Origin of the sequence: Nocardia sp. NPDC005825, from assembly GCF_040630175.1 — a bacterium.
Lineage (GTDB): Bacteria > Actinomycetota > Actinomycetes > Mycobacteriales > Mycobacteriaceae > Nocardia.
Map to the genome: position 1 here is coordinate 397,400 of NZ_JBEXXC010000001.1, position 229,286 is coordinate 626,685.

The 229,286-nt window shown below is 68.6% G+C and carries 213 protein-coding genes and 2 pseudogenes (2 of these 215 running past the window's edge); 105 read left to right on the forward strand and 110 right to left on the reverse strand.

Features of this window, described 5'->3' with window-relative positions:
• The 4 genes from ABZ382_RS01900 to ABZ382_RS01915 form a co-directional block, all read left to right on the forward strand.
• Positions 1–398, forward strand: the 3' end of a protein-coding gene (locus ABZ382_RS01900; RefSeq protein WP_357082428.1) for an AraC family transcriptional regulator ligand-binding domain-containing protein. Its footprint begins 607 nt before the window's first position; 398 of the gene's 1,005 nt are visible here — the last part of the coding sequence; its start codon lies off the left edge, out of view; the stop codon is at positions 396–398.
• 169 nt (positions 399–567) lie between these two features.
• Positions 568–3,585, forward strand: coding sequence for a LuxR C-terminal-related transcriptional regulator (locus tag ABZ382_RS01905; protein ID WP_357082431.1), 3,018 nt, complete (start codon positions 568–570; stop codon positions 3,583–3,585).
• Positions 3,586–3,682: 97 nt separating this feature from the next.
• Positions 3,683–4,081: an OB-fold domain-containing protein gene (locus ABZ382_RS01910; protein WP_357082434.1), complete on the forward strand. Its 399-nt coding sequence runs from the start codon at positions 3,683–3,685 to the stop codon at positions 4,079–4,081.
• Positions 4,078–4,401 carry a hypothetical protein gene (locus ABZ382_RS01915; protein WP_357082437.1) on the forward strand — a complete coding sequence of 108 codons (324 nt, stop codon included), beginning with the start codon at positions 4,078–4,080 and terminating at the stop codon, positions 4,399–4,401. Before ABZ382_RS01910 ends, ABZ382_RS01915 begins: the two co-directional genes overlap by 4 nt.
• Before the next feature lie 110 nt (positions 4,402–4,511).
• On the opposite strand, the gene ABZ382_RS01920 is transcribed toward ABZ382_RS01915, so the two are convergent.
• The 3 genes from ABZ382_RS01920 to ABZ382_RS01930 form a co-directional block, all read right to left on the reverse strand.
• Positions 4,512–5,483 (reverse strand): Gfo/Idh/MocA family oxidoreductase, encoded by a 972-nt coding sequence (locus ABZ382_RS01920; RefSeq protein WP_357082440.1) that lies wholly within the window; start codon positions 5,481–5,483, stop codon positions 4,512–4,514.
• A complete protein-coding gene (locus ABZ382_RS01925; RefSeq protein ID WP_357082443.1) occupies positions 5,480–6,376 on the reverse strand; it encodes a helix-turn-helix domain-containing protein in 897 nt (298 codons plus the stop codon). Before ABZ382_RS01925 ends, ABZ382_RS01920 begins: the two co-directional genes overlap by 4 nt.
• A 103-nt stretch (positions 6,377–6,479) precedes the next feature.
• Positions 6,480–6,908, reverse strand: a complete 429-nt coding sequence (locus tag ABZ382_RS01930; protein ID WP_357082446.1) for a response regulator — start codon at positions 6,906–6,908, stop codon at positions 6,480–6,482.
• A gap of 339 nt (positions 6,909–7,247) precedes the next feature.
• Between ABZ382_RS01930 and ABZ382_RS01935 the strand changes: the two genes are divergently transcribed.
• The gene (locus tag ABZ382_RS01935) at positions 7,248–7,700 is read left to right on the forward strand and encodes a hypothetical protein (protein WP_357082449.1); all 453 of its coding nucleotides are present in this window, start codon (positions 7,248–7,250) and stop codon (positions 7,698–7,700) included.
• 143 nt (positions 7,701–7,843) lie between these two features.
• Positions 7,844–8,044: a three-helix bundle dimerization domain-containing protein gene (locus ABZ382_RS01940; RefSeq protein ID WP_357082452.1), complete on the forward strand. Its 201-nt coding sequence runs from the start codon at positions 7,844–7,846 to the stop codon at positions 8,042–8,044.
• Between the two features lie 58 nt (positions 8,045–8,102).
• On the opposite strand, the gene ABZ382_RS01945 is transcribed toward ABZ382_RS01940, so the two are convergent.
• A complete protein-coding gene (locus ABZ382_RS01945; RefSeq protein ID WP_357082455.1) occupies positions 8,103–8,621 on the reverse strand; it encodes a hypothetical protein in 519 nt (172 codons plus the stop codon).
• A gap of 264 nt (positions 8,622–8,885) precedes the next feature.
• Here ABZ382_RS01945 and ABZ382_RS01950 point away from each other — a divergent pair, with 264 nt between their 5' ends.
• On the forward strand, positions 8,886–9,548 hold the full coding sequence (locus ABZ382_RS01950) for a TetR/AcrR family transcriptional regulator (protein WP_357082458.1): 663 nt from the start codon (positions 8,886–8,888) through the stop codon (positions 9,546–9,548).
• Between the two features lie 56 nt (positions 9,549–9,604).
• Here the strand turns inward: ABZ382_RS01950 and ABZ382_RS01955 are convergent, their stop codons facing one another.
• On the reverse strand, positions 9,605–10,087 hold the full coding sequence (locus tag ABZ382_RS01955; protein ID WP_357082461.1) for an adenosine-specific kinase: 483 nt from the start codon (positions 10,085–10,087) through the stop codon (positions 9,605–9,607).
• Positions 10,088–10,473: 386 nt separating this feature from the next.
• Here ABZ382_RS01955 and ABZ382_RS01960 point away from each other — a divergent pair, with 386 nt between their 5' ends.
• Positions 10,474–10,680, forward strand: a complete 207-nt coding sequence (locus ABZ382_RS01960) for a hypothetical protein (protein WP_357082464.1) — start codon at positions 10,474–10,476, stop codon at positions 10,678–10,680.
• Positions 10,681–10,738: 58 nt separating this feature from the next.
• Here ABZ382_RS01960 and ABZ382_RS01965 read toward each other — a convergent pair whose 3' ends face one another.
• Positions 10,739–12,541 (reverse strand): phospholipase D-like domain-containing protein, encoded by a 1,803-nt coding sequence (locus ABZ382_RS01965; protein WP_357082467.1) that lies wholly within the window; start codon positions 12,539–12,541, stop codon positions 10,739–10,741.
• A gap of 353 nt (positions 12,542–12,894) precedes the next feature.
• Between ABZ382_RS01965 and ligA the strand changes: the two genes are divergently transcribed.
• Positions 12,895–14,886: an NAD-dependent DNA ligase LigA gene (gene ligA, locus ABZ382_RS01970; protein WP_357082470.1), complete on the forward strand. Its 1,992-nt coding sequence runs from the start codon at positions 12,895–12,897 to the stop codon at positions 14,884–14,886.
• 134 nt (positions 14,887–15,020) lie between these two features.
• Positions 15,021–16,343 carry a Dyp-type peroxidase gene (locus ABZ382_RS01975; RefSeq protein WP_357082473.1) on the forward strand — a complete coding sequence of 441 codons (1,323 nt, stop codon included), beginning with the start codon at positions 15,021–15,023 and terminating at the stop codon, positions 16,341–16,343.
• Positions 16,344–16,446: 103 nt separating this feature from the next.
• Here ABZ382_RS01975 and ABZ382_RS01980 read toward each other — a convergent pair whose 3' ends face one another.
• Positions 16,447–16,914 (reverse strand): VOC family protein, encoded by a 468-nt coding sequence (locus tag ABZ382_RS01980; RefSeq protein ID WP_357082476.1) that lies wholly within the window; start codon positions 16,912–16,914, stop codon positions 16,447–16,449.
• A gap of 108 nt (positions 16,915–17,022) precedes the next feature.
• On the opposite strand from ABZ382_RS01980, the gene ABZ382_RS01985 reads away from it, so the two are divergent.
• The 4 genes from ABZ382_RS01985 to ABZ382_RS02000 all read left to right on the forward strand — a co-directional run bounded on the left by ABZ382_RS01985 (position 17,023) and on the right by ABZ382_RS02000 (position 21,563).
• Positions 17,023–18,057 (forward strand): WYL domain-containing protein, encoded by a 1,035-nt coding sequence (locus ABZ382_RS01985; RefSeq protein WP_357082479.1) that lies wholly within the window; start codon positions 17,023–17,025, stop codon positions 18,055–18,057.
• Positions 18,058–18,288: 231 nt separating this feature from the next.
• On the forward strand, positions 18,289–19,389 hold the full coding sequence (locus tag ABZ382_RS01990; RefSeq protein ID WP_357082482.1) for a GGDEF domain-containing protein: 1,101 nt from the start codon (positions 18,289–18,291) through the stop codon (positions 19,387–19,389).
• Positions 19,390–19,538: 149 nt separating this feature from the next.
• Positions 19,539–19,832, forward strand: coding sequence for a hypothetical protein (locus ABZ382_RS01995; protein ID WP_357082485.1), 294 nt, complete (start codon positions 19,539–19,541; stop codon positions 19,830–19,832).
• 180 nt (positions 19,833–20,012) lie between these two features.
• Positions 20,013–21,563, forward strand: a complete 1,551-nt coding sequence (locus tag ABZ382_RS02000) for a serine/threonine-protein kinase (RefSeq protein ID WP_357082488.1) — start codon at positions 20,013–20,015, stop codon at positions 21,561–21,563.
• A gap of 97 nt (positions 21,564–21,660) precedes the next feature.
• Here the strand turns inward: ABZ382_RS02000 and ABZ382_RS02005 are convergent, their stop codons facing one another.
• Positions 21,661–22,533: a sigma-70 family RNA polymerase sigma factor gene (locus ABZ382_RS02005; protein ID WP_357082491.1), complete on the reverse strand. Its 873-nt coding sequence runs from the start codon at positions 22,531–22,533 to the stop codon at positions 21,661–21,663.
• A gap of 91 nt (positions 22,534–22,624) precedes the next feature.
• Between ABZ382_RS02005 and ABZ382_RS02010 the strand changes: the two genes are divergently transcribed.
• Complete coding sequence (locus tag ABZ382_RS02010) at positions 22,625–22,972, forward strand: DoxX family protein (protein ID WP_357082494.1); 348 nt, start codon at positions 22,625–22,627, stop codon at positions 22,970–22,972.
• A 255-nt stretch (positions 22,973–23,227) separates the two neighbouring features.
• Here ABZ382_RS02010 and ABZ382_RS02015 read toward each other — a convergent pair whose 3' ends face one another.
• Positions 23,228–24,034: a hypothetical protein gene (locus ABZ382_RS02015; protein WP_357082497.1), complete on the reverse strand. Its 807-nt coding sequence runs from the start codon at positions 24,032–24,034 to the stop codon at positions 23,228–23,230.
• Between the two features lie 797 nt (positions 24,035–24,831).
• Here ABZ382_RS02015 and ABZ382_RS02020 point away from each other — a divergent pair.
• From ABZ382_RS02020 to ABZ382_RS02040, 5 genes are read left to right on the forward strand one after another with little or no spacing between them, the layout of a single operon-like run.
• Positions 24,832–25,818 carry a TauD/TfdA family dioxygenase gene (locus tag ABZ382_RS02020; protein WP_357082500.1) on the forward strand — a complete coding sequence of 329 codons (987 nt, stop codon included), beginning with the start codon at positions 24,832–24,834 and terminating at the stop codon, positions 25,816–25,818.
• A gap of 48 nt (positions 25,819–25,866) precedes the next feature.
• Positions 25,867–26,922: an ABC transporter substrate-binding protein gene (locus ABZ382_RS02025; protein ID WP_357082503.1), complete on the forward strand. Its 1,056-nt coding sequence runs from the start codon at positions 25,867–25,869 to the stop codon at positions 26,920–26,922.
• A gap of 3 nt (positions 26,923–26,925) precedes the next feature.
• Complete coding sequence (locus ABZ382_RS02030) at positions 26,926–27,780, forward strand: ABC transporter permease (RefSeq protein ID WP_357082506.1); 855 nt, start codon at positions 26,926–26,928, stop codon at positions 27,778–27,780.
• Positions 27,756–28,520, forward strand: coding sequence for an ABC transporter ATP-binding protein (locus ABZ382_RS02035; RefSeq protein ID WP_357082509.1), 765 nt, complete (start codon positions 27,756–27,758; stop codon positions 28,518–28,520). The genes ABZ382_RS02030 and ABZ382_RS02035 overlap by 25 nt, the downstream gene beginning before the upstream one ends.
• The gene (locus tag ABZ382_RS02040; RefSeq protein ID WP_357082512.1) at positions 28,517–29,581 is read left to right on the forward strand and encodes an LLM class flavin-dependent oxidoreductase; all 1,065 of its coding nucleotides are present in this window, start codon (positions 28,517–28,519) and stop codon (positions 29,579–29,581) included. Before ABZ382_RS02035 ends, ABZ382_RS02040 begins: the two co-directional genes overlap by 4 nt.
• A 109-nt stretch (positions 29,582–29,690) precedes the next feature.
• Here ABZ382_RS02040 and ABZ382_RS02045 read toward each other — a convergent pair whose 3' ends face one another.
• The 3 genes from ABZ382_RS02045 to ABZ382_RS02055 are packed head-to-tail and all read right to left on the reverse strand — an operon-like array spanning position 29,691 to position 36,031.
• The gene (locus tag ABZ382_RS02045; RefSeq protein ID WP_357082515.1) at positions 29,691–33,464 is read right to left on the reverse strand and encodes an ABC transporter ATP-binding protein; all 3,774 of its coding nucleotides are present in this window, start codon (positions 33,462–33,464) and stop codon (positions 29,691–29,693) included.
• On the reverse strand, positions 33,461–34,819 hold the full coding sequence (locus tag ABZ382_RS02050; RefSeq protein WP_357082518.1) for an LLM class flavin-dependent oxidoreductase: 1,359 nt from the start codon (positions 34,817–34,819) through the stop codon (positions 33,461–33,463). Before ABZ382_RS02050 ends, ABZ382_RS02045 begins: the two co-directional genes overlap by 4 nt.
• 48 nt (positions 34,820–34,867) lie before the next feature.
• Complete coding sequence (locus ABZ382_RS02055; protein WP_357082521.1) at positions 34,868–36,031, reverse strand: ROK family transcriptional regulator; 1,164 nt, start codon at positions 36,029–36,031, stop codon at positions 34,868–34,870.
• 252 nt (positions 36,032–36,283) lie between these two features.
• Between ABZ382_RS02055 and ABZ382_RS02060 the strand changes: the two genes are divergently transcribed.
• Both ABZ382_RS02060 and ABZ382_RS02065 read left to right on the forward strand, forming a co-directional pair.
• A complete protein-coding gene (locus ABZ382_RS02060; RefSeq protein ID WP_357082524.1) occupies positions 36,284–37,213 on the forward strand; it encodes a family 2A encapsulin nanocompartment shell protein in 930 nt (309 codons plus the stop codon).
• Positions 37,143–38,900 carry a family 2A encapsulin nanocompartment cargo protein cysteine desulfurase gene (locus ABZ382_RS02065; protein WP_357082527.1) on the forward strand — a complete coding sequence of 586 codons (1,758 nt, stop codon included), beginning with the start codon at positions 37,143–37,145 and terminating at the stop codon, positions 38,898–38,900. Before ABZ382_RS02060 ends, ABZ382_RS02065 begins: the two co-directional genes overlap by 71 nt.
• Before the next feature lie 42 nt (positions 38,901–38,942).
• Here ABZ382_RS02065 and ABZ382_RS02070 read toward each other — a convergent pair whose 3' ends face one another.
• Positions 38,943–39,740: an SDR family oxidoreductase gene (locus tag ABZ382_RS02070; protein WP_357082530.1), complete on the reverse strand. Its 798-nt coding sequence runs from the start codon at positions 39,738–39,740 to the stop codon at positions 38,943–38,945.
• An 81-nt stretch (positions 39,741–39,821) separates the two neighbouring features.
• Positions 39,822–40,649 carry an NADPH-dependent oxidoreductase gene (locus ABZ382_RS02075; RefSeq protein ID WP_357082533.1) on the reverse strand — a complete coding sequence of 276 codons (828 nt, stop codon included), beginning with the start codon at positions 40,647–40,649 and terminating at the stop codon, positions 39,822–39,824.
• A 215-nt stretch (positions 40,650–40,864) separates the two neighbouring features.
• Between ABZ382_RS02075 and ABZ382_RS02080 the strand changes: the two genes are divergently transcribed.
• The 3 genes from ABZ382_RS02080 to ABZ382_RS02090 are packed head-to-tail and all read left to right on the forward strand — an operon-like array spanning position 40,865 to position 44,052.
• On the forward strand, positions 40,865–42,064 hold the full coding sequence (locus ABZ382_RS02080; protein WP_357082536.1) for an LLM class flavin-dependent oxidoreductase: 1,200 nt from the start codon (positions 40,865–40,867) through the stop codon (positions 42,062–42,064).
• A gap of 12 nt (positions 42,065–42,076) precedes the next feature.
• A complete protein-coding gene (locus tag ABZ382_RS02085; protein WP_357082539.1) occupies positions 42,077–43,456 on the forward strand; it encodes an NtaA/DmoA family FMN-dependent monooxygenase in 1,380 nt (459 codons plus the stop codon).
• Entirely contained in the window at positions 43,453–44,052 is a 600-nt protein-coding gene (locus ABZ382_RS02090) for a hypothetical protein (RefSeq protein ID WP_357082542.1), read from the forward strand. Before ABZ382_RS02085 ends, ABZ382_RS02090 begins: the two co-directional genes overlap by 4 nt.
• Positions 44,053–44,373: 321 nt before the next feature.
• On the opposite strand, the gene ABZ382_RS02095 is transcribed toward ABZ382_RS02090, so the two are convergent.
• The 3 genes from ABZ382_RS02095 to ABZ382_RS02105 all read right to left on the reverse strand — a co-directional run bounded on the left by ABZ382_RS02095 (position 44,374) and on the right by ABZ382_RS02105 (position 47,292).
• Positions 44,374–44,880, reverse strand: a complete 507-nt coding sequence (locus ABZ382_RS02095; protein WP_357082544.1) for a hypothetical protein — start codon at positions 44,878–44,880, stop codon at positions 44,374–44,376.
• Positions 44,881–44,987: 107 nt separating this feature from the next.
• Positions 44,988–46,436, reverse strand: a complete 1,449-nt coding sequence (locus ABZ382_RS02100; protein WP_357082547.1) for an NlpC/P60 family protein — start codon at positions 46,434–46,436, stop codon at positions 44,988–44,990.
• Positions 46,437–46,749: 313 nt separating this feature from the next.
• Complete coding sequence (locus ABZ382_RS02105; RefSeq protein WP_357082550.1) at positions 46,750–47,292, reverse strand: DUF6676 family protein; 543 nt, start codon at positions 47,290–47,292, stop codon at positions 46,750–46,752.
• Between the two features lie 182 nt (positions 47,293–47,474).
• Here ABZ382_RS02105 and ABZ382_RS02110 point away from each other — a divergent pair, with 182 nt between their 5' ends.
• Positions 47,475–50,267, forward strand: a complete 2,793-nt coding sequence (locus tag ABZ382_RS02110; RefSeq protein WP_357082553.1) for an aconitate hydratase — start codon at positions 47,475–47,477, stop codon at positions 50,265–50,267.
• 202 nt (positions 50,268–50,469) lie between these two features.
• Entirely contained in the window at positions 50,470–51,036 is a 567-nt protein-coding gene (locus tag ABZ382_RS02115) for a helix-turn-helix domain-containing protein (RefSeq protein WP_357082556.1), read from the forward strand.
• A 30-nt stretch (positions 51,037–51,066) separates the two neighbouring features.
• On the opposite strand, the gene ABZ382_RS02120 is transcribed toward ABZ382_RS02115, so the two are convergent.
• A complete protein-coding gene (locus ABZ382_RS02120; protein ID WP_357082559.1) occupies positions 51,067–51,573 on the reverse strand; it encodes a MarR family transcriptional regulator in 507 nt (168 codons plus the stop codon).
• A gap of 71 nt (positions 51,574–51,644) precedes the next feature.
• Between ABZ382_RS02120 and ABZ382_RS02125 the strand changes: the two genes are divergently transcribed.
• From ABZ382_RS02125 to ABZ382_RS02140, 4 genes are all read left to right on the forward strand, one after another.
• Complete coding sequence (locus ABZ382_RS02125; RefSeq protein ID WP_357082562.1) at positions 51,645–52,145, forward strand: cupin domain-containing protein; 501 nt, start codon at positions 51,645–51,647, stop codon at positions 52,143–52,145.
• A gap of 181 nt (positions 52,146–52,326) precedes the next feature.
• Positions 52,327–52,743, forward strand: a complete 417-nt coding sequence (locus ABZ382_RS02130; protein WP_357082565.1) for an acyl-CoA thioesterase — start codon at positions 52,327–52,329, stop codon at positions 52,741–52,743.
• Between the two features lie 192 nt (positions 52,744–52,935).
• Positions 52,936–53,397 carry a hypothetical protein gene (locus ABZ382_RS02135; RefSeq protein ID WP_357082568.1) on the forward strand — a complete coding sequence of 154 codons (462 nt, stop codon included), beginning with the start codon at positions 52,936–52,938 and terminating at the stop codon, positions 53,395–53,397.
• Between the two features lie 9 nt (positions 53,398–53,406).
• The gene (locus ABZ382_RS02140) at positions 53,407–54,366 is read left to right on the forward strand and encodes a hypothetical protein (RefSeq protein WP_357082570.1); all 960 of its coding nucleotides are present in this window, start codon (positions 53,407–53,409) and stop codon (positions 54,364–54,366) included.
• A gap of 93 nt (positions 54,367–54,459) precedes the next feature.
• Here the strand turns inward: ABZ382_RS02140 and ABZ382_RS02145 are convergent, their stop codons facing one another.
• From ABZ382_RS02145 to ABZ382_RS02155, 3 genes are all read right to left on the reverse strand, one after another.
• Positions 54,460–54,708 carry a helix-turn-helix domain-containing protein gene (locus ABZ382_RS02145; protein ID WP_357082573.1) on the reverse strand — a complete coding sequence of 83 codons (249 nt, stop codon included), beginning with the start codon at positions 54,706–54,708 and terminating at the stop codon, positions 54,460–54,462.
• A gap of 173 nt (positions 54,709–54,881) precedes the next feature.
• Entirely contained in the window at positions 54,882–56,513 is a 1,632-nt protein-coding gene (locus tag ABZ382_RS02150; protein ID WP_357082576.1) for an ABC-F family ATP-binding cassette domain-containing protein, read from the reverse strand.
• A 119-nt stretch (positions 56,514–56,632) separates the two neighbouring features.
• Entirely contained in the window at positions 56,633–56,941 is a 309-nt protein-coding gene (locus tag ABZ382_RS02155) for a hypothetical protein (RefSeq protein ID WP_357082578.1), read from the reverse strand.
• Between the two features lie 124 nt (positions 56,942–57,065).
• On the opposite strand from ABZ382_RS02155, the gene ABZ382_RS02160 reads away from it, so the two are divergent.
• Together ABZ382_RS02160 and ABZ382_RS02165 are read left to right on the forward strand one after the other, a co-directional pair.
• Positions 57,066–57,692: a hypothetical protein gene (locus ABZ382_RS02160; RefSeq protein WP_357082581.1), complete on the forward strand. Its 627-nt coding sequence runs from the start codon at positions 57,066–57,068 to the stop codon at positions 57,690–57,692.
• The gene (locus ABZ382_RS02165) at positions 57,692–59,227 is read left to right on the forward strand and encodes a hypothetical protein (RefSeq protein WP_357082584.1); all 1,536 of its coding nucleotides are present in this window, start codon (positions 57,692–57,694) and stop codon (positions 59,225–59,227) included. The genes ABZ382_RS02160 and ABZ382_RS02165 overlap by 1 nt, the downstream gene beginning before the upstream one ends.
• A gap of 29 nt (positions 59,228–59,256) precedes the next feature.
• On the opposite strand, the gene ABZ382_RS02170 is transcribed toward ABZ382_RS02165, so the two are convergent.
• The gene (locus ABZ382_RS02170) at positions 59,257–60,561 is read right to left on the reverse strand and encodes a carotenoid oxygenase family protein (protein ID WP_357082587.1); all 1,305 of its coding nucleotides are present in this window, start codon (positions 60,559–60,561) and stop codon (positions 59,257–59,259) included.
• A gap of 118 nt (positions 60,562–60,679) precedes the next feature.
• Here ABZ382_RS02170 and ABZ382_RS02175 point away from each other — a divergent pair, with 118 nt between their 5' ends.
• Positions 60,680–61,204 carry a PadR family transcriptional regulator gene (locus tag ABZ382_RS02175; RefSeq protein WP_357082590.1) on the forward strand — a complete coding sequence of 175 codons (525 nt, stop codon included), beginning with the start codon at positions 60,680–60,682 and terminating at the stop codon, positions 61,202–61,204.
• Between the two features lie 4 nt (positions 61,205–61,208).
• On the opposite strand, the gene ABZ382_RS02180 is transcribed toward ABZ382_RS02175, so the two are convergent.
• The 5 genes from ABZ382_RS02180 to ABZ382_RS02200 all read right to left on the reverse strand — a co-directional run bounded on the left by ABZ382_RS02180 (position 61,209) and on the right by ABZ382_RS02200 (position 67,225).
• On the reverse strand, positions 61,209–62,261 hold the full coding sequence (locus tag ABZ382_RS02180) for an alpha/beta hydrolase family protein (RefSeq protein ID WP_357082593.1): 1,053 nt from the start codon (positions 62,259–62,261) through the stop codon (positions 61,209–61,211).
• Positions 62,262–62,474: 213 nt separating this feature from the next.
• Positions 62,475–62,882: a hypothetical protein gene (locus tag ABZ382_RS02185; RefSeq protein ID WP_357082596.1), complete on the reverse strand. Its 408-nt coding sequence runs from the start codon at positions 62,880–62,882 to the stop codon at positions 62,475–62,477.
• A 176-nt stretch (positions 62,883–63,058) separates the two neighbouring features.
• Complete coding sequence (locus ABZ382_RS02190; RefSeq protein WP_357082599.1) at positions 63,059–64,288, reverse strand: cytochrome P450; 1,230 nt, start codon at positions 64,286–64,288, stop codon at positions 63,059–63,061.
• 12 nt (positions 64,289–64,300) lie between these two features.
• Positions 64,301–65,566, reverse strand: coding sequence for a cytochrome P450 (locus tag ABZ382_RS02195; RefSeq protein ID WP_357082602.1), 1,266 nt, complete (start codon positions 65,564–65,566; stop codon positions 64,301–64,303).
• 147 nt (positions 65,567–65,713) lie between these two features.
• Positions 65,714–67,225 (reverse strand): protein kinase, encoded by a 1,512-nt coding sequence (locus ABZ382_RS02200; RefSeq protein ID WP_357082605.1) that lies wholly within the window; start codon positions 67,223–67,225, stop codon positions 65,714–65,716.
• A gap of 190 nt (positions 67,226–67,415) precedes the next feature.
• Between ABZ382_RS02200 and ABZ382_RS02205 the strand changes: the two genes are divergently transcribed.
• From ABZ382_RS02205 to ABZ382_RS02230, 6 genes are all read left to right on the forward strand, one after another.
• On the forward strand, positions 67,416–67,916 hold the full coding sequence (locus ABZ382_RS02205; protein ID WP_357083985.1) for a gluconokinase: 501 nt from the start codon (positions 67,416–67,418) through the stop codon (positions 67,914–67,916).
• 47 nt (positions 67,917–67,963) lie between these two features.
• Positions 67,964–68,908, forward strand: a complete 945-nt coding sequence (locus tag ABZ382_RS02210; protein WP_357082607.1) for a PHB depolymerase family esterase — start codon at positions 67,964–67,966, stop codon at positions 68,906–68,908.
• Positions 68,909–69,049: 141 nt separating this feature from the next.
• On the forward strand, positions 69,050–72,949 hold the full coding sequence (locus ABZ382_RS02215) for a Pls/PosA family non-ribosomal peptide synthetase (protein ID WP_357082610.1): 3,900 nt from the start codon (positions 69,050–69,052) through the stop codon (positions 72,947–72,949).
• Positions 72,949–74,304 carry a M1 family metallopeptidase gene (locus ABZ382_RS02220; RefSeq protein WP_357082613.1) on the forward strand — a complete coding sequence of 452 codons (1,356 nt, stop codon included), beginning with the start codon at positions 72,949–72,951 and terminating at the stop codon, positions 74,302–74,304. The genes ABZ382_RS02215 and ABZ382_RS02220 overlap by 1 nt, the downstream gene beginning before the upstream one ends.
• 231 nt (positions 74,305–74,535) lie before the next feature.
• A complete protein-coding gene (locus ABZ382_RS02225; protein WP_357082616.1) occupies positions 74,536–76,176 on the forward strand; it encodes a DEAD/DEAH box helicase in 1,641 nt (546 codons plus the stop codon).
• Positions 76,177–76,363: 187 nt separating this feature from the next.
• The gene (locus ABZ382_RS02230; protein ID WP_357082620.1) at positions 76,364–76,531 is read left to right on the forward strand and encodes a hypothetical protein; all 168 of its coding nucleotides are present in this window, start codon (positions 76,364–76,366) and stop codon (positions 76,529–76,531) included.
• A gap of 3 nt (positions 76,532–76,534) precedes the next feature.
• Here the strand turns inward: ABZ382_RS02230 and ABZ382_RS02235 are convergent, their stop codons facing one another.
• Positions 76,535–77,392 carry a phytanoyl-CoA dioxygenase family protein gene (locus tag ABZ382_RS02235; protein WP_357082623.1) on the reverse strand — a complete coding sequence of 286 codons (858 nt, stop codon included), beginning with the start codon at positions 77,390–77,392 and terminating at the stop codon, positions 76,535–76,537.
• A 42-nt stretch (positions 77,393–77,434) separates the two neighbouring features.
• Here ABZ382_RS02235 and ABZ382_RS02240 point away from each other — a divergent pair, with 42 nt between their 5' ends.
• Entirely contained in the window at positions 77,435–78,010 is a 576-nt protein-coding gene (locus tag ABZ382_RS02240; RefSeq protein ID WP_357082626.1) for a TetR/AcrR family transcriptional regulator, read from the forward strand.
• 28 nt (positions 78,011–78,038) lie between these two features.
• Here the strand turns inward: ABZ382_RS02240 and ABZ382_RS02245 are convergent, their stop codons facing one another.
• Together ABZ382_RS02245 and ABZ382_RS02250 are read right to left on the reverse strand one after the other, a co-directional pair.
• Positions 78,039–78,695 carry an arsenate reductase ArsC gene (locus tag ABZ382_RS02245; protein ID WP_357082629.1) on the reverse strand — a complete coding sequence of 219 codons (657 nt, stop codon included), beginning with the start codon at positions 78,693–78,695 and terminating at the stop codon, positions 78,039–78,041.
• 229 nt (positions 78,696–78,924) lie between these two features.
• Entirely contained in the window at positions 78,925–81,186 is a 2,262-nt protein-coding gene (locus tag ABZ382_RS02250) for a hypothetical protein (protein WP_357082632.1), read from the reverse strand.
• Positions 81,187–81,321: 135 nt separating this feature from the next.
• On the opposite strand from ABZ382_RS02250, the gene ABZ382_RS02255 reads away from it, so the two are divergent.
• Positions 81,322–81,819 carry a MarR family transcriptional regulator gene (locus ABZ382_RS02255; RefSeq protein WP_357082635.1) on the forward strand — a complete coding sequence of 166 codons (498 nt, stop codon included), beginning with the start codon at positions 81,322–81,324 and terminating at the stop codon, positions 81,817–81,819.
• Positions 81,820–81,849: 30 nt separating this feature from the next.
• Here the strand turns inward: ABZ382_RS02255 and ABZ382_RS02260 are convergent, their stop codons facing one another.
• The 8 genes from ABZ382_RS02260 to ABZ382_RS02295 form a co-directional block, all read right to left on the reverse strand.
• Positions 81,850–82,821, reverse strand: coding sequence for an AraC family transcriptional regulator (locus ABZ382_RS02260; RefSeq protein WP_357082638.1), 972 nt, complete (start codon positions 82,819–82,821; stop codon positions 81,850–81,852).
• A gap of 241 nt (positions 82,822–83,062) precedes the next feature.
• The gene (locus ABZ382_RS02265) at positions 83,063–83,770 is read right to left on the reverse strand and encodes a response regulator transcription factor (RefSeq protein WP_357082641.1); all 708 of its coding nucleotides are present in this window, start codon (positions 83,768–83,770) and stop codon (positions 83,063–83,065) included.
• 104 nt (positions 83,771–83,874) lie between these two features.
• Entirely contained in the window at positions 83,875–85,437 is a 1,563-nt protein-coding gene (locus ABZ382_RS02270; protein ID WP_357082644.1) for a HAMP domain-containing sensor histidine kinase, read from the reverse strand.
• A gap of 146 nt (positions 85,438–85,583) precedes the next feature.
• Positions 85,584–86,093 (reverse strand): carboxymuconolactone decarboxylase family protein, encoded by a 510-nt coding sequence (locus tag ABZ382_RS02275; protein ID WP_357082647.1) that lies wholly within the window; start codon positions 86,091–86,093, stop codon positions 85,584–85,586.
• A gap of 31 nt (positions 86,094–86,124) precedes the next feature.
• Entirely contained in the window at positions 86,125–86,661 is a 537-nt protein-coding gene (locus ABZ382_RS02280) for a VOC family protein (RefSeq protein ID WP_357082650.1), read from the reverse strand.
• Positions 86,662–86,685: 24 nt separating this feature from the next.
• Entirely contained in the window at positions 86,686–87,480 is a 795-nt protein-coding gene (locus ABZ382_RS02285) for an MBL fold metallo-hydrolase (RefSeq protein ID WP_357082652.1), read from the reverse strand.
• The gene (locus ABZ382_RS02290; protein ID WP_357082655.1) at positions 87,477–88,526 is read right to left on the reverse strand and encodes a zinc-binding dehydrogenase; all 1,050 of its coding nucleotides are present in this window, start codon (positions 88,524–88,526) and stop codon (positions 87,477–87,479) included. The genes ABZ382_RS02285 and ABZ382_RS02290 overlap by 4 nt, the downstream gene beginning before the upstream one ends.
• A gap of 74 nt (positions 88,527–88,600) precedes the next feature.
• Positions 88,601–89,701 (reverse strand): hypothetical protein, encoded by a 1,101-nt coding sequence (locus ABZ382_RS02295; RefSeq protein WP_357082658.1) that lies wholly within the window; start codon positions 89,699–89,701, stop codon positions 88,601–88,603.
• 84 nt (positions 89,702–89,785) lie between these two features.
• Here ABZ382_RS02295 and ABZ382_RS02300 point away from each other — a divergent pair, with 84 nt between their 5' ends.
• The 3 genes from ABZ382_RS02300 (at position 89,786) to ABZ382_RS02310 (ending at position 93,376) form a co-directional block, all read left to right on the forward strand.
• On the forward strand, positions 89,786–90,487 hold the full coding sequence (locus ABZ382_RS02300; RefSeq protein WP_357082660.1) for a TetR/AcrR family transcriptional regulator C-terminal domain-containing protein: 702 nt from the start codon (positions 89,786–89,788) through the stop codon (positions 90,485–90,487).
• 148 nt (positions 90,488–90,635) lie between these two features.
• Positions 90,636–92,738 (forward strand): glycosyltransferase family 39 protein, encoded by a 2,103-nt coding sequence (locus ABZ382_RS02305; protein WP_357082663.1) that lies wholly within the window; start codon positions 90,636–90,638, stop codon positions 92,736–92,738.
• Positions 92,735–93,376, forward strand: coding sequence for a hypothetical protein (locus tag ABZ382_RS02310; RefSeq protein WP_357082666.1), 642 nt, complete (start codon positions 92,735–92,737; stop codon positions 93,374–93,376). The genes ABZ382_RS02305 and ABZ382_RS02310 overlap by 4 nt, the downstream gene beginning before the upstream one ends.
• A 9-nt stretch (positions 93,377–93,385) precedes the next feature.
• Here the strand turns inward: ABZ382_RS02310 and ABZ382_RS02315 are convergent, their stop codons facing one another.
• Positions 93,386–94,288 carry an oxygenase MpaB family protein gene (locus ABZ382_RS02315; protein ID WP_357082669.1) on the reverse strand — a complete coding sequence of 301 codons (903 nt, stop codon included), beginning with the start codon at positions 94,286–94,288 and terminating at the stop codon, positions 93,386–93,388.
• Positions 94,289–94,547: 259 nt separating this feature from the next.
• Here ABZ382_RS02315 and ABZ382_RS02320 point away from each other — a divergent pair, with 259 nt between their 5' ends.
• The 12 genes from ABZ382_RS02320 to ABZ382_RS02375 are packed head-to-tail and all read left to right on the forward strand — an operon-like array spanning position 94,548 to position 105,560.
• Positions 94,548–94,772: a hypothetical protein gene (locus ABZ382_RS02320; RefSeq protein ID WP_357082672.1), complete on the forward strand. Its 225-nt coding sequence runs from the start codon at positions 94,548–94,550 to the stop codon at positions 94,770–94,772.
• Positions 94,773–94,961, forward strand: a complete 189-nt coding sequence (locus ABZ382_RS02325) for a hypothetical protein (RefSeq protein ID WP_357082675.1) — start codon at positions 94,773–94,775, stop codon at positions 94,959–94,961.
• Between the two features lie 53 nt (positions 94,962–95,014).
• Positions 95,015–95,824, forward strand: coding sequence for an ABC transporter permease (locus ABZ382_RS02330; RefSeq protein WP_357083988.1), 810 nt, complete (start codon positions 95,015–95,017; stop codon positions 95,822–95,824).
• Position 95,825: 1 nt separating this feature from the next.
• Positions 95,826–96,689: an ABC transporter permease gene (locus tag ABZ382_RS02335; protein ID WP_357082678.1), complete on the forward strand. Its 864-nt coding sequence runs from the start codon at positions 95,826–95,828 to the stop codon at positions 96,687–96,689.
• 8 nt (positions 96,690–96,697) lie between these two features.
• On the forward strand, positions 96,698–98,110 hold the full coding sequence (locus ABZ382_RS02340; RefSeq protein ID WP_357082681.1) for an MCE family protein: 1,413 nt from the start codon (positions 96,698–96,700) through the stop codon (positions 98,108–98,110).
• Positions 98,107–99,129: an MlaD family protein gene (locus tag ABZ382_RS02345; RefSeq protein WP_357082684.1), complete on the forward strand. Its 1,023-nt coding sequence runs from the start codon at positions 98,107–98,109 to the stop codon at positions 99,127–99,129. Before ABZ382_RS02340 ends, ABZ382_RS02345 begins: the two co-directional genes overlap by 4 nt.
• A complete protein-coding gene (locus ABZ382_RS02350) occupies positions 99,126–100,136 on the forward strand; it encodes an MlaD family protein (RefSeq protein ID WP_357082687.1) in 1,011 nt (336 codons plus the stop codon). Before ABZ382_RS02345 ends, ABZ382_RS02350 begins: the two co-directional genes overlap by 4 nt.
• A complete protein-coding gene (locus ABZ382_RS02355; protein WP_357082690.1) occupies positions 100,136–101,242 on the forward strand; it encodes an MCE family protein in 1,107 nt (368 codons plus the stop codon). Before ABZ382_RS02350 ends, ABZ382_RS02355 begins: the two co-directional genes overlap by 1 nt.
• Positions 101,239–102,390 (forward strand): MCE family protein, encoded by a 1,152-nt coding sequence (locus ABZ382_RS02360; protein ID WP_357082693.1) that lies wholly within the window; start codon positions 101,239–101,241, stop codon positions 102,388–102,390. The genes ABZ382_RS02355 and ABZ382_RS02360 overlap by 4 nt, the downstream gene beginning before the upstream one ends.
• Entirely contained in the window at positions 102,387–103,562 is a 1,176-nt protein-coding gene (locus tag ABZ382_RS02365) for an MCE family protein (RefSeq protein WP_357082696.1), read from the forward strand. Before ABZ382_RS02360 ends, ABZ382_RS02365 begins: the two co-directional genes overlap by 4 nt.
• A gap of 10 nt (positions 103,563–103,572) precedes the next feature.
• On the forward strand, positions 103,573–104,319 hold the full coding sequence (locus ABZ382_RS02370) for a hypothetical protein (protein ID WP_357082699.1): 747 nt from the start codon (positions 103,573–103,575) through the stop codon (positions 104,317–104,319).
• Entirely contained in the window at positions 104,316–105,560 is a 1,245-nt protein-coding gene (locus ABZ382_RS02375; protein ID WP_357082702.1) for a TetR/AcrR family transcriptional regulator, read from the forward strand. Before ABZ382_RS02370 ends, ABZ382_RS02375 begins: the two co-directional genes overlap by 4 nt.
• Here the strand turns inward: ABZ382_RS02375 and ABZ382_RS02380 are convergent.
• Entirely contained in the window at positions 105,547–105,933 is a 387-nt protein-coding gene (locus ABZ382_RS02380) for a VOC family protein (protein WP_357082705.1), read from the reverse strand. The two genes, ABZ382_RS02375 and ABZ382_RS02380, sit on opposite strands and share 14 nt — an antisense overlap.
• Positions 105,934–105,996: 63 nt before the next feature.
• The gene (locus tag ABZ382_RS02385; RefSeq protein WP_357082708.1) at positions 105,997–106,125 is read right to left on the reverse strand and encodes a hypothetical protein; all 129 of its coding nucleotides are present in this window, start codon (positions 106,123–106,125) and stop codon (positions 105,997–105,999) included.
• 170 nt (positions 106,126–106,295) lie between these two features.
• On the opposite strand from ABZ382_RS02385, the gene ABZ382_RS02390 reads away from it, so the two are divergent.
• Together ABZ382_RS02390 and ABZ382_RS02395 are read left to right on the forward strand one after the other, a co-directional pair.
• Positions 106,296–106,691, forward strand: coding sequence for a carboxymuconolactone decarboxylase family protein (locus ABZ382_RS02390; RefSeq protein WP_357082711.1), 396 nt, complete (start codon positions 106,296–106,298; stop codon positions 106,689–106,691).
• Positions 106,692–106,710: 19 nt separating this feature from the next.
• The gene (locus ABZ382_RS02395; RefSeq protein ID WP_357082714.1) at positions 106,711–106,872 is read left to right on the forward strand and encodes a hypothetical protein; all 162 of its coding nucleotides are present in this window, start codon (positions 106,711–106,713) and stop codon (positions 106,870–106,872) included.
• 99 nt (positions 106,873–106,971) lie between these two features.
• On the opposite strand, the gene ABZ382_RS02400 is transcribed toward ABZ382_RS02395, so the two are convergent.
• A complete protein-coding gene (locus ABZ382_RS02400; protein ID WP_357082717.1) occupies positions 106,972–107,619 on the reverse strand; it encodes a maleylpyruvate isomerase family mycothiol-dependent enzyme in 648 nt (215 codons plus the stop codon).
• Positions 107,620–107,684: 65 nt separating this feature from the next.
• On the opposite strand from ABZ382_RS02400, the gene ABZ382_RS02405 reads away from it, so the two are divergent.
• Positions 107,685–108,122, forward strand: coding sequence for a MarR family transcriptional regulator (locus ABZ382_RS02405; RefSeq protein ID WP_357082720.1), 438 nt, complete (start codon positions 107,685–107,687; stop codon positions 108,120–108,122).
• Here the strand turns inward: ABZ382_RS02405 and ABZ382_RS02410 are convergent.
• The gene (locus ABZ382_RS02410; protein ID WP_357082723.1) at positions 108,113–108,925 is read right to left on the reverse strand and encodes a helix-turn-helix domain-containing protein; all 813 of its coding nucleotides are present in this window, start codon (positions 108,923–108,925) and stop codon (positions 108,113–108,115) included. The two genes, ABZ382_RS02405 and ABZ382_RS02410, sit on opposite strands and share 10 nt — an antisense overlap.
• Before the next feature lie 175 nt (positions 108,926–109,100).
• Between ABZ382_RS02410 and ABZ382_RS02415 the strand changes: the two genes are divergently transcribed.
• Positions 109,101–110,096, forward strand: coding sequence for a hypothetical protein (locus ABZ382_RS02415; protein WP_357082726.1), 996 nt, complete (start codon positions 109,101–109,103; stop codon positions 110,094–110,096).
• On the opposite strand, the gene ABZ382_RS02420 is transcribed toward ABZ382_RS02415, so the two are convergent.
• From ABZ382_RS02420 to ABZ382_RS02430, 3 genes are all read right to left on the reverse strand, one after another.
• Positions 110,093–111,100: an AraC family transcriptional regulator gene (locus ABZ382_RS02420; RefSeq protein ID WP_357082729.1), complete on the reverse strand. Its 1,008-nt coding sequence runs from the start codon at positions 111,098–111,100 to the stop codon at positions 110,093–110,095. The genes ABZ382_RS02415 and ABZ382_RS02420 overlap by 4 nt on opposite strands.
• A 73-nt stretch (positions 111,101–111,173) precedes the next feature.
• The gene (locus tag ABZ382_RS02425) at positions 111,174–113,483 is read right to left on the reverse strand and encodes a serine/threonine-protein kinase (protein WP_357082732.1); all 2,310 of its coding nucleotides are present in this window, start codon (positions 113,481–113,483) and stop codon (positions 111,174–111,176) included.
• 75 nt (positions 113,484–113,558) lie between these two features.
• A complete protein-coding gene (locus ABZ382_RS02430) occupies positions 113,559–116,774 on the reverse strand; it encodes a protein kinase (protein WP_357082735.1) in 3,216 nt (1,071 codons plus the stop codon).
• Positions 116,775–116,950: 176 nt separating this feature from the next.
• On the opposite strand from ABZ382_RS02430, the gene ABZ382_RS02435 reads away from it, so the two are divergent.
• On the forward strand, positions 116,951–117,454 hold the full coding sequence (locus ABZ382_RS02435; protein WP_357082738.1) for a transglycosylase SLT domain-containing protein: 504 nt from the start codon (positions 116,951–116,953) through the stop codon (positions 117,452–117,454).
• Positions 117,455–117,607: 153 nt separating this feature from the next.
• Here ABZ382_RS02435 and ABZ382_RS02440 read toward each other — a convergent pair whose 3' ends face one another.
• Together ABZ382_RS02440 and ABZ382_RS02445 are read right to left on the reverse strand one after the other, a co-directional pair.
• A complete protein-coding gene (locus ABZ382_RS02440; protein WP_357082741.1) occupies positions 117,608–118,684 on the reverse strand; it encodes an oxygenase MpaB family protein in 1,077 nt (358 codons plus the stop codon).
• A gap of 118 nt (positions 118,685–118,802) precedes the next feature.
• Entirely contained in the window at positions 118,803–119,507 is a 705-nt protein-coding gene (locus tag ABZ382_RS02445) for a TetR/AcrR family transcriptional regulator (RefSeq protein WP_357082744.1), read from the reverse strand.
• A gap of 143 nt (positions 119,508–119,650) precedes the next feature.
• Between ABZ382_RS02445 and ABZ382_RS02450 the strand changes: the two genes are divergently transcribed.
• Positions 119,651–120,058, forward strand: coding sequence for a hypothetical protein (locus ABZ382_RS02450; RefSeq protein ID WP_357082746.1), 408 nt, complete (start codon positions 119,651–119,653; stop codon positions 120,056–120,058).
• A gap of 28 nt (positions 120,059–120,086) precedes the next feature.
• Here ABZ382_RS02450 and ABZ382_RS02455 read toward each other — a convergent pair whose 3' ends face one another.
• On the reverse strand, positions 120,087–120,689 hold the full coding sequence (locus ABZ382_RS02455; RefSeq protein ID WP_357082748.1) for a carbonic anhydrase: 603 nt from the start codon (positions 120,687–120,689) through the stop codon (positions 120,087–120,089).
• A 412-nt stretch (positions 120,690–121,101) separates the two neighbouring features.
• Between ABZ382_RS02455 and ABZ382_RS02460 the strand changes: the two genes are divergently transcribed.
• The 5 genes from ABZ382_RS02460 (at position 121,102) to ABZ382_RS02480 (ending at position 129,433) form a co-directional block, all read left to right on the forward strand.
• On the forward strand, positions 121,102–122,487 hold the full coding sequence (locus ABZ382_RS02460; protein WP_357082751.1) for a DUF1214 domain-containing protein: 1,386 nt from the start codon (positions 121,102–121,104) through the stop codon (positions 122,485–122,487).
• Between the two features lie 121 nt (positions 122,488–122,608).
• Entirely contained in the window at positions 122,609–123,502 is an 894-nt protein-coding gene (locus ABZ382_RS02465) for a class I SAM-dependent methyltransferase (RefSeq protein WP_357082754.1), read from the forward strand.
• A gap of 151 nt (positions 123,503–123,653) precedes the next feature.
• Positions 123,654–124,400 carry a glucose 1-dehydrogenase gene (locus ABZ382_RS02470; protein WP_357082757.1) on the forward strand — a complete coding sequence of 249 codons (747 nt, stop codon included), beginning with the start codon at positions 123,654–123,656 and terminating at the stop codon, positions 124,398–124,400.
• Positions 124,401–124,431: 31 nt separating this feature from the next.
• Positions 124,432–126,093, forward strand: a complete 1,662-nt coding sequence (locus ABZ382_RS02475) for a class I adenylate-forming enzyme family protein (protein WP_357082760.1) — start codon at positions 124,432–124,434, stop codon at positions 126,091–126,093.
• Positions 126,094–126,337: 244 nt separating this feature from the next.
• Complete coding sequence (locus ABZ382_RS02480; protein ID WP_357082763.1) at positions 126,338–129,433, forward strand: NAD-glutamate dehydrogenase domain-containing protein; 3,096 nt, start codon at positions 126,338–126,340, stop codon at positions 129,431–129,433.
• A 6-nt stretch (positions 129,434–129,439) separates the two neighbouring features.
• Here ABZ382_RS02480 and ABZ382_RS02485 read toward each other — a convergent pair whose 3' ends face one another.
• Complete coding sequence (locus tag ABZ382_RS02485; protein ID WP_357082766.1) at positions 129,440–130,966, reverse strand: PucR family transcriptional regulator ligand-binding domain-containing protein; 1,527 nt, start codon at positions 130,964–130,966, stop codon at positions 129,440–129,442.
• A 143-nt stretch (positions 130,967–131,109) separates the two neighbouring features.
• On the opposite strand from ABZ382_RS02485, the gene ABZ382_RS02490 reads away from it, so the two are divergent.
• From ABZ382_RS02490 to ABZ382_RS02525, 8 genes are all read left to right on the forward strand, one after another.
• Positions 131,110–132,540, forward strand: coding sequence for an aminobutyraldehyde dehydrogenase (locus ABZ382_RS02490; protein ID WP_357082769.1), 1,431 nt, complete (start codon positions 131,110–131,112; stop codon positions 132,538–132,540).
• Between the two features lie 50 nt (positions 132,541–132,590).
• Positions 132,591–133,931: a 4-aminobutyrate--2-oxoglutarate transaminase gene (gabT, locus tag ABZ382_RS02495; protein WP_357082772.1), complete on the forward strand. Its 1,341-nt coding sequence runs from the start codon at positions 132,591–132,593 to the stop codon at positions 133,929–133,931.
• An 18-nt stretch (positions 133,932–133,949) separates the two neighbouring features.
• On the forward strand, positions 133,950–135,407 hold the full coding sequence (locus ABZ382_RS02500; RefSeq protein WP_357082775.1) for an NAD-dependent succinate-semialdehyde dehydrogenase: 1,458 nt from the start codon (positions 133,950–133,952) through the stop codon (positions 135,405–135,407).
• A 148-nt stretch (positions 135,408–135,555) separates the two neighbouring features.
• Positions 135,556–137,133, forward strand: coding sequence for an APC family permease (locus tag ABZ382_RS02505; RefSeq protein ID WP_357082778.1), 1,578 nt, complete (start codon positions 135,556–135,558; stop codon positions 137,131–137,133).
• A 33-nt stretch (positions 137,134–137,166) separates the two neighbouring features.
• Positions 137,167–138,132, forward strand: coding sequence for a nitrilase-related carbon-nitrogen hydrolase (locus ABZ382_RS02510; RefSeq protein WP_357082781.1), 966 nt, complete (start codon positions 137,167–137,169; stop codon positions 138,130–138,132).
• Positions 138,132–139,166: an agmatine deiminase family protein gene (locus ABZ382_RS02515; protein WP_357082784.1), complete on the forward strand. Its 1,035-nt coding sequence runs from the start codon at positions 138,132–138,134 to the stop codon at positions 139,164–139,166. The genes ABZ382_RS02510 and ABZ382_RS02515 overlap by 1 nt, the downstream gene beginning before the upstream one ends.
• A 165-nt stretch (positions 139,167–139,331) precedes the next feature.
• The gene (locus ABZ382_RS02520; RefSeq protein WP_357082787.1) at positions 139,332–140,696 is read left to right on the forward strand and encodes an NAD(P)/FAD-dependent oxidoreductase; all 1,365 of its coding nucleotides are present in this window, start codon (positions 139,332–139,334) and stop codon (positions 140,694–140,696) included.
• A 95-nt stretch (positions 140,697–140,791) separates the two neighbouring features.
• Positions 140,792–141,916, forward strand: coding sequence for a serine/threonine-protein kinase (locus ABZ382_RS02525; protein ID WP_357082790.1), 1,125 nt, complete (start codon positions 140,792–140,794; stop codon positions 141,914–141,916).
• Positions 141,917–142,105: 189 nt separating this feature from the next.
• Here ABZ382_RS02525 and ABZ382_RS02530 read toward each other — a convergent pair whose 3' ends face one another.
• The 8 genes from ABZ382_RS02530 to ABZ382_RS02565 all read right to left on the reverse strand — a co-directional run bounded on the left by ABZ382_RS02530 (position 142,106) and on the right by ABZ382_RS02565 (position 150,339).
• The gene (locus ABZ382_RS02530) at positions 142,106–142,906 is read right to left on the reverse strand and encodes an ATP-binding cassette domain-containing protein (RefSeq protein ID WP_357082793.1); all 801 of its coding nucleotides are present in this window, start codon (positions 142,904–142,906) and stop codon (positions 142,106–142,108) included.
• On the reverse strand, positions 142,903–143,946 hold the full coding sequence (locus ABZ382_RS02535) for an ABC transporter ATP-binding protein (protein WP_357082795.1): 1,044 nt from the start codon (positions 143,944–143,946) through the stop codon (positions 142,903–142,905). The genes ABZ382_RS02530 and ABZ382_RS02535 overlap by 4 nt, the downstream gene beginning before the upstream one ends.
• Positions 143,943–144,830: an ABC transporter permease gene (locus tag ABZ382_RS02540; protein ID WP_357082798.1), complete on the reverse strand. Its 888-nt coding sequence runs from the start codon at positions 144,828–144,830 to the stop codon at positions 143,943–143,945. The genes ABZ382_RS02535 and ABZ382_RS02540 overlap by 4 nt, the downstream gene beginning before the upstream one ends.
• Entirely contained in the window at positions 144,827–145,774 is a 948-nt protein-coding gene (locus ABZ382_RS02545; RefSeq protein WP_357082801.1) for an ABC transporter permease, read from the reverse strand. Before ABZ382_RS02545 ends, ABZ382_RS02540 begins: the two co-directional genes overlap by 4 nt.
• Before the next feature lies 1 nt (position 145,775).
• Positions 145,776–147,416, reverse strand: a complete 1,641-nt coding sequence (locus ABZ382_RS02550; protein ID WP_357082804.1) for an ABC transporter substrate-binding protein — start codon at positions 147,414–147,416, stop codon at positions 145,776–145,778.
• Between the two features lie 75 nt (positions 147,417–147,491).
• Complete coding sequence (locus tag ABZ382_RS02555) at positions 147,492–148,469, reverse strand: nitrilase-related carbon-nitrogen hydrolase (RefSeq protein WP_357082807.1); 978 nt, start codon at positions 148,467–148,469, stop codon at positions 147,492–147,494.
• Positions 148,466–149,548, reverse strand: coding sequence for an agmatine deiminase family protein (locus tag ABZ382_RS02560; protein WP_357083991.1), 1,083 nt, complete (start codon positions 149,546–149,548; stop codon positions 148,466–148,468). Before ABZ382_RS02560 ends, ABZ382_RS02555 begins: the two co-directional genes overlap by 4 nt.
• Positions 149,549–149,628: 80 nt before the next feature.
• Entirely contained in the window at positions 149,629–150,339 is a 711-nt protein-coding gene (locus ABZ382_RS02565) for a hypothetical protein (protein WP_357082810.1), read from the reverse strand.
• A 266-nt stretch (positions 150,340–150,605) separates the two neighbouring features.
• Between ABZ382_RS02565 and ABZ382_RS02570 the strand changes: the two genes are divergently transcribed.
• Positions 150,606–151,736, forward strand: a complete 1,131-nt coding sequence (locus ABZ382_RS02570) for an agmatine deiminase family protein (protein ID WP_357082814.1) — start codon at positions 150,606–150,608, stop codon at positions 151,734–151,736.
• A 16-nt stretch (positions 151,737–151,752) separates the two neighbouring features.
• Here the strand turns inward: ABZ382_RS02570 and ABZ382_RS02575 are convergent, their stop codons facing one another.
• The 4 genes and pseudogenes from ABZ382_RS02575 to ABZ382_RS02590 form a co-directional block, all read right to left on the reverse strand.
• A complete protein-coding gene (locus tag ABZ382_RS02575) occupies positions 151,753–152,325 on the reverse strand; it encodes a TetR/AcrR family transcriptional regulator (protein WP_357082817.1) in 573 nt (190 codons plus the stop codon).
• 77 nt (positions 152,326–152,402) lie between these two features.
• Positions 152,403–153,473 (reverse strand): annotated as a pseudogene (locus ABZ382_RS02580) (agmatine deiminase family protein); the annotation flags it as partial.
• A 106-nt stretch (positions 153,474–153,579) separates the two neighbouring features.
• The gene (locus ABZ382_RS02585) at positions 153,580–154,605 is read right to left on the reverse strand and encodes an agmatine deiminase family protein (protein ID WP_357083994.1); all 1,026 of its coding nucleotides are present in this window, start codon (positions 154,603–154,605) and stop codon (positions 153,580–153,582) included.
• A 218-nt stretch (positions 154,606–154,823) separates the two neighbouring features.
• Positions 154,824–156,452, reverse strand: coding sequence for an amidohydrolase (locus tag ABZ382_RS02590; protein WP_357082820.1), 1,629 nt, complete (start codon positions 156,450–156,452; stop codon positions 154,824–154,826).
• A 468-nt stretch (positions 156,453–156,920) separates the two neighbouring features.
• Between ABZ382_RS02590 and ahpC the strand changes: the two genes are divergently transcribed.
• A complete protein-coding gene (gene ahpC, locus ABZ382_RS02595; RefSeq protein WP_357082823.1) occupies positions 156,921–157,484 on the forward strand; it encodes an alkyl hydroperoxide reductase subunit C in 564 nt (187 codons plus the stop codon).
• A 54-nt stretch (positions 157,485–157,538) separates the two neighbouring features.
• Positions 157,539–159,119: an alkyl hydroperoxide reductase subunit F gene (gene ahpF / locus ABZ382_RS02600; protein ID WP_357082826.1), complete on the forward strand. Its 1,581-nt coding sequence runs from the start codon at positions 157,539–157,541 to the stop codon at positions 159,117–159,119.
• A 27-nt stretch (positions 159,120–159,146) separates the two neighbouring features.
• On the opposite strand, the gene ABZ382_RS02605 is transcribed toward ahpF, so the two are convergent.
• The 5 genes from ABZ382_RS02605 to ABZ382_RS02625 all read right to left on the reverse strand — a co-directional run bounded on the left by ABZ382_RS02605 (position 159,147) and on the right by ABZ382_RS02625 (position 165,556).
• Positions 159,147–160,319 (reverse strand): cytochrome P450, encoded by a 1,173-nt coding sequence (locus ABZ382_RS02605; protein WP_357082829.1) that lies wholly within the window; start codon positions 160,317–160,319, stop codon positions 159,147–159,149.
• A gap of 386 nt (positions 160,320–160,705) precedes the next feature.
• Positions 160,706–161,566 carry an acetylxylan esterase gene (locus ABZ382_RS02610; protein ID WP_357082832.1) on the reverse strand — a complete coding sequence of 287 codons (861 nt, stop codon included), beginning with the start codon at positions 161,564–161,566 and terminating at the stop codon, positions 160,706–160,708.
• A 161-nt stretch (positions 161,567–161,727) separates the two neighbouring features.
• Positions 161,728–162,936: a helix-turn-helix domain-containing protein gene (locus ABZ382_RS02615; protein ID WP_357082835.1), complete on the reverse strand. Its 1,209-nt coding sequence runs from the start codon at positions 162,934–162,936 to the stop codon at positions 161,728–161,730.
• Between the two features lie 169 nt (positions 162,937–163,105).
• Complete coding sequence (locus ABZ382_RS02620; protein WP_357082838.1) at positions 163,106–164,422, reverse strand: ferric reductase-like transmembrane domain-containing protein; 1,317 nt, start codon at positions 164,420–164,422, stop codon at positions 163,106–163,108.
• Between the two features lie 24 nt (positions 164,423–164,446).
• Positions 164,447–165,556, reverse strand: coding sequence for a hypothetical protein (locus ABZ382_RS02625; protein ID WP_357082841.1), 1,110 nt, complete (start codon positions 165,554–165,556; stop codon positions 164,447–164,449).
• 197 nt (positions 165,557–165,753) lie between these two features.
• Here ABZ382_RS02625 and ABZ382_RS02630 point away from each other — a divergent pair, with 197 nt between their 5' ends.
• Entirely contained in the window at positions 165,754–166,518 is a 765-nt protein-coding gene (locus ABZ382_RS02630) for an SDR family oxidoreductase (protein ID WP_357082844.1), read from the forward strand.
• Positions 166,519–166,591: 73 nt separating this feature from the next.
• On the opposite strand, the gene ABZ382_RS02635 is transcribed toward ABZ382_RS02630, so the two are convergent.
• Positions 166,592–167,602 (reverse strand): hypothetical protein, encoded by a 1,011-nt coding sequence (locus tag ABZ382_RS02635; RefSeq protein ID WP_357082847.1) that lies wholly within the window; start codon positions 167,600–167,602, stop codon positions 166,592–166,594.
• A 93-nt stretch (positions 167,603–167,695) separates the two neighbouring features.
• On the opposite strand from ABZ382_RS02635, the gene ABZ382_RS02640 reads away from it, so the two are divergent.
• A complete protein-coding gene (locus ABZ382_RS02640; RefSeq protein WP_357082850.1) occupies positions 167,696–168,802 on the forward strand; it encodes a lycopene cyclase family protein in 1,107 nt (368 codons plus the stop codon).
• Positions 168,803–168,805: 3 nt separating this feature from the next.
• Here the strand turns inward: ABZ382_RS02640 and ABZ382_RS02645 are convergent, their stop codons facing one another.
• Positions 168,806–169,558, reverse strand: coding sequence for a DUF1295 domain-containing protein (locus ABZ382_RS02645; protein ID WP_357082853.1), 753 nt, complete (start codon positions 169,556–169,558; stop codon positions 168,806–168,808).
• A 99-nt stretch (positions 169,559–169,657) separates the two neighbouring features.
• Between ABZ382_RS02645 and ABZ382_RS02650 the strand changes: the two genes are divergently transcribed.
• Together ABZ382_RS02650 and ABZ382_RS02655 are read left to right on the forward strand one after the other, a co-directional pair.
• On the forward strand, positions 169,658–170,428 hold the full coding sequence (locus ABZ382_RS02650) for an SDR family oxidoreductase (protein WP_357082856.1): 771 nt from the start codon (positions 169,658–169,660) through the stop codon (positions 170,426–170,428).
• 23 nt (positions 170,429–170,451) lie between these two features.
• On the forward strand, positions 170,452–170,871 hold the full coding sequence (locus ABZ382_RS02655; RefSeq protein WP_357082859.1) for a nuclear transport factor 2 family protein: 420 nt from the start codon (positions 170,452–170,454) through the stop codon (positions 170,869–170,871).
• Positions 170,872–171,251: 380 nt separating this feature from the next.
• Here ABZ382_RS02655 and ABZ382_RS02660 read toward each other — a convergent pair whose 3' ends face one another.
• Both ABZ382_RS02660 and ABZ382_RS02665 read right to left on the reverse strand, forming a co-directional pair.
• Positions 171,252–171,455, reverse strand: a complete 204-nt coding sequence (locus ABZ382_RS02660) for a DUF397 domain-containing protein (protein WP_357082862.1) — start codon at positions 171,453–171,455, stop codon at positions 171,252–171,254.
• Positions 171,445–172,350: a helix-turn-helix transcriptional regulator gene (locus ABZ382_RS02665; protein ID WP_357082864.1), complete on the reverse strand. Its 906-nt coding sequence runs from the start codon at positions 172,348–172,350 to the stop codon at positions 171,445–171,447. Before ABZ382_RS02665 ends, ABZ382_RS02660 begins: the two co-directional genes overlap by 11 nt.
• A gap of 380 nt (positions 172,351–172,730) precedes the next feature.
• On the opposite strand from ABZ382_RS02665, the gene ABZ382_RS02670 reads away from it, so the two are divergent.
• Positions 172,731–173,012 carry a hypothetical protein gene (locus tag ABZ382_RS02670; protein WP_357082867.1) on the forward strand — a complete coding sequence of 94 codons (282 nt, stop codon included), beginning with the start codon at positions 172,731–172,733 and terminating at the stop codon, positions 173,010–173,012.
• Between the two features lie 20 nt (positions 173,013–173,032).
• On the opposite strand, the gene ABZ382_RS02675 is transcribed toward ABZ382_RS02670, so the two are convergent.
• From ABZ382_RS02675 to uraD, 10 genes are all read right to left on the reverse strand, one after another.
• Entirely contained in the window at positions 173,033–173,191 is a 159-nt protein-coding gene (locus ABZ382_RS02675; protein WP_357082870.1) for a hypothetical protein, read from the reverse strand.
• Positions 173,188–173,985 (reverse strand): TIM barrel protein, encoded by a 798-nt coding sequence (locus ABZ382_RS02680; protein ID WP_357082873.1) that lies wholly within the window; start codon positions 173,983–173,985, stop codon positions 173,188–173,190. Before ABZ382_RS02680 ends, ABZ382_RS02675 begins: the two co-directional genes overlap by 4 nt.
• Complete coding sequence (locus ABZ382_RS02685) at positions 173,982–174,365, reverse strand: gamma-glutamylcyclotransferase (protein ID WP_357082875.1); 384 nt, start codon at positions 174,363–174,365, stop codon at positions 173,982–173,984. Before ABZ382_RS02685 ends, ABZ382_RS02680 begins: the two co-directional genes overlap by 4 nt.
• Before the next feature lie 34 nt (positions 174,366–174,399).
• Positions 174,400–175,515 carry an XdhC/CoxI family protein gene (locus ABZ382_RS02690; RefSeq protein ID WP_357082877.1) on the reverse strand — a complete coding sequence of 372 codons (1,116 nt, stop codon included), beginning with the start codon at positions 175,513–175,515 and terminating at the stop codon, positions 174,400–174,402.
• Between the two features lie 2 nt (positions 175,516–175,517).
• On the reverse strand, positions 175,518–176,954 hold the full coding sequence (locus ABZ382_RS02695) for an NCS2 family permease (protein ID WP_357082880.1): 1,437 nt from the start codon (positions 176,952–176,954) through the stop codon (positions 175,518–175,520).
• Positions 176,955–177,088: 134 nt separating this feature from the next.
• Positions 177,089–179,422 (reverse strand): molybdopterin cofactor-binding domain-containing protein, encoded by a 2,334-nt coding sequence (locus ABZ382_RS02700; protein WP_357082883.1) that lies wholly within the window; start codon positions 179,420–179,422, stop codon positions 177,089–177,091.
• Entirely contained in the window at positions 179,419–180,771 is a 1,353-nt protein-coding gene (locus tag ABZ382_RS02705; RefSeq protein ID WP_357082886.1) for an 8-oxoguanine deaminase, read from the reverse strand. The genes ABZ382_RS02700 and ABZ382_RS02705 overlap by 4 nt, the downstream gene beginning before the upstream one ends.
• Positions 180,768–181,241, reverse strand: a complete 474-nt coding sequence (locus ABZ382_RS02710) for a (2Fe-2S)-binding protein (protein ID WP_357082889.1) — start codon at positions 181,239–181,241, stop codon at positions 180,768–180,770. The genes ABZ382_RS02705 and ABZ382_RS02710 overlap by 4 nt, the downstream gene beginning before the upstream one ends.
• Complete coding sequence (locus tag ABZ382_RS02715) at positions 181,241–182,113, reverse strand: FAD binding domain-containing protein (protein WP_357082892.1); 873 nt, start codon at positions 182,111–182,113, stop codon at positions 181,241–181,243. The genes ABZ382_RS02710 and ABZ382_RS02715 overlap by 1 nt, the downstream gene beginning before the upstream one ends.
• A gap of 96 nt (positions 182,114–182,209) precedes the next feature.
• Positions 182,210–182,725 (reverse strand): 2-oxo-4-hydroxy-4-carboxy-5-ureidoimidazoline decarboxylase, encoded by a 516-nt coding sequence (gene uraD / locus ABZ382_RS02720; protein ID WP_357082895.1) that lies wholly within the window; start codon positions 182,723–182,725, stop codon positions 182,210–182,212.
• A 164-nt stretch (positions 182,726–182,889) separates the two neighbouring features.
• On the opposite strand from uraD, the gene ABZ382_RS02725 reads away from it, so the two are divergent.
• The 3 genes from ABZ382_RS02725 (at position 182,890) to ABZ382_RS02735 (ending at position 186,739) form a co-directional block, all read left to right on the forward strand.
• A complete protein-coding gene (locus tag ABZ382_RS02725) occupies positions 182,890–184,398 on the forward strand; it encodes a PucR family transcriptional regulator ligand-binding domain-containing protein (RefSeq protein ID WP_357082898.1) in 1,509 nt (502 codons plus the stop codon).
• A gap of 73 nt (positions 184,399–184,471) precedes the next feature.
• The gene (locus tag ABZ382_RS02730; RefSeq protein WP_357082901.1) at positions 184,472–185,092 is read left to right on the forward strand and encodes a TetR family transcriptional regulator; all 621 of its coding nucleotides are present in this window, start codon (positions 184,472–184,474) and stop codon (positions 185,090–185,092) included.
• 57 nt (positions 185,093–185,149) lie between these two features.
• Positions 185,150–186,739 carry an FAD-dependent monooxygenase gene (locus ABZ382_RS02735; RefSeq protein WP_357082905.1) on the forward strand — a complete coding sequence of 530 codons (1,590 nt, stop codon included), beginning with the start codon at positions 185,150–185,152 and terminating at the stop codon, positions 186,737–186,739.
• 20 nt (positions 186,740–186,759) lie between these two features.
• On the opposite strand, the gene ABZ382_RS02740 is transcribed toward ABZ382_RS02735, so the two are convergent.
• On the reverse strand, positions 186,760–187,116 hold the full coding sequence (locus ABZ382_RS02740) for a ferredoxin family protein (protein WP_357082908.1): 357 nt from the start codon (positions 187,114–187,116) through the stop codon (positions 186,760–186,762).
• Positions 187,113–188,701 (reverse strand): annotated as a pseudogene (locus tag ABZ382_RS02745) (FAD-binding protein). Before ABZ382_RS02745 ends, ABZ382_RS02740 begins: the two are co-directional and overlap by 4 nt.
• A gap of 291 nt (positions 188,702–188,992) precedes the next feature.
• On the opposite strand from ABZ382_RS02745, the gene ABZ382_RS02750 reads away from it, so the two are divergent.
• Positions 188,993–189,982, forward strand: coding sequence for a diiron oxygenase (locus tag ABZ382_RS02750; RefSeq protein ID WP_357082911.1), 990 nt, complete (start codon positions 188,993–188,995; stop codon positions 189,980–189,982).
• Between the two features lie 15 nt (positions 189,983–189,997).
• On the opposite strand, the gene ABZ382_RS02755 is transcribed toward ABZ382_RS02750, so the two are convergent.
• Both ABZ382_RS02755 and ABZ382_RS02760 read right to left on the reverse strand, forming a co-directional pair.
• A complete protein-coding gene (locus ABZ382_RS02755; RefSeq protein WP_357082914.1) occupies positions 189,998–191,122 on the reverse strand; it encodes a molybdopterin-dependent oxidoreductase in 1,125 nt (374 codons plus the stop codon).
• 81 nt (positions 191,123–191,203) lie between these two features.
• Entirely contained in the window at positions 191,204–191,815 is a 612-nt protein-coding gene (locus ABZ382_RS02760) for a TetR/AcrR family transcriptional regulator (protein ID WP_357082917.1), read from the reverse strand.
• A gap of 113 nt (positions 191,816–191,928) precedes the next feature.
• Here ABZ382_RS02760 and ABZ382_RS02765 point away from each other — a divergent pair, with 113 nt between their 5' ends.
• The 6 genes from ABZ382_RS02765 to ABZ382_RS02790 all read left to right on the forward strand — a co-directional run bounded on the left by ABZ382_RS02765 (position 191,929) and on the right by ABZ382_RS02790 (position 197,978).
• Positions 191,929–192,747: an alpha/beta fold hydrolase gene (locus ABZ382_RS02765; RefSeq protein ID WP_357082920.1), complete on the forward strand. Its 819-nt coding sequence runs from the start codon at positions 191,929–191,931 to the stop codon at positions 192,745–192,747.
• A 130-nt stretch (positions 192,748–192,877) separates the two neighbouring features.
• A complete protein-coding gene (locus ABZ382_RS02770; RefSeq protein ID WP_357083997.1) occupies positions 192,878–194,617 on the forward strand; it encodes a long-chain fatty acid--CoA ligase in 1,740 nt (579 codons plus the stop codon).
• 108 nt (positions 194,618–194,725) lie between these two features.
• The gene (locus ABZ382_RS02775) at positions 194,726–195,625 is read left to right on the forward strand and encodes a Ku protein (protein WP_357082923.1); all 900 of its coding nucleotides are present in this window, start codon (positions 194,726–194,728) and stop codon (positions 195,623–195,625) included.
• Between the two features lie 31 nt (positions 195,626–195,656).
• On the forward strand, positions 195,657–196,235 hold the full coding sequence (locus ABZ382_RS02780; RefSeq protein ID WP_357082926.1) for a GNAT family N-acetyltransferase: 579 nt from the start codon (positions 195,657–195,659) through the stop codon (positions 196,233–196,235).
• Between the two features lie 30 nt (positions 196,236–196,265).
• Complete coding sequence (locus ABZ382_RS02785) at positions 196,266–196,757, forward strand: hypothetical protein (protein ID WP_357082929.1); 492 nt, start codon at positions 196,266–196,268, stop codon at positions 196,755–196,757.
• Positions 196,758–196,991: 234 nt separating this feature from the next.
• Positions 196,992–197,978 (forward strand): hypothetical protein, encoded by a 987-nt coding sequence (locus ABZ382_RS02790; protein ID WP_357082932.1) that lies wholly within the window; start codon positions 196,992–196,994, stop codon positions 197,976–197,978.
• 2 nt (positions 197,979–197,980) lie between these two features.
• On the opposite strand, the gene ABZ382_RS02795 is transcribed toward ABZ382_RS02790, so the two are convergent.
• From ABZ382_RS02795 to ABZ382_RS02810, 4 genes are all read right to left on the reverse strand, one after another.
• Positions 197,981–198,607 (reverse strand): hypothetical protein, encoded by a 627-nt coding sequence (locus ABZ382_RS02795; RefSeq protein ID WP_357082935.1) that lies wholly within the window; start codon positions 198,605–198,607, stop codon positions 197,981–197,983.
• 111 nt (positions 198,608–198,718) lie between these two features.
• A complete protein-coding gene (locus tag ABZ382_RS02800) occupies positions 198,719–199,177 on the reverse strand; it encodes a DUF4189 domain-containing protein (RefSeq protein WP_357082938.1) in 459 nt (152 codons plus the stop codon).
• A 52-nt stretch (positions 199,178–199,229) separates the two neighbouring features.
• On the reverse strand, positions 199,230–199,892 hold the full coding sequence (gene lexA, locus ABZ382_RS02805; protein ID WP_357082941.1) for a transcriptional repressor LexA: 663 nt from the start codon (positions 199,890–199,892) through the stop codon (positions 199,230–199,232).
• Between the two features lie 64 nt (positions 199,893–199,956).
• A complete protein-coding gene (locus ABZ382_RS02810) occupies positions 199,957–200,298 on the reverse strand; it encodes a cytoplasmic protein (RefSeq protein ID WP_357082944.1) in 342 nt (113 codons plus the stop codon).
• Positions 200,299–200,344: 46 nt separating this feature from the next.
• On the opposite strand from ABZ382_RS02810, the gene ABZ382_RS02815 reads away from it, so the two are divergent.
• Complete coding sequence (locus ABZ382_RS02815; protein WP_357082947.1) at positions 200,345–200,935, forward strand: TetR/AcrR family transcriptional regulator; 591 nt, start codon at positions 200,345–200,347, stop codon at positions 200,933–200,935.
• 58 nt (positions 200,936–200,993) lie between these two features.
• On the opposite strand, the gene ABZ382_RS02820 is transcribed toward ABZ382_RS02815, so the two are convergent.
• Genes ABZ382_RS02820 through ABZ382_RS02850 form a run of 7 tightly spaced genes read right to left on the reverse strand, consistent with a single transcriptional unit; the run spans position 200,994 to position 207,349 of the window.
• Complete coding sequence (locus ABZ382_RS02820) at positions 200,994–201,350, reverse strand: metal-sulfur cluster assembly factor (RefSeq protein WP_357082950.1); 357 nt, start codon at positions 201,348–201,350, stop codon at positions 200,994–200,996.
• Positions 201,347–201,826 (reverse strand): Fe-S cluster assembly sulfur transfer protein SufU, encoded by a 480-nt coding sequence (gene sufU / locus ABZ382_RS02825; RefSeq protein WP_357082953.1) that lies wholly within the window; start codon positions 201,824–201,826, stop codon positions 201,347–201,349. The genes ABZ382_RS02820 and sufU overlap by 4 nt, the downstream gene beginning before the upstream one ends.
• A gap of 3 nt (positions 201,827–201,829) precedes the next feature.
• A complete protein-coding gene (locus ABZ382_RS02830; RefSeq protein ID WP_357082956.1) occupies positions 201,830–203,083 on the reverse strand; it encodes a cysteine desulfurase in 1,254 nt (417 codons plus the stop codon).
• A 2-nt stretch (positions 203,084–203,085) separates the two neighbouring features.
• The gene (gene sufC / locus ABZ382_RS02835) at positions 203,086–203,859 is read right to left on the reverse strand and encodes a Fe-S cluster assembly ATPase SufC (protein WP_357082959.1); all 774 of its coding nucleotides are present in this window, start codon (positions 203,857–203,859) and stop codon (positions 203,086–203,088) included.
• 36 nt (positions 203,860–203,895) lie between these two features.
• On the reverse strand, positions 203,896–205,074 hold the full coding sequence (gene sufD, locus ABZ382_RS02840; RefSeq protein ID WP_357082962.1) for a Fe-S cluster assembly protein SufD: 1,179 nt from the start codon (positions 205,072–205,074) through the stop codon (positions 203,896–203,898).
• The gene (sufB, locus tag ABZ382_RS02845) at positions 205,074–206,510 is read right to left on the reverse strand and encodes a Fe-S cluster assembly protein SufB (RefSeq protein WP_357082965.1); all 1,437 of its coding nucleotides are present in this window, start codon (positions 206,508–206,510) and stop codon (positions 205,074–205,076) included. Before sufB ends, sufD begins: the two co-directional genes overlap by 1 nt.
• A complete protein-coding gene (locus tag ABZ382_RS02850) occupies positions 206,507–207,349 on the reverse strand; it encodes a metalloregulator ArsR/SmtB family transcription factor (RefSeq protein ID WP_357082968.1) in 843 nt (280 codons plus the stop codon). The genes sufB and ABZ382_RS02850 overlap by 4 nt, the downstream gene beginning before the upstream one ends.
• Positions 207,350–207,490: 141 nt before the next feature.
• Here ABZ382_RS02850 and ABZ382_RS02855 point away from each other — a divergent pair, with 141 nt between their 5' ends.
• Both ABZ382_RS02855 and ABZ382_RS02860 read left to right on the forward strand, forming a co-directional pair.
• Positions 207,491–208,324 carry an NAD(P)H-binding protein gene (locus tag ABZ382_RS02855; RefSeq protein WP_357082971.1) on the forward strand — a complete coding sequence of 278 codons (834 nt, stop codon included), beginning with the start codon at positions 207,491–207,493 and terminating at the stop codon, positions 208,322–208,324.
• A 154-nt stretch (positions 208,325–208,478) separates the two neighbouring features.
• The gene (locus ABZ382_RS02860; RefSeq protein WP_357082974.1) at positions 208,479–209,492 is read left to right on the forward strand and encodes an LLM class flavin-dependent oxidoreductase; all 1,014 of its coding nucleotides are present in this window, start codon (positions 208,479–208,481) and stop codon (positions 209,490–209,492) included.
• 13 nt (positions 209,493–209,505) lie between these two features.
• Here ABZ382_RS02860 and ABZ382_RS02865 read toward each other — a convergent pair whose 3' ends face one another.
• A complete protein-coding gene (locus tag ABZ382_RS02865; RefSeq protein WP_357082977.1) occupies positions 209,506–211,248 on the reverse strand; it encodes a pyruvate dehydrogenase in 1,743 nt (580 codons plus the stop codon).
• A gap of 73 nt (positions 211,249–211,321) precedes the next feature.
• Complete coding sequence (locus ABZ382_RS02870; RefSeq protein WP_357082980.1) at positions 211,322–211,759, reverse strand: DoxX family protein; 438 nt, start codon at positions 211,757–211,759, stop codon at positions 211,322–211,324.
• A gap of 29 nt (positions 211,760–211,788) precedes the next feature.
• Here ABZ382_RS02870 and ABZ382_RS02875 point away from each other — a divergent pair, with 29 nt between their 5' ends.
• Positions 211,789–212,685, forward strand: coding sequence for a sigma-70 family RNA polymerase sigma factor (locus ABZ382_RS02875; protein WP_357082983.1), 897 nt, complete (start codon positions 211,789–211,791; stop codon positions 212,683–212,685).
• 12 nt (positions 212,686–212,697) lie between these two features.
• On the opposite strand, the gene ABZ382_RS02880 is transcribed toward ABZ382_RS02875, so the two are convergent.
• From ABZ382_RS02880 to ABZ382_RS02900, 5 genes are all read right to left on the reverse strand, one after another.
• A complete protein-coding gene (locus ABZ382_RS02880; protein ID WP_357082986.1) occupies positions 212,698–213,291 on the reverse strand; it encodes a TetR/AcrR family transcriptional regulator in 594 nt (197 codons plus the stop codon).
• An 83-nt stretch (positions 213,292–213,374) separates the two neighbouring features.
• Positions 213,375–213,770 carry a DUF302 domain-containing protein gene (locus ABZ382_RS02885; RefSeq protein ID WP_357082989.1) on the reverse strand — a complete coding sequence of 132 codons (396 nt, stop codon included), beginning with the start codon at positions 213,768–213,770 and terminating at the stop codon, positions 213,375–213,377.
• On the reverse strand, positions 213,770–214,006 hold the full coding sequence (locus tag ABZ382_RS02890; RefSeq protein ID WP_357082992.1) for a DUF2892 domain-containing protein: 237 nt from the start codon (positions 214,004–214,006) through the stop codon (positions 213,770–213,772). The genes ABZ382_RS02885 and ABZ382_RS02890 overlap by 1 nt, the downstream gene beginning before the upstream one ends.
• Positions 214,007–214,029: 23 nt before the next feature.
• Entirely contained in the window at positions 214,030–214,299 is a 270-nt protein-coding gene (locus ABZ382_RS02895; protein ID WP_213556139.1) for a metal-sensitive transcriptional regulator, read from the reverse strand.
• Positions 214,300–214,396: 97 nt separating this feature from the next.
• The gene (locus ABZ382_RS02900) at positions 214,397–216,550 is read right to left on the reverse strand and encodes an MMPL family transporter (RefSeq protein WP_357082996.1); all 2,154 of its coding nucleotides are present in this window, start codon (positions 216,548–216,550) and stop codon (positions 214,397–214,399) included.
• A gap of 165 nt (positions 216,551–216,715) precedes the next feature.
• Here ABZ382_RS02900 and mptB point away from each other — a divergent pair, with 165 nt between their 5' ends.
• The 4 genes from mptB (at position 216,716) to ABZ382_RS02920 (ending at position 221,158) form a co-directional block, all read left to right on the forward strand.
• Positions 216,716–218,398, forward strand: coding sequence for a polyprenol phosphomannose-dependent alpha 1,6 mannosyltransferase MptB (mptB, locus tag ABZ382_RS02905; protein WP_357082999.1), 1,683 nt, complete (start codon positions 216,716–216,718; stop codon positions 218,396–218,398).
• Positions 218,395–219,327: an ABC transporter ATP-binding protein gene (locus tag ABZ382_RS02910; protein WP_357083002.1), complete on the forward strand. Its 933-nt coding sequence runs from the start codon at positions 218,395–218,397 to the stop codon at positions 219,325–219,327. Before mptB ends, ABZ382_RS02910 begins: the two co-directional genes overlap by 4 nt.
• Positions 219,324–220,106 carry an ABC transporter permease gene (locus ABZ382_RS02915; RefSeq protein ID WP_357083004.1) on the forward strand — a complete coding sequence of 261 codons (783 nt, stop codon included), beginning with the start codon at positions 219,324–219,326 and terminating at the stop codon, positions 220,104–220,106. Before ABZ382_RS02910 ends, ABZ382_RS02915 begins: the two co-directional genes overlap by 4 nt.
• 74 nt (positions 220,107–220,180) lie before the next feature.
• On the forward strand, positions 220,181–221,158 hold the full coding sequence (locus ABZ382_RS02920; RefSeq protein WP_357083008.1) for a heme A synthase: 978 nt from the start codon (positions 220,181–220,183) through the stop codon (positions 221,156–221,158).
• A gap of 91 nt (positions 221,159–221,249) precedes the next feature.
• Here the strand turns inward: ABZ382_RS02920 and ABZ382_RS02925 are convergent, their stop codons facing one another.
• Positions 221,250–222,122: a class I SAM-dependent methyltransferase gene (locus ABZ382_RS02925; RefSeq protein WP_357083011.1), complete on the reverse strand. Its 873-nt coding sequence runs from the start codon at positions 222,120–222,122 to the stop codon at positions 221,250–221,252.
• A gap of 173 nt (positions 222,123–222,295) precedes the next feature.
• Between ABZ382_RS02925 and ABZ382_RS02930 the strand changes: the two genes are divergently transcribed.
• Positions 222,296–222,688: a limonene-1,2-epoxide hydrolase family protein gene (locus ABZ382_RS02930; protein ID WP_357083014.1), complete on the forward strand. Its 393-nt coding sequence runs from the start codon at positions 222,296–222,298 to the stop codon at positions 222,686–222,688.
• A 3-nt stretch (positions 222,689–222,691) separates the two neighbouring features.
• On the opposite strand, the gene nagB is transcribed toward ABZ382_RS02930, so the two are convergent.
• Genes nagB through ABZ382_RS02955 form a run of 5 tightly spaced genes read right to left on the reverse strand, consistent with a single transcriptional unit; the run spans position 222,692 to position 227,819 of the window.
• The gene (gene nagB / locus ABZ382_RS02935) at positions 222,692–223,474 is read right to left on the reverse strand and encodes a glucosamine-6-phosphate deaminase (RefSeq protein ID WP_357083017.1); all 783 of its coding nucleotides are present in this window, start codon (positions 223,472–223,474) and stop codon (positions 222,692–222,694) included.
• The gene (locus tag ABZ382_RS02940; protein WP_357083020.1) at positions 223,462–224,628 is read right to left on the reverse strand and encodes an amidohydrolase family protein; all 1,167 of its coding nucleotides are present in this window, start codon (positions 224,626–224,628) and stop codon (positions 223,462–223,464) included. The genes nagB and ABZ382_RS02940 overlap by 13 nt, the downstream gene beginning before the upstream one ends.
• A complete protein-coding gene (ptsP, locus tag ABZ382_RS02945; protein WP_357083023.1) occupies positions 224,625–226,280 on the reverse strand; it encodes a phosphoenolpyruvate--protein phosphotransferase in 1,656 nt (551 codons plus the stop codon). Before ptsP ends, ABZ382_RS02940 begins: the two co-directional genes overlap by 4 nt.
• A complete protein-coding gene (locus ABZ382_RS02950; protein ID WP_357083026.1) occupies positions 226,270–226,533 on the reverse strand; it encodes an HPr family phosphocarrier protein in 264 nt (87 codons plus the stop codon). The genes ptsP and ABZ382_RS02950 overlap by 11 nt, the downstream gene beginning before the upstream one ends.
• On the reverse strand, positions 226,530–227,819 hold the full coding sequence (locus ABZ382_RS02955) for a PTS transporter subunit EIIC (RefSeq protein WP_357083029.1): 1,290 nt from the start codon (positions 227,817–227,819) through the stop codon (positions 226,530–226,532). Before ABZ382_RS02955 ends, ABZ382_RS02950 begins: the two co-directional genes overlap by 4 nt.
• Before the next feature lie 92 nt (positions 227,820–227,911).
• Between ABZ382_RS02955 and ABZ382_RS02960 the strand changes: the two genes are divergently transcribed.
• Both ABZ382_RS02960 and ABZ382_RS02965 read left to right on the forward strand, forming a co-directional pair.
• Positions 227,912–228,142 carry a PTS glucose/sucrose transporter subunit IIB gene (locus ABZ382_RS02960; protein WP_357083032.1) on the forward strand — a complete coding sequence of 77 codons (231 nt, stop codon included), beginning with the start codon at positions 227,912–227,914 and terminating at the stop codon, positions 228,140–228,142.
• A 5-nt stretch (positions 228,143–228,147) separates the two neighbouring features.
• Positions 228,148–228,597 carry a PTS glucose transporter subunit IIA gene (locus ABZ382_RS02965; RefSeq protein WP_357083035.1) on the forward strand — a complete coding sequence of 150 codons (450 nt, stop codon included), beginning with the start codon at positions 228,148–228,150 and terminating at the stop codon, positions 228,595–228,597.
• Between the two features lie 67 nt (positions 228,598–228,664).
• Here the strand turns inward: ABZ382_RS02965 and ABZ382_RS02970 are convergent, their stop codons facing one another.
• A protein-coding gene (locus ABZ382_RS02970) for a GntR family transcriptional regulator (protein ID WP_357083038.1) crosses the window boundary here: on the reverse strand, positions 228,665–229,286 show its 3' portion. It continues 89 nt past the right edge of the window; 622 of the gene's 711 nt are visible here — the last part of the coding sequence; its start codon lies beyond the right edge, outside the window; the stop codon is at positions 228,665–228,667.

Genomic DNA, 229,286 nt, shown 5'->3' on the forward strand with positions numbered 1-229,286 from the left:
CGCTCACCACCGCCGACCCGGTCCTCGCCGCGGTGCTGCAACCCCTGGCGGACGCGCTGCCGCCTCCCCCGCCCCTGATCTCCGCGTGGCCCGAACGGGTCGCCGTGGCGGCGGCCGCCGCCCTCGACGAGGGTGACGCGTCCTTGGAACGGGTCGCGCGGCGGCTCACAACAAGCCCGCGCACTCTCCAGCGCCGGCTCGCCGAAGCCGGGACGACGTGGCGGCGTGAGCTGGACCGGGCGCGCTCGGCCCGGCTCGGCGCGGCGCAGGCGACCGGACCGCTGAGCCGCGGCAAACAGGCACAACTGCTGGGGTACGCCGACGAGTCCTCCATGCGCCGGGCCGCGCTGCGCTGGGCAGTCGCCAACAGCACGCACCGCTCGCCGCTGCAGCCGTGATCCATCGACGATCGAGTCCGCGCGCCGAATAGCTGCATATCTGCTCGTCATCGGCGATAGGCTGAGCACAGTCGAAAGGTGAGTCGCTAATGGCCCGTGCTCGCAGCCGTACCGTGAGGATTGCGCGCGGCCGATGATCGACGACGCGACGAACCGTACCCCCCGTGACGTGAGCCTGACGGTAGCGGAGGAATTGCGCGATCTCGGCTTCGAGAATGCCGAAGAAATGGATCGCGGCGGTTTCGGCGTGGTCTACCGGTGCCGGCAAGTGGGATTGGATCGCACGGTCACGGTGAAGGTCCTGACCGGGGACCTGGACGAGGAGAGCCAGGCGCGGTTCGTGTGGGAGCAGCAGGCGCTGGGCCGGCTGACCGGACATCCCAACCTCGTCACGGTGCTGGCGGCCGGTGTCATCAGCGGCGGGCGGCCCTATCTCGCCCAGCCGTATCACCCCGTGGATTCGCTGGATGCGCGAATTCGGCACCGGGGTCCGCTTCCAGTCGATGACGTGCTGAAGGTGGGGGCCGGGATCGCCCGGGCGCTCGAGAGCGCGCATCGACTGGGCATCGTGCACGGCGACGTGCGGCCGGGCAATGTTCTCTTCGCCGAATACGGTGAACCCGCCCTGACCGGCTTCGGGATCGCGCGCGTTCCCGGCGGCCCCGAGACTTCCGCCGCCGATGTCCACGGGCTCGGCGCCACCATGTTCTGGGCGCTGACCGGTCATGCCGCCTCCGAGCCGCAGGCACCGGACCTGCGCGAACGCGGCTTCCCCGCCGAGGTGTGCACCGTCGTGGCAGCGGCGATGCACCGCGATCCCGAACAACGGCCCTCCGCCGCGGAGCTCGGCGCGACCATCCGGCAGATCCAGCAACGCAGCGCCTCGCGAACCACACGACACCACCGCCCGCTACTGCCCGAATTGACCAGCTTCATCAACCGGCGCGCCGAGTTGAGCGCACTCAAGCACCAGCTCACCGTCTCCAGGCTGGTGACGCTGGCCGGGATGGGCGGCGTCGGCAAGACCCGGCTGGCGTTGCGGGCGGCCTCGGCGGCGCAACGCGACTTCGCGGACGGGGTGTGGGCGATCGACCTGGCCGACGTGCGCGACCCGTCGCTGGTGGCCCCCATCGTCGCGGCCGCTCTGGGTGTGCGGGCCGATTCGGCTCGGCCGGTCCATGACGCGCTCGTCGAGTTTCTGCGATCTCGGGAAACCCTGCTCGTCGTCGACAACTGCGAGCAGGTCGCCAAGCCGATGGCGAACCTGGCCGAGACATTGTTGTCGGAATGCCCGGGACTGCGGATGCTGGTCACCAGCCGCGAACCGCTGGATATCGGCGGCGAAGCCGTGCAGCGACTGCTGCCGCTGAGCGTGCCCGCCGCCGACCAGGAACCGACGCTGCGACAGCTCCGTAAGTACGACGCCGTGACGCTGTTCGCCGATCGCGCCGGCACGGTCGTGCCCGGCTTCGAGGTGACCGAGGAGAACAAGGCCGCGGTGGCCGGGATCTGCGCCCGGTTGGACGGTCTGCCCCTGGCGATCGAACTCGCGGCGGCGCGCATGCGCACGATGTCGCCGGACCAGATTCTGCAGCGGCTCACCGACCGGTTCGCCCTGCTCACCCGGGGTCACCGCACCGCGCCGACCCGGCAACAGGCCCTGCGGTGGTGCATCGACTGGAGCTATGAGCTGTGCACCCCGGCCGAGCAGCGGCTGTGGGCCCGGTTGTCGGTGTTCGCCGGTGGTTTCGAACTCGAGGCCGTCGAGGCGGTGTGCGGCGCCGATGCGGCGGAACTGCTCGACGTGCTGTCCTCGCTGGTGGACAAATCGGTGGTGATCAGGGAGGAACTCGACGGCGCGGTCCGCTTCCGGATGCTCGACACCGTCCGGGAGTACGGCCAGGACAAGCTGCGGGAGGCCGGTGCGGACGAGGAATTCCGGCGCGGGCACCGGGACTGGTACCGGCGGCTGGTGCTCGACGCCGAGAACGACTGGATCAGCGACCGGCAATGCGACTGGATGGCCCGGCTCGACCGCGAGCAGGGCAATATCCGGGCCGCGCTCGAATTCTGCGTGACCGACCCGACCGAGCAGTCGGCCGAGGCGGGACTGCGGATCAGTGCCGCGTCCCTCACCTTCTGGAGCTTCCGCGGCCTGTTCGGTGAAGGCCGCCGCTGGCTCGAGCGCGCCCTGGCCCATCCGGGCGCGCATTCGACAACCGACCGGGTCCGGGCGCTGCACGCCAGCGTGTTCATGGCCACCCGGCAATGGGACCTGGAGACGGCCGCCGCCCTGCTCGCCCACGGGCGGGTGCTCGCCGAGCGCGATCCCACACCCCTGAATCACGCCTTGATCGCGTATGCGGAGGGAGATCTGGCGCTCTATCGCGACGACCCCCCGCGCGCGGTGTCGTGCATCAATCGAGCCATCGAGGTGCTGAGCTCCGACCCGCACGGATGCCTGCACGTCTCCGCGCTGCTGTTGCTCGGTGTGGCGTACGCGCAGCAGGGCGACGCCGAGCGGGCCGCCGAGTGCCATCAGCGGATCCTGTCCATCACCGAGGAGTGCGGCGAGTCGCTGTTCCGGTCGACCGCTCTGGGAATGACCGCGATCGCGGCCTACCGCCGAGGTGAGGGCCCCCGCGCACAGGAGTTGCTGCGGGAATCGCTGCGCCTCAACCGGCTCGTGCGCAGCCTGCTCGTCGCGGCGCTCGATCTCGAAGTGCTGGCGTGGATCGCCGCCGGCGCCGACGACCAGCGCGCCGCCGTGCTGATGGGCGCGGCCGCGAACATGATGCGGACCGCCCCCGGCGTGGCGATCTACTTCCCCCAGATGGTCGAAGCCCACCTCGACTGCGAGCGGGTGGTGCGTGGCGCGCTCGGCGCCGCGCGTTTCGATACGGCATGGCGACGCGGGCGGGCGATGCGCGTCAACGCCGCGGTCGCCTACGCCCTGAACGAGGAACAGCCGGCCGACGCGCCGCGCCCCGGCGCGACGACTCTGACCAAACGGGAACGCCAGGTCGCGGGCCTCGTCGCCGAAGGGCTCACCAACAAGCAGATCGCGACCCAGCTGGTGATCGCCCAGCGGACCGTGGACGCCCACGTCGAGCACATCCTGGCCAAGCTCGGGTTCAACTCACGCGCCCAGATCGCGGCGTGGATCGTGGACGCGGACCAAAAATAGGTATACCCAGTGGCCATTCCACCGTCGTGGGAAACGCCCGGACCGGCGATGCTGAAAACCGAAATCCACCAGCACCGGTCCACGGAGGTTCGGTTCCATGTCTCTACCGATTGCCCAGCGCACAGCAGGTGTCAGCGACGACGCCGACATGTTCGCGATCCGGCGATGCGCGGCCTGCGACAAGCTGTTCGGGCCGATGATCGGCGCCTGTTCGGCCTGCGCGTCCGACGATCTCGAGTGGGTGCCCGCGTCCGGGTCCGGTTCGATCGTGTCCTCGCGGAGGGTGCACCGCCCGGGTGATCCGCACGGCGTGTCGACGCCGATGACCATCGCCATCGTCGAACTCGACGAGGGCCCGTGGGTCTACACCTCCCTCGAAGGCGACGTGCCGCTGATCTCCATCGGTCCGGTGCGGGTGCGTTTCCAGCAGCGTCGCCGCGAGGACGGATTTCCGGTCGTCACCGTCGCCGACCGCCCGAGCCGGCTGCTGCGATGACCACGTTGCAGCCGCTCGCCTACGGATATGTGCGCGACGATCTGTTGAGCAACCGCGACCCGGGTTCCAGCGACACGCTACTGCGAGCCGCCGCCCGATCACTCGGGTACGCACTCGGCACGGTGTTCCACGAGCCGGGACCGCAGAGCGACACCCTGCCCCCGGTGTTCGTCGACCTCGTCCACGAATGCCGGCGAGCCCGAGCCTGCACCGTGCTGACGCTGCCCGGACACCTGGCGGGCGCGTCCGTGTGCCGCAAGGTCCTGCTCGCGGTCCTCGAGGCGCGGGCCGATGCCGCGGTACAGGAAGTCCGCGCATGAGCGTCGTCTCCGCGCCGCTGACGCCGGTGGCGATGCTGTTCATCCTCGGGTATCGGATCCTTCAGATCACCGAGGCGACCTACTACCGGTGGTGCAATCGACGCCGCTGATCATCCGACGGTGCCGCGCGGCTGTAACCCGGCGGCTCGGTAGACATCGTCGATCAGTGCCATATTGACGACGGAATCCTCGGGCGGCGTGAGGTTGGTGTCGGCGCCCGACACCGCGCTCGCGAACGCGCGCAGCTGTCGGACGTAGGTGGGTTCACCCGGGATCCGCTCGCGGCGGGTGACGCCGTCGACAGTCACCGTCACGCGGTGGAAGGCTTGCGGCAGTACGTGATTGAGGACCTTCATGGTTCCGCGCTCGCCCTCGACCCGCAGCCCGATCCGCAACAGCGAACGCGACCACATCGACGCGTTGATCCGGCCCACCGCACCGGACGGGAAACGGAAGTCCGCGGTCATGGCGCGATCCACGCCGGGACTGCGCAGCAGCGCCCGCGCCGCGGTCACCTCCGGCGGGTCGGGTTCGAACAGTCGCATGCTGTGGATCGCGTAGCAGCCCGCGTCCATGGTGGCCCCGCCCGCGAGGTCCAGCCGATAGCGGATGTCGCCGAACTTGGGCAGCGGGAAGCACATCGAGCTCTCCACCCGCCGGATGGCGCCCAGCTCGGTCGCGGCGATCTCCCGCATGCGCTCGGCCAGTGGGTGATACCGATAGTGGAAGCCCTCCATGACGGTGAGCCCGGTGCGCCGCGCTTCCTCGGCGACCTGCCGGGCTTCGGCGGCATCGGCCGTCAGCGGCTTCTCGCACAGGACATGTCGACCCGCGGCCAGCGCCTGCAATGTCCACCGCGCGTGCAGCGAATTGGGCAGCGGAATGTAGACCGCGTCCACCGCGCCCAGCAGGTCGGCGTAGGAGTCGTATACCTGCGCGATCCCGTGCTTGCGGGCGAACGCCTCCGCTCGTGTGCGGTCCCGGGCCGCGATCGCGGTGACCTCGACCTCCGGCACCACCGCGGCGGGTCCGATCAGCGCGGTGGGCGCGATCGACGCCGCACCCAGGATCCCGATCCTCAAGACACTCTCCCTTTTTCGATCGACCCCGACCCCGCCGGGGTCCGCGCGGCCGCGCTCGACAACAACTCCACCGCCGTCGCGATGTGCGATCCCGACATCTCGCGGCCGGGATGAAGCCACAGGTGAGCGTCGACGTGGCCGTCCGCCCCGAAGACGGGCACGCCCAGCACCGTCACATCGATCGATTCGTCGCCGTCGGGGGCGGTGGGGAAATACTCGGCGGGCCCGAGCCTGGCCAGCAGCGACAACACCGCGTCCTGCAACGCGCCGTCGGCACTCGACGGCGATCCGGCGATATCAGCCAGGACGTCACGGAGTTTCGTGGCGGCCGGGGTGAAGCGTTCGAGGACGAACCCGCGCCGGGCGGTCTGCTCCAGCGCACGCCGGAGCTCCTCGCGCTCAACGGGATTCGCGGTGTCGGGCAGGCGGTTCATCCAGTCGTCGTGCCCGGCCGGATCGAACGCCGCGAACACCATCCCGACCGGCGGCGCGTAGGGAACCCGGCGGCCGATCAACTCCGCCGCACCCGGGCCCACGGCGTCGACCAGCACGATCGAGTCCCCGTCCAGCACCGACACTCCGGCGGTGAATCCCGTGGTCGCGGCGAGGGACGGCAATTCCGCGGCGGCCGCCCGCGCCATCGGATACCCCGACGCGGCCGCCCGGCCGATCGCGAGCATCGCCGGTCCCAGACCGTAGGTCAGGTCGGTCCGGGTCACCCACCCGGACCGGACCAGGCTCACGAGGATGGCATGGCAGGTGGCAGTGGTGATGTCGGCCGCGCGGGCCAGCTCGCTCAGCGCGAACGATCGCCCCGGGTGCGCGGCGAGGATGGCCACGATCCGCACCACCCGCTGCGTGGGAGGCGACCCCGAGTCAGCCGAAACAGCCACCGCATTCCTTTCGACTATTCGAAAGCGCTCATCGCTATTTCGAATACTCGGCGAGAATACCCGGCATCACGGCCCACCGCTCAGCGGGCGGGCAAACGCTCGGTCAGAACCCGAGACCGGTGTGGATTCGATCGAGCAGGTCGCCGGTCCGGAACGGTTTGGGCAGATACCCCGACGCGCCCGCGCTGATCGCGAGGCCCACGAGGTCGGGATCGGTTTCGGTGGACACGATCAGGATCGGCACCGACGAGGCCGCCCGCAGACGCAGGCAGAACTCGGGTCCGGACAGGTCCGGCAACATGAGATCAGTCAGCACCAGATCCGGCTTCCAGCTGGTGACGGCGGTGAGCGCCTGGGCGGCCGTCGAGGTGTGCGCGGCGTCGTAACCGGCCGCGCCGAGTACCAGCAGAGTCATCTCGGCGGTCGCGGGATGTTGCTCGACGATCAGCACCCGGGCCGCCGGCCGCATCTCATCCCGCACGTCGATCGGCGGACGGCTGGCTCGAATTGTGGAGAGTTGATGAAGGTTCATGGACGTATCCCTTGCTGACCGGAATCCCCGACCCGGTGTGACCCGCCCCACCTTTCCGGACGGAACTCGACGCTAAGCCGAACAGCAACTTGTCAGCAATAGCTGCGTGCTCTGAACCGTCCGATTCATCACGATCGTCACGTTCCCGTGATCTCGCGGAGCCGAACGGGCGGCCACCGTGACCGTATCGAGAGCAAACAGCCACTTGGCGTTCACCGACGCGGCCGCAAGGACGGCTCCCGGGGCAGATCAGGGACCACCACTGGTCCGACGAAGCCTGGCGAAGCGCACTCTGGAACATGCACGGCGATCAGCTACCCGAGTAAGGAGAAGAGAGCAATGACCACCATCCACATGCACGCGAACACGCGTGTGACGCCCGAGCAGTTCGTCGCGGCCCTCACCGACTTCGGCCCGGGCCGATCGGAGCTGTTCGGCAACAGCGCCGGGTCGTACCTCGCGGTGCACGCCCAGGATGCCCAGCACGCGGACGTCACCGAAGGATCCACCGGAATCTGGGAGCGACTCGACTACGACTGGACCAACCCGGATCACGTCGTGCTGACCACCACCGACTCCAATGCGTGGGGTCACCACTCCGGGCACACCTACGACCTGACCCCGCGTCCCGACGGCACCACCGATATCGACTACACCGTGGTTCGCGAGGGCAAGAATCCGCGCGGCTGGTTCCTCGGAGCGGTGGTCGCCACCGTCGGCCGGGGCGTGCTGACCAAGGCGTTCAAGAACTCGGTGACCGCGATCGAGGCCCGAACCGAGACCACCAGGTAGACGAGGCCCGTGTTCGACGAATTACTCTCGGGCACAGCCGAATAGCGGAATAGGCGCACCGTGACCGAATAGAGAGCAAACGGCCATACGGATTTCATCGCGGTTCCCGAACGGCGCTCGACCACGAGGCGCGACCATGAAGTATGGCAGCGAATGATGAAGATCAGCAGATCGAGGAACTGGTTGGTCGACTCACCACCAAGTTCCCGGCCGTCGGCGCGGGGACCGTCGCCGACATCGTCCACGACGCCCACCGCACGTTCGACGGACGTCCCGTCCGCGACTTCATCCCGCTACTCGTCGAGCGGATGGCCGCCCGCCGATTGACTACCGCCCCAAAGTGATTCGAGGCGCGGGGACAGCTCCACAACCGGATCGAACGAGGACCGGCCGCATCGGCCCTCAGCCCGCGGGCTGAGCGTGCCGGATGCCTCGCCAGCCGAGTGGAAGTTGGACGCGCCCGGCGCGGATGTCGCTGATGAGGTGGGCGTAGCCGTCGCGAACTTCGCCGAGGTGAACCCAGGCCGAGTGCCGGAGGTCCTCGCAGTCACTGTGCAGGACCGTCCACCATGCTTCGGCGTAGGTCTTGGCCACGTGACTGATCACCTCGCCGAAGGTGTGGGTGTGGCGGCGGGCGCAACGGCTGTGGCGCACGGAGGCCGCGGCCCAAGAATTGATCTTGTCGATGACCTTCGCGATATCGGCGCACAGCGCCGCCTCGGTGACCTCCGGCGCGTTCCGCCGCGGATTCAGCACCGCCGAAATCAGCGCGGCGTGCAGATCGCCGAGCTCTCTGGCCCAGGTGACGAGTGGGAACGGTTCGGCGAGCCGTCCGGCGATCGCGGCCAAGAGTTGCTCCGGCGACAACAGCGATTCGGAATCGGTGGCCGGGTGCTCGTCTGCCGCTACACCCGCGTTCATGCGCGCCCGCCGGTGGGGCTATCGGAGGAGCCGGTCATGCGATGCATGCGAAAGCTCGTCGCTCATCGACGACTTCTGCGAGATAGGCGTGCTGATACATGGGCGAGAGGTCAACTTTTCGAGATGAATGGTTGATGTCGAGAACGCACCGCTGCGACTCGGGGCATAATGCTAATACTGACTGCGCACTCAGTCAACGACAGTTCGCGCGGTCGATCGGTTCTCAGGGGTGTCGGAGAATGTGGACGAACAGGGGTGGGATCGATGAGTGAACGTGCGGCGGGACCAGGCAAGTCGGGCGCTATTCTCGACATGTTCACGCGCCATGTCGCCGAAAAGGGCTACGACGGAACGAGTTTCAGCGAGGTAGCACGCGAGCTCGGCATCTCGCAAGGCTTGATCGTGCACCATTACGGCACGAAGGCGCGGCTACTGGAAGTGCTGCACGTTTCCTACATGCGACGCCGAGTCGACGAGGCGGAACGAATCGTATCGACCTTCTCGACACCACCCGAGCAGCTGGCCGGGTTGTTGCACGCGGCCATGCTCTATCAGGTTCACGACCGGCACCGGACGGTCGCATTCCAGCGCGAGGTCGCCCGATTCGGCCAGCAAGAAGAGGATTCCGAGGGGCGCAAGCTGCGCAGGTATTACATCGGAATCCTGCGCGGCGTGCTCGAGGCGGGCATCGCGTCCGGCGACTTCCATTCCGTCGACACCAGCATTCGGAGCCTGCTCATTTTCGGCTCCGCGCAATGGGCGTGGACGTGGTTCGAGCCGGGCGGACGCAATTCCGCCGAACAGGTCGGTTCCGAACTGGTGGATCTCACGCTCGGATCGCTCTTGCAGAGCAGGGAGTCGCTACCCCGCCTGCGCGATCCCGACGGCGACCTCGTCGCAACGGTGATCGGCATCATCACGGCATAAGCGCGGACGACTGCGCTCAGCGCACGTCGGCGCCCCGTGGGTGAGTCCGGGTGGGCTCAGAGCTTGTAGCCGATGGCGCGGAGCAGTCGGTGCCGGTCGGCGCGGTCGGTCTCGGTTTCGATCCCGAGGGGCGGCGCACCGTCGACGACGCCGATGATGCCGCGCCCGAGCGAGGTTTCGGCGATGAGCACCTCGACGGGGTTGGCCGTGGCGCAGAAGACGGTGCAGAGCTCGGGGATGTGGCGGATCGCGTTGAGAACGTTGACGGGGTAGCCGTCGCGGAGGAAGACGATGAAGGAGTGGCCGGCGGCGAGGGCTGTCGCGTTCTTCGTGGCGAGGTCGATCAAACTGTCGTCGTTACCCGACCAGCGGATCAGGCGGGGACCGGAGGCTTCGCAGAAAGCCAGCCCGAAGCGCAGTTGCGGGCCGGTGCCGACGAGGGCTTCGTGAAGGTCCTCGACTGTCTTGATGAAGTGGGACTGCCCGATGATGACATTGAGCTCATCGGGATTCTCGATGGGCACCGCTGTCAATTCCATGAACCTATCGTCCCTCGTCACGCTGCCGCGAAACAAGCTCGGGGTATCTGGAGCCTGGTCAGGCCGTCGCCTTCGAGGCCGAGCCTGCCGACCGGGACGGACTGCGATTCCGCGCGATCCGAATTTGGAATGTTGATGTACATGATGCAACTGCGCTCGTGTCCAGCAAAGCGAACTCGTTCGCGAGACACTGTGCGTCGCAGGATGTTCAGACAATATTGACATTTTGGACAATTTCGGTGAACGAGTAATACTCGGCCGGTATCGACGATGGTCTGACTATGGCTGATCTACTTGCGGAAGCTCGTCAGATGCCGCACTCCGCAATACAATTCGCCCGGAATGCCGGGTGGGCGGGACCGCCCCCGGACCTTGAATCCCGTCTGGTGAAGCTCCGTGTTCAGTACGACTATCCGCTTGCCGTGATCAAGCACGTATTGGAAGAACGTTTCAGTACGGCATCCGGCGACTGGATCTGCTACCTAGGCGTAGCCATGGAGATGGCTGTCCTAGCGGAGGTTTCCCATCACACGCTCGGCGAGGCCGACCGGCAGCGCCTGCGCCGGCAATGGGAGTCGCTGCTGACAGCCTGACAGAGACCAGCGCGACGGCCGAGCCCGATCAGATCCGCCGGCCGCGCCGGACACGGAGTCAGGGTGTCGTCTGTCCGACCCAGAAGTCGATCTCGCGGTATTGCGGGCTGTCGGGTTTGAGGTGCCAGTTCTGCCATGCGTCGCTGTCGACGAGGCCCTTCCACTGCTTGGCGGCGGGTTGCAGGTGCCGGCGGAAGCGCCACCGATACTGGTTGTAGACCGACATGATGTTGGTGGCGTAAGCGTCGGCCACGGCTGGGGTGTTGCGGATGATGAGCAGATTCTCGTCGTTGGTGGCGCTGGCCTTCGGACCGAGGTTGTGTGACCCGGTGAGCAGAACGGGATTGGGTCCGAACGGGTCGACGACGATGACCTTGCTGTGCACCATCGCGAACGCGCGGTCCAGCTTCTCGAGCTCTGCCCGGAAGAAGGCCGTGGGCGCGTCGATCGCCGCGGGCAACACGATGTCGAGGTCGGCCTTCTCGGTGTTGTCCTGGTCGAACAGGTGCACCGGGTTGGCGGTGGTGCTGGGGTCCTGGTTGAGCACGCCGCGGATGTAGAGACGCGCGGATCGGTCGGTGTGCGCGACGTCGAGGATCGTGTTGAGCAGGGTGTCCTTCGGGCCCGGGTTGAACATCAGGAACAAGATGCCGGACTGTGCGCCGGTAATGATCGTGCGGGCGTCTGCGAGATCGACGTGGTCGCGGGTGGGGGTGAACCACAGCCGCATGGGGGCCGAGACCACCGTGAGGTCACGGGGTGTGCTGTTGGCGCTGCGCAGGGTCTCAGGGGTGGCATCGCCGGCGTCTTTGAGGCGGTCCCACTGTTGCCGATACTGTTCGGCCAGGGTGGGGTCGTCGATCAGCAGCGAGTTGTTGGCCTGCGTGCACAGACCCGTCATGGTCCAGTTCTGGCTGCCGGTCCACACCCAGCGCGGGCGGCCGTCGTCGTCGCAGACGATCAGGAACTTGTTGTGCCCCAAGGCACGCGGGGAACACATCCTGCCGTGCAGCTCCACCTTCCCCCACAGCGCGGCGCGCGCATCGGCGTTCTGATCGTCGCCCTTGTTCTTCACGCTCCCGTTCGCCAGCACGACATGCGCGCGCTCCCCCAGACGCGTCAACGCGGCGATCAGCTGAGGATCATCGAGTTCATAGAGCGCCGCGTACACATCGCGGCTGTCCTGGGCCGCGGCATCGAGCAGCGTGAACAACCGGGCACCGAGCGGGCCCGCCAGATAGTCACGCAGCGGATCGCCGGGCGTCTTGATCACGGTCTCCAACTTGGCGTTCTGCAGGTCGTGGCCGGTGACTCCCAACCGTCGTGAAACCCATTGCGCGGCAACGATTCCACGATTGAACACCACCTCGATATCGGGCGAAGTCACCGCGGCGAGGGCGATCTCGTCGGTCCAGTCACTGGCCGAGCCCGGATCAGGACGAAGGTTCGCCTTGTCGGGACCGACCATCGGCAACACCCGATACGCCACCCTGTCGCCCGGGTTGGCCATGTAATCGGTCCACTGATACTTCTGGATCGGCCAGTTCGTCGACGCCCGCCGCTCCCCGTCCACAGCTTGGTCGCCCTCGAACCCGACCCAGGTACTGACCACCTCTTCGATGCCATTGCGGCGCCGCATCAGCGCGAACCCGCGACACCCGGCAATGAACCCGTCGGGCTTCCACGCGATCAGAACATCGTCACCGTTGTGATGAATTTTCACCAGCATGATCTCGCACCCCCGTCGAGATTGTTTTACCAACGCAAGCAAATGAATACGGACCACGTCGTAACGTCGCCACCGAAATCCGACTTGCTCATGATGCGGTTCGAGACCGCCACCCGTACATTTCCGGCCCAAAACAGCTATGACGCAACTTATTCTAGATCCATGGTGTGATCGAGCACGCGTAGTTCACTACTCGAAATGTTCCGGTGACGTTGGGGCGTGTGCCGAGTCAGGCGCGATCCTCCTTTTGCTGGGGCCTACTCGCCGCCGCCCGCAGGGTGCTAGGACCAGCCACTGCGCTGCTTGAACCACGCCAACGGCGTGCTCGCCGACCGCGCTCGATAGGCGCTGAGTCCCGGTGACCGAGGTGGAGCTGGCCGGCGTGACCGCATCGACCCCCACGACGCGGAACCTCACGCAGCATCGAACGACTTCGCGCCCATCCTGCGCTGGAGTGTCGGCCGGTGCCGGTAGCGTCCGAGGTTGTGGAAGCTGGGGTACGAATCCAAGAACTCGCCGACCGCGTCACTGTGCTGCGCGCCGCCTACTATGAGGGCTCGCCGCTGGTCGCCGACGCCGACTACGACGCCATCGAGGACGAGCTGCGCGGCCTGATCCAGGCGAATCCCGCGCTCGCCCCGGACCCGAACCCGCTCGAGCAGGTCGGTGCGCCGGGCGTGCTGCACGCCCCGGTCCGGCACGCCCGCCCGATGCTGTCGCTGGAGAAGGCCACCACGCCCGAGCAGGTCGCCGCGTTCTTCGCCCGCTTCCCCGGCCAATCGGTGGTCGTGATGCCCAAACTCGACGGACTGTCGCTGTCGCTGGTCTACGAGCACGGCCGCCTGGCCCGCGCGGTCACCCGCGGCGACGGCACCACCGGCGACGATGTCACCCCGCTCGTGCGCGCCCTGGTAGACGGAGTGCCCGACCGCATTGAACCCTCCGGCCGGGTGGAGGTGCGCGGCGAGGCCGTCATGCTGCGCTCCACCTTCGCCGCCTACAACACCGCGCATCCGGACAAGCCGCTGATCAACCCGCGCAACGCCGCCGCGGGCACGTTGCGGGCGAAGGATCCGGCTACCGTGGCCGAGCGGCGGCTGCAGTTCTTCGGGTTCGACCTCGACGCCCCCACCGGGGACACCGCGGTGGACCTGGAGGACGGGCTGCACGCCCTGGGCTTCACCGGCGCAGCCATGCAGCACTGCGCCGACGCGGTGCAGGCCCAGGCCGCCATCGGCGAGATCGAAAGCGGCCGCGGCGATCTCGACTATGACCTCGACGGCGCGGTGCTGCGCCTGGCCGACCGCGACGCCTACGCCGCCGCCGGCACCCGCTCCAACTCCCCGCGCGGCGCGCTGGCGTTCAAGTTCGCCGCCGAGGAGAAGACCACCCTGCTGCGTGAGGTCATCTGGGATGTCGGCAAAACCGGCAAGATCGTGCCGGTCGCCTGGCTCGAGCCGGTGTTCGTCGGTGGCACCACTGTCACCAAAGCCACCCTGGCCAACCAGGAAGTCATCCGCGCCCGCGACATCAAGATCGGCGACACCGTGCTGGTGCGCCGTGCCGGCGATGTCATTCCGTTCGTCGCGGGAGTGCTCGACGCCGCCGCGCGCACCGGCGCCGAACTCGACATCGTCGCCCCCACTACCTGCCCCTCATGCGGGCAACCGGTGACCGAACAGGGCAACAGCCGAGAGTTGTTCTGCACCAACGTCTCCTGTCCCGCGCAGACCGTGCGGCGGCTCATCCACTGGGCCTCGCGCGCCGCCGCCGACATCGACGCCATCGGGCAGAAATGGATCGAACGCCTCGCCGAGGCGGGCCTGCTGGAGAATCCGTCGGACTTCTACACCCTCACCAAGGAGCAACTACTCGAATTCGACGGCGTCGGTGAAGTTTCGGCCACCCGCATGATCGAATCCATCGACAACAGCCGTCCCGTCGGCCTGCGCCGCGCCCTGATCGGCCTGGCGATCCCCATGGCCTCCGACGGCACCGCCGCCCGACTGGCCCGCGCCGGATTCGCCTCCCTCGAGGCAGTCGCCGACGCCGGGGAGGAACGGCTGGTCGAGGTCGAGGACATCGGACCGAAGGTCGCTGCCTCCCTGGACGCACACCTGGCCCGCCTGCGCCCGGAGCTCGAGCGGCTGCGCGCCCACGGGGTCTCCCTCGACGTACGCGAGGAAGACCTGCCGCCCGTCGTCGCTGCCGGTGCGCCCCTGGCCGGCAAGACCGTCGTGATCACCGGCGCGATCAGCGACCCGCGCTCCGGAGAGAAAGTCGCCCGACCGACTTTCCAGCGCCTGTGCGAAAAGGCCGGGGCCACAGCCGCTTCCTCGGTCTCGGCCAACACCGACATGCTCATCACCGGCGCGGGCGTCGGCGACAGCAAGCTCGCCAAGGCAGCAAAACTCGGCGTCGAGGTGATCGATCAGGCCGACATCTGGAAGCTGCTGATCGACGCCAACGTCGCCTGACCCCTCGTCCGGGTCGGTCGCCTTCACTGCCCGGGGGTGTTCCTGCGACCTTCCCAAGAGAGAGCCCTCGACGTTGGTTCGACTGTCGCGCAACTGATTACGTGACGCAGCACACTCGCCCGGGTTGCTGGAACGTGGCTAATCTGGCGCGAGTGAGAAAAGATACTACAGCGAGTAGTACAGGCGGGCGGGTATCGCGGCGCGCCCTGTTCGGATCGGGCCTTACCGCTGCGGGCGCCGCCGCGGCCGGTGTGGCGATCGGACGCGGCATGGCCGGGGATGCCGCGAAACCCGGACGAGTCGAGGACTTCTACGGCGATCACCAGGCGGGCATCGCCACCGCACAGCAGGCCCACGCCTTGTTTCTGTCCGTGGATGTCGCGAAGGCCGATCGCGGGGTGCTGCGTGAACTGCTCACCGTGTGGACCGAGACCGCCGCGGCCCTCACCGCCGGCGCAGAAGCACCCGAGAACCCCTCCGACGCACCGGGATTCAGCGTGCGCACCGACTTCGCCACCGGGCTGGATCCAGCACGACTGACCGTCACCTTCGGGCTGGGTCCGGCAGTGTTCGACGAACGCTTCGGGCTCGCCGCACGGCGGCCGAAACACCTGCGCCCACTTCCCGAATTCGCCGGGGACGCGCTGCAATCGGCCTGGTCGGGCGGTGACATCCTGGTGCAGCTCTGCGCAGATGACCATCAGGTGGTCAGCCATGCCTTCCGCGCCCTGCGCGCCAGAATGCCCGGGCTGGGCACGATCCGCTGGACCCAGCACGGCTTCCTGAGCCAACCCGCAGACGGCAGCACCTCGCGAAACATGTTCGGGCACAAAGACGGCACCGCGAATCCACAACGCGGCACCGCAGAATTCGACAACGCTGTCCGGGTGGACGCCGCCGATGAACCGGACTGGTTCCGGCAGGGCAGCTATCTGGTCTTCCGCAAGATCCGCATGAAGACCGCCGACTGGGACATGCTCGCGCTCGCCGAGCAGAACAACATCATCGGCCGCCGCCGCAGCGACGGTGCACCGTTGAGCGGTACGTCCGAATCCGACCCGGTCGACTTGGCCAAACGGCTACCCAATGGTGAACTCGCAATCCCGGATAACGCCCATGTGCGCCTCGTCAATGGCATCACGATGCTGCGGCGCGGTTACAGCTACGACTACGGCACGCTGCTCTCCACCGCTCCCGGCGTCACAACCGGCGAAGCCGAGCACACGCATGCGCCGGGCACCCCCGAGCACACCCACAGCGGCCACGACAAGCTCGACGCCGGACTGTTGTTCACCGCCTACATGAACAATCCTCCCGACCAGTTCATCAAAGCGCAGACCGCCCTGGCCGCCTCTGATCGCCTCAATGCCGTCATCCAGCACACTGGCAGCGCGTTCTTCGCCGTGCCGCCCGGCGCGCGCCATGACTCCGCAATCGCTGCGCGCCTGTTCGACTAGGCGGCAGCGCGTGGTGCGCTACGTCTACACGCCTGGTGCCGAGCGCGTTGGGGCGCGGACCGTCCGGCCTGCGCCCCAGCGCGGGAAATCGCGATGGAGCGGCTCAGGCCTGAGCGAAATCGGCGGTTACGTCGAGGATCCAGGTGATGCCGAAGCGGTCGGTCAGCATTCCGAAGGCAGGCGCCCACGGCGCCGGACCGAATTCCTCGATGATCGTCGCGTTCTCGGCCAAGGGCTTCCACAGCGCGCTGACCTCGTCAACGGTGTCGCCGCGCACCGAGAGGAAGAACCGCTCCTCGGTGATCGTGGTGCCGTTCTTGCGGCGTGTGGTGGGTGCGCCCTCGACAACCGGCGCGTCCTCCCCCGGCACGTCGTAGGCCATGACCCGGAAGCCGTTGTCGGCGACGACCTGGCCGAACACCACCCTCGCGGCACCGGGTGACTCGGCGGGCATGCCGAAATCGCCGTAGGTGGCGATGGTGAGCTGTCCACCGAACACCGATTGGTAGAACTCCAATGCCGCGTGGGCCTGACCGTGGAAGTTCAAGTGGGCGACTGCGTTTACCGTCATGGTCGGGTTCCTTCTGCGTGGTTTCGCCACCGGATGCTTCCGGGGCGAGCCCATCGTGTCGCTGATACCGGTCAGGGTTTGTCCGCTACCGGTGGCACTGTGGAATCCATGCCGACCGCATCGTCCACCGCGACATCCACTCGCCTGCTCTCGCTGCTGTCGCTGCTGCAAGTCCGTCGCTCCTGGCCTGGGGATCTCCTCGCCCAGCGGCTCGGTGTCAGCGACCGTACGGTGCGCCGTGATGTCGATCGGCTGCGCGAACTGGGCTACCCGGTCACAGCGGTGAAGGGTCCCGACGGCGGCTACCGCCTGGAACCGGGCAGCGACCTGCCGCCGCTGTTGTTCGACGACGAGCAGGCGGTCGCCCTCGCGGTGGCGCTGCGGATCGCGGCGGGAATGGGGGCCGATATCGAGGAGCCGGCCACGCGCGCCCTGGCAACGGTGCGTCAAGTGATGCCGTCGCGGCTGCGGCACCGCATCGACACACTCGAGATCACCACGGTCGGATCAGTACCGCGGGGAGGCCACCCGGCCGAGGCTCAGGTCGCAATCGCGCTCAGTGCCGCGATCCGATCTGCGCAGGAAGTGCGATTCGACTACCTGACCGGCGTCGAGCCCGACGACGCCGGTCCGCGTCCGATCCGGCGGATACAGCCCCGCCACATCGTGGTTCACACCGGACGCTGGTATCTCATCGGCTGGGAACCCATTCAGGAGGACTGGCGGATCTACCGCCTGGACCGGATGAAGCTCCATGTCCCCAACGGTCCGCGCTTCACACCTCGGGAGGTTCCTGGCGGGGATGCCGCAGACTTCCTGTCGGCCCGGTTCAAGGGCTCCTCGAACGACAACAGCTGGCCGTGTGAGGGCGAGGTGATTCTGGATCTCCCGATCGCGCGGGTAGTTCCGTTCGCCGCCGAAGGTGTTGTCGAACAACTCCGCCCCGACCGAACCCGACTCCGGACGGGTTCTTGGTCCTGGGGTGCGTTGGCAGCGACACTGGCACAGTTCGAGGCCGAGATCGAGGTCGTCGGACCTGACCCGTTGCGGCAGGCCTTCGCCGAGCTGGCCCGCCGTGCCCAACGCACCGCCAGCGGCGTCCCGTCACAAAGTTGCGCGCCCGGTGCGATGGACTGGTCGTAGAGGGCGGATGAAACAGCACCGGGCTGCGTCGATGAACCGGGCCGGTCCATCGAGGCTCCTGGCGGCGGCCCCGCGCGCCGCCGATCGGGCCGATCAGAATCCGCGAGTAGCATTCTCGCCGCCACGGGCGTCACACCTGGGGCGGGTCGAATCTACCGGGAATTCACGTCCGCCAGCCAACCGGTAAGCGCCGGGTGCCACTACGTCGAGGGCAGGACCGGAGGTGAGTCGATGAAAGCGGGCAAGACCCTCACGGCCTGGTGGAATGACTCGGTCGACTACCGATGGCTGGTCCGCACCCTCGCGGCACGATCGACGCTGGGACCGGCGAAGTTCATGATCGGCGTAGCGGGCGCGGCCATTGCGATCATGGGTGCGGTCATCGCAGGCACGCCCGTGGGGCCGCCCGGTCAGCCGGGCGTCGCCGCGACGATCGGGGTGGCGTCGGGGATCTTGTGGGCGCTGCGCTGGTGGTTGCTGCCCTGGCCGAGCAAGACCGAGTCGCTGGTGCTGATCATCTGTGCCGACCTGCTGTTCACGATCCAGTTCCTACTACTGCCGAATCGACTGTTCGGTGCGATGGGCGTGGTGCTGCTCGTCGTCACCGGCAGTTACGTCAGCTTCTTCCATGGCGCGCGGGCCTTGGCCGTGCACTCGGCATGGTCTGTGTTGTCGGTAATCGTGTTCTCGGTACGTATCGTCACCGGCGGCGATGACGTCCGCCTGGCCCTGGCGGTCGGACTGCTGCTCCTCGCTGCGGTCGTGAGCGCGCTCGCGTACCAGGTCATGAATTGGCTGCTGCGCGCCGAATCGCTGTCGGATCCGCTGACCGAACTGCTGAACCGGCGGGGCCTCGAAATCCGGCTGCCCCCGCTGGTGGACGGCCATCCCGCCGTCTCCGTGATGACCTTCGATCTCGACGAGTTCAAGAAGATCAATGACACCTACGGCCACCGCGCGGGCGACGCCGTCCTGGTCTCGACCGCCCGGCGGCTGCTGGATGCCGCCGGGGAGACGGCCGTGGTCGCGCGCACGGGCGGTGAGGAGTTCGTGGTCGCCGTTCCGATGACCGCGGCCGCCGCACGCACCGAGGCCGAACGGCTGCGCCGCGTCGTCGCCGAACCGTCGGAGACCGCGGTCCAGGTCACCGCAAGCGTCGGAGTAGCAGTCTTCGACACGACAACCCGCCCGCGGTGCCCCCGCCCGACCACCGATCGGCTTCTGCAGTCCTCCGATGCCGCCATGTACCGGGCCAAACAGTCCGGCGGGAATCAGGTGGAGGTCGACGAACTCGCCCCGCCGGGGAACGATCACCACCCTCCCGCCCGATAGCGACCGGTTGCGCCCTGCACAGACACGGTGAGGTGCCGTGTGTTGCGCTTTGGTCGCCGCCTATGTCTTCCGCTCCGGCGATACACAGCGAAAGAAGCACCGGCAGTGTATGAATTGACGCGAGCAAAAGGGTAAGGAGAACGACGACTGTGCAGACACAGGATTCGACGTCACCGACGCTGGTGTCCGAAGACGTTGCTGCAGAGGCAATCGCGCTGGTGCGGATCAAAGCCCCCGATTCGCGATTCGGGACCTTCGTCGCACGCCACCCGGCTGGGGGCGGCAAGTACATCCAGGTCAACCGCGTGAACGGCGAGGGCATGGTCTTGGTGGGCGGTTGGACCTTCCTGGTCGATCTGACGAAGCGGGTCGTCGTGCGAACCGCGGTCGATCCCGACAGTTACGATCCGAAATCAGCTGTACGGCAGGGCACTACCTGCTAGATGACCCCCTTCCGGGTTCCGTTCCAGTGACAGCTGCCCAGTTTCGACTGGATCTCATCGGCTCCCTGAGTGGCTGCCCCTCGGGCTAGCTCGACCCGCCCTGGATAAGCTAGATTCCGCTGGTATGCAACGGATTCCGTAGCGCATGCCGATCGTCGAGCAGATCCAAGGGGGAAGCCCGTGCCTCGTGTGGGGGAGGTTTTCGACGGGTATCTCATCGAGGGATTCCTCGGCAGTGGAGGTATGGGCTCGGTCTACCGGGCCCGGCATCCGCGGCTGCCCAGGCAGATCGCGCTCAAACTGCTCGACCACGGCGGTTCCCCGGACCCGGAGTTCATCCGCCGTTTCGAACAGGAAGCCGACGTCGTAGCCCGGCTCGAGCACCCGAACATCATCGTCGTCCACGATCGCGGCAGCACCGACGAGTGTCTGTGGATCGCGATGCAGTGCATCGAGGGAACCGACGCCAGTCACGTCAAGCAGGACGAAATGACCGTCGACCGAGCGCTGCAGATCATTGCGGACACCGCTTCCGCCCTGGACTACGCCCACAGCCGCGGGGTCCTGCACCGCGACGTCAAGCCCGCCAATATCCTGCTCTCCGCACCGGAACCCGGTCGTCCGGCGCGGGCGGTGCTGACCGATTTCGGCATCGCGCGACTGCTCGACGAAGGCACCCGGCTCACCGCGACGAGCACCTTCACCGCGACGCTCGCCTACTCCTCCCCCGAGCAGCTCAACGCGGACACGGTCGACCACCGCTCCGACCAATACTCGCTCGCCTGCACCTTCTTCGCCCTACTCACTGGCGAACCGCCCTTTGCGGCCACCAATCCCGGCCACATCGTGATGGCCCACTTGACCAAGCCTGCGCCGCGGCTCAGCGACCGCCGTCCCGATTGCCCGCCCCCACTCGATGCGGTGCTCGCCCGAGCGATGGACAAGGACCCCGGCGGGCGGTTCGCCAGCTGTGCCGAGTTCGTGGCGGCGGCAACCGCGGCCACCAGGACCGGGTTCCGGACGGACCCAACTCTTTTCAACTCCTCACCGCACGGCTCGGCATTGCCGCCAGCGCACATTCCGGCACTGTCGACACCCCTCGTCGCGCCAACGCCGCTGGTATATCCAGGCCCCATCGATGGAACCCCGATCACGGGACGCGACACGCATCACCCGCCAGACGTCCGTCACCGTTCCGGGTTGGCGATCGCCGGCGTCGTCCTCGGGGTCATCGCCTGCGTGATCGCCGGCGGGCTGTTCCTCACCCGCAATCTCGAAACCCGCAACGCCACGTCGGCGACCAGTCCCGTGTCCGGAATCGCCCCGTCGGCGACGTCACCCAGCGTCGGCCCGACGACGACGCAACCACCCACGTCGACCCGCCCGGTCGTAGCGCCGATGGATCGAACAGAGATCGACCGGGTCTTCGCGTCCTACATGAACGCGCTGCGCGACCAGAACATGACCCAATTCCGCTCCGCCACATGCCCCCAACTGCGCGCCACCCTCCTCGGCTTCTACCTCGACGGTCAGCATCTGGTCACCAGCTGGACAATGCTGCCCTACGACCTCCCCGACACCAGCGGGATCGACAACATCGTCACCGTGCAGGCCACCGTGAACTACCGCGACGCCCACGGAACCCCCGCGGGGCTGGTCACCTACTCGTGGAATGTGAACCGGCAGGACGGGACCTACTACGTCTGCGGCTGGCTCAACGACCCACACTGAACCGTGTCTCCCGGCGACATCGCGTCGGTGCAGGGCAGGCCGCCCGCAGACGGTGGCGGTCCTACACGCCCTCCAACCAGATTCCCCGGACCTCCAGTCACGGAAGCGCCGCGATGGTGAGTTCGCGCAACCGGTGGCGATCTGCGATCACCTCGTAGCTCACGACCGTGTTGTCCCGCACCGTAACGGTCAATGCGAGGAGCAACCCGCCATGCGGCGCTACCACGATGCCCACCGCGCCGTCCACCAAAGCCAGCGCCGCAACCTGCGAACGGCGCTGCAGCAGAACGGTTTCCTTGGCTACCGCCTGCGCGCCGCGAACGACGGCCGCCAGGCCCGGGGGTAGGGCGGCGGGGTCGGCGATACGCATGACATCGGGGGCGAGCACGGCGAGCAGCTCCGTCAGGTCGCCTCCGCGCGCGGCTGCCAGGAACGCTTCGACCACTCGGCGTTGCTCGGCGAGTTCGGTTGTCGTCGAGTTCGATTCGCCGCGGGTACGTTGCCGCGCGCGGCTGGCGAGCTTCTTCGCCGTCGCGGGCGTGCGGCCGACGATCGGGCCGATCTGCTCGAATGGCACCGCGAACAGGTCGTGCAGGACGAAGACCACGCGTTCGTCGGGGCCGAGCCTATCCATGACCACCAGCAGGGCCCGCCCGACCGAATCGATCAGCATCGCTTCGTGTTCCGGTTCCGCATCGTAGGCGGTGTCGCCGAGTTCGCCGAGCAGCTCCAGCGGATCCTCGCGGCGTGCGGCGCGCGAACGCAGCAGGTCGAGGCAGATGCGGGAGGCCACCGTCGTCAGCCAGCCGATCAGGTTGGCGGGCTCCTCATGCTGCCTCGCCAGCCGCAGCCACGTCTCCTGCACGACGTCGTCGGCCTCGGCCGCCGACCCGAGCATGCGGTATGCGAGCCCCCGGAGCTGGCTACGGTGCGCCTCGAAACGCCGTGCGAGGACGTCCTGGGTCTGCATCGGTCACCTTTTCCTTCGGGCACTCGTCACATGGTCGACGGATCCATGATCACCGACCGGATCCCGCACCGAAACAGGAGGGTTGCACTCGATGTCCACCGCTTATGTCCTCGTCACCCTGGCCGCTGCCGTTGCCGCGTTGATCGCCAGCGGTATGGATGTGTTCCGTGCCGACTGGGTACGTCAGAACATGAAGAGCTACGGCATCCAGGATTGGACGCTGTATCCACTGGCCGCGATCAAGGCGTGCGGGGCGCTGGGTCTGCTCGCCGGGCTCGCGATCGCACCGCTGGGGCTGGCCGCGGGAGTCGGCCTCGTCCTGTACTTCCTCGGCGCACTCGCGGTGGTGCTGCGTGCCCGCGCGTACAGCGACATCGGCTATCCCCTGCCCTATCTGGCACTGGCGGTCGGCTCAGTCGTGCTCTACGCGCTGACCTGACGGCAACTGTAGGTTCTCAGTCCCAATTTCATCCCACGCCCCCGCGAGCTGCTGATTCCCACAGTTCGCGCCTGGTCAGGGCGGATTGAGTGCTCAGTCGCCGCCCATGACGGCGCGGACCCGGACCGTCTCCGCGAGGTCGGCCCAGCGGTTTCGGGTTGCGGTCAGGGTTGTGTCCGGTTCGGCGCGGGCTTTGCGGCGTTGGTACGCAGCCCATCTCGCGAGGGAATCGGTTTGGAACTCCGGCCGTCTCGTTCAACGCCGATGCTGGCCGAGCCGGCGTCGGGCTCGCCACCGAGTGTTGATGTAGCGCTTGGACTCGGGTGAATCCGGGGCTCCGGCAATCGCGTCCGGCGGCATCAGGCTCACGACGCCGTCCGCGTCATCGGTCGGGATCATGCCGGCGCGCACGGCCAGCTCGAGCAGTAGTCGGTCGCCGGTCCGCAGGCGCAGACCCCAGCGCAGCGCGGTCGCGAGAATCAGCAAATCGTTGAACGAGTTGCGGCGGTTGCGCTTGAGATTGACACCCGCGCGCAGGACCTCCTGCAACAGATCCACGGCGATGGCGACCTCGCTCATGGTCAACGGCAACGGCGCGACCTCGGCGTCGCCGAGGAACCTCGCCCGTACACCGACGACCCGCCCGATACTGCGGTCGATCGCCACCGACGCCACCGCCTCGATGAGCCCGAACGCCCGCGCGTTCTGCGCGTTCGCCAAGGCCTGGTGCGACTTCTCCACGTAGGCGGCGAACCCATGACTCGCCAGCCGGGCCGGAAAGTTGATCAGCAGCTTGTCCGTGCGCGTCCGCCCCGCTCGCCCTTCGAGCACATGGGCACGATGGACCTCGACCAGGTGTTCCGCGTCCGACAACCCGCCCAGGTGCTGACGTGCCAGGGTAGGCAGCAAGTACCGGTAACCCCAGCCTTGCAACGACTGCATGCTGTAAAGCTCCTGCAGCGTCGTCGTACTCGCGTAGTAGGGTCCAGGTCCCGACACCTCACAGGTGCCGCTGTGCCACATGGACAACACGTTCGTATCCAGCAGCACACCGTCAGCCATGTGAGGTCTTCTCTCTCGACACCCGGTCCGCACCCGGTGGTACTACAACCCATGCCGAGAACCTGGCCTATGTGATACGTCCGAAACTCGCCCACCGCAAGCATATTCGGTTCGTCCGAGCAAAACCCTGGACAGCGGCGGTGAGGCGTATCTCCGATCGCCGGGCTGCCGGTCTCACGAGGCGAGTCGCTCGGGTTGCGCCATCGCGCGGAATTCGGATAGCAGCCGCTCTCGCCGGCCGTTGCAACGATGCCCTGGTCCGCCTGTGCACACTTCAGGTTCATCGCGGCGCTCGCCCTCCAATCGTCGATCCGGGAGTTGGCCGGCAGCGCGACGAACGCGCAGGTGGAGTCTGCACCGGGGGCGAGGATCGAACAATCGATTCGTCCGTGCAGATTCGTACAGTTTTCGTGAACGGTCCGCACCCGCGCGTGGCGTCGACGCTGGTGCAGGATTCTGCTCGAGGTGATTTCCATATTGTGAAATACGTCTTGCTGCAACCATATTCGGGCATCACACTGTGTGACATCGACGGTGCGGGTGCGTTCTCCGTCAGAATGTGCAGGGAGGTGTTTGTGCTGAGACTTCTTACGCGGCGGCGTGCGATCGATCTGATGCGCACACCGCACGGTACCTGTCGACGCTGATCGCCGGCCGGGTATATCCGGCCGAAACTGCTCACATCTGCTGCTCGCGACCGTATCTGGCTCCAGAGACGTCGAGCGAGCGGCTGATTCTCCATGCCCGCGCAAAGAAGCGGGTGAACATTTTCGAACCCATCCAGAAAGGCCGGTTCAATGACTGCTGTTGTCGATTCCGAAAAAGTCACGGAAGCAAATGGGATTGCCGTTCGCAGGCTCGCTGGGCATATCGGCGCGGAGATCCACGGGGTGGATCTGTCGCAACCTCAGGACGCGGAGACGGTGGCCAAGATTCGCCGGAAGCTGTTGAAGTACAAGGTGATCTTCTTCCGCGATCAACGCATCGGGCATGCCGAGCAGATCGCGTTCGCCCGCCAGTTCGGTGAGCTGACGCACGCGCATCCCCACGAGGACGCGCCGCCGGCGGAATTCCCGGAGATCCTCACCATCGATCCACACCGCTACGAACAGAAGTACGGCGAGAGCTTCGAAGACCGGTACACCAAGCGGCAGTACACCTATTACGGCGGCTGGCACACCGATGTCACCGCCGCGGTGAACCCGCCGGCCGCGTCGCTGTTGCGTGCGGAGACCGTGCCCGAGTTCGGCGGCGATACCACCTGGAGCAACCAGGTCGCCGCCTACGAGGGCCTCTCGGAGCCGCTGCGCACGCTGGTCGACGGCCTGCGCGCCGAGCACCGGTTCCTGGCGGGGCAGGAGCGCGGCGACGAGGGAGACGAACTCTCGCGCCGGATCAAAGCCAACCTGCTGGTCTCGCATCACCCGGTGGTCCGGGTCCATCCGGAGACCGGGGAGAAGGCGCTCTACGTGAATCCCGGTTTCACCACCCGGATTCTCGGGCTGTCGGCGGCGGAGAGCCGCAAGGTGCTGGAGTTGCTGTTCGAGCATCTGACCCGGCCGGAGTACACGGTGCGGTTCCACTGGGAGCCGGGCAGCGTCGCGTTCTGGGACAACCGAGCCACCACGCACCTGGGGCCGCAGGACATCGGGCACCTCGAGGTGGATCGGGTGCTGCACCGCGTCACCCTCATCGGTGACCGGCCCGTCGGCCCGGACGGCTTCGTCTCGGAGATCGTCGAGGGCGAGGAATTCCGCGCCGTCGCAAACGTGAAGGTCGCCTGAACTCGGGTGAGTACCCGGCTCCGTCTCTCATACAAGGAAATAACCTCAGTGACAACGAATTTCATTCGACGTCGGGTACTCACCGCGTTCGCGGGTGCCACCGTCGCTCTCGTCCTGGCCGCCTGCTCCTCGAGTGGCCCGAAGGGACCGGCGTTGGCCGCCGACGCGGCATTGCCCACCGCGGTGCCGCCCGGCACGTCCCTGTCCATCGCCTCCTCGCTGGGGACGACGGAAACGCAGCTGAAGCTCGCCGGGCTGACCTCGAACCTGCCGTTCACGGTGTCGTCGTGGCCGAACATCGGGGCGGGACCCGATGTGATCAACGCCTTCCGCGCCAACTCCCTGGATGTCGGCAACAATGCCGGGATCCCGCCCATCCAGGCCCATTTCCAGGGTCTGGACGCCAAGATCGTCGCCGTCAATCTGACCCGCAAACCGCAGTACGTGTTCGCGACCAAGCCGCACAGCGACATTCAGTCGGTGGCCGACTTCAAGGGCAAGAAACTCGGGTTCTCGCAGGGACAGGCGCAGGGCGTGGTGCTGCTGCGCGCGCTGAAGCAGGCGGGCCTGGACCTGAAGAAGGACGTCACGCTGGTTCCGTTGACCAGCAACCAGTTCCTGACCGCATTGCAGGCCGGTCAGGTCGATATCGCGCCGCTGGCCATCTCGCAGGTGCCCGGCTACCTGAACCAATACGGCAAGGACGGAGCGCACACCATCAAGACCGACGTGGTCGATCTGCTCAACATTCTGTGGGCGCCGCAGACGGTGCTCGGTGACGCCGCCAAGGCGGCGGCGCTGGCCGCCTACATCCCAGTGTGGGCGAAGGGACTGGTCTGGCAGTACGAGCACCCGGACCAGTGGGTCGACGAGTATTACGTCAAGAGCCAGGGCCTCAGCGCCGAAGCCGGCCACCAGATCGTCGATCTCACCAGCAGGCCACTGCTGCCCGCCAGTTGGGACGAGGCGATCAAGTGGGAGCAGGAGACGATCGATCTGCTGGCGGCGGGCGGTTTCGTCAAGCCGTTCAAAGCGGAGGAGGTCTTCGATCGCCGCTTCGAGGGCCTCGCGTCGCCTGCTGTCGCCTCGGCTTACCGGAGCTGACCGATGACGATCGCACTGAGCAAACCCATACTTCCCGGTGTGCGCCGCCGCCCGGTGGTCGCCGCCGAAACCCGCCGGACCGTGCGCCGTCTCGGCCCGGGCACGCGGATCCGGGGCGGTAGCCTGCTGGGCCCCATCGCCGTCATCGCGGTGTGGTCGCTGGCCTCGGTGACCGGCGCCCTCGATCCACGAATCCTGCCCAGCCCGTGGGAAGTCGTCGAGACCGCCGGCCACCTGTGGTCGAGCGGCACGCTGCTCGGCGATGTGCAGACCTCGCTGTGGCGGGCCGCCCGCGGATTCGGACTGGGCTTGGTGATCGGGGTCGGGCTGGCCCTGCTGTCGGGACTGTCTCGCTGGGGTGAGGCGTTCATCGACGGCACCGTTCAGATCAACCGGTCCATCCCGGTGCTCGGCTTGATTCCGTTGTTCATCCTGTGGCTGGGCATCGGTGAGAGCTTCAAGATCTCCATCATCGCGATCGCGGTCTACATCCCGATCTACCTCAACCTGCAGGCCGCGCTGATCGGAATCGATTCCCGCTACGTCGAATTGGCGGAGGTGCTGGGACAGAATCGGCTGCAATTCATCCGCCACGTGGTGATTCCCGGTGCGCTGCCGGGCTTCTTCGTCGGCCTGCGGCTGGCGGTCACGGCGTCCTGGCTCGGCCTGGTGGTACTCGAGCAGATCAATGCGACCAGCGGCCTGGGCTACATGATGTTCCAGGCGCAGAACTACGGCCGCACCGACGTCATTGCGGTCGGTCTGCTGATCTACGGCGGGTTCGGATACCTCTCCGATCTCGTGGTCCGCACCATCGAACGGAGGTTGCTGTCATGGCGACGCTCACTGAGCAACTGACCCGCTCGTCGGTTCGCGTCGAGCAGCTCACTCGCCGCTATGGCGACCGCATCATCCTCGACGGCATCGACCTGGACATCCCTGCGGGACAGTTCGTCGCGCTGCTCGGCCGCAGCGGATCGGGCAAGAGCACCTTGCTGCGCGCACTGGCTGGACTCGACCACGGTGTCCAAGGCTCCGGGCGTCTCGAGGTTCCCGCGCGAGTGTCTGTCGCCTTCCAGGATTCGCGGCTGCTGCCCTGGAAGCGGGTGGCGGACAATGTCGTTCTCGGCGCCGCAGGTATCCGGAACGCCAGGGCTCGTACCGACAACACCCTGGCCGAGGTCGGCTTGGCTGGCCGCGGTCACGACTGGCCCAATCAGCTCTCGGGCGGTGAACAGCAGCGGGTGGCACTGGCACGCGCCCTGGTCAACGAACCCGAGTTGCTGCTGGCCGACGAACCTTTCGGCGCGCTGGACGCGCTCACCCGGATCAAGATGCACGAACTGCTACGAGACCTCGTGCAGCGCCATCGCCCCGCCGTGCTGCTGGTCACCCACGATGTCGACGAGGCCATCGTGCTCGCCGACCGCGTGGTCGTCCTCGACAACGGCGTGATCAGCGAGGACATCGTCATCGACCTGCCTCACCCGCGCGCCTACGGTGACCAGCACCTGGCCGACTACCGCGTTCACCTGCTGCGCGCGCTCGGCGTCGGTCCCGGCACGGCCGCCGAATCGAGTCAGGACCTGGCCCGATGAGTCTCGAATTCCTCTGGTACATCCCCAATCAGGTCTCTGCCGGGCATCGTGGGGACACCGTCCGCGACGACCACAACAGCCTCGAGACCCTGACCGAACAGGCGTTGGCGCTCGAGCAGCACGGCTGGCATGGAGCGCTGCTCGGCACCGGGTGGGGCCGACCGGACACCTTCACCGTCGCGACCGCACTCGCGGCGCGCACACGCCGTTTCGAACCGCTGGTCGCGATCCGACCCGGATACTGGCACCCCGCGAATTTCGCGACGGCCGCGGCGACACTGGATAACCTGTCCGGTGGCCGGGTGCGCGTGAACATCGTCTCGGGCAAGGACGATCTCGGGGCCTACGGGGCCGCCGACGAGAACCAGGCAGACCGCTACGGGCGGACCAGGGAGTTCCTTCAGCTGGTGCGCAAGCTGTGGACCCAAGAGCACGTCACCTATCGGGGGGAGCATTACCAGGTGACGGATTCGACTGTGGTGCCACGCATTACGCCCCGCGAGGGGCGCCCGCATCCCACCTTGTACTTCGGCGGCGCGTCCGAAGCCGCCGAACGCGTGGCCGCCGCCGAGGCCGACGTCCAGCTGTTCTGGGGTGAGCCGCTCGAAGGAGTCCGCGAGCGCATCGAACGCCTGCGACACCTCGCCGACCGGCTGGGTCGTGAGCACGCCCCGCTCGAATTCGGTTTGCGGGTCACCACATTCGTCCGTGACACCACCGAGCAGGCGTGGGCGGACGCCGAAGCCAAGGTGGCGGAACTGGCCGGCAGCGGTCATACCTGGCACAACGACCGCGATCGCGAGACCGCGGTCGGACAGCAACGACTGCTCGATCTGGCGGCGCGCGGGGAAGTCCTCGACGACAACCTGTACACCACGCCCGGACGCTTCGGCGGGGGCGGCGCGGGCACCACCTGGCTGGTCGGCTCCGCCGAGGATGTCGCCAAGTCGCTGCGCAAGTACGCGGACCTGGGGATCACCCACTTCGTCCTGTCCGACACCCCCTACCTGTCCGAGATCGAACGCCAGGGCACGGGGCTGCTGCCCCTGCTGCGCGACTGATCACCGGGCCGGGACGCGCCATACCGGGGTGGGAGCCGAGTTCGGCTCCCACCCCGGTGTTCTCGTACTCTCGCAGTGGTCGCGCGGCGTAGCGCGCCCGACCACGTGCTCACCGCTCGACTCGTCCGCCCGCGTTGGTGAGGGGCTGATCGGTGTCGCCGACATAGGCGGACCAGAGGGCGCGGTAGGGGCCTTCGGTACGAAGCAGGTCGGGATGACGGCCGGTTTGGAGGAGGCGGCCGCGACCTACGACGACGATGTGGTCGGCGTCCGCGGCGGTGGCGAGGCGGTGGGCCACGATGATGGTGGTGCGGCCGGTGGCGAGCACGTCGATGGCGGCGCGGACTCGAGCGTCGGTGGCCAGGTCCAGTGAGGCGGTGGCCTCGTCGAGGATGAGGATGTCGGGGTCGACGAGCTGGGCTCGGGCCAGGGCGAGCAACTGGCGCTGGCCCGCGGACAGAGCGGCCCCGTGGACTCCAATGGGATGGCGGTAGCCGTGGTCGAGGGCGGCGATCATGTCGTGGGCGCCCACGGCGCGGGCGGCACGTTCGATGTCGGCAGGGGTGGCGTCGGGCCGGCCGTAGGCGATCGCGGCGTCGACGGTCTCGCCGAACAGGAACGGTTCCTGGGGCACGACCCCCAGTCTCTTGCGATAGTCGCGCAGGCGGTAGCCACGGATGTCGGCACCGTCGACGAGTACCGCCCCGTCGGTCGTGTCGTACAGGCGGGCAAGCAGTTTCACCAAGGTGGATTTGCCCGAACCGGTTTCGCCCACGACCGCCACCTTCTGTCCGGCCTCGATCCTCAGGTCGATTCCCGACAGCACATGCGCTCCGGCGGGGTCGTACGCGAAGCCGACATTCCGGAACTCGATCTCGCCCGAGAGCCGTTCCACGGCTCGCCCATCGGGTGCGTCCGGCGTGGTGACGGGCTCGCGCAGCAACCCGCCGAGGCGTTCCACACCCACCACCGCCTGCTGGTAGCTGTCGAACACCTGCGACAACTGCTGGATCGGCGCGAACAGCAGGTCGATGTAGAGCAGGAACGCGATCAAAGTGCCGGCGGTCAGCGCACTCTCGCGCACCTGATGCACGCCGACGGCGAGTACGGCGACCGTCGCGATCAACGACATGATCTCGATGAAGGGAAAGAACAACGCCATCAGCGTCTGGCTGCGCAGCCGCGCGTCGCGGTAACCCCAGGAGCGGCGCTCGAATTCGGCCCGATTGAGCGCCTCGCGGCGGTATGCCTGGATGACGGCGATGGTGTCGACGTTCTCCTGCAGGTAGGCGTTGGCTGCGCTGACGTGTTCGCGGGCGAGGTTGTAGGCGGGCACCGAGGCCCGCCGGAACGCGATCGTCGCGATCACCAGCACCGGCAGCAGCGCCAGCACCACCAGCGCCAGTCGCCCGTCGATCGCCACCAGCGCCAGCACCACACCGCCGACGGTCAGTGTGCTGGTGAGAGCGACGGCCAGCCCGGTCTGCAGGAACGTCGACAGCCCGTCCACGTCGGTGATCATGCGAGTCATGATGCGCCCGGCGAGTTCTCGCTCGTAGAACTGCAAGCCCAGTCGTTGCAGGTGCGCGAAGACCTTGACCCGCAGGCCATAGAGCAATCGCTCTCCTACCCGACCCATCACATGGACTTGAGCGACGGTGATCGCCCAGTCCACGACCACGACCGTCAGCGCCGCGGCCGCCGCCAGCAGCAGTACGTCGCGCGCCCCGGCCAGCACACCCCGGTCGATGCCGTAGCGTACCAGGAACGGGATCAGGATCTGCGCGCCCGCGTCGAGGGTGACGAGCCCGAGCCCCGCCAGCAGCGGTAACGCGAACGGCCACAGCAGCCGTCGCAGATCGAATCGCGGATCGGGAGTGTGGGAAAAGTGTTCGGGCACATCGGGTTCCCCGGTGGCCTCCGGCAGCCGAGCCAGAAGGGCGTCGATGTCACCGCCGGGCGGCACACCCGCCATCATGCCGCCGCCCCCGTGCGCTCCCATGGCCCCGGGCGCACCGGCGGCGCGCTGGGAGAACGCCTTGGCCATCTGCTCGAAAGCGCGCGATTCATCGACCCCCACCACGGTATGCCGCCACAGCGCGGCCGTGGGGACGGGATCGGTGGCAGCACCCAGTCCGCTCGCGAGGGATGCGAGATCGGGCGGGGTGAACAGGTGATGGAACTGCTCACCGGTCTCCCGCAGCTCGTGCAGGGTCCCGAGTTCGGCTACCCGGCCACCGTCGAGCACCGCCACCCGGTCGGCCAGCGCGAGTGTCGAAACCCGGTGCGCCACCACGATCGTGGTGCGCTGACGCACCTCGGCGGCGATGCGGGCGAAGATCTGTTCCTCCACCTGCGCGTCGATGGCCGAAGTCGCGTCGTCGAGCACGAGCACCGGAGCGTCGGTGATGAGGGCGCGGGCCAGCGCGAGTCGCTGGCGCTGCCCACCGGACAAGCGCTGCCCGCGCTCACCGACGGGTGTATCCAGGCCCTCGGGCAGCGCGGCCACGAACTCGTCGGCCGCGGCCAGCCATAGTGCGTGCCGGACCTGTTCGTCGGTGGCATCCGCCCGGCCGTACGTGACGTTCGCACGCACAGAGTCTGCCATCAGGGCGGCGTCCTCGAACACCATGGCGATATCGCCGCGCAGGCCACCCAGATCACGAATATCAGTGCCGTTCAGCAGAATTCGCCCCGAATCGGGATCGTAGAGCCGAGGCAGCAGCTGCACCAGGATCGATTTGCCGGATCCGGCGGCACCTACCACCGCGAGGGTCTCTCCAGGGCGCACCGTCAGGTCGAGCCCGTCGAGCACGGCCGGCGCATCGTCGAAAGCAAAACGCACACCCTGGAATTCGATACCCGGAGCCCGGTCCACCCCGCTCGTACCCGCCGCCACGGTGTCACGCACGATGCTCGACTGCGGTGTCTCGATGACTTCGCGCACGCGCTCGAGCGAGGCCCGTCCTTGCTGGCTCACTGTCAGCAGCATGGAGAACATGCGGATCGGTGTGACGAAGGACCCGAGGTAGGTCATGAACGCCAAGAACGTGCCGAGCGTGATGGACTGCCGCAAGGCCAGCAATCCGCCGACCACCAGCACCAGCGTCTGCCCGGCCGCCGGGACCGCCTGCATGGCAGGCGTGAACCGGCTGGTCAGCCGGGCGATCCGCAAGCGCGATCGGTACAGCACTCGCGCCGAGGCGGCCAGTGCGTCCAGCTCGTGGGCTTCCTGTCCGAAACCCTTCACCACGCGCACTCCGCTCACCGCCGCTTCGACCCGCATGGCGACCTCCGCCGCGCGGGCCTGCGCATCCCAGTTGGCGGGGAACAGCGAGCGCTGACTGCGCGCGGTGATCAGCCACAGTGCCGGCACCACCAGCAGAGCGATTGCGCTGAGCAGCGGCGACATCGACGCCATCAGCGCCAGCGAGGCCACCAGCAGCACCACATTGCCCGCGACCAGCGGAAGCAGTTGCAGGAATATCTGAATCAACGTCACGTCGGTGATGGCGCGGCTGACCACCTGCCCGGTGTAGAGCCCCGATCGCTGCCGCCCGTCCAGCCGCAGCAGCGCCGCGAACAGATCACGCCGCAGACCGTGCTGGACATCCAGCGACAGGCGAGACGCCCCGACCCGGCGCCCGTATCCGGCCGCGAATCGGATGATCCCGAGGGTCAGCAACACCAGCACCCACGGCAGCACCGAATCCGCGGTCACGGTGAGAGTGTCGACTATGTGGCGTACGAGCATCGGTAGCGCGGCGGTGAGCAGGTTGGACACCAGTGCGCCCACACACGCCATCACCACGGTGGTGCGATGGCGGGCACACCGCTGCAGCAGATATCGGAGCCAGCCGGCCGGTTCGGAGCTCGAACTCATCCGGCGACCACGAGCGCGTCGGCCCCTTCGAATCGGTTGGCCGGGCGCGGCAGACCGTAGTGCCCGCGCAGGGTGGTCTCGGTGTACTCGGTGCGAAACAGCCCGCGCCGTTGCAGGATAGGCACCACCTCGTCGACGAAGCGATCCAGGCCCGACGGCAGCACGGCAGGCATGATGTTGAATCCGTCGGCCGCCCCGCGGGTGAACCATTCCTCGATGTGATCGGCGACCTGTTCGGCGGTCCCGGCGAAGGTGTGATGCCCGCGGCCGCCGCCGAGCCGCGCGATGAGCTGGCGCAGCGTGAGCCGTTCGCGCCGAGCCAGATTCACGATGAGGGTGTAGCGGCTCTTCGCGCCCTGGATGTCGTCCTCGGTGGGCAGATCCACGGGCAGTTCGCTGTCGAGATCAAGATCCTCGACCGGCACGCCCCAGGTCCGCGCGAGCTGGCGCTTGGCGTACTCCGGAGAGATCAATCGTTCCAGTTCGGCTTCCAGTTCGCGGGCGTGCTCGGGAGTGTCGCCGATGACGGGCACGATGCCGGGCAGCACCTTGACGGTCTCGGGATCGCGGCCCGCCGCGACCGCACGGCGTTTGAGGTCGGTGGTGAATTCGATCGCGTCCTCGATGGTCTGCTGCGCGGTGAACACAGCTTCGGCGTAGCGAGCGGCGAATTCCTTGCCGTCCTCCGACGATCCGGCCTGCACCAGCACCGGGTAGCCCTGGGGTGCGCGCGGGACGTTCAGCGGCCCAGCGACCTTGAAGAACCGGCCCGCGTGGTCGATCTTGCGGACCTTGTTCGGATCGGTGTGAATTCCCGCGGCCTTGTCGGCCAGGACCGCGTCGTCGGACCAGCTGTCCCACAGTTTCGTCGAGACATCGACGAACTCGGCGGCCTTCTCGTAGCGCAGCTTGTGATCGGGCACGTCGTCGAGCCCGAAGTTGCGCGCGGCGTCCGCGCCGGCGGTGGTGACGATGTTCCAGCCCACGCGCCCACCCGACACCCAGTCCACCGATGCGAACCGCCGTGCCAGGTTGTAGGGCTCGTTGTAGCTGGTGGAGGCGGTGGCGATGAGTCCGATGCGGGAGGTCTGCACGGCGATGGCGGTCAGTAGCACCGTCGGCTCGAGTTCCCCGGCGGGACGGCGACCGGTGTCGCCGAACAGCACCGGGCTGTCGGCAAAGAAGATCGAATCGAGCTTGCCGCGCTCGGCGATGCGCGCCAGATTCACATAGTGCTCGATGGCGGTATTGGCGTAGGGATCCGATTCCGGCAACCGCCAGGATGCCTCGTGATGTCCGGTGGACATGAGAAAAGCATTGAGATGCAACTGTTTCGATGATGTGTGAGCTGCCATGACTCGACCTTCGCGGACGAGGCTACTGCCGGGCAATATTCGTTCGACTTAAAATAAATGCGAATCGAATTCGATGCTGCGCCGTGCGGCCGACTCGGCGTCCGCGATCACCGCCAGTGGATCGGTGAACAGCCGCTGCAGCACCACGGTTCCCGCCGCGGTCTCGAGCAGCCGCCCGAAGAACGAGGATCCGGTGAGGATCTGCTCGGGCCGTTCGCAGGTCGAGAAGCGGCGCACCGCGTCCAGATATGCCGCACGCACCCCCGGTACCCGCTCCAGCGCCGTGTCCACGATCACCACCGAATCGGGATCGAGCAGGTCGACCACCACCGCCACCACCTGACCGAGCGCGCGGGCACGGTCGACGAAGATCGCCCGCGCTCCGGGATGCGCGCCGGCGGCGAGGATCAGATCGGGAATGCTCTCGGCGGGCAGGCCCATCCGTCTCGCGCGCGCGAGCAGTGCCCGATCGGTGCAGTCGGCCATGGCCGACTCCGGCTCGCCGCGTACCAGCCGCGTAATGGCGCCTGCCGCCGAGCGCGGGCCGTAGTGCACCCGGCCGTGCACCGCGAAGGCCACATCGATCACGTTTCCCGCGAACAGCACCACCGTCGCCGACGCCTGCCGCGCCTGCCCGAACAACTGCTCGGCGTGCACGAGCGCCCGGGTGTGGCTGTCCACGGTCACCGGCAATCCGGTCTGCTGCGAGAAGTACTGGCGCACAGCGACATTGCGCCACGGCAGAGTGCCGTGCGCCACCACCGACCCGGCCGGGCTGTCCACCCAGCCGCCGATCGCCACACCCAGCCCGAGCACTCGCTCGGTGAGCTCCGCGCGCAAGCGCCCGACCTCGTCCGCCGCGGCCGCCAGAATCGTCTCCGGATCCTGGCCCAGATGCGGCACGCGATGCGAAAGCCGCACCTGCCCAGCGATATCCAGCACCGCGACGGTGCAGTGCTCGGCGGCGATATGCACCCCGATCACCACATTGCCGCCGGTATCGAGCACCAGCGGCGAATGCGGCCGACCCAGCCCCGCCGCCGAGGCGGTCTCCGGCAGTTCGCTCAGCACCCCGGCCGCTCTCAGCTCCCGCACCCGTGCGGTGACGGTCGCGGGCGACAGCCCGGCCGCGCGAGCGATCATGCTGCGCGGCATGCTGCCCTCCGCGAGCACGGCGCGCAGCACCGCGCCCGCACTGCTGTCCTGACTCATCACCGTCCAGCCAAGCCGATCGCGCGCACGTGGAGAACCCTTGCGCTCACCGGAATCCCAATCCCGCGCGACAACCTCGACCGTTCCCTTTACCGCGAAAGATCGAATCCGTTAAGCCAGTGTTTCAGATCTCTCACAATTTGCCGAGACAACAGACACGCCCATCGCCCATCTCGCCAGGACAGCACGACGTGGCGGAGTTAGCATTGCCGCACCGGTAACGGTGGATTTGCCTAAATGAAGGCGGTTTTCATGACAAGTGCTGTTCCACAGCCGGTGGCATTGGGCGACGAGGCCGCGAGGACACTCGCCAATGCCACCAAGACCGTTCCCCAGATGGAGTCGATCACTCCGCGGTGGTTGGTTCATCTGCTCAACTGGATACCGGTGGAGGCCGGCATCTACCGGCGCAACCGGGTGACCCACGAGCAGACCGTCGACATCAAATGCGACAACTACGACGAGTCCCCGCTGCCGGAAACCTTCATCGACTACGACAAGTCCCCTCGCGAGTATCGGCTCAAGGCCGTGCACACCATTCTCGATGTGCACACCCGGGTCTCCGACCTGTATTCGAGCCCGCACGACCAGATCGCCCAGCAGCTCCGGCTCACCATCGAGGCCATCAAGGAGCATCAGGAAGGCGAGCTGATCAACAGCCCGGACTACGGGCTGATCGCGAATACCGCTGACAAGCAGCGGATCTCGACCATCGCCGGACCGCCCACCCCGGACGATCTGGACAACCTCATCGCCAAGGTATGGAAGGAACCCGGGTTCTTCCTCACCCACCCGGAAGGCGTGGCCGCCTTCGGACGGGAATGCACCCGCCGTGGGGTGCCGCCGCCGACGGTGAGCCTGTTCGGCTCCCAGTTCCTGACCTGGCGCGGCATCCCGATCATCCCGTCGGACAAGGTGCCGGTCACCGGCGGCAAGACCAAGTTCCTGCTGATCCGGACCGGAGAATCCCGCCAGGGCGTGGTCGGGCTGTATCAGCCGGGGCTGGCCGGGGAGCAGGGTCCGGGGCTGTCGGTGAAGTTCATGGGAATCGACCGCAGCGCCATCGCGTCCTACCTGGTGTCGCTGTACTGCTCGCTGGCGGTGCTGACCGATGACGCGGTCGCGCTGCTCGACGGCGCTGAAGTGGACAAGTTCCATGACTACGCCCCGACCTACCGCTGACACACCGGTTCCGCCGAGGCCAAGCGTTGCGGCGGGACCGGAGTGGGCGGGGCTGCTGCCCGACGAAGCAACGCTGAATCGTCTTGCCGGAGGGTTCTTCTCCGCGGTGACGACGCGGTCGCCTGGTATGGACGCCCTCGCGGCCCCGCCCCGCACCCCCGTCGCCGCCGGGCCGCCGGACGCTGCTGCGGCTAGTACGCCACCGGGTGGCCGGACACCGGAACCGGTTGTGCCCGAATGGGCTCCGCATCCGGGCGCGGGTCGGGTGGACACCGACCCCCGGCAGCCGATGCTGCCGTCGTTGAATGTTCCGCTCTCCCCGACCCGGTTCACCGATCCTCCGTCTGCGCCTGGTGGCCCCTCCTTCTATTTCCTGGATCGGCCGCAAGCCCCCACAGCAGCCCCGGCGGATTCGCCGTACTACTTCCTGGGCGAGGGCCTCGGGCAGCGCGTGTCCGATCCCCATCCCGCCTTCGACGTGCACGCGGTCCGCAACGATTTCCCGATCCTGCGTGAACGCGTCAACGGGCACCCGCTGGTGTGGTTCGACAATGCGGCGACCACGCAGAAGCCGCGGGCGGTGATCGATCGCCTGAGCTACTTCTACGAGCACGAGAACTCCAATATCCACCGTGCCGCACACACCTTGGCCGCACGCTCCACCGATGCCTACGAGAATGCGCGATCCACGGTCGCGCGCTTCCTCGGCGCGGCATCGGCGGCGGAGATCGTCTTCGTGCGCGGGGCCACCGAGGGCATCAACCTCATCGCCCAGACCTGGGGCCGCAAGCATCTGGGCGCGGGTGATGAGATCCTGATCTCGCACCTCGAGCATCACGCCAACATCGTGCCCTGGCAGCTGGTGGCCGCCGAGACCGGCGCGGTGCTGCGGGTCGTCCCGGTCGACGACTCCGGGCAGCTGCGGATGGACGAATACACGCGGCTGCTGTCGGATCGCACGAAAATTGTTTCGGTGAGCCAGGTTTCGAACGCACTGGGCACCATCACCCCGATCCGGGAGGTGGTGGCGCAGGCCCGGCGGGCCGGTGCGGTCACCGTGGTCGACGGTGCGCAGTCGGTGCCGCACACCGCGGTCGACGTCCGGGCGCTGGATGCCGACTTCTTCGTGTTCTCCGGGCACAAACTGTTCGGCCCGACCGGCATCGGCGTGGTGTACGGCAAATCCGAGGTGTTGCAGGATCTTCCACCGTGGCAGGGCGGCGGCAACATGATCAGCGACGTGACCGTGGAGCGGTCGCTGTTTCAGCCCCCACCCGGCCGTCTCGAGGCGGGCACCGGCAATATCGCCGACGCCGTGGGCCTGGGCGCGGCCATCGACTACGTCCAGACGCTCGGCATGGAGAACATCGCCCGCTACGAGCATCACCTGCTGGTGTACGCCACGCCGCGGCTGGCGGCTATCCCGGGGTTGCGGCTGATCGGCACCGCGGCGGACAAGGCGAGCGTGCTGTCGTTCGTCCTGGCCGGGTACGAGCCGATCGAGGTCGGAAAAGCGTTGAACGAGAAGGGTATCGCCGTCCGCGCGGGCCATCACTGCGCGCAGCCCATTCTGCGCCGTTTCGGCCTGGAGGCCACGGTGCGGCCGTCGTTCGCCTTCTACAACACCTGCGACGAGATCGACCGCATGATCGCCGCGGTCGATCAGCTGGCCCGCGCACGCAGGTGAGCAGTCGAACCCGACGAGGGTGGCCTGGCCGGGCCGACCTCGTCAGTAGTAGACCGGTCCCGGCACGCCGCCGCCCGCGGCGATGGCGTCGCCGGTGATGGCCACCGCGCGCGGTGACGCCAGGAAGGTCACCACGTTCGCGAGTTCTTCGGCGTCGATGATGCGCCGCAAGGAGTTTCGTGCCGCTTCCTGCTCCAGCTCGGCGACCGGCCGGCCGGTGCGCGCGGATTCCTGTCCCAAACGCTCGGTGAGTCGCTCGGTCCGGGTGAGTCCGGGGTGTACCACGGTGACATTGACGCCGTGCGGCCCCAGTTCGTCGGCCAGGTTCTTGGTCAGGGCCGAGACACCGACGTTGCGGACGGTCTGGGCGATCGAATTGGCTTGGCGAGCACCGAGTCCACTGATATTGATGATCCGGCCCCAGCCCTGCGCCACCAGGTGCGGCGCGACGGCGCGGGCGGTGCGCAGGTACCCGAGCACCTTGATCTCCACCTCGCGCCGCACGACGTCGTCGCCGGTGGCCGCCAGGTCGGCGGGCGCGCCCGCGCTCCACGGCGTCGCGGCAGCGTTCACCAGAATATCGACGCCGCCCAGCTCGGAGACGGTGCGCTGCACCAATTCCCTTACCTGGTCGTCGTCGCCGGTATCGGTCGGCACCGCGATCACGCGCCGACCCGATTCCGCGGCCACAGCGCGTGCGGCGGTTTCCAGCGTCTCCGCGGTGCGGGCGGCGATCACCACGTCCGCGCCCTCCGCCGCGAGCCCGCGGGCGATCGCCAATCCGATGCCGCGGCTGCCGCCGGTGACGATGGCGCGTTTTCCCTCGAGATCCAGATTCACCGGGCCGACGGTAATCAGCGCGGCTTCGGTTCGGCACCGGTCCCGCTCGGGCTGATCCGAATTCGCCATGTCCAGGGCGGATCAGCGCAGCGGGAATCCGTGGGCCGTGAGGTGGTCGCGCAACCGGTCGCGGCCCTGAAGCGCGGCGGGCGAGCCCAGCCGCTCCAGCACCCGGCCGACCCAGGAGTGCGCCAGGTTCTGTTCGGCGTAGAACGCGGCGATCCGAGCCTCGTACTCGCCGACATGCTCGACCTGACCGCTCTCGTCGTAGGTCTCCTCGTGCAGAACGGCAGCCTGCGGCAGCCGCGGTTTGACGCGTGCGTCCTCGCTCGGGTCCGGGACCCCGACGACCAGGCCGACCACCGCGAAAACCCCTGGTGGCAGCAATAACTCGGCTGCAACCTGCTCGGGGTTGTTGCGAATCGCACCGATGTAGACAGTGCCCAGGCCCAGGGATTCGGCTGCCGTCACCGCGTTCTGCGCGGCCAGCGCCGCATCCAGGAACGCCACGAAACTGGACTCCAGGAAATCGGCTCCCTCGAGCGGGACCGCGCGCTGGGCGGCCAGCCCGCGCGGCCGGGCCAGATCCGCCGTCCAGACCAGCAGCACCGGGGCCTGCCGGATGTGTTCCTGATCGCCGGCGAGGGCGGCCAACCGTGCCTTGCGCTCGGGATCGCGCACCGCGATCACACTCCACACCTGCAGATTCGACGAGGTCGGCGCGGACTGAGCTGCGGAGACGATCACGCGCAGCACATCGTCGGGCACCGGATCGGGGAGGTAGCGGCGTATCGAGCGACGCTCGTGCAGCACCTGGAGCACCGGATTCCATTCCGGGGGCGAGGCCGGTTCGGGGTCTCGATAGCGTTGCGCCACCAGCTGATCCGGGGAAGAGACGATCTGAGTCATACCGCGTATCGTGGCCGCCACGATCGTCCGAGTCAGGCATTGACCGCACCTCGAGCCGAAAAGCGCGCGGCCAATTCAATTTTCCGCCAACGTATTTCCGCACACTCAGCCTGATCTCAACCATTGACCGCGGCGAGGGTCGCAGGCCAAGGTGCGTGACAGGGGCGCACGCCGGTCCGGCGTGGTGCGAGGCACGAGAACGGAAACCGAGGACTATGGCGACACCATTGCACCTGGGCGCGGCGCTCGACGGCGCGGGCTGGCATCCGGCCGCCTGGCGGGAACCGAACTCCCGGCCCGCCGACCTGTTCGGCGCACGCTACTGGACCGACCTCGCCGCTATCGCCGAACGCGGACTCCTGGATTTCGTGACCATCGAGGACGCCCTGACCGTGCCATCGGCACCCCAGGGCGCAGTCGACCGAGTCGGAGCCCGCCTGGACGCCGAACTGATCGCCGCCCGCCTGGCTCCGGTGACCAGCCATCTCGGGCTCGTCCCGGTCGTCACCACCACGCACACCGAGCCGTTCCACGTCTCCAAGGCGATCGCCACGCTCGACTACACCTCGCGCGGCAGGGCCGGATGGCAGGCCCGGGTGTCCGGAACCACGGAGGAGGCAAGCCATTTCGGCCGGCGCGCCATCGCGGACCTCAGCACCGCCGAACTGGCGGAAGCCGTCACCTCGGGCCGGTTCCCGCCGGCGGTGAGCGAACTGTTCGACGAGGCAGCCGACGTCGTCGAGGTGACGCGCCGATTGTGGGACAGCTGGGAAGACGACGCGGAGATCCGTGACGTCGTCACCCGGCGTTTCATCGACCGCGGCAAACTGCACTACGTCGACTTCCACGGGAGCTTCTTCAACGTGCGCGGCCCCTCCATCACACCGCGCCCGCCACAAGGTCAGCCGGTGGTGACGGCCCTGGCACACGCCCCACTGATCTACGAATTCGCGGCCCGCGGTGCAGATCTGGTATTCGTCACCCCAACCCTGGACGAGGGGCCCGCTCCACTGCTGGGTCAAGTGGCAGCCGCGGCGGAACGCGTCGGGCGGGACGGCGATCCGCTGCGGGTCTACGCCGACCTGGTCGTGTTCCTCGATACCGACGATGCGACGGGCCCGCAACGACTCGCTCGCCTCGACACCCTGCTCGGCAGCACATTCCGCTCCGACGCAGCGATCTTCGCGGGCAGCGCCGAAGCGCTGGCAGATCTGCTCATCGCATGGCACGACGCCGGTGTGGACGGCGTGCGCCTGCGCCCCGGGGTGGCCGTCGATGATCTGACCGCCGTCGCCGACGTCCTGGTGCCGATCCTGCAACGCCGCGGCCGGTTCCGGACCGGATATGGCGAGACCACCCTGCGGGGTCTGCTCGGCCTGCCCACCGACGTCCCCAATCGATACGCGAACACCTGAGCGAGGTCACCCATGAGCACATCCCGTAAGCAGGTAATCCTCGGCGCCTACCTGGGTGGGGTGAACCATCACACCGCCTGGTGGCATCCCCAAGCCGGCAGCCAGATCGACTTCGCCACCTTCGAGCACACCGCGCGCACCGCCGAACGCGGCAGATTCGACTTCTTCTTCCTCGCGGAAGGACTCATTCTGCGCGAGCGCGCCGGGCAGATCTTCGATCAGGACATCATCGGCCGTCCCGACACCCTCACCGTGCTGGCCTCTCTCGCCGCGGTCACCGAGCACCTCGGGTTGGCGGGCACCATCAACACCACCTTCAACCAGCCCTACGAACTCGCCCGCCAGTTCGCCAGCCTCGATCATCTCTCCGGCGGACGCGCCGCGTGGAACGTGGTCACCTCCTTCGACGCGTTCACCGGCCAGAACTTCCGGCGCGGCGGCTACCTCGACCCGGCCGACCGCTACGCCCGCGCCGAGGAAACCCTGAATGCCGTACGTGCGCTGTGGGATTCATGGAGCGAGGACGATCTCGTAGCGGACCAGGACTCCGGTCGATTCCTGGCCCGCGCCGACGCTGGGCAATTCGCCTTCCACGGCACCCAATTCGACATCGCCGGCCGGTTCACTGTGCCGCGCAGCCCACAGGGGCGGCCGGTGATCCTGCAAGCAGGTGTCTCGCCGCAGGGCCGGGCCTTCGCCGCCGCGAACGCCGACGCCATCTTTTCTCCCTACGGCGAGCTGCCCGAAGCGGCCGAGTTCTACCGCGACATCAAGACGCGCGCGGTGGCGGCGGGCCGCTCGGCCGACGAGATCAAGATTCTGCCCTCGGCGAGCTTCGTACTCGGTGACACCGAAGCCGAAGCGGTCGAGAAGTATCACGCCATCCGGAACGAACAGGTCACCGGCCAGACCGCGCTGATCCTGCTGGAACAGATCTGGAACCGCGACCTGTCCGGCTACGACCCCGACGGCCCGGTGCCGGCCATCGATCCGGATCCCGATGCCGCGCCGATCATCCAGGGCCGCGCGTTCGTTCACCAGGACCGCTTCGCCACCGCGCGGCGACTGCGCGAAGTCGCCGAGGCCAAGAAGCTGAGCCTGCGCGAGGTGGTCATCGACCAGTTCGAACGCGGCCCCCTGGTCGGCACCCCGGCCCAGGTGGCGCGAGACATCGACGAATTCGTCACCAACGACGGTTCCGACGGCTTCATCCTCGGATCCCACCTGGTGCCATCGGGTCTCGACGAGTTCGTCGACCAGGTGGTCCCGTTGCTCCAGGACCGAGGTGTGCTGCGCGCCGACTACACCGGAACCACGCTGCGCGACAACCTCGGCCTGCCACCGGTCCGCTCCGTGAGCTCCGATCGCCAGAATGCGGGCGCCGCGGGGTGAATCCAGTCCAGAGCCGGCTCGATCGCGATCCGAACACCAAGACCGATACCACCGCGGACGTCAACGCTGATGTGGCGAACTGGCTCCGGCGGCCGGGACTGGGAAAATACGCCAAGATCGAGAGCGAGAGGCGTTTCCTGCTCACCGGTATACCGGCCGACGCCTCGGACCCCCGGTTCATCGAGGATCGCTACATCCGCGGTACCCGGCTCCGATTGCGGCGCGTCCAAGTCGGCTCGCAGGTCGTCTACAAGCTCTGTCAGAAGGTCCGCCCGGACGAGAACACCCCATCCACAGCTGCAATCACCAACATCTACCTCGACGAGGCCGAGTACAACCAGCTCTGCCGGCTACCCGCTGCAACATTGCGTAAAACTCGCCACGTCTGGCAGGTCAGCCACCACACCTTTGTCGTCGACGAGTTCCACGACGACCTCACCAGTCTGGTTCTGGCCGAGATCGAGCTGCCCGAATCTCCTTCCGAGCTCTACCTTCCGACACCGATCGGCAAAGAGGTCACCGCGGATGAACGATTCACCGGCGGGTATCTGGCCCACGCCACCCCTGATGAAAGAGCACGGATCCTCACACTCTGAGGGTGTTCGCCACTCTAGAGAGGGAACACGACACGACCTGCCGTAGTCGCACCAGGATTCGTGCCCGCCACCGAGTTCTGGACCGAGGGACTGACCCCCGAACTCGAAGCCGGATGGACCACCCGCCAGATCTTGCAGATCAACGGCGGAACCCTGCTCGGCCGCGGCTGAACCCCCGGCCCGCCAACTGGGGGGTCAATTTCTGCGTCGCGGTGCACGCCTCAGTGGCGGGCGGCACGGCGACGGTGTACTCCGGCAGCTCGGCGGACATCGATGATGCTCGATGAACCGCGGCGCTGAGTCCAGCACGTCACCAAGTGCTCAGTCGCTTCCCATGACAGCGCGGACCCGGACCGTGTCCGCGAGGTCGGCCCAGCGGTTTCGGGTTGCGGTCAGGGTTGTGTCCGGTTCGGCGCGGGCTTTGCGACGTTGGTACGCAGCCCATCTCGCGAGGGAATCGGTGATGACATACCGCAGGTCCGGATCTGCCAGATCCAGCACGAGGTCCTGGTTTCTCGGTTCGGCCGGGCCCGGCGGAGTCGTCCGCCGTTCGGGTGCCGGAAGGCGGATCGAAGCCGGACGTGGCAGAGCTGTGTGATCGACTCGCATCCATTCTTGGACGACATCCAATGGTTGTTCGCCGAGACGGAACGCCTCCGCGGCTTTGAGCGCACAACGCAGGCAGCGTGCCCGCCCCGGCACCGTTTCAGGCTTGGCGGGTTGCCCCGTGCATCGCTGCGTCCAATCGCCAGTGCTGTGCAGGTCCACGATCAGGTGCACCACATCCTGCTTGTCGACCGCGCTTCCCTCGACGATCCAGCTGTTCATTTCGGAAGCCTAACGACCCGCCCGGGCCATTTCGGTCTACGCCAACAGCCGTGTCCCACGGAGGCCTGTCCCGATAACCGGGCGAGGCCGGGATCACTACACCTGAGTCAGGAGATGATGCGGACGGCGTAGGGCATGATGCCGTCTTCTCGGACGGCGGAGACTTTGACGACCTCGCCGGATTGCGGAGCCTCGATCATCTTGCCGTTGCCGATGTAGAGGGCTACGTGCTGGGAGCCGCCGGGGCCCCAGAAGAGCATGTCGCCGCGGGCTCGTTCGGAGACGGGAACCCTTGTGCCCATGGTGTATTGGTAGCCGGAGTAGTGCGGGAGGGAGACGCCTACGCCGGCGAAGGCGTAGATCATGAGGCCGGAGCAGTCGAAGCCGGTCTTGTTGTAGTCGCCGTAGCTGTCGGCGGTGCCGCCGTCGCGGATGCCGAGGGTGGGGCCGTCCTCGTCGCCGCCGCCCCAGGCGTAGACGACGCCGAGTTGGGACATGGCGCGGTCGACGACGGTTTCGATGAGTTCGGAGCGGGAGCCGCCGCTGGGACGGGTGGTCTGGGTGTCGGAGCGGTTGGGCTGGGGGCGGCGCGGGGGCGGGGAGGAGTCCTGGACCTTGTGCGGGCGGTGGCTCTGGCCGACCTGGTTGGCGCGGTCGGCGGCGGCACGGTCGGCGGCCACCCGCGCGGCGGCGGCGACCGCGGCGGCGCGAGCGGCGGCCTGGGCGGCGGCTTCCTCGGTCTTGCGCTGCTGATCCCAGGCGACGAAGGCGTCGCGCTGGCTCTGCAGGCCGGCCACATTGGCGCGGGCGGTGTCCAGGCGCTGCTGGGCCGAGTCACGCTGGGAGACAAGGCCGTTGCGGACATTGTTCTGCTGGTTGAACTCGGACTGGGCGGTGGTGACGGCGTTCTGCGCGTCGGCCTTCTTGGCGTCGGCGGCGGCCGCGGCCGCGTCGGCGGCCTGCTGGGCCTGCTTGGCGGCCGAGGTCTTGTTGGCCTGGTCGACCTGGGCGTGACGGAGGCCGTCGACGACCTGCTGCTGGTTCTTGGAGGCGATGGTCAGGATCTGGGCGCGGTTGAGCGCGATCTCGGGGCTCGGCGCGGCCATATAGCTGATCAGCGAGGTGGAGCCGGGACGCATGTAGACCTGCGCGACGTACTTGTCGAAATTGCCGTGCGCGGTATCGACTTTCGCGCCCGCGTCGGTCAGCTCCTGCTGGCACTGCACCACCGTCTGGGCGGCGGCATCGGCGGCGTCGCGGGCGATCTGCAGATCCACCAGGGCCTTGTTCACCGCTTCGCGGCGCACGGCGATCGCGTCGTCGAGCTGTTGCAACTGCTGTTCGGCGGTGGCGACCTGGTTGATGAGCGCGCCGACCTCGCCGACACCGGCGTCGACCTGGGCGCCGGCGGCATTGAGGTCACCGTCGCTGGGATTGGGGGGTGGGGGTGGGACCGCGTGTCCGGAGGCCATGCCACAGGCCAGCACGACGGCCGCTACGAGCAACTCCGTAGCGACTCGCGCTGGACGTCCGCGCCGCTTCGCAGGTCGTCGCATCGCACCTCCCTGGAGTCCCATTCGGCACATCTGTCCCAGGCGTGCCATCGCGAAACCGTACGGCACGTAATGGAGTGCTCTGATCAGCCACGCCACAATCACACATATGTAATTCGTCAGTAGCCACGTATTTGCAGGTAAACCACACAATCACCATGCGTCACATGACACGACACGCGTCACCGATTGGGCGTGTCGCATACGAACCGGGCGGTTTTGCTCTACCACGCACCCGGATTCGGGCAATGAAAAAGGGGCCCGGGACGAACCCGAACCCCATCCGGCGACCCCGTCGCCGTCGGCAGTGGAACCCCTAGCCGACCGGAGTCCGCGGCCGCGTCCCCTCCGGAGCCCGCCGCGACTTCACCACGTACAGCCCGCCGATCCCCGCGACCAGCAGACCCAGCAGCACCAGCGTGATCACCGTCCACGACACCGCCTCCGGCTGCTGCAGCCGATCCACGAAAACCCGTGCGGCATCGGCGGTGTGCTCGGGGCCGCGGTACTTGGCCCCGTCCTCGGCGCGCTCGAGCCGCCCGCGGGTGAACTGGTCGCTGAAGGTACCGACCCAGTCGTCGCTGAAGACCACCACGGTGCCGTGCTCGATCTTGCCGACCTCGTTGGCCAGATCGCGCAGGTTCGCCTCGATCCCCGGATTGCCCGGCACCACAACGATATCGAGCTCGACGCCCTGATCGCGCGCGTCGGCGGCGAGGGCCGCGAGGGCCTCCTGGTCGCGTCCCTCGGGGGCGGCGACATGGTTGTCGTCGAGATCGGCGATGATCTTATTCAAGTCGGTGTTCGGCGGTAGCTCCGCCTTCACGGGCGTGAAAACCGAGGGGTGCGAGACGGTCACGAACGCAGGGTACGGGACGGCTTGTCAGATCGCCTCACCGCGCCACACTGTTCCCGCCCCCGATGTGCTCACAGGACAAGCGTACTGTTAATGTCGGAAAACGGACGAGGCCCGCGCCTCGACGAGGCCATCGGCACAGCCCCGCCGCTGGCCCTCCCATTCACAGACGAGTGGAGCTGAACGTGACGAGTATCGATACCTTCGGCGCCAAGGGCACCCTCGAGGTCGGAAGCAACTCTTACGAGATCTTCCGGCTCTCGGCCGTGCCCGGCACCGAGAAGCTGCCCTACGCCCTGAAGGTCCTCGCGGAGAACCTGCTTCGCACCGAGGACGGCGCGAACATCACCGCCGACCAGATCCGCGCCCTCGCAGCCTGGGATCCGTCGGCCGAGCCCGACACCGAGATCCAGTTCACCCCGGCCCGCGTGATCATGCAGGACTTCACCGGCGTGCCCTGCATCGTCGACCTGGCCACCATGCGTGAGGCCGTCACCACCCTGGGCGGCGACCCGAACAAGGTCAACCCGCTCTCCCCCGCCGACATGGTCATCGACCACTCGGTCATCCTCGACGTGTTCGGCACCGCCGACGCCCTCGAGCGCAATGTCGACCTGGAGTACGAGCGCAACGGCGAGCGTTACCAGTTCCTGCGCTGGGGCCAGGGCGCCTTCGACGACTTCAAGGTCGTCCCGCCGGGCGTCGGCATCGTGCACCAGGTCAACATCGAGTACCTGGCCCCCACCGTCATGGTCCGCAACGGCCAGGCCTACCCCGACACCTGCGTCGGCACCGACTCGCACACCACCATGGTCAACGGCCTGGGCGTGCTGGGCTGGGGCGTCGGCGGCATCGAGGCCGAGGCCGCCATGCTGGGCCAGCCGGTCTCCATGCTGATCCCGCGCGTCGTCGGCTTCAAGCTGACCGGTGAGATCAAGCCGGGCGTCACCGCCACCGACGTCGTGCTCACCGTCACCGACATGCTGCGCAAGCACGGTGTGGTCGGCAAGTTCGTCGAGTTCTACGGCGCCGGTGTGGCCGAGGTTCCGCTGGCCAACCGCGCCACCCTGGGCAACATGAGCCCGGAGTTCGGCTCCACCGCCGCGATCTTCCCGATCGACGAGGAGACCATCAACTACCTGCGCCTCACCGGCCGCAGCGACGAGCAGCTCGCGCTCGTCGAGGCGTACGCCAAGGAACAGGGCCTGTGGCACGACGCGGCCAACGAGCCCGCGTACTCGGAGTACCTGGAGCTGGACCTGGGCACCGTGGTGCCGTCCATCGCCGGCCCGAAGCGCCCGCAGGACCGGATCCTGCTGTCGGAGAGCAAGAACGCCTTCCGTCAGGACATCCGCACCTACACCAACGACCCGGTGCCGCACACCGCGCTGGACGAGGCCATCGAGGAGTCCTTCCCGGCCAGCGACCCGGTCGCCCCGGGCACCGCCTCCGACGACTCGGCCGTCCCGACCGCCGCCAACGGCAACGCGGGCCGTCCGTCCAAGCCGGTCAAGGTGTCGGACCCGGAGCGCGGTGACTTCGTCCTGGATCACGGCGCCGTCGTGGTCGCGGGCATCACCTCCTGCACCAACACCTCGAACCCGTCGGTCATGATCGGCGCGGCCCTGCTGGCCCGCAACGCCGTCGAGAAGGGCCTCGCGTCCAAGCCGTGGGTCAAGACCAACATGGCCCCGGGCTCGCAGGTCGTCGCCGACTACTACGAGAAGGCCGGCCTGTGGCCGTACCTCGAGAAGCTGGGCTTCTACGTGGGTGGCTTCGGCTGCACCACCTGCATCGGCAACACCGGCCCGCTGCCGGAGCAGATCTCGGCCGCGATCAACGACAACGACCTGTCGGTCACCGCCGTGCTGTCGGGTAACCGCAACTTCGAGGGTCGTATCTCCCCCGACGTGAAGATGAACTACCTGGCCTCCCCGCCGCTGGTCATCGCGTACGCGCTCGCGGGCACCATGGACTTCGACTTCGAGGTCGACGCCCTGGGCAAGGACACCGACGGCAACGATGTCTTCCTGAAGGACATCTGGCCGTCCGCGCAGGAGATCGACGACACCATCAAGTCGGCGATCAGCCGGGACATGTTCACCAAGTCCTACGCCACCGTCTTCGACGGCGATGCGCGCTGGCAGGGTCTGAACACCCCCGAGGGCGACACCTTCGCGTGGGACGAGAAGTCGACCTACGTCCGCAAGGCGCCGTACTTCGACGGCATGTCGATGGAGCCGACCCCGGTCTCCGACATCAAGGGCGCGCGCGTGCTGGCGCTGCTGGGCGACTCGGTCACCACCGACCACATCTCCCCCGCCGGTCCGATCAAGCCGGGCACCCCGGCCGCGCAGTACCTCGACGCCAATGGCGTTGCGCGCAAGGACTACAACTCGCTGGGCTCGCGTCGTGGTAACCACGAGGTGATGATCCGCGGCACCTTCGCCAACATCCGTCTGCGCAACCAGCTGCTGGACGACGTCTCGGGTGGTTACACCCGCGACTTCACCCAGCCGGGTGGCCCGCAGGCCTTCATCTACGACGCCTCGCAGAACTACCAGGCCGCGGGCATCCCGCTGGTCGTGCTGGGCGGCAAGGAGTACGGCTCGGGTTCCTCGCGTGACTGGGCCGCCAAGGGCACCAGCCTGCTGGGCGTCAAGGCCGTCATCACCGAGTCGTTCGAGCGCATCCACCGCTCGAACCTGATCGGCATGGGCGTTGTGCCGCTGCAGTTCCCGGCCGGCCAGTCGGCCGCGTCGCTGGGCCTGGACGGCACCGAGACCTTCGACATCGAGGGCATCACCAAGCTGAACGAGGGTGTGACTCCGAAGACCATGAAGGTCACCGCCACCAAGGAGAACGGCGAGAAGGTCGTCTTCGACGCGGTCGTCCGCATCGACACCCCCGGTGAGGCGGACTACTACCGCAACGGCGGCATCCTGCAGTTCGTGCTGCGCAACATGATTCGCGGCTAGTCACTGCGATGTAGCTCGGTTCTCGAAGGGCTGTTTCGAAACCGAGTCGTGGTGGTGGGCACCGGAATTGCGTGAAAGCGCAGCTCCGGGGCCCGCCACGCGGCCCCTCACCGGGTCGCTTCGCTCGTCGCTCGTGCGGGTTTTCCGATTTGGTCGCAAGATCGATACGGGGAACCCGCACAACACGTTTCGGAGGAGTCCAGTGCCCAAGGTCTCAGACGACCACCTCGCCGCCCGGCGCAGCCAGATCCTCGACGGAGCCCGCAGCTGCTTCGCCGAGTTCGGCTACGAGGGCGCCACCGTGCGTCGTCTCGAAGAAGCGACCGGTCTGTCGCGGGGCGCGATCTTCCACCACTTCCGGGACAAGGACGCGCTGTTCCTGGCGCTGGCCCAGGAGGACGCGGGCCGCATGGCCGAGGTCGCCGCCAACCAGGGTCTGATCCAGGTCATGCGCGATATGCTCGCCCGCCCCGAGGATTTCGACTGGCTGGGCACCCGCCTCGAGATCGCCCGCCGCCTGCGCAACGACCCGGAGTTCAGGGCCAACTGGGAAGAGCGCTCCGAGGAGCTCACCGCCGCCACCGTGGCCCGTCTGGAGCGCCGCAAGGCCGCGGGCGCGCTGCGCGACGACGTCCCCACCGAGGTGCTGCTCGGCTACCTGGACCTCGTCCTCGACGGTCTCATCGCCCGCATCGCCTCCGGCCACGCGGGCAACAACCTCGAAGCCGTGCTCGATCTGGTCGAGGCCTCCATCCGCCGCAAGGCGTGATCACCCGGGGGGGGATTCGCCCCGCCCTCGTCAGTTCTCGCGTTCGAGATCGGCGAGCAGTAGCCGCGAGATGCGGTCGAGTTCCTTGCGATCCGCGGCGCTCAGCACCGACAGGATGCGGGTCTCGTTCTCGAAGTGGTCGGTGACGACGACGTCGATGAGGTGCAGGCCGCGGTCGGTGAGCGCCACCTTGATGGCGCGCCGGTCGCCCGCGTCGGCGATGCGGCGTACCAGACCGGCCTGCTCCAAACGGTCGAGGCGGCCGGTCATGCCCGCGCGCGACATCATCAGGGTGTCGGCCAGGGCGGAGGGGTTGAGTTCGTAGGGCTCCCCCGAACGGCGCAGCGCCGCAAGCACATCGAACTCGCCGCGCTGCAATCCGTGTGCGGTGAACACCGTTTCGATCTTCGTGCCCGCCACCGCGGCCAGCCTGCCCAGGCGACCGATGATTTCCATGGCCTCGCCGTCCAGGTCCGGCCGTTCCCGCCGCCACTGGGCCGCGATGGTGTCCACGGCGTCGGTCTCGTTCTCACCCATGGACAACACTCTATTCGATGCCATATAGTTCGGTAGCGAATTATCAATCATCGAATGATTCGGAGCTAGTCATGAACGCCGCTTCCCGCCCCGCCGCCATCCGCCGCCCCGAGGACTCCGAGATCATCGGCGCGGGGCAGCCCGCCTCGGTGCGACTGCTCATCGACTCCAACGAGGCGGGCGGGTCGGTCAGCACCGTCGAGGTGACGCTGGCCGAGGGCGCCGACGGGGCCGCGCCGCACTATCACACGCTCTCCGACGAGCTGTTCTTCGTCGCCGACGGCGAACTCCAGGTCATGGCCGGGGACGAGATCGTGACCGTCGGCGCGGGCGGGGCGCTGGTGGTCCCCAAGTTCATGCCGCACGCCTTCGGCGCGGTCCCCGGCTCCTCGGCCCGCCTGTTCATCGCCCTCATGCCGGGCGTGGAGCGGCACGGGTACTTCCGATTCCTGGAGCAGCTGGCGCTGGGACAGACCACCCCGGCCGACTTCGAGGCCGCGCAGAAGGAATACGACAACTACTTCATCGACGCCCCGCGGTGGTGGGCCGAGCGCACCGCGAACCGCGCCTGAACACCGAGTTCGCCTGCCGCGCCGCGTATTCGCCGAGCGCGGGCGCGGTTCACCGGCAACTGATCGCAACACCCGCCGGGCGCTGCCGCCCGGCGGGTAGCCCGGGAGTCGCCGGGCAGACTGTGCGGTAGGCCACCCGAATCACGGAATGATCATCGGGTCGCCCCGGGTTGGACCTTGCATGGCAATCTCTGTTCCCATCACCGTGCGCGGCTATGAGCTCGACATCAACGGGCATCTCAATCAGGCGGTCTACCTCCAGTACGCCGAGCACGCGCGCTGGGAGCTGCTGAAGGCCGCGGGCATCGCCGGGGACAAGATGGTGGCCGCGGGCATCGGGCCGGTGGTGCTGGAACAGACCATCAAGTACCAGCGGGAACTGCATCTCGGCGACGAGGTAATGGTGAGCTGCGAATTCGAATTCACCGGCGGCAAGATTTTCCGGATGCGCCAGCGCATCGTGAAACTCGACGGTACCGTGTCCGCGGAGATCGACGCCGTGTCCGGCATTCTCGACCTCGCGGCCCGCAAACTTGTTGCGGATCCCGGTGCGGCACTGCGGGCCGTGGCCGACTCGCCCGACGCCTTGGGCCTATAGCCCCGCGACGCCCGCCCGCACCCACCCCGGTTGTTCAGCGAAAATCTTTCGGCGGGAGCGATTTCCGAAACCCCATCAGAGTTTGCCGAGGCGGCTGAAATCTGTCGTTGCGGACCGAATTCGACCCGTCGCGGGATATGATTCAGATCACGCTCGGCCCCGCAGCAAATCCCGAGCAGATCGGAGTTCCGCATGACCGGCGCCCTGCACCGAACGGGATCGGCGACCCTCGCCACCACCTCGCGACCGCTACCCGGCTACCTTGTCGCAGCCACCGAGCGAAGTATCAGCGTGCGCGTCGGCGACGGCACCTGGACCCTGGATCGCGCGGACGTGCTCGACATCGCCCGGTGGGACGCTGCGAGTGCGCAGAGTGGTTGCGAGGGCCGTCCGGTCCTGGTGCGGGTACGGTCCGGCGCCACTGCCGATTTCACCCAGCGCCGTCGTGTGGAGGTCACCGACCGTCCGCTGACGCTGGCGCCGGAGCTGAGTCCCGCGCGCGGTGACGACGAGCTGCGCCGGCAGACCGAGATCTGGGCCCGCGGACTGGATCTGGCCACGGGGCCGGGGGTCGGCGGGGCCACCATGACCTGCTGCCAGACCCGGTCGCACAACGGCAGCGACGACGGCATCGCCTGCGACAGCCTCGACTGACGGGCACGCATGGCCGCCCGCACCATGGGCTCGGTCCTCATCGTCACCGAGGCCGAGGATCTCCACGGCGATGCCCTCGCCGCTACGCTGCGCAAATTTCACGGGCACAATCCGATTCGTCTCGACATGCGTGACTTCCCGCGCGAGAACGGCACTTTCCGGCTCGGCGCGGACGGCTCCTACCGCAGCCTGTCGCACATCTTCGGACTCGACGACGTCACCTCGGTGTGGTGGCGGCGCCCGCACCCCACCCTGGTGCCGGGCGGGCTGAGCGCCGAGGACGACGACTACCGCCGCGCCGAGTGCGACGGCTTCCTGCAGGGGCTGCTGTGGTCGATCCCGGCCCTGTGGGTCAACGACCCCGGGGCCGATCGCACCGCGGGGCGCAAGATCGTGCAGTTGGAGACCGCCGCCCGCGCCGGATTCGCGATTCCGGAGACCCTCGTCACCAATGATCCCGACGAGGCGCGTTCCTTCGTCGAATCCCGGCCCGGGCCAGTGGTTTACAAGCGCTCCGGCACCGGGCGCGGGGCGTTCACCGAGACCCGCCTGTTCACCCCGGCCGATTTCGACCGGCTCGCCACGATCCGCAACTCCCCCACCATCTTCCAGGACTACATCCACGCCGAGAGCGACCTGCGCATCGTGTGGGTGGACGGCATCGAGTGGGTGGTGCGGATCGACTCGCAATCCGGTGTGGGACGGGTGGATTCGCGCCTGGACACCTCGGTGGCGTTCACCGCCGATCGCCTGCCCGCTTCGGTGAGCAAGTCGCTGACCACGCTGATGGGCGCGCTGGGACTGGCTTTCGGCGTGCTGGACCTGCGGGTGGGGCTCGACGGCGAGTTCTACTTCCTGGAGGTGAACCCCCAGGGGCAGTTCGCCTATCTCGAGATCAAGACCGGTCTGCCGATTTTCCGGAGCCTGGCGAACCTGCTGGTGCTCGGCGACGGGACCGTGACCCCGTAGCGGCCGCACGCCATCGCGAGCGGAGCGAGATCGCAAGTCCCCGACCGGTATTCACCGGCCGAGTCCCCGCGATCGTGTTCCCGGAACGGGACGCTACTTGCTGACGGGCTTGCCGGCCTTGCGGCGGTTCGCACCGCCCCGGCTGCGGAGTTGCACATGCGACTCCACGAGCACGTTGTGAATGAAGCCGTACGACCGCCCGGTTTCCCTGGCTAGGGACCGGATACTGGCTCCGGCCTCGTACTGCTTCTTGAGCTGGGATTGCAAGCGATCGCGGGATTTCCCGGTGACGCGCGTGCCTTTACCCAATACGGCTTTACCCTGTGCGGGCCTGTCACTCATGGCTTCCTCCGAGTCGCCGTGGGCGCCTCATTCCAGGGTAGAGACTCGGATGCCTGTGATCAACGAAACGGTGTGATGTGAATCACCGAGTTTTGGCGAACACGCGTTTTTCGGTGCGGGAAGCGAGTTTCCGGGCCCGGACGGTGGTTTTTCCGGGCCCGGAACACACCCGCTCAGGCCAGCTGGATCAGTTCCAGGTAATCCTGCGACCAGTGGTCCTCGGTGCCGTCGGGCAGCATGATGACGCGCTCGGGGTTGAGCGCCTCGGCCGCGCCCGGGTCGTGGGTCACCAGCACCACCGCGCCCGCGTAACTGCGCAGCGCGTCGAGCACCTGCTCACGCGAGACCGGGTCGAGGTTGTTCGTAGGTTCGTCCAGCAGAAGGACATTCGCGGCCGAGGACACCAGACCGGCGAGCGCGAGACGGGTCTTCTCACCACCGGAGAGCGTGCCCGCGGGCTGCTCGAGCTGCGGCCCGGAGAACATGAACGCGCCCAGCAGACCGCGCAGGTCCTGCTCGCCCGCGTCGGGGGCGGCGTGGCGGATGTTCTCCCAGACCGTGGCCTGGTCGTCGAGGGTGTCGTGCTCCTGGGCGAAATATCCGATCTTGAGGCCGCGACCGGGGTCGATCTGGCCCGCGGTCAGGCTCTCCACGCCCGCGAGCAGCCGCAGCATGGTGGTCTTGCCGGCGCCGTTGAGGCCCAGGATGACGACCCGGCTGCCCTTGTCGATGGCCAGGTTCACGCCGGTGAAGATCTCGAGGGACCCGTAGAGCTTGGTCAGGTTGGTGGCCATCAGCGGCGTCTTGCCGCAGGGCGCGGGCTCGGGGAACTTGATCCGGGCCACCTTGTCGGCCACGCGGATGTCGTCGACCTCGTTGAGCATGCGCTCGGCGCGCTTGACCATCTGGTGTGCCGCAGCGGCTTTCGTGGCCTTGGCGCCGAGCTTGGCGGCCTGCTGCTTGAGCGCGGAAGCCTTCTTCTCGGCATTGGCGCGCTCGCGCACCCGGCGCTGTTCGTCGGTGGCGCGGGCGTCGAGGTACTTCTTCCAGCCCATGTTGTAGATGTCGGCCTCGCCGCGCACGGCGTCGAGGAACCACACCTTGTTCACCACGTCACCGAGCAGTTCCACATCGTGGGAGATGACGATGAGGCCGCCGTCGTGGCTCTGCAGGAAACCGCGCAGCCAGTTGATGGAGTCGGCGTCGAGGTGGTTGGTGGGCTCGTCGAGCAGCAGCGTGGTGTCGGACTTGCCGCCGCTGCCGTCGGAGGCGCTGAACAGGATGCGCGCCAACTCGATTCGGCGACGCTGACCACCGGAGAGGGTGCGCAGCTGCTGGTTCAGCACCCGGTCGGGCAGGGCCAGGCTGTGGCAGATGCGGGCGGCTTCGCTCTCGGCGACGTAACCGCCCAGGGCCGAGAAGCGCTCCTCGAGGCGGCCGTACTTGCGGATCGCCTTGTCGCGTTCCTTCTCGTCGGCGACCTCGGCCATCAGCGCCTGCTGCTTCTCCATCTCGCGCAGCAGGGTGTCGAGGCCGCGCGCCGACAGCACCCGATCCTTGGCGAGCATGTCGAGATTGCCCTCCTTCGGATCCTGGGGCAAATATCCCAGTTCTCCCGAACGAATGACCTTGCCCGCGTAGGGTTCACCTTCACCGGCGAGAATGCGCAGTGTGGTGGTCTTGCCGGCACCGTTGCGGCCCACCAGCCCGATCCGGTCACCGGCCTGCACCCGCAGCGCCGAGCCCGGCGCCGTCAGCAGGGTGCGGACTCCGGCCCGGACCTCCAGGTCGGTCGCGGTGATCACAAGCGTCTCCTCGGGTGCAGCGGATGCCGATGGTTAACTGAACGATTGTGCGTCGTGTCGACGCGCAAGAACCACCGATTTTATCCCAAGCGGCTCAGACACCGAGGTCAGGGGCGGGGTCAGGCCGTATGGCCTGCACCGATACGCTCGCGACGACGACGGACCGCGAAGAACAGACCGCGGGTCACGACGGCGATCAGCCACAGCGTTGCTCCGAGGCCCCCGCAGAAGATCACACCCCACAGCATGATGAACGGCCCGTAGTAGGCCACCCGGGCCCAGTAGCCGCACGGGCCCACGTCTTCCGGAATGCTGGCGCATTCCGGGTGGCCGATGGCGGAGAACGCGAGCGTCGCGAGCATCGGAATCACCACGGCCACAGCGAGAACGAACGCCAGTTCGCGGAGCGGACGGAACGGGGCTGCCATGCGCCCGAACCCTACCGGGTCGGTGCTGCCGGAAGCCGCCGGAACACAGCAGACTTACATGTTGACATTCACCGGTGATTTGTAACACACTCGCGGGGCTCAACTGATGAGGGAGGGGCCGGCGATGACCGATCACGCGCGTGTGGCGCAGGAGTTGCTGCGGGACAGTAGCCAATTCAAGTGGTATGTGATCCCGTTGTTGCTGGTCGTCATCTACGTGTACGCGACCGAGGTCGAGCGGCGGAACTGGAACGTGCTGTTCGCGGGTCTGGCGCTGTGGGGCATGGATCTGTTCAACGAGATCTGGAATTCGCTGGTGTTCCACGGCACCGGGCGGGCGCCGGTGTGGGGCGCGACCGGGCCGACGGCCTATCAGATCCTCATCGGATTGAACATCGAGATCTGCTTCATGTTCGCCATCATGGGCATCGCGGCGGCGAAGATGCTGCCGCCCAAGGAGACTCGCATCCTCGGGCTGCCCAACCGGCCGGTCCTCATCGCGCTGAACTCGGCGGCCGCGGTCGGGGTCGAGGTGCTGCTCAACAAGGTGGGCGTGCTGACCTGGGACTGGTCCTGGTGGCACGCGGGCTTCCCGTTCCTGATCTGGCTGGTCGGCTACGTGCCGTTCTTCGCGGCCTGCTTCTTCGTGTACGACCTGCCGACCGTGCGGGCCAAGGCCATCGCCGTCGGCGCGATCCTGGGCGTCGACGCGCTCGCCATCGCGGTCTTCGGCACCCTCGGGTGGCTGTGATGACCGACCTGACCCTGCGCCACGGCGTGCTCGCGGCCGCCGCCGGACTCGCCTTCACGCTGGCCGCGCCCCAGCAGGCCGCCACCGCCGCCCCCGCCTGCGATCTGCTCGGCACCGTCGGCACCCCCGAGCCGGGCGCGGACGAGACCACCACCGGCCTGGACGCGTTCCCCGCCGCTCCTGTCGCCCTGCCGGATCGGGTCCTGCTGCGCGGCACCGCGGAGACCTTCAACCGCCGCTGGTCCTTCGCCACCCGCGACGGCGCGATCTACGTCAAACCGGCCGCCGCGCAGGGCGGTTGGCGCACCCTGCCGCTGCCGGGCTGTCTGGCGGGCCGCGTCGCCGGGGTCTCCGCGGACGACGACGAGCTGATGGCCATCGATGTCGACGGCCGCTTCTTCACCATGGACCGCATTCTCAGCGCGCCCAAGGACTGGAACTGGTCCAGCCGCTACGGCTCCCCGCTGTGGACCGGTCCGGGCAATACGCTGCCGCCGGGCACGACGGCGTGGACCTGGTCGGTGCTCTCGCCCAATGAGGACCACGTGTGGCGCGATATCGCGGGCAACGACCACACGGTGGGCGGGGCCAAGGTGTCGCACGTGTACGCGCTCACCGACGACGGCCATCGCATCCACTACGTGGACCCGTGGCTGCCGCTGGACCACAGCTACGAGATGTCCACCCCGGCCGGCGGCCGGTTCCGGGCGGTCGGCATCTCCACCAGCGGCTCGACCACCCTGGTCGTGAACCGTTTCGGCGACCTCTACACGCGCCTGTACGACTTCGACATCTCCGGCGCCGACAAGGTCTTCTTCCGCTACTCCTACGAGGACCAGCGCGGCCGCCCCGAAGCGCCCGACATGCTCTCGGAGCGCATCGACGACCACTACGCCGCGATCCAGCTGCCCGCGCCCGAGTGGACCACGCAGCCCAAGATCCCCGGGCAGATCACCGACCGGGTCTCGGTGCACAAGACCGGGATCGGCTCGGCCGCACGCGAACTGCGCGTGGAGGGCGTCGCCGACGGGCGCACCGGGTACTGGGTGAAGACGCTGACCGCCGAGCAGTGGGACTTCGTGCCCACCGACCAGGCGCTGGCGGGCAAGATCCTGGACAACACGCCCACGGACCATTCGGTCGACGACAGCGTGCCCGTGTCCCCGTACACGTATGCGGGCACGACGCCGTCGGGTGTGGGCGCGCGGATCGAGAACTTCGATCTCGCGGTCTCGCCCACGCCACTGCGCCTCGAGTTCGCCGACGGCAGTCGGCTGGATCTGATCCTGCACACGGTCGATGGACTCCGCCAGACCGTGCAGGCCGCCGGAATCACCGATCAGCCACGGGGTTTCGACGGCAGCATCGAGGTCCCCGCGGCCACTCTGGCGACGCTCGCCGAGCAGCCCGACGCGGTCCGCCAGTTCGTGCGGACCACCCTGGGCGACCGTCGTTTCACCGACACGGCGGTCCGCGTCACCACGACCGGCTTCGCCGTCGACGCCCTCGCGGTGACGCTCCCCCGCACGCACTGACGACGGAGAACAGCTGTCCGACCGGGGAATCAGAGGTCGGGCAGCCAGTTCCCGTGGAACCCGTGCGGCACCCGGCGCGGCAGGTGGATGGTGCCGATCGGCTCGGCACCGAGGTCGTCGGCGTCGAGAATGACCAGGTCACTGCGGTTTTCGGCGGCATCGTAGACGTAGGTCATGAGATAGCCCGCACCGCCGGGTGTTTCGTCGGCCGCCGCGAACGCGGCTTCGGCGGGCACTCGGCCGGGACCGAAGTCGTGGACGGTGCTCGACCCGGTGTGCAGGTCGTAGCGCAGCAGCGCGCCGGTGCCGCCGCCGGAGACCGAGGCGTGGCCGTAGCGGGCGTCGAGCCCCGCCAAACGGTCGTCGATGCGCGGGAATTCGGCGATCCGGTCGTCGATCCGTTCCTCGCGGACGGCTCCGGTGGCGAGGTCCAGGGTCCAGCGCCACAGGTTCGCACCGGTGTCGAAGCCCTGTGTGGTGTCGCGCCACATGCTCGGATACCGCATGGCGTACAGCACGATCCGGCCCGCGTCGTCGTGGGCATTGAGGGTGTGGAAGACGTAGCAGGGGTCGATGTCGAACCAGCGCACCGGGCCGTGCGGGTCGTCGCGGCGCAGCACGCCGATGCGCGCCTGGTAGTCGTCGCTCCACCGGAACGGCATGGCCCCGCCGGACATGGCGGTCTGCATGTCGAACACCACCGGCAGATCCAGGAACAGCACATGCTCGGCGGTGAGCGCGAAGTCGTGGTGCATGGTGGCGGCCGGGACGTCGATGACGCGGCTGAGTTCGAGATTGCCTGCGGCGTCGGCGCGGTGGTAGGTCAGGTACGGCTCGAGGAAGTCGTAGCCGAAGAAGTGCAGTTCCCCGGTGACCGCGCAGGTCTTGGGGTGCGCGGTCATGGCGGTGGTGAGCTTGCCGTCGAAGTCGTAGGGGCCCACGGTGTCCAGCTCGCCGGTCAGTTCGTAGGGGAACGAGGATTCGACGAGGGCGAAGCTGCGGCCGGCGTGCCGGACGATGTGGGTATTGGCCGCGCCCGCGGCGAAGTCCCGGTTGCCCTGCGCGTCGATGCCCTGCGCGCCGTCGGTGAACCGGGTGGTCCGCACCCACCGATTGCGGTAGGAGACAGCGCGTCCGCCTTCGAGGCGCACCCCGTGCACCATGCCGTCACCGAAGAACCAGTGCGGGGAGGCGGCGTCGTGCGGGTTGGGCCCGTTGCGCACATACCAGCCGTTGAGGTCCTCGGGAATCGTTCCGGTGCAAGGCAATTCGTAGGCGGTGATCTCGTCGGGGACGGGAGCGTAGTTGCCGGAGAGATGAGGAGGAGTGGTCATGATCGACACCTGTCTGCCCGAGCAGCGGGGTGCTCACGGCTGCGACATTCCAGTTCTGACATGTCCAAGATTGAGCCTCCAGTTCCGACATGTCAATAGTGGAATGTAAGCTGAGTCCATGAGTCTCCGGTACGCCCTGCTCGGATTGCTGTCGGACGGTCCCGCCAGCGGCTACGACCTGCTGCGCACCTTCAAGCTGTCCCTGGCCAATGTCTGGCCCGCGACGCAGAGCCAGATGTACACCGAACTCACCAAGCTCGCCGACGCCGAACTCATCGCCGTCACCGACGAGGGTCCGCGCGGGCGCAAGGAGTACACGATCACCGCGGCCGGGCTCGAGGACCTGCGCACGTGGCTCACCACCACGACCCCGAAGGAGGTGCACCGCGACGAGACGCTGTTGCGGGTCTTCTTCCTCGGCGTCATCCCGCCGACCCTGGCCCGCGCGTATCTGACCGATATCGCCGAGCGGGCCGAACGTGAGCACGCGAACCTGCGCGAACTCGAACAGGACATCGACTGGAACGACCGCGACCTGTCCCGCTACGGCCACCTGGCCCTGGAGTACGGGGCGCGCGCCACCGCCCTGAAGGCCGAATGGGCCCGCTGGGCGCTGGAAAACCTACCGCCCGAACAGGATTGAACCGCTACAGGCCGAGTCCGTGCGCCAGCACCGGCCACGAGGCGGGCAGTTCGTCGTCCCAGTAGCCCCACGAGTGGGTGCCGTACGGGTGCAGTTTCACGGTGGCGGGGATGCCGAGCTCCTCGAGCCGGTCGCCCATGGCGCGGGTGCACTGATCGGTGGCCGCCTCGAGAATGCCGCCCACCAGGATCTGGTTCGCGAGATTGTCCCCGGCCCCGGCGAAGTGTTTGTCGAGGACCTTGTCGTGAGGTCCGGGCATGCCGTTGCCGCTGGACAGGTACAGGTCCAGGCCGCGCAGTCCCTCGGCGTGCAGGTACGGATCATTGGCCGCCCACTGCGGGTCCCCCGACGGCCCGTACATATTGATGGCGTCGCCGCCGCCGAAGGCGACCGTGATCCGCACGAACGCCTCCCCGATCGGATCGGCGATCCGCGCGCAGCCGCTGTAGGCCGCGACCGACCGGTACAGCCCCGGTTTGACGATCGGCAGTTGCAGCACCGAGGTGCCGGACATGGATACGCCCACCAGCCCGTTCAGGCCGTTCGCGCCGAGCGCGGCATCGATGAGCGGCGGCAGTTCCTCGGTGAGGTAGGTCGTCCACTTCATGACGCCCAGCCGCGGGTCCGGATGCCGCCAGTCGGTGTAGTACGACGCCGCGCCGCCGATCGGCTGCACGACATTGACGTTCTTGTCGGCCAGGAAGTCGAAGGCGTTGGTGCGCTGATCCCACGACGCCGCGCCCTTGCCGCCGCTGCCGCCGCTGAGCATGTACAGCACCGGCCGCGGCACGGAGGTGTCGGCCGGGCGCTGCACATCCACCGGGAAGTCCATGTTCATGGCGGCGGAATGCACGGTGAACTGCAGGTGCCGATCGTCGATCACGCGGGTTGCCACGATCCTCGATCCGTCCGCCGCGGCCTCCCCGCCGCTGCCGGTCGAGAAGGGCAGCGCGTCGGGTTCGGCGTTGGCCGCGAGATCGAAGGGCGTCGAGGTCAGCGCGAGCAGTCCCGTCGCCGTCATCACCGCCGCACTGCACATGATCGAGCGGAATCGCACGTCCGGGGTTTTCCTGGTTCTCGCATGCCGCGCCGGGTTCGCATCCGGGCGGGGGTGTTCTCCGACGGCCATGGCCGCCCACGGCCCGACAAACTGCGCATCGGGCACGCGGCGGACAGTCTGGCACACGCCGTCGAACGGCAGGTTGCCGGATCGTTGCGTGCACGGAACAGCTAGCGCACCGGATCCCGAGGCGCGAGTGAACTCGGCGCGTTACCCGAGAGTCAGGAGTTTCGCCGTCCCGGACACGACGGTCTGGCTCTGGTCGATCAGCGCGACCCGAACCTGAACGGGCGCACCCTTTTCCAGGGCCGGCTCCCCCGCGGCCGGGCTGAGCGCCACGGTGGCGGTGTGCTGGGACCCGTCACAGGTGAAGGTCATCTGCGCACCGGTGGCGGCGGGCCGGTCGGCACTGGGATCGCCGACCATGGCTTGGATACTGCTGACACCCGCCGAGGACTCGCAGGTGTAGTCGATCGCCACCGACGTCGCGGCGGCGGAGGTGACCGCGATCGAATTGGCGGCCAGGGCGGGGGCGGCGGTACAGACCAGGCTCACGCCCAGCGCCGCGAGCGCGGAGACGGACAGGGCGGAGCGGTACCGATTCCGGATGGTGACCATGGATATTCATGCCTCCTGGGTGAGGGACGTGAATCACTGAACACACTCGGAAAAAGACGCCCGGCCAGTATGGCCGGGCGTCTCCAGGGCCCAGCGCGCGGGTCCCCGCGCCCGGGAGAACCGCACCGCCCGGCGGGTCACCGGGCCGGGCGATGCGGCGGTCGATCAGAAGCGAGTCACTCGCCCGGGTTCAGCACCACCGGCAGGCTGGTGTGGCCGTTGGAGATGAAGCTCACGATCGGGGTCAGTTCCGCCGCGGGCGTGGCCAACCGGAGGTCGGGGAAACGCTCGAACAGCGCGGGCAGCGCGATCGCCGCTTCGAGGCGGGCCAGCGGGGCGCCGAGGCAGTGGTGGGCGCCGTGGCCGAAGGCGACGTGCTGGTCCTTGGTGTCGCGCCGGATGTCGAATCGGTCGGCCGTCTCGCCGTGGATCTTCGGGTCGCGGCTGGCGCCGGCGTAGGAGGCGAGGATGGCCTCGCCCTTGGCGATCACGACGCCGCCGACCTCGACGTCCTCCACCGCGTAGCGCAGCGGCAGGTGGGCGACCGGCGCCTGGTAGCGCAGGGTCTCCTCGATGACGTCGTTCCAGGACGCCTGCTCGCCGACGACGGCGGCCAGCTGCTCCGGGTGCGAGAGCAGCGCGACGATGGCCTGGCCGATCAGGTTGACCGTGGTCTCGTGGCCCGCGTTGATGACCAGCATCAGCGTCTCGACGAGTTCCTTGTCGGTCAGCTGCGAGCCGTCCTCGTCACGGGAGGCGATCATGGCGGTGGTGATGTCGTCGCCCGGGTGCTCACGGCGGTAGGCGACCAGTTCGCCGACCCGCTCGTACATCTCCAGGAAGTTGGCCATGGCCTCCTCGGCGGTCAGCGACCCGTCGAAGAAGCCGTCCACGCACTTGTGGATGGCGGCGTCGAGGTGCTCGGGCACCCCCATGAGCCCGCTGATCACGCGGATCGGGACCGGGTAGGCGTAGAGCGAGCGCAGGTCCGCGGTCGAACCGGCCGGGAGCTCGGCGAGTTCGTCGAGCAGTTCGGCGACGATGGCCTCGATGCGCTCGCGCATGGCGGTGGTGCGGCGGTGGGTGAAGGCCGGGGAGACCAGCTTGCGCAGCCGGCGGTGGTCGGCACCGTAGGCGGTGAACATGTTCTCGACCGCGACCCAGGGCAGCAGCGGCCAGGCCTCGGTGATCTCGCCGTTGCGGAATGCCGCCCAGTGCTGGCGCGGGTCCTTGGAGACGCGCTCATCGGTGAGCAGGCTCTTGAGCACTTCCTGGTCGGTCACCGACCACGCTTGGACGCCGCCGGGCAGCTCGACCAACGCGACGGGGCCCTGCTCGCGAATCCGGGCGGATTCGCCCTGGATATCGGTGCCGGTGACATCCAGCACGATCGGGCTCTGGGACATGAACAGCTCCTTCTACACCGCGCGCAGCGCGGGACTGATCGGAAATTCGACCGGCAGTGCCACCATGGCGCGGTGGAACGGGCCCGGACGCCAGGAGATCTCGTCTTTGCCGACGGCCAGCACGATGTCGGGCAGCGCGTCGAGCAGCTGGTCGATCGCGGTCTGCGCGACCAGATACGCCACCGAGCGGGCGGGGCAGGCGTGCGGGCCCGCGCCCCAGGCCAGGTGCGAGCGGTTCCCGGTGCGGTCGCCGCCTGCGATCTCGGGATCGTTGTTGCAGGCCGCGAGGCTGATCAGGACCGGCTGGTGGGCGGGCAGCCAGGTGGTGTCGATGAGCACCGGCTGACGCGGGTAGCTGATCGAGAAGTTGGCCATCGGCGGGTCGTTGAAGAGGACCTCGTCGAGGGCGTCGCGGGTGGAGAGGCTGCCGCCCAGCATGTCTCCGCCGAAGCGGTCGTCGGTGAGCATGAGCAGCAGCGTGTTGGCGATCAGGTTCTGCATCGGCTCGAGACCCGCGCCGTAGAAGCTGACCAGCTGGTACAGCATCTCCTCGTCGTTGAGCGCGGCCGGATGGTGCGCCATGCGGGAGGTGACGTCGTCACCGGGCTCGGCGCGGCGCAGCGCGATCAACTCCATGAGCGCTTCGGCCAGGGTCTGCATGCCCCACGCGGCGTTGACGGTGTCGAACAGCGCGGCCATACCGGTGGCCACCCGCTGCCCGATATCGGCCGAGCAGCCCACCACCTGGTTGAGCACCTCGAACACCAGCGGCAGCGCGTAACTCGACACCAGGTCGGCGCCGCCCTCGGCGGCGATCCCCGCGATCAGCGGGCCCGCGATCTCCTCGACGGTGGAATGCACCGCGTGCAAGTCGATTCCGTCGATGGCGGCGGAGTAGGCCTGCCGGTAGCGCAGGTGCTCGGCGCCGGCGTTACGCAGCGCGTTCGGGTACCACTGCATCATCGGCCGGATCGGCGAGTCCTCGGGAATGGTCTCCTGCCAGACGCGCGGGTCGGCGGGAAAGTGCTCCGGGTCGTTGAGGATTCGTAGGGCGGTCCGGTAGTTCACGACCAGGGTGGCCGGAACGCCCGGGGACAGTTCGATGGGCACCATGGAGCCGTGGCGGCGCCGCATCTCCCGGTAGGCGGCGTGCGGATCGGCCGCGAATTCCGGTGTGCCCAGCAGGATCCTGAGCTCCTCGGGAGCGACGCCCGCTCCGCCGCGAACCGGACATCCCTGAACCCCCGCGAACCCGCCTCGCGACCCTGTCGTGTCCACGACCGAAACTCCCTATCGACGAACAACTTTCACCGCGCCCCACCGAGCCTTCCCGATAGGGCCACCGCATCGCAGACTAGCAGCCCCGCAGCACACCTACCGATTTTGTGAAACACCAACGGCCGCCGGGACTCCTCGATCGGGCCGCTATTCCTCGACGATCGAGGTGATCAGGCTGCGGCCGCTCACCGTGCGGGTGGTGACCGTCTGGGTGAACGCGTCCGGCAATTCCCCGGGCCGCTGCTGCATCACCTTGACCGCCCAGTGCTCGTCGTCGCCGGGGGTGATGCGGCCGACCTGCACGCAGTAGCGGGTGCCCACCGGCAGCGAATCGATGCCGGTCTGAATGGTCGCCGGATTGGCCACATTGGAGGCGTCGCCCGCGACGAATTGGCTTGCCACCGAGCCGGAGCGGAGCACGTAATACGCATACTGGAAGGCCAGAATCGCGTCGGGGCCGCTGGCGATGCCACCCGGATCGGTGCCGGTGATGCTGTCGGGAGTACGGCGGGTCTGGCAGCCGTCCGCGGCCGCGGCGGCCGACGGATTGACCGACGTGGGCACCGGAGCCGTACTCGCGCGGGCCGGGGCCGAGGTGCGCGGGCCGGTCGTGGGCGCGGCCGAATCCTTCGAACTCGGTTCCATCAGAGCCGAGAGCAAACCGACCGCGGCGGCGGTGGCGCCCACCGCCACGACGACCGCGAGCACCACCAGCAGGGTGCGCGACCGTGCCCACGGCTCCGACTCCGGCACGGCGGCGTGCCGGTTCTTGTCGCGCGGGTTCTTCGCCTTGGGCGGCGGAACCGCCGGCGCCGACCGCGATTCGGTGAGCACGCCGCTCACCGCCGCCGACAGCTCGGCGCAGGTGGCGTAGCGGTGGCGGGGGTTCTTCGCCATGGCCCGCGCCAGGATCGGGTCCAGGGCGGCGGGCAGGGAGGGATTGAGCGCGTGCGGCGCGGGCACGGGGGCCTTCACGTGCCGGTAGATCAGCCGGGGCAGGTCGGTGTCGGCGTACGGAGGTGTGCCGGTGAGCATTTCGAACAGCGTGCAGCCCAGCGAGTACACGTCGGCGCGGCGGTCGACGCGGGCGTCGTCGTTGAAGCGTTCCGGCGCGGTGTACTGGAAGCTCGCGACCACCTCGCCGCGCCCGGTGATGCCGCGGACCTCGTGCCTGGATTCGGCGATGCCGAAGTCGGTGAGCAGCGCCCATTCTCGCGGTTGCGCGGTGAGCAGGATATTGGCGGGTTTGACGTCGCGGTGCAGTACGCCCGCGTCGTGCGCGTAGTCGAGGGCGCGCGCCACGTCGGCGGTGATGGCGGCGGCGCGGCGCGGTTCCAGGGGCCCGGCGAGCAGTTCGGCCTCCAGGTCCGAGCCGTCGACGTAGGCCATGGCCAGCCACAGCCGCCCTTGCTCCTCACCGCGCGCGTAGATGGTGACGATGTTCGGATGGGCGAGCCGGGCAATGATATTGGCCTCACGCAGGAACCGCTGCCGGGTCTCGGCGCTATCCCCCGCCACCACATTGAGCAGCTTCAAGGCGACGAATCGGGGCAGGTCCCGGTCGTGGGCCAGGTACACCTCACCCATTCCGCCGACGCCGAGGAGCCGCTCGACCCGATACCCGGCGAAGGTCACTCCCGGCCGGAGCTGCTCAGCCAAACAATCCTCCCGATTCACCTGCACCGCAGACAATACCGGGACCGATCGGCGGCGGGAGGAACGGTTCGGATCGGATGCGGCGGGGCGCGGGTGCGCCGGGATTTCCGCTGGCTAGGGTGGGTGCGACCAGCACCGCACCCATTCGGGAGGCCCATTGACCGCCGCCGCGCGACCGCGCATCGTGGTGGTGATGGGCGTGGCGGGATCCGGCAAGTCCACTGTCGCAGGCTTGGTGGCGCGGACGCTGGGCTGGGATCTGCTGGAGGGCGACGACCTGCACCCGTCCGCCAATCGCGCGAAGATGGCCGCCGGTCGACCGCTCACCGATGCCGATCGCGCCCCGTGGCTGGCGGCCGTCGCGGAGTGGATGTCCGCGGAGTTCGCGGCGGGCCGTTCGGGAGTCGTCGCCTGTTCGGCCCTGAAACGCTCCTATCGGGACGTCCTGCGCGCCGGCCGCATCGGACACCCGGACGCGGTCCTCACCTTCGTGCACCTCACCGGCTCCCGAGAAGTACTGCGCGCCCGCCTCCTCGCGCGCACCGACCATTTCATGCCACCTGACCTGCTGAACTCGCAGCTCGAGACCCTGGAGCCACCCGGCCCGGACGAGCGGGCGATCACCCTCGAAATCGATCGTCCGCCAGCCGAAGTCGCCGCCGCCGTGCTGGCCGCCCTGCGTTCTCACAGCTGACCCGAAGCTTCAGCTCAGCTTCAGGCCGCGTCTCTACCATCGACGGCGTGTACGCACCGAGAATCGCCGCCGCGGTCCTGCTCTCCGCCGTGTTCCTGGCCGCGGGGTGCACGTACCCGCGGGCTCGCGCGGCGGCCGACACCACGGTCACCCTCGAATTCGGCGGCCTGCCACGGCAATACCTCGTCCACTACCCCGCCAACCGGCCGCAGGGCCTGCTGCCCGCGGTCCTCGCCTTCCACGGTGGCGGCGGCACCGCCCGGAATCTGGCGGAGACCTCCGGCTTCGACAAGCTCGCCGACACCGAGGGCTTCATCGCCGTCTACCCCGACGGCTACGAGAAGTCATGGAACGACGGCCGCGGCGCGGACACCACGGCGGGCGCGGCCGGAATCGACGACGTGGGTTTCGTTGCGGCGGTGATCGACCGGCTGGTCGGCGGCGACGGCGTGGACCCGTCCCGGGTCTATGCCACCGGGATGTCCAACGGCGGCATGTTCACCGAACAGCTCGGCTGCCGGCTGTCGGGGAAGCTCGCCGCCATCGCCCCCGTCGCGGGGCCGCTGCCCCAGGCGGACGAATCCGACTGCACCCCCGCCCATCCCCTGCCGGTGCTCGAGATCCACGGCACCGCCGACCCGATCGTCCCCTACGACGGCGGTGTCGTCCGGGTCACCTCGGGACGGCACGGCGCCGGCACCAGCCCCGTGCTGTCGGTCGACGCGACCCAGCAGTGGTGGCGCGAGCGCGTCGGCTGCGCCGACGTCACCACCACTCAGCTCGCGCCGCGCACCGACGACGGAACGTCGGTCACGCTGCGGACCGCCGACTGTAGGAACGGATCCGCGGTGCAGCTCTACACGGTCACCGGCGGCGGCCACACCTGGCCGGGTGGTCCGCAATACCTGCCCGAGGCCATTGTCGGCAAAGTCACGCACCAATTCGACGCCGCCGACGTGATCTGGCGATTCTTCGCTCGATTCTCGGCATAACCGCCGGTCGAACACTGGACAACCAGGACTTACCGGTACCGTGGGCCAATGGCCGCCCTACAGTTTGCCTGTCGGTAACTCTCGTATGAAACAACCAACGCCTGAGCGACGGATGGTTCCATGAGAGGTGGGCAACACGTAATGCCGCGACCGCAGGCCGATATCGAGACAGACGCGAACCCGATGTTGCGGGCCGCCCTCGCGCCGCGAGCCCGCACCCTGGTCGACATTCTCGCCGCGACCGCCGCGGCGTACCCCGACGCACCCGCCATCGACGACGGCGAGGTGGAACTCGGGTACGCGGAACTGCTCGCGGAGATCGCCGTCGAGGTGGACCGGCTGGCCGCCGCGGGCGTGCGCGCCGGGGACCGGGTCGGGGTCCGGATGCCGTCGGGCACGCGCGGGCTGTACATCACCATCCTGGCCGTCCTGCACGCGGGCGCGGCCTATGTCCCGGTCGACGCCGACGATCCCGACGAGCGCGCCCGGCTGGTGTTCGGCGAGGCCCGGGTGTCGGCCATCGTCACCGCCGCCGGCATCGAAACCACCGGATTCGCAAGCGAATCCGGTGCGGTGACGACCCGCCCGGCCGCCCCTGCCCCCGCCGACGACGCCTGGATCATCTTCACCTCCGGATCCACCGGCACCCCCAAAGGCGTTGCGGTGACCCATCGCAACGCCGCCGCCTTCGTCGACGCCGAAGCGAACCTGTTCCTCCAGCACGAGCCCATCGGCCCGGGCGACCGGGTACTGGCCGGTCTGTCGGTCGCCTTCGACGCCTCCTGCGAGGAGATGTGGCTGGCCTGGCGGCACGGCGCCTGCCTGGTCCCGGCCCCGCGCGCGCTGGTGCGCACCGGCGCGGACCTGGGTCCGTGGCTGGTACGCCGCGAGATCAGCATCGTCTCGACCGTCCCGACGCTGGCCGCCACCTGGCCCGCCGAGGCCCTGGAACCGGTGCGACTGCTCATCTTCGGCGGTGAAGCCGTCCCGCCCGAACTGGCCGAACGCCTCGCGGGCAGCCAGGACTCCGAGCGCGAGGTGTGGAACACCTACGGCCCCACCGAGGCCACCGTGGTGGCGTGCGCGGCCCTGCTGGACGGCGGCTTCCCGATCCGCATCGGCCTGCCCCTGGACGGCTGGGACCTGACCGTCGTCGACGCCGCCGGAAACCCCGTGGGCGAGGGCGAATCCGGTGAGCTGGTGATCGGCGGCGTCGGCCTGGCCCGCTACCTCGACCCGGCCAAGGACGCCGAGAAGTACGCCCCGCTGGAGTCGGTGGGCTGGGAACGCGCCTACCGCAGCGGCGATCTGGTCCGCAACGACCGCGAGGGCCTGGTGTTCCTGGGCCGCGCCGACGACCAGATCAAGCTCGGCGGCCGCCGCATCGAACTCGGCGAGATCGACAACGCGCTGCAGCACCTGCCGGGTGTGACCGGCGCGGCCGCCGCCATCCGGACCACCAAGGCGGGCAACAAGATCCTGGTCGGCTACCTCACCGGCCCCGACGCCGACTACGACCTGACCGCCGCCAGAACCACGCTGGCCGAACAGCTTCCGGCTCCCCTGGTGCCACGCCTGGCCGTGGTCGGCGAGCTGCCGACCCGCACCTCCGGCAAGGTCGACCGCGACGCGCTGCCCTGGCCGCTGCCCAAGGCGGTCGCCGCCACCCCCGAGGCCGGGCTCACCGAGACCCAGCGGTGGGTCGCCGGACTGTGGGATTCGATCCTGGGCGCCGAGGTCACCGATCCCGACGCCGACTTCTTCGACCTGGGCGGCGGATCCCTGGCCGCGGCCCAGCTGGTGGCGGCGCTGCGCGAACGGCATCCGCGCATCGCGGTGGCCGACCTCTACGACCATCCGCGCCTGGGCGCGCTGGCCGCCTTCCTGGACGGCTTCGCCCCGACCGAGACCATCGAGGAGCGCGTGGTCCGGCCCGTGCCGCTGTCCGCGCAGCTGTTCCAGGTGCTCGCCACCATCCCGCTGACCACCCTCACCGGTCTGCAATGGCTGACCTGGCTGGCCACCGTCGGCAATATCGCCGCCTGGTCGGGCTCGCTGCCGTGGCTGCCGCACCTGTCGTGGTGGTGGACCCTGGCGGCGTTCGTCGTGTTCATCTCCCCGCCCGGCCGGATGGCGCTGTGCGTCGGAGGGTCCCGGCTGCTGCTGCGCGGCGTCGCGGCCGGCACCTACCCGCGCGGCGGCCTCGTTCATCTGCGACTGTGGACGGCCGTGCGGCTGTCGGAGGCCAGCGGCGCGGAGAACCTGTCCGGCGCACCGTGGATGGTGCCGTTCGCCCGCGCGCTCGGCGCGACCGTCGGCAAGGGCGTCGACCTGCACACCCTGCCGCCGGTCACCGGCATGCTGCGGCTCGGCGACGGCTGCAGCGTCGAACCCGAGGTCGACCTGGCCGGGTATTGGATCGACGGCGACGTGGTGCACATCGGCCCGATCGAGATCGGGCCCGGCGCGGTGGTCGGGGCGCGGTCGATGCTGCTGCCCGGCACCAGGATCGGCCGCAATGCCGAGATCGCGCCCGGCTCGTCGGTGTCGGGCAAGGTCAAGGCCGAACAGGAGTGGGCGGGCTCGCCCGCGGTGAAAGTCGGCCGGGCCCAGCACCGCTGGCCCGACGCCACCCCCGCGCGCGCCTCGCACTGGGTCGCCATCTTCGGCGTCACCTCCATGCTGCTGGCCTCGGTGCCGATCCTGGCGCTGGGCAGCGGCGGCCTGCTGATCGCCTGGTGGATTCGCGACACCCAGACGCTGACAGCGGGTTTCGGGCGGGCGTTCGCCATGCTGCCGGTCGCCATGCTGCTGGTCCTCGGCGTGTACGCGGCGGTGACCATCGTGTCGGTGCGGCTGCTGGCCATCGGGCTCACCGAGGGCCATCACCCGGTGCGCAGCCGCCAGGGCTGGCAGGCGTGGGCCACCGAACGACTGCTGGATTCCGCGCGCACCTTCCTGTTCCCGCTCTACGCCAGCCTGCTGACCCCGGTGTGGCTGCGCCTGCTGGGCGCGAAGGTCGGCAAGCGCGTGGAGGTTTCGACCGTGCTGCTGCTGCCGAAGTTCACCGTGGTCGCCGACGGCGCGTTCCTGGCCGACGACACCATGGTCGCCAGTTACGAATTGGGCGGCGGCTGGCTGCGGATCGGTGAGGCCAAGGTCGGCAAGCGCGCCTTCCTCGGCAACTCGGGCATGACCGCGCCGGGCCGCCGGGTCCCCAAGAACGGCCTGGTCGCCGTGCTGTCGGCGGCGCCGTCGAAGGCGAAGGCGGGCTCGTCGTGGCTGGGCAGCCCGCCCATCCGATTGCGCCGCGCCGCCGAAACCGCCGACACCGCACGCACCTTCGACCCGCCCGCGCGGCTGCGGATCGCCCGCGCGGTGGTCGAGACCTGCCGGTTGATCCCGGTGCTGGTGACCTTCGCCATCGGACTCGGGGTGCTCTTCGCCCTGGCCTGGCTGGCCCAGACCCTCGGCCACCTGCCCACCGCCCTGCTCAGCGGCCTGGTGCTGCTGACCGCCGGCGCGGTCGCGGGCGCGTCCTCGGTCATCGCGAAATGGCTGCTGGTGGGCCGGATCGGCACCGAGGAGCATCCGCTGTGGAGTTCGTTCGTGTGGCGCAACGAGGTGGCCGACACCTTCGTCGAGCATGTCGCCGCACCGTGGTTCGCCCGTGCCGCCACCGGAACGCCTGTCCTGAATGTCTGGTTGCGTGGACTCGGCGCGAAAATAGGCCGCGGGGTATGGTGCGAATCCTATTGGCTTCCGGAGGCTGACCTGGTGACACTCGGTGACGGCGCGACCGTGGAACGCGGCTGCGTGGTGCAGACCCATCTGTTCCACGACCGCATCATGGCCATGGACACCGTCACCCTCGGACCCGGCGCCACCCTCGGCCCGCACTGTGTCGCCCTGCCCGCCAGCGTGATCGGCGCGGGCGCCACCATCGGACCCGCCTCGCTGGTCATGCGCGGCGACAGCGTCCCGCCGTCCACCCGCTGGTGGGGCAACCCCATCGCACCCTGGCCGGACGGGAGCCGCTGATGGTGAATCCGTTCGACGAACCCATCGACGACTACCTGCCGCAGAACGGGAATCGCGGCTACCGGGTCTCGCGCTACGACCTCGAGCTGGTCTACAAGGTCGCCAGCAACCGGCTCGCCGGGCGCGCCGACATCACCGCGGTGACCACCGGCGCGCGAGATCGCTTCGCGCTGGACCTGTCCCAGGCGCTGTCGGTGTCCAAGGTGCTGGTGAACGGCGCCAAGCCCGCCAAATACGCCCACCAGCGCGGCAAATTGGTGATCACCCCGCGCCAGCGTGTCCCCGCGGGCGGCGCGCTGGTGCTGACCGTGCAGTACGCGGGCCCGCCCACGCCGGTGCGCGGCCCGTGGGGCGAGGTCGGCTGGGAGGAGCTCACCGAGGGCGCGCTGGTCGCCAGCCAGCCCAATGGCGCGGCCTCCTGGTTCCCCTGCGACGACCACCCCAGTTCCAAGGCCAGCTATCGGATCTCGATCACCACCGACTCCCCCTACTACGCGCAGGCCAACGGCACCCTGGTGCGCAAGCAGACCAAGGCCAGCCAGACCACCTGGGTGTACGAGCAGCCCGAACCCATGGCGACCTATCTGGCGACCATCCAGATCGGCCACTACCGCAAACAGCGGATCGACGCGCCGCGCGGATCGGTCCCCATGCAGGCGGTGCTGCCGCCGCGGCTGCGCCTGCCCTTCGAGCACGACTTCGCCCGCCAGCCGCGCATGATGGAGGTCTTCTCCGAGCTGTTCGGGCCCTACCCGTTCGAGGCATACACGGTGGTGGTCACCGACGACGACCTCGAGATTCCCATCGAGGCCCAGGGCATTTCGGTGTTCGGCGCGAATCACTGTGACGGGCAACGCGGTTCGGAGCGCCTGGTCGCGCACGAGCTGGCGCACCAGTGGTTCGGCAACAGCCTCACCATCCGGCAGTGGCGCGACATCTGGCTGCACGAGGGCTTCGCCTGTTACGCGGAATGGATCTGGTCCGCGGCCGCGGGCGGGCCGTCGGCCGATCAGCTGGCCCGTACCGCGCACCGCAACCTGGCGCGCCTGCCACAGGACATCCTGCTCGCCGATCCCACCCCGGAGTTCATGTTCGACGACCGGGTCTACAAGCGCGGCGCGCTCACCCTGCACGCCCTGCGCCTGGAGCTGGGCGACGACGCCTTCTTCGACCTGCTGCGCGCCTGGACCAGGCGGTACCGGCACGCCTCGGTGAGCACCGACGAATTCACCGACCTGGCCGGGCATTACAGCAACCGGTCGCTGCGACCGTTCTGGGACGCCTGGCTGCACGCCCGACCGCTGCCGCCGCTGCCCGCACAGCCCGCGTACCGGACCGATTTCGAGGCCGGGTAGACTTCCAGCGAACACGTTGTTGATCATGGCTGTGCCGGTGCGGAACACACCGTCACACCAGCGTCGTAGATCGCTACAACTTCCAAGCAGCCCCCACTGCGCGGCTTAGCTTTCCTTACGGCGATCGATTTTGCCCACTGGCAATCTCGCCACCTTGTGCCCCCGGCGCGGACCCGAAGTCCGCCGCACGGCTCGGGCACCTCCCGATGCCCGAAAGGCACTGCCACACTGATGAATACGACCTCTTTTGCCGCGCTCGGCGTGCGCGAACCGCTGGTGCGCGCCCTCACCGAGGCCGGTATCACCGCACCCTTCCCGATCCAGGCCGACACGCTGCCCGATTCCCTGGCCGGGCGCGACGTGCTGGGGCGCGGCAAGACCGGTAGCGGCAAGACGCTGGCGTTCTCCATTCCGATGATCGACCGCCTCGGCGCGCTGGAGGGCCGCCCCAGCCCGAACCACCCGGCGGGGCTGGTGCTCGCGCCGACCCGGGAGCTCGCGACCCAGATCGCGGCCGCGATGGAACCGCTGGCCGCGGCCTACCGCATGTCGGTGACCACGATCTTCGGCGGCGTCTCCCAGCATCGGCAGGTTCAGGCGCTGAAGCGGGGCGTCGATATCGTGATCGCCTGCCCGGGCCGCCTCGAGGACCTGATGAAGCAGGGTCTGATCAGCCTCGACGACGTCGAGATCACCATCATCGACGAGGCCGACCACATGGCCGATCTCGGCTTCCTGCCCGGCGTCACCCGCATCCTGGCCGCCACCCCCGATGACGGCCAGCGCCTGCTGTTCTCGGCCACCCTGGACAACGGCGTCAACAAACTCGTCAACCGGTTCCTGCCCGACGCGGTCAAGCACTCTGTCGACGAAGCGAATTCGCCCGTCGCCGCCATGACCCACCACGTGTTCGAGGTCCGCACCAACGACGCCAAGCGCGAGGTCGTGCACCGCCTGGCCTCGGGCGCCGAACGCCGAATCCTGTTCACCCGCACCAAGCATCAGGCGCGCAAGCTCGCCAAGCAGCTCACCACCGCGGGTATCCCCGCCGTCGACCTGCACGGCAACCTCACCCAGCCCGCCCGTGATCGCAATCTCGCGACCTTCGCCTCCGGCGCGGCCAAGGTCCTGGTCGCCACCGATGTCGCGGCCCGCGGCGTGCACGTGGACGGTGTCGAGTTGGTCGTGCACGTCGATCCGCCCGCTGAGCACAAGGCCTACCTGCATCGCTCGGGCCGTACCGCCCGGGCCGGCAACGACGGCGATGTCGTCACCCTGGTCCTCCCCGACCAGCGCACCGACATGGCCGCCCTCATGCGCAAGGCCAAGATCACGGTCTCGCCGCAGCCGGTGACCGCCGATTCCCCGCAGGTGACCGAGCTGATCGGTGAGGTCGCCCCGCTGGTTCCGGTGACCGCCAACGCCTCGGGTCCGGCGCGCGGCGAGGCGAAGGCCGCGGCTCCCGCACGGGGCGCGCGGCCGCCCCGGCAGCGCACGCGACCGGTGGGCGACAAGCCCGCCCCGGCACGCAACCGCCGCAAGCCCGCCGGCCGCGGTGACGAGCCGCGCACCACCGAACGGCCGGCCGACCGCAAGCATGAGACCGGCAAGGACGGACGCCCCGGCGGCCGTACCGGCGGCCGGGGCGCGGGGAAGCCGCGCACGGCATCGGGCGCTCCGGCGGCATCGGGTCAAGCCCCCCGCGGCGGTGAATCGGCCGGCGGCAAGTCCGTGTCGCGCGCCCGGTCCGATCGTCGCGGCGCGGCCCCGGCCCGTCAGCGCGACCAGGGCACCGGAGCATCCGGAGCCGCGGGCGGCCGGTCCGCGGCTCCGCGCGACGGCGGTGCGCCCCGCCGTCGTCGTAACGGCTGACGCGCTCGGCAGCACGCGCGACACTCGGCGCGACCGTTCTCCGGTCGCGCCGAGAATGTAACCTTTGTCCGTATCCACACGGCGTGGAATTTCTTACAGTTAATTGAGAGCAAGCAGCAGCCCGCTCCCATGCCGTGAATATGTTTCCACCGCCCCCGGACGTCCGCGCAGGGTGAGGAGAGAAGCAATGGTTACCCAGGCCCCACTGAGCGAATCGGTCACGGTCAAATTCGAGCGGGTGGGCGACCACCGCTACAAGGTGTCGGTGACGCCGATCGACCGGCTGCAATGGCGGGTGGGGTACGCCCCGGATATGAAAGCCGCCGTCCAGCTGGCCCGCGAACTCGCGAAGTAGCCGCTACAGCGCCGGCGCGCCGGGTTCCAGCAGCCGCTTGGGGTGCATGCCGTCGACCTGCCCGATGAAGGGCGGGTGAATGCTGTAGCCGAGCATCCGGCGAATGTCCTCCGAGACCGCGCGCACGGTATCGCGGGTCATCGACAGGGTGAACGCCTCCTGCGGGCGCAGCCACGGCTCGCAATACTGCGCGGTGAGCGCCAGCCGCGGATTCGCGGACCGATTCGCACCGCCGCCGTGCCACAGGGTGCCGCCGAAGAATACGCAGCTACCGGCCGGCATCACGACCGGTTCCCGCGGCGTCGATGCGTCCGGGAGTTCGTCGCCCCACAATTGACTGCCCGGCACCACATCGGTGGCGCCATTGTCGGCGGTGAAGTCGTCGATGGCCCAGATAGTGGCCGCCCCCAACGCCTTTCGCGGCCGCGGCAGCGGATAGAAGCCGTCGTCGGTGTGCAGCATCTGCGCGGCCTCGCCGGGCTGGATATTGATCACCTGCAGCATGGACAGCAGATAGTTGGGCATGAACAGCCGGTCCAGCAGCGCCAGCACGCGCGGGTGGTCGGCGATGCGATCGCAGGATCGGGTCTTGTTCAGCACGCTGTAGACGCGCTGGGTGGAATGCCCCTCGAAGTTGTTGCGTCCGCTCCGATCCAGCAGTGGCGCAACGCTTTCCCGGATCTCGTCCAGTTCGGCCGCCGTCAGCAGGTCGGCCAGGATGACGTAGCCGTCGCGCTCGAGCGCGGCCAGATCCGCGTCGACCACCGCCGGGTCCACGCTCGCGCCGCTGCTGCCGGTGCGGCGATACGTTCCGGCCAGATCACCGTCGAGATCCCGTAGCGAGGTCACCTTCGTGCTCATCGGGCCATCCTTTACATAACCGAGTTCTGTTATCCTCCGACTGTGGCACGAGCACCGATCGGACGTCAACAACTTCTCGACGCCGCGCGCGACGAACTGGTCCACGCCAACGGACTGCTGGAGCTGAGCGCCCTGACCCGCCGCACCGGCCTGAGCACCGGCGCGCTCTATCACCACTTCGGCTCGAAAGTCGGTCTGCTGGCGGCGATCTGGGACGACTTCTACGAAGGCCTGAGCCGGGCCATCGCCGACGATCAGCTCCCCGACGGGGACTGGGCCACCCGCGAACGCGCCCGCACCCATTGTTTCGTGGCCTACCACTTCGATCACCCGCTCGCGGCGCTGCTGCTCAATCGCGCCGCCCCCGATCCGGGTCTCACCGAGATCGAGGCCGTCTACATCCGCAATCTCGGTGATGCCGCGGCCACCAATATCCGCCGCGGACAGGCCACCGGCGAGATTCCCGCCGATCTCGACCCCGACAGCGCGGGCGCGTACGTGATCGGCGGCCTACGCCACGGCATCGGCCAGCAGCTGCGCACCCACCCCCGGCCCGCGGTCGACCTGGCCGCGGAACGCCTGTGGCGCTTCACCGCCGCGACGTTGGAACTGTCCTAGCACCCGCCCGACACCCGGCGAAGCGAACTCAGGCCGCCAGCCCGAGGTTGGCGACCAGTCGGCGCACCCGCTGCTCGATGTCGTCGCGGATGGCGCGGATCTCCTCGATCCCGCCCCCGGCGGGGTCGGGCAGCGGCCACTGCTCGAACCGATGCCCGCCGATGATCGGGTTGTCGTCACCGCAACCCATGTCGATCACCACATCGGCGGCCCGCATGAGCTCGTCGGACCACGGCTTCGGGAATTCGTCGGCGATGTCCACGCCGCGTTCGGCCATGGCCGCGATCACCAGTGGATGGATCGCCGCGCTCGGGGCCGAGCCGCACGACCACGCGGCGGCCTGCCGCCCGGCCATGCTGGTGAAGAATCCGAGCGCCATCTGTGAGCGCCCGGCGTTCTGGGTGCAGACGAACAGGACCGTGGGCCCGGTCGGAGCGCTGTGCCCCCGGGTACGGGCCAGGGCGGTGAGCCGCTCGCGGGCGAACCGTTCGGCCAGGACGGGCAGCCGGTCCGCCGCCAGTCCGATGGCCGTGAGATGGTCCAGCGAACCGTCGAGGATGCGCTCGACCGTGACGCGGTCCGCCGACGGTCCGAACTCGTCCATCAGCCGTGCCACCGCGTCACCCCGCGCGGCCGGTTCCGTGTCGGCGCCGGAAGGCAGGGCGGTGCCGGGATTCTCGTTCACGCTCTACTCCCTCCGCTCGAAATTCCAGCGTATCGCTGTTCACGACGTCCGGGCCGAACGCCGAGCCCGACACGAGACACGTTAATAGCCACACGCTATCGTCGATCGTCGTCGCCTCGCCACTCGATCACCCGGTTGATTGCCGACTTCGCGGTGAGCGAATACCCACATCCGAGCCGACAGTGTGACGACGGCCATTCCCCCGGCGTGTCCGCCGTCGCACCGTCGCTCAGACCAGGACCGGCGTCAACGGCTCGGTCACGGGGTCGAAATCGTTCGCGGGCAGCATGGTCCGGAGGTCGTCATCGCCCCGGGGTTCGCGCCGGTAGGCCCAGTGCAGCGCGGCCAGTCCCAGCAGGCCCGCCAGCGCGGCGGCGATTCCGATCCTCCATCCCGGCGGACGCCATTCGACAACCAGGTCGGCATCGGCGGTACCGGGCGGAATGTCGACGCCGACAAAGATATTCGCGACCGTCCGCACGGGGATCTCGCGCCCGGCCAGGGTGACGCGGTAGCCGGGCCAGGCCAGCCGGGCGAAGACCAGGCGGCCCCCGTCGGCGGAGCTGACCCGCAGGTGACTGCTCACACTGTCGCGTCCGACCTGGGTGGCGGTCACGCCGCGGCCGGACGCGGGACCGGGCATGGTCGAGATCGGGCCGTCGATCCGCTCGAGTACCCAGATGTAGCGCTCGTGCCCCGGGTAGTCCACCCACGTCCAGCCCGGCGGCGCGGGCCGCAGCCCGGCGTCCGGGTACTGGGCCCGTTGCAGCACAACACGATCCACCTTCATCAGGTCCACGAAGGTGCGTCCGGTCTCGGGTTCGGCCGAGAAGGCCGCACCGAAAGCGGCCGGGCAGGTGCTGCCGTCCCACCCCATGCACAGCAGCGAGCTGAACGCCCGGTAGCCGATCGGGGTGTAGGCGTTCACGTAGTTCAGGCCCAGGTTCTTGGCGTAGTTGCCGAAAGCCAGCGAACCCCAGGCCCCGGCCGCGGACTGTTCGGCGGGCGGCACCAGGGCGCGGTCGGCCAGTTGCAGGGTGACGCCGCCGAATCGAGGGAAGGCCGCCGTCATCTCCGAACGTCGCTCGGGAAAGTGATACGACATGGGCGTGGGCGCTTGCACCCGCACCTGCGTGTAGGCGATGGGGAACATGGCCACGATGGCCACCGCGCACGCCGCGGCCGGGCCGCGGGTGCTCGCGAGCCGGACCAACGCGACGGTCAGCGCGGCCACCACGGCGGTGGCGATCAGATGCCGGATCACCAGATGTGGTGCGGCGCAGAATGATCGGACGAAGAGCAGGCCGATGAGCACCGCCGCCGCGATCCACCGGCGAGGCGCGTCGAATCGGCCGTGCCTGCTCACCAGGACGCACACCAGCACCAGCACGCCGACCGCCAGCATGGGCAGCACCCGGGCGGGCCAGCGCAGCGGGCCGATGCGCCCCGGACCGGCGGTCCACATCAGGAAGACGAGCGCGAACAGTGCCGGGCCCGCGTACTCACGCGCCGACCGTCGCACCGCGCCCCAGTCGACGAAGGCCAGCACCGGGACGGCGAACCACGCGATGTAGACCATCGGCATGGGCTGCACATAGCCCCACCATCCGGTGAAGGCCGGAACCGTGCTGGGCAGACTGGCATTCAGCGATTCCGACCACGGCACGGTCAGGAAGTCGTCGGACAGCACGCGTTCGTTGCCGCGCCAGGTGACCGGCGAGGACAGCATGCCCGGCAGGTAGGTCTCCAGTCCCGCGAGCCCGGCGCAGGCCGCCACCGCCAGCAGGCACAGCGCCGGTCGCCAGGTGCGCTGCCGGATCACCTCGCCGGCGGCCACCGTGCCGAACATCAGCGCGGATTCCACTGCGGGGAAGACGTATTGGACGGAGATGGCGAGGTAGGCGAACACGAACACCGGTATCGGCCCGCTGGTCCAGCGCCGTTCGGCGGCCGGGGTGCGGGTGTAGCGGATGGCCGAGGCCCAGGCGTGCAGCATCCAGGCGGTGCCGGTGAGCGAGGTGGCCCAACTGGATTCGTCGAAGAACAGGAACCAGCCCGACAGCGGAAACGCGATGGCCGCCACCGCCGCCCACCAGCCGCGCGCGCCGTAGGCCCGGCACACCCGGAACACCCCGAGCGCGGCGATGATCGAGAAGATCAGCTTCACGAGCGTGACGTAGAGCGCGAGATCGTCGACCTCGGGCGCGAACCAGTCGACCAGCAGCTGCGGCGGGTTGTAGAGCCCGGCCTCCTCGAGGGAGTAGTTGCCCGACATCCATTCCCACGGCACCAGCGCCGGGAACCGTCCGTCGTGCAGGTGCCGGCCCAGCATCACCCACATGGGGCCGTACTGGGATTCGGTGTCATCGGTATAGAAATGGCGCGGATTGGCCAGCAGCACCGACGCGTACCCCGCGACCACGCCCGACACGCTGACCAGTCCCCACCGCCACCCCTCCGTTCGAAGGCGTAGCGCCGCACGATCTCCCACGGTTCCGAAACCCTACAGGATTCGAGCACTGTGCAACAGTTGCCATATGCCTGAGTTCGATCGCGTCACGAACGCGGTGCCGGTACACCGCCGCCGCGCCGACCCGGCAGGATAGGGGCCGAACCCAGGACGGACATGCGGAGGACGATGGTGGCGGCGAAGGACGCGGGGGCGTCGGTGGACGAGATCACCGACGCGCTCTTGGGGGCGTCCCGGTTGCTGGTCGCGCTGTCCGCACGCTCGCTCGCACTGGTCGACGACTCCATCACCATCCCCCAGTTCCGGACACTGATGATCCTCTCGACGCGCGGGCCCTCGAAGGTGGTCAGCCTGGCCACCACGCTGAATGTGCAGCCGTCCACTGCCGCACGCATGGTGGACCGGCTGGTGAGCGCGGGTCTGGTGGACCGCAAACCCAATCCGGACTCGCGCCGGGAGCTCATCATCGAATTGACCCCGCACGGCAGCGAAGTCGTGGACGCGGTGACCAGCCACCGGCGCCGTGAACTGGCCACGGTCGTGGAGCGGATGCCCGACGCCGACCGCTCCGGGCTGATCCACGCGCTCACCGCCTTCACCCGCGCGGGCGGCGAGTCCCCCGCCGATCTCGATATCGACGGCTATCAGCTCTGAACCGCGGCCGCCGCGGAGTTCCGACCGCGGCTAGCGCGCCGGGCCAAGCTGGTCCCGGAACTGACCGGGGGTCAGACCGGTCTCCTCGCGGAAGGCGCGGTAGAAGTGGCGGTCGGTGGAGAAACCACAGGCGGCGGCGACCGCCGCCAGTGAGCGGGTACGGTCGGCGCGAATCAGGCGGCGGGCGTGCGCGATTCGGGTGCGGCGGATCAGCGCGCCCGGCTCGCCGAAACCCTCGCACACCCGGTAGAGGGTGCGGCGGGAGAGCAGGCAGGCGCGGGCGATCTCGTCGACGGTCAGGTCCGGATTGGTGAAATTCTTACGGATGTAGGCGAGGACCTGCTGGCGGGTGTAGAGCGAATCCGACGGGGCGGGTGCGCCGGTACCGGTGGACAGCAGCAGGGCCGAGGCCATCATGCCGGCGGCGTCACTGCCGAATACGGTGACCGCGCGGGCGATGTCGTCGGCGGGAAGTTCGGCCAGATTGCGGAAGAAGCCGGTGACCACGCCGAGGGCTCCGGTGGCGGGGACGGCGGTGGCGGTGGGCAGCTGTTCGCGGGTGAGGCCGGAGTGTTCGAGGACCAGACGCATCGGGGCCCGGATCAGGGTGGACAGGCAATTGTCGGTGGTGCGGCTCTCGAGCGGCAGGCCGCTGTCGAAGAAGGCGATGGTGCCGGGCTTCGATTCGGCGGTGCGGCCGCCCTGCTCGGTCCAATTCGTCCCTTTCAGAACGATATTCACGAGTAGGAAGTCACCGGTGGTCCGCGCCACCAACTTCGGCGTCCGCAGGGCGCGTTGCGCGCTGGCCTGCATGCGTGACACCGAGAACCCGTCGTATTGGGTCGATACCACGCGGCCGTGCCAGTGACCGGTGCGCAATGGCTCGATGACGGTCGGCGCGACCGCGTCCGACATCAGGGCTTCCCACTGTTCGAATGCCTGACGTGGCGACAGGGTCGAGGAGGACGAGACCTCGACGGCGCCGGAAACGGCATGGTCCACACAGGCAATCCTCCCACTGCGATCCGCCGGGCAATACCCCTTTTCGCGGGATATCTCACGGCATGGGAGAACCGCTCAGGAGCAGCGCGGTCAAGGTCGCGAGGCGTTCGATGCGCAGCGGCGATCCGAGATCTTTGTAGTGCCACAAGGGAGTTCGCGCCGAATCGGATTCCGCCCAGCTGCCGTCGCCGTTGCGGTTGCGCGCCAACGCTTTCAGTCCGAGCCGGACCAGGGTTCGCGTCTAGAGCGAGTCGCGCAGCGTGTATCCGACGCCGCGCACCGTGTGAATCAGTGGCGGATGGTCGGTATCGATCTTGCGCCGCAGCTGACTGACGAACGTTTCGACCACCCGGTCGGCTCGCCCTTCCTCGGCCTGCCAGACGCGGTCGAGGATCTGCCGCTTGCTCACCACCTTGCCCGCGTTGAGCATCAGGTACTGCAGCAGCTTGAATTCGGTGGCGGACAGCCAGATCAGCTCGCCGCCCCGGAACACCCGGTGGGTGTCGGCGTCGAGTTCCAGGTCGGCGAAGCGCAGCCGGTCGGGCCCCTCGTCGTCGACCGATTTCGTGCGGCGCAGGATGGCGTGCAGCCGCAGGACGACTTCCTCGAGGCTGAACGGTTTGCTCACGTAGTCGTCGCCGCCGGCGCTGAGTCCGGCGATGCGGTCCTCGACGGCGTCGCGGGCGGTGAGGAACAGTACCGGCACCTCGCTGCCCGCGGCGCGCAGCCTGCGGGCGACGGTGAAACCGTCGAGGTCGGGCAGCATGACGTCGAGGATCATGACGTCGGGCGGCCGCCGCGTCGCGGCCTCCAGCGCGCCCCGGCCGCTGTCGGCGGAGCTGACGTCGAACCCGCTCAGCCGCAGCGCGGAACAGAGCAGGTCGAGAATGTACGGCTCGTCGTCGACGACCAGCACGGTCGCCGCCGGAGTCGCGGCGCGATCGCTCACGATGGTCACCCTAGGCGCTCCCGCGCCGGATTCGTGCGCGCACTCGCGCCGCTCTGTGTCATACCGGCCATCCTCGGGGCCGGGCCCACCGGGCAAGCTCGGCGTCAGCTGGGCGTTTCCTGTGAACCGGCGGCCTCGGGTCCGGACGGGTCCGAGACCGGGAACACGATGCGGAAGAGCGTGCCCGCACCGGGCCGGGTGAGCAGTTCGATCCGCGCGCCGTGCGCGGTCAGCACGGCGGCCACGATGGCCAGGCCCAGCCCGGAACCGCCTGCGCGCGAACGGGATTCGTCCACCCGGTAGAAGCGGTCGAAGACGTGTCCGGCCTGCTCGAGCGGGATGCCGGGGCCGGTGTCGGACACCTCCGCGAGCACCGCCGGACCGCCTGCCCGCAGGTCGGATCCGGCGGCGGCGACCACTCCGGCCGCGTCCGGCACGGTGCCCGTGGCGATCCGGACGTCGATCGCGGCCGTGGCGGGCGTGTGCACGAGCCCGTTGCCGACCAGGTTGGTCAGCACCTGCCGCAGCCGATGCTCGTCCCCGACCACGTGCACGGCGCCGTCGGGAAGCCGCAGCCGCACAACGCGTTCCGGATGCCGGGCCAGCGCATCGCGCACGATGTCCCCGGCGAGGGCGGACAGGTTCACCTCGGTCAGGTCCAGCGGGCGCTGCTCGTCCAGTCGCGCGAGCAGCAGCAGGTCCTCGACGAGCAGTCCCATGCGCGCGGCCTCGTCCTCGATGCGTCGCATCATGGTGGCGACCTGGCCGGGATTGGCGGCCCCGCCCATCCGGTACAGCTCGGCGTACCCGCGGATCGAGGTGAGCGGGGTGCGCAGTTCGTGCGAGGCGTCGGCCACGAACAGCCGCATCCGCGCCTCGGATTCCCCGAGCCGCCGCATGCTGGTCGACAACCGTTCCAGCATCACATTGAACGCGGCGCCCAGCCGCCCGACCTCGGTGTGATCGTCGGTGTGCTCGACCCGCCGATCCAGATCCCCGGCCGCGATGGCCTCGGCGGTGTGTTCGATCCGGGAGAGCGGCCGCAGTCCGACCCGGACCACCCAGGTCGCCACGGCGGCCATCACCAGCACCAGCGCCACACCGGAGACCACTTCGATGGTCCGCAATTCCCGGGCGGTCGCGTAGTAGCCGTCCAGCGGCATGACCACGGCCGCCGTCGCCCCTTGCGGCTGCATCCGGCTCGGCGGCTGCACCACCGTCCGCACTCGCCAGGGCGACCCGCGCGAGTCGTCGACCTCGAAGATCCGGTCGCCACGAGCGGCGACCGCCGCCTTGTCCATCGCGGGCAGCGACAACTCGACACCGCCGACGCCGATCTGCCCCGAGGGCGCGCCGGTGCTGTCGAAGAACAGGATCTGGAAGGTCGAGGGCAGTCCCTTCACCGGTTCGTCGGGCCGCGGCGGCGGGGGCGGACGGCCCTCGCTGGCCAGATCCCCCGCGACCCCGTTCAACTGCCCATCGATGCGCGCCAATTCGGAGCGACCCAGCATCGCCTGGGTGAGCACCCCGAACGCGGCCAGCCCCGCCGTGGCGATCACCAGCACCGACGCCAGCAGCCGGGTCCGCAGCGTCCACCGCCGCAGCCGGGGGAAACGCGGCCCCGCATCGGCTCCGGCGGACGGTGAGGCGACCGCTCGATCACGCACGACCCCACCTAAACACAGCCCGTCGACGGCCCACGCCGATCTCCCTTCCGCCGCGCCGCCGCGCGAACCGCCCCGACGCTAGACGCCCAACCTCTGGCGAACTCGAGAGTCGGAGCCGACGCGCGCCGATGTCGCGGAGCGGGTCCTCAGTCCTCGCCCTCGGTGGTGATGTCGAAGGCGTTGAGGAAGTTGCAGACCAGCTGGTAGAAGCCGACGGTGAGCACGAAGTCGGCCAGTTCCGTGACCGTGAGGATCTCGAGAGCCTCGGCCCGGGTGGCGGCGTCGAGGGTGTGCTCCCGCAGCAGCTTGTCGGTCCAGCGCAGCACAGCGGCCTCCTCCGCGCTGAGGGTGTCGCCGTGCCCCGTGGCGGCCGCCGCGATCGCGTCTTCGCCGAGTCCGACCGCGCGAGCGAACCTTTCGTGGTGGTGCAGTTCGTAGGCGGCTCCGTACACGTGGCCCACGCGAAGGATCGCCAGCTCGCGGAGCTGGAAAGGCACCGAGTTGGTTTGCAGCATCGCGTCGGCCATGTTCAGAAAGCTCACCGCCATGCCATGGGAGTGGCCGATCATGCGGTAGATATTGGCCGAATGGGTGGTCAGCGCGTGTCGCACCGCGGCGGGCAGGGTGGCGGAGTCCGGGTAGTCGATGGTGGTCATGGGACCTCTTCTCGGTCGGGGCGGTCTGTGGTCAGGCGAGCTTGTCGATGTCGCCGCGAATGGGTTCGCTGCCGTCCCAGGTGGCGGCGACTTCCCGGATGTACTGGAAGAACTGACCTTTGGGGCCGCTGATGTCGGAGATCTCGATGACGTGGCCGAAGGTCTTCTCGGTGTCGAGGTAGGCGAAGCGGCCCCGCTCACCGCCGATCGACCCTTCGTGGCCCACCTCGTAGCCCAGCGACAACGCCTTGTCGTAGAGACTCTGGTAGTCCTCGGTCCAGTAGGCGATGTGCTGCAGGCCCTCACGGCCGGATTCGAGGAACTCCCGATACAGTGATGGCGCTTCGTTGCGGGGCTGGATCAGCTCGATCTGGACGTCGCCCGAATTGGCCAGGGCGACACTCATTTTCATCGGCGATTCGGCGCCGCGATGGGTGAAGTAATCGATCTGCACGTCGTGGACGTAGAACCAGGGGCCTACGCCGTGGGCGAGCCACCGCTGCATCTCGGCGTTGATATCGCGGACGACGTAGCCCATTTGGGCGATCTTGCCGAAGGTCCGGCTCATGGCATTGTTCTTTCTCTTCGTGGGTCAGGCGTGTCCGAGGGCACGCTCGAGCAGGTGCGGGTCGTGGGAGTTGATCAGCAACAGGTCCGGATCGGCGGCGGTCCACAGCTCGGTGAGGCATTGGTGGTTGGCTTCGACCTGTTTCCAGTCGTAGGCGATGACCCGTTCCATCGCGGTGAGTGCGCGTGGCGCCGAATGCGATCCGTCGAGCTGGCCATGGTGATAGAACGAGTCGCCGACGTGCAGGACCCACCGGTCACCGGCGTCGACGGCCACGGCGGCGTGTCCGCGGCTGTGGCCGGGCAGGTTGATCAGGACGATGCCGGGGGCGATCTCGGTGAGCTCCTCGGCGGCGGTGAATCCGCGCCAGGCTTCGCCGGCGGCCGGGCTGTGTTCGACGAGCTTCGGCTGGTGCGCACGCAGGGCCGGACGGTAGCGCTCGCGTTCCATCAGGGTGTGGGGATGTTGCGCCGCAAAGGCTTCCGCGCCGGTGAGATGGATCTGGGCCCACGGGAAGTCGGACAGTCCACCGGCGTGATCGGCGTCGAAGTGGGTGAGCACGATGTGGCGCACGTCCTCGGGTTCGAAACCGAGAGCGCGTATCCGGGAGATCGCCGTTTCGGCCGGGTCGAAGGCGGGCCGGACATAGAACCGACCCGGACCGAACCGTTGCGCGGGGAAACGGATGTCCTGCAGGCCCAGGCCCGAATCGATGAGGGCCAGCCCGGAGGGCGTCTCCACCAGCAGGACGTGGCAGATCAGTCCTGCCGGGGTGGCGCGCGGACGCATGGTGCCGCAGTTGAGGTGGTGGACTTTCATCCGCCCAACGCCGCCCTCGTCGCTTCCGTGGCGCCCGGATCATCGCTGAGCAGCGCCGGGCCGGGGTGGGCGGCGGCGAAGGACAGGACGATCTTGCCGATCGCGGCGTTCTCCCGCAGTCGATTCGCCGCCTGATCGGCCTCTTCGGGCGTGAAAACGGTATCCAGGCGCGGGGCGATCCGGCCCTCCGCGACAGCGTTCAGCGCGTGCGGGGTGAGGGCCGCGACCACCTCGGCGAGTTCGGCGCGGCTGCGGATGCTGAAGGTGGTGCCGAGCAGTCGTTGCCGACGGAAGGCGATGGTGTCGAGGTCGAGGCTGGTCGCTGCCCCGGCCAGGCGTCCGATACTGACGACCGTGCCGCCGACGGCGGTGGCCGACGGCAGCTGGGCGAACAACTCGCCGCCGACATGGTCGAGGGTGATGTCGGCGCCGCGGCCGTTCGTGGCCGCGGCGACGGCCGCGCTCAGGTCGTCGGTCGCGGTGTTGACGGTGACGTCGGCGCCCGCCGCGATCAGCGCGGCGCGCTTGTCCTCGCTGGTGGTGGTGGCGATGACCGTGCTCGCGCCCAGAGCCTTGGCGAGCTGGATGCCGACCAGCCCGATGGAACTGGTGCCGCCGACGATCAGCACGCTGTGGCCGGCGGTGAAGTTCGCCTGGGTGACCAACGCGTCGTGTTCGGTGATCAACCCGACCGGCAGCGTCGCGGCCTCGTCGAAGCTCAGGCCGTCGGGAATGGGTACGAGCAGGCTCGGATCGCACAGGGCGTAATCGGCGAAGCCTCCCACGGTGATGCCCATGACCCGGGTCCCGGCGCGCAGGTGCGCGGCCTGTGGGCTCGACGTCTCCACGATCCCCGCGACTTCCATGCCGGCGGTGAACTCACCGGCCTGTTGGGAATTGGCGGTGTAGCTGCCGTCGAGCGCGTACAGGTCCGCACGGTTGAGACCGGCGGCCATGACCTGAATGCGGACCGCGCCGGGTTGGCTGGGCGCGTCGATATCGCGCAGCTGCCAGTTCGGTGCGGCGCCGCCGATGAGTGCACGCATGTGCGGGTTTCCTTTCACAGCATGGGAATTCGTAAGGACGGGGTCGGCGACCGGTCGGGCCCCGGTGCCCCAGGTCAGTGGTGAGTGATCGCGCCGTGGGTGAACGTCGGCGCGGTACCGGGATTGGTCCATGCCGCGGTCAGTTCGCTCGACGGGAAGAACTGCAGGAAGCGGGAATCCTTCTCGCTGCGGTCGACGAGTGTCTTCTCCAACACGACGGAGTTGTATTGATCGACGGTGGTCTCGATGGTGTTGGCGTTGAGCACGATCTCCTGGCCCCATTCCCCGGCCCAGCGCGCCAGCCCCGGCAGCCGCGAATGCTCCGGTGTCAGGCATTCGGCGGCGATCACGTTCTCGCTGCTCGCCCACACCCCGGTGGAGGTGTTGAGCACCAAGGTCTGGTTACCGAAGACATGACCGGGCGTCTTGACCACGGCGACGCCGGGTCCGAGCACCACCGATCCGTCGATGGGCAGGAACGCTTCGGGCGGGACGTCGCGGTAGGCACCGGGCTGATACCAGGGCCGCTGCATCGGGTGCAGGTCGGCCATGGCGGCCAGTTCGTCTCGTTGCACGATGACCTTCGCCCGCGGGAAGACGGGTTCGGTCCGCTCGCCCAGATCGGGCTGGTATTCGGTGGTGCCGATCCACCGCCGCAGATCTTGCGTGTGCAGGTGGTCGAACATCAGATAGTCGACCTCGCCCGGGTCGATCCCCAGCAGGGACAGGTGCGCGAGCACGGTGCCGTGCTCGGTGACCATCCGATTCGAAACGACGTCGGGTGTGCGTCGGGCCAGCTTGTCGAAATACGGTGTGTAGCGGCCGAGTTCGACATCGCTGGGCTCGAACAGCAGCACGCGCGGCGTGCCGTCACTGTCGCGCCAGCGGATCACCACCATCCGATTGGTGATCGACAGGAACGGCGCGATCGCGCGAGAGGCACGGAACAAGCCGAATCGGGTCGGATACGGCAGCGTCACCAGATCGCAGGTGCTGACACTGTCGGGGGTTCCGGTCCGGATGAACTCCTTCCGGAACGCCACCGCTTGTGCCCGAACCGCCGTGAGCCTGGCACCCGGGCCACCGTCGATCATCGAGAGATCGGTCAGGCTGTCGACCCGCGAGCCGACGCTCGCCAGGTCCAGGACGTCGCCTTGTCGCCATGGCATTCGCATCAGGTCACCTCGTGTTCTTTTTCCACAGTGTGGGATTATTGCCAGATTAAATCCACGGTGTGGAAAAATGCAAGGGTGGAAACCATGAAGGCTTCGTCCGGACCGACAACAAGCCAGCCGCCGTCGAGTGCGCCCCGGCGCGGGCGGCCACCGAAGACCACCACCGCACAGCTCTCCCGGGAGGCGATCCGGGAAGCGGCGCTGTCGGTGATCGACGCCGGTGGTGTCGACGCCGTGACCATGCGTTCGGTCGGCGGCGTGCTGGGCGTGGACGCCAAGAGCCTCTATCACTACGTCGACGGCAAGGACGACCTACTCGACGCTGTCGCGGAATACCTGCTCGAGCAGTTGCGCCCGCCGGTGGCGACCGATTCCGTGGCCGACGACCTTCGTGCGTGGGCCCACGAATTCCGCCGGATCACCCTGGCCCACCCCAAGGCAGCGACACTGGTTCTGACACGGCAGCTTTCCTCGTTCGCGGGTCTGGCTCCGGTCGAAGCCGCCCTCGCGGTGCTGGCGCGTACCGGGTGTGGTCCCGAGGAAGCGGTGCACTTGATGCGGACGCTGCTGGCCACGTTGATCGGAACCTTGCTGCGCGAGGTGTCGGCCGGTCCGACATTCGGGTCGGCCGACCCCGGGGATATCGCCGAGCGGCAGCGGACGCTGGAATCCGCCGGACTGCCGCAGATCAGCCTCGCCGCGCCCTACCTGGCCCGGTTCGATCGAGACCGTGAGTTCGAGTACACCATCGACCTGCTCATCCGGCTTATAGCCGCCGAAGATTAGGACCGCTCCACTGCGGCACGCGAGGTCCACACCGCGCTCCCAGCGGACTCCCAGATTCGCACGCCATCCGCCCCGAGCCGCGCCGCACAGGATCGACTGCGACGACCGCGCCGCGATCACGGGTGTCGCGGTGAGCGAAGGGACGGATATGACATCGACAGCATGGCGGCCGGAGGTGGCCGCGGCGGATCGACCTGCCGGGGGTGACGCCCGGGGACGTGAAACACGGTTCGCCCGGTTGGTTTTCGGGCCGGTCGGCGAACCCCGCTGGGCGCGACCGGGACTGCTCGGACTGCTCGTGGTGACCGCGGTGCTCTATCTGTGGGATCTGACCAATTCGGGCTGGGCCAACGAGTACTACTCAGCGGCCGCCCAGGCGGGGTCGCAGAGTTGGAAGGCATTGCTGTTCGGGTCGTTCGACGCCGGGAACGCCATCACGGTGGACAAGCCGCCCGCGGCGCTGTGGGTGATGGGGCTGTCCGGGAAGCTCCTTGGATTCGGTCACTGGTCGGTGCTGCTGCCGCAGGCGCTCATGGGTGTCGCGTCGGTCGGACTGCTGGCGGCGACCGTGCGGCGGCTGAGCGGGCCCGGGGCGGGGCTACTGGCCGGGGCCATTGCGGCGCTGACGCCCGTGGCCGTCTTGATCTTCCGGTTCAACAATCCGGATGCGCTGCTGGTGCTGCTGCTCATCGCGGCCGCCTATTGCACGGTGCGCGCCATTCAGGCCACGGGCGACCGGGTGTGGTCCGCGCCGACCGGCTGGCTGATGCTCGCGGGTGTCGCGGTCGGATTCGGCTTCCTCACCAAGATGATGCAGGCGTTCCTGGTCTTGCCCGGGCTGGGGCTGGCCTTCCTCCTCGCCGCGAACAGCCCACTGCGGCAGCGGATCCGGGCACTGGTCCTGGCCTGTGTCGCGGTCGTGGCATCGGCGGGGTGGTACATCGCCCTCGTGGATCTGTGGCCCGCGGATTCCCGGCCGTTCATCGGCGGCTCCACCGACAACAGCCTGTGGCAGCTGGCGGTCGGCTACAACGGTCTGGGCCGGATCTTCGGCGGCAGCGGCAATATGGGCTCCGGCGGCCCCGGCGGTGGCGACGCGCCCGAAGGTATGGGCGGATTCGCCGGGTTCAGCGGATCACCCGGCCTCACACGGCTTTTCAACAGCGCCATGGGCGGCGAGATCTCGTGGCTGCTCCCGGCCGCCCTGCTCGGGCTGGTCGCCGGACTCTGGCTCACCCGCCGGGCACCGCGCACCGACCCGACCCGGGCAGCCTTCGTCCTGTGGGGCGGCTGGCTGCTGGTCACCGGCCTGACCTTCTCCTACATGGGCGGCACGGTGCACCCGTACTACACCGTGGCGCTGGCTCCGGCGATCGGTGCGCTGGTCGCGCTGTCGGTGCGCGAGTTGTGGTCGCGCAGGGCCCGTCCCGCCGCCCGATCGACCCTGGCGGTGATGTCGGCAGGCACCGGCGCGTGGTCCTTCGTCCTGTTGACCCGCACCCCGGAGTGGCTGCCGTGGCTGCGCTGGACAGTGCTGATCGGCTCGATCCTGGTGGCACTGGCCCTGATCGCCGGCACCCGCGAATCCCGCCGCTACGCCGCCGTTCTGGCCGTGTCGAGCATGCTGTTCGGCCTCGGCGGCGCGAGTGCGTGGGCGGTCGCGACCGCGGCTCATCCGCACAGTGGCGGCAATCCACTCTCGGGGCCGTCCACCAGCCAAGGCTTCAGCCCCGGTGGCATGCCCGACGGCGACGGCGAGCGGCCCACGCCACCGGGCGGTACGGGTGGCCTCACACCCGAAAGGATTCCGGCTGCTCCGACCGGCATGAACGCCACCGAGCAGGAAGGCGAGACGTCGGGCGAGCAACGCGACTCACAGGACGACGGGTACGGCCCGACGTTCTCCTCGGCGAGCAATACCGAGCTGGTGGCACTGCTCGAGCAGAGCGATGCGCGCTGGGCGGCCGCGACCGTCGGCTCGGGTTCGGCGGCGGGGCTCGCCCTGAACTCCGGCAAGTCGGTCATGGCGATCGGCGGCTTCACCGGTGGCGACGACTCCCCCAGCTTGGCGCAGTTCCAGTCCTACGTATCCGCCGGGCAGGTGCGCTACTTCGTCGAAGGCGGAATGGGCATGGGCGGCAACGCCGATTCGAGCGGCTCGCAGATCACCGCCTGGGTGAAATCCCACTACACCGCGATCACCGTCGGCGGCAGCACCGTGTACGACCTGTCCGAGCCGGTCACCGCGTGAGGGCCGATCGGATGCGCCGGCTGCGGCCGGGACCCGCGGTCGAACTCTATTTCGCCTCGGCCGCGAACAATCTGGCCGCCGCGGCCCGCACCCTCGAGGAGGTCCGGCTCGAATCGGTCGAGCCGCATGCGGTGCGGGTCCGGCTGTCGGCGTTCGAGCGGGTCAGCCATCAGCTCACCGAGCAGCTGGTACGTCTGCTCGTCGCCGGGCAGTTCGAGGTGCCCGACCGCACCGAGCTCTACCGGGTCGGCAGCCTGATCGATTACGCGGTCGATCGCCTGGAGTCGGCCGGGCGGATGATCGAGATCCACCGGCTCACCCTCTTCCCCGACGACGTCCTGCATCTCATCCGGCTGTGCGCCGACGCGGCGTGGGTCACGGCGCAGGGCCTCACCCTGGTCCGCCACCCCGTGGCGCTGCCGCCGTATTGGCTCGAACTGCACCGGATCTCGGACGACGCGGATCAAGCGCTGGCCCGGCTCCGGGCCCGCCCGGTCGAGGAGAGATGTCCCGCCGATGCCGCGGCGCTGAGTGACATCGGCTCCGAGCTCGCCGATCTCACTCGCCTGCTGGCCGATTCGGCCCGCACCATGCGGGGCGTGACCGACCGCTGGAACAGCGTCCAGGGATCGGCCTGAGCCCGGCGATCAGATCAACGCCTTGTGCACCCGCAGCCGACGGCGCACGTTGGCCATCATGCTCCGGGTGCCCGCGTTGCGAATGAACCGGGGAATGAAGCGGTTCACGAAGCCCACGAACACGAACAGGTGCTCGAAGCGGCGCTGGTCGGCCGCGGACCAGCTCACGCCGAGCTGCTCACGGAAGTACGGGGGCAGGTAGCCGACGGTGAGGAAGCGCAGCAGACCGCCGAAGATCACCCGCAGATACCAGTGGATCATGCGCAGGTGCAGCAGGTCGTCGATGAAGGCGCGGATCTTCTCGTCGGCCGCCACCTGCTCGCACGCCCGCACCCAGTACTCGTCGAATTCGGCGCGGGTGCCGGGCCACATCTCCTCGGTGACCTGGAGGGTGGTGCCCAGGGGCGCGGAGGTGGAGTAGAACGCTTCGGCCTGTTCGGGATTCATCTTCCCGTTGAGCAGCTGATACGAGTCCTCGAAGCCGATGTAGAGGCAGGCCGCGACCCACAGTTGCAGGTCGCGGTCGAAGGCGTTGTACCGGACCGCGGCCCCGGGTTCGGATTTCACCTGGCGGTGGGCGACATTGACCGCCTCCCGGAAGGCGACCTTCTCCTCGGGCGTGCCGAGGATGGCGACCGCGAGGTAGGACGCGGTGGTGCGCAACCGTTTCCACGGATGCACCATGAGCGCCCCGGAGTGCACCTTGCTGTCGGCCACGCCGTGCCCGACGCCGGGTCGCGCCATCTGCATGGCGACATTGGCGGCCGCGCCGGAGAACTGCCAGAAGTCCAGCGCGTCCTCGAGTTTCGGCGGGCGTTTGGTGTCGGCGCGGTGCACGCCGGGGATGTGGATGCGGGTCTGTTGGAGGGTGAGGGTGGCGTCGCCGGCCGGCTGCGGTGCCGCGATGGTCATGGATCTCCTTCGATCGGGCGCGGGCTATGTTACCGAGGATTCCGCACCCCGGTCGCGGATTCAAGAGGGGAATTGCAAGTAACTTAAGCCCTCGCGTGTTACCGCATTTTCCCAGCCTGAGACGTTGCACGTTCCCAATCTCATCCCGGAAGAAGATCTCCCGATTCTCTTCCATTCGCGAGAATCGTGAGTAACATACGTCGCTGCGGCAGCTCGTGCACAGAGGCGCGAGGCGGGGACGTGAGAGGACGTTCGCAAGATGCTGAAACGGTTGGATCGCATACTGGGCTACGAGATGAAGGTGTCCGAATTCCTCGGGACGCTGATCATTCTGGCCATTCCCTACGGGCTGGTGGGGGTGGTGTGGACGCTCACCCACACCGCACATCTGAAGCAGTTGCACGGCCTCGACGTGATCATCTCGTTCCTCGGGTCGATCGTGTGCTGGCCGGTGCTCACCTTCTCGAATGTGTGCATGACGTAGATGATGGTTCTGGTCTGGCTCATCGACATCCTGGTAATCGGGATCAAGATTCTCGGTGGGCGTATGAAAGTGAATCCCGTTCTGCGCCTGGGCCTGTGGGTGGCCGTGTTGTGCACCGTGGCCGCCGGTCTCTCGGTGGCCGGGTATCTGCTGGTGCTGTTGCAGCGCTACCTCGAGGACATGGCCTGATGACGACACTCGACAAGTCCTCCGGCGCACCGGAACCCTCCGAGCTGGAGCGCATGGGCCGCAGTGCCCGGCAATTGTGGCGTGATCATCCGCAGCGGTCCCTGGAAACCCTGGGGCGGCAAGTCGATCTGGGCCGCGACGCCCTGCGCCAGCTGGTGGTGTCGATCCTGTCGCGGCGGTTCCCCTACCGCGAGTTCATCAAGCAGTGCGCCTTCATGACGAGCGTGTCGGCCGCGCCGACGGTGCTGGTGGCCATCCCGATCGCGGTGGTGGTGTCGATCCAGGTGGGCGCGTTGGTGAATCAGGTCGGCGCGACCACCTTCATCGGCGCGGTGGCCGGCCTCGGCATCATCCGCCAGGGCGCGCCGCTGGTCACGTCGCTCATGATCGCGGGCGCCGTCGGTTCGGCCATCACCGCCGACCTGGGCTCGCGCACGATCCGCGAGGAGATCGACGCCATGATGGTGATGGGCGTGGATCCGGTGCGGCGACTGGTCGCGCCGCGGCTGGCGGCGGCGGTGCTGGTGAGCATGCTGCTGTGCGGGTTCATCGTGTTCGTGGGCTTCGCGACGGCCTACATGTTCAACGTCTACGCCCAGTCGGGCACGCCCGGCTCGTTCATCGGCTCGTTCGCGTCCTTCGCGGTGGCCAACGACCTGGTGATCGCGGTGCTCAAGGCCGCCATCTTCGGGCTACTGACCGCGGTGATCGCCTGCGATATCGGCCTGCACGCGCACGGCGGCCCGGGCGGAGTGGCCAATGCGGTGAACTCGGCGGTGGTGAGCTCGGCGCTCATGCTGTTCGCCACCAATATCGCGCTCACCCAGCTCTACAACACGCTGCTGCCGACGAAGGTGGTGTGAGATGGGCAGTCCCTACACTCCCCCGGCGCTCAAACCCGTTCGCCTGGCCGCGAACGTGGTGTCGGCGCCGGTGCAGGCCAATCAGCGCCTGGGTCATCAGGTCATCACCTTCTTCCAGGCCCTGGTCGCGATTCCGTTCGTGCTCAAGCACTATCGCCAGGAGGTGCTGCGCCTGACCGCCGACGTCGGCTGGGGCAACGGCTCCCTGGTGGTGGGCGGCGGCACCATCGGCGTGGTGGTGGCGTTGTGCGGGTTCGGCGGCATCACCGTCGGCATGGAGTCGTTCACCGCGTTGAACCTGCTCACCATGAGCCCGCTCACCGGCGCGATCTCGGGTTTCGCGACCACCCGCGAGCTGGCCCCGATCATCGCGACCCTGGCGTTCGCGATCCAGGCCGGGTGCCGGTTCACCGCGCAACTGGGCGCCATGCGCATCTCCGAGGAGATCGACGCGCTGGAATCCATTGCCATCCGCCCGCTTCCGTACCTGATCAGCACCCGCATGATCGCCTCCACCCTGACCATCATCCCGCTCTACAGCGTGGGCCTGGCGGTGGCGTACCTGGCGACCAAGCTGTCGGTGCTGATCCTGGGCGGCACCACCGCCGGCACCTACGACCACTACTTCTTCCAGTTCCTGCTGGGACCGGACGTCTTCTGGTCGCTGCTCAAGGTCATGGTGTTCGTGATGATCTCGACGTTCATCCAGTGCTACTACGGCTTCGTCGCCACCGGCGGGCCCGAGGGCGTCGGGGTGGCGGCCGGGCGCGCCATCAAGATGGTCATCGTCGTCATGGTCTTCGTCAATCTCTTTCTGACCCTTGCGATCTGGGGCATCGACCCCGGCTTCCGCATCTCGGGATAGGTGTATCGATGATTCTCGATCCCAGCGGGCGGGGCCCCACAGCCCGCCACCTCACGCTGGCCGGACTCGCACTGCTCACCACGGTGGCGCTGCTGCTGTATCTGCTGGCGCTGCGCTACACCGGCCGCTTCGAGGACAAGGTGGCGGTCACCGCGGCGCTCACCAGCACCGGCGACGGGCTGCCCGCCCACGCCGACGTGAAGTTCCGCGGCATGATCGTCGGCCGCGTCGAGGACGTGACCGTGGTGGCCAGGGGCGAGCGGCAGCAGGCCGCGATCGCACTGAAGCCGGTGGTGGCGAACACGATTCCGGCGAACGTCGCCGCGCGGGTGATCCCGAACAATATCTTCGGGGTGACCGCGGTCGAACTGGTCGACACCGCGCCCACCCAGGAGACGCTGCGCGCGGGCGCGACCATTCCGGAGGACACCAGCACCGCGACGGTCCAGTTGCAGAGCACCCTCAATGTGCTGCGCACCGTGCTGAACAATATTCAGCCCGAGAAGCTGGGCCGGGTGCTCTCTACGCTGGCGGCGGCATTGGATCCGTCGGCGCGCGTGCCCGGGTCCACGGTGGAGCGGCTCGACCGCTGGGTCACCGAGGTGCGCGGCATCGAGGGCGTCGGCGATCTGCTCGGCAATCTGGGCCGGGCCGCGACCGCGTTGAGCGAGTCCGCCCCGGATCTGGTGGGGACCCTGGCCAAGTCGGTGACCACCGCGCGCACCCTCACCGAGCAGCGGACCGCGCTCGTCAGCCTGCTGACCAATGGCGGCAGCGCGGTGGACACGGTGAACGGGCTGTTCGCCCGCAATCCCGATTCCGGCAAGTTCCTGGTGTCGGGCCTGAACCAGCTCTTCGGCAGCCTCGCCCAGGACCCGCAGGCCATCCCGTTCGCCATCGCCAATCTCAATACCGCGCTGCAGCGGTTGCAGGGCGTGTTCACCTTCGGGCCCAAGAAGCAGATGGTGTGGCGGATGGACGTGACGTTCACGCCGTTCCAGCAGTACACGGCGGCGGACTGCCCGCACTACGGGGAGCTCGCGGGACCGCGCTGCGGCGGGTCGACGGTGCCGGATACCGCTCCGGCGCAACAGTTCCCGCAGCAGCAGCTGCCCACCTGGCTCAATGCCGCCGGTCCTGCGCCGACACCGACCACCACGCCGACGATTCCGGGCCTGCCGAGTCTGCCTGCCATTCCGGGTCTTCCGTCGATTCCGGGCCTGCCCGCGATTCCCGGGCTCACGGCACCGGCGAGCGCGACCCAGCCCGCACCCGAGGCCGTTCAGCCCGCCGGATTGCGGGGCAGCGACGCGGTCGCCGCGATCGTCGGCCACCGACCGGACGCGGCCCAGCTGCTGTTGCTGACTCCCCTGCTCGCGGGCGGCGCCCTGGTGCCGGCCGAGGCGGGAGGCGCGTCGTGAAGTCCGGAAAAGCCTTGGCGGGCTTCGGTCTGTTCGCCGCGGTCGCGGTCCTGCTCACCTACACGATGTGGTCCACCCTGCAACGCACGGTGCCCGGCTCCACCCACTCCTACTCCGCCGTGTTCTCCGATGTCCTGGGCCTGCGGGTCGGCGACGACATCCGGATGGCGGGCGTGCGGGTCGGCCGGGTCGACAAGATCGACTTCACCGACGGTTACCGCGCCCGGGTGGACTTCCGGATCGAGGCCAAGCAGCATCCGACGACCTCGACGAAAGCCCTGGTGCGCTACCAGAACCTGATCGGCCAGCGCTATATCGCGCTGCTGCCCGGCAAGAACGCGGGCGCGCCGCTGTCGGCGGGCGGTCAGATCCCGATCGAGCGGACCGAGCCGTCCTTCGACGTCTCGTCCCTGCTGTCGGGGTTCGAGCCGCTGTTCAGCGTGCTGCAACCCGATCAGGTGAACTCGCTGTCGGAGACCCTGATCCAGGCGTTGCAAGGAAATGGGGTCTCGTTGAGCGCGCTGGTGACGCAGGCCGCGCAGCTGGCCGGAACCTTCGGGCAGCGCGACGAGATCCTGGGCCAGGTGGTCGGCAATCTCAGCAGCGTCGTCGCCGGCCTGGCCCATCGCAGCAATGAGCTCGAAACTCTGATCACCCAGGCGCGAGCGCTCACCGACGCGCTGTACGCGCAGGGCGGCACGCTGAAATCGTCCGTGGAACGCGTGGCGACGGCGACGGATTCATTGGTGGGCATCCTCGCCCAGGTGAAGCCGGGCGCGGCCCGCGCGCAGACCGACGCCAGTGCCGGTGTCGCGTTGCTCCTGCTCAATGGCGCGTCACTCGACAAGGCGGCCGTCGAACTGCCCGACGTCCTCAATGGCGTCGGCCGGTTCAGCAGCTACGGCGCCTACGGCAACGCCTACCTGTGCAGCCTGGACGTCTCCCTGTGGGGCGTGCTGCTGCCGCCTGGCCTGTTCAACCAGATCGGCGGCCAATCCCATTCGGAGGTGTGCCGATGAGGCGGCTTCGCTATCCCGGTTTCCTGGCCAATCGGCCGCTGCGGCTGGGCTTGTTCGCGTCCGGATTCGTGGTGGCCCTGCTCGCCGGGTCCACCCTGATCGAGCAGACGCACGTGGGCGACAAGACCATTCACGCCGAATTCGCCCAGGCCGCCGGATTGCGGCCGGGCGCGACCGTGGATGTCTCCGGCATCGAGGTCGGTCAGGTCAGCACCGTGAACCTGGACAACGGCAAGGTGCTGGTGGACATGAAGGTGCGGCGCGAGATCAAGCTCGGTGACGATGCCCGCGCCGCCATCAAGATGTCCACCATCCTGGGCCGGCTGCACGTGGAGCTCACCCCCGGCAGCGGGCGGACCCTGTCCGGGGACCGGATCAAGCTCGACCACACCGCGGTGCCCTACAACCTGGGCAAGGTCGTGCAGGATCCGCAGTACAAGAACGCCTTCGACCGCGTCGAGAAGCTGGATCCGCAGAAGCTGCGCAATGCGCTGGACCTGGTGGACCAGCAGATGGGCAACTCCCCCGAACTGACCGTCAAGGCCCTGGACAGCGTCGGTGCGCTCGCCAAGGTGATCAATGACCGTCGCGACGAGGTGGACACCCTGCTCAAGGGCATGGACACCGTTTCGCAGCTGGCCTCGGACAACCAGAACAGCGTGCTCATGCTGCTGACCCGCGGCGAGGCCATCGGCAGCGCGGTCCAGAAGCGGCAGGCGCTGCTCAAGCAGCTGCTCGACAATGTCGCCTCGTTGTCGAAGCTGTTGCAGCAGATGGGACTCGAGAACAACAACCAGCTCGGTCCGCTCATCACCGACCTGAACACCATGTCCGAGGGCCTGGACAAGAACAAGGACAACCTGGCTCGGCTGTACCAGATCATGCCGGTGACCTTGCGGCAGTTCAACAATGTGCTCGGCGACGGGCCGTACGGAAACGTGTACGCGCCGTGGCTGTTCCCGGACAACTGGCTGTGCTTCGCGCAGGCCGTGCAGGGGTGCAAGTGATGCAAATACGCAGACGATTCCGGCTGGCCGCGGTGTGCGGCGCGCTGCTGCTCACCTCGGCGTGCGGACTGCTGCCCGATTCGATCGGCTCGCTGCCCGAGGAGTATCTGGGCGCGCGCATGAAGGTCACCGCGGATTTCGAGAGCGTCGCGGGCCTGTACGCGGGCAATGAGGTGGCGGTGCTGGGGGTTCCGATCGGGACCGTCGAAACCGTCACGCCCAAGGGCAGTTACGTCCAGGTCACCATGTCGCTGGACAAGGACGTCAAGATTCCCGCGGATGCCATTGCGGCGCTGGTGAATCCACAGTTGATCACGAATCGTCACGTGGAGTTGGCTCCGGCCTATACCGGCGACGGCCCGACCCTCGCCGACGGGGCCTATATTCCATTGCAGCGCACCCGGGTTCCGGTCGAGCTGGATCGGATCCTGGCCACCTTCTCCCAGCTCGGCGATGCGCTCAAGGGCGACAACACCACCGGGCCGATGGCCAGCCGGGTGCTGTTCCCGCTGCTCAACGGCAATGGCGACAAGCTGCGCCAGACCCTGGACCAGCTCTCGGGCGCGTTCGAGGTGACCTTCGCCAACAAGGACCAGATCTCCAACACCATCGTCAAACTCAATGACATCACCCAGGTGATCGCCACCAACGATCAGACGGTGCGCGACTTCAGCGGCCGGCTCACCGAACTGGTGAACCTGATGGGCGAGCAGGCCCCCGGCATCGACGCGGTGCTGCGCCAGCTCGACGACTTCGTCACCAATACCGCGACCCTGGTGGGGCAGAACAAGGATCAGCTGGCCGGGGCGCTGACCCGCTTCGTGGCCATCACCGATCAGATGCGCGCCAATGCCCGCGGCCTCACCGAGATCGTGGACGTCGGGCCGCTCATGTTCCAGAACCTGGCCAATGCCACCAGCACCGAACACCAGGCGCTGCGACTGCACGGCCTGCTGGACAAGTCGGTGCTCGACGGGGAGATCCTGTCCACCTTCTGCGAGCGCATCCAGATGCGGCTGGACGGCTGCCGCACCGGCAAGGTCGCAGACTTCGGACCCGACTTCGGCATCACCGCCGCACTACTGGGGATCACGAACCTGAAATGACACTACGCACAACGGCTCTCGGCGGTGTCCTGACCGCCGCCACGCTGCTCACCGCCACCGGGTGCGCGGTCACCGTGGACAGCCTCCCGATGCCCAAACCCGGTTTGGGCGCACCCGGCTACACCGTGCACGCGTCCTTCGCCGACGCGCTGAACCTGCCCGACCACGCGCACGTCAAGATCGGCGGCACCGATATCGGGGTGGTCACCAAGATAGAGACCACCAACTTCCTGGCCGATGTGCGCATGCTGATCCGCGAGGACATCCGGCTGCCGCGCGGTACGACGGTCGAACTGCGCCAGGCCACCCCGCTCGGCGACATGTTCGTGGCCATGACCCTGCCGTCGGCCACCGACGCCGGCGATCCGCTGCGCGACGGCGACACCATCGGCACCGACCACACCGCCGCGGGCGCCTCGGTGGAGCAGCTCATGATGTCGATCTCGCTGCTGCTCAACGGCGGCGGCATCAATCAGGCCGCCAAGATCACCGGCGAGATGAACTCCATGTTCGGCGGACGCGCACCCGAACTGTCGCATCTGATCACCGAGATGACCGCCGCCATCGGCGCGCTCAACGCTCGCACCGGCGACATCGACTCGGTTCTCGGCGGGATGAACTCGCTCTCGGGTGAGTTGGCCCGGCGCAAGGAGCAACTCGGCGCGGCCGCGGACACCTTCCCGGCGCTGATCGGGCTGCTGACCGAGAACAATCAGCAGATCGTGGACCTGCTGGCCAAGGTGGCCACCACCACCGACGCGCTCGGCGACTTCGCCACCACTACCGGCGGCGATTTCGTGGGGCTGTTCAACAGCATTCAGGCCCTGATGTCGGGATTCGCGCAGAGCGATCAGCTGACCGGTGCGCTGGACGGTCTGCACGGCATCTATCCGTCGCTGATGGCCAGTCTGCGCGGTCCGGCGCTGGCGGTGGCGGCGACGGTGTCGTACCTGAGCGTCGGCGCGCTGACCGATCCGCACGGCAGCCGGTGGCCGGAACTCGGTGACGCCGGGCAGTTCATCGGCAGCCTGACGCAGGTGCTGGAAAAGGTGTTCGGACGCCTCACCAGCCCGCCGCGGCCACCCGGCGTACAGCCGGGGCAGCCCGAAACCCAGCCGGGGCAACCGGAGCAGGGAGGGGATCGATGAATCCGCCACTGTGGCGATGGGTGGTACAGCGCCGGATCGCCATCGCCAATCTCGGGCTGATCGTGGTGCTGATCCTCGGGTCGGGCTATATCGGCGGCTATGTGCTGCGGTTCAACCCGATTCCGCACACCTACGCCGTGACCGTGGAACTGGTGTCCTCGGGCGGGCTGCTGCCCGGCAACGACGTGACGTTCCGGGGCAGCCGCGTCGGCAAGGTCACCGAGGTGCACGTCGCCGGAGACGGGGTGGCCGCGGTCGCCGAGATCGACGACAGCGCGCGGATTCCGCTCGGCGGGACCGTGGCGGTGGGGCGGCTCTCGGCGGCCGGCGAACAGTATCTGGACTTCCGGCCCGACTCCGACACCGGGCCCTACCTGCACGACGGGTCACTCGTGGAGCGGGCGCGCACCAGCGTGCCGGTGCAGATCCAGTCGGTGTTCGCCAACCTCGGCGATCTCGTCGGCGGCATGAACCCGGATCGGCTCACCGTGATCGTCGACGAGCTGGACAAGGCGCTCGCCGGCGGACCGGATCGCCTGCGCAACATGATCTCCGGGCTGAGCCGGGCCATGGCGGGCCTCACCGACCTGCTGCCGCAGACCCGGCAGCTGATCGAGAATCTCGAGGTCATCGCCGGAACCACCCAGCACGCGCAGCCCGACCTGGGCACCCTGACCAAGGCGGGCAGCGTGCTGTTCGACCAGTTCGCCTCCGCCGACCAGGAATTGCGCAAACTGCTCCAGCAGGGACCCGGCCAGCTCGCCACCCTCAACGGGTTCATCTCCGAAACCCAGGACCCCATCACGAATCTGGTGACCAACTTCGTCGCCGTCACCCGCGCGGCCAAGCTGCGCGCACCCGCCATCGCCGCGCTGTTCCCGGCCCTGCGCGCCGGCTCCCAGGCGCTCGGCGTGCCCGCGCACGACGGCGCGTACAACACGCTGGTCGATCCGTGGCCGCGGCCCAGCTGCGACTACCAGACCATCCCGGTGGTGCCGACCAATATCCAGGCCGACAACCGGGTGCGGCTCTACAACTACTGCGTCACCAGCGATCCGGCCCTGCAGGTCCGCGGGTCGGCCAACGCGCCACGACCCGACGTGCCCGACAACGGGGCCACCACACCGCCGGGGGCCACCGGCAACGAAATGTCCCAGCCTGTCCCCCGTTAGGAGACTTCCCATGAGCGACAACACCATCGACCAGCACCCGGACGAGACCCCCGCCATCGAGGCGACCCCGGCTGTGCCCGTCGAGATCGAGAAGACCACGACCGCGGCCGTGGACATCGAGAAGACCGACGCCGCGGCCGTCGGCACCGCGGAGCCGGACGCAGCGGAGGCTGTGGCGGACTCCGCCGCACCGAAATCAGCTGGGCACACGTGGAAGTCGCGCCTGCGCACGACGTCGCTGCCCACCCTGGGCCCACGCGGCCGCATCGCCGCCTGCGCCGCGGTGGTGCTCGCGCTGGCGGCGTCGATCGGGTCCAGCATCGTGCTCTACCAGCACGACGCCGAACACCAGGACCTGCTCGCCGCCCAAGAGCGGGCTCGGACCGCGGCCTGCGCCTACGCGCCGGTCCTGGCGACCTATGACGCCAAGAACCTCGACGCCTACTTCACCGGCGTCCTCGACGGCGCGACCGGCGACTGGCGCAAGCAATTCGACGCCACCAGCAAGGATCTGCGCGACGTGCTCACCCAGGGCCAGGTCGTGTCCAAGGCCACCGACGTGCAGTGCGCGGTCCGCAATGTCGACCGCGACTCCGCCGAAGCCATCGTGGTGATCGGCCAGACCATCACCAGCCTCGGCACCCAGGGCAAGCCCGCCCCCGGCCAGCTGTCGATGGTGATGCGGCTGCAGCGGTCCGGCGACCGGTGGCTGGTGAACAAGGTGAATTCGCCGCTGGCGCAACAGCCGCAGTCGTGAACCGGGCCAGGACGCCCGCCCCCGAACCGGGTGCGCGGGCGGTTCGGCGACGGCCGAAGAACCGGCGCGCCCAGATCGCGGCGGTGTCGGCCGCGGAATTCGCGGCGCAGGGCTACCACCGGGTGAGCATGGACGACATCGCCGCCCGCCTCGGCATCACCTCCACCGCGCTGTACCGGCATTATCCGAGCAAGTACGCGCTGTTCGCGGGTGAGCTGCTGCGACTGGGCGAGGTGACGGTGGCGGCGGTGAGCCTGCCCGAGGTGGCGGCGGGCTGGCCCGCGCGGCGGCGGCTCGGGTACGGGATCGACGGGATCATCGCGGAGACCATCGTGAACCGGACGACGGTCGGGCTGGCCCGGTGGGAGCACCGCTACCTCGACGACCCCGACAAGCGCACCGTGGACCAGCATTTCAGCACCGCGCTGACCGACCTCAGCGCCCTCATCGACGCGGTCCGGCCCGGTCTGTCCGCCCGCGAACTGCGGGTGCGGGCCATCGGGGTCTTCAGCACGGTGAGCTGCCTCGGCGACCACCGCGTCGTGCTCGCCTCCAAAACCCTTGCCGTCCTGCTGAATACGGCCTGCTGGGCGATCATCGCCGCCGACCTGCCCGAGCCCGCCCAGCCGCCGCCCGCCCCGCGCGCGGTGGAGACGCCGCTCTCGCTCAAACACGAGCTGCTGTTGCAGTGTGCGGTGCGGCTGTTCTACGAGCGCGGCTACCCGAATGTCAGCGTCGAGGACATCGCGATCGCGGCGGGCCTGCCGTCCACCTCGGCGGTCTACCGCTACTACCGCGGCAAGAGCGATCTGCTCGAGGCCGCTTTCCGCCGCGCCGCCGACCGCATGTCGGCTGTCATCGCCCCCACCCTGGCCGAATCCTCCGGCCCCGCCGAGACTTTGGCCAAGCTCATCGACATGTACGTGGCCGGGGCGTTCGACGAACGCGAACTGATCTTCGTGTACTTCGCCGAATTCGGCCACGTCCCCGACGACGAGCGCGCGACCCTGCGGGTGGTGCAACGCATGGTGGTCACCGAGTGGGCGGCCCTGCTCACCCGGGTCCGCCCCGGTCTCACCCCCGCCGAGGCGGCCGTCCTGGTGCACGCCGCCCTCGGCCTGGTGGTGGACTACGCCCGCGTCTTCGGCGACGACGAGCGAATCTATCCGCGCCAGTGGGTGATTCGCCTCATGGAAGCCGTCCTGTTCGGACCGGCCGAGGTCCGTATCAGGCCGGAGTGACGATCTGGATCAGATTGCCGCAGGTGTCGTCGAACACCGCGGTGGTCACCGGACCCGCCGCCACCGGCTGCTGAGTGAACTTCACCCCGAGCCCGCTCAATCGCTCGAATTCGGCCCGCACATCCGCGACCTGGAAGGAGGCCGCGGGAATCCCGTCACCGACGAGCGCGTCCTTGTACGGCTTCACCGCCGGATGCCCGTCGGGCTCGAGCAACAATTCCGCCCCCTGCGGATCCTCCGGCGACACCACGGTCAGCCATCGGGCCGCGCCCAGCGGAATGTCGTGCTTCTTCTCGAAGCCGAGCACCCCGCTGTAGAAGTCGAGCGCCTTCTGCTGGTCGTCCACGAAAACACTGGTGATGTAGATCCGCATGGTTCCTACCCTTCCTGTGCGCCGGCCGCGGGGCGACCGGATTCGTGAGAGTCCCTCGTCCGGCTAGTTGGCGATGTGTTCGCCGTCGCACCACTGCTCGGCCGGAACAGCCGCCTTGACCTGGTCGATGTGGTCGCCACACCCTGCCCAGGTGATCTTGCCGCAGGTCTGGCAGGGGGTCGGTTGACACATGGTTGCTCCTCGGGCCGATCGGATGGGTTCGGGTGGATGGTATCGGGTTCGCGGCCCGGTTCGTGTTGCCGGGCCCGGCCGCGACCACGCCCTCCGGGATACCCCCTGGGGTATGCTACGGTGATTTATATACCCGGTGGGGTATCCGTGAAGCAGTCGAAGGAGTAGGCATGTCCGCACCGCACGAGACCACGCAGTCGTCGCCGCACGGGAAGGCCGTGCTCAGCGAGCTGGCGCCGTTGCATCGGGAGCTGCGGCGCGCGATTCCCGACGTGTACAAGGGTTTCGGCGAGCTCAGCAAGGCCGCGTTCGCGCCGGGCGCGCTGGATCGCAAGACCAAGGAGCTCATCGCACTCGCCATCGGCGTCGTCGAGGGCTGCGACGGGTGCGTCGCCTCGCACGGTCAGGCGGCCGCGCGGGCCGGGGCGACCAAGCAGGAGGCCGCCGAGGCGATCGGCGTGACGTTCCTGATGCACGGCGGCCCGGCCACCATCCACGGCGCTCGCGCCTATGACGCGTTCTGCGAATTCGCCGACGCCATCGAATCCGGCGAAGCGCCCGCCTGAGAACTCGGAGGACTCTCGAATGTGTCGAGCGACGCGGTGCCGCACCTGCGGCAAGACCACCTGGGCCGGATGCGGGGCGCATATCGCCCAGGTGCGTGCCGGGGTTCCGGCCGATCAATGGTGCGCGGGACACGAGCAGGCCGCCGGCGGCGGCTGGATTCGGCGGATTCTCGGCCGGTGACGGCACCGGCACACCGGTGACGGCGTTCCGTTCGGTGACGACAGTGTCGTACCGGCCCGCGATCCCCTCCGCCACGGGCCGGTACGACGGATCGCGATTTCAGGCCAGTTGGCGGGACAGGCGCGGAATACCCTCTCCCGCAACCTGATCCAGGGCCGCGGTGCGGCCGGTGACCAGGAGCAGCAGCGCGAGGATCGGGCCCTCGATCTCACTCCCGGCGCCGTGGGTCCAGTCGACGTCGGTGGCGACGAGCCGAATTCCGTCCAGGCGGTGGCGATCCCAGACGGGCCACCCGCACGCGGCGGCCGTGTCGGCTCCGGCGGCAGCCGCCTCGGGATCCACGTCGAGGTCCCGGCCGAGCGGTATCGCGATGTCCTGGCCGTGAACGATGGTGTCGAACAGGATGTTTCGATAGTTCGTGAGTTTGGGCAGCCGCCGCGAGGCGGCCTGGTCGCGGAGTTCGCGTACCAGTTCCGAGGTCGGCCGTCGCGCGTGCCGGGTGGTCAGGTCGTCGATCATCCGGTTGTAGTCGCCGCGGACGCGGAGCGCGGTGCGCAGCAGCACGCCCGGCGAGGGCGGATTCGGCGTCGCCGCGATGTGCGCCGCGACCTCGCGGACCCGCCAGCCCGTGCACAGCGACGGCGTCTCCCATTCGGACGGCGTCAGATCCGCGAGCAGGGCGGCGATGGCCCGGCGCTGCTGTTCGATGTGCCGCCAACTGTTCTCACGGTCCATGGTGTTCCCCATGCCTATGATTAGTCAGATACACTGACTAGTATGGTCAGCGTCTCTTACCAAGTCAAGGAGTGGGAATGTCCGGCGAGGAGCTGAATGCCGGGCTGCTCATGTTCATCGCGTACCGGGCCATGGAGGACCGCATCTTCAGTGCGCTCGCCGAGGCCGGGTACGCGGATATCAGCGTGGCGCAGGGCAGACTCGCGGCCCGGATCGCGACCGAGGGGTCGCGCATCACCGAACTGGCCCAGCAGGCGCAGGTGACCAAGCAGACGGCCGGCTTCCTGGTCGATCAGCTCGAACGCGCCGGGTACGTCGAACGCACGCCGGATCCGCGCGACGGCCGCGCCCGCCTGGTCCGGCTCACCGCCCGCGGCCGGGCGCTGGCCGAATACTCCAACGACATCGCCGACGCCGTCGAAGCCGAATGGGCCGCGCACCTGGGCGAACGCCGCATGCGCGCACTGCGCGAGGCCCTCACGCAACTGCGCGACATCACCGACCCCTACGCCTGACCCTCGTCCGGGCCGCGCAGCCCGATGAAGATCTGCATGCGCCCGGGATAGGCCGTGCTGTTCACATTGAACAGCTGCCCGACGATCCGCACCGCCGCACCATCGCCGTTGCGCAACCGGATGACCGGACGGGCGCGCTCGTGGCGGGCTCCGGTGTCCGACCAGATCTCCAGGAACAGCGGGAACCGGCCCAGGTCCTGTAGCAGGTCGTCGAACCAGCTGGTGTCGCCGTGCTGGGCGATGTAGCCGTGCAGCCATTGGATCGAGATCCGTAGCTCCCGCTCCCATTCGACCAGCGTGTGCCGCGCGCGGGGATCCCCGAGCATCCAGCGCAGCAGATTGCCGTCCTCGGTCAGTCCCGGGAAGCCCGAGGCGAAGCTGTCGTTCCACATCAGGATGTTCAGGCGGGTGTCGACATAGGCGGCCAGGTGCGGCTCGTACAGGGCCAGGGCCTGCGGAATGCCGCGCCCGAGATCGGCCCGCAGGTCATCGGTCGAGGGCTGCTCCACCGGACCGAGTCCGGCCAGGTCCGACAATTGCCGGAATTCCTCCGGGGCCAGTGCCGCCAGGCGATCCAGATAGCGCATCAACGCCGTCACCACTTCACGGGTGGGCCGCTCGCGTTCACCCTTCTCCAGGTGATTCACGTAGCTCGCGCTGACCCCCGAATTGAATGCCAGCCGCTCCCGCGACACGCCGCGCGCATCGCGTAGCCGCCGCAATACCGACCCGAACGTGGGCGCATTGGGAAGCCCCTCCCCCGCCACCTCGGTATCGAACTCCTCCATCGCCGCCTCTCCCACGCGCGAACCTTCCGGTGTGCCGATTCTTCCATTCCCCCCAATCAGGGCGTGTCCCAGGGGAAAGTGGGCGATACTGGACGAATCGGGCGTGATCGGATGGCGGGGAGCCGGCTCGCAGTCCAGGGTCGGCGGATGAGGCCAGGCGGATTCGCGCTCGTCGAAGGAGCTGTGCCCCATGGTTTCCGAGCGAATCATCCTTCCCGACTTCTACATGCCGTATCGGCCGGAAGGAACCAATCCCCGAGCCAGAGCCGCCGAATCCAAGATGTGGGAATGGCTGGTCAACCTGGATCTCGTTCCCGAGGAGTTGTCCCGACGCAGAGTGGCGGGTTCCCGTCCGGTGGAGATGTATTCGATGTGGTGCCCCGACGCCGACGTCGAATCACTCGCACTGCTCGCCGAATTCACGGCGTGGGCGTTTATCGTGGACGACCAGTTCGATATCGAAATGCCCGACCCCCGAAGATGTTTGGCCACCATTCAACGTCTGGAGTCGGGCTTTCACCTCGACGGCACACCGTCCGGCGTGCTGGCGACCGGCTTCCAGGACCTGTGGCGCCGACTGTGCCGCGGCCGCTCACCGCAGTGGCGACGGGCGGTGCGCGCCGAGATCGTGGAGTGGTGGTGGAGCTACTACACCGAGAGTGTCCGCACCATCACCCGCGACCTGCCCGGACTCGACGAATACCGCACCCATCGGCAGATCTCGGTGGCCATCTACATGCTGCTGGATCTGAGCGAGATCACCTACGGGATCGATCTACCCGACACGGTCCGGCAACTGCCCGCCATGAAGACCCTGCGCGCGGCGGTCACCGAGCACATGGGATTGATCAACGACGTGCATTCCCTGCCCGCGGACGAGGCGGTCGGTTACGCCTACAACGCGGTGCTGCTGGCCGAACATCACCTCGGCTGCACCAGGACTCACGCCCTGCGTGTGGTCAACGAGATGCTGACCGATTGCATTCTGCGGATCGGCCGGATGGAGGAAGCCCTGACCGAGGAACTCGACGTACTCGGCGTCACCGGGCAGGCCCGCGCCGACACCCTGCACACGCTGGAGGATTACCGCCGATACGTGCGCGCGAACTTCGACTTCCACTACCGCGCACCGCGGTACACCAGCCCGCCGATCGAGGCGCTGGCACACGGGCAGTTGTTGTCCTAGTCCGCGGCCGGACGGCTCTCGCGCCGGGCGCCGGAGGCGTCGATGGCGTACTGGGAGCGGAATTCGCCAGGCGTCATACCGGTTTCGAGCTGGAACGCGCGGTAGAAGTGCCGGTCGGAGGCGAAGCCCGAGGCGGCTGCGATGGAGTTGAGGGATCGGGTCGGCTCCGACCGCAGCTGTCGCCGGGCGTGTTCGATGCGCATGCGGCGGATCAGCGCGCCCGGGCCGCCCAGCCCTTCGCACATGCGGAACAGGGTGCGCCGGGACACCAGGCAGGCCTTGGCGATCTCGTCGACGGTGAGGTCGGGATCGGTGAACCGTTTTCGTAGGTAGGCCATCATCTGCTGGCGGGTGTAGAGCGAATCCGCCGGCGCCGGTGAGGCTTTCCCGACCGCGAGCAAGAGCGCCGAGGCCAGCATGCCGGTGGTTTGCCCGTCGAACGCGACGTTCGCCCGCTCGGCTTCCTCATTGGTCAGCTCGGCCATGTCGCGGAAGAAGCGGGTCACCACGCCCATGGCGCCGTCTGCGGGAATCGGCACGGCGAAAGGCAATTCGTCGCGCGCCAGCCCGGCGTAGTCGAGGACCGGCTGCAGGGGCGCGCGCAGCAATGTCGACATCGCATTGTCGGTGGTGCGGCTGAGCAGGGGCTGCGCGCTGTCGTAGAAGGCGATGGAGCCGGCCACCGATTCCGCCGTCCGACCCTGCTGCTCTGTCCAGTTCGTCCCTTCCAGCACGATATTGGCGAGCAGGAACTCCCCTTGCGACCGCGCGACCATCCGCGGCGTCCGGTTCACCTGCTGGGCGCTGGCTCGCATGAGCGCCACCGACACTCGATCGAACTGGGTGCTGGTGATCTTGCCGTTCCAGCACCCGTCGTGTAGCGGTGAGATCGCTGAGGGCACGATGGCATCCGCCATCAGTGCTTCCCACTGCTCGAAGGCATCACGCGGCTTCAGCGTCGAGGACGAGCGCACCTCGACTGTAACGGAGGCGGTTTGCTCCACGTCCGCATCTTCCCACCGCATGTGCCCGCGCGGGACTGGATTCTGAGGAATAGCGAGGCCCGGAGTCGTTCGATCACCGCCGATCAGAGCTGGAACGCAAGGGTTTCGGTATGTGCGGGGTCGTCAGGACGACACTCGATGTCGTCGCCACCCGTTCGAGCGCCTCGAGGTCCTTCTCGATGACGCCGTACAGCAGATACGCGAGCACGAAACCGATGATGCCGCCGACGCACAGGATCCGCACCGCCCAGATGATGGACTCGATGTCCACCCCGGGCAGGAAGGTGACCCCGGTGACGCCGACCAGCGGCACCGCGGCCGCCACGGTCAGATAGAAGCCGGTGCGCCCGGCGAGCCGGTGCAGGTGGTCGATATCGGCGGCGTCGGAGCGTCCGTGTTCCAGGAACACCGGATACAGGCACCGCACCACGTACCAGGTGAGCCCGAAATACGGATACGCCACCGCCATCGCGCCGCACACCACGACCGACAGCAGGAAGTGCACGTAGGTGGCGTACGGCACGCCACCGGCGATCAGGTTCAACAGGACCGGGAACACGATCCCGCCGAGCAGCCAGAACACGAAGGCGATCCACACCACCCGAGGGCCGAGCCGGAGCGCGTCGATGCGGGCGCGGGTCAGCGTCTCCTCGGTGAAGTCCCAGCCGATGCGCAGGCCGACGAGGACCAGCACCAGGCGGCGCGCGGCGAAGAGAATCAGCACCGCGGCGACCACGATGGCGAGCGGATACAGCACCAGCGCAACATATTCGAAGGTGTGCCGAGCCTGCGGCGTGAGCTTACCGACGATCAGTGTCCTGCTGTAGTAGTAGTTGTAGCCGACCGCGATCAGGTTCGGAATGGCGATCGCCAGCGCGAGGATCGGGATCGCCCACAAGGGTGCGGTCGGCAACCAGCGGCGCTGCGGCGCGTCCACCAGCTCCCGAGCCCGGGGGTCGAGGCACAGTTCGAATTGCTGAGCCAGCTCCGCGCCATTGGCCCAGCGGTCCTCCCGTTTCGGCGCCAGGCAGGTCAGCAGGACGCGGCGCAGCGAGGGCGGAGTGTCGACGGGGAGGTCGTCGAGGAATTCCGGTGCGATCGGGCGGCGGCGCACCTCGAGCAGTTGCTCGACCGCGGCCTGCGAATCCTTCGCCTCGAGCGTGGGAAACGGCCGCCGCCCGGTCAGCAGCTCCCACAGCACGACGCCGAGCGAATAGATGTCGCTGCGCGTGTCCAGGTCCTCGACGGTGCCGGGAAGTGCCGGGTGGCTGGCCGCGAGATGCTCGGGCGACATGTAGGCCAGCGATCCACCGAAGTACGCGACCGGGCTGCTGCCGGCGACGTGGTCGCTGGCGCTGATATTGAAGTCGGCCAGTTTGGGGGCGCCGTCGGCGGTGAGCAGCACGTTCGCCGGTTTGATGTCGCGGTGCAGGACGCCGTGCTCCTCGGCGTAGTCCAGGGCCTCGGCGAGCCGGCGGCCGAGCCAGGCAATCGTCTCCGGCCAGGACAGCGCGGCGATCTCGTCGCGCACCCGGGCACCCGAGGTCCGCAGCTCACCCTTCTGCTCCAGCGCCGAGTCGGCGGCGTCGAGCAGCAACTGCCCGCCGCGTTGTTCCGGCGGGGTCTCGCGCACGCGGTTCAGGACCGCGGACAGTGTTCCGCCGGGCAGGTACTGCATGTACATGAGCTTCAGCGCGCGGTCCGGCACTACCCGCTGGTCGTAGACGCGCACGATGTACTCGTGGTCCAGCTGGGCCAGCGTCTGCGGTTCGGTGCCGTGGTCGGTGGAAACCTTCACCGCGACCAGTCGCTGCATCGAGAGTTGCCGTGCCAGAAAGACTCTCGCGAACGCGCCGCGGCCCAGTTCCAGCAGCAGGTCGAAGTCGTCGATGCGGTCGCCGGGTTCGAGTTCCTCACTCGCTACCGGCGGGCCGGTCCGATCCACCAGCGTGCTCTCGTAGGGGTCGTTCGGCCGCAGGATGGCGTCGATCTGCTCCGCGTATTCGGGATAGTCCCGCGCGTATTCGGCGACCTCGATCCGGACGCCGGCGCGGCGCAGAATATGGAACTCCTCGTAGAGCAATTGCCGCGGCATCGGGCCGGACGCCAGTTCGGGAAACCGGGCGCGGTATTCGGCGAGCCGCTTCGGGTGCTCGTAGCGCAGCCATCGGTATTTCAGATCCACCTTGACCAGTGCGATCAGGGAGGCCCGGCGGGCGGTGTCACCGGTCAGCGCGAACCTCGCCGGATCGGGGGGCAGGCCGCCGGATTCCCATGCGGCCGTGAACTCCTCGACCGCGTCGACGAGCCGCAGCAGAGTACTCGCGGCACGATCGGCCAGCGGATCGAATACCGCGGTTGCGTTCGCGTTCGGCTCGGTCATGGCGGTCACTCCGGGGTGAAGCTCCGAGGCGTGTTACCCAGACCACGGTATCCGGAATTCCGGACATCCACGAGATCAGGAATGCTCGGCGACCCACGCCGCGATCTGCGCGCGCGAGGTGAATCCGAGTTTGACCAGGATGTGTTCGACGTGGCCCTGCGCGGTCCGCTGGGAGATCACCAGGCGGGAGGCGATCGCCCGGTTCGTCAGGCCTTCCGCGACGAGCTCGGCGACCTGCCGTTCTCGTTTCGTCAGCACCTGCGGGGCGGTCTCGCCGGCCGGGGACGGTTCGTCGAGCGCGAGGCGCACGGCCGAGTCCAGGCTCAGGGCGGCCCCTTCGTTGCGGGCCCGGTCGAAGGCGCGCGGTCCGAGCGCTTCGCGGCTGCCGCGCAGGCAGTCGGAGCGGTAGGTGAGCAGGTCGCGGACCATGAGGGTCGCGGTGCCGGCGAGGCGGCCCAGCTTGTCGGCCGCGCCCATGAGGACGGCCGCGCGGCGCGGTTCGTTCCGGTCGGCGGCGATCCAGGCCAGGGTCTCCAGGCAGCCCGCGGCCACCAGCGGCTCGGTGATCAGGGCGGACAGCCGGACGCCCTCCTCCAGCAGGCGCTTGGCGCGGTCGACGTCACCGGCTCGCCAGACGGCGAAGCCCGCCGCGAACAAGGCCCAGGACCGGTAGATCGATTCGCCGGAGGTCGACGTCATGGTGAGCGTCTTCTCGTGGCAGGCGACGGCCCGGGTGACGTCACCGCCCAGGGCATAGGCCCAGCCGAGGGACAGTTGGGCATCGAACTGCATGCCGAGTTCCCCGCACGCCTCGTATTTGCTGATCGCGTCGGTCAGCAGGGCGGCCGCGTCGGATTCGCCGACATTGCCGCGAGCCAGCGCGGCATTGGCGTCGACGTGGTCGACCAGGGCGGCGACCAGCGGGTCCGGGGTCTGCTCGGCGAGGAGGCGGAGCTCGTCGAATCGCTTGTTCGCGGTCGCCAGGTCGCCGGTCAAACCCACGAGCGTGCCCGCGGCGAACAGTGCCCGGGCGCGATCGGCGGTGCGGCCGCCGGGGTGGCCGAGCACCCGCTCGTACCACCGGCAGCCCTCGTGGAGCCGCCCGCGCAGACCCCAGAACAAGTACAGGCCGGTGACCATCCCGAGGCCGCCCTCATCGGACTCGGACAGGCTGTACTCCAAGGCTTTTCGAAGGTTCGGCAGTTCCCGTTCGAGGCGGGCCACCCAGTCGAGCTGACGCGCGCCGATCATCTCGGCGTTCGCCTCGCGGACCAGCCCCTCACACCAGTCCCGGTGACGCCGATGCAGATCCGGGTACAGGCCCGACTCCTCGGCCTGCTCCCGGCCGAATTCCTGCACGGTCTCGAGCATCCGGAAGCGCACCGCCCCGTCGGTTTCCTGCCGGACCAGGATGGATTTGTCGACCAGCGCCGACAGGGTGTCGAGAACCTGGTATTCGGGCAGGTGACCGGCGCACACCTGCTCGACCGCGTCGAGTTCGAAGCCGCCGGTGAACACCGACAGGCAGGCCCACAGCCGCTTCTCGTCGGGGGTGCACAGGTCGTAGCTCCAGTTGATGGAGTACCGCAGGGTCTGCTGCCGTTTCGGGGTGCCCCGGCCGCCGCGGGACAGCAGGGCGTACCGGTCGCTGAGGCGGGTGCGGATCTGCTCGACCGACATGGTGCGCAGCCGCGCGGCGGCCAGTTCGATCGCCAGCGGCAAGCCGTCGAGGCGGGCGCAGATCTCGGCGATCGCGGGCTGATTCGCGTCGGTCATCTCGAAGCCCGGCAGAGCCGCGGCGGCGCGTTCGACGAACAACGCCACGGCGTGCGAATGCGCCGACGCGCGTTCCTTGCTCGACTCGGGAACGGTCAGCGGCGGAAGCGGATACACGGCTTCGCCGCCGATGCCGAGAGCCTCACGGCTCGTGGCCAGGATTCGCACGTTCGGGCAGACCCGCAGCAGTGCCTCCGACAGCTTGGCGGCCGCGTCGATCACGTGCTCGCAATCGTCGAGGACCAGCAGCAGATCGTGCGGGGCCAACGCCTCCACCAGGGTGTCGAGCACGGATATGACGCCCTGGCTTCGGATTCCGAGGGCCGCGGCCACCACATCGGGCAGCAAGGCGTCGTCGCGCAGCTCCCCCAACTCGACCAGCCATGCGCCGTTCGGGAACCGCTGCCGGGTCTTGTGCGCGACTCGCAGTGCGAGCCTGGACTTTCCGACCCCGCCGATCCCGGTCAGGGTCACCAGGCGGGACCCGGCCAGCAGGTTGACGACCTCGGACAGCTGGGTCCGGCGATCGACGAAGCTGGTCAGCTCGAGCGGCAGATTGCCGGTGCCGTCGTGCAAGGCGTCACTGTGCAGACGCGGAACTCCCTGCGATGCGATCATTTCCGATCCTGTGAGCGATTCGGATTCGGCGCCCGGTTCGTCGCGCACCGCCATGTCGTCGACCGGTAGGCCGCGTTCGATCTGAATTCGGCGCAGCTGGTCGCCCAGAGACGCCGCGGTCGGACGGTCGCGCGGGTCGCGGGACATCGCCGCTTCGATCACCGAGCGCACATCCCAGGGGATCCCGATCTCACAGAGTTCGGGATTCGCGGGGGTGGCGATCCGCACGAGCTGGTTGGCCTGCTCGTCGTCGGGCTGCTCCAAGGTGACCCGGCAGGTGAGCGCGCAGAGCAGCGTGGCGCCCAGCCCGTAAACATCCGAGCCGCGGCTGGGGGCCTGGCCGTCGAGCACTTCGGGCGCGGTGACGGCCTCCGAGCTGGCGACGTCGGCGATGCCGAAGTCGGTCAGCACGGGCTCGTCGTAGTCGGTGAGCAGGATGTTCGCGGGCCGGATATCACGGTGGACGACCCCGGCGCGATGCGCGGATTCGAGCGCCCCCGCGATCCGCACCCCGATGTGCAGGGTGTCGGGCAGCGACAGCGGGCCGTCGGCGTGCAGCCGCTCACCCAGCGAGCCCCGGGAGAAATACGGCATGACCAGGTAAGGGCGACCGCTGCCGGTCTCGCCGACCTCGAGCATGCTGACGATGTTCGGGTGCCCGGTGAGGCGTCCCAGCGCACGTTGCTCGCGGAAGAACCGTTCCCGATCCTCGTCCAGCTCACCGGTGAGAACCTTCACCGCCACATCCCGTTCGGCGGCGACCTGCGTGCAGCGGTAGACGATTCCGAGTCCGCCGCGCCCGATCTCGTGCGCGCCTTGGAATCCGGCAGCGCTCAGTTCCGTGACGACGTCGGAACCGGCATCACGCTGCGCTTCGAACGAATCGGCTTGGACCATCGGTAACTCGCAAATCGCCAGCAGCGGGCACCAATCAGCTTATCTCCCCCGCACGTGCGCGGCGGAAATAGGTATATGCCCGGCAGAACGACCGTCGTGCGCAGGTATCCCCCCGACAGACGCTGTGTTCACCGCCGAGCGACCGCACGGCATTGAAAATCCTCAGGAGAACCACCATGGCTACCGGACACCGCTCCCCTTCCCGGACCGCCCGCCGTCTCGCCGCTTGCGCCCTGGCCGCCGCCTCGCTGTCGATCGTGGCAACCGCCCAGGCCTCGGCACTCGTCCCGGACGCTCCGGCGCGGACCCTGCCCGCAGCCGTGAACCTCTCGGCCGCCAAGATCGCGCCGACCGCCGCCACGAACGACCTCGACGGCTGGATCCGTGACGCCCTGGGCGTCATGGCCGCCCACGGCATTCCCGGCAGCTACGAGGGCATCCACCGCAACATCATGCGCGAATCCGGCGGCGACCCCGGCGCGATCAACCTCTACGACTCCAACGCCGCCGCCGGCATCCCGTCCAAGGGCCTGCTCCAGGTGATCGACCCGACCTTCCAGGCGTACCACGTCGACGGCACCTCCTGGGACATCTGGGATCCGGTCGCCAACATCACCGCGGCCTGCAACTACGCCGCGGCGCGCTACGGCTCGATGGACAACGTCGACTCGGCGTACTGACCACTCGATTCGCTCCACCCGCTCGGGCGGTGATCCACTCCTCGGATCACCAGCCCGGCCGGAGCATTCCGGGATGCGCGTCCCGGACGGCTCCCAGCTCGATCCCGAACTCCGACAAGGCTTTCGCCCTGCTCGACTTCCAGTTTCAGGTGGTCACGCCGGGTACGGGGTGAGCTTGAAGTCCGGGTGGACCTTGGCGTACATCTCGGCCGGAGTCGGGACCTCCCAGCGCGCGTAAGCGTCCGCCGGAGACAGCGTTTCGGGCCGCACCGGCGGGATGCCCCGGAAGAAGGGCGCGACGACCGGCGCGGTCGACGGCGAGAGCCACGACAGCAGGGCCAGCTGGATCCGGGCGCTGCGGGACGCCACCCGGAAGACCGGTTTGGCCAGCAGGCGAACCACTGTGTCGGCCGCTCTGGATTGACGGACCCCGGCGAGCTCACGCTGCCAGACGGGCAGAGTCGCGATGGTCGCGCGGCGCAGGAACTGATTGGCCACCCAGCCGACCGGACGCATCCTGCCGAGCATGGGCGGATACATCACCTCCGCGTTGAGCAGGTGGTTCATCATCTGCTGGGTGACCTCGCTCGCGACGAGCCGGGTGCGAACCTCCTCGAAGTAGGCGCGAACACCTTCCCGGGTGCGCGGGACCCGAGCCGGGTCGCAGGTCTGCAGTTCCGCGGCGACCGCGCACTCGTGCCAGAACTGCCGCTCCTCCTCCTCGGAAAGTCTTCCGGGACCGAACGTCTCGTAGACGTAGAGGATGGAATGCCACGCCGTCAGATGAATCCACAGCTGACTGTCGGGATCGTTCGCGTCGTAGTAGAGACCCGAGACCGGCTCGGTCCCGACACCGTTCTCGGCGTGGATCCGCATCAGCACCGCCGACGCGGTGGTGGCCGTTCTCGTGTCACCGAACAGCACGGTGGCGAAGTAGGCGAGGGTGTGGTCGTAGCGGATCCTGGCCTGGCTGTACACCTTTCCGGTGGTCGCCACCGACGCGACCAGGAAGGGATCGAGCTCCTCGATCACCACCGCCCGCTGGAATCCCACCGACATCGACGTCGGGTACCCCCACACCTTCCACGTCACCGAGCCGGGTCCGAAGAACCCGTAGTCCTCGGCTGGTTTCACCGGGGCGGTCAGCCACGCGACCGGCTTGGTCCGCGCGCTCCCGTCCTGGCCCCGCGTCGTCATGAGTTCGGTGATCCTGCGCAGTTTCCCGGCCATGCCGAGCCTCCCTTTTCAAATCTACGCAGCCGTAGAACTTCAGTTCTACGCTGCCGTAGGAATTGAGGACAAGGTAGCACCGGGCCCGCCGGCTCACCAGAGTTTTCGCCGAACTGTCTCAGCCACGCTCCCGCGCGGGCGGCAGGGTGCGCAGCAGGGATCGAACGGTCGATTCCAGGCGCTCCGGCGGAAACCGCTGCGGATCCGTCAACACCATGCGCCCGAGCACTTCCATGAACCCGACCATGGCGGTTCCGATGAGTTCGAGGTCGGCGCCCTCGGGACCGCCGCGGATCGCGAATCCGGTACGCAGCAATTCGAGATAGCGCGCGGTCAGGTCCTCCCGCGCGACGGCCAGCAGCGACCGGTAGTCGGCCGGCGCTCCGTCTGCGTGCATCAGAATCAGCCGCCAGCGGCCCGGCGCCGCCGCGACCGCCCGCAGGAACGCGAGCGCGGCGGTCACGAACTCCTCGTCCGGATCGCTGCCACTCAGGTCATCCGGCAGGGCCCGCAGAATCTGCGCCATCCCCCGCGCATGCTCGCGATGCAACAGCGCGGCCACGAGTTCGGGCGCGGTCGGATACAGCGCGTACAGAACCGGTTTCGCCACACCGGCTTCCCGCGCCACCGCCTGCATGGTCAACTGCGCCAGCCCATCCCCCTCGACCACCCGCAACGCGGCATCGAGCAACTGCGTCCGCCGCTCGTCCGGCGGCAGCCGCGGCGCGTTCCGGCGGCGCGGCCGGGCGATCACAGGATCGACGCCGACCTGCCACACACCGGGCGACTTCTTCTCCACCGTCACCCCCGCATCATCTCCCATCACACCTCTCGCCCATTCGATCGCACGCCACGCCTCCGCGGATCCGCCATACCGACCCGGAACCGCCCAAAGCCGCCCCGGAACCCCGCGCCCGAATCATGATGGGACACATCGAATTCGCAGTCGGCGGGAGACCACACATCATGTCGGTGAAAGCCATGTCGGCGAGCGTGACGGCCGCGCTCGCCACGCTCGCCCTGACCGGGTGCGGCTCCAGTAGCGCACCCGCCGACCCCAGCACCACGATCGCGGCCCCGACCACCACCCGGCCGGTGTCGGTCACACCGGGACCGACGTTGTCCCCGGCCGCGGCGGCGGCACGACGCTCGGCATGCGTCGGCATGTACGCGGTGCTCGGCCTGGCCGCCCGGAGCCACGCCGGGGACCCGCAATGGTCGTTGCAGCAGGCCGGCGACGAACTCCTGACCAGCTGGCTCACCAGCCCCGACGCCGCGGCCGCGACACCCGACGAGAACGCCGGCTTCACCGCCGGAGCGCGCGACGCCGTCGCCCTGGTCTCGCGCGGCCAGGGCTACGATCAATGCCCCTAGTCCCGCCCACCCCTCGCGCGGTACGCACTCAGGAGGGTGCGCCGGACAGTACCTCGACCTCCCCGGTATCGAGGGAGTAGTAGGCGCCCACCACCGCCATCCGGCCCGCTCCCACCATCGGCGCCAGATCCGCGTTGCCGCGCAACCGATCAGCGACCAGCCGCACCTGAGCCCGCGCCATGGCCTCGGGACGATCCTGGTCGCTGTCGCGCACCTGCTCGTAGGCCGGGCGCAGAGCGAGCGCTATCTCCTGCAGATTGCCCGGCAACGCCTGGCCCGTACGCAGGGCCTCCTCCGCCGCGATGACCGCCCCGCACCGCTGGTGCCCGAGCACCACGATCAACGGCGTGCCACCGGTGAGCGGCCCGTACTCGGCCGACGCCTCCACCAGGGGTCCCATCACCTGCGCACCGGTCCGCAGCACGAACAGATCGCCGAGACCGACGTCGAAGACCAGTTCCGGGGGCACCCGAGAATCGATGCAGGACAACACGACACAGTACGGGTTCTGCTTCATGGCGAGGAGTTCTCGCCGATCCGGATCGCGGTCGGGATGATCCAGATCGCCCTTCACCCAGCGCCCATTGCCCGCCATCAACCGCGACCAGGCCGCTGCCGGAGTCGAGGGCACCGGGGGCGCCGACGACGCGATCGACGATGTCGAGGTTTCGCCCGACACCGATGACTGGGACGAATCCGAACAAGCGGCCAATGACCCCGCCGCGAGCATCATTCCACCCGCGAGCACCCCCCTGCGCGACAGACCTGCCCCATCCGAACTCATAGGTATCCACCTCCGGCCGACACCGCGACAGACAGCTATCACCGAGTTACTGTACGCGCGAATCCCCTACCTCTCGATTCCGATCCGCCCGCACATAGCCCTCTTCCTCGCGTGCGAGTGTTCGCCACCAGTTCGCTGAAACTCGGCGCGGCAACGTTGAAACCGGTCGGTTCCGGGTCAGGCTGCAGGGTGACCGCAGCAACCGGTCAATGGTTCCGGCGGTCTGCGATGGGTTCGACATCCCTGAGGAGAGGCGCGCATGACCGACAGGACGTCCCAGGAGACTTACCGGTTCCACGACGGCTACCCGAGTCCGGACGGCGCCGAACGCGCCCGGGCCGACGCCGACGAGCAGCGCGCGATCACCGCCTACCGATTCTGGTATCCGACCGTCTCCGCGGAGGGGATCTTCAACGGCAACCGGGAGCTCGGTCTCGCCGATAACAAGGCGTTCGGCATCGCCGCCGCGGGGCCGCGCCAGGTCGGGTTCACGCTCAATTCCGATACCCCTTACGGCGCAGCCGCTCTGGATCTCTCGACCGGGCCGATGGTGATCGAGCTGCCCGCCGGCCCCTACATCGGGCTGCTCGACGACCACCATCAACGCTGGATCACCGACATGGGAATTCCCGGACCCGACGGCGGCCACGGCGGAACCTATGTGGTGACGCCGCCCGACTTCGACGGCGAGGTACCCGCCGGAGCGCACGTGGCGCGAGCCGGGTCCACCATCGTGTTGTTGGCTCTGCGCGCCCTTCCGCTGCAGGGGGATATCGACCGAGCCATGGCCGCGTTGCGGGCGGTCCGGGTCTACCCGCTGGGCTCATCCGATCAACCGCTCGAGATCGTCGACACCACCGATCGCGCGATGGACAGCACCTGCCTGCGGTGGGAGGACAACCTCGAGTTCTGGCGCATCCTGCACCGGATTCTCGACGCGGAACCGCTGGTCGCGGAATTCGCACCGATGTACGGACTGCTCGCCGACCTCGGCATCGAGCGGGGCAAGGACTTCGCACCCGACGCGCGCACCGCCACGCTGCTCACCCGGGCCGCGCGCCGGGGACGGGACCAGATGTTGGTCACCGCGTTCGCGAGTGTTCGTCCAGACCGGATCTCCTGGCCCGACCGGCGCTGGGAATGGGTCGGCCTGGTCGACGACAACGGCGATTTCCGCACCGAGTCGGGATTCGACCTCGACGCCCGGGATCGCTGGTTCATCCAGGCCATCATCGCCTCCCCCGCCATGTTCCGCCGTCAGGTTGGCAATGGATCGCTGTATTGGCTCGGGCTGCGCGACCGCGACGGCGCCTTCCTCGACGGCGGCGCGTCCTACACCCTCGACATCCCCCAGCCCGTGCCGTGCTCACTGTTCTGGTCGATCACGATCTACGATGCGGCGACCCGGTCCCAAACCCAGACCGCGCAGGACAAAGCCGCGCTCCGTTCGCTTTTCGAGCTGCGCGACATCCCCGCCGACCAACCGCTGCGCCTGCACTTCGGACCCGAATGCCCCGAAGACCAGGCCGACCGCTGGCTGCGCACCGAGCCCGGCCACGGCTGGTTCGCCTACCTGCGCATCTACGGACCGGAACAGGCGGCTTTCGACGGCAGCTGGAAACCGGGTGACTTCGAACGAATCTGACCCACCACGTCACCTGCGCACCCCGGCGACCGAGTTATCCAAGCGGTTGCTGGGCGTGCCGGATGGGAGCAGAATCGACGGGGGTAACTCAGACGATCGCTGACACCGTGGGGTGACTGTGATGCGAACGGACGGGGACAGCTGGGACATCGTGACGAGCGTGGGCCTGACCGCCTTGGGCGTCGCCACATTTCGCGCACTCGAGACGATCGATCCCGAGCCGATGATCCGCGACGACTATGCGGCGTGGTTCGTCGAGGCCGCGGGCGACGAGCATTTCGTGCAGATGCTGGCCGACCCGGAGTCCATCGGCAAGATCGAGCGGTTCGGGCGGTTCATGGGTGTCCGGACGAGGTTCTTCGATGAGTTCTTCACCGACGCCTGGCAGCGGGGTGTGCGGCAGGCGGTGATTCTCGCGGCCGGTCTGGATGCGCGGGCGCACCGACTGGATTGGCCCGCGGGCACGGTCGTCTTCGAGATCGATCAGCCCCGGGTGCTGGAGTTCAAGGACCGGGTCCTCGCCGAGCACGGTGCGGTGGCCAAGGCCGACCGGCGCGTGGTGGCGGTCGATCTGCGCGACGATTGGCCCGCTGCGCTCACCGCCGCCGGATTCGATCCCGAACGGCCGGCGGCATGGTCGGCCGAGGGCTTGTTGCCGTTCCTGCCGGGCCGCGCGCACGATGCGCTGTTCGAACGCGTCGACGCCCTGTCCGCACCGGGCAGCTGCGTGGCCACCGACGATTTCGGCCGCGCCGTGGACCCGCACCACTTCGCCGACACGGAGCGGAAGTTCTTCGGCAGCAACCCCTTCGGCAACGTGGATGTGGGCGATCTCTGGTACGACGATGCCCGCGCCGAACCCGGCGGCTGGCTGTCCCAGCACGGCTGGTCGGTCCATCTCATCAGCCCTGTCGACCTGGCCGCCGCCTACGACCACCCGATCACCGACCTGCCCGCCGAACTGCTCGACCTCGTGCGGCAGGCGCACTACGTGACCGCCGACAAGCACGCGTAGATCGACAACGCTCGGCCGGTGTTCGGCGTCGGCCGCCGATGCCCTCGGATCCGCCACTCTTCAATCATCATTTCAATCATTGATTGAAACAGTGATTGAAGCCATGCTTTACTGCCCGTATGACAGAGAACACTCGACAGCTGGAGCGGGCATGAGTAGGCGTGTAGCGGGCAAAGTGGCCCTCATCAGTGGCGGCGCGCGCGGAATGGGCGCCGCGCACGCGCGGGCCCTGGTCGAGCACGGGGCCAGGGTGGTGATCGGCGATCTGCTGGATTCCGAGGGTGAAGCGCTGGCGGCCGAGTTGGGTGCGGCGGCGCGTTTCGTCCACCTCGACGTGACCGACGCCGAGCAGTGGAAACAGGCGGTCGACGTGGCGGTCGAGGAGTTCGGCTCGCTGAGCGTCCTGGTGAACAATGCCGGAATCGTCAACGGCAACACCATCGCCGACTTCGACCCGGCGGCCTGGCGGCAGATCGTCGACATCAATTTGACCGGTACCTTCTTCGGAATCCAGGCGGCGACGACGGCGATGACGTCGGCCGGCGGCGGTTCGATCATCAACATCTCCTCAGTGGAGGGTCTGCGTGGGAGTGTCGGATTGCACGGCTACACCGCCACCAAGTTCGCGGTGCGCGGTCTGACCAAGTCGGCCGCACTGGAGTTGGCGCAGTACAACATTCGCGTGAACTCGGTGCACCCCGGCATGGTGCGCACACCGATGACCGAGGGCATTCCCGAGGACTTCCTGCAGATCCCGCTCGGCCGTGCCGCCACCGCCGAGGAGGTCGCGCATCTCATCGTGTACCTGGCGAGCGACGAGTCCAGCTACACGACCGGCGCGGAGCACGTCATCGACGGCGGCCTGATCGTCGGCGTGCCCCACAAGACGTTCGGATGACGCGCGCACTACCGATTCGAGGATTTGATTCATGACCAACGCCATTGACCTCCAGACGCTCGCCGCGCAGGTGACCGCACAGCTGACCGGCTCGGGCGGTCCGTTCGAAATGACCGTCGAGCAGGTGCTGGGCGCACCGCAGCCGGTGTTCAAGCACCGCCGCGGATCGCTGTTGGAGCTGCTGGAAGCCTCCCGTGACCTGGGCGAACTCGACTACCTGGTGTCCGCGCGCACCCGCTACACCTTCGCCGAGCACTACGCCGCCGCCGGCGCGCTGGCCGCCGCATTGGCCGAGCGCTACGGCGTCGGCAAGGGCGACCGGATCGGCATCCTGGCCGCCAATGCCCCGGAGTGGGTGGTCACCTTCTGGGCCGCCCAGCGGTTGGGCGCGATCCCGGTCGGCTACAACGCGTGGTGGGTGCCGCGCGAGATCGAGTACGGCTTAGCGCATTCCGCCCCGAAGGTGGTGATCGCCGACGCCAAGCGCGCGGCGGTCGTGGCGGAGACCGGCGCCGAAATCCCTGTGCTCACCATCGAAGTCGACCTGCCCGCGCTGATCGCGGAGTTCGCGGGCGGCAACCCGGCGGCGGAGTCGAGCGAGGACGATCCGGCGATCATCCTCTACACCTCCGGCACCACCGGCCGCCCCAAAGGGGTGGTGCACACCCAGCGCAACCTCGTCGCGGTCGCCGACTACCACCGCTTCACCGACGCGCTGGCCGCCGGCTTCCGCGGCCAGGCCTGGGACGGTTCCCCCGCCGGCCGCCGACATCTGGCCACGATGCCGCTGTTCCACATCGCCAGCCTGCACAACATCGCGATCCCGCGCCTCACCACGGGTGACGCGATCATCTTCCCGACCTCGGGCGAGTTCGATGCCGAATCGCTGCTGCGTCTGGTCGAGACCGAGCGGGTCACCAACTGGGCGGCCGTGCCGACGCTGGCCAGTCGCCTGCTGGGCGTGGACATTTCACGCTATGACCTGTCCTCGCTGGCGGCGTTGTCACTCAACTCCGCCCCTTCATCTCCATCGCTCGTACAGCGGCTGCGGGAACGGTTCCCCGTCGCATTGCAGGGTCTGACCACCAGCTACGGCTGCACTGAGTCCGGCACCGCCGCGACCGTGGCCACCCCGCCGGAACTGGCCGCCGACAACGAGACCGTGGGCCGCGCGGTGGTCGGCGTCTCGCTCGAGGTCCGCGACCCCGACGGCAAACCCGTGGCCGACGGCGAAGAGGGCGAGATCTGCATCCGCAGCCCCTACGTCATGCTCGGCTACTGGAACAACGACGACGCCACCAAAGCCGCCATCGACGACGACCGCTGGCTACGCACCGGCGACTTCGGCACGCTGCGCGGCGGCAAGCTCTACATCTCCGGCCGCCGTTCGGATCTCATCCTGCGCGGCGGCGAGAACGTCTATCCCCAGGAGATCGAGAACGTCCTCGACGAACACCCGCTGGTACGCGAATCGGCCGTGATCGGCGTCCCGCACGAGGATCTCGGCCAACAGGTAGCAGCCATCGTCGTGATCGACGACCCCGAGGCCGTGACCGAGGACGAACTGCGCGACCACGTCGCCAGGCACCTGGCCTACTTCAAGGTGCCCGCCCGCTGGCTGGTCACCGCGGATCCGCTGCCGCGCAACGCCACCGGCAAGGTGCTGCGCCGCGACCTCACGCTGGAGAACTGATTTCCACTCGGGCTCGGCGGCAGGTGGCAGGGCACGGCCACCGCCGCGAGCTCGACGGCCTCCCCAGCCCTATCGGCATCTGGCCGAGGCGCCAGACGCCGTAGCCGGACGCGCCCGCCGATCCGGCATTGGACGAACCGGAGTGCCGGGTCCCGCCGGGCGCTCCGCTTTGTCGACTGTGGCGTGGCTCTCTTTGCGGCAGATTGACTGCGACATCGAAGGTCACGCGCAGGGAGTTGAGCAGATGCATCTCGGAGCCGTCGGCACGCTGGACGAGGACCGGACGGAGGCCACCCCCCGCCTCCGCTTCGATCCCGATACGCTGCCGCCCCGTGCGAGGCTGACCTGGCCCGGCGCCCCGGCGTCGCTCACCGAGCTGATCGAGATCTTCTCGGCTCTGGGCCTGCACGTCACCACCCACGAGGTGAGCGTCGAGGGGCTGTGCACCGAGCATCGATTCACCTTCCGGCCCACGACCTTCGGGCTGAGCGAGCCGACGGCCGGGCTGCTCGCGGAGGCGTTCACCGCCGCCACCGCGGGCGAACTGGAGATCGACGGCTTCACCGGTCTGATCGCCACCGCGGGCCTGGCCTGGCAGGACGCGATCCTGGTGCGGGCCGCCTGCCGGTATCTGCGGCAGGCCGGGCTGCGCATGAGCGAACCCAGGATCGCCGAAATCCTCACCGCCCATACTGATTTCGTGCGCAAGTTCGTCGCGCTGTTCCACGCGCGCTTCGATCCCGGGCACCCGGATCGCGCCGCCGCGGTGGCCGAGGCCGACCTCGAGGCCAAGCACCGCCTGGAGTCGGCCACCACCCTGCCCGAGGATCAGCTGCTGCGCGGGCTGTACACCTTCTGCACCGCGGTATTGCGCACCAACTGGTTCCAGCCGAACCGGGCGGTCGCCGCGTTCAAGATCGATCCCGCCCGATTGTCGCTGTCCACGCCGATCACGCCCTATCGCGAGATCTTCGTGCACTCCACCCGGGTCGAGGGCAGTCACGTGCGCGGCGGCGTGATCGCGCGCGGCGGCCTGCGCTGGTCCGATCGTGTCGACGACTTCCGCACCGAGGTGCTGGGCCTGATGAAGACCCAGACGGTGAAGAACTCGGTGATCGTGCCGATGGGCGCCAAGGGCGCGTTCGTCGTGCGCGGCGGCCGCACCGATCCGGCCTCGGCGGAATACGCGTACGCGGCCTTCATCGGCGGCCTGCTCGACGTCACCGACAATGTCGTGGACGGCATCATCACCACCCCCGCGCACACCGTCGTCTACGACGACCCGGATTCGTATCTGGTCGTGGCCGCCGACAAGGGCACCGCCCGCTTCTCGGATCTGGCCAATTCCATTGCGGTGGCCCGCGGTTTCTGGCTGGGCGACGCCTTCGCCTCGGGCGGCTCGACCGGCTACGACCACAAGGCGCTGGGCATCACCGCGCGCGGCGCGTGGCGCTCGATTCGCCAGCATTTCGCCGAACTCGGCATCGATCCCGACACCGAGCCCTTCACCGTCACCGGAATCGGCGACATGTCGGGCGACGTCTTCGGCAACGGCATGCTCGAGACCGACCGCATCCGCCTGGTGGCAGCCTTCGACCACCGGCACATCTTCCTGGACCCCGACCCGGATCCGGTGCTCTCGCACCAGGAACGCACCCGGCTGGCCGGATTGGAGCGCAGCAGCTGGGCCGACTACGACCCCGCGCTGATCTCCGCGGGCGGCGGCGTGTGGCCGCGTACCGCGAAATCGGTGCCGCTCGCACCCGAGGTGCGCGCACGGCTGGGCGTCACCGCCACCGAACTGCCCGCACCCGAGCTGATCCGGGCCATGCTCGGCGCGGAGGTGGACCTGCTGTTCAACGGCGGCATCGGCACCTACGTGCGGGCCCGGGACGAACAGGACGCCGACGTGGCCGACCCGTCCAACGACGAGGTGCGGGTCACCGCGGATCGACTGCGCTGCCGGGTCATCGGCGAGGGCGGCAATCTGGGCCTCACCCAGCAGGCCCGCATCGAATTCGCCGTCGCCGGCGGCAAGGTCAACGCCGATTTCATCGACAATGCCGCGGGCGTGGCCACCTCCGACCGCGAGGTGAACCTCAAGATCGCCCTGGATTCCGCGGTGGCCGCGGGACTGGCGACGGTCGGCGAACGCAATCGGCTGCTGGCGGCCGAAGCCGACGCCGTGGCCCGCGCCGTACTCGCCGACTGCGATCGACAGGCCCTGGCCATCAGCCTCGCCGAGACGCACGCCCCCTTCCTCATCGACCGGCACGGCCGTCTGATCGAGAACCTGGAACACGCGGCCGAACTCGATCGCGCCGCCGAATTCCTGCCCACCCCGGCCGATCTCGCATCCCGCCGCCGCGCGGGCAAGGGACTGGTGCGCCCGGAGATCGCGGTGCTGCTGGCCACCGCCAAGAATCAGGTCCGCGCGGAACTGCTGGCCTCGGATGCGCTGTCGGACCCGGTCGTGTCCGGCACGCTGACGAGCTATTTCCCGGACCGGATCCGGGACCTGCTCGGTGAGCGGCTGCTGAGCGAGCATCCGGTGGCCCGCCAGATCGTGGCGGTGGCCGCGGCCAATCAGGTGATCGACCGGGTCGGCCCCGGCATGATCCACCGCCTCGAGGAGCGGCTCGGCGCGGGCACCCCGCAGATCGTGCTGGCCTGCACCGTCGTCGACGAGGTCCTCGATGTGGACAGCTGGTGGCGTGAGGCGCTGGCGTTGTCCGGCGTCTCCCCGCAGGTTCGCATGGGCATCCTCAAGGGCATTCAGGACGCGGTGGAACAGGCCACCGCCTGGCTGCTCACCCATCGCAGCGCGGCCACCTGGTCGGCCGAAATCGACTGCCACGCACCGATTGTCGCCGAACTGACGGCGGTCCTGCCACGCCCCGGCGGCCACCCCGGCCGGGATCTGGCCAACCTGCGCCTGCTCGCCCAGGCGCTGCCGTTGAGCGACACCGCCCGCCGCCTCGGGCTCCCGGTGGCGCTGGTCACCCAGACCTACCGGGAACTCGGCGACCTGATCGGCTTGGATTGGCTGGCAACGACATTCGCCGCCACCCGCACCGCCGACCACTGGGAGACCCTCGCGGCCGCGGTGCTGTGCGATGAACTGCAATCGCGCTGGCACAGCCTGGCGGCGGCGGTGCTGTCGCGGGCCACCCCCGCCGATTCGGCCCGCGACCGGGTCGCGGCCTGGAAGTCCACCCCTGCCGCGCCGCGGCTGATGGAACTGGTGGCGGGCCTGCGCCGGGCCGGAACGGTCGATATCGCCCGGCTGTGCGTGGTCAACGCCGAATTGGCGACCGCCACGCTCACCGGCAACGAGTAGCGCGGATCAGCGGCGGGCCACGACCGCCAGCAGCAGTTCGGCGCGAACCAGCGCTTGGTCGAGCGTGCAGCCCAGCACCGATTCGATCCGGGCCACCCGGCTGCGCAGGGTGTGCCGGTGCACGCCGAGCGCGGTGGCGGCGGTCTCCCATTGGCCGTGGGCCTCGAGGTAGGCGCGCAGCGAGCCGATGAGGTCGGTGCCGTGCCGCTCGTCGTAGTCGACGAGCGGCTGCAGCATGGCCTCGGACACCGCGCCGAGGACGCGCTGGGCCTCCGGGAACGCCAGCAGCGCGTGGCCCGCGAGCGAGGCCAACTCCAGCGGGCGCGCTCCGGGCAGCGCCGCCGAGGCGGCCAGCTCGGCATTGTCGACCGCGGCGCTGAAGCGGCGCAACGGATGCGGGGAACTCAGGCCCGCCCGAACCGCGGCGCGCGTGTCCGGGGGCAGGCCCGCGAGGAGTTGTTCGGCGATATCGTCGGTGTCGGAGCCGCGCAGCAGGACCGCGGCGCGTTCACCCGCGGCGTGCGCGAACAGCTGGCGGTTGAGCGGGCGCAGCCGCGCGTCGATCGCGTCCAGGACTTCGGCGGCGGCCTCGGGCCCGGCACACCACAGCACGAGCGCGCGGATGCGACCGGTGCGGTCGGCGGCGGCGGTCAGATGCTGCCACATGCTGTCGAGGTCGCCCGGCTGCTGCAGCAGCATGGCGATGGCCTGGGAGTTCAAGTCGTTCTGGGCCATCCGCAGCCGGGCGGGCTTCTCGAAGTCGAGGGCCAGCAGTGAGCTGGCGTGACCGAGTAGCACCTGATCGACGGGACTGAGCGCGGTGGGGGCGACCACCGCGAGGTGGCCGTGCACGGTCTGGCCGGCGCTGATCGCCTGCAGTACGAGGTACTGCCCCGAGGACAGCTGGATCACGCCGCTGCCGGCGCTCTCGCCGTGCGTGGCGACGAATTCGCCGATGCGGTCGAGAATCTCGGCCGCGGGCGCGCGCGGGTGTGCCTCGGTGACGGCGCTGTCACCCCCGACGACGAGCACCGTCGCCGACAGCGCCGCGGACAATTCCTTGATGACCGCGTGCACGCCCTGAATGGCCGCCCGGGTCATGCGTGGCTGCGCCCGAGAGGCGCGCAGCACCTTCTCGTACTCCTGTTCGGCGAGCCGCTGCATGACCTTCTTGGTGATGGCGGCGAACGGCGTCGGCAGCGGTACTTCGAACAGCGGCACCCCGAGCCGGTCGGCGGCCTCGACCAGATCCTCGGGCACCGTCTCGTGCGAGAGCCCGACGCCGAATCCGACGCCGGCGACCCCGGCCGCGCCGAGGTCCTCGAAGTAGCGCAGCCGGTCGGCGCGACTGAGCGGCAAACCCATCCCGGTGGTCAGCACCAGTTCGCCCCCGGACAGCCACTGCTGCGGTTCGATCAGCTCGGAGGTGAGGACCAGGCTGATGGCCCGTCCGAGCCCGCTCGCGCCGCCCTTGAGGACCAGGCTCAGCTCGGGTTGGGACAGGACCCATCGGACAGGTATTCCCGCGTTCACAGCGCTCCCATAGCAATCTGGACGATCTGTCGAATCCGAATTCTGCTCCCACGCCGATCCGGCAGGTGACGCGGGGGTGTGTTGCGCAGCACACTAACTGGCAACCCCACAGAACGCACTTTCGAACGAGATCGGGCACACACATGACGAATGAGCTGCTCCGCAACTACATCGATGGCCGGCTGGTGGCCGCCACCACGTCGGAGTCGTTCGAACTGATCAGCCCCGTGGACGAAGCGGTGACCGGCCTCAGCCCGATCTCCGGCCGGGCCGATATCGATGCCGCCGTCGCCGCCGCCACCCGCGCCCTCCCCGCCTGGAAGGCGACCACCCCGAGTCAGCGGCAGGCCGCGCTGCTGAAGCTGGCCGACGCCATCGAGGCCAACGCCGACGCGCTCGTCGAGGCGCAGTGCCGCGAGACCGGCCAGCCCAAGCATCTGGTCGCGTCCGAGGAGGTCGCCGCCGGCGCCGATCACCTGCGCTTCTTCGCGGGCGCCGCGCGCATGCTCGAGGGCAAGTCGGCCGGCGAGTACATGTCCGGGTTCACCTCGTATGTGCGCCGGGAGCCGATCGGCGTGATCGGGCAGGTGACCCCGTGGAACTACCCGCTGATGATGGCCATCTGGAAGATCGGCCCGGCGCTGGCGACCGGGAACACGGTGGTGCTCAAGCCCAGCGACACCACCCCGGGCAGCACCCTGCTGCTGGCCGAGCTGTCGCACGGCATCCTGCCCGACGGCGTGCTCAATGTGGTGCTGGGCACCGCGAGCACCGGCGCGACCCTGGTGAGCCACCCCGCCCTGGACATGGTGGCGATCACCGGTTCGGTGCGGGCGGGCATCGCGGTGGCCGAGGCCGCCGCCGCGCAGGTCAAGCGCGCGCACCTCGAACTCGGCGGCAACGCGCCGGTGGTGATCTTCGGCGACGCCGATCTGGCGCTGGCCGCCGACCGCATCGGTGACGCCGCCTTCTTCAACGCCGGACAGGACTGCACCGCCGCCACCCGGGTGCTGGTGCACGAGTCGGTGCACGACGACTTCGTCGAGGCGCTGGTGAAGAAGGCGCGGACGGTGAAGCCGGGCCTGCCCGACGATCCCGAGGCCGCCTACGGCCCGCTCAACAACATCCGGCACTTCGAGTCGGTCGTCGGCAAGATCGCGGAGCTGCCCGCGCACGCCACCGTCGTCACCGGCGGCGAGCGGGTCGGCGAGCGCGGCTTCTACCTCGCCCCGACCGTCATCACCGGTGTGCGCCAGGACGATCCGATCGTGCAGGAGGAGATCTTCGGCCCGGTCATCACCGTGCAGACCTTCACCGACGAGGCCGCTGCCGTGCAGCTCGCCAACGACGTCGTCTACGGCCTGGCCTCGAGCATCTGGACCCGCGATCACGGTGTGGTGCAGCGTGTTTCGTCGTCCCTGGACTTCGGCGCGGTGTGGGTCAACTGCCATATCCCGCTGGTGGCGGAGATGCCGCACGGCGGGTTCAAGCGCTCCGGCTACGGCAAGGACCTCTCCGCCTACGGCGTGGAGGACTACACCCGCGTCAAGCACGTGATGAGCGCGCACGACTGAGTTCACCGCCGCTACCCGACCTGTAACCACTTTCCGCAGAAAGACTTTCGATGACCGAGATCACCTACCGGCTCCCGCAGCAGCGGGTGCTGACCACCGCTCTACCGGGCCCGCGCTCGCAGGAGCTGGCCGCCCGCCGCAAGGCCGCCGTCGCGGCCGGGGTGGGTTCCACCGCGCCGGTGTACGCGGCCGATGCCGACGGCGCCGTCATCGTCGACGTCGACGGCAACTCGCTGATCGACCTGGCCGCCGGTATCGCGGTGACCAATGTCGGCGCGTCGCATCCCAAGGTGGTCGCGGCGGTGCGGGAGCAGGTCGAGCGGTTCACGCACACCTGTTTCATGGTCACCCCGTACGAGGCGTACATCGAGGTGTGCGAGCAGCTCTCTGCGCTGACCCCCGGCGATCACGAGAAGCGCAGCGTCCTGTTCAACTCCGGCGCGGAAGCGGTGGAGAACGCGGTCAAGGTGGCGCGCCTGGCCACCGGCCGGACCGCGGTGGTCGCCTTCGACCACGCCTATCACGGCCGCACCAACCTGACCATGGCGCTGACCGCGAAATCCATGCCGTACAAGTCGCATTTCGGGCCGTTCGCGCCCGAGGTGTACCGGATGCCGATGTCCTACCCGTTCCGCGACGGTGGCCTGGACGGTGTGGCCGCCGCCCGTGAGGCGATCACCCGGATCGAAAAGCAGATCGGCGCGGATTCGGTGGCGGCGATCATCATCGAGCCGATCCAGGGCGAGGGCGGATTCATCGTGCCCGCGGCCGGCTTCCTGCCGACGCTGGTGGAGTGGGCGCGCGCGAACGGCGTGGTGTTCATCGCCGACGAGGTGCAGACCGGTTTCGCGCGCACCGGCGAGTGGTTCGCCTGCGATCACGAGGGTGTGGTCCCCGACATCATCACCATGGCCAAGGGCATCGCCGGCGGTATGCCGCTCTCGGCCATCACCGGCCGCGCCGAGCTGCTCGACGCCGTGCACGCAGGTGGCCTGGGCGGCACCTACGGCGGCAACCCCGTCGCGTGCGCCGCGGCGCTGGCCGCCATCGAGGCCATTCGCGATCACGATCTGCCCGCCCGCGCCCGCCACATCGGCGAGACGGCGCTGACACGCTTCCACGCACTGGCACAAGAGGTTCCGGCCGTGGGCGACGTGCGCGGCCGCGGCGCGATGCTGGCGCTCGAGTTCGTCCGCCCCGGCACCACCGAACCCGACGCCGCGCTGACCGCCGCCGTCGCCAAGCGCTGCCTCGAGCAGGGAGTGCTCACCCTGACCTGCGGCACCTACGGCAATGTCATTCGACTGCTGCCGCCGCTGGTGATCAGCGACGAGCTGCTCGACGAGGCGCTGACGGTGCTGTGCACCGCCATCAGCGAGCTCGCGGGCTGACAGAGGGCTGGGAGAACAATGTTGGAATACGACAAGATCAGCGCCCTCGTCCCCACCGGGATGTGGATCGACGGGGAGTCCCTCCCGGCCGCCGGCGGCCGCACCTTCGCGGTCCACGATCCGGCCGGCGGTGAGCTCCTCACCGAGGTCGCCGACGCGAACGGCGAGGATGCCCTGCGCGCCCTCGACTCGGCCTGCCGCGCCCAATCTGCTTGGGCCGCAACGTCTCCGCGGGAACGCTCGACGATCCTGCGCCGCGCCTGGGAGATCCTGCTCGAACACACCGAGGACATCGCGCTGCTGATGACCCTGGAAATGGGCAAGACCCTCGCCGAAGCGCGCGGCGAGGTCGCCTACGGCGGCGAATTCCTGCGCTGGTTCAGCGAGGAGGCGGTGCGCGTCGGCGGCCGGTACACCGAATCCCCCGCCGGAACCGGGCGCATCCTGGTCACCCAGCAGCCGGTCGGCCCGTGCCTGGCGATCACGCCGTGGAACTTCCCGCTGGCCATGGGCGCTCGCAAGATCGCCCCGGCGCTGGCCGCGGGCTGCACCGTCATCGTGAAACCCGCCGAGGACACCCCGCTGACCACGCTGGCCCTGGCCCGGATCTTCGCCGAGGCCGGTCTGCCCGCGGGCGTGCTGTCGGTGCTGCCGGGCAGCGACGCCGCGGCCATCACCGCGCCGCTGCTGGCGGACCCGCGCCTGCGCAAGGTCACCTTCACCGGTTCGACCCGGGTGGGCAAACTGCTGCTGCGCCAGGCCGCCGACAATGTCCTGCGGACCTCGATGGAGCTGGGCGGCAACGCCCCGTTCATCGTGTTCGAGGACGCCGACCTGGACCAGGCGCTGGCCGGGGCGATGGCGGCGAAGATGCGCAATGGCGGCGAGGCGTGCACCGCGGCCAACCGCATCTACGTGCACAACTCGATTCGCGCGGAGTTCGCCTCGCGCCTGGCCGAGAAGATCGGCGCACTGCGCGTCGGACCCGGGTACGCACCGGGCGTCGACACCGGCCCGCTGATCAACGAGCGGCAGCGCAAAACCGTTGCGGCACTGGTGGACGACGCCGTCGCCGCCGGCGCGGTGGTCCGCACCGGCGGTCAGATCATCGACGGGCCGGGCTGGTTCTTCCAGCCCACCGTGCTCGACGAGGTGCCGCGCACCGCGCGCATGCACCGCGAGGAGATCTTCGGCCCGGTCGCCGCCGTCTACGGCTTCGACACCGAGGACGAGGTCGTGGCCCTGGCCAATGACACCGAATACGGCTTGGCCGCCTACTTCTACACGCGGGACCTGGATCGCGCGCTGCGGGTGTCCGCCGCGCTCGAGGCCGGCATGGTCGGCGTGAACCGCGGCGTCATCTCCGACCCGGCGGCCCCGTTCGGCGGGGTGAAGCAGTCCGGTCTGGGCAGTGAGGGCGGATCCGAAGGGATCCACGAGTATCTCGACACCAAATACGTCGCGCTGACCCGCTGACGTCATCCCCCGGCACCCCGGCCCCTGCGCCGGATCCGGTGCCAACCCGGTCTCCGGCAATGACGCCGCCGATCGGTTCGCCACCGCGGCGCGGTGTGGTCGAGGGCCCCGGCCTCCGACCACACCACACCCCGTACCAGGAGCTTGAATGCTCGTACAGAACGCCTCCGAGACGGCAGAGCCCGCTCAGGACGACACCGCTTCCAGCGGTAAGGGATTGGCCACCGACAAGGTCGGCACCCTGGCCGGCGCGGTCCTGAGTATCGCGTCCATCGCCCCCGCCTACACCACCACGGCCAGCGTCGGCCTGATCGTCGCGGCGGTCGGTTTGAAGATGCCCGCCCTGCTGATCGCCGGGTTCGTTCCGATGTTCCTGGCGGCCTTCGCCTACCGCGAGTTCAGCGCCGAGACGCCGGACTGCGGAGCCTCCTTCACCTGGTCGGCGCGCTCGCTGGGACCTTATGTCGGCTGGATGGCCGGCTGGGGTTCGGTGATCGCGGTGGTCATCGTGCTCGCCAATATCGCCGCGGTGGGAGCGGAGTTCCTCTATCTGGTCATCGGCCGGATGACGCACTCGGAATACATTGCGGCACTGGGCGAGAACAAGCTCATCAATATCCTCACCACCCTGGCGTTCCTGGCCGCGGCCGGGTGGGCGGCCAGTCGCGGCATCAGTTCCAGCGAACGGGTGCAGTACGTGCTGGTCGGATTCCAGCTGACCGTGCTGCTGCTGTTCGCGGGCATCGCCCTGGCCAAGGCGCTCAGCGGCGATACGCCGTCGGGGCTGAGCTTCAGCCTCGACTGGTTCAACCCGCTGACCGGACTCACGCTGGGCGCCTTCGCGATCGGATTGATCGGCTCGGTGTTCATGTACTGGGGCTGGGACACCGCGCTCACCCTCGGCGAGGAGTGCAAGGACCCCCAGCGCACACCCGGTCGCGCCGGACTGCTGTCGATCCTGACCGTGCTGGGCACCTATCTGCTGCTGGCGGTCGCGCTCATGTGGTACGCCGGGGTCGGCGACACCGGCATCGGCCTGGGCGGGGAGAAGGCCCGCAACAATGTCTTCGGCACGCTGGCCGAACCGGTGATGGGCAGCGCGGGCGAACTGCTGCTGTTCCTGGCCGTGCTGGTGTCCACCATCGCCAGCCTGCAGGCCACCTTCCTGCCCGCCGCGCGCGCCATGCTCGCCATGGGCACGTTCAAGGCGCTGCCCGAGCGGTTTTCGTCGGTGCACCCGGTGTACCAGGTGCCGCGTTTCAGCACCGCGGTCGCCGCGGTCGTGGCCGGTGGTCTGTACGCGATCACCGCGCTGCTGTCCGAGCACGTGCTGCTCGACACCATCGCCGCGCTGGGCATCATGATCTGCTGGTACTACGGCATCACCGCGTTCGCCTCGGTCTGGTACTTCCGCAAGCGGTGGTTCGCCTCCCCGCGCGACACCGTGTTCAAGCTCGTGTTCCCGCTACTGGGCGGGGCCATGCTGCTGGTGGTGTTCGCCATCTCGGTCCGCGAGAGCCTGAAGCCCGAAGTCGGCAGCGGCGCTTCGATTCTCGGCATCGGACTGGTCTTCTACCTCGGCTTCGGGATCCTGGCGCTGGGCGCGGTGCTCATGCTGATCCAGCGCTGGCGGCAGCCGGAGTACTTCCAGGGCAAGACCTTGCCGCGCGCGAAGTCGGGCGACCCGATGCCCGAACCCGTGGCGCCCCATTTCAGCGGGCACTAGCGCGCCGCACACTTTCGACAATCAGGAGTAGTCATGCACGTCATCACTTGTTTCGAACCGCCCGTTTCGCATGCGCGAGTACAGGATCCGGTCCGCCCGCCGCTGCGGGTCGCACTCGTCCAGCACCGCTGGCAGGCCGACGGCGAGGCCATGATCGCCGAGCTGAACGAGGGCATCGGTCGCGCGGCCGAGCTGGGCGCCAAGGCGGTCTTCCTGCCCGAGGTCACGCTGAGCAAGTACCCGGCCTTCGTGCGCGGCGGCGAGAATCCGGGCGCCGACGCCGAAGACCTGACCACCGGCCCGACCTTCACCTTCGCGGCCAAGGCGGCCATCGAGCACGGCGTGTTCGTGCACGCCTCGCTCTACGAGCGCGCCGACGAGGGCGACGGGCTCGGCTTCAACACCGCGATCCTGGTGTCCCCCACCGGCGAACTGGTCGGCCGCACCCGCAAGCTGCACATTCCGGTGTCGGCCGGCTACTACGAGGACACCTACTTCCGGGCCGGACCCGCCACCGACGAGGCCTACCAGCCGCACAGCCACCCCGATCTCGGCGCGGCGCGCATCGGCATGCCGACCTGCTGGGACGAGTGGTTCCCCGAGGTCGCCCGCATGTACTCGCTCGCCGGCGCCGACATCATCGTCTACCCGACCGCCATCGGCTCCGAGCCCACCTTCCCGGCCTTCGACACCCAGCCGCTGTGGCAGCACGTGATCGTCGGAAACGGCATCACCGCAGGCACTTTCATGGTGGTGCCCAACCGCTACGGCGACGAAGGCGAGATCACCTTTTACGGTTCCTCGTTCATCTCCGACCCGTACGGCCGCGTGCTGGTGCAGGCCCCGCGCGACGAATCCGCGGTGCTGGTGGCCGATCTGGATCTGGATCAGCGCAGCGACTGGCTGACGCTGTTCCCGTTCCTGGACACCCGCCGCCCCGACACCTACGCCCGGCTGACCGCGCCGGTCGACACCGAGCACCCCTTCGGGCGGGCCTGATGACCTGGCGTATGCCCGCCGAACACGGGCCGCACCGCCGCACCTGGATGGCGTTCCCGCCCGAGGGTTCGGAGATCACCGCGACCCCCGAGGCGACCGACGAGGCCCGCACCGCCTGGACCGCGGTCGCGCACGCGGTGGCCGAGTTCGAACCGGTGACCATGGTCGTCGATCCGGCCGACGTCGGCGCGGCCCGGCGCACCCTGTCCGCGGCGATAGACATCGTGGTGGCGCCGCTCGACGACGCCTGGATGCGTGATATCGGGCCGACCTTCGTGCATGCCGCCGACGGTTCGGTGGCGGCCGTGAACTGGGTGTTCAACGGCTGGGGCCAGCAGGATTGGGCCGCCTGGGACAACGATCGCGAGATCGGACGGGCGGTCGCGGCGGCGGCCGGGATCCCGGTCGTCGAGTCGGCGCTGGTGAACGAGGGCGGCGGCATCCAGGTCGACGGCGCGGGCACGGTCATCCTCACCGACACCGTGCAGCTGGACCCGTTCCGCAATCCGGGCCTGTCCAAGGCCGAGGTCGAGGCCGAACTGCGGCGCACCATCGGCATCGACACCGCGATCTGGCTGCCGCGCGGACTGTGGCGCGATTCGCAGCGCTTCGGCACCCGCGGGCACTCCGACATCGTGGCGGCATTGCCCGCTCCGGGCGTGGTGCTGGTGCACGACCAGCGCGACGGCGAGCATCCCGACCACGCGCTCAGCCTCGAGCTGATGAAGCAGTTCGCGAACGAGACGACCTCCGCCGGAAAGCCTTTCACGGTGGTCCCGCTGCCCGCGCCGCGCACGCTGCGCGACGCGGAGGGGTTCGTCGACTACAGCTACATCAATCACTACGTCTGCAACGGCGCGGTCATCCTGTGCGGGTTCGACGACCCGAACGACGCCGAGGCCGCGGCCGTGCTGGCCGAGGTCTATCCCGGACGGACCATCGTCACCGTCGACGCGCGGCCGATCTTCGCGCGCGGCGGCGGCATCCACTGCATCACCCAGAACGAACCGCTGCCGGTCCCTGCCGGGCGGTAGCGGGCTCACCCGCACGGACACCGGACCGTCACGCCACTCCGGCGAATGAGGGGCGGCCCGGTGCGCCGAATCGGCGCGGGCATGATCGTGACCGCGCCCACATACTGAAATAGCAACCTTCGGGCTATCCGGAGGTCCCCCGAAATTACCGGTTAAGGAGCTCTCGTGGCTGTCATCACTCGTGACGTCGTGATCGTGGGTGCCGGACCCTCCGGCCTCACCGCTGCGGCGGAATTACGGAAGGCCGGCCTGACGGTGGCGGTACTGGAGGCCCGCGATCGGGTCGGCGGCCGCACCTGGACCGGCGACGTCGACGGCGCCATGATCGAGATCGGCGGCCAGTGGCTGTCCCCGCACCACACCGCCGCGCTGGCGCTCGTCCAGGAACTCGGGCTGGAGACCTTCTCCCGCTACCGCGACGGCGAATCGGTCTACCTGGCCGCCGACGGCACCCGCCAGCAATTCGTCGGCGACGTCTTCCCCGCGGCCCCCGAGACCGCCGCCGAGATCGACCGGCTGCTCGAGCTGCTCGACGAACTGGCGGCCGAGGTCGGCGCCGAGGCCCCGTGGACGCATCCGCAAGCGGCGGAACTGGATTCGGTGCCGTTCAGCATCTGGCTCGAACGCCAGTCCGACAACGAGTACGCCCGCGAGACGGTGTCGTTCTACGTCGCCGGGGCCATGCTGACCAAGCCCGCGCACACCTTCTCCACCCTGCAGGCCCTGCACATGGCCGCCGCGCAGGGCTCCTACACCTCGCTGGCCACCGACACCTTCATGCTCGACAAGCGCGTCATCGGCGGCATGCAGCAGGTGTCGCAGCGTTTGGCCGCCACCCTCGGCGAGGATCTGCATCTGGGTGCGCCGGTGCGCCGGATCCAGTGGTCCGAGGCCGGGGTGACGGCCTTCGCCGACGGTGATCTCGAGGTGCGCGCGAGCCGCCTGGTGCTGGCGGTGCCGCCGAACCTGTACGCCGGCATCAGCTTCGATCCCCCGCTGCCGCGCCGCCGCCACCAGATGTACCAGCACATGTCGTTCGGCTTCGTGGTCAAGGTGCACGCGGTGTACGAAACCCCGTTCTGGCGCGCTAAGGGCCTGTCCGGCACCGGTTTCAGCGATACCGACATGGTCTCGGAGGTGTACGACAACACCAACCACGGCATGGACAACGGCGCCATGGTCGGCTTCATCGCCCACGAGCAGGCCGACGCGTACTTCGCCATGGGTCCGGCCGAACGCAAGCGGGCCGCGCTCGACTGCCTGGTGCGCTACCTGGGCCCCGAAGCCGCCGAACCGGTCGTCTTCTACGAATCCGATTGGGGCTCCGAGGAATGGACGCGCGGCGCCTACGGCGTCAGCTTCGACCTCGGCGGTATGACCCGCTACGGCCACGATCACCGGGACCCGATCGGGCCCATGCACTTCGCCTGCTCGGACCTGGCCGGCCACGGCTTCCAGCACGTCGACGGCGCGGTCCGGATGGGCAAGGCGGCGGCCGCCGCCATCGTGGCGCAGCACAGTCTGGTCTGACGCACCTCGATGGGCGATCGGGGGGACCGCTACACTGGGCCACTGACTGAATTTTCAGTCGACAGTGTGGCCCGGTGTCGAAGGAGGTAGGGCGCATGGCTACATCGGCGTTCGGCCGCTACGACCTGCAATCGCTCATCGGTGAAGGCGGTATGGGACGCGTCTATCGCGCCTACGACACGGAAACCGACCGGGTCGTCGCGGTGAAGGTCCTGCACGAGCGCCTCGCGACGGACCCGGAATACCGGGAGCGGTTCCGTCGCGAGGCCCACTCCACCGCACGGCTGCGCGAGCCCCACATCGTCCCGATCCACCACTTCGGCGAAATCGACGGCCGTCTGTATCTCGACATGCGGCTCATCGACGGCATCGATCTGCACACGCTGCTGTCCCAGCGCGGCGCCATGCCGGCCCGGCTGGCGGTGTCGTTCATCGACCAGGCCGCCGCCGCGCTCGACGCCGCGCACGCCGAGGGCCTGGTGCACCGCGACGTCAAGCCGTCCAACCTGCTGATCAACGGCCGCGACTTCGTCTATCTCATCGACTTCGGCATCGCCCACTCCGGAACGGTGGGCCTCACCGGCGTCGGCAACGCCATCGGCACCTTCACCTACATGGCCCCCGAACGGTTCACCACCGGCCATGCCGACGCGCGCTCGGACGTCTACGCGCTGGCGTGCGTCCTCTACGAGTGCCTCACCGGTACCCGCCCCTATCCGGGCGACAGCCTGGAACAGCAGCTGGCCGGACATCTGAACACTCCGCCGCCGCGCCCCAGCCTGGCCCGGCCCGGCATTCCCGCCGCATTCGACGCGGTGATCGCGCGCGGGCTCGCGAAGAATCCCGACCACCGCTATCCCACCGCCGGGGCACTCGCGGCGGCCGCCGAGCGGGCGATCGCGTCCGCTCCGCGCACCGCCGGGCCCATCGAATCGGGCAGCGGCGCACGGCAACCCGCCACCCGGATCCTCCCGCCCCCGCCGCGGCTCGGTCCGCCCGCCCCGCCTCCCCGGCCGGTCCCGGCGCCCGGGCCACCGCCCCGACGGCGTCGCCGAGTCCTCGGTGTCGTCTCGAGCGTGGCGGTCCTGGCGGCGCTGATCGGCGCGATCACCTACTTCCTGCTGCCGCCCGCCGCGGAGGAGCCGGACTATCGGACCGGGTACTCCGTCGAGACCACCGGGTACCCGTCCGACGCCGGCTCCCCCGTCCCCGGCGAATAGGAATTCAGTAGTCCCGCTCGCCGATCCGATGGACGTGGATGGCATCGGTCGAGCCGACCGTGCCCGGCGGGGTCCGCGACGATGACCACTAGATCGCCTCTGCGATAACGGTTCATCGCACACACACCGAAATCCGCCAGTGGATGTGCCTGGCGGATTTCGCTGCGCTGATCGACGGTCGGGTACAGCTCAGGGGTTGGCGTCGGCCGGGACCGGGCGACGCCGGGGACGCCATCCCGGCCGCGGGACGCTGTCGAGCAGGGTGCGGGTGTACGGGTGCCGAGGGTCGCGGAGCAGCTCGTCGGTCGGCCCGGCTTCGACGATGCGACCGGTCTGCATGACGATGCAGTGCTCGGTGATCTGGCGGACGACCGCGAGGTCGTGGGTGATGAAGACGTAGGAGATTCCGGTGGACTCGCGGATGTCGTCGAGCAGGTTGAGGATCTGCGCCTGGATCGAGACATCCAGTGCGGCAACGGCTTCGTCGAGTACCAGCACCCGGGGATCGGCGGCGAGCGCGCGGGCGATGGCGACACGCTGCCGCTGCCCGCCCGACAGGTGCGCGGGCAAGGACGCGAGCAGGCGCGCGTCGAGCGCGACCATGTCGGCGAGTTGCCGCACCCGCTCGGCGGTGGCGGCGGCCCCGCAATGCAGGCGAACCGCCTCGGTGAGCGTCTGGCGGACCGTGCGCTGGGGATCGAGGCTGGTGTACGGGTCCTGGAACACCATCTGCGCCTCCTTGGCCCTGGCGCGCCGCGCACGCGTGGACCGCGACGGCCGGGATCGGTCGCCACCGCAGCAGACGATGCTGCCGGCGCTGGGCTGTTCCAGCCCGATGATCATGCGGGCGACGGTCGTCTTGCCCGAGCCCGATTCGCCGACGATGCCGATCGAGGACCCGGCGGCCAGTTCGAAGGACACGTCGCTGACCGCGGCGAAGGCGCCGAAGTTCTTGCACAGTCCGGAGACTCGCAGTGCCGGTTCGTTCATTCGGTGTCTCCTCGCAAACGCGGTCCGAGTTCGCCGGCGCGCAGGCATCGCACGGCGACGCCGGATTCGTGGGTCAATGGCACCGGGCCGGAGTCGGTGCAGCTGGGCAGGTGGAAGGGGCAGCGGGCGGCGAACGCGCAGGTCGGTTCCGCCTCCCACGCCCCGATCGGGCGTCCGGGGATGGCCGCCAGGCGCGTCCGGGGCCGGTCGAGATCGGGCCGGGCGCCCGCCAGGGCCGCGGTGTAGGGATGGCGCGGATCATGGTGCAGCGCTTCGGATTCCTGCGATTCCACGATCTGGCCCGCGTACATGACGGCGGTGCGGTCGCAGACTGCGGCGGCGAGATCCAGGTCGTGGGTGATGAACAGCAGCGAGACGCCCGCGTCGTGGCGCATCTCGTCGAGGATCGCCATCACCTCCGACTGGGTGGTCACGTCGAGGGCGGTGGTGGGCTCGTCGGCGAGGATGAGCTTGGGTTCGCCGAGCAGGGCGGCGGCGATCATGACCCGTTGCAGCATGCCGCCGGACAGGTCGCCCGGATACTGCCGCATCCGGCGGGCGGTATCGGTGATGCCGACCTCGGAGAGCATGCGCTGCGCGCGCCGGGTCGCCTCGTGCCGGTCGGTCCGGCCGGCCGTGCGCAGCTGCTCGGTCAGGAAGTCGCCGATGCGCCGCACCGGATTGATGTAGGCGCGGGGGTCCTGGAAGATCACCGCCAGATCGCCGCGTGCGCGGCGCAGGGCGTCACCGCGCAGGGCGAGCAGGTCCTGACCGTCGAAGCGGATGGTCCCGGTGGTCTCGGCCCGCTCCGGCAGCAGCCGGGCCAGCGTCCGCAGGGTCATGGACTTCCCGGCCCCGGATTCCCCGACCAGCCCGAGCGCTTCGCCCCGCTCGATGGTCAGCGAGATATCGCGCAGGACTTGGCGTTTGCGGCCGCCGACGTCCAGGGTCAGGTTCAGTCCGTCGATCGCGACCAGGGGCGCGCCGGTGGCCGCGGGACCCCGCGACCCGGGGACGGCCTGGGGGGTGGCGGTAGTCATGAGCGTTCCCTGCCCTGCTTGTCGTTGAGGCGTTCACCGAGAATGTTGAAGGAGACGATGACCAGGACCAGCGCGGTGCCCGCGACGAACGATTCGGCGGGGAATCCCTGCAGCACACCGGTTTCGCCCTCGGAGACCATGACGCCCCAGTCGGCCTGCGGCGGCTGGACACCCAGTCCGAGGAAGGAGACCGCCGCGAGATCCAGTGCGGCCCAGCCGAACAGGATCGTGGCCTGCGCGACGAGCAGCGGCGCGATATTGGGGATCAGGTGCCGGATCGCGATGGACCAGGCGCCGCTCCCCTGCACCTCGAGCGCCTCGATGTAGGGCAGCGAGCGTTCGCGCAGGGCCGCGCCGCGCACGATCCGGGCCACATAGGGGGTGTAGGCGACCGCCAGCGCGAGCGCCGCCGACCACTGGCTGGGCCCGAAGACCGCCGCGCCGAGGACCGCGAGCAGCAGTCCCGGGAACGCGAACACGAGATCGGATCCCGAGGAAATGACGCTGTCGGTCCAGCCGCGCCGCCACGCCGCGAGCACCGCGAGCGCGGTACCCGCGATGATCGCCACCGCGGTGACGATGAAGGCCCCCAGCATGGCCGAGCGCGCCCCGACGAGCAGGCGCGAGAGCAGGTCACGGCCCTGGGAGTCGAAGCCCAGCGGGTGCGAGCCAGTGGCTCCGACGAACGCGTGCGACAGGTTGCTCTCGTTCGGCGGGAACGGGGCCAGCAGCGGCCCGCACACGGCGACGATGATCGCCAGCACGATGATCGCCGCGCTCGCGTAACCGATCCAGCCGATGCCGTGCAGGCCGGGAACGCGCCACCGGCGGCTCGTCGGGAGGCCGGCATCCGAGGCGGGCACAGGCCCGGAGACGATGGTCATGCCGCCGCCGTTCCGAGGCTCACCCGCGGGTCGAGCAGCGCGTAGAGGAAGTCCACGACGCTGTTGACGATCACGAACGCCACCACCATGAGCAGCGAAATGGCTTGGACCACTGCGAAATCCTTGTTCTGTGCGGCCGTGACCAGACTCGATCCCAGCCCGTTGAGGTTGAATGCCTGCTCCACGATCGACACCAGCACGATCAGCGACGCCAGGGCCAGGCCGGTGACGGTGGTGATGGGGATCGCGGCATTGCGCAGAATGTGGCGGCGCAGGATGTGGTGCGCCGGCAGGCCGCGGCTGATCGCGGTCTGGACGTGCTCGCGGGCGGATTCGGTCCGCACCGACGCCCGGGTGATGCGGGCGACCAGGGCCAGCGACGAGCACGCCAGCGCGATCGCCGGCAGCGTGAGATGTCTGATCTGGTCGGTGAATCCGACACCGTCGCCCAGGGCCGGGAACCAGTGCAGCTTCACGGCGAACAGGCTGATCAGCGCCAGTGCGGCGACGAAGGACGGGAGCGCGGCGAGCACCGTGGTGGTCAGCAGCGCCGCGGTGTCCAGGATGCCGGGCTTGAGGGCGCTGAGAATGCCGATGCCGATGCCCGCCACCACGATGATCAGCGACGTGTAGGCCACCAGCAGCAATGTGGTCGGCGCGCGTTGCGCGATGAGCGTCGACACGTCCTGCCGGGTGCCGATGGAGTAGCCGAAGTCGCCGTGCAGCGCCGAGGTCAGCCAGTACCAATAGCGCACCGGCAGTGGGTCACCCAGGTGATACCGCTCGGTCAGCACCGCGCGGTACTCCGGGGTGATCTGCCGCCCGCCGGTCAGCACCGCGATGGGGTCGCCCGGCGCGAGATACATCGCGGCGTAGACGGCGATGCTGGAGATGAACAGGGTCGCGAGGAGCAGGGCGCCGCGACGCAGGAGGAAGCCGCGCATGTCATCGCCCCCGTCCGAGCTCGGCCAGCCACGGCGCCTGCATGTAGGCGAACGAGGAGGGCGCGCCGGTGAGCTTCTTGTCCAGGATCAGGAACAACGCGGGATGGACCATCGGGATCCAGGGCAGGTCGGCCATGACCAACCGGTCGGCCTCGATCATGGCCGCGGCCCGCCGATCCGGGTCGGCCTGGGTGCGGGCGCGTTCGAGCGCGGCGTGCAGTCGCGGATTGTCGTAGCCCGAATAGTTCTGCGCGCCTTTGGGTTCGGTGTAGCTGGCGATCAGCGCCGCGGGATCGGCGTAGTCGCCGTAGGTGGTGGTGCTGAATGCGTCGACGCCCTCGCGGGCCTTGGGGTCGGTGAACAGGTTGATGTAGTTCTGCGGGGAAACGTTGGACAGGCTGGCGTTCAGGCCGATCGAGTCGGCCGCTTCCAGCCACGCGTTGGCGGCGGTGTTGACCGTGGACAGTCCGGTGGAGGTGGCGATGACGAACGGTTTCCCGGTGGCTCCGGCCTCGCGGATGAGCTGCTTGGCCCGCTCGAGATCGGGCGCGGGATCGGGCGCCGCGTTCCAGGCCGCGGTGAAGGCGTCCTTCCCGTACCCCCAGGTGCCCGGATTGGTGGACATGCGCGGACCGACCGCATTGCCGCCGTACACCGCGGCACTGAAGGCATTGCGGTCGAAGGCCAGCGACAGGGCCTGCCGGACCCGCAGGTCGCCGAGGACGCCGGTGAGATTGGCGGGGATCAGGAACTCGGTCTCACTCGAGGGTCCCTTGTGGATCTCGACATTCTTGATCTGCTCGAGCTCCCGGAATGTGGAGGTGTCGGTCAGATAGGTGCCGCTGATCTCGCCGGTCGACAGCCCGGTCGTGAGGGTGGCCGCGTTGGAGACTCCGCGGAAGTCGATCCGGTTGGTCATCGGTTTGAGCGACGGATCCCAGTAATCCGGATTTGCCGCCACCGTCAGCGTTTTCCCGGCTGTCCACTCGGCCAGTTTGTACGGCCCGGTGCACATCGCGCCCCCGTCGGGCGTGCCGTAGCGTTGCCCCTGACCGCGGGCATACCGTTCCTCGATGACCACACCCGCCATCGACGAGAGTTCCCCGGGCAGCCAGTAATCCGGGCTGCTGAGGGTGAGTGTGACGGTGTCGGGACCGTCGACGGAAATCTTGCTGATGCGCTCGAGGACCGTGCTGTAGAAGCCGCCGGTCCGGGTGTCCATATTGCGTTGCAGGCTGAACGCGACGTCGGCCGGAGTCAGCGGTTGACCGTCCCAGAAGCGCACTCCCGCACGCAGTTTCAGGACCAGGGTGGTCGGGGTGGCGAAGTGGTACTCACTGGCCAGCCCGGGCGCCAGCGAACCGTCGGGCTGTTGGCGCAGCAGCGATTCGCACAGCGTCGAGACCACGGTGTTCTCCGGGTAGTCGAACGCGGTGGCCGGATCGATCGTGGTGGGGTCGCGGTACAGCGCCCAGGTGGCGCTGTCCGCGGGCCCGGCCGCCGCGGCGGTCATCGAGGGAAGGCCCAGGAAGTTCGAGCTGGAGATGGCGGTGGCGGAGGTTTCCGGCCGTCCGCCGCACCCGGCCAGCAGAGCTGTCGCACAGGTGGCCAGGGCGACCGTTTTCATTGTGGTGATGCGCATTTCGTCCCTCGGAATGTCGTGGGCCTGTCTCGGTGTGCCGCGGGCGAGCCGCCGGGCACGGGAGGGGTAGTGCTGTTATGCCTCGACGGCGGCCGATTCGGCGGTGAGAGCGCCGTAACTGGCCGGGCGGCGGGTATCGAACATGCCGAAGGTGAGCCAGTCCCGACGCTGGTCCAGATCCAGGTCCGCGACCAGGACGGCGTCCCGGTCCCGTGGTGCCTGCACGATCGTCCGCCCGTACGGATCGGAGATGAACGACGATCCGTAGAAGGTGATGCCGTCCTCGTGCCCGATCCGATTCACCGCGACCATGAAGGTGGCATTCGCCAGGCCATTGGCCGCGATCATCTGATGCCACATCGGCAGGGTGTCGAATTCCTGCAATTCGGGATCACTGCCGATCGCGGTCGGATAGACCAGGATCTCCGCGCCGCGCAGCGAATACACGCGAGCCAGTTCCGGGAACCACTGATCCCAGCAGGTGGGGAATCCGAATCGGCTGCCCGCCGCGTCGATCACCGGGTATCCGCTGTCATCGGAATCGAAATAGCGGTCCTCGTGATATCCGGGGAATTGGGGAATGTGCAGTTTGCGGGTGCGGGCCAGCACCTCGCCGCTGGGCGCGACCAGGATCGCGGTGTTGTATCCGCGGCCGGTGTCGCTGTGCTCATAGAGCGAGGCGTGCACCAGGATCCCGTGGCGGGCAGCGAGTTCCCGCGCGAACGTGGTGGTGGGACCGTCGGGAATGGTCTCCCGATGCGCCGCGGCCTCGGCGTTGTCGGGCACGGTCGCGAAGTACGGGCTCAGGGTCAGTTCCTGCAGGCACACCACCTGCGCGCCGAGCAGCGCCGCGCGGGCGACACCCGCGGACAGGACCGCGCGGTGTTCGTCCGGATCGGCGTGCCAGCGGGTCTGCACCGCGCCGACGCGGATCGGGGTCCGGGTCGGCGGGTCGATGCGGGCCGGTGAGGAAGTCGGCGTGCCGATGGCCGTGACGGTGACGAAGGTCCCGTCATCGGTGTAGTCGGGTCGGTGGGAATCGAGGTCGCTCACTGGTTCGCCTCCGTGCTGGTCGCGGCCGGGATCTGCTGGGTGATGCAGTGGACGCCACCGCCGCCGAAGGCGACGATATTGCCCGGTACTCCGACGACTTCGCGATCGGGGAAGGCCTTGCGCAGGGTGTCCAGCGCGGGCTCGTCGAGTTCGTGTCCGGCGGTCGGGGTGATCACCGCGCCGTTGGCGACATAGAAGTTGGCGTAGGCGACCATGGTGTCGGTCCCGTCGGGCAGGGTGGTGACCGGGAATTCGGGCAGTTCGTAGATCTCGAACGGTCGGCCCGCGGCGTCGGTCGAGGACCGCAGCACCTCGAGGTTGGCGGCCATGCGCTCATAGTCGGGCAGATCGGGATTCGTACAGGTCTGGGCGACCACCGCGCCCGGCCGCACGAACGTGCAGACGCCGTCGACGTGTCCGTCGGTGTGGGTGTCGTCGAAATGCCCGTAGGGCAGCCAGATCACGGTGGTGATGCCCAGTCGCAGCCGCAGCTCGTCCTCGATCTCCTCCCGTGACATCGACGGGTTGCGATTCGGGTTGAGCAGGCACTGCTCGGTGGTGATGAGGGTGCCCTCGCCGTCGACGGTGATCGAGCCGCCCTCGAGCACCATGCCCGAGACGTGGCGATCGAGACCGAGGGCCTGGAGCACCCGCCCGGCCAGTGCGTCGTCCTTGTCGTAGGGCAGGAATCGTTCGCCCCACGAGTTGAAGCGGAAGTCGACGCCCGCACGCCGGCCGTCCCGATCGCGCACGATCAGCGGCCCGGAATCCCGGATCCAGGAATCGTCGATCGGCATCTCGACGACATCGACCGCCCGGCCGCACGCCTTGCGCACCTCGTCGGCCTGACCGGGATTGGCGATCATGAGCACCGGCTCGAAGTCACCGATGGCGTTCGCGGTCGCGGCGTACTCCGCTTTCGCTTCCTCGAAGTAAGGGCCCCACAGGCTTTCGCGGGTCGGCCATGCCATGAGGCAACGCTCGTGGGGCGCCCACTCGGCCGGCATTCGCCAGGTCGTGGTTGTACTGCTTTCCATGTGCGTTCTTCCGATCATTCGGACGTCGAAACGTAGGGGCATCTTCACACTGACCAAATTGTTAGTCAATGCTGCTGACCGGCCTGGACCTGCTGCGATACCTGCCGGTCAGCGGGTTGCGGTCAGTTCACCGCAGCGGGTGGGGTCGCCAGGTCGGCGAAGAACTGGAACAGGGCCACCGCCGTGATCGGGCCGCCGACGGCGATCAGACCGACGGCCGCGCCCAGCGGCGCGGTGGCGGCGGCGGTGACCAGACAGCCGCCGATCGCGCCCGGGATCGCCAGGGTGCCCAGGGTCGGGATGCCCGCGCCGGCGCCCAGCAGCGCACCGCCCGCGACGCAGCCCACGGCCGCCCCGATCGCGGTCCCGATCAGGGTGCCGACCGCCGCGCCGATGGTGGCGGCGCTGGAGAAGTTGGCCAGCGCCTGGTTGTAGTTCGGATTGGCGGTCGCGTCGATCGAGGTCAGCGTCGGCGTTCCCGCCGGAACCGGCACCGCCGCGGCCGGATCGGTGCCGGGCGTCAAGGTGGCGGTGTTGCCATCGATGCGGGCCGCGATCGGCCAGACCAGGCCCTCACGCTGATAGCTCAGCGGCAGCACCGCGACCGCTGCGCCACTACGGTCGAGCACCTCGAAACGGCCGTCACGGGCGGCCAGCGAACCGGCGGTGGTGGTCACCACGACCGAGTGGTCGACCAGGTTGGCCCGGTACTGGATACCGGGCGTCGAGGTCGGCGACTCCGGCTGCGCGACAGCGACATTCGCGGTCATCGAGGTGGTGGCGAGAGCGGCCGCGGCCAGGGCCGCGGTCGTGGTGATCGAGCGGAACTTCATCCTGATCTCTCCGGTTGGGGATGTTCGATGTGGAACAGTGTGCGCCGCATCACTTCCCCGATCGCCATGCCTGTGTGTCTAAATTTTCAGTCAGTATTCGCCGTCTCGTCCACTGGAGGTGCGACGGATTCCGCACTACATGTGCAAGACGCGCTGAAATCCGGGCTCTCGATTGACTTTTCAGTCAGGGCTATCATCGAGGTAGCCCTGCGATCGCTCATGCGATCGGAACCCCAGCAACGGACCGGACGACGAGGAGTGGCGCGATGCGGCGGCGGCGATTCTTTCAGGTGAGCATGGCGATGGCGGGCAGCCTGCTACTGGCCGCGTGTGAGGACACCGGTTCGGACACCGCTGACACTCCGCCCAGCCGGGTTCCGCACGACGACCGCACCTGGCTGATGCCCGAGGAGGGCGATCCGCACACCCGGACCTGGATGGCGTTCGGCGCGAGCGAACGGGTCTGGGGCGCGGAACTGCTCCCGGTGGTCCGCTACAACCTGGCGTCGATCGCGCAGGCCATCGCGCGGTTCGAGCCGGTGTCGATGCTGGTCCGTCCGGAGGAGATGGATATCGCGCGCGGGTTGATCGGCGGCGCGAACGTCGAATTGGTGCCCGCCGCGCTCGACGATCTGTGGATGCGCGACACCGGGCCGGTGTTCGTCAAGGGTGGCGGGGCGCTCGCGGGGGTCGACTTCAACTTCAACGGGTGGGGCGGGAAACAGGCGCACGCCCAGGACGCGAAGGTCGCGCAGATCGTCACCGACCGGGCCGGGGTCGAAACGCTGCACACCGGTCTGGTGCTCGAGGGCGGCGGGATCGAGGTCGACGGCCAGGGCACCGCCATCATCACCGAAAGCTGTGTGCTCAACGACAATCGGAACCCGGGCTGGACCAAGCCCGAGGCGGAGGCCGAACTGACGTACCTGCTCGGCCTCGAGAAGATCATCTGGCTGCCCGGCATCAAGGGGCACGACATCACCGACGGCCACACCGACTTCTACGCCCGCTTCGCGCGCCCGGGCGTCGTCGTGGCGGGCCTCGACACCGACCCCGAGTCCTACGACCACGACGTCACCCAGCGTCACCTCGAAATACTGAGGGGCGCAACGGATGTACACGGCAATCCGTTGCGGGTGGAGGTGATCGAAGGTCCGGCGCAGGTCCGCCCGCAGTACCGGAACGAGAAGGACTTCGCGGCCGGGTACATCAACTTCTACGTCTGCAACGGTGGTGTCATCGCGCCGCAGTTCGGCGATCCGGACGGCGACGCGGCCGCCAAGGACACCCTCGAGCGCCTGTTCCCGGACCGCGAGGTCGTGCAGATCGATATCGACGGCATCGCCGCGGGTGGCGGCGGGATCCACTGCACCACCCAGCAGCAGCCGGTCGGCTAGCGCGGTGTCGGACCGGTCAGACCCGGCCCAGTTCGGCGACGACCGCGCCCGCGAGCAATTCGCGGGCGCGGGTCAGGTCCAGGGAGCCGCTGAGCCAGCGCTCACTGAGGCCCTCCACGAGGGCGGTGAGGCGTTCGGCCGCGGCGGTCGGGTTGACGTCGCGGACCGCGAGCCCCGCCTCGCGAGCCCGCTCGATGAGGATGGCGGCTTCGTCGACCCAGCTCTCGGTCGTGGTGCGCAGCTGTTCGCGCAGATCCTCGGAGAAGACCGCGCTGGCCCGCAGTTCACCCCAGGCGATGCTGTTGTTGCGCACCTCGGGAACGTCCTGGATCTCCAGCAGCAGCATATGTTCCAGCGCGGCACGGGGATTGGCGATCACGAACGCCGAGTCGGTGTAGCGCTGCGCCTGGTCGTTGATGAATCCCAGCGCGGCGTCGAGCACGCCCGACCGATCCTTGAAGTGGTAGTAGATCAGCGCCGTGGAGACTCCGGCTTCGGCGGCGAGCTTCTCGATACGCAGCCCGCGCACGCCGTCCTGGGCGATGACGCGAATGGCTGCTTCCAGGATCTGGGTCTGACGGTCGGACACGGAGCCTCACTTTACGGATGTGCCGGATGATCGGACGAGTACGGGTCCCGAGGTGTGGGGCGAGTGTTCGGGTTCGCGGGTTCCTGCTGGGTGGTGCAGTGGATGCCGCCGCCGCCCGCGGCGACGCCGTCGATCGGGATCTGCGCGATGTAGCGGTCCGGGAACAGGCGTCGCAGGGTGGCGTGTGCCGCCGAATCCGCTCGGGGATCACCGAATTCGGGGGCGATCACCGCGCCGTTGCAGAGGTAGAAGTTGATGTAGCCCGCCGCGAAGTCCTCGCTGTCGAACTGCGGGCGGACCTGCGAGGGCCCCTCGATCACCTCGACCCGCAAGGGCCGGCCCCGGGCGTCGGTGGCCGAGCGCAGGATCTCGAGGTGTGTGTGGGTGACGTCGTAGTCGAAGGAATCGGGGTCGGTGTCCAGCCCCGCCACGACCACACCCGGTCGGGCGAAGCGGGCGTAGAAGTCGGTGTGCCCGTCGGTGATGTCGTAGCCGGCGATGCCCGGCAGCCAGATGATCTTCTCGAGTCCGAGCAGGTAGCGCAGCTCGTCCTCGACGTCCTTCTTCTTCCAGCCCGGGTTCCGATTGTTGTTGAGCACACAGCTTTCGGTGATGATGGCGGTGCCCTGACCGTCGACCTCGATCCCGCCGCCCTCGAGCACCAATTCGGCCGGCAAGGACTCCACCCCCGCCGTGCGGGTGACGAAGTCGGCCACCTTGCGATCCCGCCGGGCCTTCTGCTTCCCGCCCCAGCCGTTGAAGTTGAAATCGACCGCGGCCATGCCGTTCTCGCCGTGCACGAAGACCGGTCCGGTATCCCGCATCCAGATGTCGTCGAGCGGCGCGGGGATCAGATCGACGTGGGGATCGGGGAGCAGGCGGCGAGCCAGATCGAATTCCTCGGGACGCACCACCACCGAGACGGGTTCGAATCGCGCGATCGTCAGCGCGATCCGCGCCAGATCGTGCTGGACCTGCGGCAGCAGACGCCTCCCCCACACCGCCTCGTTCGCGCCGAAAGCCATCCAGGTCCGCCGGTGCGGATCGCCTTCCTCCGGCATCGACCAGCGGCGGCCGTCGTCCTCGACGTCGCTCGAATCTCCCAGCAGGCGGTTCAGCGCACCGCTCGCGAATCGGCCTATACCCATACTTTCTCTCCCGTAGTTTCCGAAAGCCCCGCACACCGACTCTAATCTTGACTGAAAATTCAGCCAACACGGCACGCGGGGCGGCCTCAGTGATCCCGCAGGTGGTCTAGTCCACCGGTTCCTGCTGCGTGGTGCAGTGGATGCCGCCGCCACCCCAGGCGATGCCGTCGATGTTCACCTGCACGATCTGCCGGTTCGGGAACAGCCGGGCCAGGGTGGCCTTGGCGGCCGAATCCGCTTCGGCGTCACCGAATTCCGGGGCGATGACCGCGCCGTTGCAGACGTAGAAGTTGATGTAGCCAGCGGCGAAGTCCTTGGACTTGTACTCGGGCCGGACCCGGGTCGGCGCTTTGATGACCTCCACGTGAACCTGGCGGCCGCGCGCATCGGTGGCCGTCTTCAGGATCTCGAGGTGGCGCTGGGTGACGTCGTGGTCGTAGGACTCGGGGTCGGTGTCGAGCGCGGCCACCACCACTCCGGGCCGGGCGAAGCGGGCGTAGAAGTCGGTGTGCCCGTCGGTGATGTCCCGCCCCGCGATGCCGGGCAGCCAGATGATCTTCTTCAGCCCGAGCAGTTTGTCCAGTTCGGCCTCGACATCGGACTTGCTCCAGCCGGGATTGCGATTGGCATTGAGCACACAGCTCTCGGTGATGATGGCGGTGCCCTCGCCGTCGACCTCGATCCCGCCGCCCTCGAGCACCAGCTCGGTCGACACGGTCCGCACCCCCGCGCGACCGGCGACCAGGCTCGCCACCCGCGCGTCCTGCCCGTGCGCCTGCTTGTTGCCCCAGCCGTTGAAGTTGAAGTCGACCGCAGCCTTGCCGCCGCCTTTCACGAACACCGGCCCGGTGTCGCGCATCCACAGATCGTCGAGCGCTGCGGGCACCAATTCGACATTCGCGCCGCCGATCAGCCCGCGCGCGATATCCATCTCCTCCGGACGGACCAGCATCGACACCGGCTCGAACCGTGCGATGGCCTGCGCGATCGACGCCAGGTTCCGGCGGGCCTCGGGCAGCACGTCACCGTCGGCGGCGCCGGCGCCGAACGCCATCCAGGTGCGCTTGTGCGGCTCTCCCTCCTCCGGCATCGACCACGCCCGGTCGCTGCCCCCGCTGCCGGTGGCGGGCATGGCCGAGGCGGCCTTGGCGGCGAGGAGTACCCCGCCGACCACGCCGATACCCGTCTGGACGAACCGACGACGCTGCATACAAATCTCCCAAAATCCGGTCTTGCTCGAAGGCTGCCACGCTATCCCTGACTAAAAAGTCAGTCAAGGATTGGCGACATGGGTCACCAGCCGTCACGCTCAGTGGCCAGGATCAGCGGGCTGCCGACGGAATACGGGGGTCAGCCCGCGGTGGCGCTGCGGTAGGTGGTGTGTCCGGCCAGCCAGGTCTCCACCACCGGGATAGCCGGGATCGACTGTGGGGCAGCCGATCTCGGGTCGGCTCCCAGCCACACCAGATCGGCGGCGGAACCGGGGGCCAGAGACCCCCACGGAGCGTCACGGAGATCGGCGAAGGCCTGGTGGGCGACGCCGGCGGTATAGGCGTCCAGGGCGGTGGTGATGTCGAGGAGCTCGGCGGGAGTCCAGCCGCCACTCGGTTCGCCCTCGGCGGTGCGGCGGGTCACCGCCGTCGCGATGCCGTCGAGCGGAACCGCCGACGACACCGGCCAATCGGAGCCGAACGCCAGGCGGGCGCCGCCTTCGGCCAGGCTTCGGAAGGGGTATTGGCGCGCGGAGCGCCGAGCGCCGAGCCGGGGCACGGTCAGGTCCACCATGACGCGGTCGAGTTGCGCCCACAGCGGCTGCACGTTCGCCACCACGCCGAGTTCCGCGAAGCGTGGAATGTCGTCGGGGCTGATCAGCTGGGCGTGGGCGATCACCGGTCGCCGGTCCCGCGGACCGTTGCGATCGGCGCAGGCCGCGACCGCGTCGAGTGCCGACCGGACGGCCGCATCGCCGATGGCGTGGATGTGCAGCTGGAATCCGGCGGCGTCGACGGCCGCGGCGGCGTCGGCCAGCGCCGCGGGCTCCCAGGTGTGCATGCCGTGCGAATGGCGGTGCGTGCAATACGGTTCGAGCAGCGCCGCGGTCTCGTTCTCGATGATGCCGTCGGCGAAGAACTTGACCGAATTCGCGGTCAGCAGTGGATGATCGAGGGTCCGGACCCGGTCGCGGGAGGCGAGCAGGGTGGGCAGGTCCTCGGCGAACCGGCGTGGGTCGGCCAGCAACGCGAGGTTCACGCGGGTCGTGAGCGCACCGGACCGAGCGGCCTCCAGGTAGACGGCGACGTCGGACTCCTCCACCCAGGCGTCTTGCACCCAGGTGACGCCGTGGCGCGCGTACTGCGCGGTCGCGCGCCGCAGGGCGTCGACCCGCGCGGTGGTCTCGCTCGCGGGTGCGGCGGCCAGGAGCAGGTCCACCGCTCCGGCCTCGCGCAGCGTGCCGAGCGGGCTCCCGTCCGGCCGCCTCGGGATCTCGCCGAGCACCGGTTCGGGTGTGTCGGCGGTGATGCCGGCCAGTTCGAGCGCCGCCGAATTGCACCAGACCGTGTGATAGTCCCAGGCCCGCAACATAACCGGGCGGTTGGGGACCGCGCTGTCGAGCCAGGCGGCGTCGAAGAGCCCGTCGGGGGCGAGACTGCTGTCGTAGCCCGCGCCGGTGATCCAGCCGGGGCCGGGATGCCGTTCGGCCCATCGACGCAGCACGTCGGCGATCTCGGAAACGCTTGCGCAGGTTCGCACCTGGGGGCCGACGGCCTCGAGTCCGCCGAAGACGGGATGCGCGTGCCCCTCGCCGAACGCGGGCATCAGGAAGCCGCCGTGTAGATCAACGGTCCGCAGTTCACCGGCCGGCACGGTCCGGGACCACCCCAGGGCGTCCGCGCCGGCCGCTACGACGCGGCCGTCCGCGATGCCGAGCGCCTCGCATTCAGACTTTCCCGGCGACCAGATCGACCCACCGATGAACAATGTGTGGCGTTTCCGTGGGCCTTGGGCGCACAAATGACGCTCCTCGCTCTTGCACAGAATTTGCACTGTGAGTCCCGTGAACTGAAGTCATTATGCGGGGAATTCGGGAATACGCAACCTGCCTTCTCGGCGAAACTTGGCAACGGGTCCATGCCGAAACGTACATTGGCTTCGAGCCGCCGATTTGCCTGCGGAACCGGATCATCCATTCGCCGCTCTCACGCCTTTGACCTGCTGCTACGTCGAACTTCTCGACCGAAATCCAGCCCGAGGCGACACCCACCCGGCCGACCCGCGGTGAGGCATCGGTCACACTTCCGATCGCCATGCGGATCGCGATAGAAACGCTGCCCAGCTCTTATTGCCTGGCACTATCAATCAAAGAGTTATTTCTGATTGGTTCTATCAATTGGCGCTCGATAGTTTCGAAAACAGAGATCCCACCACCTTTCGGAATGAGGCCAATTCATGTCGCTGATCAACAAGCGGATCAAGTCCTTCTCGGCGGAGGCGTTCCAGGACGGCTCCTTCGTGACCGTGTCGGACGCGAACATCCGGGGCAAGTGGGCGGTCTTCTTCTTCTACCCGGCCGACTTCACCTTCGTGTGCCCGACCGAGCTCGGCGACCTCGCCGACCACTACGACGAGCTGCAGCGCCTGGGCGTCGAGGTGTTCTCCGTCTCCACCGACACCCACTTCACGCACAAGGCGTGGCACGCGTCCTCCGACACCATCGGCAAGATCAAGTACGCCATGATCGGCGACCCCGCGCTGCGGATCAGCGCCGACTTCGGGGTGCTTCGCGAGGACGAGGGCCTGGCCGACCGCGGCACCTTCCTGGTCGACCCGGACGGCGTCGTCCAGTTCACCGAGGTCACCGCGGAAGGCATCGGCCGCAACGCATCCGAGCTGCTGCGGAAGGTCAAGGCCGCCCAGTACGTTCGCTCGCACCCGGGCGAGGTCTGCCCGGCCAAGTGGGAAGAGGGCGAGGAGACCCTGGCCCCGTCCCTGGAGCTCGTCGGCAAGATCTGATCCGCCGACGCCTGCCTGCCCGCACCCTTTCCCGACCCATCGGAGGAGACCCGCATGCTCGACGCCTCGCTCGCCCGCCAACTGAAGACACTGCTGGAGAAGGTGACTCGGCCGATCGAGCTGGTGTCCACCCTCGATGACCGCCCCAAGTCCGCGGAACTCGCCGAACTTCTCGACGAGATCGCCGGTCTGTCGGATCTGGTGACCCACGCGCGCACCGGCGACGACGCGCGCCGGCCGTCGTTCGTGATCCGCCGCGTGGGCACCGGCATCGAGGTCGGGTTCGCCGGAATCCCACTCGGACACGAGTTCTCGTCCTTGGTTCTCGCGCTGCTGCAGGTCGGCGGCCACCCCTCGAAGGAGGCCGCGGACCTGCTCGCGCAGGTGCGCGATCTGGAGGGCGAGTTCCGCTTCGAGACCTACTTCTCCCTGTCCTGCCAAAACTGTCCCGATGTGGTGCAGGCGCTGAACCTGATGTGCGTCCTGAACCCGAACATCACGCACACCGCGATCGACGGGGCGCTGTTCCCGGACGAGGTCGACAAGCGCCAGGTGCTGGCGGTGCCGAGTGTGTTCCTCAATGGTGAACCGTTCGGCTCGGGCCGGATGAGCCTCGAGCAGATCGTCGACCGGCTCGATGTCGGGGCCGCGGCGCGCACCGCCGCCGCGATCTCCGAGAAGGACCCCTTCGACGTGCTCGTCGTGGGCGGCGGACCGGCGGGAGCCACCGCGGCGATCTATGCGGCGCGGAAGGGAATTCGGACCGGTGTCGTGGCGGAACGCTTCGGCGGTCAGGTGCTCGACACGGTCGGCATCGAGAATTTCGCCTCGGTGCCCTACACCGAAGGCCCGAAGCTCGCCGCCGCACTGGACGACCATGTTCGCCGGTACGACGTCGACATCATGAACGCCCAGCACGCCACGGCGCTGACCCCCGCGGTCACCGAGCAGGGCCTGGTCGAGGTGGAACTCGCGAGCGGCGCGCGGCTGCTGGCGCGCAGCGTGATCCTCTCCACCGGGGCGCGGTGGCGGTCGATGAACGTTCCCGGCGAGACCGAATATCGGAACAAGGGCGTCACCTACTGCCCGCATTGCGACGGCCCCTTGTTCAAGGGCAAGCGCGTGGCGGTGATCGGCGGCGGCAACTCCGGCGTCGAGGCCGCCATCGATCTCGCCGGGATCGTCGCGCACGTGACGCTCGTCGAATTCGACGCCGAGCTGCGGGCCGACGAGGTCCTGCAGCGCAAGCTCCGCAGCCTCGCCAACGTCGACATCCTGCTCAGCGCGCAGACGACCGAGGTGGTCGGCGACAGCGTCAAGGTGACCGGCCTGACCTACGCCGATCGCACCACCGAAGCGTGGCATTCGATCGACGTGGATGGCGTCTTCGTCCAGATCGGACTGCTACCCAACACCGAATGGCTCTCCGGCACTGTCGATCTCACCCCGCGCGGCGAGATCGTCGTCGACGACCACGGCCACACGTCCGTTCCCGGCGTGTACGCGGCCGGCGACTGCACCACGGCCCCGTTCAAGCAGATCATCGTCGCAGCGGGCGCTGGAGCGACGGCCGCGCTCGGCGCGTTCGACCACCTGATCCGCACCAGCCCGGCCCTCGAAACCGGTGCGCGATAACTCACCTGGAACGAAGTGTTCCCACGATCAAGGGACCAGCGGGAGGGAGGGCGGGAAGGTCACCGGGACTGCGACCGGGGCTCGATGGAAAGTGCTGGTGCGCCAGGGCAATTCGGCCAGCGGGATCGCGAGTTTGATGTCGGGGAGCGCGTCGAGGAGTTGGTCGAGGGCCTCGCGGGCGATGATCGAGGCGATCGGCTGGGCCGGACAGGCGTGGGCGCCCGAGCCCCAGGCGAGGTGGGAGCGGTTGCCGGTGTGGTCGCCGGAGACGGCGGGGTCGTTGTTGCAGGCCGTAATGCTGATCAGGACCGGTTGGTTCGCCGGAAGCCAAGAGCTGCCCACCAATTGGGGCTGCTGCGGGTAGCGGGGACAGGCGTTGGCGAGCGGGGGGTCGGTGAACAGGACCTTGTCGATGGCGTCGCGCAGCTGGAGGGAGCCGGCCAGGAGGTCGTCGTGGAAGCAGGTGTCGTCGGCCATCAGGACCAGGGCGCTGACGATGAGATTCCAGGTCGGTTCGGCGCCCATGGCGTAGAGCTCGGCCAGTTGTTCGACGATCTCGGCGTCGTCGAAGCCGGCGGCGTGGCCGATCAGCGTCGAGGTGACGTCCTGGTCCGGGGAGCGGCGTCTGCTGGCTACCGACTCGGCCAGGACGGCGCGGAATCGGCGCTCGGCGGTGTCGGCGGCGGTCGTGTCGGCGGCCTCGATCAGATCCATCAGTGCGGCACCGGCTTCCGCGCCGAGCACGGGCGGCACGCCCATCAGGTCGTTGAGGACGCGCAGGGTGAGGGGGCGGGCGTAGTCGGCGAGCAGGTCGGCCTGCCCGACGCCGCAGAAGCTGTTGATCAGTGGCACGGCGGCGGACTCGACCGTGCCGCGCAGCCGGTACTGGTCGATGTCGGCCATGGCGGCCAGGTAGGCCGAGCGGTGGGTCGATCGGCCGCGGTCCGCGGATTCCACCGGGCCCCACTCCATGATGGGCATGACCGGGCAGCTTTCCGGAATGGTCGACTCCCAGGTCCCCGGATCGGCCGGAAAGCGTTCGGGGTCACCGAGAATCCGCAGGGCTTCGCGGTAGCCGAGGACCAGGGTGGCGGGGATTCCGGCGGCCAGTTCGATGGGCGCCACGGGGCCGTACCGGCGGCGCAGGTCCTCGTAGGCGCGGTGCGGGTCGGCGGCGAATTCCGGCGAGTGCAGCTTCACTCGTGCGGCCCGGCGCAGCGATTCGACAAAGGGAACGCGAACATCTTCAACGTGCAACTCCCATGAGCGGGTGAAACATGATCGGTGAGAAGTGCTCAGAACAAACGAAACAACGTCAGCGATTGCTGTAGGGATGCGATCGGTCCTGTGCCGCATCGGTATCCCGCAGCGCACGCGGATCCAGCCGTCCGGCCCCGCGACGATGCTAGGGACGCAATGGAGAGATCGTGATACGCCCGGCTATCCGGCGACACGTTAAACATGCACCGCTGTAACAGGTTTCGTTCACCCATTGGATGCTACCCGCAGCCGTCCTCGCCCGCATCCCGGGGGCAGGCGAGGACAGTCGCCCCGCCTGCCTGGAGTTGCTCAGGGTATGTCGAGGATTAGCTGGGTATCTGGTTGGCCAAGTCGTTGCGCCGGAAGTCCGAGAACTGTTGGGAGTCGGTGCAGAAGCCGCAGTTGGGGCCGAAGAACTCGGTGCGGGCGTTCGTGTCGTCCATCAGCCAGTAGCGGAGCCAGGCGGTGGAGGGGCCGCGCATGTCGCCGCCGGTGATGCCGGTGCCGAAGTGGGTGGCGCCGCGGAGTTCGGCGTATTCGGCCGGGACCTGGTCGGCATTGTTGTACATGGCCTTCACCAGGGCCGGCCACACGATGGCGTCGAATTGGCCGGCGAGGAACAGCGCCGGCTTGTGGAGCTGGCCGACGTCGTTGAGCGGTCCGGGCTGGATCGCCGCCACCACGTCGACGCGGGGGTCGACGGCGGCGTTGATCGCACCCGATCCGCCCTGGGAGTGGCCCGCGGAGCCGATCCGGTCGAGGTTGACCTTGCCGTAGAAGACGCTGGACGGGTCGGCGTTGAGCTTCTCGATGAGGTCGATGCCGCTGCGCATGGTGATGGCGAAGTTGCTCACCGGCGTATTGGCGGCCACCACGATGAAGCCGTGACTGGCGTAGTGCCGCAACAGCAGGGTGTACGCCCCGGGCAGCACGCCGGTGCCGTTGCCCCAGATGATCACCGGGTGCTTCTCGCCGTGCGCGCCCATGGTCTGCGGGTAGTAGAGCGTGTGCACGACACCGATGCTGACCTCCGGCGAATAGGGGCCCGCCGCAGCCCAATTCCGGCCGACGCTCGGGATTCCGTCCGCGTGGGCGGGGACCGCGACGGCGGTGAGAGTCAGCGCGAGGACCACGGCGGTGAGGACCGCCGCCAGTGTGGCGCGGAGGTTGGAAGTGCGAATGCGCATGCGCGAAACACCTTCCCTTTCGATTGATGACTCGGCCATTTGCCTGGCGGGAAAGCTATTGCGCGGGTCTGCCGCGTGCGGCCGGAATTCTCGTCGCGGCGCAATTCTTGTGCCTGGGCACATTACGGCGACCGCGAGACTGTCTCGCCTGCCCAGACGGGTTATCGGCGGGCCGCCTCCACCGCCAGGGCGAGCTCGATCATGGCGCGTGGTTCGGCGATGGACCGGCCGGTGAGTTCCTCGATGCGCCGCAACCGATTCAGCACGGTATTGCGGTGGCAGTACAACGCCGCCGCCGCGCCCGCCGCCGAGCCGCCCGCGTCGAGCCACGCGGTCACGGTCGCGAGCAGGACGTCGCGTTCGGCCCCGGGCAGCTGGAGCACCGGGCCGAGCACCACGGTCCGGAGTCGCTCGGCGAGTTCGGACTGCGCGGCGACCAGCGCGGCGGGCAGGCGCTGATCGAGCACCACCACCTCCGCGTCGGGTGCGCCGGTCTGCAACGCGATCTCGGCCAGCCAACGGGCCCTGGCCAATTCGGCCAGCGAGCCCACCACAGGACTGATCCCGGCCGCGACCCCCTGCTCGCGCAGCAGCCGCGCCGGCTCGGTCAACGGGTCGCCGCCGAGCGCGATCAGCCCGACCTCGTGATCGGCCCGGATCCGCCACAGGATGTGGAAGCCGTCGGTGGCCGGGTGTCCCCGATCGCGAGGCAGACTCGCGCCGCCGACCGACCGCACCGCGGCCACCGCGTACCGGGCCCGTTCGGGCAGGCCGAGAACCGCCGACGCCTGCGCGACCAGGCCCGCTCCCCCACCCGCGGGAAAGGCCGCCCCCGGACCGCCGAGCAGCACGTCGAGCACCGCGTTCCGCCGCTCACCGTCCCGCGCCAGGCGCTCCGACTCCATCGCCTGGTAGGCGTCGGTGACCGCGCCGATGAGGAGGTCGACGATGTCCCACAGATCACCCACGCACGGCAACAGATCGGGCAGCGAGGCCGGATCCCGTTCCGCCACCGTCTCGATCATCGCCTCCCACAGCAGCCGACAGCCGCGCCGGTACGCGTCCTGCAGCGAGGCCAGCGGCAGCCCTTGCGTTGCCCGTGTCCGCCCCGTCCAGGTCGCGTCGGACAGGTCGACCGGCCGGTCCTCGGACCGATCGAGCATCGAGGCCACCGTCTGCCGCAGGTTGCGCAGGATGGTGTCCCGCAGTTCAGTGGGCGCCACCAGAGCCGCGTACGCGGTGTCCTCAGCGAGGATCCGCTCGGACAACCCGCGGGCGATGCGGGGCAGCCGATCCGACAGCGGCTCGGCCACGGCGGTCAGGATGTGCGATGTCTTGCCACGGTCCAGCACCCGGCCGCCCTTCTCCACGAACGATCCCGCCGCCGCACCGGTGCGGGACCCGCATGGTAGCCCCGCGCCGGGCGGCGCGAACCGATCAGCGCATGGCGAGGCCGAACCAGACGCAGGCGGCGAGCAGGAAGACAGCGATGGCCCAGACCGCGCGGGTCGTGTAGGTGTGGCGCACGGGAGCTCCGATTCAGACGAAGGTGAACCGCTCGGTGTGGACGCGATCGGCGGGGACTTCCAGTGCGGCCAAGGCATTCTCGATCGCGGTGACCATCGGCGCCGGGCCGCAGATGAAGTACTGCCGGGTCGGATAGCGGTCCGGGAGGTGGCGGCGCAGCAGTTGCTGGTCGATGAATCCGGACTCACCGCTCCAGTCGGCGGGTGGGTGCTGTGGGACCGGGACCACGGTGAGTTCGAGGTGCGCGGCGAGGGCGTCGAGGTCGGGGTCGAAGGTCATGTCGTCGAGCGCCAGTCCGGCGTACAACAGCAGGAACGGACGCTTGTCTCGGCGATCCGCCATGGTGTGGAGGATGGATCGCATGGGGGTGATGCCCACTCCGCCGGCGATGAGGACGAAACCGGGACCTTCGTAGCGGTCGGGGGTGAACACACCATGGGGGCCGTCGACGTAGGCCCTAGTGCCGGTGGGGATGCTGTCGATGGTGCCGGTGAAGTCGCCCAGAGCCTTGATCGTCATCTGGACGTGTTCGGTGTTCTGGGCGCTGGACGAGAACGAGAACGGGTGCGACGTGATCGAGAACGGCGACCGACCCACGACGAGCCAGCCGAATTGTCCAGGTTCGAAACGGATTCCAGGATGTCCGATCGGCGTGAGCGTCAGGGTCCGCGCGTTGCCGCGCTCGGTGGTGTTTGCCGTGATCTGCCAGGGGCGGCGCATGCGGCGGATCGGCGCGACCACCCGAACCCACACGAGCAGGCCCACCAAGGCGACGGTCATCGCCGTCCACAACCCGATCTTCCACGGCTCGTCGAGATAGTGGCCGACGAGCACCATATGGGCGAGGGCGAGAGCGACCACGGCGACGGACAGGGATCCGTGCAGAATCTGCCAGACCTCGTAGCGGATCCGCAGTCGGCCTCGCCAGACCGATGTCGCGACGAGGATCAGCAGCAGAACCGTCGCGGTGATCGCGCAGCGGGCTCGCCACGGCGCCTGCGCGAGGTTGAACAGTGCGGCGATGTCGATGCCGCCGAGCTGCAGCAGCACCGGATGGGCCAGGATGAATGCCAGTGCGACGTAAGAGATCTGGCGGTGGAACTGAACGAGAGCGTCCTCACCGAAGGGTGCGGCGACCGCCTGGAACCGGGCGACGAGCGCGAACTGCAGTCCCAGCATCGACATGCCGACGAATCCCAGCGCCACCGAGAACTCCGTGAGGAAACCCCGTCCCCCGTCGACTGGACCGACCACCGCGAAGACCAAGGGCACCGCGGACGCGGCCAGGTACAGCCCGATCCAGGCGCCGCCGCGAATCGCCAATCGCACAACCGTCTCCTGGGGGATCGCGGCTTACGGCGCGTACCGCAGGATCGCGGCGGCGGGGGCGCCGTCGGGCATGTCCTCGGTGCGGACGGCGAGCACCCGGCCGTCGGACAGGAGCACTCGCCTGCTGATCTCGTCGACGACACCTGGTGCGTCGGAATCCGATTCGGTCTCCAGGGTGACCGCTCCGTCCTCCGGGGCGACGACTCCGGGCACGGTCACTTCGATGTCGACCAGCAAGGTGTCGACCATGCCGAGGGTGGCGGCGCGGGCGATATCGGCGATATCGGTGGTCGCTCGTCCCTCTGCGCGGCGCTTGTCGAACAAGGCGTGCAGGTCGGCCAGTTGGCTCGCGTAGTGGGTGTCGAGAATGAGCCGGGCCCGAGCACCGAGTTCGGCGGCGGACAGCTGCTCGGGATTGCCCGGAATGGACTCCGCGAGCAGATCCGGGTAGCTGTTGACGGACCGGTACAGCGATTCGATCGGCTCGGCCGCCGCGAGAATCAACGGCACCTCCCGTCCTGTCAGCAGATCCCTCAGCCCCTGGTCCACGGCCCTGGCGTATTGCCGCACCCGCACTTTGCGGCCCTCGGTCCCCTGAATCCGGCCTTTGGGCGCACGGCCGCTCAGCGACGCCTTGCGGGCATGATCGGCCGCGCTCACCGGAAGACCCGGTATCCGAGTCTCCTCGGCGCCGCCGTCCGAGCTGACCTCGATCAGGCGGACAGCACCTTCCGACAGGGCCAGCACGAACGCCGCCTGCGGAAACGTGGTCGCCCGCAACAGTGGTTTGAGCTGGAATCGGGATCCTACGAAGACGCCTTCCCGCAAGCGATTCGGGAGGCGATAGGTCCGCACCCGTTCCGGAGTGGCCAGGGCGACCAGCGTATTGGATTGGAATCGCCAGAAGTCCTCGTCGTCGACCAGATCGTCGAACTCTTCCTGCAGCGCCGCACGGGCGTGGCGGTCATCGATCCCGCCCAGCGCCTCGCGCACATGGTTCGAGAATGCGATGCGGTTCTGATCGGGCGCCGCGGTGTCGGCCACGGTCGGGGTGTATATCGCGACACTCCACGGTTCGGCCTCGGCGGCCAGCGCTTTGATCTCGCCTCGCGTCGGAACATCGGTGTGCAACATCTGGCCTCCTGCGTCATGCGTCGAGCCGGCGTGTTCCCTGATGTATCGTGCTTCTCCCGTACCGACCATACCGAACGGAACCCTCCGGCAACTAGTCAGCAATATTTTCCGTGGACCCTCGCTGCCGGCGGACGGCATGATCGCCGAACCAGTTGCAAGATCGCTCACGGCAAGGGACTGAAGTAACGTGCCGTCACATGAGTGAGAACTTGGCGGGTAAGAGTGCACTGGTCACCGGGGCGAGCCGGGGTATCGGGTTCGCGGTGGCGGCGGAGCTGTTGGCCCGGGGGGCCAATGTGGTGATCTCCGCCCGGAAGGCCGAGCCGCTCGAGGAGGCGGCGGAGCAACTGCGGGGGCTGGGGCATGCGGGGAAGGTGGTGGCGGTCGCCGGGAACTCGGGGGATGCGGCGGCGCGGGCCGAGCAGGTCGCTACCGCGGTGTCGCAGTTCGGGTCGCTGGACGTGCTGATCAACAACACCGGCATCAACCCGGTGTACGGATCGCTCATGGACGCCGACCTCGAGGCCGTCCGCAAGATCTTCGACGTGAATGTCGTTGCGGCGCTGGGCTATGTGCAGGAGGCGTACAAGGCGTGGATGGGTGAGCACGGGGGTGCGGTGGTGAACGTGGCCAGCGTCGCCGGGCTGCGGTCGACCGGCGTGATCGCCGCGTACGGGGCATCGAAGGCGGCGCTCATTCGGCTCACCGAGGAACTGTCGTGGCAGCTGGGGCCGAAGATCCGGGTGAACGCGGTGGCGCCGGGCGTGATCAAGACGAAGTTCGCGGACGCGCTGTACTCGGCGGACGAGGAGGCGGCCGCGGCGGTCTACCCGATGAAGCGGCTCGGGTCGCCGGAGGATGTGGCGCAGTTGATCGGGTTCCTCGCCTCGGACGAGTCGGCGTGGATCACCGGGACGACGATCCGCGTGGACGGCGGCCTGCTGGCCACCGGCGGCATCTGAGCATCGGAATCGAAAAGGTGTGCCCGGCACCGGGATTCGGTGCCGGGCACGGTCTGCCGGGGAGAACAACCGGTCAGCGGAAGGCGAGGGCGCCGAGGGTGTCGCTGTTGCGGTACTGGAGGTACTTGCTGACGGTGGCCTCGTCGACCGCCGCGGTGGCGGTGGCGACGGTGACGACGACGAACTTGCTCTGGCTGCCGTCGCGCCACTTGCCGGTCTCGAAGTCGGCGATGTAGCTGCCGTCGGGCAACTCCAGGTCGGTGTCCTCGAACTGGTTGTGCGCGGCCGACGCCTTGGCGTCGTCGGACATGGTGAGGACCAGCTGGGTGAGCATGAGCCCGCCGCTCTCGGCCTTCCACGCCATGGAAGAGGCGCGCTTGCAGCCCAGGCCGGTCATCTTCCCGGCCTTCTCGATCGGAGCGCAGGAGTCGAAGTCCTGGCCGGTCACGTAGGTGGCGTGCAGGGCGACGTCACCGAGCTTGAAGTTCCAGTCCTTGCCGTACTCGGTGTAGCTGAAGCGGCTGCCGCCGGGCGCGGCCTTGGAGGTGGTCGCGGTGGTGCGGGGCGGGGCCGAGGTGGCGGGCACCAGGGTCGGGCTCTCCGTGGTGGAGGTGGCGCCGGCCTGGGTGGTGTCGTCGCCACCGGAGACGAGCACGATCGCGCCGACCGCCACCGCCAGCAGCACGACCGCGCCCAGCACCACGCCGATGATCAGCCCGGTGTTCGACTTCGGCTGCTGCGGCGGATAACCCGGCTGCTGCGGGAAACCGGGCGCGGGCGGGAAGCCCGGCCCGCCCGGCTGCTGCTGGCCGTACCCCAGGCTCTGCGCGAATCCTGGCGGCTGCGCGTATCCGGCGTCCTGCGGCTGTCCCGCCTGCGGATATCCCTGTTGCGCGGGCCAATTCGTCTGCGTCGGCTGCCAGCCCTGGTCGACCGGCTGCTGTCCCGGCCATCCGGGCTGCTGCACCTGGTGCCCACCGGTCCCCTGGGCGGGCTGATCCCACCACGCGGCATCCGACTCGCCGGGTCGCGGCTGCCGGTGGACAGTGGGATCGCCCCCGGATCCGGCTGGTGGATACGTCATCTGATCACCTTTCGCGGACGGCCCGAGCCCTCCCCGGCCCGGCATTCGATTCCCGAAGCGTATGCGGGCGATCCGGCATGATCCAATCACGGGGTGACCGACGATCTGCTCATCTGCGGCGCGGGCCCGGCAGGACGAGCCCTCGCCCACCGCGCCCTGGCGCACGGGCTGACGGTCACCGTGGTCGATCCGCACCCGCGTCGGCGGTGGACTGCGACCTATGCGGCGTGGGCGGACGAGCTGCCGGCCTGGGTCGCCGACGCGGCGATCGCGACGCGGATCGAACGGCCGGTCGCCTGGACGACCCGCCGCATCGAGATCGACCGAGCCTATCTCGTGTTCGACACTGCGGCACTTCAGGATTCGCTCGACATCTCCGGCGCACGTCTGATCCAGGACTCCGTCACCGCCATCGACATCGCGGCCCGCCACCGCCACGACGGACTGGACCTCCCGTCGGTGCGGCTCGCCTCCGGCCACACCCTCCCCGCGGGCCGGGTCATCGACGCGCGCGGCATCCCTCGCTCCCCCGCCCTGGCCGAGCAGACGGCGTACGGCGTGATCATCGACCGCGCACGCTACCCCGACCCGGACTCGTTGTTCATGGACTGGCGCGACGACAACGGTGCCGCCCCGACCGACCCGCGCTCGTTCCTCTACGGGGTTCCCCTGGGCGACGACCGCATCCTCCTGGAAGAGACCTGCCTCGCCGGACGCCCCGCCCTCGACCAACACACCCTCGAGGCCCGCCTGACCCACCGATTGCGTTCCCGCGGAATCACTCTCACCGGCGCCGAACCCGTCGAACGCGTCCGCTTCCCCGTCCACGGCGGCAGGCCGAACCGGTCGACGTTCGGCGCGGCGGGAGCCTTCACCCACCCCGCGACCGGATACAGCGTCGCCACGTCACTGCGCCTGGCCGACACCATCCTCGTCGGCGAATCAGCCTGGCCCGCCTCGGCCCGAGCCGTACATCTGTTGCGTCAGGCCGGATTACGCGCCCTGCTGGCGCTTCCGCCCGCCGAGCTGCCGCTGTTCTTCGACGCCTTCTTCGCGCTGCCGATCCCCGCCCAGCGGGCCTACCTGTCGGGCCGCGACGATCTTCGCGGCACCGCGGCGGCCATGGCGGCACTGTTCGCGGCACTGCCCTGGCGGCTGCGGCGCGTCCTCGCGGCCCGGGTCGCCCTCCCGATCCGGTAGTTCTCAGATCAGGTAGGGAATCATGGCCTTGCGGTCGCTCGGATAGTCCTCGAACCGCTCGCGGTACCACCGATGCGTGGACACCGCCCGCGGCAGCAGGTTGGCGATGGTGAACAACACGAACACCAGTCCCGCCCATGTCCACGACATGAGCGCCCACCCCACCCACAGCACCAGCTCGCCGAAGTAGTTCGCGCTCGACACCCAGCGGAACGCGCCGCCGTAGGGGATGCGGTAGCCGGTGAAACCGTCACTGCGCAAAGCGATCAGCGCGCGGTCGGCATGGAAGTTGATCGCCCACCCCGCCACGGCCACGACCAGCCCGACGAGGAAGCGCGGGTCGGTGAACCATCCGGAGTCCCGGAGGTGCTGCGCGTCGGCGACGGCGTACCCGTTGACGAATCCGTTGGCCGCGTTGAACACCATTCCGAACGCGATCCCGTACACGGGGAATCCCTTGCTGGACGCTCGCAGCAGCGGATAGATCAGCCCGCGATAGAGGTAGTGCACCTGCCACAGCGCGTACAGCACCACCGCCGGGGGCTGCGGATCCTTCACGACCAACCAGAACGTGACGGTGAACGCCCACCACTGCGGATTCTCGAACAACAGCCACGCCCACGGCCCGCGCACCGCGAATCGCTCACCGTCCTGGGCGAACCGCCCGTAGGGGTTGGTGTAGCCGAACCCGCTCGCGAACGTGATCACCGTGAGGACGATCAGAAACCCGAGCACGAAGTGAAAAGCATCCCGCATGACGTAGTGCATACCCTCCTTCGTCCCGGTAAACAATCAAGCACTTGCTTGGTCTCGGCCTGTTCGCTATGAACAGTGAGAAGCAACCGAGGAGGAATCGTGGACGACTTCAGTCATCGGGCGGGCGCCGCGCTGGTGCTCGGCGCGAGCGGCGGGCTCGGCGGAGCGTGCGCGCGGATGCTCCTCGAACGCGGCAGCGACCTCGCTCTGACCTACTACCGCTCCCCCGCCGCACTCGACGGACTCCGGTCCGCCGCGGAGGCCGACGGACGCCGCGCCGCGACCTGGCAACTCGACCTCGCCGACGCCGCCCGCACCGCCGAGGTGGTCGCGCAGGCGGCCGAACAACTCGGCGGCATCCACACCCTGATCTACGCCGCGGGCCCGCACGTGCCGATGCGCCACCTCAGCAAGGTCGACCCGGCCGATTTCCGCAGCCAGATCCTCGACGACGTGTCCGGATTCTTCAACGCCGTCCACGCGGTCCTGCCCCACCTGCGGGCCAGCAAGGGCAGCATCGTCGCCATCACCACCGCCGGAACCGCCCGATTCCCCGTGCGGGACGGCATGTCCATCGCCCCCAAGGGCGCGGTCGAGGCTCTGGTGCGCGGAATCGCCGCCGAGGAAGGCCGATTCGGCGTGCGCGCCAACTGCGTCGGCCCGGGCATGACCACCGACGGCATGGCCGACCGCCTCATCGCCTCCGGCGACCTGGACGACCACGCCCTGGAAGTCACCCGGAACAACATCCCGCTGCGCCGCTTCGGCGACGCCCAGGACATCGCCGAGGCGGTCTGCTTCCTCGCCTCGGACCGCGCCGACTTCATCAGCGGCCAGAAGCTGGACATCGACGGCGGCTACGGCGTCTAGCCGCCCAGAACGAGGACAACCACATGACCGATCACGCGGAGCAGATCCGATCACTGCTCGCCCACCTGTCCCATCTCGCCGACGAGGGCCCCATCGACGAGTACTTCGAGCACTACACCTCGGACGCCGTCTGGGAGCGCGCGGGCGACCCGGAATCCGGCATCGCCCCCCAAATCTTCCGTGGCGCACAGGAAATCGCGGCCAGCGCGCAAGCCCGCCGCGACGCGGGCATCGCCGGCCCGGGAACCAGAACCCGCCACGTGACAAGCTGCACGGCCATCACGCTGCTGGGACCGGATTCCGCACGGGCGGAGTCCGTCTGGCAGTTCTTCGCCGACACCACGACCGCCCCCCGCCTGGTCGGCATGGGCAGATACCACGACACCTTGATCCGAATCGACGACCGCTGGCGCGTATCCGTCCGCTCCATCACAAACGGCTGACCCGCCCAGTGGCACACCCTGGAGGCGAATCCGGACAAATCCCCTCCACTATGTGCCGCTCGGCGGGCGGTAGCCGTGGTCCAGCCCAAACCAGCGCGGCCACCGCTCGCCCTCGCGCATCCAACCGCACTCCCCGCGCGACGAACGTATCCGGATGCACCCGCTCGCACCCCCGCACCGCCCACCGGCTCAACTCCCCACCCGCAACAGCAGCACTCCCCGAAAACGCCTCCCCCGATTCCCCCATCCCCCAACCATCCCACCGGCTACCCTCCCCCACCCCACCACTCCAAACCCTGCACCCCCCTTTCGCCGAGTGGCACATCGTGGAGGTGAATCCAGACAAAACCCCTCCAGGGGGTGCCGCTCGGCGAAAGGGGCTAGGGGGTGAGTTGGTTGGTGGTGAGGGCGGTGGTGAAGGTGGTCCACTGGGCCGGGGTGAAGGTGAGCGCCGGGCCGGTCGGAGCCTTGGAGTCCCGGACAGCCACGGCATCCGTGTCGAGGAAGGCGACTTCCACGCATTGTCCACCGGTTTCGCTGTAGCTGCTCTTGAACCAGTCGGCCCTGGACAGGTCAATACTCACGTTCATGCTCCTTCGCTGACCGCCGCAGTAGATCTCGGGTTTCGTTCTCGCCCAGGGCAGTAGCCCGTATTGCACTCGCCAACTCATCGTAGCGCGCTACTTCAGCAGCCTTTTCGAGGTAGACATCGCTGCTGGGCCCACCTTCGAGATACACCACCGAGGGTTCCGCCCGACCGCTCTTCACCTTCCCTTCGAAACTGAGAATCACAAACTGGCCATGCAGGATGCCCCATGTCGATCCAGCAGCGAACGGGTGGATCCGGACGGTGACGTTCGGCAACTTGCTGGCCTCGGCGAGATGACGAAGCTGCGCCGCCATGATCCTTCGGTTGCCGACTACCCGATGCAATGCGGATTCGTGCAGCATGACTTCGAGTACCAATGGAGCCGACCTCCGAGTGACGATGGCCTGCCGCTTCATCCGCAGCTCCACTCGGCGATCGATATCCTCGACAACACTGTTTCGGTAGAACTCGCCGATCAGTGCCCGCGCGTAGTCCCTGGTCTGCAAAAGGCCGGGAACCTGCTCGTGATACATCAGCAGACGGCGCGCCGACGCTTCCAACCCGACGTACATGTTGAATTCGTCGCTGAACAGTCCACCGAAGGCGTGGTACCAACTTCTGACTTTGGCCTGCTCCGCCAGTTCGACAGCCTGTGCGGTAGGTGCGATGTCGACGCCATAGGTCTCACACAAAGCGCGCACGTCTTGTTTCCGAATTCGTTGATTTCGTCCGGCTTCCAGTCGTTGCAGAGCCGATTTCGACAGGTCGACGAGCCGCGCGGCGGCGTCGATCGTCAGGCCGTGCTTTTCGCGTTCCTCGCGCAGAAACCGTCCCAATTGCCGTCTCGGCAACGTCGATGCGGAGCCTTCTTGATCATCCTTGCTGGTCATCGTCGCAGTCCCCTGTTTGCGAAGTCGAATCGAGCCGGGTCGCAAGACGGATCTGTTGTACCGCGAAGATGGGTCTGGTCGTGGGCATTTGGACCAACTGCGCGCGGGATCCCAGATTCTCCTGCCCCACGCGTGAACCGGTGGTGTGCTGATGGGGTCAGCGATCCCCGAATGACGGGAGGTTCCAACGATGTTCGGGCTTCCAGCGACCGGGCACAGCGCCCTGGCGGTGATGAGTGAGGATGCGGCGAAGCGGGCACTACGGGAGCATGCCGAGTGTCCGATCACCGTGTGCCCGGCCAAGTTACAGGCCAAGACGTATCTGGTGCGGATGGGCAGGCCACCGCGACGACCGCCTCGGGGAGACTGAGATGGACGAGATGGCCGAGGTGGAAATTCGCGTTCTGCGGGATGTGATCGACGCGGTCGAGGAGCGATTGCGGGCGCATGAGGGCGGGGGCGGGTCTGTGATCACGCCGCGGGCGCAGTTGTACGCGGCGGTGATCTACGCGGTCCTGGCCAGTGCGAGAGCGTGCGGACACTACGGGGCGGGAAGTCTGGTGCACGCCCCGCTATTGGACGAGATCCTGGGCGGGGTGGAGCCGAGCCCCTGGGACGCGGCGGCGTACACCGTCGTCCTGGACGACGCGTTGATCTATTGAACGCGGGAACCGCTGACCCCTCATCGGTCAGCGGCTCCCTGCGCGGGGTGGGTGGTCGCGAGGTCGTCCACGACCGGGAGCTGGACGGTGAAGCGCTCGATCACCCATCCGGCGGGCAGCGCGGAGCCGCAGTGCCCGTGCGGGGTCCACGGCAAGGTCGCGGCCGGGGCGGCGGTCATACGATCCAGCTCCAATCATGGTCGGGGTCTTGGTATTCCAGGCCGATCCAGCCGTCGTAGCCCGCGGTGTCGAGGGCGGTGAAGAGGGCTTCGAAGTCGAGGGTGCCGGTGCCGGGGCGGCTGCGCTCCGGGGCGTCGGCGATCTGGACGTGCCCGATGCGGTCGGCGTAGGTGGCGATCACGGCGAACAGGTCCTCGCCCATGCGGGCCAGATGATAGAGGTCGCACAGGAAGCGGAGGTTCGGCGCGCCGACCTCGTCGATGACCCGCACCGCGTGCGCGGCAGAGACGATCGGATAGGCGGGCGACTCGATCGAATTCAGCGCCTCGAGCACGACCTGCGCGTCGATGCGGGCCGCGGCGTCGGCGGCCAGGCGGAGGTTCTCGAGGGCCAGCTCGTCTTGCACCCGAGGGTCCACGCCCGGAATCCGGTTGCCGTACAAGGCGTTCAGGGACCGGCAGCCCAGCCGTTCGGCGATACCGACCGTGACGTCGATATTGTCGCGGAACTCGGTCTCCCGACCGGGGACCGAGACCAGCCCGCGGCCCGCGGGCACCAGGTCGATGAAGTTGAGACCGATGAGCTGAACCCCGGCGTCGGACACGGCGGACACGAACGCGTCGACCTCCTTGTCCCCGGGCACCGGGTTCTCGCCGAACGGCCACCAGAATTCGACGGCGTCGAACCCGGCCGCCTTCGCCGCCGCCGGACGTTCCAGCAGCGGCAGGTCGGCGAACAGGATCGAGCAGTGCGCGTCGAATTTCCGGAGAGCTCCGTCGGCGGTGTACTTCATCGTGTCGATTCCTCCCGGTAGGTGTGCCAGCTGCCGTAGTCGGTGATGTCGATGAGCCGCGGGTCGGAGATGACCGGTCGCCGCAGCAGCATGGACAGCACCGAGCGGCTGTCGTCCAAGGCAATCACACCGAGTTCCAGTTCCGGCGGCTCGGCCGGGAGCAGGCGGTTGCGCAGCACCTCCATGGGCACGTCGAACAGTTCACCCGTGATCGGCGCGCCACCGTAGGCGACGGGATGCAGGCCGGGGAAGCGGTCGCCGACCGAATAGAACCGGTACTGCGGCGCGGTGGTGACCTCCCCGGCGCAGGGTGCGCCCTCCAGCAGGTAGTGCAGGGGTTCGCCGCGCATGGCACCCCCGTTCAGGAAGATCAAAGGCATGGCCGTGGGCTCCTCATCGGGTCGGCGGGGCGGGTCAGACGGAGAGCCGCAGGGCGTCCGGGGAGTCCGGCACGATCACCTCCGGCACCGCGACCGCGTCGCGGTGGATCGGTCCGCCGTAGGCGCCCAGGGATATCCCGGTGCCCCCACGGCGGACCGCCACGATCTCGGCGGCGATGGAGACGGCCGTCTCCTCGGGAGTGCGGCCGCCGAGATCCAGTCCGATGGGCGACTTCAGCCGCGCCAGTTCGGCATTCGTCATCCCGACCGCGAGCAGCCGCTGGAGGCGGTCCTCGTGCGTCCGCCGGGATCCCATCGCACCCACGAACGCCACCGGCAGGCGAAGCGCCACTCGCAACAGCGGCACATCGAATTTGGCGTCGTGGGTGAGTACACAGACCACGGTCCGGGCGTCCACCCGGGTCCGGGCCAGATATTTGTCCGGCCATTCCACGACCACCTCGTCGGCGTCGGGGAAGCGCGCGGGGGTCGCGAAGACCGCCCGCGCGTCACACACCGTGACGTGGTAGCCGAGGAACTTGCCGATCCGGGCCACCGCGGCCGCGAAGTCGATCGCCCCGAAGACGATCATCCGCGGCGGCGGCACATGCGATTCCACGAAGACCGTGATCTCCTCGTCGCCGCAACCGACGGTTCGCACCGCGGTCGCGCCGGCGTCGAGCATGGCCTGGGCTTCGGCGATCACGCGATCGTCGAATTCGTGGCCGGAGCTCCACCAGGTGCCCAGCGCCATCACGGCGCCGCTGTCGAGGTCGCGGACCATGGCCACGGCCTCCCCCTCAGCTCGCAGGACCTGTTCCACCGCGGTGCGGTTGGCTTCGGTCACCGACTGGACGAACACCTGGATCGTTCCGCCGCAGGTCAATCCGACGGCGAAGGCGTCGGTGTCGCTGTAGCCGAAGGTCTCCCGGATGGTGGCGCCGGTGGCCAGCGACTCACGGCACAACTCGTAGACCGCGCCCTCGACGCAGCCGCCGGAAATGCTCCCGACGACGGTGCCGTCGGCGTCCACGGCCAGGGCCGCGCCGATCGGCCGCGGCGCGGAGCCGCCGATCCCGATGATGGAGGCCACGGCGTAGTTCTTGCCCGCCGCGTGCCATTCCAGTAGTTGTGCCGCGATGTCGCGCATGGCTAGCCTCCCAGGGCCAATTCGATGCCGTTGATACCGAAGTAGGCGACGAAGACGACGCTGACCACGGCCACCAGCCAATGGATTTCGCGGTACTTCCCGCGAGCGAGCTTGATCACGGTGTAGGCGATGAGGCCCGCGCCGACACCGTTGGTGATCGAGTAGGTGAAGGGCATGAGCACGATCGTGATGAAGGCCGGCACCGCGACCTCGAGATCGTTCCAGTCGATCTTGCGGGCCTGCGTCATCATGAGCGCGCCGACCAGCACCAGGGCGGGAGCCGCGGCCTGGATCGGCACCACGGCCGCGATCGGCGTGAAGAAGATGGCGGCGCAGAACAATCCGCCGGTGATCACCGACGCCAGACCGGTACGAGCGCCCTCACCGACACCCGTCGCGGACTCGACGTACACCGTGGATCCGGCGCCGCCGGAAAGCCCGCCCACGATCTGGGCGACACCGTCGGTGGTGAGGATCTTGCCCATGCCGGGCACCTCACCCTTCTCATCGGTCAGACCGGCCTCATCACAGACGCCGAAAACCGTTCCCATGGCGTCGAAGAAGCCGGTAAGCACCAGCGTGAACAACACCACGGTGGCGGTCACCGCGCCCGCGGTGGCGAAGCCGCCGAACAGGTCGATATGACCGATCAGACCGAAATCCGGGGTGGCGAACAGCGATTTCGGCTTCTCGGGGACCACGGTCCCCCACGCCTTCGGGTCGATCTTCGCCATGGCGTTGACCGCGATGGCCAGCAGCGTCGAGATGGCGATGCTGATCAGGATCGCGCCGGGCACCTTGCGGATGAACAGCGCGAGCATCACCAGCAGGCCGACCGCGAAGATCACGGTGGGCCAACCTGCCAGGTGCCCGTCCACGCCGAGCGTCACCGGCGGACCGCCCGGCGCGCCGTGGCCGACGACCCCGGAGGAGACCAGGCCGATCATGGCGATGAACATGCCGATGCCGACGCCGATGGCGTTCTTCATGGCCAGCGGAATGGCGTTGATGATCATCGTCCGCAGGCCGGTCGCGGCCAGGATGACGATGACGATGCCCATCAGCACCACCAGACCCATGGCCTGCGGCCAGGTCATGTGGGGCGCGGCCTGATAGGCGACCACGGGGACGAGTCCGAGACCGGCGGCGAGCGCGAGGGGCACATTGCCGACCAGGCCCATGAGGACGGTGGTCAGACCGGCCGAGAAGGCGGTCGTGGTGGTGAGCTGCGCGATGCTGAGCTTGTCCCCGTGCGAGTCGGCGACGCCGCCGAGAATTAGCGGGACCAGCAATATGACATACGCCATAGCGACGAATGTGGTGATGCCGCCACGGATTTCACGGGTTATGGTGGTCTTGCGCTCCGATAGCCTGAAGAACTTCTCGAGCGCGGACCCCCCGGTTTCCGGGGTGGTGATCGGTGACTGAGTCTGGGTCATGGCTGCCCTCCTATGGGCGTAGCCGACCAGCGGCCCGGGGTGCTGGGTAATCCCGGGCCGCGGATTCGGTGATGCTTGTTGTGGGGTCCCTACCGCGCTCCGCCTAGCCGCGGAGCGCGGTCTGCCCCTGTTAGTCAACTGTTCCGGATGATGTCTTCCGGACGCACGGGCACGCGGTTGATGTTCCCGGTGCCGCCCCGCTTGCGGCAGGCATCGCGAATCGCTGCGGCGATCGCAGGCGTGGAGGAGAGGGTCGGAGGCTCGCCCGCGCCGCGCAACCCGTAGGGGGCGTGCGGATCCGGGTTCTCCAGGATCTCCAGTTTCTGTGGGGGTGTGTCGAGAATGGTGGGGATCAGATAGTCCGTGAAGGACGGGTTCCGCACCTTGCCGTTGGTGACCTGAATTTCCTCCATAACCGCCAGACCGAGGCCCTGAATGGAGCCGCCGTGGATCTGGCCTTCCAGCGAGAGCCGGTTCATGATCTTGCCGACGTCCTGGACGGCGTCCAGGGCAACGACTTTCACGAGCCCGAGTTCGGTGTCCACATCGACCACTGCCCGGTGCACGCAGACCGCGAGCTGGGTGTGGCTCGAGCCCTGACCGGTGACCTTGTCCATGCCGGTGGTGGGCTGATGATGGTATTCGCGGGTGAGGTCGATGACGTCCGCGCCGAGCACGTCGGCGATGGCCGCGACCACCTCCCCGTTGTTCTTGACGACCTTGCCGCCGTCGAGGTGCATGAAGCCGTGCACGTCGAACTTCTGGCGCGCCAGCACGAACAGCTCGTCGGCGACCGCGCGGCAGGCGGTCATCACCGCGCCGCCGGTCATGTACGACTGGCGGGAGGCGGAAGAGGAGCCGGAGCTGCCGACATTGTTGTCCGACGGGTGGCTGACCACGCGGTCGATGGTGAGTTCGGTGCGCGCGATCTGCGCCTCGAGGGTGATCAGGCCCTGACCGACCTCCGCGCCGGCGGTGTGCACGAGCGCGACCGGCTCGCCGCCGATCACCTCGAGCCGCACCCGGGCGGTCGAGTAGTCGTCGAAACCCTCGGAGAAGCAGATGTTCTTGATGCCGACGCCGTAGCCGACGCCGCGGTACACGCCCTCGCCGTGGGTGGTCTGGGACGCGCCGCCGGGCAGGTTGCGGATGTCGGTGGCGTCCACCGAGTCCGGCAGTTCCATGTCGCGCAGGCTGTCGAGCATCTCGACCAGCGGAGTGGGCGCGTGCACGATCTGACCGGTGGCCAGCGTGGAGCCCTGCGACACCACGTTGATCTGACGGACCGTGACCGGATCCATGTCGAGGGCGTCGGCGAGCTTGTCCATCATCGACTCGTGTGCGAAACACGCCTGCACGACGCCGAATCCGCGCATCGCGCCGCACACCGGGTTGTTGGTGTACACGCCGTAGGCGTCGATCTCCAGGTGCGGGACCTCGTAGGGGCCCAGCGCCAGGGAGGCGGCGTTGCCGATCACGTTCTGGGTCGCCGAGGTGTAGGCGCCGCCGTCGAGGACGATGAGAACCTTGGCGTAGGTGAGCTTTCCGGTCGCGGTGGCGCCGTACTCGTAGCGCATGATCGCCGGATGCCGGTGCACATGGCCGAAGAACGACTCCTGGCGGTTGTACATCATCTTGACCGGCTTGCCGGTGCGCATGGCCAGCATGCCCGCGTGGATCTGCATGGACAGGTCCTCGCGGCCGCCGAACGCGCCGCCGACACCGGACATGGTCATCCGGATCTGGTCCTCGTTCAACCCGAGGCAGGGGCCGATCTGGGTGAGATCCCAATGCAGCCACTGGGTCGCGACGTAGAAGTCGAGGGAGCCGTCCTCGTTGGGGATGACCATGCCGGACTCGGGGCCCAGGAAGGCCTGGTCCTGCATGCCGACCTCGAACTCCTCGCTCACCACGACGGTGGCCAGGGTCTTGCCGATCTCGATGTCGCCGGCGCGCACCGGCTGGTAGCGGGCGATGCCGCCGCGCTCCTGCACGGCCAGCCCGACCGGGTCCTCGATCACGGCCATCGGGTCGGTGATCGGTTCCAGCACTTCGTATTCCACCTCGATGGCGGCCACGGCGCGGCGCGCGATCTCGGGGTGGTCGGCGGCGACCAGGGCGATCGCCTCACCGTGGTGACGCACCTCGCCGAAGGCCAGCACCGGCTGGTCCCAGGTGTGGTCGAGGCCGTAGACCTTGCGGCCGGGCACGTCCTCGTGGGTGAGCACGGCGTGGACGCCGGGCATGGCCAGCGCCTTGGCCGTGTCGATGCCGATCAGCTTGGCGCGAGCGTGCGGGCTGCGCAGGGTCGCGCCCCACAGCATGCCGTCGATCCACAGATCCGAGGAGTAGGCGAACTCGCCCTTCACCTTGAGGGTGCCGTCGGGACGCAGCGGGCTCTCACCGATGCCGCCACTGCCCGGGATCGCTACATCCCCGGGGAACCGAGTGGTGCGTGCGATGGTCATCGGTTCTCCTGCTTCATGATTCGCCGGCGCGCCGCCACGCCGTTCTGACCGACCTGATCGTGCGGCATGGTCTTGAGCTCATCGTTCTCCACGACGGTGTTGCCGCCCACGAGCAGACGCGCCAGCGGCGGCTGCGGGCCGAACACCAGCGAGCACACCGGGTCCTCGATGGCGGCGCGGAAGCCGTCCACCTTCCAGACCGCGATATCGGCGAGCTTGCCGACCTCGAGCGAGCCGATCTCGTGCTGGCGGCCCAGGTTCCGCGCACCACCGAGGGTGCCGACCTCGAGGGCCTGGCGGGCCGTCATGGCGCGGGGGCCGTGCACGGCCCGCTGGAACAGCATGGCCTGCCGCATCTCCCCGGCCATCGAGGTGAGTTCGGAAGAGGCCGCGCCGTCCACGCCCAGGCCGACCGGGGCGCCGGCGGCGAGCAGGTCCATCACTCGCGCGATGCCCGCGCCGAGGCGCGCGTTGGAGGTCGGGCAGTGCGCGGAACCGGTGCCGGTCCGGGCGAAGGCCGCGATGTCCTTGTCGTGCAGGTGCACCGCGTGGGCGAACCACACGTCGTCGCCGAGCCAGCCCAGCTTCTCCATGTATTCGACCGGCGTGCAACCCATCTGCTCGATGCAGTGCTCTTCCTCGTCGAGGGTCTCGGCGAGGTGGGTGTGCAGGCGGACGCCGTGCTGACGGGCCAGGGCCGCGGATTCCACCATCAGGCCCTCGGACACCGAGAACGGCGAGCAGGGGGCGACGGCCACGCGCAGCATCGAGTCGAACGACGCGTCGTGGTACTTGTTGATGATCTCCTCGGTGTTGAGGAGGATCTCCTCGCGGTTCTCGACCACCTCGTCCGGCGGCAGACCGCCCTGGGACTGGCCACGATCCATGGAACCGCGGCACGGGTGGAAGCGGATGCCCAGCTCGCGGGCGGCGCGCACCTCGGCGTCGAACAGATCGCCACGGCCCCGGGGGAACACGTAGTGGTGATCGGTGGAGGTGGTGGTGCCGGTCAGCGCGAGCCAGCCCAGACCGGCCGAGGCCGCGCCGTAGACGATCTCGGCGTCCATGGTGGCCCACAGGCGGTACAGGCCGGTCAGCCACTCGAAAAGCGTCGCGTCCTGGAACAGGCCCTGGGTGGCCCACTGGTAGAGGTGGTGGTGGGTATTCACCAGGCCCGGGGTCACCAGGCAGCCGGTGCCGGAGAGGCGTTCAGCACCCACCACCATCGGCGCAGGTCCTGCGCCGAGAGCTTCGATCCGGCCGTCGTCGCCGACGATCAGATAGCCGTTGGGGATCTCCGCACCGACGACCGGTGCGATATAGGCGTTCTCGATGACGAGCTTGCTCATTTCGCCGCCGCCTTCCGCTCGGCCGCCATGCGCACGGCATCCAGAATCTTCTCGTAACCCGTACAGCGGCACAGGTTTCCGGCGAGCGCCTCACGGATCTCGACGTCGGACGGGTTGGGGACGCGCTCGATCAGGTCGTGCGCCTGCACGATCAGGCCGGGCGTGCAGAAACCGCACTGCACCGCGCCCGCCTCGACGAACGCCTGCTGCATCGGGTCGAGCCGGTCGCCCTCGGCCAAGCCTTCGACGGTGCGGACCGAACGGCCCTGCACCTGACCGGCTGCCACCAGGCACGAGCACACCGGGGTGCCGTCCAGATAGACGGTGCAGGAACCACATTCGCCCTGCTCGCAGGCGTTCTTCGCGCCGGGCAGGCCGACCCGCTCGCGCAGCAGGTACAGCAGGCTCTCGCCTTCCCAGACGTCGTCGGCGGTTTCCTGCGATCCGTTGACGGTGAAGTCGATACGCATCAGGCCGCCCTCCTCTCCGCGGTGTAGTCGTTCCACGCCCAGCCGAGGGTTCGGCGGGCCATCACCGACAACGCGTGCCGGCGGTAGTCGGCGGTGCCGCGCACATCGTCGATGGGCTTGGCCGCCGCGCCGACCAGGCGGCCGAACTCGTGGGCCAGCTCCTCGTTCAGCGCACCGCCGTTGTCCCAGTCCAGGTTGGCGGCCAGGAAGTCCTGCGCCTCGACCGGACGGATCGGGGTCGGACCGGCCGAGCCGATGCCCGCGCCCGCCGTCCGCGAATCCGCGTGCAGGGCAACGGAGAACGAGCACACGGCGATCACCATCGCGTTGCGGGTGCCGACCTTCGAGAAGTACTGGGGGCCGGCGGCGGGCCGCAGCCACACCGCGCGGATCAGCTCGTCGGGCTCCAGGGAGTTCTTCTTGACCCAGACGTAGAAGTCGTCGATGTCGATCATGCGGGTGCCGCGGGCGGCCGACTCGACCTCGACCACGGCGTTCGCGGCCAGCAACGCCGGGTGGGCGTCACCGGCGGGCGACGCGCCGCCCAGATTCCCGCCCACGGTGCCGCGATTGCGGATCTGCGGGGAACCCACGGTGCGCGAGGCCTGCGCCAGACCGGGCAGGCGATCCTGGTACCGGTTGATGATCTTCACGAACGGGACGCCGGAGCCGAGGCGGATGCGGCCGTCGGCCTGCTCGTCCACCTGGAACAGCTCCCGGCACGGGTTCAGATCCAGCAGGGCGTCCGGGCGGTGCACGTCGAAGTTCATCTCGACCATCACATCGGTGCCACCCTGGATCGGAACCGCCTCGGGGCGTTCCGCTTTCAGCTGGAGCGCCTCGGCCCAGCTGCCCGGTTGTAGGAAATCCATTGCGTTCCTCTAGATATCGGTTCTGCGCAGGTACGACAGCCTCGGCTGCCCCGGTACGTAGAGAAGGAGTGGGGACTCAGACGGTGGTGGAGGGACTCACACGCCCTCCAGGAGCTTGCGCACGCGCAGACCGGTGATGTCGGCCAGCTCGCGCCGCACGACCAGGTGCTCCTCGGCGGCCGTGTTGCCCAGGCGGTGCTGGAGCTGCTCGAGCATCTCGGTGGCGCTGCGACCGGCGGCGCGGATCAGGAAGACATGGCCGAACTGTTCCTCGTAGGCCAGGTTTCCGGCGGCCAGGTCGGCCAGCACCCGGGCGTCGGCGTCGGTCGCGCCGGACTGCTCGTCGGCCGACCATTTGGCCTCCCGCTCGGACTGGTGCCGGGCCGCGGTGCGCTCACCGATGCGCGGGTGCGCCGAGAGCGCCTCCTCGACATCGATCCAACTCAGCTCGGTGACCCCGGCCACGGCCGCGGCGATCAGACTCGACTCGTCCGCGTACGGCCGGTTCGCCACCATCTTGCGAGCCCAGTTCCGGGACGCGTTGCAGGTCAGCAGGTGCGTCTCGGCTTCTTCCAGGGGCAGCGAACCGAGCCATTCCAGGCGACTCGACATCCGACCTCCATCCGTGTTTGGCGTGTGTCAACCACTAAACCCGGGGGGTGGTCGTGCCCGATAGGACGAGACCTCCGAACCTGTGGCCTGCTTCACAGGGGCGCGTTCGTAGTTACATCCAAGTTCGGTAACCACCGCGTCACTCACTGTTAGCCTCGAGAATCATGCGGTTACGTTCCCTGCTGACCATGCACGATCTGGGCTTGCGGCTCGTCTCCGGAGAGGACGAGCTGGACCGCTTCGTACGCTGGGTCGTAACCACCGACATGCTCGACCCGGGCCGGTACCTCTCCGGCGGAGAATTCGTGCTCACCGGGCTGCAATGGCGGCACAGTCCCGAGGACAGCGACACCTTCGTCGGCGCGCTCGCCCGTGCCCGGGTCGCCGCGCTCGCCGCCGGTGACGCGCTCTACGGCGAAGCGCCCGAGGATCTGGTCGCGGCTTGTAAGAAACACCGAATCCCGCTGTTCCGGGTCGAGGAGCAGATCGCGTTCGCGACCGTCACCGAGACCATCAACCGGAAGCTGTCCTCGGGGCGGGCCGCGGACCTGAGCGCCATCCTGGACCGGCATCGGCAGCTGGTGTCCGGCGGCGGACTGGACTCGGTCCTCGACCTCGTCCATCGCACGCTCGGCACCCGCTGCTGGGTGGTGTCGTCCATCGGCCGCGTGGTCGCCGGGCCCACCCGCGACCTGCCCGAGCAGGTGCGGTCGGCGGTCCTGAGCGCGCGGCGACTGCCACATGTGCTGTCCCACAACCAGATCCGGTACACGCTGTTCGCCGTCGACGCCGACGCCACCTCGCGCATCGCGGACTGGTTCCTGGTCTTCGAGAGCGACTTCAAGGACTGGCCCGAGGAACGCCGCGCGCTCATCGGCGAACTCGCGGCGGTGGTGTCGCTCGAACGCGCCCGCCACGACGACCGGCACAGCGCCGAGGGCCGTCTCGCGCAGGAACTGATCGAACTGATCATGTCCGAGGCCAAGTCCGCCGACATCATCTCGCGGCTGGAGCTGACCGGGCTGGGTCTGTCCGACCGCTACCTGGCTGTCGCCGCGACCGCCGACTCCGGCGCGGTGCGCCCCGGTGAACTGCGCGCGGTGCTGCGCGAAATCCTTTACGGCAGAAGCCCTGCCATCGGCGTCGTGGACGGCGAGGTCATCCTGCTGGTCGCGCTCGGCGACGAGCAGGCCCTCGACGACCACATCCACCGCGCCATCGAGGCCCTCGAACCCGGGCTGCAATTGAGCCGCCTGTCCGTGGGCATCAGCGGCGCGGTCGACGGCGAGGGGCTGCGCGGCGCGGTCGAGGAGGCACGGTACGCCCGCCGCATGGCCGCCGAACGACAGCAACCCACCAGCGTCGTCCGCCACGACGAGCTCGCCACCCACATGCTGCTGCTGGCCAGCGTCCCCGACGAGGTGCGCCGGATGTTCCGGGTGCGCCTCCTCGACCCCCTGCGCGTCTACGACCAGGACAACCGCGCCGACCTGGTCCACACCCTCGAGACCTTCCTCGAGGTCTCCGGTTCCTGGACCAAATGCGCGGATCTGCTGCACGTCCACGTGAACACGCTGCGCTACCGCATCCAGCGCATCGAGGAACTCACCGGGCGCGACCTGTCCCGCCTCGAGGACCGCGTCGACTTCTTCCTCGCCCTGGCCCTGCGCTGACCGCCCGACCCCGCACTAAACTTTCCCAGCGAGAAACATTGCCCACTGGGCACGTTTTGCGCATACTGGGTTCATGCCGGAAGAGCAGCACCTCGGCCTCCGCGAACGCAAGAAGGCCGATACCCGAAAGGCCTTGAGCGACGCGGCACTCCAGCTGATGTTCGAGCGCGGACTCGAGAACGTGGTGCGCGAGGACATCGCCGCGCGCGCCGGGGTCTCGGTGCGCACCTTCAACAACTACTTCTCCGGTAAGCACGAGGCACTCGCCTACCGTCAGCTCGCCCGAATCCGTGGCGCCATCGAGATCTTGCGCTCGCGCCCGGCTCATGAGCCACTCTGGACAGCGCTGACGGCCGCCATGGTCGAGCCGCTCGAAGCCGAGCTCTCGGAGTCGGGCGGGCGGGCCCCCACCCCGGAACAACTCACCGAAGCCCGGAAACTGATGGCCGCGCCCGAGACCCGGGCCATCCTGTCCAAGGGTTTCGAGGACGACCTGATCGCCGCGATCGCCGAACGCACCGGCACCGATCCGGACCGCGACATGTATCCGCGGCTCGTCGCGGGTGCGGCCGCCACCGCCCAGCAGGCCGCCTTCGAGATCTACGTGCGGGCGGACCCGCCGGTCCTGCTGCCCCCACTCCTCCGACAGGCCATGGCCGCTCTCGCGGCGGGCCTGCCCGAACCACCGGCCTAGCAGCGCCGCTCAGCCGGTCATCACCGAATACCCTCAGCGACAAGAGGTCTATTTGTCATGCCCGAAAACACCGTGCCCGAAAACCTCGCCGACATCGTCATCGCCGGAGCCGGACCCAATGGGCTCATGCTCGCCTGCGAACTGGCTCTCACCGGCCTCCGACCGATCGTGCTCGACCGACTGCCCGCCCCCAGCCTCGAACCGAAGGCCAACGGCCTGGCCGGACAGGTGGCCCGGGTACTCGACATGCGCGGCCTGCACGGCGCGTTCACCGGAAACCCCGGACCGCCGGTCCCGGTGCCGCAGTACCTGTTCGGCGGCATGCGTCTGGATCTGACCGCCGTGCAACCCAATCCGGTGCACCTCGTCCTCAAACCCCAACCCGAGATGGTCCGCATCCTCACCGAACGCGCCATCGACCTCGGCGTGGACCTGCGCTGGGGCCACGAACTGACCGACCTCGAACCCGCCGACGATCGGGTCACCGTGTCGATCTCCGCCCCGGACGGGTTTTATCGGATCAGTACCCGCTTCCTGGTCGGAGCCGACGGCGGAAAGAGCCTGGTGCGCAAGCGAACCGGAATCGACTTCCCCGGCATCACCTCCGACGCCCATGTCGCCCGCGTGGGCCATGCCACCATCCCCGACGAGTTCCACGTCCCGGGCGGCGGTATCGACATTCCCGGCGTCGGCCGCTTCGGCACCGGCCATCACCGCCTCGAACGCGGCGTCTTCGTCTTCGCCGAACTGCAACCCGGCCGCCCCCTCATCGGCACCGTCGAGTTCCAAGGCGGCGAGCGCTTCTCCGATACCACCCCCATGACCTTCGACGAACTCCGCGACAGCGTCGAACGAGTCCTCGGCACGCCGTGGCCGATCACCCCGCCCACCGGCCCCGGCCCCCACAACCTGCGCCGCACCGTCGGCCAGAACACCCGAGTGGCACAGCACTATCGCCGCGGCAACATCCTGCTCCTGGGCGACGCCGCCCACGTCCACTCCGCGATGGGCGGCCCCGGCCTCAATCTCGGTCTCCAGGACGCCGTCAACCTGGGCTGGAAGCTGGCCGCCGAACTGCACGGCTGGGCCCCCGAGGACCTCCTCGACACCTACGAATCCGAACGCCACCCGGTGGCCGACCGCGTAGCCATGCACTCCCTCTCCCAATCGGCGTTGGTCTCCCCCGGGCCTGAAATCACGGCGCTCCGAGAGCTTTTCGGTGAACTACTCCACCTCCCCGAAGTGGCCACCCATATCGCCGACCTCCTCGCCGGATCCGACATCCGCTACGAGGTGGGTGACACCCACCCCCTGTCCGGACGCTTCTGCCCGGACTACCGCTTCGAAACCGGCAGCGGCGCCACCCGAATCTCCGAACTGCTGCGCCCCGCCCGCCCCATCCTCCTGACATTCACCGCCGATCCCGCCGCTGACACAGACGGTTGGGCCGACCGCGTCACACTCATCTCCGCCACCTCGCCCGAACCCCCGGCCGCAGCCCTACTGATCCGCCCGGACGGCTACGTAGCCTGGGCAAGCGACGATTTCTCCCCTGCCGGCTCCGACAGCCTCCGCACCGCCTTGCGGCGTTGGTTCGGCGCGCCCCGTACCAGCGATCGGGCGAATGACGGATCCCGCGCAGGCTGACGGCTCGTTGTCGGGCGCGCTCACCGAACCGGTCGGCCCGGCTCGATCACACGGGGTGGGAGCGTGCCGTGCGGCAGGGCCGGGCCGACCGCGACCAGACTGCCCGGGGCGCGGCCCTTCCCCCAGCCGAGTTGCTCGCGGTAGCGACCGATGTGGGCTTCGGGGATCGCGGCGCGGTCCCCGAGCGGGGCGGCCTCGGGCGCGACATAGAGGGCGTCGGCCGGGCAGTACGCCTCGCACATGAAGCAGGTCTGGCAGTCGGATTGCCGTGCGATGAGCGGGATTCCGCTCTCCGTGCGGTCGAAGACATCCGTCGGGCAGACGTCGACGCACTTGTCGCAGGCGATGCAGTCCTCGGCGCGCACCAGCTCGATCATGACGCCACCGCCACCGGTGCGGTCGCCGACGTCGCGGTCCACACCTCACCGAGGCCGCCGGACAGGATGTGGTGGTGCTGGCCCGGATCCAGCTCCGGATGGTCGGCGCGTTTGCTCATCCCGCGAGTCTCCGTGCGCGCCAAGGTCGATCGGTACATCAGGCGACCGACAGCGGTGATGGCGGCGGCCTGCCGTGCGCGGACCCGGTCCACGCCGGACACGCCGCCGAGACCACGCGCGGCCCGCTCCCAGAGAGCATCGAGTTCGGCCAGGGCGGGCCGGATGCGATCACCGTGGCGCAGATAGTTCTTCTCGAACGGGATCAGTTCGCGCTGCGCGTCCGATACGACCTCGTCCGCGGACACCGATTCGGTTGTCTCGGGCCGCAATCCGACCCGTCCGATGCCCCGGACCGCGGCCGCATCGACCCGTCCCGCGCGCAGGGCGAACCGCGCCGCGCCCCGGCCCGCCCAACTGCCCGATGACATGGCCCAGGCCGAATTGTGGCTGCCGCCGCCGGTGAATCCGCCGCAGATCCGCTCCCGGGTCGCGGCGTCGCCCGCCGCGTACAGGCCGGGAACTGTTGTCGCGCAGTCATCGTCGACGACATCGATCCCGCCGGTGCCGCGCACCGTGCCCTCGGCGAGCAGGTCCACTTCGAAGCGATCGGTGAACGGGTCGATCCCGCGGCGGTCGAATTGGAGGAAGAAGTTGGGCTGCCCCAGCCGCATCCGGGCCTGCACGTCGGCGTCGGCCCGGTCCAGCTGCGCGAAGACGGGCTCCGACAACAGGGTCCGGGCGATCACCGACCGACCCTGCGCCGAACCCGCGCCCTCGAGCACGCGACCGTCGGCGTGAAAGAACGTCGCGTAGCCGTAATAGGCGGTCTTGGTGATGGTCGAGCCCTTGGGCACGATGCCGTAGGCGTTCGAGAACTCCATGCCCGAGAACCGCGCCCCCGCCTCGGCCGCCATGAGTGCGCCGTCGCCGGTGTCGACATTGGTGCCCAGCGCCCGGGACAGGAAGGCACAGCCGCCGGTGGCCAGCACCACCGCGCCCGCCAGCACGCGATAGTCCCGCTCGTCATGCCGCTGATATCCGGCGGCTCCGCGCACCACGCCGTCGGCATCGACCAGCAGTTCCAGGGCCGGCGCGTGATCCAGGATCCGCACGCCGAGCCGTTTCACCCACGCGCGCATACGCCGCATGTACTCCGGTCCCTGCACACCGGTGAGCAGGGGTTCGCCGGTCTCGGGATCCGCCGGGAACGGGTAGCGGCCCTCGACGGCGAGCCGGTTCATGTTCACGTAGGTCTGATCGAGGACCCGGTCCATCCAATAGTGGTCGGCCAGATGCCCGCCCAGCGCCTCACGACTGGCCTTGGCCGTGGCGCGGGCGGTGGCCTCGGGGCGACGTACCAGACACCGGTGCCCGAAGGCGCGGTGGCGCCGCTGGTTCCGCAGTAGCCCTTGTCGACCAGCACCACCTCCGCCCCCGCTTCCCGGGCGTGCACCGCCGCCCAGCACGCGGCGGGTCCGCCGCCGATCACCAGTACGTCGGTCCTGGTCTGCCATGGTTCGCTCATCGGCACAGTCCTCCCGGGAGAGTTGGTGCCGGAACGGTAAGGCGGCCGGTCGCGCTCGCCGAAGAGTTGCGATCAGGCCGATCCTTTGGCGGCGGAATTTCCCACATCGTGGCAAACCGCTTGCGTCCGGCGCGGTGTCCGACCAGCACACGATCGACCTCCACTCGGACACGCATACATTCAGGGTTGTATGTAACCGTGGTTAGCACTTACCGTGGTGTGTGTCGCGCCGCACAGGAACGGCCCCCGCCCGACGCCCGGGCGGCGCGGTACACAGACGAGGAGGCAATGATGGCTCTGACGACGAGGTCGGGCACCGGAACCGAGGCACACGAATACGCGGACGTGCTGCACACCCTGTCGGAGGGATCGGTGTACCGCCGGTTCGATCCGTATCTCGACATCCCCTGGGACTCCCCCGAATTCGCGATCGACCCGCACGATCCGCGCTGGGTGCTGCAACCCGATATCGACCCGCTGGGCGCGACCCAGTGGTACCGGGACCAGCCGCTGCAGCGGCAGATCGAGATCGGCAAGTGGCGGATCGCCAATGCCATCAAGGTCGGCGCGGCCTTCGAGAGCATTCTGATCCGCGGAATGATGCAGTACATCATGAAGCTGCCCAACGGGTCGCCGGAGTTTCGCTACTGCCTCCACGAAATGACCGAGGAGTGCAACCACATCCAGATGTTCCAGGAGCTGGTGAACCGGATCGGCGTCGACGTGCCGGGAATGCGGCCCTTCTTCCGGAAGCTCTCACCGCTCATCGGCGTTGCCGGCGGATATGCCTGGCCGATTCTGTTCATCGGCATTCTCGGCGGCGAGGAACCGATCGACCACTATCAGAAGGCCGTCATCCGCAATGGCGCGAATCTGCCGCCCGCGGTGGTGCGCTGCATGGAGATCCATATCGCCGAGGAAGCCCGGCACATCTCCTTCGCCAACGAGTTCCTGAAAAGGCACATCCCGCGGCGCAGCCCGATGTACCAGAATTTCTGCGGGATCGCCTTCCCGCTCGCCATGCGCTGGCTCGCCGGGGAGATCATGGCCCCACCGCCGGAATTCGCGCGCACCTTCGATATTCCGCGCGAGGTCATCAAGGAAGCGTTCTGGCAGTCGCCGACCGCGTCGAAGATCCTGACCGGCTACTTCGGCGACATGCGTTCCCTCGCCGACGAACTGGGCCTGATGAACCCGGTCACCAAGCGACTGTGGAAGACGCTCGGCATCGACGGCGACCACTCCCGCTACCGCAGCGAACCCGACCGCCGGGTGGCCTGACCCGACGGGTCCCGGTCACTCGTCGGCCTCCAGGCAGAGCACCGGGACCCGCTGGACCAGATTCACGGCGAAACCGCCGCGGTTCCACCGTTGGTCCAGCGGCTGGGTGTTGCCGTCGGCATCGGTCGCCCGGGCACCGATCAGATAGTCGCCGGGGGTAGCGGTCCAGTCGAAACGCCAGCGCCGCCACGCCCAGCGGCGGCCCTGGTCGGGATCCAGTTCCGCATCGTGCCAGCTGTGCCCGGCATCGGTGCTCACCTCGACCCGTGCGACCGGCGCCTGCCCGGACCAGGCCCGTCCCTCGAGCGGCACCGGGCCCGGTCGCACCACCCGCGACCGCGACATGTAGTCCGGGAAGCCGGGCGGAACCAGCAGCGCCCGCGGCACGATCCGGGTCACCGGCTCACCGGCCTCGCCGATCTCCTGCCGGATCCGATAGTTCACGGCCTGCTGGTAACCCGTGAACGGCGCGTCGGACACCGTGATCTCCCGCAGCCACTTCACATGCGCCATGCCATACCAGCCCGGCACGATCAGGCGGATCGGATATCCGTGCTGCGGCGGCAGCGGCACGCCGTTCATCTCGTACGCCACCAGCACGCCGCAGTCACTGCTCATGGCCACCTCCACCGGCAGCGCCCGCTGGTAGTCCTGCTCGACGCCACGCTCGACGCCGTGATCCGCGCCGGTGAAGACCACCTCGACCGCGTCGGCCTCCAGCCCGGCCTCCGCCAGCAGCAGGCGCAGCGGCACACCCGTCCAATCGGCGGTGCCCACCGCCCCGACCAGCCAGGGCTGACTCACCGGACGCGGCGTGAGCAACGCCCGCCCATTACCCGCGCACTCCAGCGTCACCCGCGTGGTCACCTGGGCGAACGCCCGCAACGCGGCCACGTCGAGCCGCAGCCGACGGCGCACCCGCCCGCCGATCTTCAACAGCCACAGCGTGCTCGGGTCGACATAGGGAATGTCGTAGTGGGTCAGCACGTAGTGCAGGCCCGGCGGCGTCACGTCGTACCGCAACGCCTCGAGGGGAATGCCGTGGTTGCGAGCGGCCAAGGCGAGTTCGTCCACGCCGATGCCTTCACCCGGTGCGGCCAGCCGAGCACGAGCGCTGGCGTCAGCGATTCGACGGCCCATATACGCATTATCGCGGACACCGGCCGGAACGTTCCCGCGATCACCGGTCCCGGATGACCTTCCCGCCGCCGAAGTCGTCCCCTACGGCGCGAGAGCTCGCGTGAGGCCATCGACCAGGCGCCGCCAACGGGCGACCATGTCGGCCGCCGAGTTCTCTGGGTGAGCGAGCCACCAGCGGACGAGGGTGGACAGCGTGCTCATCCAGATGCGGGCGGCCGCGTCGATATCGTCGGGCGCGGTGACGCGCATGACGGTCGTCACCTGGTGCACGCCGTCGATCGCGAGTTCGGCTACGCGCCAGCGATGTTCGCGCACGGCGGCGGCCACCGGGCTGCCCCCGGGAACGACGGTGTCATAGAGCAGCGGCCAGTCGTGCGGCCGCGGCTCGAGCGCCTCGAACACGGCCACGAAGACCGCGTCGGCCATGGCGAGCCCGGGCGCCACATCGGTCAGCCGCTCCCGCACATGAGCGGCGATATTGGCACTCGCCCGATCCAGGCAGGCCTCGAACAACGCGTCCTTGGGGCCGATGTAGCTGTGGATGAGCGGCTTCGTCACTCCCGCCGCGGCCGCCACATTCGCCAGCGAGGTCGCGGCGTATCCGTCTTCGGCGAAGCGCCGGGTCGCGGCGTCCAGGATCAGCCGTTCACGCTCCCCGCGCGGCATCTTCTTGGTCCCAATATTCGTCGCCATATGCCCTTCCGCCCTGTTCGGGGCAATTTTCAAACATATGCCCCGCTGGTAACTTACCGCCGAGTCACCCTCCTGGCCGCACCGGATCGGCCATTCCGAGAAAGGCGTCGGCGATGACCGTCCCCGTTGTCCGCACCGGCTCCGGCGAGCCCGTGGTGCTACTGCACCCGTTCACCCTGGCCCAGCACATCTGGACCGGGGTCACGGAACGGCTGGGCGGCTCTCACGAGCTGCTCGCCGTGACCCTGGCCGGACATTGGGGCGCGCGGCCGCTGCGCTCGAGCTCGATCACCGCCTACGCGGAAGCGGTCGAGCGGGCGATGGACGACGCGGGCTGGGAGACCGCGCACATCGTCGGCAATTCGCTGGGCGGTTGGGTCGCACTGGAATTGGGCCGACGCGGCAGGGCACGCTCGGTCCTCGCGATCGCGCCGGCCGGCGGCTGGCGGCACGTCTCGACCACCAGTCTCGCGATGCTCGGCCGGTTCCTGGCGTACTTCCCGTTCGCGGTCGGCGGCCACCTGCTGGGCGACCGGGTGCTGCGGCTCCGGCCGATCCAGCGCGAGGTGCTACGCCGTCTGGTCGCCGACGTCGACGCGCTGACCCCGGAACAAGCCCTGAACACCTTGCGCGCCGCCACGCATTGCCGGGCCTACCTGCAGACCTTGCTGATGGGGCTGCGGCACGGCGGCGCGAAGCACCTCGACCAGGTGACGGTTCCCCTGATGCTGGCCCTCTGCGAGCGGGACGCGTTCCTCCCGCGGGCGCGCTACGGCGTCTTCTATCAGCGAAACCTCCCGGAACACCGGGAATACCGCCTGCTGCCCGGCGTCGGCCACGTGCCCGCGCTCGAGAATCCCGGCCTGGTCGCCGACACCATCGCCGACTTCGTCGCCCGCCACCGCGTCACGACGGCCGGCGTCACCACGTAATCGCGACCGAACTCCGCACCTCCCGCCTCCGCAATCCCTTCGACTCCACAGGAAGACGATGACCCACGCCGCCACCCGGCTTCACGAATACCACTCCGCCCCAATTCCTTCCACGTCCGCGCCCGCTTCGATGGCCGCGACCGTCTACCGCCATCGGGAGCAGTCGCCGGACCTGGTGCTGTTCCAGCGCCCGCGAGCCGACGACCGATGGCTCGACGTCACCGCCTCCGACTTCGCCGACGAGGTCCTCGCGGTGGCGAAGGGCTTGATCGCCTCCGGAATCCAGGTCGGCGACCGGGTGGCGATCCACTCGGCGACCCGCTACGAGTGGGTGCTGCTCGACTACGCCATCTGGGCGGTCGGGGCGTGCACGGTGGCCGTCTACGACAGTTCCGCCGCCGACCAGGTGCGCTGGATCCTGCGGGATTCCGGCGCGGCACTGCTGATCACCGAAACCGAGCGGCATCGAGCCCTCGCGATCGAGGCGAGCACCGACGCACCGGACCTCCGCGAGATCCTGACCATCGACGCCGACGCGGTCGGCGAACTCGTCAGGCGCGGAACCGATCTCGACGACGCGGCGGTGCGCCAGCGGTTGCGCCAGATCGGACCGCACTCCCCCGCGACGCTCATCTACACCTCCGGCACCACCGGCCGCCCCAAGGGCGCGGTGCTGACCCACGGCAATCTCGCCGCCGAGGTGCACGCGGTCGTGTCCGTCGCGGACGGACTGCTCGGCCCCGGCCGCAAGACCGTGCTGTTCCTGCCGCTGGCCCATGTCTTCGCCCGGGTCATCTCGGTGGGCGCGGTCGAAGCGGGCGCGACCGTGGTGCACAGCTCCGACTGGAGCACCTTGCCCCAGCAATTCGCCACGCACCGACCGGATTTCGTCCTAGCGGTGCCGCGCGTGTTCGAGAAGGTCTTCACTACCGCCGAGCAGACAGCCCGGGACGCCGGACGCGGACACGTATTCGATCGCGCCGTGTCGACCGCCATCGCCTGGAGCCGGGCGCGGGACACCGGTCGCGCGGGATTGCAGCTTCGCCTGGAACACAAGCTCTTCGACCGGCTGGTCTACGCCCGCATCCGCTCCGCGCTCGGCGGCCGCTGCACCCAGGCCGTCTCCGGCGGCGGACCGCTCGGAGCCCGATTGAGCGAGTTCTTCCGGGGCGCGGGCATCACCGTCTACGAGGGCTACGGCTTGACCGAGACCAGCGCGGCCGTGACCCTCAACACCCCCGGCTCGATCCGGGTGGGCAGCGTGGGCCGGCCGATTCCGGGCCAGTCGGTGCGGGTAGCCGCCGACGGGGAGCTCCTGCTGCGCGGCCCGGTGGTGTTCGGTGGCCGCTGGAACAATCCGCAGGCCACCGCCGAGGCGTTCGAGGACGGCTGGTTCCGCTCCGGCGATCTCGGTGAGATCGACGCCGACGGCTTCGTCACCGTCACCGGCCGCAAGAAGGAGATCATCGTCACCGCGGCCGGAAAGAACGTCTCCCCAGCGCAGTTGGAGGATGTGCTGCGGGCGGACCCACTGGTGAACCAGGCCATGGTGGTCGGCGACGGCCGCCCGTTCATCGGCGCGCTGATCACCCTCGACGCCGCGGCCCTGCCCGGCTGGAAACAGCGCCACGGTGTCGCCGCGGATACCCCGCTCACCCAGCTCACCGCCCACCCGACCCTCCTGGCGGAGATCGAGGCGGTAGTCGCGCGAGCCAATGCGACGGTGTCGAATGCCGAGCGGATCAAGCGGATTCGCGTCCTCGACGCGGACTGGACCCAGGAGTCCGGCGAATTGACGCCCAAGCTCTCCCTCAAGCGCGCCGTGGTGGCGGCGAAATTCGCCGCCGAGATCGAGGCCCTCTACCGCTGACCCGCCACGCCCGTGACGGGCGCGCACCACGATTACCTCGCCGACCTGAAACCCCAGGTCGGCGGCGTGTTATCTGTCGGGAATGCCGGTCCGAAGTAGTATCGGGCAATGCGGTCCATTTGGAAGGGCTCCATCGCGTTCGGATTGGTCAATGTCCCCGTGAAGGTGTACACCGCCACGGAGGACCACGACATCAAGTTCCACCAGGTCCACGCCGCCGACGGTGGGCGTATTCGGTACGAGCGGCTGTGCACCGTGGACGGGCAGCCGGTGCAGTATTCCGATATCGATCGGGCCTATGAATCGCCCGACGGTGACCGGGTGATTCTCACCGATGAGGACTTCGCGAAACTGCCCGCCGCGGAGAAGCACGAAATTCCGGTCCTGCAATTCGTGCCCTCGGAGCAGATCGATCCGATTCTCTTCGACAAGAGCTACTATCTGGAACCCGATTCCACCACGCCCAAAGCGTATGTGCTGCTGGCCAAGACCCTCGAACGGGTGGATCGGGTGGCGCTGGTGCATTTCACGCTGCGGCAGAAGACCCGGCTGGCCGCGCTGCGGGTGCGCGACGGCGTGATGGTGTTGCAGACCCTGCTGTGGCCCGACGAGGTGCGGTCGGTGGCCTTCGACAAGCTCGACGGCGTCGCCGAACCCAAGGCGCAGGAACTGAAGATGGCCGAGACCCTCGTCGACACGCTGTCCGACGACTTCGATCCCGGCCTCTACGTGGACGAATACCAGATCGAGCTGAAGAAACTGCTCGACGAGGCGATCGCCAGCGGCTCCAGCAAGGTCACCCGGGCGCCGGAAGCGGCTGCCCCGGAGATGGACGCCGAGGTGGTCGACCTGGTCGCGGCCCTGCAGCGCAGTCTCGAGGCGTCCGGGCGCGCGACCGGATCGGCCCCGGCCGCCAAGGCCGCGCCCGCCAAGAAGGCGGCCGAGAAGAAGCCCGCCAAGAAGGCCGCGAAGAAGGCTCCGGCCAAGCAGACCCGCAAGGGTGCCTGACCCTCCAGCACCCACCTGGCAAACTGTCGGCATGGATCCCGATATATCCATCCACCCGGACATCGCCATCGTGCCCATGGGGCTCGGACACCTGCGGCAGGTCATCGACCTCGGCTACCAGGTGTTCGACACCCAGGCCAAGCCCTACACCTCGTGGTCGCTGACCTCGGTCGCCGAACATCTCGACAGCCCGGGCAAATCCTGCTGGGTGGCGGTGGATTCGGATCAGGTGGTCGGATTCGTGCTGGCCTCCATGGAATTCGAGCTCCGCGAGGACTGGGCGTACCTGGAGTGGATCGCCGTCTCCCCCGAGGTGCAGGGGCGCGGCGTCGCCAGCAAACTCATGACCGCCTGCTGCGACCTGCTGTTCCGGCACGGCGCGGCCCGCATCGTCACCGACGTCGAGATCCACAACACCGCCTCCGCGGCCATGATGCGCCGCAACGGATTCACCGAAGGCACCACCGTGACGCTGTTCGTGCGCCCCAACCCCGACGACCGCGCCGCCGGCGAGGACGAACAGGTCACCCTCGGCCCCGGCACCAAACGCGACCTCATCCGGCGCGGCCGCATCACCGGCGACGGACGTCACGGGCGGCCCGCCCGCTAGTTGTCGGACCCTCCCGCTACGGTCGCCGTCATGACCGCCCCCGATTCGACCATGAGCGCCATCAACGACGCCGTAACCCTTGGACGCCAAGGCGATCCGACGACGGCCCGCCAACAGCTGACCGCGTTGTGGGACGACATCGGGGCGGGCGGCGACCCCTTGCACCGGGTCTCCCTGGCGCACTTCCTCGCCGACCTCCAGGACCACGCGGCCGACGCCCTCACCTGGGACATCCGCGCCCTGGACGCCGCCGACTCGCTCACCGACGAACGCGCTCAGGCCCACCACGCGGGCCTGAGCGTGCGCGGCTTCTACCCCTCGCTCCACCTCAATCTGGCCGACAACTACCGCCGCCTCGGCGCTTTCGACACCGCTCAGCGGCATCTGACCGCCGCCCACGACCGCCTCGACGCCCTCGACGAGGACGGCTACGGCCTCGGCGTACGGGCCGGTCTCGCCAATGTCGAAGCCGCGCTTGCCGAGCAGTCCACCGACCCGCTCCCGACGCACCCGGCCCCGTAACAACGGCGCGCGACAGGGGGCGAGGAAGCACTCCCGGTCCCACACCCGCGCGTGCACTCACAGCGCCGGGCATCACCACCGCGGCCGCCGCACAGTGCAACTCGCTGGGCGGCACTCCGTTCGGCGGTGGCAGTCGCCGGACACGCCGCTGGTCGCGCGCTCCCAGCGCGTTGCTGGACCGGAACCGCCGATATACGCTGGCCGCGATCATCAGCCAGCGAAGGGAACGCGTCGATGCCGGATCCGCTACCGAATGCCGTTGCGCCGCAATTCGATGCTCGGGGACGCCGCCTGGTCGCGGGTGCCGCCGCGCTGCTGGCGATGACGGCCGTGGCGAGCGGGCCGGTCGGGCCGGCGGCTGCCGAGGCACCGGTCGCAGGCTCGCTTTCCTGTGCGCCCATCGAGGCGCGCGTGGCGATGCCCACCCGGGCTCCGCTGCTCGACTGGTCGGAGAACCTCACCTTCGACGAGGCGACCGAGAGCTTCTGGGTCGCCCGCACGCAGCGCGATGTGGTGGAGAAGTACGACGGGGATGCCCATCTGGTCGCCAGTGTGCCGGTGCGGGTTCCCGGCGCGGTCCGACGCGGCCCGGACGGGCTGATGTACGCGACCTTCGGCAATTCACCGCTCTCCGGCCTCTCCGGAGGCAGCGGGGTGGTGCGGTTCGATCCCGCCGCCGCCGACCCGACGCCGGAGGTGTTCGTGTCCGGGCTCGGTCAGGCCAATGGCGCGGCCTTCGACGCCGACGGCACCCTGTACGTGGCCGACACCTCGGCGAACTCCGTGGTGCGGATCCGGCGCGACGGCAGCATCGACGCCGACTGGACCGCCCGCAGCCACACCGCGCTCGCGGCCCTCGGCCTCGGCGCCGACGGCATCGTCGCCGCCGACGGCATCCTCTACGTGACGCTGCTGGAAAGCCCGACCGGGCGGGTAGTCGCCCTGCCGATCGACGATCCCGCCCGGGCGACGGTCGCCGTGGATCTGGCCCCCGCTCCCCTGTCCGGCCCCCTGCTGCCCGACGACCTCGCGATCGTCGACGGGCTGCTCTACATCGCCACCGGCAGCGGGCAATTGGTGCTCGCCGATCCGGCCGCGCACACCAGTTGCACCGTGCTGTCCGGCCAGCCGCTCACCTCCGTGGCCGTCGCCCCGGCCCCTGCGCGCACACTCCTGCTCGGCACCGAGAGCGGGGACGTCCTGAAGGCCCACTACGGCTGACATCAGTTGTCCTGGGCCGCATGGGCTCTGCCCTCGTTGAAGAACTCCATGAGGCTCTGCACCGTCGCCACTTCGGTGCGGGGCCGCATGGCTCCGAAGGGCGCGTTCCAGAATTCGCCGCGGCGGCGGGTCCACGGGCCGACGTAGGCGTACGGCGTCGGGTTGTCCCAGTCGCCCGGGGAGACACCGTAATTCACCTCGTCGACCGCCACCGACAGGTCGAAGTGCTCGGGCCACAACACCGGCTGCTGTTCGGCGGCGAAGCGGCGTAATGCGGTGTCCCCCACCGCGAACCAGTCGTGCACGGCGGTGGCGGCCTCGGAGTCGACCTTGAACGGCTCGTCCGGATCCATCCGGGTGCCATCGGAATACAGTCCGTCGGGCGGGCCGTCGGCCTCGAATCCGGCGGTCGAGGCGAGGTCACTGTAGGTGCCGTGCAGGCGGGTCCGGCCCTGCGGCCACACCAGATCGGTGCCCGTCACCGACACCGGCCACTTCATGCCGGTGAATCCGCCCAGCACGATGCGCATGCGGATGCTGCCGAACCGGCGATACTGCGGACCGGCGATCAGCAGTTCGGCCGCCGCATGCAACGCGAACCGGGTGTCCTCGTAGGTGATGTCGTCCACGGGGAAATCATCGCCGCCGAGCCCGGGGTGTTGCTGGAAAATGGACTCCCGCAAACAAAACAGCGCCACACCGGACGAATCCGGTGTGGCGCATGAGTGTTTCGTGGAACGTCAGCTCGCGTTGTCGGTGCAGGCCGACAGAATGACCTTGGCCTGACGCGGCGAGGACGAACCCGTGTCCGGGAAACCCGGCGCACTCTTGCCGAGCACATTGATGGCGGCCGACTCGGCCTCCACCTTGGACGGCGCCCACGCCCAGCCGAAGCGGGTGTCGGCGCCCTGCGCGACCGCGCCACAAGCATTGGCGAAGTGCACGACGACGGCACAGTCGCCGCCGCCACACTGGCTGACCGCGGAGGAGTCCGCGGCGTCCCAGCTGCCGTAGTTCACGGCATACGCGACGTTCCCGGTGCTCTTGGACAGCGCCAGCGCGCCGTACAGGTCACCGGAGGTCGCGATGAAGACCGGCTCGCCGTTCTCCGCCGCGGAGGCGGATCCGGCGGCCACGGTGCCCATCGCGGCCATCGACGTAACGGCGAGGCCGACACCGGCCTTGCGCAGCAACGACATTCGATACTCCCCGGGGATGGATGGTGATAACGGCGGTCATCATGCCAGACGCTCAGACCCGGCGCATGACCGAGACGACCTTACCCAGTACCTGGGCATTGTCACCATCGATCACCGGGTACGCGGAATTGCGCGGCTCCAGGTAGACATGCCCGTTCGCGCGCTTGTAGACCTTGACCGTGGCCTCGCCCTCGATCATGGCGGCCACGATCTCGCCGGTGTGCGCCTCGTGCTGTTTGCGCACCACGACGATGTCTCCGTCGCAGATGGCGGCGTCGACCATGGAGTCGCCGCGCACCCGCAGACCGAACACGGTGCCGCGGCCCACCAGTTCCCGCGGCAGCGAGAGCACATCGTCGGTGTGCTCCTCCGCCAGGATCGGGGTACCGGCCGCGATATCGCCGACGACCGGCACCGGTACCGAGTTCTCGTCCTGCTGCCGCGCGGGCGCGGACGCCCGCAGGAACAGCCGCACGTCCATGGGACGCGTCACCGACTCACTGCGCTTGAGGAACCCGCGCTCCTCCAGCTCACGCAGATGCCGCGACACCGATGACGCCGACTTCAGGCCGACCGCGTCCCCGATCTCCCGAGTGCTCGGCGAATACCCGTGCCGCTGCACCCAATCCCGAATACTGCACAGAATGCGTTGCTGGCGTTCGGGCAACGTGGAGGTGTCGAGATGCTCGAATCCGTCGAAGTCGTCATAGGTCACCGAAGAATCCTACGGCGAGCCACCGCCCGAACCCCGGCACGACCGGCCGTAACACGCCAATGCGCTACATCCCGGAAGGCCCCAGCACCGCGTCCCCGGCCGCCGGCGCGGGCTCCTTGAGTTCGATGAACAGCGCGTGGGTCTCGCCCTCGCCGATGTTCTCGCCCGCATGCTCCTGCGCCCCGAGCCACCGCACCTGCCCCGCGGTGAGCTCCACCTCCACCTGCTCCCCGTTGGCCGTGATCCGGCGCCGGAAGGAGTTCAAGGGGTACAGGACGCTGTCGGGATGACGGTGGGGCGAGGTGCGGTCGCCGGGCTTGTCGCGGTACTCCAGCACCCGCACGCGCTCGTTCTCGAAGATGACCCGGTACAGATCCGGATTCACGACAGCGGGATCGGTGCTCATGGCAGCCCTCCGGGACTCGATATGGGATCAGAGTACCATCATGGGCATGGCCGTACCATATGAGGACACCGGGCGCACCAACCAGAAATCCCGCACCCGCACGGCCCTGGTCACCGCGACCCGGAAGCTGTTGGCGCAGGGCGCGATACCGACCGTCGAGGACGCCGCGCAGGCCGCCGGCATCTCCCGCACCACCGCCTACCGCTACTTCCCCAACCAGCGCGCCCTCCTGGCGGCCGTACGCCCCGAGATCGACCGCGAAACCCTGCTCCCGGACCCCGCTCCCACCGATCCTCGTGAGCGCCTCGACCTCGTCATGCGCGAATGCGTCCGCATCAACCTGGAGTGGGAACCCGAACTACGCACCTCCCTGCGCCTGTCCCTGGAGCCTGCCGGAGGCAACCCCTCCCCGCTACGCCGCGGCCGGGTGATCGGCTGGCTCGAGCACGCGCTGGAACCCCTGCGAATCACGCACCCGGACATCGACATCCATCGCCTGGCCATCGCCATCCGCTCCGCCACCGGCATCGAGTCCTTCATCTGGCTCGTCGACATCGCCGCCCTCCCCCGCCCGGAGGCCGCCGAAATCCTCTGCGCCACAGCCAGAGCCCTCCTGAACGAGGCGCTGGGCCGCTGAAACGACGATGCGGACCGATCCACCAGGGATCGGTCCGCATCGTCGGAGTGTGTTCGGCCTACACCGTGAAGCCGAGGGCGCGCAGCTGTTCGCGGCCGTCGTCGGTGATCTTGTCGGGGCCCCACGGGGGCATCCAGACCCAGTTGATCTGCAGGTCCTCGGCGAGGCCGGAGCGGACCAGGGCGTTGCGGGACTGGTCCTCGATCACGTCGGTGAGGGGGCAGGCCGGGGAGGTCAGGGTCATGTCGAGTTTGGCGATGCCGTCCTCGAAGGCCATGCCGTAGACGAGGCCCAGATCGACGACATTGATGCCGAGTTCGGGGTCGACGACGTCACGCATCGCCTCCTCCATGTCGTCGAGGTGCTGGAGCTCCTCGGGAGTGAGTTCCTTGGTCTGCTGCTCGGTCTCGCTCATCGCTTCTCCCCGTTGCCCATCGTCTTCTTGGCTTCCTCGGCCGAGGCTATCCGCACCACGGCGTCCTTGAACGCCATCCAGCCCAGCAGCGCGCACTTCACGCGGGCGGGGTACTTGGCGACGCCGACGAACGCGACACCGTCGCCGATCACCTCCTCGTCACCCTCGACGGTGCCGCGGCCGGTGATCATCGCGTCGAACTCCTCGACCACCTTCAGCGCCTGCTGCACCGGCAGGCCGATCACCTGATCGGTGAGCACCGAGGTGGAGGCCTGGCTGATCGAGCAGCCCTGACCGTCGTAGGACACGTCCTTCACATCGCCGTTGTCGTCGATGTGCACGCGCAGAGTCACCTCGTCACCGCAGGTCGGGTTGACGTGGTGCACCTCGGCGCCGAAGGGCTCCCGGAGCCCCCGGTGGTGCGGGTGCTTGTAGTGGTCCAGGATCACTTCCTGGTACATCTGCTCCATGCGCATGGTCTATGCAACTCCGAAGAAGCTCTGGGCCTTCCGCACCGCGGCCACCAGCTGATCGACCTCGTCGAGCGTGTTGTACAGCGCGAAGGAGGCCCGGGCGGTGGCGGCGACGCCGAAATGCCGGTGCAGCGGCCACGCGCAGTGGTGACCGACACGGATGGCGACACCCTGGTCGTCGAGGATCTGGCCGACATCGTGGGCGTGGATACCATCCACCAGGAACGAGACGGCCCCGCCACGGTTCACGGTCTCGGTCGGGCCGATGATCCGGACACCGTCGATCGCGCCCAGACCTTCCAGTGCCGCGCCGACGAGCGTGTGCTCGTGCGCCGCAACGGCATCCATGCCCACGTTGCCGAGATACTTGACGGCAGCGCCCAATCCGACGACCTGCGAGATCATCTGCGAGCCCGCCTCGAACCGCTGCGGCGGCGGGGCGAAGGTCGAGTGATCCATGAACACGGTCTCGATCATGGAGCCGCCGGTGATGAACGGCGGGGTGTCCTCGAGCAGCTCACGCCGCCCGTACAGGATGCCGACACCCGACGGGCCCAGCATCTTGTGGCCGGAGAAGGCGGCGAAGTCGACGCCCAGCTCCTTGAAGTCCACACCCATGTGCGGCACCGACTGGCAGGCGTCCAGCACGACGATCGCGCCGACTTCCTTGGCCCGGCGCACCAATTCGGCGACATCGGCGACCGCGCCGGTCACATTCGACTGATGCGTGAACGCGACCACCTTGGTGGCGGGCGACAATTCCAGCGAATCCAGGTCGATGCGGCCGTCGTCGGTGATGCCGTACCACTTCAGCGTCGCACCCGTGCGGCGCGCGAGCTCCTGCCACGGAACGAGATTCGCGTGATGCTCGAGCTCGGTGATGACGATCTCGTCACCGGGACCCACGTGGTACGGGAAGCGGTCGTCGGAGAAGGCGTAGGCCACCACGTTCAGCGACTCGGTCGCGTTCTTGGTGTACACGATCTCGTCCGGGCCGGCGCCGACGAACGCCGCGATCGCCGCGCGCGCCGCCTCGTAGGCCTCGTTGGCCTCCTCGGCGAGCTGGTGCGCGCTGCGATGCACGGCCGCGTTGTGCTCGAGCAGGAATTCCCGCTCGGCGTCGAGCACCTGCAGCGGACGTTGCGACGTCGCACCGGAATCCAAGTACGCCAACGGTTTCCCGTCGCGCACGGTCCGGCTCAGGATCGGGAAGTCGGCCCGGATCCTGGCGATGTCGAGAGTCCCCACGGTGCTTGTCATTATTAGGCTCCTACGGCAGCAGAAGTGAAGCGCACGTAGCCGTTCGCGTCGAGTTCCTCGGCCAGCTCGGCGCCGCCCTCGGCGACGATCTTGCCGCCCACGAACACGTGCACGAAGTCGGGCTTGATGTAGCGCAGGATGCGGGTGTAGTGGGTGATCAGCAGGATGCCGCCGGTCTCCCGCTCCTTGTAACGGTTCACGCCCTCGGAAACAATCCGCAGCGCGTCGACGTCGAGGCCCGAGTCGGTCTCGTCGAGCACGGCGATCTTCGGCTTGAGCAGGCTCAGCTGCAGGATCTCCTGGCGCTTCTTCTCACCACCGGAGAAACCCTCGTTGACCGAGCGCTCTCCGAAGGCCGGATCGATCTCCAGCTCGGCCATGCCCTCCTTGACTTCCTTGACCCAGGTGCGCAGCTTGGGGGCCTCGCCGCGGATCGCGGTGGCGGCGGTGCGCAGGAAGTTCGACACCGAGACGCCGGGCACCTCGACCGGGTACTGCATGGCCAGGAACAGGCCCGCACGAGCGCGCTCGTCGACCGACATCTCCAGCACGTTCTCGCCGTCGAGGGTGATGGTGCCCTGGGTGACGGTGTACTTGGGGTGGCCGGCGATGGCGTAGGACAGAGTCGACTTGCCGGAGCCATTGGGGCCCATGATGGCATGGGTCTCGCCCGACTTGATGGTCAGGTTCACGCCCTTGAGGATCTTGATGGGCTCGGCGTTCTCGTCCGGGCTGGCGACCTCGACGTGCAGGTCCTTGATTTCCAGGGTGGTCATCGAATCGGATTCCTTTGCGGGATGGGAAGTATGGGATCAGGCGCCGACAGCGGCGAGCTCGGCCTCGATGGCCGCCTCGAGCCGCTCCCGGACCTCGGGGACGGAGATCTTCTGCAGCACCTCGAAGAAGAAGCCGCGCACCACCAGGCGGCGGGCGACCTCCTCCGGGATGCCGCGCGAACGCAGGTAGAACAGCTGCTCGTCATCGAAACGGCCGGTGGCCGAGGCGTGTCCGGCCCCGACGATCTCGCCGGTCTCGATCTCCAGGTTCGGCACCGAGTCGGCGCGCGCACCATCGGTGAGCACCAGGTTGCGGTTCAGCTCGTAGGTGTCGGTGCCCTCGGCGGCCGCCCGGATCAGCACGTCGCCGACCCACACGGTGTGCGCGTCCGGCTTGGCCGAGGTCGGATCACCCTGCAGCGCACCCTTGTACTGCACGTTCGACTTGCAGTTGGGCTGCGAGTGATCGACCAGCAGACGCTGCTCGAAGAACTGGCCGTCATCGGCGAAGTACACGCCCAGCAGTTCGGCGTCGCCGCCCGGGCCCGCGTAGCGCACATTGCCGGTGAGCCGCACCAGATCGCCACCGAGGGTGACATTGGTGTGGCGCAGGAGGGCGTCCCGGCCCAGCATGGCGTGATGCGCGGTGACATGCACGGCGTCGTCGGCCCAGTCCTGGACCAGGATCACGTTCAGCGCCGCGCTGTCACCGAGGATGAATTCCACGTTCTCGGCATAGGTTCCGCTGCCGCGCTGGTCGACGACCACGGTGGCGCGGGCGAAATTGCCGAGGCGGACCTGCAGGTGCCCGTAGGCGACCTTGCCCTCGCCCGGGCCGGTGATGGTCACGGTGACCGGTTCGGCTACTTCGGTTTCCGCGCCGACCGTGATGACGGTGGCGGCGTCGAAACCGGAGTACGCCTGCGCGGCAACACGATCGGTGGGGGTACCGCCCTCGCCGAGGCGAGGGTCGGTGCGCTCCACGGTTTCCGCGGTGACACCGGCGGGCGCGGTCACCTCGACGGTCGGCTGACCGTCCTTGACGGCGGTGCCGTCGTGCAGGCCGTTGAGGCGGCGCATCGGGGTGAAGCGCCACGCCTCGTCACGGCCCGAAGGGATTTCGAAGGCGTTCACGTCGAACGACGCGAACACCTCGCCCTTGTTCAGGGCAGGGGTACGAGCCTCAGCGGCCTCGGCAACGTTCTCCACGGCCATCAGCCGACGGCTCCTTCCATCTGCAGTTCGATCAGGCGGTTCAGTTCCAGGGCGTACTCCATCGGGAGCTCCTTGGCGATGGGCTCCACGAAGCCGCGCACCACCATGGCCATCGCCTCGTCCTCGGTCAGACCGCGGGACATCAGGTAGAACAGCTGGTCCTCGGACACCTTCGAGACGGTCGCCTCGTGGCCCATGGTCACGTCGTCCTCGCGGATGTCGACGTAGGGGTAGGTGTCGGAGCGGGAGATGTTGTCCACCAGCAGCGCATCGCACTTCACGGTCGACTTCGAGCCGTACGCGCCCTTGTTCACCTGCACCAGGCCGCGGTACGACGCCCGGCCACCGCCGCGCGCCACCGACTTGGAGATGATGTTCGAGGAGGTGTTCGGCGCCAGGTGCAGCATCTTCGCACCGGTGTCCTGGTGCTGGCCCTCACCGGCGAACGCGATGGAGAGCACCTCGCCCTTGGCGTGCTCACCGGTCATCCACACGGCCGGGTACTTCATGGTGACCTTGGAGCCGATATTGCCGTCGACCCACTCCATGGTCGCGCCGGCCTCGGCCTTGGCACGCTTGGTCACCAGGTTGTAGACGTTGTTCGACCAGTTCTGGATCGTGGTGTAGCGGCAGCGGCCGCCCTTCTTCACGATGATCTCCACGACCGCCGAGTGCAGCGAGTCCGAGGAGTAGATGGGCGCGGTGCACCCCTCGACGTAGTGGACGTAGGCGTCCTCGTCGACGATGATCAGCGTCCGCTCGAACTGACCCATGTTCTCGGTGTTGATGCGGAAGTACGCCTGCAGCGGGATGTCCACGTGCACGCCCGGCGGCACGTAGATGAACGAGCCACCCGACCACACCGCGGAGTTCAGCGCGGAGAACTTGTTGTCACCCGAGGGGATGACCGAGCCGAAGTACTTCTGGAACAGCTCGGGGTGCTCCTTGAGACCGGTGTCGGTGTCGAGGAAGATGACGCCCTGCTTCTCCAGGTCCTCACGGATGGAGTGGTAGACGACCTCGGACTCGTACTGGGCCGCGACACCGGCGACGAGACGCTGCTTCTCGGCCTCCGGGATGCCCAGCTTGTCGTAGGTGTTCTTGATGTCCTCGGGCAGCTCCTCCCAGGACGCGGCCTGCTTCTCGCTCGAGCGCACGAAGTACTTGATGTTGTCGAAGTCGATGCCGTCGAGCTTCGAGCCCCAGCTCGGCATGGGCTTCTTGTCGAAGATGCGTAGTGCCTTGAGGCGGAAGTCGAGCATCCATTCGGGCTCGCTCTTCTTGGCCGAGATGTCGCGCACGACCTCCTCGGACAGTCCGCGCTTGGCAGCGGCACCGGCGACATCCTTGTCGGCCCAGCCGTACTCGTAGGTACCCAGGGACGCGATGGTCTCTTCCTGGGACAGCGGCTGCACCTGGTCGGTGGTCGTCGTCATTCGGCACTCCTTCCGGAGTCATGTGTAGAAGTCGTCGCGGGCTGCGCGACGGGGGTCTGGGCGGAACTTTCGGGGGCGGTATCGGGCATAGCGGGCGAAGCAATGAGGGGAACGTGCGTGGTGCAGGCGCAGTCACCGTTGGCGATGGTCGCCAGGCGCTGCACATGCGTGCCGAGGATCGCGCGGAAGGCCTCCAGTTCGGCCGCGCACAACTCCGGGAATTCCTCGGCGACGTGCGAGACCGGGCAGTGGTGCTGGCAGATCTGCACGCCGGCGCCGACCTTCCGGGTCGAGGCCGCGAACCCGGCGTCGGTGAACGCTTCCGCGATCTCCTCCGCCTTGGCCTCGGTCTCGGCCGGGGCGTGGACGGCGAGATCGCCGACCCCGGCCACGATGGACGCCACCCGCTTGCGCGCGAAATCGGCGATGGCCTGATCGCCGCCGATCTCCCGCAGCTGCCGCATGGCCGCTCCGGCGAGGTCATCGTAGGCGTGCGCGAGGCGGCCCCGGCCGGTGGCCGTCAGCTGGTACTGCTTGGCGGGACGGCCGCGGCCCTTCTGCTGCCACGGCGCCGACCTGGTCGCCTGCGCCTCACCGGACTCGATGAGCGCGTCCAGATGCCGTCGCACCCCCGCCGGACTCAGACCCAGCCGCTCGCCGATGGCGGTCGCGGTGATCGGGCCCTCCTCCAACAGCAGCTTCACGACAGCTTCGCGCGTGTGTCCCTCACCCGCCGGTCCGGGCACGACAACGGACCGGGCACCGTCGTTCTGGTGCCCGGCCTGTTCCGCGTTCCGCAAACCCACGGTTTTCACAACACAAGTGTGACGGAATTCCATTCCTCGATCCAGTAAGGGTCCCCTGACCGAAAATGCGCGACCTGGGAATATGGCGTCGCATGTGAGCTGGCACACCATATACATCCCGGCAATTCGGAAATCAGGGCCGGTCATGAGGGGTTCTGGACGGGTGTGAACAGTGTGCTCGTAACGGGTGGGACGGGAAATGTCGGCCGAGGAGTAGTCGCGGAACTGGCGGCGGCGGGGGTGCGGACTCGGGCCTTGGTCCGGGATCCGGCAGCCGCCGGGCTTCCCCCGGAGGTGGAGGCGGTGCGCGGCGATCTGTCCGAGCCGGGTTCGTTGGCGGCGGCCGCGGACGGGGTCGATTCCGTACTACTCATCTGGCCGTTCCATGACGCCGAGAACGCCGAACGCGTGGTGCGGGCGTTGAGCGGATCGGATCGGCGGCTGGTGTATCTGTCGTCGACCACCGTGAACGACCAAGGGCCGCAATCGGATCTGATTCCGCTGGTGCACGCGGAGATGGAGGCTGCGGTCGAGGCGCACGCGGCGGAGTGGACGGTGTTGCGCGCGGACACCCTCGCCTCCAATGCGCTGAGCTGGGCGGGTCAGATTCGCGCGGGTGCCGTGGTGCGCGGGTTCGCGGTCGCGCCGAGTGCGGTCGTGCACGAAGCGGATGTCGCCGCGGTGGCGGCGCGGCTGCTCACCGAATCCGGGCACGCCGGGCGGAAATACCTCGTGACCGGGCCGCGAGTGGTCGGCCGGCCCGAGCAGGTGGAGGCCATCGGGGCGGCGCTGGGGCGTGAGCTGCGATTCGAGGCGCAGCCGCTGGACGTCGCGCGGGAGTCGATGACCGCGGCCGGTCTGCCCGCGCACCTGATCGAGGTGCTGTTGTCGATGGCCGAGTTCCGGCCGCCCTCGGACCTGGTCACCGGTGTGGTCGCCGACCTCACCGGGCGGCCGGCGCGCGATATCAGGGAGTGGGCCGTGGAGCACGGGGCGGAATTCCGGTAGCCGACCGGTCGCTTGCCGGCGCGGGTCCGGGGCGCGGGCGGGGAGAAATTCGGCGGGCGGGCATAAGTTCGACGCTGATCGAATTAGTACTGAGAGGTGGGCGCACCCCGCCCGCTCTCCGCCGAACAGCCGATCCACGAAAGCCGGTGCCAGCATGCCCTTCGCCGTATCCATCCTCGACCTGGCGACGGTCGCGCCCGGGCAGACCGCGCGCGACAGCTTCCAGCACAGCGTGGCGCTGGCGCGGGCGGCGGAACGCAGCGGGTATCGGCGGGTCTGGTACGCGGAGCACCACAATATGAAGTCGATCGCGTCGAGTGCGACCAGCGTGCTCATCGGGTACGTGGCGGCGCACACCGAGAGCATCCGGCTCGGCGCGGGCGGGGTCATGCTGCCGAATCATTCGCCGCTGGTGATCGCCGAGCAGTTCGGGACGCTCGAATCGCTGTATCCGGGGCGGATCGACCTGGGGCTGGGGCGGGCGCCGGGCAGTGATCAGGAGACCATGCGGGCGCTGCGGCGCAATCCGTCCTCGGCCGACACGTTCCCGCAGGACGTGCTCGAATTGCAGGGGTTCCTCACCGGCAACAGCCGGATTCCGGGAGTGCAGGCGGTGCCGCGGGCGGAAGGTGTTGTACCGCTCTACATTCTGGGGTCGTCGCTGTTCGGGGCGCAGCTGGCCGCGCATCTGGGGCTGCCGTACGCGTTCGCCTCGCACTTCGCGCCGGACGCGCTGCACCAGGCGGTCACCGAGTATCGGGAGCGGTTCCGTCCTTCGGAGCAGTTGGCCGAGCCGTATGTGATGGCGGGCGTGAACGTGTTCGCCGCCGAGGACCGGGAGGCCGCCGAGCGGCAGAAGACGATCTCCTATCGGGCGCGCACGCGGGCCTTCATCAAGCGTGGCGCGGCGGGGATGGACTTCTCCGACGAGGAGATCGACGCGTTCCTGGCCTCACCCAATGGCCGTCACCTGGCGGCGATGACCACCTATACCGCGGTGGGCACGCCCGATGACGTCGTCGACTACCTCGAGGATTTCGCGGCCGGGATCGACGCCGACGAGCTGATCCTCGCCCACCACACGCAGGGCGTCGAGGATCGGGTGCGGTCAGTGGAGCTCACCGGGGCGGCCGTGGCCGCGCGCGAATCCGTCACGCCCCGAAGCTGATCGGGGCGCCGCGTCAGGGACGCGGGATATTGCGGAGGTTGGATCGGGCCATGTCGACCATGCGCCCGACACCGCCCGCCAGCACGATCTTCCCGGCGGCCAGGGCGAAGCCCTTCACCTGCGCGGCATCGATCTTCGGCGGCAGCGACAGCGCGTTCGGGTCGGTGACCACGTCGACCAGCACCGGCCCGGGTTCGGCGAACGCCTTGGTCAGCGCGCCGCGCACCTGCGCTGGATCGGTGACCCGGATCGCCGGCATGCCCACGGCCGCGGCGATCTCGGCGTAGTTCACCGGCTCCTGATCGGTGCCGTAGTCGGGCAGGCCGTCGACGAGCATCTCGAGCTTCACCATGCCGAGGGTCGAGTTGTCGAACACCACGATCTTCACCGGCAGCCGGTGCCGCCAGACCGTCAGCAACTCCCCCATCAGCATGGCCAGGCCGCCGTCGCCGGACAGCGAGATCACTTGCCTCCCCGGGAAAGCCGACTGCGCGCCGATCGCGTGCGGCAGCGCGTTGGCCATGGTGCCGTGCCGCCAGGAGCCGATGATGCGGCGGCGGCCGTTGGGGGTCAGGTAGCGGGCGGCCCAGACATTGCACATGCCGGTGTCGACGGTGAAAACCGCGTCGCTGTCGGCGATTTCGTCGATCAGCGACGCGACGTACTCGGGGTGGATGGGGGTGTGGTGGTCGATGTCGTGGGTGTAGGCGTCGACCACGTTCTCGAGGACGGAGACGTGGCGGCGCAGCATGTCGTCGAGGAAGGCGCGGCTCGGTTTCTGGTGCAGCAGCGGCAGTACCGCGTCGATGGTCGCGGCCACGTCACCGTGCACGGCGACGTCGACGATCACGCGGCGGCCGATGTGGGCGGGGTCGCGGTCGATCTGGGCGACGCGGCCGTCCTGCGGCAGGAAGGTGTCGTAGGGGAAGTCGGTGCCGAGCAGGATCAGCAGGTCCGCTTCGTGGGTGGCCTCGTAGGCCGCGCCGTAGCCGAGCAGGCCACTCATGCCGACGTCGTAGGGGTTGTCGAACTGGATCCACTCCTTGCCGCCGAGGGCGTGGCCGATCGGGGCGTGCAGGCGCTCGGCCAGGGCCATGACCTGCGCGTGCGCGCCGCGCACACCCGCGCCCGCGAACAGCGCGACGGTGTCGGCGTCATTGATGGCCTCGGCGAGACGGTCGACCTGGTCAGCCGGCGGGACGACCGTGGCAGCGGAAGTCACCAGATCCGAGGGGCGGCCACGGTTCTCGGCGTCGGCGCTGAGCACGTCACCGGGGACGACCAGGACCGACACCCCGTGGCGGCCGAGGGCGGTCTGCATGGCGATGGTGGCCAGGCGCGGCATCTGGGCGGGGGTGCTCACCATTTCGCAGAAGTGGCTGCAATCCACGAAGAGTCGTTCGGGGTGGGTCTCCTGGAAGAAGCCGGTGCCGATCTCGCGGCTCGGGATGTGCGAGGCGATTGCCAGCACCGCGGCGCCATTGCGGTGCGCGTCGTAGAGGCCCTGGATGAGGTGGGTGTTCCCGGGTCCGCAGCTGGCCGCGCAGACGGCGAGGCGACCGGTGAGAACCGATTCCCCGCCGGCGGCGAAGGCGGCGCTCTCCTCGTTGTGACAGTGCACCCACTCGATGCCCTCGGTGCGGCGCAGGGCGTCGACGAAGGGGTTCAAACTGTCACCGACCAGGCCGTACACCCGTTGGACTCCGGCGGCGACGAGGGCGTCCACCAATTGACTGGCAACCGAGTTCCGACCCATCATCGCTCCGTTCGCCGTACCGAGACCGGGCATGATCGAAGGTCACTTTAACCGACATCGGACACACTGGTTGCTAGATGGTTGCCGCCGTGTCCGTATCGGCGGGCTTGCCCGAGGCGACCCGGCGATCGGCGGGACGGGTCGCCCAGGAGACCGCCGTCAACGTGGCCATGACGAGCAGGATCGGCACCTCGATGAGCTTCTCCCCGGTGGTCAGGTGCGAAGCGATGGCTCCCGAATAGACGAAGAAGGTCCCGGCATAGGCCCACTCCTTCACCAGCGGCAGCCGCGGGGCCAGCAGCGCCACCGCGCCGAGCAGCTTCCAGACGCCCAGGATGACCAGGAAGTAGGTCGGATAGCCCAGGGCCGTCACGACCTGGCGAACATTCGCGGTCCGGGCGACATCCCACCAGCCGCCCACCGCCAGTTCGGCGGCGACCAGCACGGTCGAGGTCCAGTAGAGGAGGGCGCGGTCGGGGACCATTCGTGTGACGATGGTGTGTGTAGTCATGTCACCGCGACGTTCGGCGAGCACGAAATATGTCGGTCAGCGACTCCGGATCCCCCGCAGCCCGATTCGAGCGGCGGCGCGCCCACCTGACCGCCCAGGCCTTCCGGATGCTCGGCGCCTCCAGCGAGGCCGAGGACGCGGTGCAGGACACGTGGATGCGCTTGAGCCGCACCGATATCGACACCATCCGCAATCTGGACGGCTGGCTCACCACCGCACTGTCCCGGATCTGCCTGGACGTGCTGCGCGGCCGCCGGGTCGATGACCGGTTCCCGCTCGGGCCGGGCGCACCGGAGCCGTTTCCCGAGGCCGCGATCCTGGAAACCCCGGAGGACCGGGCGATTCTCACCGACGAGCTGGAACGCGCGGTGCTGGTGCTGCTGCGGCGACTCCCGCCCGCCGAACGGGTCGCGTTCGTCCTGCACGACATGTTCGCGGTTCCGTTCTACGAGATCGGCGAGATCCTGGACCGGACGCCGAACGCGGCGCGACTACTGGCGAGCCGGGCCCGGCACCGGGTGCTCGACGACTGCGACGGGCTGCGACCCGAGGCGCTGCGGGAGCACCGGATCGTGCGGGCCTTCCTGGCCGCGGTCCGGGCCGGGGACATCGAGGCGGCGCTCACCGTGCTGGATCCCGAGATCATGGTGTCCGCCGATCGGGTGGCCGCACCCGGATCGGTGCCGGTCACCGCGCAGGGCACGCGGGTGGTGGCCCGGTTGGCGGCCGGTTTCGCACGGCGCGAGGAGTTCTCGGCGGTCATTCTGATCGACGGGCGGCCGGGCGCGCTGGTGGTGTCGCACGGCGAATCGCCGGAGGTCATGGTCTTCACCATCGCCGCCGAGCGGATCACCGCCATCGAGGTGATCGCCGAGCCGGAGGCGCTGGCCCGCCTGCGGCTCACGGTGCCCGATTTCACCGCGTGATCGGGGTCGACCTCAGGGTGAATGCGCCTCGACGGCAACGGCTTCGGCCAGACTCAGGCGCAGCAGCCGGGCCATGGACTCCGACACCGTGTGCAACGGCTCGTCGGTGCGGCGCACCCGGGCCAGGATGGTCGCGCCCTCGTAGGCCGCGACCACCGTGGTGGCCAGCCCCCGCGCCTCCCCCGGCTCCAGGCCCAGCTCGATCAGCAGTTCGGTGAAACCGCGCGCCATGGCATCGAATGCCGAAACGCACGCCGTGCGCACCGATTCGACATCGCTGCCACCGTCCAGGGCGGGCGTGCCGACCGGACAGCCGGTGGTCCAGTCGGTCTCGTCCAGCTTGCCGGCCATGAAATCGAACAGCGTTGCCGCGGTGCCGAACACATCGCCGGGGGCCTGCCCGATCATGCGGCCGAACAGCACCCCCGTGCCGGTGATGGCCGCGACCGCGATCTCCTCCTTGCCGCCGGGAAAGTGGTGGTAGATCGACCCATACGGCAGCCCCGCCGCCTCGCTCAACTTCTTCAGCCCGAATCCGTGGTAGCCGTGCCGGGCTAGCAACCCGGCCGCGGCCGCCTCGATTCGCCGTTTCGAATCGGACACCATTCATCCAGAGTATGAGCGGGGTCCGACACCGGCAGGGCGAATCGTGTTCGGGCAGTGGAGCAACCGGGCGTGAGCGGGCCGGATCAGCCGAGGGCGGCGATGGCCGCACCGAGCTTGGCGGCGGCGGTGTCGGCCACCTCCTTCAGCCCGGGATCACCCGCGACCTGCACCAACAGCTGCGGATCCATGGCTTCGACGAGTACCGCCCCCTCGCGTGAACGGTCGTCGCGCACAATCACATTGCACGGCAGCAGCAGGCCGATCTGGCGGTCGACCTCGAGGGCGGCGTGGGCCAGGGGCGGGTTGCAGGCGCCGAGGATGAGGTAATTCTCCAGGTCGGCGTCGAGCTTCTGCTTCATGGTGGCGGTGACGTCGATTTCGGTGAGAATGCCGAAACCCTGCTCGGACAGGGCCTTCCGGGTGCGCTCCACCGCGGTGGCGAAATCGGTGTAGAGGGTCGTCGACAGGGCGAGGGTCATCACGCGGTCCTTTCGGTTGCGGGACTGCCCGTCCGGGGCACGCCCAGACGTCGCAGGAGCAGGGTCACCGGACACCAGCCGGCGAACCCGTAGAGCAGCAGGTTGGCCGCCACGAACGTGGTCAGCAGCAGCCACCAGGGCGAGAACGCGAGCACCAGCGCGATGCTGATCAGCACCATGGTTCCGGCCAGGACCGGCACGATGCGGTCGATGGTCCAGCGGCGGGTCGCGGTCATATGACTTCCTTTCGATCCCGGCGTCAGGCGAGCGCCAGGAAGAGTTTCTCCAGTTCCTCGACCGTCATCGGCTCCGAACCCTCGGCCTGTTCACCGGTCAGGCAGTCGCGCAGACCGGTGGCGACGATCTTGAAGCCCGCGCGGTCCAGCGCCCGCGAGACCGCGGCGAGCTGGGTGACCACGTCCTTGCAGTCGCGGCCCTGCTCGATCATGGAGATCACGCCCGCGAGCTGGCCGTGGGCGCGGCGCAGGCGGTTGAGGACCAGTGCGATGCTGTCTTCGTCGCCGATCATGAGGGTTCCTTCCCTGAGTTCGATGACTCCATCATACCCCTGGGGGTATGTGAGGGCCGTGAGAGCGGGCTCACCGTTTTCCCACGGCCCCCACCGTTCAGTGCGCGAAGCTGATGTCCGGCAGCACCTTGCGCAGCCAGCGCGGCGACCACCAGGCGGCATGCCCGGTCAGGCGCAACAGCACCGGCAGCAGGATCAGGCGGATCAGCACGGCGTCCAGCAGCACGGCCACGCCGAGGATGATGCCCATCTCCTTCGGCGGCAGCGGATCGGCCAGCGCGAAGGTGAAGAACACCGCCACCATGACCGCCGCCGCGGCCGCGATCACCCGGCCCGAATGCGCGATGCCGTCGATATGGGCCACCGCGGGATCCCCCGAGCGCTCGTAATGCTCCTTCGCCGTGGCCAGCAGGAAGACCGTGTAGTCCATCGCGATCGCGAAGATCATGGCGAAGAAGAACACCGGACCCCAGCCGTCCAGGAAACCCTGCGGGGTGAAGCCGAGCAGGCTCGCGCCGTGGCCGTCCTGGAACACCAGCTTGGCCACGCCGAACGCGGCCGCGGTGGACAGCAGGCTGACGCCCGCGCCGAGCAGCGCGATCAGCGGAGCGCGCAGAGCGACCAGCAGAAGCAGGAAGCCCAGCACCAGGATGATGCCGACGACCAGGGGCAGGTAGTCGTTCAGGGCCTGTTGCAGGTCCAGGTTCTCGGCGACCGCGCCGCCGACCAGCGCGTCGGCCGGGAGGGCCGTGCGCAGGGAGTCGACGATGTCGCCCATGGCCGGATCCGACGGGTCGACGGCCGGAGCCGCCTGGATCAGGACCAGTCCGCTGCCGTCGCCCGCGGGCTGCGGCGGCGAGACCATGCCGATCCGGCTGTCCGAGGCCGCGATTCGCGCGACATCGGCGGCGTCGGAGGCCGGGGCCACGATCTGCAGCATGCCCGGCGCGCCCAGCCCGAATTCGCGCTGCACCAGTTCGTAGCCCTGGCGCACGGAAGAATCCTCGGGCACCACCTGAATCGAGGGCATGGCCACCTTCAGGCTCGTCACCGGAATCGCGAGCGCGATCAGCACCAGCAGCGAACCGATGGCGAACGGCCACGGGCGGCGGTGCAGCAACTCTCCCCACTTGGCGAAGACCGGCGAACGATGCTGCTGGCGCGCCACATACGGCAGCGAGCCCGCGTTCACGCGCTTGCCCAGCGCGCCGAGCACGGCGGGCAACAGGGTCAGCGTCGCCAGCAGGACGAACGAGACCGCGAACATGATGCCGACCGCCATGGTGCGCACGGCGGGCGCGGGCACCACCAGCACCGCCGACAGGCTGACCAGCACGGTCAGACCGGAGAGCAGGACCGCCTTGCCCGCGGTGGCCATGGTGACCGCGACCGCGGTGCGGGGTGAGGTGTCGCCGCGAATCGCGTCACGGAAGCGCGAGACCAGGAACAACGCATAGTCGATACCCAGGGCGAGGGCGAACATCATGGCGAAGTTCATGGCCCACACCGAGATCGGCGTGATCTGGTTGAGCAGCACCAGGCCGCCCGCGGAGGCGACCAGACCGGTGAGGGTCAGCAGCAGCGGCAGACCGGCGGCCACCAGGGAGCCGAAGGCCAGCACCATGATCGCCAGAGTGACCGGCCAGGAGAACATCTCGGCCTTCATCATCGCGTCGTGATTGGCCTTGTTGAAGTCGCTCCACAGCGCCGAGGCGCCGGTCGGGTAGATGTCGAAGCCGTCGGCGGCGACGTCCCGCAGTTTCGGGCCGAGGTCGGTGACCGCGGTGACCATGTCGTCGGTGCTCGCGTTCGCACCCGCCAGCAGGATGCCGGTGTGGCCGTCAGGGCTCACCGATCGACTGGGCGTGGGCGGGACGATCGCGCCGAAGCGGCTGTCCGCCTGGAGGACCGCGGTGAGGTCGGCGACCAGGCGCTGCGCGTCGGGGCTGTCCATGGCGGCGGTGTCGGAGTGGATCACGACCTGCACGGCGGCGGCCGAGTTGCCGCCGAAGTGTTCCTGCGCGAGGTCGCGGACCTGCACGGATTCGGAGCCGTCGGCCTGCCAGCCCGCGCCGGCGAGAGAGTCGAACACCGACGGCGCGGCAGCGCCGAGCGCCACCGACAACAGCAACCAGAAGCCGAACACCCAGCGGGCGCGGTCGGCCATGACCGCGCCGAGGCGGCCCAGGAGACCGCCGGGGGCGGCCGTGCTCGGAGAAGCGTCGGCGACGCCGACTGTCGTACTTCGCATCTGAGACTTCCTTCCATACCCCCTGGGGTATGTCACGACTATACCCCCAGGGGTATCTGAAGCAAGCGGGTGTGACCGACGGCAACCACCGGGCACACCCTCGACCCCCCGCTACGGCCATGCGATCGGCGTCCGACCCGCGGCTCCGGACTAGGCTTCGGTCCTGTGGCGGTAGTGGAAGGCGCGGGGCGCAGAGTCATCGATATCGGACGCCGGGCCCTGGGCCTGGACGTCCCTGCCGCCGATCACACCGTCGCCGTGCTGCACAGCGTCGACCACGACGTGCCCGGCCTGGACCGGCGAGAAACCCTGCAGCTGATGCGAATCCGGCTGCTCGGCGCGACCGGCGCGGTCATCATGGCGATTTCGGCACTCGGTGTCGGCGCGCAGCCGGTGCATCAGAACCCGACCTCCGGGCTGCGGGTGCTCGGTTTCTTCGCCCGCGCGGGCACATCCACGCTGGCCATGTGCATGATCGGCACCGTCCTGGTGATCATGGCGTGGCTACTGCTGGGCCGCTTCGCGGTCGGCGGGTGGGGCGGGGATCCGCGGCACCGGCTCAGCCGGTCGCAGATGGATCGGACGCTGCTGCTGTGGATCATTCCGCTCAGCGTCGCGCCGCCCATGTTCAGCAATGACGTGTATTCGTATCTGGCGCAGAGCGAGATCGCGAACCGCGGCCTGGACCCCTATTCGGTCGGTCCGGTCGACGGGCTCGGGCTCGACAATGTGCTGACCAACAACGTGCCCAATATCTGGCGGTCCACCGCCGCGCCCTACGGGCCGCTGTTCCTCTGGATGGGTCGCGGGATCGCGCAGATCACCGGCGACAACATCGTGCTCGGCGTGTGGCTGCACCGGGCGCTCGCGCTGGCGGGCGTCGCCTTGATCGTGTGGGCGCTGCCGCGGCTCTCACGCCGCTGCGGGGTCGCGCCGGTGAGCGCGCTGTGGCTGGGCGCGGTCAACCCGCTGGTGCTGTTCCACCTGGTCGGAGGCGTGCACAATGACGCGCTCATGCTCGGGCTGATGCTGGCGGGCCTGGAGTTCTGCCTGCGGGCCATCGACGACTCACCGGAATTCGATCGGCGGGCGTGGGCGCTGCTGATCTTCGGCACCGTGGTGATCACGCTGTCGTCGGCGGTGAAGATCACCTCGCTGGTGTGCCTCGGATTCGTGGGCATGGCACTGGCCCGGCGATGGGGGCGCGGGCTCAAACAGGTGCTGCTCGCGGGTGCTGTCCTCGGCGCGGTCGCCGTGGCCACGACCTTGTTCGTGAGTTACGCCAGCGGGCTCGGATTCGGCTGGGTCAATACCGTCGGCACCGCGACCGCCGTGCGCAGCTACCTGTCGTTGCCGACGGCCATCGGCATCATCACCGGATTCGGTGGCGTACTGCTCGGTCTCGGCGACCACACCACCGCACTGCTCGACATCACCCGGCCCATCGCCGAATCCGTCGCGGGCTTCGTGACATTGCGCATGCTCATCGCCGCCTGGACCGGACGTCTGAATCCGATCGGCGCACTGGGTGTTTCACTCGGCGCGATCGTGCTGCTGTTCCCGGTCGTTCAACCCTGGTACCTACTGTGGGCGATCGTCCCCCTCGCCGCGTGGGCGAACCGCCCCGCCTTCCGGGTCCCCGCAGTCGTCCTGTCGGTGATCGTCTCCGTGATGGTGATGCCGCGCGGCGCCGACTTCTACGTTTTCCAGATCGTCGAATCGGCCATCGCCACCCTGATCGTCGGCGGCTCCCTGATCTTCCTCACCCGAAATGTGCTGCCGTGGCGCAATCAGCCGGGGGTGTCGGCTCGGTCACAGCAGCCCACGCCTTACGGTGTGTCCTCGTGACCGCAGCATCCGGACCCGCCGTACGCGTCGACGGCGTCGTGAAACGCTACGGCGAGACCACCGCGGTCGACGGCATCAGCTTCGACATCGAACGCGCGCAGGTGCTGGCCCTGCTCGGACCCAACGGGGCGGGCAAGACGACCACCACCGAGATGTGCGAGGGGTTCGTGTCCCCCGACGCCGGGCGCGTGCGGGTGCTGGGGCTCGACCCGATCGCCGATTCCGATCAGCTGCGACCGCGCATCGGTGTGATGCTGCAGGGCGGCGGCGCGTATCCGGGGTCCAAGGCCGGGGAGATGCTCGATCTCGTCGCGTCCTACTCCGCGAATCCGCTCGACCCGGCCTGGCTGCTGGACACGCTCGGGCTCAAGGACGCTCGGCGGACACCGTATCGGCGACTATCGGGCGGGCAGCAGCAGCGGCTCGCGCTGGCGTGCGCGCTGGTCGGGCGGCCAGAGATCGTGTTCCTCGACGAGCCGACCGCCGGGTTGGACGCGCAGGCGCGGCATCTGGTGTGGGAGCTCATCGACGCGCTGCGCCGCGACGGGGTCAGCGTGCTGCTCACCACGCACATGATGGACGAGGCCGAACAGCTCGCCGACCAGCTGGTCATCATCGACCACGGGCGGGTCGTCGCCCAGGGCACGCCCGCGGAGGTCACCTCACACGGCGCCGAAGGGCGGCTCGCGTTCACCGCGCCCCCGAAACTCGACCTGTCGCTGCTGGAAGCCGCGCTGCCGGAAGGCTTCACCCCGCGCGAGACCGCGCCCGGCTCCTACCTGCTGCAGGGCGACATCACCCCGCAGGTGCTGGCCACCATGACCGCGTGGTGCGCGCGAATCGACGTGCTGCCCACCGACATTCGCATCGACCAGCGCCGGCTGGAAGACGTGTTCCTCGAACTGACCGGGCGGGAGCTGCGCGGGTGACCGAGACCGAGAACCGATTCGCGGCGGGCACCTTCTCCCCCGCGCCGCAGCCGACCACACGCGCCAAGATGCTGGCGGCGCAGACGCGCATGGAACTGATCCTGTTGCTGCGCAACGGGGAACAGCTGCTGCTCACCATGTTCATTCCGATCACGCTGCTGATCGGGCTGACGCTGCTGCCGGTCAGCGGGCTGGGCGAGCATCGGGTGGATCGGGTCGTGCCCGCGGTGATGATGGTGGCGATCATGTCGACCGCGTTCACCGGGCAGGCCATCGCCGTCGGATTCGATCGGCGATACGGGGCGTTGAAGCGGCTCGGGGCGACTCCGCTGCCGCGGTGGGGCATCGTCGCGGGCAAGTGCTCGGCGGTGCTGATCGTGGTGGTGTTGCAGTCGATCCTGCTGGGCGGCATCGGGGCCGCGCTGGGCTGGCGGCCGTCGCTGGCCGGGCTGCTGCTGGGGGCGGTGGTGATCGGGCTCGGGACCGCGACCTTCGCGGCGCTGGGACTGCTGCTGGGCGGAACGCTCAAGGCCGAGGTGGTGCTGGCGCTGGCCAACATCCTGTGGTTCGTGATGCTCGGGACCGCGAGCCTGGTGTTCATGTCCGACGATCTGCCGCGCGCGGTGAGCGTGATCGCGCGGATCATTCCCTCGGGCGCGTTGTCGGAGTGCCTGGATCGGGCGATGCGCACCAGCGTCGACTGGTACGGGCTGGCGGTGCTCGCCGGCTGGGGTGGTCTCGCGGGGTGGCTGGCCACCCGATTCTTCAAGTTCGATTGAGTCCGAGCGTGTTTAACGACACGCTGTAGTAGGGCGGGTGACGGGCCGCTATAGGCCCCCGCTACGATCGGTGCGTGCTGTCTCGCGCCTTCCAGCGACTTGCCGACCTGTTCCCGATGCCCTCCCTGCGGGTGCAGCGGCTCATCGCGTTCCTGGTCATCCTGTCCCAGGCCGGAATCTCGGTGACCGGCGCGGTCGTCCGCGTCACCGCGTCGGGTCTGGGCTGCCCCACCTGGCCGCAGTGCTTCCCGGGCAGCTTCGTGCCGACCGCGGTGGCCGAGGTGCCGGTGGTGCATCAGGTCGTCGAATTCAGCAATCGCATGCTGACTTTCGTGGTGACGCTGGCCGCGGCGGCGATCGTGCTCGCGGTCACCCGGGCGCGGCGGCGGCGCGAGGTGCTGGTCTACGCGTGGCTGATGCCCGGCGGCACCGTGCTGCAGGCCGTGATCGGCGGTATCACCGTGCGCACCGGACTGCTGTGGTGGACCGTCGCGGTGCACCTGCTGGCGTCCATGCTGATGGTGTGGCTGGCGACGCTGTTGTGGGCCAAGGTCGGGGAACCCGACGACGGCATCGACACCGTGCGGGTGCCGCGGCCGCTGCGACTGCTCACCGCGCTGAGCGGTGTCGCGCTCACCGCCACCCTGATCGCGGGCACCCTGGTGACCGGCGCCGGCCCGCACGCCGGTGACAAGAGCGTCGAGAAACCGGTCGAGCGACTCCAGGTCGAGATCGTGACCCTCGTGCACCTGCACGCCGAACTGCTCGTCGCCTATCTCGCCCTGCTGGTCGGTCTGGCCTGCGGCCTCGCCGCGATCGGGATGAACAAGACCCTCCGCAACCGGATGATCCTGGTGATCTCGCTGGTGTGCGCGCAGGCCCTGGTCGGCATCGTCCAGTACTTCACCCACGTTCCCGCCGTACTGGTCGCCTTCCACGTGGGCGGGGCGGCCGCCTGCGTCGCCGCCACCGCCGCACTGTGGGCCGCCATGCGCACCCGCGAACCGCTGACGTCGACCGCTCCCGCGGCCGTGGGTCACGCCGCCGCGTAGTTTCAGCACAGGAAGTGGCCGAGTGCCGCTCCGACCTCGAGTTGATGGCGGTCGGCGCGAGCGGGCGGCTTCGTCGACCAGGCGCTCGACGTCAGGTGCGGTCGGCGGTGAGGATGTGGCCGTCGGCTCGGAGGGAGCGGTGTTTGCCCTCGATATTCGCTTCCACGGCGAGGGATTCGAGGTCTCGGTCGGTGGTGACGGTGAAGCCGTGGGTCGCGAGGAGGGTTGCCAGGGCGTGGGGGGTCCAGGTGGAGCGTTGGGGTTCGTGGGCCATGGGATTAGGGCGGCCGGTGAGGGTGAGCAGTAGTTGCATTGCCTTGCGGCCGTATTTGTAGACGCGGTTGGGGGTGGGGTAGGTGATGATCAGGCGGCTGGCGGGGGCGCTGCACTGCGCGATCGCGGCTACCGTGTCGGTGACCTGGGCCGGGGTCAGGTAGGGGACGACGCCTTCCCAGATCCAGGTGGTGGGGACGGAGTCGTCGTGGCCGGCGGCGGCCAGGGCGGCGGGGAGGGAGTCCTCGGCGAAGTCGACCGCGACGAAGTGGAGGTCGGCGATCGATCGGCGGTCGCCGAGGCGGGCACGCTTCTCGGCTTGGGAAGCCGGGTGGTCGACTTCGAAGACGGGGGTGCCGCGCAGGTCGGGGATGCGCCAGGCGCGGGCGTCCAGGCCTGCACCGAGGATGACGAGCTGAGGGTTGGCGGCGGCCAGTAGGGCGTCGTCGATGGCGATGGTGCGGACGGCCATGACTTCGGCTGTGGCGGAGAGGAGTTCGTATTCCATGTGGGGACCGAAGGCGGCCGGGACGGCGCCGGATCGGACGAGGGTGACGAGGCCGCGTTCGTCGTCGGTCAGGAGTTCGGTGGCGATCGGGTCGGAGAATCGGCCGATACCCAGTCGGCCGTCGGCGACGGCCCGGCCCTGGCAGACCAGGATGGCGGTGCGGCTCGCTGCGCGCTCGGTCACGAGATCATTATTGGCGGTGGGGAGCGATTTCGGGCAGCGGCAGGCCGGGGACCGGTCGATGAGACGGGGATGGAGTGGCGTCTCACGGCGAGATGAGGGTTGACAGTGCCCGGGTGGGGCGGGAGTTTGGCTGCTGTAGGTCAGGTCCGTCGCAGGAAAGGTCTCCCGAAGCAGTGAGCATCGAACACGCCAGCCAGTCCCCCGCCGAGGTCGTCAACGCGTTGTGCGCCGAATGGCTCACCGGCACACCGGAATCCATCGCGGAGTTCTTCACCGAGGACGCGGTGTACCACAACATTCCGATGGATCCGTTCGTCGGCAAGGCCGCGATCCTGGAGTTCCTGCGCGGGTTCATCGGCGCGTTCGGCGGGATCGAATTCTCGATCCACCATCAGGCCGTCACCGGGAACATCGTGCTCAACGAGCGCACGGATCGATTCAGCCTGGGCGACAACAAGGTCGAGCTGCCGGTCACCGGCGTGTTCGAGGTGCGCGACGGGAAGATCGCGGCGTGGCGGGACTACTTCGACATGGCCCCGTTCGCCGCCATGCAGGCGGGCGCCTGACGGTCAGAAGCTCTGCCAGGAGGGCTTGTTCGCGACCGCGAAACGGTAGTAGTCGACGGCCTTCAGGTTCGCCGCGGCGGCCGGGTCGACGATGACGGTGACGTGCGGGTGCATCTGCAGGATCGAGGCCGGGCAGAACGCCGAGACCGGGCCCTCCACGGCGGCGGCGACCGCCTCGGCCTTGCCGTCGCCGGTGGCGATCATCAGCAGATGGTCCGCGTCGCTGATGGTTCCGAGGCCCTGGGTGAGGACGTGGGTGGGCACCTGCGCGAGGTCGTCGTCGAAGAAGCGGGCATTGTCCTCGCGGGTCTTCGGGGTCAGGGTCTTCACGCGGGTACGCGAGCGCAGCGAGGAGCCGGGCTCGTTGAAGCCGAGGTGGCCATTCGCCCCGATGCCCAGGATCTGCACCGAGATCGGGCCATTCGCGGCGATGGCGCGCTCGTAATCGGCTGCGGCGGCGGGGATGTCGGCGGCATTGCCGTCGGGGCTGTGCACGTCGGCGTCGGCGAAGTCGACGTGGGCGGTGAACTCGTCGCGGATGAACCGACGGTAGGACTGCGGGTGTCCGGGCGGCAGGCCGATGTACTCGTCGAGCAGGAACGCCTGCACCCCGGAGAAACTCAGCCCCTCCTCGCGGTGCTGCCGGATCAGCTCCCGATAGGCGCCCAGCGGCGAGGACCCCGTGGCCAGACCGATGGCGCGGGCTCCGCGGCGGACGTGGTCGGCCATGATGCGGCCGGCCAGGACACCCGCCTCGGCGGCGTTGTCGGTGATCACGAGTTCCATATCGCTCCGTTCTTGTACACCCTTACGGGGTCCAGGAAGTGGTCGGTGACCAGCAGGTCGGCGCGCATCCCCGCCGACAGCGCGCCCAGGTCCCCGGCCAGGCCGAGCAGCCGGGCGGGGGTGGCGCAGGCGGCGGTCACGGCCGCGGTCAGATCGACACCGGCCTGGAAGACGGTGCGGCGCAGGACATCCGACGCGGTGGCGGTGCCTCCGGCGATCGGCCCCTCACCGTGCGGGTCGTAGATGCGGGAGACGCCGTCCTTCACGACGACATCCAGACTGCCCAACTGGTAGCGGCCATCGGGCTGGCCCGCGGCGGCCATCGCATCGGTGATCAGGGCCAGATTGTCGGGGCCGATGGTGTCGAACACCATGCGCACGACCCCGTCGGCCAGATGCACGCCGTCACCGATCACCTCGGCCACCACGTCCCCGCGTCCGGCGGCGGCCATGGCGGCGGTGAGGAAGTTGGCGTCGCGGTGCGCCAACTCGGGCATGGCATTGAACAGGTGGGTGATCGACACCCGCCGCCCGCGCCGCAGCGCGTGCACCGACCGCGCGTAGTCGGCGACGGTGTGCCCCAGGGAGAGAATCACATTCGCGTCGGCGAGTACGCTGGCGACCTTGTCGAAGTTGGCGGTTTCCGGGGCCACGGTCACCGACAGGATCCGCCCGCCCGCGTAGTCGAGCAGCCGCTCCAGCAATGCCGGATCACCGGGCACGATGCGGTCCGGGTCGTGGGCCCCGCGCCGGTGCTCGCTGATGAACGGGCCCTCCAGGTGGATTCCGGCGAGCAGTCCCGCGTCCACGGCGGTGCCGAGCACGTCGATGCGGTCGCGCAGTTCGGCTTCGGTGGCCGACACCAACGAGGCGACCAGGGTGGTGGTGCCGCGCCCGCGATGGTAACGGGCCGCCGCCGCCACGCCCGCGGCATCGGTTTCGGGGAAGCCGAATCCGCCGCCGCCGTGGCAGTGCACGTCGATCAACCCCGGCAGGATGATCGGCGACCGGTCATCGTTCTCCGGCAGCTCACCGTCGAATTCCGCCGCCGGACCGACATAGTCGAGAAAAGGACCGTCGAACGACACCACCCCGTCGGCGAGCTCGCCCACCTCGGTGAGTGTGACGACCCGGCCGCGCAGGGTGGTCCTCACGTATCCGCCCCCAGGGCGGCGCGCGCGGCCGATAAGGCGTCCGCGGCGGTCCGGGCCGACACCACCGCGGCCGCGGCGGCTTCACATCTGGCCCTGGTCACCGACGCGAGCCGGGCGCGCACCCCGGCGAGGGAGCGCGGCGCCATGGACAGCGTCTCCACCCCGAGACCCACCAGCACACAGGCGAAGTCGGGATTGGACGCGGATTCCCCGCAGACGCCGACCTTCACGCCCTGCTTCGCGGCCCCGGCCACCGCCAGGGCGATGGTCGCGGCCAGCGCGGGCTGCCACGGATCGTGCAGCGCCGCCACCGCCGCGGACATCCGGTCCGCGCCGAACAGGTACTGCGACAGATCGTTGGTCCCGATGGAGAAGAACTCCACCTCCGCCCCGAGCTGCTCGGAACGCAGTGCGGCGGCGGGGATCTCGATCATGATGCCGGGTGTCTCGAGTCCGGCCGCGCGGGCGCGGGCGGCGAAGTAGGCCGCCTCCTCCGCGGTGGCGACCATGGGCGCCATGACTTTGACCGGAGTCCCGGTCTGCTCGACCGCGGCCTGGATCGCGGCCAGCTGGCCGAGCAGCGTCCCCTCATCGACGCTGCTCAACCGCAGTCCGCGCACGCCCAGCGCCGGGTTCTCCTCGTCCGGCAGGTCGAGGTACGGCAGCGGCTTGTCCGAGCCCGCGTCGAGGGTCCGGACGATCACCGGCCGGTCGCCCATCACACGGAAGATCTCCGCGTACCGCTCGGTCTGCTCGGCCACGGTGGGCGCGGATTTCCGGTCCAGGAACAGGAATTCGGTCCGGAACAGGCCGACGCCCTCGGCCCCGAGTTCGACGGCGAGCAGCGCATCGGCGGCCGAGCCGACATTGGCGAGCAGCGGCACCGGGTGGCCGTCGGATGTGCGGCCCGGACCGGTCGGCGCGTCCGCCTGACGCGCCCGGAATGCCGAAACTTCCTGGCGGCGGGCCGCGCTCGGCTCGAGCTCCACCACACCGGCGGTTCCGTCCAGCACGATCTCCGTGCCCTCCGCGATCCCGACCGCCTCCGGTGCGGCGACCACGGCCGGAATGCCCAGGGCCTTGGCCAGAATCGCGGTGTGCGAGGTCGGCCCGCCCGCCACCGTGAGCAGTCCGATGACCCGCTCCGGATCCAGCGTCGCGGTGTCGGCGGGCGCGAGATCCTGGGCGGCGAGAATGAAAGGCGTTGTGCTGTCCGGGATTCCGGGCGGATCCACACCCAGCAGTTCGGCGACCACCCGCTGCCCCACGTCGCGCAGGTCCGAGGCCCGTTCGGCCATCATCCCGCCGAGCGCGGTCAGCTGTTCCCCGAAGTGCGCGACGGCCCGGGTGACCGAGTGCGCGGTCGGCGTCCCGCCCCGGATCTCGGCGCGCACCTGGTCGAGCAGGGCCGGGTCGGCGGCCAGCGCGGAGGTCATGAACAGGATGTCGGCCGCGGGCCCGGCGGCCGCGAGCGCCTGCGCGGAGTACCTTCCCGCGACGGTCTCGAAAGCGGTTTCCGCGCGGGCGATCTCGGCCTCGACGTCGCTCCCGGGTGCGTCGTCCGGGCTGGTGACGGGCGCGGCGGCCAGCCACTTCACCGATCCGATCGCGATCCCGGGGGCGGCGGCGACGCCGCGCACCTCACGCGTCAAGATCTGTCTCCAGCATCGAGACCAGTTTATCGAGGGCCGCCTCGGAGCCTTCCTCGGCGTGCAGGGTGACGGTGTCGCCCTGTTCGGCGCCGAGGGTCATGATCTGCAGCAGCGAGTTGGCGGCGACGGGATCCTTGCCCTCCTTCGAGATCTTCACGGGCACACCGGCCTCCCCGGCGGCCTTGGCGAACAGGGCAGCGGGCCGAGCGTGCAGTCCGGTCTTCGAGGCGATGACGGCGGTTCGGGTGATCATGCTGCGATGTTCTCCTTCTCGATTTCGGACTCGTCCGGTTCCCGGCCGGGTGTCGGCAGGTTCCAGCGCTTGATGATGAAGCTGAAGGTGACGTAGTACAGCGCCGCGTACCCGAGTCCGATCGGGATCAGCAGCAGCGGATGGGTGGCCTTGCCGAAGTTCAGCAGGTAGTCGATGGCGCCGGCCGAGAAGGTGAACCCGTCGTGGATGCCCAGCGCGTTGGTCAGCGCCAGCGCGGATCCGGTGAAGAGGGCGTGGATCAGCAGCAGTGGCCACGCCACGAAGATGAACGAGAACTCCAGCGGCTCGGTGATTCCGGTGAGGAACGCGGTCAGACCGGTGGACAGCATGATGCCGCCGATCATCTTGCGGTTCTCCGGGCGCGCGTGCCGCCAGATGGCGATGGCCGCGGCGGGCAGGCCGAACATCATGATCGGGAAGAAGCCGGTCATGAAGGTGCCCGCGGACGGGTCGCCGGCGAGGAAGCGCGGGATGTCGCCGTGGGTGCCGTGGTAGTCGCCGATCACGAACCACACCACCGAGTTGATGATGTGGTGCAGGCCCAGCGGCAGCAGCATGCGGTTGGCGAAGCCGAACACGCCGCCGCCGGCGACCGAGTTGTCGGCGACGGTGGTGCCCAGCCAGGTGAGCGCGGCATTGAAGGCCGGGTAGATGAACGACATGAGCACGCCGATGACGACCGCGGCGCACGCGGTGAGGATGGGCACCAGACGACGGCCGGAGAAGAAGCCGAGGTAGTCGGGCAGCTGGGTGCGGTGGAAGCGGGTCCACAGCGAGGCCGCGGTCAGACCCATGACGATGCCGCCGAGGACGCCGAAGTTCACCAGTTGTGAGGCCTTGGCGGTGGCCATGTCGGCCACGACGGGGCAATCCCAGTGCGCCGCACGGAACAACCAGCCCAGCACCGGACCACAGCTACCATCCAGCACCACCGGCGACATGGCCTTGAGGACACCGGCGAAGGCGAGGTATCCGACCACCGCGGCCAGTGCGGTGGACCCGTCGGACTTCTTCGCCCAGCCGATGGCGATACCCACCGCGAACAGCAGTGGAAGGTTGTCGATCAGGGTCCCGCCCGCGCCCGCGAGCACCGCGGCGACCGAGTGCAGGGGCGAGAATCGGCCGAGCATGTCGTCCTGTCCCAGCCTCAACAACAGGCCCGCGGCAGGTAGCGTGGCAATCGGCAGCATCAAGCTGCGGCCGAGCTTCTGCAGTCCGGATAGATCGAGCTTCTTACGAGAGCTCTCGGCGGCGGAATCGGCCATGGCGGGTCCTCAGATCAGTTAGCGTCACTGGTTATAACCAGACATATACTGGTTATAACCAGCTTTGTCTACTCGACACGCACGGAGGAAATATGTCGAAAGCGAATCAGATCATCGCGGGCCTGGGTGGCGCCGACAACATCGTCGAGGTGGAAGGCTGCATCACCCGTTTGCGCGTGGAGGTCAAGGACGCGGGCAAGGTCGACGACAAGGCGCTCAAGGCCGCCGGCGCGCACGGCGTCGTGAAGATGGGCGACGCGGTGCAGGTCGTCGTCGGACCCACCGCCGACGCGCTCGCCGAAGACATCAACGACATGATCTGACAGCCATGAGCACCGAGATTCTCGCGCCGCTCACCGGCCGCTCCATGCCCCTGTCCGAGGTTCCCGATCCGGTCTTCTCCGCGGAGATGGTGGGCGCGGGCGCGGCCATCGAACCCCCCGACACCGATGCCGCCACCACCGTGGTCGCCCCGGTCGCCGGATCGATCGTGAAACTGCACCCGCACGCGGCGGTCATCGTGACCGCCGACGGCACCGGCGTGCTGCTGCACGTCGGCATCGACACCGTCGGCAAACCGGATCTGTTCGAGGTGAAGGCCGCCGAGGGCGATCGGGTCGAGGTGGGCGATCCGCTGATCACCTTCTCCCCCAACGCGGTTCGCCGCCTGGGCCTGAGCGCCGCGGTGCCGGTGGTGGTCATGGACAGCACCCCCGGTTCTGCCCACGGGGTCGTCGCCGGTGAGATCGCCACGGGCGCGGTTCTTTTCACCATCTGATCCCGTTACGACACGAGCCGCTGTCCCGGACGGGGCAGCGGCTCAGTCGTTTCCGGGCTTCGGGCGGCTAGACGTCCTCGGCCGAGACGGTCATGTACACCTGGTAGCGGTCGGCCCGGTACCAGGACTGCGCGTGCTCGACGGCCCGATCGCGCGAGTACGAGATCCGGTCGAAAGCCAGGAGCGGGGAACCGGTTTCGGTGCCCAGCCAGCCCGCGTGGCGCTCGTCGGCGGCCACCGCGCGCACGCTCTGCTCGGCCCGGTCGATCGGGCAGTCGTACTCCCGCGAGAACAACGCGTACAGCGACTGCGTCAGTTCGTGATCCAGCAGATCCGGCAGCAGATCGACGCGGTACCAGCCGTCGTCGATCGACATCGGCAGGCCGTCGGCCAGCCGCAGCCGGACCAGGTGATAGGCCTTGGTGTTCACCGCCAGCCCCAGCGCGCTCGCCGAGGCGGCGGGCGGCACCGCGTAATCGGTGTGCAGCACCACGGTGCCGGGGGTGCGGCCCAGGCGGCGCATGTCGTCGGTGAACGACGCCATGTGCAGCCGCGATCGGGCCACCCGTTCGGCCACGAAGGTGCCCTTGCCGGGGACGCGGGTGATGACGCCCTCGGATTCGAGCTGGCCCAGCACCTCACGCACGGTCATGCGGCTGACGCGATAGTCGTCGCAGAGCTGGCGTTCG

Coding starts and splice junctions, on each gene's coding strand:
- ABZ382_RS01910 (WP_357082434.1), top strand. CDS start 3,683: ATGTCTCTACCGATTGCCCAGCGCACAGCAGGTGTCAGCGACGACGCC.
- ABZ382_RS01915 (WP_357082437.1), top strand. CDS start 4,078: ATGACCACGTTGCAGCCGCTCGCCTACGGATATGTGCGCGACGATCTG.
- ABZ382_RS01930 (WP_357082446.1), bottom strand. CDS start 6,908: ATGAACCTTCATCAACTCTCCACAATTCGAGCCAGCCGTCCGCCGATC.
- ABZ382_RS01935 (WP_357082449.1), top strand. CDS start 7,248: ATGACCACCATCCACATGCACGCGAACACGCGTGTGACGCCCGAGCAG.
- ABZ382_RS01940 (WP_357082452.1), top strand. CDS start 7,844: ATGGCAGCGAATGATGAAGATCAGCAGATCGAGGAACTGGTTGGTCGA.
- ABZ382_RS01945 (WP_357082455.1), bottom strand. CDS start 8,621: ATGAACGCGGGTGTAGCGGCAGACGAGCACCCGGCCACCGATTCCGAA.
- ABZ382_RS01950 (WP_357082458.1), top strand. CDS start 8,886: ATGAGTGAACGTGCGGCGGGACCAGGCAAGTCGGGCGCTATTCTCGAC.
- ABZ382_RS01955 (WP_357082461.1), bottom strand. CDS start 10,087: ATGGAATTGACAGCGGTGCCCATCGAGAATCCCGATGAGCTCAATGTC.
- ABZ382_RS01980 (WP_357082476.1), bottom strand. CDS start 16,914: ATGACGGTAAACGCAGTCGCCCACTTGAACTTCCACGGTCAGGCCCAC.
- ABZ382_RS01985 (WP_357082479.1), top strand. CDS start 17,023: ATGCCGACCGCATCGTCCACCGCGACATCCACTCGCCTGCTCTCGCTG.
- ABZ382_RS01990 (WP_357082482.1), top strand. CDS start 18,289: ATGAAAGCGGGCAAGACCCTCACGGCCTGGTGGAATGACTCGGTCGAC.
- ABZ382_RS02005 (WP_357082491.1), bottom strand. CDS start 22,533: ATGCAGACCCAGGACGTCCTCGCACGGCGTTTCGAGGCGCACCGTAGC.
- ABZ382_RS02010 (WP_357082494.1), top strand. CDS start 22,625: ATGTCCACCGCTTATGTCCTCGTCACCCTGGCCGCTGCCGTTGCCGCG.
- ABZ382_RS02015 (WP_357082497.1), bottom strand. CDS start 24,034: ATGGCTGACGGTGTGCTGCTGGATACGAACGTGTTGTCCATGTGGCAC.
- ABZ382_RS02020 (WP_357082500.1), top strand. CDS start 24,832: ATGACTGCTGTTGTCGATTCCGAAAAAGTCACGGAAGCAAATGGGATT.
- ABZ382_RS02030 (WP_357082506.1), top strand. CDS start 26,926: ATGACGATCGCACTGAGCAAACCCATACTTCCCGGTGTGCGCCGCCGC.
- ABZ382_RS02035 (WP_357082509.1), top strand. CDS start 27,756: ATGGCGACGCTCACTGAGCAACTGACCCGCTCGTCGGTTCGCGTCGAG.
- ABZ382_RS02040 (WP_357082512.1), top strand. CDS start 28,517: ATGAGTCTCGAATTCCTCTGGTACATCCCCAATCAGGTCTCTGCCGGG.
- ABZ382_RS02045 (WP_357082515.1), bottom strand. CDS start 33,464: ATGAGTTCGAGCTCCGAACCGGCCGGCTGGCTCCGATATCTGCTGCAG.
- ABZ382_RS02050 (WP_357082518.1), bottom strand. CDS start 34,819: ATGGCAGCTCACACATCATCGAAACAGTTGCATCTCAATGCTTTTCTC.
- ABZ382_RS02055 (WP_357082521.1), bottom strand. CDS start 36,031: ATGAGTCAGGACAGCAGTGCGGGCGCGGTGCTGCGCGCCGTGCTCGCG.
- ABZ382_RS02060 (WP_357082524.1), top strand. CDS start 36,284: ATGACAAGTGCTGTTCCACAGCCGGTGGCATTGGGCGACGAGGCCGCG.
- ABZ382_RS02065 (WP_357082527.1), top strand. CDS start 37,143: ATGACGCGGTCGCGCTGCTCGACGGCGCTGAAGTGGACAAGTTCCATG.
- ABZ382_RS02075 (WP_357082533.1), bottom strand. CDS start 40,649: ATGACTCAGATCGTCTCTTCCCCGGATCAGCTGGTGGCGCAACGCTAT.
- ABZ382_RS02080 (WP_357082536.1), top strand. CDS start 40,865: ATGGCGACACCATTGCACCTGGGCGCGGCGCTCGACGGCGCGGGCTGG.
- ABZ382_RS02085 (WP_357082539.1), top strand. CDS start 42,077: ATGAGCACATCCCGTAAGCAGGTAATCCTCGGCGCCTACCTGGGTGGG.
- ABZ382_RS02095 (WP_357082544.1), bottom strand. CDS start 44,880: ATGAACAGCTGGATCGTCGAGGGAAGCGCGGTCGACAAGCAGGATGTG.
- ABZ382_RS02100 (WP_357082547.1), bottom strand. CDS start 46,436: ATGCGACGACCTGCGAAGCGGCGCGGACGTCCAGCGCGAGTCGCTACG.
- ABZ382_RS02120 (WP_357082559.1), bottom strand. CDS start 51,573: ATGGGTGAGAACGAGACCGACGCCGTGGACACCATCGCGGCCCAGTGG.
- ABZ382_RS02125 (WP_357082562.1), top strand. CDS start 51,645: ATGAACGCCGCTTCCCGCCCCGCCGCCATCCGCCGCCCCGAGGACTCC.
- ABZ382_RS02130 (WP_357082565.1), top strand. CDS start 52,327: ATGGCAATCTCTGTTCCCATCACCGTGCGCGGCTATGAGCTCGACATC.
- ABZ382_RS02135 (WP_357082568.1), top strand. CDS start 52,936: ATGACCGGCGCCCTGCACCGAACGGGATCGGCGACCCTCGCCACCACC.
- ABZ382_RS02140 (WP_357082570.1), top strand. CDS start 53,407: ATGGCCGCCCGCACCATGGGCTCGGTCCTCATCGTCACCGAGGCCGAG.
- ABZ382_RS02145 (WP_357082573.1), bottom strand. CDS start 54,708: ATGAGTGACAGGCCCGCACAGGGTAAAGCCGTATTGGGTAAAGGCACG.
- ABZ382_RS02155 (WP_357082578.1), bottom strand. CDS start 56,941: ATGGCAGCCCCGTTCCGTCCGCTCCGCGAACTGGCGTTCGTTCTCGCT.
- ABZ382_RS02160 (WP_357082581.1), top strand. CDS start 57,066: ATGACCGATCACGCGCGTGTGGCGCAGGAGTTGCTGCGGGACAGTAGC.
- ABZ382_RS02165 (WP_357082584.1), top strand. CDS start 57,692: ATGACCGACCTGACCCTGCGCCACGGCGTGCTCGCGGCCGCCGCCGGA.
- ABZ382_RS02170 (WP_357082587.1), bottom strand. CDS start 60,561: ATGACCACTCCTCCTCATCTCTCCGGCAACTACGCTCCCGTCCCCGAC.
- ABZ382_RS02175 (WP_357082590.1), top strand. CDS start 60,680: ATGAGTCTCCGGTACGCCCTGCTCGGATTGCTGTCGGACGGTCCCGCC.
- ABZ382_RS02185 (WP_357082596.1), bottom strand. CDS start 62,882: ATGGTCACCATCCGGAATCGGTACCGCTCCGCCCTGTCCGTCTCCGCG.
- ABZ382_RS02190 (WP_357082599.1), bottom strand. CDS start 64,288: ATGTCCCAGAGCCCGATCGTGCTGGATGTCACCGGCACCGATATCCAG.
- ABZ382_RS02205 (WP_357083985.1), top strand. CDS start 67,416: ATGGGCGTGGCGGGATCCGGCAAGTCCACTGTCGCAGGCTTGGTGGCG.
- ABZ382_RS02215 (WP_357082610.1), top strand. CDS start 69,050: ATGCCGCGACCGCAGGCCGATATCGAGACAGACGCGAACCCGATGTTG.
- ABZ382_RS02220 (WP_357082613.1), top strand. CDS start 72,949: ATGGTGAATCCGTTCGACGAACCCATCGACGACTACCTGCCGCAGAAC.
- ABZ382_RS02225 (WP_357082616.1), top strand. CDS start 74,536: ATGAATACGACCTCTTTTGCCGCGCTCGGCGTGCGCGAACCGCTGGTG.
- ABZ382_RS02230 (WP_357082620.1), top strand. CDS start 76,364: ATGGTTACCCAGGCCCCACTGAGCGAATCGGTCACGGTCAAATTCGAG.
- ABZ382_RS02235 (WP_357082623.1), bottom strand. CDS start 77,392: ATGAGCACGAAGGTGACCTCGCTACGGGATCTCGACGGTGATCTGGCC.
- ABZ382_RS02255 (WP_357082635.1), top strand. CDS start 81,322: ATGCGGAGGACGATGGTGGCGGCGAAGGACGCGGGGGCGTCGGTGGAC.
- ABZ382_RS02275 (WP_357082647.1), bottom strand. CDS start 86,093: ATGACCACCATCGACTACCCGGACTCCGCCACCCTGCCCGCCGCGGTG.
- ABZ382_RS02280 (WP_357082650.1), bottom strand. CDS start 86,661: ATGAGCCGGACCTTCGGCAAGATCGCCCAAATGGGCTACGTCGTCCGC.
- ABZ382_RS02285 (WP_357082652.1), bottom strand. CDS start 87,480: ATGAAAGTCCACCACCTCAACTGCGGCACCATGCGTCCGCGCGCCACC.
- ABZ382_RS02290 (WP_357082655.1), bottom strand. CDS start 88,526: ATGCGTGCACTCATCGGCGGCGCCGCACCGAACTGGCAGCTGCGCGAT.
- ABZ382_RS02295 (WP_357082658.1), bottom strand. CDS start 89,701: ATGCGAATGCCATGGCGACAAGGCGACGTCCTGGACCTGGCGAGCGTC.
- ABZ382_RS02300 (WP_357082660.1), top strand. CDS start 89,786: ATGAAGGCTTCGTCCGGACCGACAACAAGCCAGCCGCCGTCGAGTGCG.
- ABZ382_RS02305 (WP_357082663.1), top strand. CDS start 90,636: ATGACATCGACAGCATGGCGGCCGGAGGTGGCCGCGGCGGATCGACCT.
- ABZ382_RS02315 (WP_357082669.1), bottom strand. CDS start 94,288: ATGACCATCGCGGCACCGCAGCCGGCCGGCGACGCCACCCTCACCCTC.
- ABZ382_RS02320 (WP_357082672.1), top strand. CDS start 94,548: ATGCTGAAACGGTTGGATCGCATACTGGGCTACGAGATGAAGGTGTCC.
- ABZ382_RS02325 (WP_357082675.1), top strand. CDS start 94,773: ATGATGGTTCTGGTCTGGCTCATCGACATCCTGGTAATCGGGATCAAG.
- ABZ382_RS02330 (WP_357083988.1), top strand. CDS start 95,015: ATGGGCCGCAGTGCCCGGCAATTGTGGCGTGATCATCCGCAGCGGTCC.
- ABZ382_RS02335 (WP_357082678.1), top strand. CDS start 95,826: ATGGGCAGTCCCTACACTCCCCCGGCGCTCAAACCCGTTCGCCTGGCC.
- ABZ382_RS02340 (WP_357082681.1), top strand. CDS start 96,698: ATGATTCTCGATCCCAGCGGGCGGGGCCCCACAGCCCGCCACCTCACG.
- ABZ382_RS02350 (WP_357082687.1), top strand. CDS start 99,126: ATGAGGCGGCTTCGCTATCCCGGTTTCCTGGCCAATCGGCCGCTGCGG.
- ABZ382_RS02355 (WP_357082690.1), top strand. CDS start 100,136: ATGCAAATACGCAGACGATTCCGGCTGGCCGCGGTGTGCGGCGCGCTG.
- ABZ382_RS02360 (WP_357082693.1), top strand. CDS start 101,239: ATGACACTACGCACAACGGCTCTCGGCGGTGTCCTGACCGCCGCCACG.
- ABZ382_RS02365 (WP_357082696.1), top strand. CDS start 102,387: ATGAATCCGCCACTGTGGCGATGGGTGGTACAGCGCCGGATCGCCATC.
- ABZ382_RS02370 (WP_357082699.1), top strand. CDS start 103,573: ATGAGCGACAACACCATCGACCAGCACCCGGACGAGACCCCCGCCATC.
- ABZ382_RS02380 (WP_357082705.1), bottom strand. CDS start 105,933: ATGCGGATCTACATCACCAGTGTTTTCGTGGACGACCAGCAGAAGGCG.
- ABZ382_RS02385 (WP_357082708.1), bottom strand. CDS start 106,125: ATGTGTCAACCGACCCCCTGCCAGACCTGCGGCAAGATCACCTGGGCA.
- ABZ382_RS02390 (WP_357082711.1), top strand. CDS start 106,296: ATGTCCGCACCGCACGAGACCACGCAGTCGTCGCCGCACGGGAAGGCC.
- ABZ382_RS02395 (WP_357082714.1), top strand. CDS start 106,711: ATGTGTCGAGCGACGCGGTGCCGCACCTGCGGCAAGACCACCTGGGCC.
- ABZ382_RS02400 (WP_357082717.1), bottom strand. CDS start 107,619: ATGGGGAACACCATGGACCGTGAGAACAGTTGGCGGCACATCGAACAG.
- ABZ382_RS02405 (WP_357082720.1), top strand. CDS start 107,685: ATGTCCGGCGAGGAGCTGAATGCCGGGCTGCTCATGTTCATCGCGTAC.
- ABZ382_RS02415 (WP_357082726.1), top strand. CDS start 109,101: ATGGTTTCCGAGCGAATCATCCTTCCCGACTTCTACATGCCGTATCGG.
- ABZ382_RS02425 (WP_357082732.1), bottom strand. CDS start 113,483: ATGACCGAGCCGAACGCGAACGCAACCGCGGTATTCGATCCGCTGGCC.
- ABZ382_RS02430 (WP_357082735.1), bottom strand. CDS start 116,774: ATGGTCCAAGCCGATTCGTTCGAAGCGCAGCGTGATGCCGGTTCCGAC.
- ABZ382_RS02435 (WP_357082738.1), top strand. CDS start 116,951: ATGGCTACCGGACACCGCTCCCCTTCCCGGACCGCCCGCCGTCTCGCC.
- ABZ382_RS02440 (WP_357082741.1), bottom strand. CDS start 118,684: ATGGCCGGGAAACTGCGCAGGATCACCGAACTCATGACGACGCGGGGC.
- ABZ382_RS02445 (WP_357082744.1), bottom strand. CDS start 119,507: ATGGGAGATGATGCGGGGGTGACGGTGGAGAAGAAGTCGCCCGGTGTG.
- ABZ382_RS02450 (WP_357082746.1), top strand. CDS start 119,651: ATGTCGGTGAAAGCCATGTCGGCGAGCGTGACGGCCGCGCTCGCCACG.
- ABZ382_RS02460 (WP_357082751.1), top strand. CDS start 121,102: ATGACCGACAGGACGTCCCAGGAGACTTACCGGTTCCACGACGGCTAC.
- ABZ382_RS02465 (WP_357082754.1), top strand. CDS start 122,609: ATGCGAACGGACGGGGACAGCTGGGACATCGTGACGAGCGTGGGCCTG.
- ABZ382_RS02470 (WP_357082757.1), top strand. CDS start 123,654: ATGAGTAGGCGTGTAGCGGGCAAAGTGGCCCTCATCAGTGGCGGCGCG.
- ABZ382_RS02475 (WP_357082760.1), top strand. CDS start 124,432: ATGACCAACGCCATTGACCTCCAGACGCTCGCCGCGCAGGTGACCGCA.
- ABZ382_RS02480 (WP_357082763.1), top strand. CDS start 126,338: ATGCATCTCGGAGCCGTCGGCACGCTGGACGAGGACCGGACGGAGGCC.
- ABZ382_RS02490 (WP_357082769.1), top strand. CDS start 131,110: ATGACGAATGAGCTGCTCCGCAACTACATCGATGGCCGGCTGGTGGCC.
- gabT (WP_357082772.1), top strand. CDS start 132,591: ATGACCGAGATCACCTACCGGCTCCCGCAGCAGCGGGTGCTGACCACC.
- ABZ382_RS02500 (WP_357082775.1), top strand. CDS start 133,950: ATGTTGGAATACGACAAGATCAGCGCCCTCGTCCCCACCGGGATGTGG.
- ABZ382_RS02505 (WP_357082778.1), top strand. CDS start 135,556: ATGCTCGTACAGAACGCCTCCGAGACGGCAGAGCCCGCTCAGGACGAC.
- ABZ382_RS02510 (WP_357082781.1), top strand. CDS start 137,167: ATGCACGTCATCACTTGTTTCGAACCGCCCGTTTCGCATGCGCGAGTA.
- ABZ382_RS02515 (WP_357082784.1), top strand. CDS start 138,132: ATGACCTGGCGTATGCCCGCCGAACACGGGCCGCACCGCCGCACCTGG.
- ABZ382_RS02525 (WP_357082790.1), top strand. CDS start 140,792: ATGGCTACATCGGCGTTCGGCCGCTACGACCTGCAATCGCTCATCGGT.
- ABZ382_RS02530 (WP_357082793.1), bottom strand. CDS start 142,906: ATGAACGAACCGGCACTGCGAGTCTCCGGACTGTGCAAGAACTTCGGC.
- ABZ382_RS02535 (WP_357082795.1), bottom strand. CDS start 143,946: ATGACTACCGCCACCCCCCAGGCCGTCCCCGGGTCGCGGGGTCCCGCG.
- ABZ382_RS02540 (WP_357082798.1), bottom strand. CDS start 144,830: ATGACCATCGTCTCCGGGCCTGTGCCCGCCTCGGATGCCGGCCTCCCG.
- ABZ382_RS02545 (WP_357082801.1), bottom strand. CDS start 145,774: ATGCGCGGCTTCCTCCTGCGTCGCGGCGCCCTGCTCCTCGCGACCCTG.
- ABZ382_RS02550 (WP_357082804.1), bottom strand. CDS start 147,416: ATGCGCATCACCACAATGAAAACGGTCGCCCTGGCCACCTGTGCGACA.
- ABZ382_RS02560 (WP_357083991.1), bottom strand. CDS start 149,548: ATGCCCCTACGTTTCGACGTCCGAATGATCGGAAGAACGCACATGGAA.
- ABZ382_RS02565 (WP_357082810.1), bottom strand. CDS start 150,339: ATGAAGTTCCGCTCGATCACCACGACCGCGGCCCTGGCCGCGGCCGCT.
- ABZ382_RS02570 (WP_357082814.1), top strand. CDS start 150,606: ATGCGGCGGCGGCGATTCTTTCAGGTGAGCATGGCGATGGCGGGCAGC.
- ABZ382_RS02585 (WP_357083994.1), bottom strand. CDS start 154,605: ATGCCCGCCACCGGCAGCGGGGGCAGCGACCGGGCGTGGTCGATGCCG.
- ahpC (WP_357082823.1), top strand. CDS start 156,921: ATGTCGCTGATCAACAAGCGGATCAAGTCCTTCTCGGCGGAGGCGTTC.
- ahpF (WP_357082826.1), top strand. CDS start 157,539: ATGCTCGACGCCTCGCTCGCCCGCCAACTGAAGACACTGCTGGAGAAG.
- ABZ382_RS02610 (WP_357082832.1), bottom strand. CDS start 161,566: ATGCGCATTCGCACTTCCAACCTCCGCGCCACACTGGCGGCGGTCCTC.
- ABZ382_RS02625 (WP_357082841.1), bottom strand. CDS start 165,556: ATGTTGCACACCGATGTTCCGACGCGAGGCGAGATCAAAGCGCTGGCC.
- ABZ382_RS02630 (WP_357082844.1), top strand. CDS start 165,754: ATGAGTGAGAACTTGGCGGGTAAGAGTGCACTGGTCACCGGGGCGAGC.
- ABZ382_RS02635 (WP_357082847.1), bottom strand. CDS start 167,602: ATGACGTATCCACCAGCCGGATCCGGGGGCGATCCCACTGTCCACCGG.
- ABZ382_RS02645 (WP_357082853.1), bottom strand. CDS start 169,558: ATGCGGGATGCTTTTCACTTCGTGCTCGGGTTTCTGATCGTCCTCACG.
- ABZ382_RS02655 (WP_357082859.1), top strand. CDS start 170,452: ATGACCGATCACGCGGAGCAGATCCGATCACTGCTCGCCCACCTGTCC.
- ABZ382_RS02665 (WP_357082864.1), bottom strand. CDS start 172,350: ATGACCAGCAAGGATGATCAAGAAGGCTCCGCATCGACGTTGCCGAGA.
- ABZ382_RS02670 (WP_357082867.1), top strand. CDS start 172,731: ATGGCCGAGGTGGAAATTCGCGTTCTGCGGGATGTGATCGACGCGGTC.
- ABZ382_RS02675 (WP_357082870.1), bottom strand. CDS start 173,191: ATGACCGCCGCCCCGGCCGCGACCTTGCCGTGGACCCCGCACGGGCAC.
- ABZ382_RS02680 (WP_357082873.1), bottom strand. CDS start 173,985: ATGAAGTACACCGCCGACGGAGCTCTCCGGAAATTCGACGCGCACTGC.
- ABZ382_RS02685 (WP_357082875.1), bottom strand. CDS start 174,365: ATGCCTTTGATCTTCCTGAACGGGGGTGCCATGCGCGGCGAACCCCTG.
- ABZ382_RS02690 (WP_357082877.1), bottom strand. CDS start 175,515: ATGCGCGACATCGCGGCACAACTACTGGAATGGCACGCGGCGGGCAAG.
- ABZ382_RS02695 (WP_357082880.1), bottom strand. CDS start 176,954: ATGACCCAGACTCAGTCACCGATCACCACCCCGGAAACCGGGGGGTCC.
- ABZ382_RS02700 (WP_357082883.1), bottom strand. CDS start 179,422: ATGACCATCGCACGCACCACTCGGTTCCCCGGGGATGTAGCGATCCCG.
- ABZ382_RS02705 (WP_357082886.1), bottom strand. CDS start 180,771: ATGAGCAAGCTCGTCATCGAGAACGCCTATATCGCACCGGTCGTCGGT.
- ABZ382_RS02710 (WP_357082889.1), bottom strand. CDS start 181,241: ATGCGTATCGACTTCACCGTCAACGGATCGCAGGAAACCGCCGACGAC.
- ABZ382_RS02715 (WP_357082892.1), bottom strand. CDS start 182,113: ATGGATTTCCTACAACCGGGCAGCTGGGCCGAGGCGCTCCAGCTGAAA.
- uraD (WP_357082895.1), bottom strand. CDS start 182,725: ATGTCGAGTCGCCTGGAATGGCTCGGTTCGCTGCCCCTGGAAGAAGCC.
- ABZ382_RS02725 (WP_357082898.1), top strand. CDS start 182,890: ATGCGGTTACGTTCCCTGCTGACCATGCACGATCTGGGCTTGCGGCTC.
- ABZ382_RS02730 (WP_357082901.1), top strand. CDS start 184,472: ATGCCGGAAGAGCAGCACCTCGGCCTCCGCGAACGCAAGAAGGCCGAT.
- ABZ382_RS02735 (WP_357082905.1), top strand. CDS start 185,150: ATGCCCGAAAACACCGTGCCCGAAAACCTCGCCGACATCGTCATCGCC.
- ABZ382_RS02740 (WP_357082908.1), bottom strand. CDS start 187,116: ATGATCGAGCTGGTGCGCGCCGAGGACTGCATCGCCTGCGACAAGTGC.
- ABZ382_RS02750 (WP_357082911.1), top strand. CDS start 188,993: ATGGCTCTGACGACGAGGTCGGGCACCGGAACCGAGGCACACGAATAC.
- ABZ382_RS02755 (WP_357082914.1), bottom strand. CDS start 191,122: ATGGGCCGTCGAATCGCTGACGCCAGCGCTCGTGCTCGGCTGGCCGCA.
- ABZ382_RS02760 (WP_357082917.1), bottom strand. CDS start 191,815: ATGGCGACGAATATTGGGACCAAGAAGATGCCGCGCGGGGAGCGTGAA.
- ABZ382_RS02765 (WP_357082920.1), top strand. CDS start 191,929: ATGACCGTCCCCGTTGTCCGCACCGGCTCCGGCGAGCCCGTGGTGCTA.
- ABZ382_RS02770 (WP_357083997.1), top strand. CDS start 192,878: ATGGCCGCGACCGTCTACCGCCATCGGGAGCAGTCGCCGGACCTGGTG.
- ABZ382_RS02775 (WP_357082923.1), top strand. CDS start 194,726: ATGCGGTCCATTTGGAAGGGCTCCATCGCGTTCGGATTGGTCAATGTC.
- ABZ382_RS02780 (WP_357082926.1), top strand. CDS start 195,657: ATGGATCCCGATATATCCATCCACCCGGACATCGCCATCGTGCCCATG.
- ABZ382_RS02785 (WP_357082929.1), top strand. CDS start 196,266: ATGACCGCCCCCGATTCGACCATGAGCGCCATCAACGACGCCGTAACC.
- ABZ382_RS02790 (WP_357082932.1), top strand. CDS start 196,992: ATGCCGGATCCGCTACCGAATGCCGTTGCGCCGCAATTCGATGCTCGG.
- ABZ382_RS02800 (WP_357082938.1), bottom strand. CDS start 199,177: ATGTCGTTGCTGCGCAAGGCCGGTGTCGGCCTCGCCGTTACGTCGATG.
- ABZ382_RS02810 (WP_357082944.1), bottom strand. CDS start 200,298: ATGAGCACCGATCCCGCTGTCGTGAATCCGGATCTGTACCGGGTCATC.
- ABZ382_RS02815 (WP_357082947.1), top strand. CDS start 200,345: ATGGCCGTACCATATGAGGACACCGGGCGCACCAACCAGAAATCCCGC.
- ABZ382_RS02820 (WP_357082950.1), bottom strand. CDS start 201,350: ATGAGCGAGACCGAGCAGCAGACCAAGGAACTCACTCCCGAGGAGCTC.
- sufU (WP_357082953.1), bottom strand. CDS start 201,826: ATGCGCATGGAGCAGATGTACCAGGAAGTGATCCTGGACCACTACAAG.
- ABZ382_RS02830 (WP_357082956.1), bottom strand. CDS start 203,083: ATGACAAGCACCGTGGGGACTCTCGACATCGCCAGGATCCGGGCCGAC.
- sufC (WP_357082959.1), bottom strand. CDS start 203,859: ATGACCACCCTGGAAATCAAGGACCTGCACGTCGAGGTCGCCAGCCCG.
- sufD (WP_357082962.1), bottom strand. CDS start 205,074: ATGGCCGTGGAGAACGTTGCCGAGGCCGCTGAGGCTCGTACCCCTGCC.
- sufB (WP_357082965.1), bottom strand. CDS start 206,510: ATGACGACGACCACCGACCAGGTGCAGCCGCTGTCCCAGGAAGAGACC.
- ABZ382_RS02850 (WP_357082968.1), bottom strand. CDS start 207,349: ATGGAATTCCGTCACACTTGTGTTGTGAAAACCGTGGGTTTGCGGAAC.
- ABZ382_RS02860 (WP_357082974.1), top strand. CDS start 208,479: ATGCCCTTCGCCGTATCCATCCTCGACCTGGCGACGGTCGCGCCCGGG.
- ABZ382_RS02865 (WP_357082977.1), bottom strand. CDS start 211,248: ATGGGTCGGAACTCGGTTGCCAGTCAATTGGTGGACGCCCTCGTCGCC.
- ABZ382_RS02870 (WP_357082980.1), bottom strand. CDS start 211,759: ATGACTACACACACCATCGTCACACGAATGGTCCCCGACCGCGCCCTC.
- ABZ382_RS02875 (WP_357082983.1), top strand. CDS start 211,789: ATGTCGGTCAGCGACTCCGGATCCCCCGCAGCCCGATTCGAGCGGCGG.
- ABZ382_RS02880 (WP_357082986.1), bottom strand. CDS start 213,291: ATGGTGTCCGATTCGAAACGGCGAATCGAGGCGGCCGCGGCCGGGTTG.
- ABZ382_RS02885 (WP_357082989.1), bottom strand. CDS start 213,770: ATGACCCTCGCCCTGTCGACGACCCTCTACACCGATTTCGCCACCGCG.
- ABZ382_RS02890 (WP_357082992.1), bottom strand. CDS start 214,006: ATGACCGCGACCCGCCGCTGGACCATCGACCGCATCGTGCCGGTCCTG.
- ABZ382_RS02895 (WP_213556139.1), bottom strand. CDS start 214,299: ATGATCGGCGACGAAGACAGCATCGCACTGGTCCTCAACCGCCTGCGC.
- ABZ382_RS02900 (WP_357082996.1), bottom strand. CDS start 216,550: ATGCGAAGTACGACAGTCGGCGTCGCCGACGCTTCTCCGAGCACGGCC.
- nagB (WP_357083017.1), bottom strand. CDS start 223,474: ATGGAACTCGTGATCACCGACAACGCCGCCGAGGCGGGTGTCCTGGCC.
- ABZ382_RS02950 (WP_357083026.1), bottom strand. CDS start 226,533: ATGATCACCCGAACCGCCGTCATCGCCTCGAAGACCGGACTGCACGCT.
- ABZ382_RS02955 (WP_357083029.1), bottom strand. CDS start 227,819: ATGGCCGATTCCGCCGCCGAGAGCTCTCGTAAGAAGCTCGATCTATCC.
- ABZ382_RS02960 (WP_357083032.1), top strand. CDS start 227,912: ATGTCGAAAGCGAATCAGATCATCGCGGGCCTGGGTGGCGCCGACAAC.
- ABZ382_RS02965 (WP_357083035.1), top strand. CDS start 228,148: ATGAGCACCGAGATTCTCGCGCCGCTCACCGGCCGCTCCATGCCCCTG.